Consider the following 227,560-nt stretch of genomic DNA (forward strand, 5'->3'; position numbering starts at 1 on the left):
CGACGGCCACGCCGACTCCGACACCCACGCCGACCGCACAAAGCGCAGTCAACGCCGCGACGCAGGCGCTGCTGACCGGGCTCAGCGCAGGCTCGGGCGTCGATACCGGCACGCTGGTCACGTCGCTGGTCGGAGCGCAGTTCGCCGCGCGCACCGCCGCGCTGAAATCCAAGTCGGACACGCTCACGTCGCAGATCTCGGGTGTCGCCTCGCTCAAGAGCACGATGACCGGTTTTTCCACCGCGCTCGCCAATCTGGTGAAGGGCGGCAGCCTGCAGACCCAGCCGACCAGCTCGAACGCCGCAATCCTGTCCGCCACCGCGCAGTCGGGCGCGAAGCTGTCGGGCCTGTCCGCCAGCGTCACCGTCACGCGCCTCGCCACCGGCCAGGTCGCGCGCACCAACACCCCCGTCCCCGCCACCGAGCGCGCGACCTCGCTCGGCACCGGCGCGCTGACGCTCAAGATCGGCACCGGCGATGACATCGCGATCGATATCGGCGACGGCAGCATCGATGCGATCGCAGCCGGCATCAACGCGTCGAAGAAGGGCGTCACCGCCTCCGTCGTCACCGATGCGCAGGGACGCGCGTTCCTGTCGGTCAAGGGCGCGACCGGCAGCGACAACGCGTTCACGCTGAAGGGTACGGACAGCGACGCGCTCGACATCGGCGGCACTGCGACCAACACGAGCCTGGTCTCGACCGCGCAGAATGCGCAGATCACCGTCGACGGGATCGCCGTCGAGCGCCCCGGCAACACCGTCAGCGATCTCGTCGCGGGCGTGACGCTGCAGCTCAACGCGGTGTCGACCGTCCCCGTGTCGCTGACCAGCACCGCGCCGACCGACGCACTGACCCAGGCTGTGAACGACGTCGTCACGACCTATAACGAAGTGCTCGCGACGGTCACCGCGCAGACCGATCCGATCACCGGCAACCTGCGCGCCGATCCGGCGGCAAAGTCGCTGCTGAGTTCGCTCAAGGCGCTGACGTCGAAGCCGCTGGTCGGCGGCGCGGTCGCCGGTCTCCCGCGGACGCTGTCGGAGCTGGGCGTCGCCACCAACACCGACGGCACGCTGCGCGTCGACAGCGCGCTGCTCGCCAAGCAGCTTGCCGCCTATCCCGACACGATCGAATCGATGTTCGCGCCGTCGGGCACCAACGCGCTCGGCCTGTCCGCAGCGCTGACCGCGCTGACCACCAGTGCGACCAGCACGCTGACCGGCCTGGGCGCGTCGACCGTGCGCTACACGGCGGCGCAGTCGGACGTCACCAAGCAGCAGGACAAGGTCACCGACCAGTCGGCGCAGCTCACCACGCGCCTGACCCAGCAATATGCCAGCATGAACGCGCGCGTGTCGGCGTATAAATCGACGCAGACCTTCCTTACCGGCCAGATCGCCCAGTGGAACAAAACTTCGTGACCTACGCCTCCACGCTCGCGCGCGACCCGTTCGCTACCTACCGCCAGATCGACGCGGTCGGCCGTACCGCGACCGCGGACGGCCCGGCGCTCGTCCAGCTGCTCTACAAGGAACTCGTCGCGGCCTTGCGCGCCGCCGCCTGGGCCTGCGAAAAGCGCAAGTTCGCGGTCAAGAGCGAGCGGATCACGCGCGCCACCGCGATCCTGTTCGCGCTCGAGGCCGGCCTCGATTTCGAAAAGGGCGGGCAGGTCTCCGAGACGCTAGCACGGCTGTACGGCGGCGCGCGCAAGACCGTCATCAACGCATCGCTCGGCCATGACCCCCAGCCGTTCCGCGACTCCGCCGATATGCTCGATGAGATCGCCCAGGCCTGGCGGACCGCCAGCGCCGCCTGACCGCTAGCGGCGGAACCAGTGGCGCATCGTGAAATACGCCACGACCCCCACCGCGATCAGCACGCAGGCCGCCGCGATCGCGTCGAACGCCCAGGGCTCCTCGGCATAGGGCAGCCCCTTGACGTTCATGCCGTACAGCCCGGTGAGGAACGTCAGCGGCAGGAACACCATCGCGGCGATCGAGATGATCAGCGAGCGATTGTCGATCTGCTCCGCGCGCATGTCGGTCAGCGTCTCGTGGATCAGCGCCGCGCGTTCGCGGATCGATTCGAGCTCCTCCGCCATCCGCGCGGCACGATCCGCCGCCGCCGCCAGATGCAGCCGGTCGTCCCCCGCCAGCCAGTCGCCGGGCAGCGCCGCCAGTTTCTCCAGCGCGGCGCGTTGCGGGCTGAGGAAGCGTTTGTAGCCGATCGCCGCCACGCGCACCTTGCTCACAGCACGGCGCAGTTCGAACACGCGGTTGGCGTCGAGCTGCTCCTCGCAATCGTCGAGCTCGTCGCCGAGCGTCGCCACGTCGGGATCGAGGTCGGCGGTGATCGCGGTCGCAAACGCCGCGATCAGGTCGCCCGGATCGCGGACCTCGCCGCGTTCGACCATCTTCTCAACCTCGGCGACCGCGATCAACGGTTTGCGCGTGACCGAGAAGACCCGCCCCTTCACCGCCCAGATCCGCACCGAGGCGAGCAGATCGGAGGTGTCGAGTTCCTCCTTCGATCGCCCGCGCAGATTGAGGAATGCGCCCTCGCCGACCGCCTCGCAACGCGGCCGCGTCTCGGTCGCGGTCAGCGCGTCGACGACATAGTCGAGCAGCCTGGCCTCGTCGCGCAGCCAGGACTGCGCATGCTCGGCGGTGGTCGACAGATGTACCCAGACCAGATCCGCGGTATTGCCCAGCGCGTCCTTCACGTCGATCCGCGCAGCCTTGCCGTCGGTGACGCGAAACCCGAACCCGCTCACCGCGCCATCTCGATCTCGATCGACAGCCCGGTACCGGGATCGGCGGGCATCGGCGCGCACAGCCGCGCGGCATCGGCACGCGCGCGATCGAGGATCGCCGCGGGGGCGTCGGGCCCATGATAGACCCGGTCCGCACTCGCCAGCGCACGTGCCTGCCGCAGCGTCAGGTCTTCGGGATCGTCGGACAGCAGGACCAGCGTGATCGCCACGTCGCGCGTCGCAGCGGGGGTGCCCGTCGGCGCCAGCCACGCATCGACATCGTGCGTCGGCGACAGCGGATCGAGCAACCCGCCCGCCGCCATCGCGGTCGCCAGCGCGCGGCGGCGCTCGCCCATGTCGGGCCAGCGTTTGCGCAACGCGCCGCGCGCCGCCTGCAACGCCAACGCGAGCCTGCCCAGATCGCTTGGCACCAGCGCCTCGAGCCGCTGTCGCAACGCCGCAGCCAGCCCGGCCGACACGCCGCTCGTCCCGATCGCGATCAGCACCGGCGCGCGGTCGACGATCGCGGGCAGCATGAAGTCGCACAGCGCCGAACGGTCGACCGCGTTGACCAATATCCCCCGCGCCTTCAGCCGCACGACCGCCGCCAGCGCCTCGTCCTCCTCGTCGATCGCGACGATCGCGAGCGAGGCCGTGGCATCCTCGCCGACCACATCGGCGCCCGCGCGGTCGAGCAACCGCCGCTTCGCATCCGCCGCCTCGCCTTCCCCCAGCAGGATCACCGGACGCCCCGCCAGCCGCACGAACAGCGGCAGGCTCTGTAGCGGAGGCGGCGGCGCGGTCGTCACCGCTTGAGCCATTCCGGCACGCGCTCGGCGGCCAGGATCGTCTCGGGCTGGATCCGGTCGGCAACCACCGCGAACCGGTCGCCATCGACCAGCACTTCGGGCACGAGCGCACGGCTGTTATAGGTCGACGCCATCGTCGCGCCATACGCCCCTGCGGTGCGGAACACGCCGAGATCGCCCGATTTCACGACGTCGATATCGCGCCCCATCGCGAAGGTGTCGCCGGTCTCGCACACCGGCCCGGCGATGTTGGCGGTCATCCGCTCGCCGGTCGGCGCGACCGCGACGAAGTCGTGATACGCATCGTACATCGCGACGCGCGCGAGATCGTTCATCGCCGCATCGACGATCACATACGGGTTCACGACGCCCGGCTTCACCCAGATCACCTCGGTCAGCAACACGCCCGCATTGCCCGCGATCACGCGTCCCGGCTCGAACATCAGTTCGACGTCCCACCCGGCGGTCGCACGCGCGACCATCGCCCCATACTCGGCCGGGCTCGGCAACACGTCCTGGGGCTTGTACGGGACGCCCAGGCCACCGCCCAGATCGACGCGGCTGATCCTGTGCCCGGCCGCGCGCAGTTCGGCGACCAGCTCGCCGATCCGCGCATAGGCGGCTTCCAGCGGCGCTAGGTCGGCAAGCTGGCTGCCGATGTGGATCGCGACGCCGCGCAAATCGAGGCCGTCATGCTTCGACAACCGGTCGAACATACCGACCGCCTGGTCGATCGCGACGCCGAACTTGTTCTCCTTGCGCCCGGTCGAGATCTTCGCGTGCGTTCCCGCGTCGACGTCGGGGTTCACGCGCAGCACTGCTGGCGCGCGTTCACCGCGAGCATGCGCCAGCGCGGCGAGGACTTCGCCCTCCTCCTCCAGCTCGAGATTGAACTGGCCGATCCCGGCATCGAGCGCCTGCGCCAGTTCGCGCCGCGTCTTGCCGACGCCCGAGAAGACGATGTCCGACGCGGGGATTCCCGCCGCCAGCGCGCGCTGCATCTCGCCCGCAGAGACGACGTCGGCGCCATAGCCTTCGTCGGCCAGCACGCGGAGCACCGCGACGTTGGGATTGGCCTTGATCGCATAGGCCAGGTGGACGCGGCCCGCGGGCTTCAGCGCGTCGCGAAACACCTGCGCATGGCGGCGGAAGGTGGCGGTCGAATAGACATAGACGGGGGTACCGACGGCCTCGGCGATCGCCGGCAGGGCGACGTCCTCGGCATGCATCACACCGTCACGATAGGCGAAATGGTTCATGGATCAGGTCTTCAATTGGGAGGCGGCAGGTCGAATTCGTCGCTGCGACGCTCGTCGGACTTGGTCAGCAGCTCATCGCTGCGCTGCGGGCGTTGCTGCGTGGTGGGCGTGAGCAGCTGCGCGGCGGTCGGCCGGGTCTTGGCACCATAAGGCGCGACCGGGAGAGTCTTGCCCTCCGCGGGCACCAACCCGTCCGCCGCGCCGCAGCCGGCCAGTGTCAGCGCCAACCCCGTCAGTGCGAGTAACCGTTTCATGCCGTTTCTCCCCGTGCGGCGCGGATCGCCGCGCGCACATTGTCGGGCGCAGTGCCGCCGAAGCTGGTCCGGCTGGCGACCGACGCGTCGACCGAGAGCACGCCGTACACGCGTTCGTCGATCCGTGCATCGATTGCCTTCAGGTCCTCGATCGGCAGCGCGTCGAGCGCAACCTTGCGCTCTTCTGCTAGCTTCACCGCGCGGCCCGTCACATGATGCGCCTCGCGAAACGGGAGGCCCGCCTCACGCACCAGCCAGTCGGCAAGATCGGTCGCGGTCGCAAAGCCCGACTCCGCCAACCCGCGCATCCGGTCGGTGCGGAACGTCGCGCTCTCGACCATCCCGGTCATCGCCGCGATCGACAGCGCGAGCAGGTCGTGCGCCTCGAACACCGGCGGCTTGTCGTCCTGCATGTCCTTCGAATAGGCGAGCGGCAGGCCCTTCATCGTCACCATCAGCGCGGTCATGCAGCCGAGGATACGCCCCGCATGCCCGCGCACCAGCTCGGCCGCGTCGGGGTTGCGCTTCTGCGGCATGATCGAGCTGCCGGTCGACCATTGATCGCTGAGCGCGACGAACCCGAACGGCTGCGACGCCCACAGCACGAACTCCTCGGCGAGCCGCGACAGATGCAGCGACGTCTGCGTCGCCGCGGTCAAATATTCGATCGCGAAATCGCGGTCGCTGACCCCGTCGAGCGAATTGGTCATCGGCCCGTCGAAGCCGAGCGTCGCGGCGGTCATCTCCCGGTCGATCGGAAACCCCGTTCCCGCCAGCGCCGCCGAGCCGAGCGGCGACCGGTTCATCCGCGCGCGCGCATCGGCGAACCGGCCGACGTCGCGCGACATCATCGCATGATACGCCATCAGGTGATGCCCCAGCGTCACCGGCTGCGCGGACTGGAGATGCGTGAAGCCGGGCATGACGCTCGCCGCATGCTCCTCGGCGCGGGTCAGCAGCGCCCCCTGGAACCCGGCAAGCGCGGCCAGTGCCTGGTCGATCGCATCGCGCACCCACAGCCGGAAGTCGGTCGCGACCTGATCGTTGCGCGAGCGCGCGGTGTGCAGCCGCCCCGCGACCGGGCCGATCGCGTCGGCGAGCCGCGCCTCGGTCTGCATGTGGATATCCTCGAGGACCAGATCCTCCTCGACGCCGTTCGCCGCGTAATGCGCCGCCACCGTGTCGAGCCCGGCCGAGATCGTCGCGGCATCCTCGGCCGAAACGATGCCCTGCTTGCCGAGCATCGCGACATGCGCCTTGGAGCCCGCAATATCCTGCTGCCAGAGCCGCTTGTCGAAGGGAATGGAGGCGTTTATCTCGCGCATGACCGCCGCCGGGCCCTCGGCGAACCGCCCACCCCACATCGAATTGGAACCGTCCATGGTCTTGCGTCCTGTGTTCACTTCGCGCCCAATCGTCTGTCTCGCGGGACTGGGCCTGCTGGTCGCCGGCTGCGATAGGAAATCGCCCGCGCCGGAGCAAGCAAACGTCGCCGTCGCCAATGCGGCGTCTGCCGACGAGGTCGCGCCCGGCCCTGCCCCCGACGAGGCGACCGGCCCCACGGCAAGTACCGAAAAGCTCGACCGCAGCCACAAGGGCGAGACCGGCCCGACCGGCGCCTTCACCGCGCCCGACGGCAAATCGGTGACGCTGGCCAGTTTCAAGGGGAAGCCGCTGCTGCTCAACCTGTGGGCGACCTGGTGCGCGCCGTGCGTCGCCGAGATGCCCACGCTCGACGCCGCCGCCAAGTCATTGGCCGGCAAGGTCCAGGTCATCGCGGTCAGCCAGGACCTGCAGGGCGCGGAGAAGGTGACGCCATTCTTCTCGGCAAAGGCGTTCACGACGCTCAAGCCCTATCTCGATCCCAAGCTTGGCCTCAGCCTCGCCTATCAGGCGAACCTGCCGACCACGATCCTCTACGATTCGGCGGGCAAGGAAGTCTGGCGGATGACCGGCGGGTACGAGTGGAACACCCCCGCTGCGGCCAAGCTGATCGCCGAGGCGTCGTAAACCACTGCGCCCTTGGGGATTGTGCCGACTCGCCTTGGTGACGAGCCAAAGGTTGATGGCGAGCCGGCACGTCGACTTAACGCACGAATGCGCAAAAGACGTGCAAACCGGATACAGAATGGTTCAAATGCGACGGACCGAGCCGATCGACGGGCGCAGATACGCGGCCTTTGGCGCGAGCCGGTGGCGAGCGTTGCGGTTTCGGGCTGTTGCTTGCAGAGGCAACGACGTTTTAGGGACAGGCGCGATCCGGTGTCGCGTTGGCCCGTCGTCGTTCGCATATGATGGTTTCGGCCCGATCAAGAGCCCGATGAAAGGGGGATGACATGGACGAACCCCGCATCGATCGGCTGTCGAACCGCCACCGCGACGTGCTGCGCGGCGTCGCCGCGTTGCGCAAATCCAAGCAGATCGCGGCCGATCTCGGCATCGCACCGGGAACGGTCGACGGGTATATCGCCGAAGCCGTCCGCATCCTCGGGGCGACCGACCGTGGCGAGGCCGCGTGCATGCTCGCCCAGCACGAGCTTAAGGCCTCTCCGCCTCTGGATACGCCCCCCGGACAATTCGGGGGGCAATCTCCATGGGTGGTCTCTTCGCCGCAAACCGTGACAGAGATCGCCACGCCGGTCGTCGAGCCGGAAGCGGTCCACGACACCGGCATACACACGCCGATGTCGCTCGCGGGACTGCTTCCGATCAGGCGTGCGGGGCAGCGGAACAACGACCTTCCGGTCGCGGCACGCTTGCTCTGGATCCCGGCTATCGCAGTGATCCTCGCGGTCGGCTTCGGCATGCTCGCAAGTGGTCTCAAGGTGCTCGCCGAGCTGATCGAACGGCTGGGGCACCTGTCTGGCTAATCGATCGAAGAGGCCGCACCGGCGGATAGTCTGCATGAACACCCAACTCACGCGTACCGGTACCGACATCGGCATCCTGCTCAACCGGCTCGAGGCGCAGCTGACCGAGGCATTCGCGATCTGCTCGCAGCTCGCCATGGCCTCGACGACGTTCGGCGGTAGCGCCGGGCTCACCCCTCGGATCGCCCAGCCCGTCGTCCAGGAGCTCGGCGGCGCGATGGCCGCGATCGCGCAGGCGCAGGGCCATGCGATCGCCGCGCACCGCAGCGCCGAACGAATCGGCAAGTTCGTCGGCTTCGGCGATGGCCTTCCCAAACCCGACGAGGCGTTCTTCGCGGGGGCGGATGGCAGCCACCTCTCGGTCGTCGCGCAAGCCGCCTGACCGCGAAGACGGTGGCGCAGCAGTGATCCACATCCTGATCTATTATGCGGTGGCGCTGGCGACCTGCTCGTTCGCGTTTCGCCATGGTGGCATGCCCGAGCGCGCCGTCGCAGTCGCATTCCTGCTGGCGGCGATCGGCTCGAGCATGCTGGCATTCACGGCGCGGCCGGCGTTCCGCTCGGTCGATGGGGCCCTTCTGTCGGTCGATCTGGTGCTGCTTGCCGGGCTGGTCGCGGTCGCATTGTTCGCGAACCGGTTCTGGCCGATCTGGATCAGCGCGCTGCATCTGCTGGCGATCGCGGTGCACGGGGTCAGGGCATATGATCCATCGCTGGTACCGTGGATGTACGCCGCCGCGATCAGCAAGATCGCCTATCCGATGCTCGCGCTGCTGGTCGCCGGCACCGAGCGTCACCGGCGCCGCAAATCGTCATACGGGATCGATCCGGACTGGTCGATCCCGTCGGGGCCGCACTGACCCTGACCCTGGCCCTGACCCCAACCCCGGCACCGACTTCAAGATATGAAAGACGCCCATGAGCGATCACCTTCGCCTCCGCTACGAGGCCCCGTGCGATGGCCCGACCGCGACCACATCGACGACCGCATCGGTACGGGATGCGTCGTCACCGACCGAACTCGATCGCGCGCGCGCGCTGATCCGTCAGCGCGATGCCCGCTCGGCTGCATTCGCCCCCGTCCGCCTGCTGTTCCAGGATCCGGCATGGGATATCCTGCTGGGGCTGTTCGTCGCCTATGAGAAGGGCACGCCGCTGACGATCGACGCGGTAAGCACCGCCTCTGGCCTCTCCGACGTGGCGATCCGCCGCTGGTTGCTCGCGCTGGAACATCGCGGCCTGATCACCTCCTGGCCGCACGACGCGGATCTCGCGGCTCGCTCGCTCGGCCTGACCGACGCTGCCCTGACGATGATGCTGCAGTTTCTCCAGGATATTTGAGTCGATTCGGCGCACATCCTCCGTTCATTCATTTTCAACGGCACGCGCTGTAGGGGTGACGGTGGACGCGGAGGATGTGGTTGATGCGGTTGTCGGTTTTGATGAGCGTGTACAACAACGCGCCGTTCGTCGAACGCGCGGTCGCGAGCATCCTCGACCAGACGTATCGCGATTTCGAATTCATCATCGTCAACGACGGCTCGACCGATGGCTCGACCGAAATCCTGCGCCGCCTCGCCGCGACCGACCCGCGAATCCGGCTGGTTGAACAGGAGAATCGCGGTCTCGTTGCCAGCCTCAATCGCGGTTTCGCGATGGCGCACAGCGACTGGATCGCGCGGATGGACGGCGATGACGAATCGCTGCCGCACCGGTTCGCGACGCAGCTCGAATTTCTCGACCGGCATCCGGATCACGGCGTGATCGGCACGCAGATGGTCAATGTCGACGAACAGGGCAGGACGATCCGCCTGACCAACGACTATCCGCGCGACGCCACCACGTTCCTCGCGGCGATGGAACTGCTGCCGCTGATGAGCCATCCGAGCGCGATCATCGCCAAGGCGGCGTTCGAGAAGGTCGGCGGCTATCGCAAGATCTATCGGCACTGCGAGGATTACGACCTGTGGCTGCGGCTGTCCGAGGTCACCAAATTGTGCAGCGTCGACGAAATCCTGTATCGCTATTGCGTCAATCCCCAACAGGTCACCTTCCAGCATCTGCTGCATACCGCGATCGGCGCCGCGGTCGCCTGGCAGGCGCATCTCCAGCGCAGCAGCGGCCGCCCCGACCCGACCGAGGGCCTGTCGGCGCTGCCGGATGTCGATCATCTCGACGAGCTGGACAGGATTTTCGGCATGCCGGGAATCGCGCGGAAGGTGCGCGCGCGCGTTGCGCCGAAGCTGCTCTATTCGCTGCCCGCCCTGACCTCGGGCGGCGCCCGCCTGATCGGCGACTATGTGGCGGAGGGCGGCGATCGGCGTCCCGCGACGCGTGCGGTCGCGCGGATGCTGCGCTACGGACAAATCCGCGGTGCGGGACAACTCGCGGGTAATCTCGCCCGCTCCTATTTCGCACCAAGGGGCAAATAATGGCGGTACGCAAAGCCGCCTTATGGTCGGTCAGCGGGCAATGGCTGGTGTTCGCCTTCAATTTCGCGGTGAGCGTGTATCTGGCGCGCTATCTGCTGCCGCCCTCTGCCTTCGGCACCTTCTCGGTGGGTTTCGCCGCCGCCGGCGTGATCTCCAATCTGCAGGATTTCGGACTCAACCGCTACGTCGTCCGGTCCGAGGAATTGACCGATCGAGTGCTCGACACCTGCACCACGATCACGCTGTGCGTCGGCGTCGCGATTAGCGCGACGATCGCCGGGCTGAGTCTCCCGATGGCGTGGTACTACGCCAATCCGACACTGATCCCGATCATGCTGCTGATCGCCGCCGCCTTCCTGCTGCTGCCGTTCAACACCGTGCCGATCGCGCTGTTGCAACGCGCGGTCGATTTCAGGACGCTTGCGTTCATCAACATGGCCGCCGCCGCCGCCAACGCCGCCATATCGGTGACGTTCGCGTTGTGGGGGTATGGCCCGATCGCGCTGGCGCTCGGCTTCCTCGCACAACAGGTCGCGCGCGCGACGATGGCGCAGTGGCTCGGCCCCCGGCGGGTCCGCCTGCGGTTCAGTTTCGAGGGCGCACGGCCGATCGTCTCGTTCGGCTCGGGTACCACCGTGCTCGCGGTCAGCGGCGCGATCGGCACGCGCTCACCCGATCTGATCATCGGCAACGTGCTGGGGATGCATGCGGTCGGCCTGTTCGGGCGCGCGGCGGGCATGGTCGATGGCTTGCGCACCCTGCTCGACGGTGGCCTGGCCTCGGTCTTCTTCAGCCACTTCGCGCAACTGGTGCGGGCCAAGAAGACGCTCGACCAGCCCTATCTGGATCTGGTCGGTTGCTACACGAGCGTGTTGTGGCCGGCGATGCTGCTGCTGTCGCTGCTGGCCACACCGATCGTGACACTGATCTACGGTGAGGGTTGGGGCGAGGCTGCGCAGGCGCTTCGCTGGGTCGCACTGAGCGAATTGCTGTTCTTCGCGCTGCCGCTCCACACCGAAGTGCCGCTGATATCCGGGCATCTCCGCGAGTTGTTGATCCGCAACCTGATCGACACCGCGGCGGCGCTGATTTGCCTCATCTGCCTGGTGCGGTTCGGGCTGGAGGCGGCGGCAGCGGCGCGGCTGGTCTATGCGGTGATCTGGTACATGATCTATATCGGCATGATGCGCCGGATCGTCGGCTTTGCGGGCCGCGCGCTGGCGCTGATGTACGCGAGAAGCGCGGTGGGCACGCTCGCCGCCTGCCTCCCCGTGATCCTGCTGGTGCGCGACGGCGAACTGCTCTCGCTTCGCACCGCGATGGCCTCGATCCTCGGCATCGCGCTGTGGGTGGTCGCGCTCGCCCTCACAAACCACCCGACCTGGCGGGAGATCAGCCGCGCGCTCGGCGACCTGCGGCTTTCGCTGGCGCGTCAGGCGCGGACATGACGCGTTTCGCCCACCCCGCCCGCCTTCATCAGCAAAGGACCGCCGCTTGAAGATCGCCGCCTTGATCCGCGCCTATCATCGTCCCGACCAACTCGCGCTGCTGCTCGACCGGCTTCAGGGAGAGTTGTGGATGCCGTTCGTCCATATCGACCGCAAATCGGACATCGCGCCGTTCGCCGCGCTGCGCGACAAGGCGACCTTCCTGGACGATCGCGTACAGGTGAACTGGGGCGGATTGAGTCAGGTCGAGGGCGTCCTGCGGCTCTTGCGCGCCGCGTTTCGCGATCCGACGATCACGCATTTCTATCATATGAGCGGGCAATGCTATCCGGTGAAGACCGACGCGCAGATCCGCGACCGGATCGCCGGTTTTCCCGCGGGCTCGGCCAATCTCATGGAGCTGACCGCGATGCCGGTGAGCCACAAGCCGCTCGAACGCTATACCCGCTACTGGCTGCACGACGTGCAGAACCCGATCGCCTGGCGGATCCTGCGCAAGGTGTTCCCGCGCCTGCCCGACCGATCGCTGAGCAAACTGCGCGGCATCCACCTGTATGGCGGCGGCGCGTGGTGGCTGTTCGAGCGTGAGGCCGTCGCCAAGATCCTGCGGTTTCTCGACGAAAATCCCTGGTATATGCGGTGCTTCCGCTACTCGGATTGTCCCGACGAGATGCTGCTGCATTCGCTGATGGCGCCGCTCGGTATCACGATCGGTGGCGATGCCCCGACCGCCGACATCTGGGTGCAGGGCAAGGCGCATCCCGAGACCGTCACGCCGACGATCCACCAGCAGTTCGTCGAGAGCCCGGCGCTATTCGGCCGCAAATATATCGACTTTCATCCGGCCGCGGTCCCGGCGGGATCGACCATCATTCCCAACGTCGACTGACGCGGCCGCGCAACCCCGCGCGGCGGGTCGACGCCGCCCGGTTACCCATGCCGAACGGTGACTAATGCCGAATTAAGTATCCGGGATTTTACCGGATGCCGCGACCCCCACCGCCCCCGATAGGTTCCGGTCGCAGCGCGCCGAGGCCGCGCATTCGGGAGGATTCGATGACCGGCATCTACACCAACGTCGCGGCGCTTCGCGCGCAGAATGCATCGCGTCTCGCCCAGACATCGCTCGACAAATCCATGACGCATCTCTCGACGGGCAAGCGGATCAATTCCGCCGCCGACGATGCCGCCGGACTGGCAATTTCGACGTCGATGACTGCGCAGATCAGAGGAATGAACCAGGCCGTCCGCAACGCGGTCGACGGGATCAGCCTGATCGAAACGGCCGACGCCGCGCTCGGCGAAGTTACGGATATGGCGCAGCGCATTCGCGAACTGACCGTCCAGTCGGCATCGGGCACCTACACGGTGGCGGACCGCGCCAACATGCAGACCGAGGTCACGGCGCTTGCGACGCAGATCGCGGCAACGCTGAAGGCCACGTCCTTCAACGGGCGAAGTCTGTTCAACACGCAGCCCGCCAATTCCGACCCAAGCCGCGGACCGATCAACGAGGGAACGTCGATCGCGCTGCAGATTGGTCCGGATACGCGCGATACGATTGCGGTTTCGATCCCGCCCGTCACGACGAACTATTATCGGGTCGTCAGCGATGCGCGGCTCACGCGACCGGCTGTCTACGCCGGCGAAACGACGCATCTGATCACCTTCGACGACTACACTGCGGACGCACGCGTCGGGGGGCGCGCCGTCACGCTGGACGATATCGGCTTCAGCCCCCCGCAACGACCGGGCGACAGCTGGTACAGCGACGCACTCGCCCGCTACCCCAAGTGGAAGTCGTTTACCTTCACGGACGAGATGAACGTGACCAACCCCTATCGAACCGCCAATACGCTGAGCCGGGTCGACGATTTGATCGCCTCGATCGGCACCGTCAGGGCCGGCCTTGGCGCCTCGCAAAATGCCATCCAGGCCAGCGTGAACAGCATGACGAGCGCCACCACCAACCTGACCGACGCCCGCTCTCGCATCGAGGACACGGACTTTTCGGCAGAGACGGTCACTCTGGCGAAGGCGCAGATCCTGAATCAGGCATCGACAGCGATGCTGGCGCAAGCGAACCAGAGCCAACAGGACGTGTTGAAACTGCTCAAATAGCCGGTGCCCGGTGAAAGACCGACGGCGCTGAATCGAGCCTGCAGCCGGTACGCGGCGCGACCAGCATGCCCTAGCCCGTCAATGCCGGCGGCGACGTCGCCGGACCGGGTATGATCCGGGCGACGTCTGAAGGCAGGTTGCTCCGCGCGTCACCCCGTCTGGTTTTTCGCCGCTGCCCCGTCGAGCTTGTCCTGGGTGCGGGTTTCGAAGTCGCCGGCGTCATGGCGTTCATGGAGTTGGCTGGCGGGATCGCCCATGATCCGGTTGACCATCCGCCCGCGCTGGACCGCCGGCCGCGCGCCGACCAAGTCGGTCCAGCGCAGGACGTTCGTATAGTCTTTGACCTGAAGGAAGTCGGCGGCATCATATACCTGGCCCGTCACAAGCGCGCCGTACCAAGGCCATACCGCCATGTCGGCGATCGAATAGTCGTCGCCACCGAGATACTGGCTTTCACCCAGCCGCCGATCCAGCACGTCGAGCTGGCGTTTGACCTCCATCACGAAACGATCGATCGCATATTCGATCTTCACGGGTGCATAGGCATAGAAATGCCCGAAGCCGCCACCCAGCATCGGCCCCGCCCCCATCTGCCAGAACAGCCACGACAGCACCTCGGCGCGCCTGGCGACATCGGTCGGAAGGAACGCGCCGAACTTCTCGGCGAGATAGACGAGGATCGATCCCGATTCGAACACGCGGATCGGTTCAGCGCCGCTGCGGTCGACCAGCGCCGGGATTTTCGAGTTGGGATTGGCATCGACGAAGCCGCTGCCGAACTGGTCCCCGTCCATGATCTTGATGAGCCAGGCGTCGTATTCGGCGTCGGTATGACCGGCGGCGAGCAGCTCCTCGAGCATCACGGTCACCTTCACGCCGTTGGGCGTTGCAAGCGAGTAGAGCTGGAGCGGGTGCTTGCCGACCGGCAGGTCCTTGTCGTGCGTGGCACCGGCGATCGGGCGGTTGATGCTGGCGAACCGGCCTCCGCTCTGCTTGTCCCAGGTCCAGACCTTGGGCGGCGTATATTCGGCGGTCTCGGTCATTCGGGGTCTCCGCTATCTCGTGTCTGCAGCGGCGAACTGCGCCGTTGTCGGGCCATACGCAAGCGCGGAGCCCGATGCCGGCTTACGCCGCTGGCCTCAGCCGGATACGGTCATCAATCTGTCCTCGTCGCGCGCCATCCCGGAAAGCGCGACGGACACCGGGCGCGACTGCGACGATGTTGATCGCCCCTTCGCGGTACGCAAAATGACGGCGAATTGATCGATATTGCCTTTGTTGGCGCATGCGGGGGGAACGGACAGGGTCCTGCATCGTCCGGCAGGAGGATATCTCGCGAGGCTTCATGACCGGACCTACATTGGTGTTTCTCCATGCGCTCGGCGCCAGCGCGCGCGAATGGGAGCATGTCATCGACAGTCTTCCCGAATACGCGTGCGTCGCGCTCGACCTGCCCGGATTCGGCGGCGCTGCAGGTGCCGGTCATGCCGACGTCGCCACGATGACCGATTGGCTGGCCGACGAGATCCGATCCCGCCGACTCGTCCGGTGCGTTGTTGTCGGGCACAGCATGGGCGGCAAGATCGCAACGCTGGTTGCGGCCCGCGCGGCAGCGGGGGAGACGGGTCTGTCGGGCGTTCTCGGCGTCGTTCTCGTCGCGGCATCGCCCCCCGCGCCCGAACCGATGGACGACGATCGCCGGGCGCAGATGATCGGCTGGTTCGCCGATGGCCAGATCGCACGTGACGATGCCGCCACCTTCGTCGACGCCAATACCGTCGCGCCGCTCCCCGATCCGCTGCGTGCATCGGCGATCGACGATGTCCTCCACACAAGCCGGGAGGCGTGGCTTGGATGGCTCGAGCGCGGCAGTCGCGAAGACTGGCGCGCCGCCGCCGGAAAGATCACCATTCCGGCATTGATCGTCGCTGGCGGCGAAGACGGCGATCTCGGTGAGGATGCCCAGCGGCGGCTCAACGTGCCGCATTATGTCACGTCCGAAGTGCGCGTGGTGGCCAACGCGGCGCACCTGATCCCCTACGAACGCCCCCAAGCGCTTGCCGCCCTGATCCGCGACCACGCAAGCCAAGTTGCGGGGTCGGCGCTACCGACCGCGTTTGCGCAGATCCTCGGCTCCGCTCGGGTCAGCGAGAGGACGCGCCGGGTGATGCTGGAAAGACTGCGCCCTCCCCGCGACGCTGCGCCCTGGAGTGATGCGCACCATGCCACGCTTGCTGCGCTGATCGCGCAGATCCTGCCGGATTGCGGTGCCGACCACCGCTTGGCGCAGCGTGTCGCAGCCGGCGTTGCCCAAGGGGACGGCGATGGCTGGCGGTTCGCCGACTTGCCGACCGATAACGATGCCTGGATCCGCGGCCTGGCGACATTGCGCAGGATGACGGGTGGTGTCGCCGCGCAGGACACGCACGTCAGCGCCGGCCTCCTAGAAAATGTTGCCAAGGGAGAGGCGGGTATCGCGGATGACGAGGCGTATCTTTCGCCCGAGCAGATGAAGTTATGGTTCGAGGACGTTCGCGCGGAGGTTGTCCGCGTCTGGATGTCGTTGCCGACGACGATGGCCGCAATCGGCTATGATGGATTCGCCGTGGGCGGCGATGCGAATCGCAAGCAGGGGTACACGCGCACCGCCGCCGACGATGTGGAAAGCTGGCAATCCGCACCGGAGCGCGCGGCATGATGCCCCTTCGCACTGCCGGCGCTCGCAATGCCACGACGGACATCGTCGATGCGGTCGTCATCGGCACGGGCGCCGGTGGCGCGCCGCTCACCGCGCGTCTCGCTAAGGCGGGTCTGTCGGTCGTTGCGCTTGAGGCCGGGCGTGCGTTCCACCCGGACGAGCATGTCGCCGACGAGGTCGCGGCCGACATTTACTGGATGGAGGAGCGACTGAGCGGTGGTGCGAACCCCACCGCGTTCGGCGCGAACAATTCGGGCATGGGCGTCGGCGGGTCGACGCTGCATTGGGGTGCATTCTGCCCCCGCCCCGACCCGCGCGATCTGCAGTTGAAGACGCTGACCGGCGAGGGCGCGGACTGGCCAGTCGATCATGCCGCATTGATCCGCTACATCGAGGAAGTGGAGCAGTTCACCGGGGTTTCGGGGCCGGCACGGTATCCCTGGGACCAGGACCGCCACTACGAGTATCCACCGGTGGCGCGCAATGCCGCAGCCGACGCGATGGCACGTGGCTGCGCGGCGGTCGGCATAACCGCGACCGACGCACCGGCCGCGCTGGTGTCGCGCGATCGCGATCAACCGCATTGGGGACAGCGGCAGGCCTGCGTGAATTGCGGCGCCTGTCATCAAGGCTGTCGCAACGCCGCCAAGACGAGCATGGACACCACCTACCTGCCGCTCGCCGCGGCGCATGGTGCCGAAATTCGCGCCGGGTGCCGGGTATTGTCGTTCGAGTTCGACGGCAGCGGCCGGATCAACGCCGTCGTCTATCTGCAGGATGGTGAAGAGCGTCGACAGCGCTGTTCCGCGGTCTTCCTGTGCGCAGGTGGCGTCGAAACACCGCGCCTGCTGCTCAACCTCGGCATCGCCAATTCGAGCGGTCAGGTCGGGCGCAACTTCATGGCGCATGTCGCCACCCAGGTCTGGGGCCGGTTCGATGCCGATATGCGGATGAACCGCGGCTATCCGTCGTCGCTCATCAGCGAGGATATGTTGCGGCCTCGCGATGCCGACTGCGCCGGTGGTTACCTGATCCAGAGCCTGGGGGTACTGCCGGTCACTCTCGCCACGGGTCTCGCGCGCGGCGCCGGCATGTGGGGCGAACGACTCCAGACGATCCTGCGCAACTATAATCGGCTGGCGGGGATCGGGATCAACGGCGAATGCCTTCCCCATCCGGACAATCGCCTGACGCTTGCCGACGAGGCCGACGCCTTCGGCCACCGCAAGGCGCGCATCGACTTTAGCTACCATGCCAACGAACACGCGATCGATCGCCACGCCCGTCGCACGCTGACCGACATCTGGACGGCGGCGGACGCGAAGGACATCTTCGCCGTCGATCGCTCCGCGCATACCATCGGCACCTGTCGCATGGGGCATGACGGCGGCGAGGCGGTGGTCGACGCGGACGGTCGCAGCTTCGACATTCCCAATCTGCTGATCTGCGACAATTCTATTTTCCCCAGCGCGCTGGCGGCGAACCCCGCGCTGACGATCATGGCGCTGTCGCTGCGTACCGCCGACCGGTTCCTGGAGTCCGGCGATTGAGGACGTCGCGACCAGTGCGACGGCGCAAGGCCCAGCCCCTCGTTGCGGCGACGGTCGCCTCGATGACGCCTTAGCGCGCCGGATCGACATGCGCGGGTCGTTGCCGTCGGGCCTTATGTCGAAACGAGCGGCACTTAACGGTCGTCGAATTGTTCGATCAGCAAACCAGTAGGACACGCTTCATGACGGTAAATCCCCGCAACACCCACCCGACCAGCTTTCCAGGCGAACCGCAGCAGCCAAGTCCTGGGCTCGTCGCGAACATGAAGACCAAACCCGACCATGGCGAGGACAGCTATGTCGGCAAGCGTCTGCTCGAGGGCAAGGTGGCGCTCATCACCGGCGGTGACTCGGGCATCGGCAAGGCGGTCGCAATAGCTTATGCGCGGGAGGGCGCGGACGTCGCGATCTCCTATCTCGCGGTCGAGCAGGCGGATGCCGAGGATACGCAGGCCTGGGTCGAAAAGGCGGGGCGGCGCTGCATTTTGATGCCCGGCGACATTCGCGACCGCGATCACTGCGCCGCGCTGGTGGCCCGCACGGTGGCAGACCTCGGCGGGCTCGACATCTTGGTCAACAACGCCGCGCAGCAGACCATGAACCAAGAGCTGGACAGCATCGACGACGACGAGATGCAGGCCGCGTTTGCCGCCAACGTGTTCGCGATGATCCGTCTCGCCAAGGCCGCGGCGCCGCACATGAAGCCCGGTGCCGCGATCATCAACACGACCAGCGAGCAGGCCAAGGTCGCGACCAAGAGCATGATCGTCTACGCGGCAACCAAGGGCGCGATCTCCAGCCTGACGGTCGGATTGTCCAATCTGCTGATCGCCAAGGGCATCCGCGTCAACGCCGTGGCACCCGGCCCGATCTGGACCCCGATCCAACCGATCGCCAAGTCGACGGAGGAACTAGAGAAGCTCGGCCAGGATACGCCGCTGGGTCGGGCCGGTCAGCCCGCCGAACTCGCCCCGGCCTATGTCCTCCTGGCGTCTGCCGAGGGGAGCTACATGACAGGCGCGGTGATCGCGGTGACCGGCGGGGTGCCGGTCAGCTGATCGTCGGTTCGGGCGACCGGGCGGTGGCGTCGGGCATCTCTCGTGCCACCCGCCGCCGCCGCTTGGTCCCGGAGTTTTTCAGACATTGGCGTGCCGGATCCGCCACGCGACCGCAGTCTCAGGCCGCGGCGATCCACGCATCGACCTGTTCGGCCAGCACGCCGAGCGGCAGCGCGCCATGCGCCAGCACGACCTCGTGGAAGTCGCGGATGTCGAAGCGCGCGCCCAGTGCGGCTTCCGCCTTGCGCCGGAGCGCCGCTATCCGCTGCTGCCCGACCATATAGCTCGTCGCCTGGCCGGGGTTGTTGATGTAGCGATCGACCTCCTTGACCACGTCGCGCGCCGAGAGCGGCGCGTTCTGCGTGAAATAGGCGATCGCCCGATCGCGGCTCCAGCGCTTGGCATGCATCCCCGTGTCGAGCACCAGCCGGCACGCGCGCCACACCTGAAGCGCCAGCATCCCGAGTTCCGAATAGGGATCGCGATACGCGCCCATCTCCTTGGCGAGCCGTTCCGAGTACAAGCCCCAACCCTCCGTGTACGCGCCATAATAGCCGAAGCGGCGGAACTTGGGCACGCCGGTCAGCTCCTGCGCGCGGGCGATCTGGAAGTGATGCCCCGGCGCGCCTTCGTGATGCGCGATCCCCTCGACCTGCGTCTTCTGCACTTGCGTCATGTCCGCGAGATTGACGTAGAAGATGCCCGGCCGCGAGCCATTGGGCGCGGGCTGGTCGTAAAACGCGACCGCGGCGGTTTCCTGCCGCCAGGTCTCGACCGCCCTGACCTCGAGCGGGGCCTTTGGCAGGCGACGAAAGAAGCGCGGCGCGGCGGCCATCGTCTGCGCGATCGCGGCACGCGCATCGGCGAGGTAGAGTTGGCGGCCGGCATCGGTGTTCGGATATTTGAACTTCGGATCGGATCGCAGCGCGGTGAACAGGTCCTGCAACGATCCGGCAAAGCCCGCCCGCGTCATGACCGCGGTCATTTCGGCGTGGATCGACCGCACCTGATCGAGCCCAAGCTGATGGATCTGCTCCGCCGTCATATCGGTCGTGGTGTAATAGGCCAGGCGCGCCTGATAATAGGCGTCGCCGCCCGGCAAACTCCAGGCGCCGTCATTGCCCTTGGCGAGCGGCTCGATCTCGTCGAGCGCGGCAAAGAGCAGGTCGAAGCCTTGCCGGAACGGGCCTTTCAGCGCCGCGACGACATCCCCGATCAGCGCGGTCTTGACGGCGTCTGTCACGGCCAGCTTGCCGACCTTCGCCTTGAAATCGGTGAGCAGGCTGCTGTCCGCGCCGCTATCGAACGGCGCACCGGTGATCACCTGGCGCGCATCGCCACGCGCGGGCGCGAACACCATCTTTGGCGGCACGATGCCCTTGGCCGCCTGCTTCCGCATGGTGGCGGCGACCTCCCGCATGACACGCAGCGAATCGCGCACCCGCGCCACGTACGCCTGCGCATCGGCCACCGTGGCGATGCTGTGCTGGTTGATGAGGAACACCGGAATATTACCCGCCGGGCTGCCATTCGTCGACACCGGAAAGACATAGTCGCGGAACGCGAATTGACGCCGGTCCGTGGCGACCTGTGCCTCGAACAGGCGGTAGCTCAGCCGCGCGTCGGGGCCGAGCCGATCGACCGCGAAACTGCGGTGCAGGTCGGCGAGTTGCGCATCCGCCAACGCCTGCGCGCGCCGCGCGGCAGCGTCGGTATAATCGTCGAGCCTGTCATAGTTGGTCTTCAGGCCGAGGCTGGTCTGCGTCTCGGGACTGAGCGCGACACTGGCATCGAACGCGGCGTCGAGAAAGCGCAGGAGCCGCGCATCGTCATTGGCGGGACCGGTCGCCGCGCTGGCGATCACGGGCCGGATCAGCGGCAGCGTCGTGCCCGCCATCAGCAGTCCTACAAACGCGCGCTTGGTAAGCATCACAGCATCGTCCTATCGGTTACGCCCCAGCGCTACCCGCCACCCCGCGTTCCTGCAATGATCGACACCGGAGGATTCGCCGCGGCTAGTCGCATGGTTTTGCAAGGTTTCGAGACCCCAGGCCCGGATGCCGCAAGCCAAAGTTCGGCTCGCCCCTCTCTCATCGGCCACCCAATAAGATGGATATCGCAGCGGCACGTGCCAGGCACACTGGCGCACGGCTTGGCCTATGCGATCATCGGGCCAATCTACCGTCACGCCGATATGCTCGACGGCGATACCGAGGCCGCGGGTGCAACGGACCAAGGACAGCAGGGATTTGCCAGTGCTGTCCCTCGATCGAAGGGCGCGGCCGTGAAGCCCAGATTTCCGTCCGCTACGGACTGCATCGCGGCTCTAGCTTTCCCGCCGCAGGAAAATCCACATCCCACCATCGCTGGCCGACTGGATCTTCACCGTAAGTTCGCGGTCGCGGTCGTCGAAATCGCCGATATGCGTGAACTCGGCATTGAACGTACCCGCACTGACCGCGCGTTCGGCGGCGGATCGAAAACTCTCGGTGTTCATGCAGGGGGCAATCTGGGTGAAGAAGTTCAGGCCGATCCGGGGGCGTGCACCAAAACCGGAGAGGCGCGCCTCGGCTTCGCTGAACAGAACGACCGCCCCCTTGGGATCGAGCCGGATCGCGCCAAAGGGCAGCACATCGATCTCCTTGACCTCGAGCCGCTCGACAGCCCGTGCGAGGTCCGGTTGATCGAAGCGGACGCTCATGGCCTATTGCCCCTCTGCAGGATCGGTCTCGTCAAAATTGACGACGGCGATCAAACTTGTGACTTCGGCTCCGTCTTCGGAACAGGGGAGCAAAAGCCGTTCGAAAAAGGAGGTGTCATCCGATCCGAAGTCGAAACGCGCAAAGTCATAGGTGGGCTTTCGCGATCGCACGCAGCGCCGATACGCCCCTTCCTGCGTCATCTCGCTATCGTCGCCGGTGCCATCGATCCGCCACCACGTGAAATCGGTTTCGGCCCGCCGGCTAAGTTCTGCGCCGACCTGTACCAGTTCGAAGGTCATCGGCACGTACGTCTGATCGACCACGACCTCGGCGACGAAATCCCGTTCGTCACGCGTGATCGGCACGCGGTTTAGCGCCGGCAACGTCTCGCCCGATCGCTCGCCTCGCCACTGCGTGAGCACGCGGTTGAGGACAGCGGACTTGAACCGCGCGGCCATGCTATCGAGCGACGCATCACGCGCGTCGAGGCGTTGTGACCGTTCGACCATATCCAGCACGGCCTTTGACAGTTGCTCGGGGAGAAATGGCTTGAGCAGCACGGCTTCGTGCGCGACGCCGGTGAGATTGAACTGGCCGCTAATGAACAGAATCGGCAGATTGGGCCGCACCCCGCGCGCGCTGGCGATGAATTTCACAGCGCCCGACCCGGCAACGCAATAGTCGATCACGATGAACGCGAGCGGCTCGCCGTCGTGCACCTTTGCCATGGCATCGGTCGCACTGACCGCAGGGACCACGCTGTACCCCAGGTCGACGAGCTGATCGGCGACGATGCTTCGGACCAGATCGTCGTCCTCGACCAGCAACACACGTCCGCCGCCGTGCGACCGCAACTCGACCGCGGCGGCGTCGGGCTCCTGCGTCACCGCCGATGCCGCGACGGGCAGATACAGCGACACCGTCGTGCCGCGCCCGACGACGCTTGCCAAGCGCAAGGCACCACCCGATTGCATCATCAGGCCATGGACCATGGCGAGGCCAAGGCCGGCTCCCTTGTCCGGCGCCTTGGTCGTGAAAAAGGGCTCGAGCGCACGCTGCAGCACCGGTGCAGGCATTCCGGACCCCGCGTCGACCACGTGGATCGCGACGCAGGCCATCTCGCCGAGTTCGCGCGGCTTGCGCGGGTCGCGCCCGCCAATTTCCTCAAAATCGATACGCAGCGGGCCCCCCTCCCGCATCGCATCGCGCGCGTTGACGAGCAGGTTCGCGAGCGCGGTTTCCAACTGCCCGGGGTCGATCCTCACGGCGGGCATGCGATGGGCATCGCCGATCACGATGGCGATCTGCGGCCCCGCGAGACGGCGAAGCTCCGGCGCCAGGTCGACGAACACGGGCGCAAGATCGATCGTCCGCGCGACGACATTTTGCAGCCGCGCAAAGCTCATGAGCTTTTGCATCAGATGTGCGCCGCGTTCGGCGGCCACGGCGCCGTCACCCGCCAGCTTGAGGATCTGAGGATCCTCGGCGCGCTTCTGGATCAGCGCGAAACCGCCGGTGATCACGGCCAGGACATTGTTGAAGTTATGCGCGACGCTCGACGTGAGCTGACCCAGCGCTTCGAGCTTCTGGCTTTGCAGCAGCGTCGCCTGAAGCGCCTCGCGGCGGTTCATCTCCTGGAGGAGCAGCGCGTTGGCCTGTCTCAACTCATGCGTGCGTTCGATCACCCGCTGTTCGAGCTCGGCGTAGCTGGCCGTCAGCGCATCCTGCGTTTCGCGATAGCGTGCCTCACTCCCGGCAAGCGCATCCTGCGTGCGTTCGAGATAGGCCTCGGCGGTAAAGGCGCGCCGGTTTCGATCGTCGATATCCACGCCGATCCCGATCCAATGATCCACGCGACGATCGGCGCGCACCGGAACGCACCGGATGAGAAGCCAATAATATTTCCCGTCCGCGCCCCGGAGCCGATACTCGGTTTCATAGGGCTCTCCCGTCGCGATCGCCTGACGCCACGCCAGTTCTGCAGGTTCGCGATCGTCCTGGTGAATGGCAAACAGCCACGCGCTCCCCAACAGCGACGCATCGGTCAGCCCGGTAAATTCGCGAAAACGGCTGTTGTAGAAGATCGCTTCGCCATTGGCATTCGCGCAGAAGACCAGCGACGGCATAGCGTCTGCCAGCGCGGCGAATTCTCTGTTTATCGCGAACGCCGTCACGACCTCAGGCCAGGCGTAGTCGGCCGGAACTCCGCCATCGGACCCTCCTCGATTCGAGAATTACCTTAGAAAATGCTAATAGCCGGAGTTTTTCAAGTTCAGTATTGGTTTTTTTACTTGAAAAACTGCAAACATCTGTAAAGCGAGGCTTTCGTATAGTGGCAGCATTTCCCTTCGATGGCGAAGTCGGCGCCATATTCGGTGTGTCGGTCAAAGTCGGCGTTGCACGTACCCCGGTAGAGCGACGACTCGCCCGCTTTCATCACGATCGGCAAAACCGCGTGTTGCGGTTTCGGCACCGCCGCCCGCGAGACGCTGCCCGTTCCTATCATGCCGCAAGGAAAAGGGTCGCTTTTCAACGTACAATGACGCCACGCGCATCGGGCGTCGCGGAGTAGATTCCGCCATACGCCGTCCAGCAACCGCGCCGTCTTGCGGGTCCGATCGAGTGCGGCCGAGCGAATCTCCGCAACAACCGGCCAGTAACAGAAGCATAGGAGATTGTCCGCTTGCTCCGAGACGCAAGCGGATAGCTACGCCCCAGGAGATCGCCACCGGGAAGACTCCGAATTACAGCCCGTCGCCCCGTCTTTGTAAGCGCAGCATTGCAAAGTGGATCGCTTCTTGGGTTCCATCGCGCGGATGGATACCGTACCAAGCAAGAATGCAGCGGACCGCAATAAAGACTCGGTTACGATGATGCAGATCGCCCACGACCTCAGCCTGGCGTTCGGTCGCGGTGCCGATGTGGCGCGTCCGCTGCGGCAATGGCGCGGCTTCTCGGCCAAGCACGTCGTGATCGGTGCGGAGTCCTATTCGTTCAAGCGTGTGGGCAATTCCCAGTACCTCGCCTTCCACGACATGATCGTCGAGGACAGCGAGGTTGCCATCGATGGTCTGGCGCCGGATCGCACGCGGGATTGGCGCCGTTCGGTGGCGTTCATCCCCTGGGGCCATGCGGCGCACGGCTGGGCGGCGCCTGCGCGCCGACGCAATACGTTCACGGCGCTCCATTTCCAGCCGGGGCTCGTCAGCGACGAGCTCGAGCGTCGCTACGCGGTTGCAACGCCGGCACCGCTCCTGTTCCTGAGGCCACCGCCGTTGCAGGCGGCACTTGGCCGGCTCGAATCGGTGTTGCTGACATCGCATGTCGATACGATGCTGGCGGAAACCGTGTGCCTGCTTGCGGTGCTCGAGGTCTTCGGCGTTCAGGCGGACCCGACCGGGGTCGGATTGTCGCGGCGGCATCTGAGACTGGTCGATGACTTTGTCGACGCGCGTCTCGCCGCAACGATCGGCGTGTCCGATCTGGCGCAACTCTGCGGACTGAGCCGGTTTCATTTCACCCGCGCCTTCAAGATGGCGACCGGCGCGTCGCCATACGCGCATGTGACCGCGACGCGCGTCGATCGCGCACGCGAGCTATTGGCGCAAACCGATCTCCGGATCGAGGCGATCGCAGGGCTAGTCGGCTTTCCGACGAGCGCACAGTTCAGGCGGGCGTTCCGCGCCAGGGTCGGCTGTTCGGCCTTGGAATACCGCCAATCGAGGAAGTGAGGACGCGTCGATCATGTCTGACACTATCGATCAGAGCATTCCCGATCTCACAATCTGCGATCGCGAGCCGATAACGCGGCTCGATCGGATCCAGTCTTTCGGGTTTCTGCTCGCGCTGTCGAACGACTGGGTCATCGCGCGCGCCTCGGCGAACGCCGCCGACATGCTCGGCACCGCGGCAGACCGGTTGATCGGCCAACCGCTCGACACGCTCGTCAGCGGCCAGGCGCTGCACGATATTCGCAACCGGATGTCGATCCTCCAGGCGACGTCGAGCGAGCGGCTCTACGATATCGGCCTGATCACGCCGAAGAAGCGCTTCGATCTCAGCCTGCATTTCAGCGGTGACCTGCTGATCCTCGAGGGCGAGCCCTCGCGGCCGCAGGACCGGATTGACGCCGCCTCGATGGTGCGTTCGATGATCGAGCGGCTCAGACGCACCACGACGGTCACCGACTTCCACCGCGACGCCGCGCGCCAGGTGCGCGCGATCACCGGATTCGAGCGGGTCATGATCTACCGGTTCGATGACAATGGCGATGGTGACGTCATCGCGGAATCGACGCGGTCGAACACCGAAAGCTTTCTCGGCTTGCGGTATCCGGCGTCGGACATTCCGGTCCAGGCCCGGGCGCTCTACCTTGCCAACCCGTTCCGGATCATCCCCGACGTGCAGGCGCCGACGGTTCCCGTGTTGCCGGTGCGCGGCCAGCCGGATCAGGCGCTCGACATGACGTACGCCGTCACGCGCGCGGTATCGCCGGTGCATATCGAGTATCTGACCAACATGGGGGTCGGCGCGTCGCTGTCGATATCGATCATCGTCGAAGGCCGGCTCTGGGGCCTGATCGCCTGTCACCATAGCGAAGCGCGCTGCCCCAGCTTCGTGATGCGCACCGCCGCCGAACTGTTCGGCCTCATGTATTCGATGACGCTCGAGAGCCGGCTCCGCGGCAACACCGCGGTCGACGAACGCAATGCGCGTGCGCTCAGCGACCGGATGATGATGGCGATCGCCGGCGACGAAACGCTGCTGACCAACGCGGCATGGATCCGCGATAACGTCGGCGGCATGATCCAATGCGACGGCGTGGCGGTCTTTCGGCCCGGCGCGGTGACCCTCAACGGCAGCACGCCACCAGAAGGCGACATCGCGACGATCGCCCGCTTTCTCGACACGACATCGCCGAGCCGCGTCTATGACACGAACGCCATCGCGGTGATCGATCCCGGTCTGGCGCAGTCCGCCGACCGCGCTGCGGGGATGCTGGCGATTCCCGTGTCACGGACGCCGCGCGACTACATCATGCTGTTCCGCCGCGAGCTGCTCGAGGAGGTCCGGTGGAGCGGCGACCCGACCAAGGCCGTCGTCAAGACCGAGGACGGTCTGCGATTGTCGCCGCGCAAGAGCTTTGCCGCGTTTGCCGAGATGGTGCGCGGCAAGGCGTCACCGTTCTCGGACGCGGACCGGCGCATCGGCGAGGCCGTGCGCATCGCGATCATCGAGGTGATCCTGCGCTATTCCGAAGCGGCCAGTGGCGAGCGCCGCCGATCGACCGAGCGCAGCACATTGCTGATCGCCGAACTCAACCACCGGGTCCGCAATATCCTGACCCTCGTCCGCGGGCTGATCGCGCGGACCGGCCAGAGCGCGACCAGCGTCGCCGAATACACGACGGCGCTCAACGGGCGCGTGCAGGCGCTGGCACGCGCGCACGATTATGTGACGCGCAATTCCTGGGGCCCGGCGTCGCTCGTCGCGTTGCTCGAAGACGAGGTGAATGCGCATCGCCGCAACGCCCACGACGTCCTGCTGATCGACGGCCCGCTGGTCCACCTCCAGCCGACCGCGATTGCCACGATGGCGCTGGTGATCCACGAGCTTGCGACGAACAGCGCCAAATACGGCGCGCTGTCGACCGAAGGCGTGGTGCATGTCGCGCTAGACCTGCGCGCGGATGGCGGCCTCGACATCCGCTGGCGCGAACTGGGGGGACCGCCCGTGCAAGCGCCGACGCGGCGGGGTTTCGGGTCGGTCGTGATCGAGCGGACGGTGCCCTTCGATCTCCAGGGAACCGCCGAGATCCGGTATTCCCTGTCCGGAGTCGAGGCCGACTTTTTCATCCCCGCGAAATATGTCGTCGCGAGTAGCGGAGACGCGGAAATCTGGTTCGAGCCCGCTGCGCCGGACGAGCCGCATGTCGATAGCGGATCGCCGGAAACCAGCCCGATCACCGGCACCTCGATCCTGCTGCTCGAGGACAGCATGATCATTGCGCTCGAAACCGAGGACATGCTGTACGCGCTCGGCGCGGGCAAAGTGACCACCGCATCGACGATCGCGGAGGCGCACGCCCTGGTCTCCGCCAACCACTTCGATCTGGCGGTACTCGACATCAACGTCGCCGGCCAGGTCAGCTTCGACTTCGCGCACCGTCTCAAAACAGACGGTGTGCCGTATGTCTTTGCCTCGGGCTATGGCGACCAGGTCGTGCTCGCCGGCGAGGAAGCGGGCACGATCGTCTTGCAAAAGCCGTTCGAGATCGACCATTTGCGACAAGCGTTGCTCATGTGCATCGAAACCCGGAGCGCCTGAGCCACGGTTGCGCAACCTGCCGAACGGACCGCAGCCGGCGCGCCGATATCGGCCCCGGCGCGCGCGCCAGGCGTCTGCCCCCTCGGCGCGTCCATCGGTCCGACCGACTGGCCTCAAACCGATCAAGACTTAGACTATACTGATACAGGTTATCCTGCAGCATCATAGGCGGCGATACGCGCGCTGTATTACGCTGCTGCCAACACCTGCAAGGACGTACCAAAAAGTCCGGTGAAGGCTTAATATACAACCTCGGTACACGCGACTTGGTATCGTCCGGTGCAGCGAATTCCCGACTTTATTCCCGAAAAAATAAATGCCGCAACTGGTCTGTGATTATCTAGTCAATACAGTCGATGCAATCAAATCCGATCTTGAATCAATTGATCGCCCCGGTCTGTTCGCTGATAACAACTATTGACGGACTCTATCAGTATAGAGCGCTGGAGCGAGTCCTACGCCGTAATCCGCGATAAAACGTCGCGTTTATCTGTCACGCGCGTGACAGACATAGATCAAGCTTTAGCCAGTTATGGGGTGACATTTGTTGCTGCATAGTGCATATGGAAGGGCGACGCGAACGAACCCCATGAGCGTTCGATTGCTGACGCCGCTTCTCATGGTCGCGCTGGCATCGTATTTCGTGCCGCTTGTCTCGCCCCTCATCGCGTCCAATACGCTCTCGTTGGACCTCCCGAGCACGGTAAACACGCAGCTCACGTCTCTGGCCGCCGCGGTCCTGGCCTTGCTCGTCTTTCGCCGGGTGACGTTCTACCCGGGTGCACGCGCATTCGCGTTCATCGTGCCGGCGTTTTCCACGGCATTCGGCGTTGCCGCGGTCGCGTTGCTGGTATCGCGGATCAGCTATAGCGGCTCCATGCTGCTTGCCGGCTATCTCGCATCGGTGAGCGTGACGTTCCTGCTTGGCTATTTCAACCAGCATGACGAACCCCAACGAATGTATTACGTTTTCCACGGGTCCAAGTACCGCCGTTCAGCCCCTCGCGTCGCGCAAAGCTTCCAACGCCGCCACCTTGACCGGGTCGTCACCTGCAAGAGGCTCTTCAAGATAGTCGCCATAAGATATGTTGCGCCTTACTGCCGAAGGAACGCTCTACAAGCGCTGGAAACGGTGGGGTGAGATGGGTGTTTCCTCCGCATGAAGGAGGGCCTGGCTGCCGCTGTTGCCGACCCCGAAGACCGTCATGATCGACGCGACGTATCTGAAAGCGCACCGCACGGCATCGAGCCTGCAAGTTAAATAGGGAATCTCGGGCGCCTGATCGGTCGAACCAAAGGTGTCATGAACACGACGCTCCATGCCGTGACCGACGCAACCGGCCCGCCGCTCAGCTTCTTCATGACTGCCAGACAGGTCAGCGACTATATCGGTGCGGCCGCATTGCTCGACGATCTGCCCGAGGCGCAATCGCTGCTCGGCGGCCGCGGTTACGACGACGACTGGTTCAGGGATGCCTTGCGGGCAAAGGGCATCTAGCCACGCATCCTAGGTCGGAGGTCTCGGCTCGAGCCCGTCAAATACGACAAACGCCGCTACAGGCGCCGTAGCCGTATCGAGATCATGTTCGATGAGCGAGAATGATACGCCGCTCGACAAGGACCCGCAGGATCTGGAAGGCATGCCGTCCGCGCTCGCATTCGCCGCGCACATAGTGCTCGACCTGAACGGCTGCAAACCGCCGCCTGGACTTTCTGGCAGGCCGCCGGAACCACGGGGCATTCCGGAGCCGGATCGAATTGGGGGCTGATCGAAACCGACGTGCATTTGCCCGCCACCTGCATGATCAGATTAATCTTATGCGCAATTATTGGGCGGTGGCGCAGTTCAGCCGTTACATCAAACCCGGCTACAAACTGATCGCGGTCGACGATCTCGACACGGCGGGCGCGATCTCTCCCGACGGGAAAAAGGTGTGCTCGTCCATGTCAATGATGGACTGAACCCCCGCGCGCTCGATCTCCCGCGCGGCTGGCCTGCACAGATGGCCCTCACCAACTCGAAAAATGTTGCCAACTGCATGGCAGGCACGATCGTACCGCCACGCGCGATCGTGACGGTGTTGCTCACCCGGAAGGTCGTGCGACGATCATGCAGCGCCGGACGCTGATCGCGCCCGATACGGAAAAGCGTTTTGACATCCTATCATCTGGTCGGCGTTGTGGCCGTGACCATCATGGTGACGGCTCGATTTTGCGGCGCGACCTCTTCTTCGGCGGTCATGTCGAGGATGGGCCGGCCGGTTGCAGCCCAGTGGACACGACGTACGCGTGTATCACGGCCATTGCCGCCCACGCCGTCGCCCCAGCTGTGGTAAACATAGAGCATGGTGCCGTCCGCATCGGTGGTAAACGCGCCATGTCCCGGTCCCTGCTCATAGGCACGATAATCCGTAACGCCCGGCGGCATCGGCATGCTCTTTTGAAGCGGCGCGCCATATTTGTGCCAAGCGTCGATGTCGGTGAGATCGGCATGCGCGTCGGCCCATACCCCGCCGACGACATAGGTCGGGCTGACACCCGAACTTGAATAGGCCAGCGTCACGCGTCCGTCGTGGAGAGTGGCAAAAGCGCCTTCGGCCAGATTCTCCTCGAACGAGAGATCGGGAACGATGATGGGCCTTGGTTCCGACGTCAGACGCGCGGGATGAGCGGGATCGACTTTGGCGATCCAGGTCAACGGATCTCCGAGCGTCGCCGACGTGGATAGATATCGCTGCGACCAAGTGTAATAGCCTTGTCCATCGGCCTCGAAATACGACATATCCAGACTGATATTCTTCTGGAACGCCGCCCGACCGAGCGGTGAGCCATCCTTTTTGCGAACGGCGGCGGGCTTCGACCAGTCGGCAGGATTGCTGGGATTTCCGCCTTCCCGAAGCTGCATCACATGCGCATCGACGGTGGACCAATCGCCCCGTTCGCTCGACTGGTCGTCGGCCGGATTGAAGCACGGCGCGAACAGGATGCTGAGCCGGCCGCCTATCTCGTGCAGTTCCGGTGCCCAGTAGCAGCCGGCGATCACCCGCCCTTCTGCGGTGCGGTCTTTCCTCGTGGTGCGATTGAGAAGGTCCACCTCGAGCTTTCTGCCGCCATTGGCATCGGCCAGCGCGGCGATGCTGTCAGCCGTGCGCAGGGGTAGATGAACCGATCCGACATTGTCGTTGCCGGTGTCGTCGGTGGCAACGAACAGATATTGGCTGATGCCGGCATGATCGTAGCGAAAGATGGTCGGATCCGCCCGATTATACGCGAAGATCGACGGGTAGACCGGCAGGCGTACGGTTCCCCGAACCGCATGCGTGCCACCGCGGGCCCGAGCCAGACGCCGAAGGTCGTCGGCATCCCAGTCGACCCCGCGCGTTGCGGTCGATCCATCTGAGTACGTCAGCCGGACGCGGGCGCGCGTCGCCGCAGCAATATCACCTGCGGCGATTGTTTGTGCATCGACCGTCGCGGCCGTGTTGACGACGCGCCCGAACCGATGCGTGAGCGCGTTCGCGGTTTGGCCACTGACGGGAAGACTGCTCGCAGCCTCGGCATCGGGAAGGTTCGCACGCGCGCTGTCCGCTGCATGCCCGAAGATCGTCGCGACAAAACCTGACCGTGTCGCGCCCACGTTACCGGTCGAAACTATCCGCGAAACGCGGCCACCATCGCCAGGATAGAAGGGCGTGACAATTTTCTGCGTCCGAGCCAGATCCTCGACCGTCGTCCAGCGCGCGTCGCCGGCGCGATCCCGCCACGCCACGACGTAGCGGCGGGCCGACGAGTCCCACACCGCCATGGGTTTGACGACCCCACCCGTCGTCTGCAGATCGACCAAGCCCAACTCGGTGAAATTTCCCGGTGTCACGGGATCGGCCTTGAAGACGAGGGCGGCGGACGTTTGCGAAGGATCCGCGGTGGCTGTCATCTGCACTTGCGTCCCGATGACGCCAAGGCTTCCATCGGCAAAATAGAACAGGGACGGATCGACGATACCGCGCAGTGCCACGTGATCGACGCCGGTGTGCTCGCCCCTGGCGAAGATCACGCCATAATTCTCGTTGAGCGGTATCGGCGCGGCTCCATCGCCCCCAAGCGCGAGATGCACGCTGCGCGCGATGACGGGTTGATTGGCGTCGTGCGCGCTCGTGGGCGTACGACCATAGGCGTACAGGAGTTGCATATCGCGCCCGAGTACTTGCACCGTGAAGCGCTTCACGATCGATCCGCCTGCGGGCTTCACGATGGTCCCGGTCAAGTGCATCGTTACCGGTTCTGCGCCACCGTTCGTCAGGACTCCCCCATGCAGACCCGGCCAGTCCGAGGCCCAAACGACGCGCGCGCCGGCCGGCGCCGGCAACCTGGTGTCGGATGCCACAACGGATGGAACGACCCAGGCTTCGCCCATCAGTCGAGATTCATCGCCTTCAGTTTTAGCCGATGCCGGAGAGGCCTTGGAGGGCACATCGGAAACGCCCCATCGAGCGGCAAGGGCTTCGCGCTCGCCTGTTGTAATCGCGAGTACGGAGCCGTGGCGGGGAGAGGCCGGTAGCCGAAAACTCTTTGGGTACGTCCAGCGGACATCTCCTGAAAGAGAGTTTGTCCCAAGCGGAATATAGCCGACGCCGCCGTAGTTATCGACCCACACATAATAGCGAAAACCGCCGGTATCGCCTGGATTCGCCACGAATGCGCTCGGCCCTTCGACTTCGGGCGTGCCGGCTGTCCGCCCGATACAGCGCGCGATCACGGACCATTCACCAGAGGTGCCGGCCGCTCGCAGCGATGTCGAGCGCTGGCCAAGGATGTCAGCGGATGCGCAGCCCTGTGCCTGTGTCCCTTTGACGAAGCGGAAATAGTCGTCGCCGTCCTTCAACACCGTGGCGTCGATCATTCCCTTGTTTCGGACGAGGCCGGGCACGTCGGCGGCCTTCAGCCACGGCACGGGCGTGGTGAAGCTACGAAAATCGCGGGTCGTCGACATGAGGATCTGCGGTCCGTTGTCATCGGCCTTGGTCCGGGCAGCGTCCTTGAACATAGTCGACGTCCAATACACCACGTACGCGCCGATCGTTGGATCGTAGCTCGCCTCGGGTGCCCACGTCATGCCCGCACGCGGTGTGTTTACCTTGACGTGGCGTTGCTTGCCCCAGTGCACCAGATCGGCGGATTCCCATATTTCGAGATAGCTGCTACCTCGGTCGGTGGCGCCCCCCCACCCGGTGCGCCCCGTCGAGAGATCGGTTGCCAGAAGGAAAAATCGATCTCCTTCCGCCGAGCGCATGATGAAGGGGTCGCGCAGTCCGCGCGTACCGAATGTTGATTCCAACACCGGCTTGGCGTGGTTCAGATCCTGCCACTGCAACGCGTTGTTGCCGTCAGATATGGCGAACCGCAGCTTTTCGCCATCGATCGAATCCCCTGTGAAGTAGACGAAAAGATAGGCCTCCTTCACGGCCTTGCCCGATGTACGTGCGGCTGCAACGGGCAGGTCGAGAGGCGCGGCTGCCGGCACCGCGCCATCCGCCGCGACACCGGCCTTTGGGGGAAGCGAGGCCGGTTGCCTTTCGAGCATCGGCGAGACCCTACCCCCAACATCGGAGATCGGCACCGTGCCGTCTGCAACACGGAACGGCGCATCGCCGCCCCGCCCGCTCGCGGGAACAGACTGCCCACCGGCGGGTGACGGTGCGGCTGACCGATGCAATGCCTGCGCGATCGAGGGCCCGATGCTTACGATCAAGACAAACACCGCCGCTGAGGTCAGGCCATGTCGCATATATTCTCCCTTGCAGGTCCTCCTGCCGACGAACGACTGCTTATGTCAGACTATTGCCGGTCGCCAAACTCATTCGCGTTGTGGTTGCTCCAGAAGCGGAAGCGCACACCGGCAGACAGCAGCCTCGCCTCCCAGCGAACGTCGCGAGGGTATTTCCGCGACTTCACCTTGCTATGGTCGGGCGTCCGAAGCAGGTTCGTGGCATCCATTGTCAGGGTGACATGGTTGTGCACGTTGTAGCTTGCAGGCAGGTCGAGGCGACCTACCGCATCCGAATAGACCGTGGTGAATACGCCGGGAGCACCGAGGCCATCGACGTTGGCACTCCTGTAATCATACGCCAACCGCACGCTTGCGGGACCAAGTTCGTACAGGCCGATGATGTTGAAGCTGTATTTCGAAACGCCCGGCACCGTATTGCGCCCGCCCGCGAGATTGGCGGCCGCGGGCACAATCTGCTCGCCGTCGATATAGGTGAGGTTGGCCTGCGCGCCGAGACCGCGCAACGGTCCGGGCAGGAAGTCGAAGAACGTGGTAGCGGCGCGCGCTCCAGCCTTTCGTTTCCGGGATAAGCAAGGCAAAGCAGCCGCATGGATACGATCGGTAAACCAGTCCGCGAATGGCACGGCGTCACGAGGCAGATTTTCGAGACTGAGATCGTACCGATGGGTGAACCCGCGGTACTCCGCGGTCTGGTGGCGGACTGGCCGGCTACCCTCGCAGGATCGCGTACGGAGCGCGACCTGGTCGCCTATCTGGCGTCGCATGACTCGGGCACGCCGCTGTCTACCTATGTCGGCGCCCCCGCCATTGCCGGCAAATTCTTTTACCGCGACGACATGAACGGCTTCAACTTCGACCGCGGGACGGCGCCTTTCCGTGCCGTGGCCGATATGTTGCTCGGCGATCTGACGTCGGGAACCGGTCCATCAATCTACAGTGGCGCTGCATCCGCGGTGGAACACTTCCCGACATTCGCCGCCGACAACCCGATGCCGCTGCTCCCGCCGACGACATCCCCCAGGTTGTGGATCGGCAATGCGGTGACGGTATCGACGCATTACGACACCGCGGACAACATCGCCTGCGTGGCCGCGGGCCATCGCAGCTTTACGCTGTTTCCTCCCGAACAGGTCGCGAACCTGTATGTCGGGCCTTTGGAAAACACGATTTCCGGCCAGCCCGTCAGCATGGTCGACCCGTTGGCGCCCGACCTGGACCGCTTCCCACGCTATGCCCTGGCAGTCGGAACCGCGCGATCGGCGGTGCTGGCGCCCGGCGACGCGATCTATGTGCCGACGATGTGGTGGCATCACGTCCGCTCGACCGAGCGCTTCAACCTGCTCGTCAATTACTGGTGGAGTCCACCGAACGATGCGTCCGCTTTCGAAGCGTTGATCTACGCGATGCTCGCCGTCCGCAACCGGCCGGCTGCGGAGCGCCGGAACTGGCGGGCGTTTTTCGATCATTATGTGTTCGACGCCGACGCGGCCGACGCGGAGCACCTGCCGGCCCATGCACGCGGTATCCTCGGACCCAGCAGCCCAGAGAGAACGGCGCTCATGCGCGAGTTCCTCCAGCGGGGACTGGGACGACGCGCATGACCGACCGGCGCCACGCCCGGCTGACGGTCAGCCTGTCCGGTACGAACCTCGAACGCGCGGCGGATTACAACCAGCGGGTGGTATTGCAGGCGATCCGTTTGCGGGCCGTGACGACCCGGCAGGAACTGGTCGCGGTGACCGGTCTGACGCCGCCGACGATCGCCACAATCACCCGCCGCCTGATCGCCGCGGGCCTGGTTCAGATCGTCGGACGCCTGCAACAGGGGCGCGGGCAGCCCGCCGTGCAATTGGCGATAGACCCCGATGGTGCGTTCGGCATCGGCGTCAACATCGACCGCGATCATTTGACCTTCGTCGTTCTCGATCTCGCGGGAAATGTCCGCGCACGCGTGTCGCAGGACATCGCCTATGCCCTTCCCGACCAGGTGCGGGCATTCGTCGCCGGCGCGGTAACGACCTGCTGCGACGACCCCCGCGTGATCGTCGACAGGATTGTCGGCGCAGGCATCGCGGTGCCCGAACCGTTCAGCAAAGCCGGCTTTCATGATCAGCCCGCGGGCTATTCGGTATGGAACGACCTCGACGTCGCAGGCTTGCTGGCGGACCTGATGCCTTGGCCGCTGCATGTCGACAACGATGCCGCAACTGCGGCGTTGGGCGAACTGGAGTTCGGCTCGGGCCGCAATTGCCACAATTTCTTCTACCTGCTGATCGGAGCAGGTCTTGGCGGCGGCCTGGTGATCGATGGCAGCTATTACCGTGGCGCATCCGCCAGAAGCGGGGAGGTCGGCTATATTCTGAGCCGCGTTCCCGCCTCGAGCGGAAAGTCGATCGAAAGCCGCGTGTCGCTTTCCGCTTTATACGATCGCCTGTCGGACGCCGGATGCACAAGCGGGACACTTGCCGCACTCGGCTTGGAGGACGGTCGTGCGCAGAGCGTCATCGACGCGTGGATTGCCGAAGCCGCCGAAATGCTGGTCGACCCGATGATCGCGATCAATTGCCTCATCAATCCACAGGCGGTGCTGGTCGGAGGTCGGCTGCCCGAACCGCTGATCGATGCCCTGGTCGCGGCCTTGACGAACGCGCTTGCCCACCACGCCGCCGATATGCCGTCGATCGCGCCGATCCGGCGTGCCGCGATGGCCGCCGACGCACCGGCGGTGGGCGCGGCGTTGCTGCCGTTCAGCGATCTCATGCTGCCCTCGGACGCCATTCTGATGAACGTCGGGCGCGACTGATCGCGTGTCGTGAAAATCAAAATTAATATTGATTGACGACGCCTCCCAAGTGGTTTGAAACGCGACCAATCCCGCAAGACGGGAACCGGGGAGAGAATGATGAAGACGAAGCTTTCGGTCGCCAGCGTCCTGGCGCTGCTGGGTGGCACCACGGCGATCGCGCAGACGGGGCCGGTTTCGCTCTCTCCCGTCGCGCATGCCGAGACATGGGCAAAGGTCGCGGCGAAGCCCGCGCTCGATCCCAAGCTCGAAACCAGGATCGGCGCCATCCTTGCTGCCATGTCGATCGAGGACAAGGTCGGGCAGATCATCCAGGCCGATATCGCGACCGTAAAGCCCGAAGACCTCAAGACCTACAAGCTCGGCTCGGTGCTGAACGGCGGGAATTCGGCGCCCAACAACGACGAACTGGCACCGCCGGCGGCATGGCTGAAGCTGGCCGACGCATTCTACGACGCCTCGATGGCGCGCACCGACGGTCGGCCGAAAATCCCGACGATCTGGGGGACCGATGCGGTTCACGGCAACAACAACATCGTCGGCGCCACCCTGTTTCCGCACAATATCGGGCTGGGAGCGGCCCGCGATCCCGCGCTGATGGAAAAGATCGGCCGCATCACCGCACTCGAGACGGCCGCGGCCGGGCTCGACTGGAGCTTCGCGCCGACGCTGGCGGTCGTGCAGGACGATCGGTGGGGGCGCACCTATGAAAGCTATTCCGAAGAGCCGGGCGTGGTCGCCAGCTATGCCGGCCCGGTCGTCACCGGCATCCAGGGCAAGGTGGGTTCGCCAGATTTCATGACGCCGGGCCACGTCATTGCGACCACCAAGCATTTCGTCGGCGACGGTGGCACGGGCGGACGCGATCAGGGCGATACCAAAGTCTCGGAGGTCGTGCTGCGCGACGTTCATGCGGCGGGATACCCACCCGCGATCGAAGCCGGCACCTTGACCGTGATGGCCAGCTTTTCGAGCTGGAACGGCGAGAAGATGCACGGCAACAAGACCTTGCTGACCGACGTGCTGAAGGGCCGGATGGGCTTTAACGGCTTCGTTGTCGGCGACTGGAACGCGCACGGCCAGATTGCCGGGTGCAGCAACGAAAGCTGCGCGGCGGCCGTCAACGCCGGCCTCGACATGTTCATGATGTCGGGCGACTGGAAGGCGCTGTACCGCAACACGCTGGCGCAGGCCAAGTCGGGCGAAATCGTGCCGGCGCGTCTCGACGACGCGGTTCGTCGTATCCTGCGCGTGAAGATGCTCGCCGGGAGCTTTACCGCGGGCAAGCCCTCGACGCGACGTTATGCCGGACAGTTCGGCCTGATCGGCTCGGCGGAAGGGCATGCCATCGGACGCCAGGCCGTCCAGGAATCGCTCGTGCTGCTCAAAAACAACGGGGGTGTTCTGCCGCTCAAGCCCAAGGCGAATATTCTTGTCGCCGGTAGCGCCGCCGACGATGTGGCGCAGCAGGCGGGCGGCTGGTCGATCACCTGGCAGGGCACGGACGTGCCGAAGCGCGGCTTCCCCAATGCGACGTCGATCTGGACCGGCATCGACCAGGCCGTACGCGCCGGCGGCGGTACCGCCACCTACTCGCCGACGGGCGCCTATACCGCGAAACCCGACGCCGCCATCGTCGTCTTCGGCGAGACCCCCTATGCCGAATTCATGGGCGACCGACCGACCCTGGAATATTCACCGGGCGACAAGAGCGATGTCGCGCTGCTCCGCAAACTGAAAGCGGCGGGCATCCCGGTCGTCGCCGTTTTCCTGTCGGGCCGCCCGATGTGGGTGAATGCCGAGCTTAACGCATCGGATGCCTTCGTCGCGGCGTTTCTGCCGGGGAGCGAAGGCGCGGGCGTCGCCGACGTGCTGTTCGCCGGCAAGGACGGCAAACCCGTTCATGACTTCCGGGGCAAGCTGTCCTTCTCGTGGCCCAAGCGTCCCGACCAGTATGTCCTGAATGCCCGCGATTCCAATTACGACCCGCTGTTCAAATTCGGGTACGGCCTCACCTATGCGGATCGCGCCGTGGTCGGCAAACTGGACGAAACGCGTCCCGCCGGCATGGCGGTCGACGCGGGCGGCGTCTTCTTCACGAAGGGGCGCGTCCCCGACGCGTGGAGCCTGTCGCTCGGCGAAGGCAGCAGCGGATCGACGCGCATCGTCGGCAATAGCGGCCGGAGCCCGGGTGGCGCGCTGACGATCGCCGGTATCGATCGCAATGCGCAGGAGGACGCCCGGCGTTTCAGCTGGACAGGCACGCACGAGGCGGACGTCAGGATCGAGGCCAACGCGCCGCTCGACATCGCCCGCGAGGCGAATGGAGAACTGAGCATGATCGTCCAGTTCCGAACGGATGCGAGCCCCGTGTCCGCCGTCGCGCTCTCGATGGCCGGCCCCGGCAAAACCGCTACGGTCCCGATCACCGGCATTCTACACGCGGCACCGATCGGCGAATGGAAGTCCTTGGCGATCCCGCTCAAATGCTTCGTCGCCGCCGGGATCGATCCGCACAAGGTCACCGAGCCTCTCATCATCTCAACCGCGGGGAAACTGACGCTCTCGATCTCCGACGTTCGTCTGGCGCATGCCGATGGGCCGGTCGCGGCGTGCCCGACCCGCTAGATCGGCGTTTCAGATAGCGGCGCAGTTTGCGCGGATATAGTCCGATTGCGACGGCATCTGCGCGATCGTCTGGCGGATCCCCAGCCGCATCCGCTCCACGGCCTCGACGAGCTTTGATTCGTCGAGGCCGTCGACGATCGGATCATAGCCTTCGGGCGTGATGCCCTGCCCCAGCATCACCGCGACCCAGCTCGCAAGCGAGAACAGCTCGTCGTCATAGCGGAAGAAGCGGCCTTTCGCGCGGAACAGCTCGGTCTTCCGGCGCAGACTGTCGGGCACGGTCATCGTCCGCACATGGTTCCAGAACGGGGAATCGTCCCGCGTCGTCGCGTGATAATGCAGGATGATGAAGTCGCGCACGCCGTCATATGCGCTGCTCATCAGGCGGTCATATTCGCCGGCCTCGACCTCAAGAAACCGTCGATCGGGGAACAGCGCGAGAAGCTTGGCGATCCCGGTCTGGATCAGATGGATCGAGGTCGACTCCAGCGGCTCCAGAAAGCCGCCGGACAGGCCGAGCGCGACCACGTTGCGGTTCCAGAACCGCTTGCGCCGCCCCGTGACGAACGCCAGACGGCGCGGATCGGCGATCGGCGGCCCTTCGACGGTGGAGAGCAACGTCGCCTCAGCATCCTCGTCGGAAATATGCGCGCTCGAATAGACATAGCCGTTGCCGGTGCGGTGTTGCAGCGGGATGCGCCACTGCCAGCCGGCGCTTCGCGCCGTCGAGCGCGTGAACGGCACAGGGTCGCCGATGTTCGCCGTCGGCACCGCGACAGCGCGATCGCATGGCAGCCAATGGCGCCAATCCTCATATCCGGTCTTCAACGCACCTTCGATCAACAGACCGCGAAAGCCCGAGCAATCGACGAACAACTCGCCTTCGACGCGCCGGCCGCCGTCGAGCGTCAGGCTCTCGACGAACCCATCTTCGCTACGCAATCCGACATCGACGATCCGCCCCTCGATACGCTCGACCCCGCGCGCTTCGGCATAGGCGCGCAAATATCGGGCGTAGAGCCCGGCGTCGAAATGGAACGCATACGGCAATGTGCCGAAGGGCGACCGGGGATCGGGCGATTGCCGCGCGAACCGCCCCGCCGCCGCCGCCACCGCGCACGGCGCATAATGCCAGATATCGGCGCACTGGCCCTGTTTGGCGAGCTTGAGGAAGAACTGATGGAAGCTCAGCCCTTCGATATCGTGTCCGAACTGGCCGAAGGGGTGAAAATAGCGCTCGCCGATCCGCCGCCAGTCGACGAACTCGATGCCGAGCTTGAACGTGCCCTGCGTCTTCGCAACGAAATCATCCTCGTCGATGCCCAGCATCTGGTTGAACGTCGCGATCGTCGGAATCGTCGCCTCGCCGACCCCGACGGTGCCGATCTCTTCGCTCTCGATCAGACGAATACGCGGCTGCCCCGCCCCGCCCTGCCTGCTGCCGAGGAACTTGGATAGCGCCGCCGCGGCCATCCAGCCGGCGGTGCCGCCGCCGACGATGACGACCTCGCGGATGCTGTGTTCGTTCATGCGTTCGTCCTCAAGCTCGCCAGGTAGGCGCGATGGGTCGGCGCGGCGGCGACCGCCGTCGACAACCGCGCCCGAAAATCAGCCATCGCGGCGCGCGCGCGTGTCGGGTCGACCGCCGCGGCCAACACGTCGCCGCGCTGCGGCAGGATGCCCTGCCCGAGCAGCACCGCGTGCCAGCTGTCCCGATCGAAGCTCTCGCCATCGCGGATCGGCAACCGTCCCCGTTCGCGAAACAGCGTCAGCGTCTCGGCCAGTAACGGCGGCAATGCGACGTCACGCGCGGCTTGCCAGAACGGCTCAGGTCGATCGGACGTCGCATAGTGCAGGATCAGGAAATCGCGCAGGCGATCCGCCTCCTGCCCCGTCTCGCGGTTGTAATAAGCGAGCTCGACCGCGTCGAAATCGCGATCGGGCAGCGACGCGACGAGCCGGTCGATCTGCGTGTGCAGCACGTGCAGCGGGGCGGCTTCCAGCGGCTCCACGACGCAATGCGCCTCGCCGATCGCCACGACATTGCCGATCCAGGCGCGCGATCGCCTACCGCTCTGGAACCACCGGACCTCGCCCGGTTCGTGGCGCGCCCCGCTTGCGTAAACGATCGCCGTATCGGTTCTGCCGGGCAGGCACGACGTCAGGCGCCACCCGCCATCGATCGCTTCGACCTGCTCCAGGGGTGACAGGAAAGGTTCGAAAGGCGCGGCATCCGGTGTCCCGAGCGCCTGAACGACGCTGTCGCACGGCAGCCACGGCGACCAATCCTGCCAATCGTCGCCGAACTGGCCGATGAGCCGCGCGTCGCCGTTGGTCGCGTCGATGTAGAGATCCGCCTCCAGACGCCCACCATCGTCGAGATGAAGCGCCGTCACGCGGTGGCCGTCCACCTCCGCGTGCCGCATCCCGCTGGCCGTCACCACGACGCCCAAATGTCGGGCATAAGCTTCGATGAACCGGCGATAGACGCGCGGATCGAGCTGCAGCCCGTTGGCATAGCCACCGAGCATGTCGCCGCGCGGCGGGATGAACCGTCCCGCTGCCGCCAGCGCAGCGGCCGGGGCGAAGCTGTCGAACGGCTCCATTCCCCCCAGACCTGCCCAGAGCGTGGCAAAGGGCACTCCATCGACAGGCATCCCGGCGGGGCCATAGGCGTGCGTATACTCGGCGCCGCTCCACCCCGAGAACCGGGTGCCGAGCCGGATGCCCGCGCCGGTCCGCGCCACGACGTCGCGCTCGTCCAACCCGATATCTGCATGGAACTCGCCGATCGACGGCGATGCCCCGCCGAACAGATCGACAAATCCGGGACGCAGGTCCGCGACCGGGATCACCGCGACCGAGATGCCGGGCACACGCGACTTCAGCGCGGCCGCCGCGCTCCAGCCCGCAACCCCGTCACCGACCACCGCGATCGTTCCGATCCGCCTGTCGCTCATGCCGCAGCCGCGCCCGATTGCGCAATATAGGCGGCGTGATCGGGCATGGTCATGACCGCGTCGCGCGTTTCGGTGCGCAACCGTGCCAGCGCCTGGGCGAGCGCGGCATCGGACGGCTGATCCGCACGCTGGTCATATCCCGCCGGCACCACCCCCTGCCCCAGATACACCGCGATCCAGCTCGGCTCGAGGAATACGCCCTCCCGATAGGTCATCACCCGCCCCCGCTTTCGGAACAGCGCCAGTTTCTCCGCCAGCGTATCGGGCACCGCCATCGTCCGCACATGATCCCAGAACGGCGAATCGTCACGCGTCGTCGCATGGTAATGCAGGATCAGGAAGTCGCGGATCCGGTCATATTCCAGATCGACCACCCGGTTGAACGTATCGCGGTCGACGGGTGAGATCGGCGTGGCGGGGAACAGCTCCAGCAACTGGGTGATCGCCAGCTGGATCAGATAGATGCTCGTCGATTCCAGCGGCTCCAGGAACCCGCCGGCCAGCCCAACGCCAACGACGTTTCCGACCCAGCTACGCGCCCTTCGGCCAGCCTTGAAGCGCAGCATGCGCGGGTCCGCCAGCGACGTGCTTTCGATCGACCGCAGCAAGGCGTCCTGCGCCGCGCCATCGTCGATATGCGCGGACGAATAGACATAACCGTTGCCGACCCGGTGCTGGAGCGGAATACGCCACCGCCAACCGGCGGGCATCGCGGTCGCCGTCGTATAGGGCTTCAGCGTCCCCGCGTCGGCGCAAGGGACCGCGACCGCACGGTCGCAGGGCAGCCAGTGCGACCAGTCTTCGAACGGCTCGCCCATGGCCTGTCCCAGCAGCAGCGAGCGGAACCCGGAGCAGTCGACGAACAGGTCGCCCGTCATCCGCCGGCCATCCCCGAGCACGACCGCGACGACATCGCCCGTGCTGCTTCGTTCGACATCGACCACGCGTCCCTCGGTGCGCGTCACCCCCTGCCGCTCGGCCCGCGCGCGGAGAAAGGGCGCGTAGCGCGTCGCGTCGAACTGATACGCATAGCCGAAGGTCGACAGCAGCGATCGCGGATCGTCCAGCGGCGGCGCGAACTTCGCGTGACGCGCCGCGACGACCGGCAGCGAATAGTCCGGAAGCGTGGCGATCTGGCCGGCGCGGCTGAGATAATGGTGGAATCCCACCCCGTCGACGTCATGCCCGAAGGCCCCGAACGGATGGATATAGCTGTCGCCGATCCGCGCCCAGTCGCAGAACTCGATGCCCAGCTTGAACGTCGCGCCGGTCGCCCGCATGAACTCGGCCTCGTCGATCCCGAGACGCGTGTTGAACGCGCGGATATGCGGCAGCGTCGCCTCACCGACGCCGACGATGCCGATCTCCTCGGACTCGACGAGATGCACGTCTGCAACGGTCGGTCCCGCGACGGCGGCCAAGGCCGCAGCGGTCATCCAGCCCGCCGTGCCTCCGCCGATAATGACGACCCTGATCGGAACAGGCCTGATCGGTACGGGCCTGATCGGTAAGGGCTGCGGCGGGTTGATGGCACATTCCTCTCTCTTGCCAAGGCTGCACGGTATTACCGTGTCGGGGCAGTGTGACCTGTACGCAACAGACTAACGAAAATCAAAACAGTTAAAGCCGTGGTGCGCAGGTTTGCCATTGCTGTCGCGGCGAAACGGAGGCTAGTCCGACATAATCACCCGCGTTTTGCGGGAAAGAGAGCCGGTGGACATCTGAAGCCGGCCTTGGGGAGAGTCTGAATGCACGTCAACGCCTCGCGTAGCGCATCGCTATCGTTCGTCCGCTCGCTAGGTATCGGCGCGTCCGTCATGGCGCTCACTGCCAGTGCGCAGTCCGTCGCGCAGACGGTGACCCAGCCTACCGCCCCCACGACCAACAGCCAGGACGGCGGCATCTCGCGCTCGACCGATCCGGTGGTCGCTGGCGCTGCCGCACCCGACGCGCAGACGGGGACACCTGCAACCGGGCAGGATCCCGTGGCGGCCCAGACCGACGCCGCGACCGGCGACGAGATCGTCGTTACCGGCATCCGCGCCAGCCTGGCGAACTCGCAGGGGATCAAGCGCGATGCCGACACCGTCGTCGACGCGATCACCGCCGAAGACATCGGCGCGCTGCCGGATCGCTCGGTAACGGAGGCGCTCCAGCGCGTACCCGGCGTGTCGATCAGCCGCTTTGCGGCGGGCAACGACTCCGATCACTTCTCGGTCGAGGGATCCGGGATCGTCATTCGCGGGCTCAACTACGTCCGCTCGGAATTCAACGGTCGCGACAGCTTCTCGGTCAATGGCGGCCGCGCGCTCAACTTCCAGGACGTCTCGCCCGAATTGCTCGGCTCGGTCGAAGTCTATAAGAACATGACGGCCGACCAGATCGAAGGCGGGATCGCCGGAACGGTCGTCCTCAACACGCGCAAGCCCTTCGATAGTAAGGAACCGGTCGTCTACGTGTCTGCGGACATGAATTATGGCGACTTTTCAAAGAAGGGCTCGCCCGCGATTTCCGGCCTCGCCTCGCGGAACTTCGACACGAACATCGGGCGTTTCGGTGTGCTCGTCGGTGGGTCGTATTCGCAGCTCTTCAGCCGCGCAGACGGGTTGCAGGTCACCAACTACCAGGCCCGCTTCAACGGATCGCAGGATATCAACGGCGACGGGGTAACCGAAACCGATACCCTGGCAGGGCTTGCCCCGGGCCAGGTGGCCTACGCGCCAGTGGGCGCCGGCGTCCGCACGCAGGAATTCAACCGCGAGCGCATCGGTGCGGCCGGCGCGCTGCAGTTCGAATCGAACGACAAGTCGCTGCTCGCCACGCTGCAGTTCGTCCGCAGCGACGCACGCCAGACCTGGGGCGAGCGCACGGTGGAAACCGTCTCCGACGGCATCGACCGCGCAACGGCGCCGCGGCCTGGCACAAACTACACCTTCGGCGACGACGGTCTTTTCGAGACCGGTACGATTTCGCTCGATCGCGGCTATGTGCCTGCCGGCGGTCAGCAGCGCGGCATGGTCACGCAGCTTGCCAATCGCGGCGTGAAGACGCGGGCGGTCACCAACGACTTCGGCGGTAACGTAAAGTGGCAGGCAACCGAGAAGCTCGCGTTCAACTTCGATGGCCAATATGTGAAATCGACCACGAAGCAGACGGATATGTCGGTGTATGGATCGACCTTCGCCGACGTCGCGCTCGATCTTACGGGGAACACGCCCGACATCAGCTTCCTCGCCCCTAACGGCGCGAACAGGCAGGCGTATTTCGCGGATCCGGCGAACAGCTATTACCGGGCGGCGATGGACCATTTCGAGGACAACAAGGGCAATGAATGGGCGTTCAAGGCGGACGCGACCTATGATTTCGGCGACGACAGCTTCCTAAAGAAAGCCAAGGTCGGCGCACGCTATGCCGATCGCGACCAGACGGTGCGCTACTCGCTGTATAACTGGGGCGTGCTGAGCGAAGTCTGGGATGGCTCCGGCCCCGTTACCTTCGCCGATACCAATCCGAACAGCTACGGCTTGTTCAGCTTCGACAACGTGTTCCGTGGTGACGGTCCGTCCGAACTCGGTGCGAACTACATCAATGGGAACGCAGCATCGAGCTATGATGCGGTCGCCGCACAGGTGCAGGCGGTCAACGCGATCTGGCGCAATCAGAAGGGCGCGAATTCCGGCGGATGGACGCCGGCTGGCCAGCGCGCTGGTGTGATCGCGGGCACGAGCTTCCTGCCGAGCGAGGTCTACACCAATTCCGAAGAGACCAAGGCCGCCTATGCCCGGCTCGACTTCGGCACACAGGGCAACGATCTGTTCGGCGGCCTGAAGGTCTCGGGTAACATCGGCCTGCGCTACATCCAGACCACGGACAAGGCGAACGGCTTCTTCACCTTTCCGACGCGCAACCAGATCATCGGCAGCGCCGCCAGCGTCGCGACCTTCTGCGGTCAGCCCGCACAGACGAGCCCCTTTTGCGGTCTGACCTCGGCACAGCAGCAGGATGTCCTGACGTTTTCCAACGGGACCGCGATCAACCAGACGACGCGCAACCGCTTCGATCATTTCCTGCCGAGCTTCAACCTGAAGGTTGGCGTCACGCCGAACCTGATCTCGCGCTTCGCCTATTCGAAGGCGATCTCGCGGCCAGGCTTCGAACAGTTGCAGAGCACGACCCTGATCGCACCGACCAGCGGCCTTTCAGTGTTCCAGCTCGAAGGCGGCAGCCGCAACTCGAACCCCTTCCTGAAACCCGTCGAGGCGAACCAGTTCGATCTCACCGCGGAATGGTATTTCGCGAAAGTCGGGTCGTTGACCGTGGCGGCGTTCTATAAGGATCTGTCGAACGTCATCGTTGCCAACGTCGCGCAAACCCGCTCGATCACGAACAACGGCATCACGCAGAACGTGCTGTTCGTGGCGCCGCAGAACGCGGACAGCCACAGCAACATCAAGGGCTTCGAAGTCGCCTACCAGCAGACCTATGATTTCCTGCCGGGGCTGCTGTCGGGCTTCGGCGTGCAGGCCAACTATACCTTCGTCGATCCGTCCAACATCCCGCAGGGCCGTGGTGCGCAGGCCACCTCGCCGACCACCACGATCGACGTATCGCGCCTGCCGCTCGAAGGGCTCTCGCGCCACACGATCAACGGCGCGCTGTTCTACGAGAAGGGCCCGTTGTCGCTGCGCGCCGCCTATAATTGGCGCTCGCGGTACCTGCTGACGATCCGCGACGAGATCGCCCCGTTCCTGCCGATCTATTCCAGCGCGTTCGGGCAGCTCGACGGGACGATCCTGTACTCGGTCAACGACAACTTCAAGATCGGCTTCCAGGGGGTCAACCTCCTCGACAGCACGACGAAGACGGAGTCGGTCATCAACGCTGCGGGCCTGCGCGCGCCGCGCAGTTACTTCAAGAATGATCGTCGATTCTCGCTGACCACGCGGATGAAGTTCTGATCCGGGCGCAGGCCTAATATTGCCGCCACGTCTGCAGCTCCCTGTCATCGCCTACGCAGCGGGGAGCTGCACTGTGCGGATCGTTATCGAAAGGAACACATCCGTGCTCTTCAAATACGTGTTGGGTACGGCTGTAGCCCTCGCCACGCCTTCGCTCGCTTATTCGCACGATGGCGTCGGTAAAGCGTTGGTGCAGACGTCCGACCGTACGACGATGCCGACCGGCCCGGCGTGGCGCACCGCATCGCGGCTGCACCGCGGCGTGAACATCGTCGGCTACGACCCGTTGTGGAACGATCCGCAAAAGGCACGGTTCAAGCCGCGCCACTTCCGGATCATCAAACAGGGCGGGTTCGATTTCGTCCGGGTCGTGCTCCAGTCGTTCAGACACATGGACGCCGCAAACCGGCTCGATCCGAAGTGGCTCGCGACGCTCGATGGCATCGTCAAGAACGCCACCGCCGCCGGCCTCAGCGTCATTCTCGACGAACACGATTTCAACCTGTGCTCGGAAGCGCCAGACGCGTGCGAACCCAGGCTGATCGCGTTCTGGAAGCAGATCGGCGCACGGTATCGTGACGCGCCCGACAGCGTATTATTCGAATTACTGAACGAGCCGCACGCGCCATTGGATGGTCCCCGGTGGAACCTGATGCTGCGCAGGCTCATTCCCGTCGTCCGGGCGAGCAATCCAGGCCGGACGCTGGTGATAGGGCCTACCCGCTGGAACAATCTGGACGAACTGCCTGCGCTCGAACTGCCCAAATCCGACCGGAACATCCTCGTCACCTTCCACTCGTACGAACCGTTCCAATTCACCCACCAGGGCGCGCCTTGGGCGCCGGAAGCGGCCGGACTAAAAAACGTCCCCTTCACGCCCGCCGACGAGGCACGGATCAAGGCCGACTACGACAAGGTCGGTGCATGGTCACGCGCGAACGATCGTCCCGTCCTGATGGGCGAGTTCGGCGCTTACGACAAAAGCGGCACGCCGATCGAGGCCCGCGCGCGTTACACCGCGACCGTCCGCCGCGAAGCCGAGGCGCATGGCTTCCCCTGGGCCTATTGGCAGTTCGACAGCGACTTCATCCTGTACGACATCGACAAGGATCGTTGGGTAGAGCCGATCCGCAAGGCGCTTGTCCCGACGCGACGGTAGGGTATCCGACCGGACCGAAGTGATGCCGACGGCGCAAGATCGCCCCGGTGTTCGAAGAACGAGCGCGCATGACGTACGACGCGACGCATGGCTCTGGCGGGCATGGGTAGTGGCATGGCCGGAACGACGCTGCCCGTCTTTGCACGGCTGCCCGACGATAGCGTTTTTCTGCTCAGCTACTTCACCGACAAGGACGGAGGCCGCGACGGGCTGAAGAATGGCTCCGTTGATCGAAGGCCTTTCGATCAGGTTGAAGTCGGAGCTGTAGGGCCGGAGGAACACAATCCCGGCCCCCGCAGCCTCGATCAATACGAGCGCGCTGTCGCTTGTGGTTGGATAATCTATCCGTGATCACCCCATCGGCGCAGCGGAGATTGGGCCCGAGCACCTGACCGACATAGGCCGCGAACCCGTTCCCGTTGATCGGCAGGTCTAGCACCATCCGCGCGATATCGCCCACCAATTCCCCCTGTGACGCGCTTCGCAACATCGGGCGATATCGAGACGTAATGTTTTGGTAGAGTTTAGAAGGACCAATGGCTGAGAGGACCCAAAATCAAGCGTCCCCGCCCCCTTCCCAGCTTCATAACTTCGGCCGCGCGTTCATCTCCGCGTTACGACCGCTTTCAACGCCTGCCCCTGCGAACTCGAATGCCGCGACCGGGCGATAGTTAGGAAGCCGGCTGTCCAAGTCCGAGTTTTGTGCGCGATGAGCGGCGGACGGCTTTTGCGGGAGGCTCAGGCACGGGATGAGCGGCGACGCTACGTCGAACCGGAGATGCCAATCCGGATTCCTCATTCCACAGAACCAGGATTGTAGCGATCGGTGCGGCAGTGAGGATCAGCAGGAAAAGGCCCATCAGCCATTCGTTGGTCTCTAGCGGGTGCGAGAAGCTACCGCTGGGCTGCATTGACGGGTTAGGTCGCATCGGGCGCCTGCCGGCTTTCCTGGGGTGAAACGGGCGGTCCGCGGTCGCTCCGTGGGCAGACGGTCTGATCTGCGTGAGATCATAGGCGGCGCGTGCGTCCTTCTTTCCCAAAACGGCATACGCCTCGTTGATCTCTTTCGCACGCGCAGAAACATCCACACCATGATTGGCATCGGGGTGATATTGACGGAGCAGCGCTTTCCACGCGGTGTGGATAGTGTCGCGACTTGCCGTCGAGGACACCCCTAGAACAGAATAATAGTCGGGTGAGAGAGCCATCTAGCCGTTACTTGCGGCGAAAACGCGAAAAAGGAAAGTCCGCCTGCCGCGTGATATTAGCCGGGCCTTCCTCGGTGATCCAAAGGGCGGCTTTAGGCGCCAACAGTCAGATGACTACCATTCCCATCCGCAACTTCGTGCTTTCGACGACACCACGCCGCCTCCTCGGCGCTGACCCAAAAGTCGACATTCGCGCGCCCTTCCCCGCTTACTGACTACTGACCCCCGCGCTCACTGAGCTTGGCGAATGATCGTCCGTCATGGATGTCGTGAATGGGGAAGGAATCCCGGCCGTCAGCTTTCGAGTTTTGATCGTCGTAAGCGGACGTTCGTTCAGGCACCGGCGCGGCGCTTTGTAGTCCGCTAACGTTTTGGAAAGTGAAGAGGCAGCTTGCGCGATGCCTATGGCAGCGGCCCGCTGCTGGAGGCTATATTTCAACGCGAACCGCCACAGACTCTGAACGCCGCGGTGCTCGCGCATATCCGGGCGCGTCACGCCGTGGACGCCGCCAATGCGGAGAATCTGATTGCCGCGCGAGAGCCGTCCCCCAACGAACAGTACCGGCTTCCGCCGGAAACACTCGGGTATATGCTGCGCGGCGTTTTCGACGGCTGGCGCCGGGCTATGGACTTCACCGAACTCGCGATCCTTACGCTGGGCGACCGGCGGCTTACCCCGCAAGCGCGGGAACTGCTGATCGCCAGCCTCGAGCGCAACGTCCCGGCCTGACCTAGGCGGCTACCGCCCGCGTCTCGAGAGCGCCTGGATCGGCGATCGTGATCGCACGGCCGCCGGGAAGCCGGATGATGCCAGCACTTTTCAAATTCGTCATCTGGCGGCTAACGGTTTCGATGGTCAGGCCGAGGATGTCGGCGATCTGGCCGCGCGATAGCGGCAGATCAAACGTGACCGGCCCGCCCGCGGTGCCCCTGCACCCGGTCAATGCGGCGCGCGATGCCATGTCCATCAGGAAGCCCGCGACCTTTTCAGCCGCCGACGTCCGGGCGAGCGTCAGCATCCGCGCGCGCGCCACGTTGAGCGCGGCGAGCGTCCGCTGAAGCAGCAGGCGCTCCATCCGTACATGATCGGTGAGGACGCGCTCGAAAGCGGCGCGTGGAAATATACACAGTTCCGAATCGGTGAGCGCGGTAATGGTGAAGTCAGCACGGCCCGCATAGGGCTGCCCGACGAGATCGGCCGCGTAGAGCAGGCCAACGATCTGTTCTCGGCCGTCCTGCGTCGACGCGACCAGCTTGAGCACGCCGGACAGCAGGTTGGCACAGATGATGCTATCGTCACCCGCCCAAATTACGGTCTCGCCGCGCTTAACACTGTGTTTGCGGCCGATCGTATTCAGCGCGGCCAGCTCGTTATTCGTCAGGCTGCTGCACAACGCTTCGTCGCGAACCGCACAGTCTGCGCAAATGGTCGTGCTGAGCATCCCGCTATCATAGCGGTCTGATCTAAAGAAACATGCATCAATTCGGCGGTGTAACAAGGAGCCCTGTATAGGCGATCTTTGCGGGCCCTCCTTGTCACGGGGTGGCAAGGCCTTCGACATCGTCCTCGATCGGCAGATGAAACTCGTGCCAGATGCCGTTGAGAACGCCGAAGCCGACCGCGAGACCTAGGCCCAGGGCCCAGCTGAAATACCACATGCTAACTCTCCGAATGGATCAGGATTCAGTAGAAATCGGGGTTGGTCGCGACCTCCTGCGTGGTCACCCGGCCGAACATCACCTTGTACGCCCAGGCGGTGTAGGCGAGGATCAGCGGCAGGAAGATCGCGGTGACGAACAGCATGATGCCCAGCGTCTTGGGCGTCGATGACGCGTTCCACACCGTCAGGCTGGAGTGCATGTCGATGCTCGACGGCAGGATATACGGGAACATCGACAGTCCAACGGTGGCGATGATCCCGATCGCCGAGGCGGACGACCCCGCGAACGCCGCCGCTTCCCACCGGCGATGGATCCCGACCAGCGCCAGCAGCGCGCCGCCGAAGCCGAGCACCGGCGCGACGAGCATCCAGGGGTAGGTCGCATAATTGGCGAGCCATGCCCCGGCCGCGATCTCGCTGGTGGTGCGCAAGGGGTTGGACGGGCCGAACGGATCGACCTCGCCGACGATGCGGAAGCCGATATCGGTGAAGGCGACGAACGCCCAGCCCGCGGCGAACAGCAGCACCGACAGGATGCCGGCGACCGTGCCGAACCGCTTGGCGCGGGCATGGACTACGCCGTGCTCGATCTTGATCGCCAGCCACGCGCTGCCGTGCAGCACCAGCATTGCGACCGAGAGCAGCCCGCATAGCAGCGTGAACGGGGTGAACAGCCCGAGGAAGCTGCCGTCGAAGAACGCGCGCAGGTCGCTGTCCAGCCGGAACGGCGCCCCCGACAACACGTTGCCCACCGCCACGCCGAACACGAGCGCCGGCACGAACCCGCCGACGAACAGGGCCCAATCCCAGCGCGAACTCCATGCCGCGTCGGGGCGTTTGGAGCGGTATTTGAACCCCACCGGCCGCAGGATCAGCGCCGCGAGCACGAGGAACATCGCCAGGTAGAAGCCCGAGAAGCTGACCGCGTAGACGAACGGCCAGGCCGCGAAGATCGCGCCGCCGCCGAGGATGAACCACACCTGGTTGCCCTCCCAGGTGGGACCAACCGAGTTGATGACCATCCGCCGTTCGGCGTCGGTGCGGGCGACGAAGGGCAGCAGCGCCGCGACCCCCAGATCATAGCCGTCGGTCAGCGCGAAGGCGATGAGCAGCACACCCATCAATCCCCACCACAGGATCCGCAGCATTTCATAATCGAACATCGTCTTGACTCCTGTCAGGCGGCGACGGGGATGGCAGGGATGTCGCCGGGTGCGGGCTGCGGGTCCTCGTCATGCTCGAACGGCCCCTTGCGGATCGTCTCGAGGATCAGCCGGACCTCGATCACCGCCAGCGTGCCGTACAGCGCGGTGAAGCCGATGATCGTCGTCCACAATGCGCCCCGCGTGAGCGAGGAGGCCGCGAGGAAGGTCGGCAGCACGCCCTCGATCGCCCAGGGCTGACGACCGATCTCGGCCAGCATCCAGCCGAGCTCGATCGCGATCCACGGCAGCGGGATCGCGATCACCGCCAGCTTCAGGAACCAGCGCGTCTGCATGTGCAGCCGGAGCGAGGTCAGCACGAACGTCGCGCCGAACAGCGCGATCATCGCAAAGCCGATCGCGGCCATGATCCGGAAGCTCCAGAACATCAGCGGCACGTTGGGCACCACGTCCCAGGCGGTGGTGGCGATCAGCTGCGGGCTGGCCATCCGCGGATCGGCGACATGCGCCTTGAGCAGCAGCGCATAGCCCAGATCGCGCTTGTGCGCCTCGAACCGGGCGCGCTGGACGAGGTTGGCCGGATCGGTCTTCAGCCGCTCGACCGCATCATAGGCGACGACGCCCGAGGTGATGCGCTCCTGCGCCTTCAGCACCAGTTCGGACATGCCGGTGACGGTGCCGTCGAGGCTGCGCGTGGCGATCAGGCCGAGCACCCAGGGGATCTGCATCTCGTAGCGCGTCTCGCGCGCGGCGACGTCGGGGATGCCGAACAGCGTCAGGCCGGCGGGCGCGGGCGCGGTGTGCCAGGCGGCCTCGATCGCGGCGAGCTTCATCTTCTGGTTGTCGGTCAGCACATAGCCGCTCTCGTCGCCGAGGATCACGACCGACAGCGACGCGGCAAGACCGAACGCCGCGGCGACCGTCATCGATCGGCGTGCGACCGCGGTGTACCTGCCCTTCAGCAGCCAGAAGGCCGAGATGCCGAGCACCACCACCGACGCGCAGACATAGCCCGCGCTGACGGTGTGGACGAACTTGGCCTGCGCGATCGGGTTGAACAGCACCGCGCCGAAGTCGGTCACTTCCATCCGCATCGTCTCGGGATTGAACGCAGCGCCGGTCGGGTTCTGCATCCAGCCATTGGCGACCAGGATCCACAGCGCCGACAAATTGGTGCCGAGCGCGACCATGAACGTGACGATCAGATGGCCGAGCTTCGACAGGCGGTTCCAGCCGAAGAACATGATGCCGACGAACGTCGCCTCGAGAAAGAACGCCATGAGCCCCTCGATCGCGAGCGGCGCGCCGAAGATGTCACCGACATAATGCGAGAAGTAGGACCAGTTGGTGCCGAACTGGAATTCCATCGTCAGCCCGGTGGCGACGCCGAGTACGAAGTTGATCGCGAAGATCCGACCCCAGAACCGCGTGATCACGCGCCATATCGGCCGGTTCGTCATGACATAGACCGATTCCATGATGACCAGCATCATCGACAGCCCCAGCGTCAGCGGCACGAACAGGAAGTGATAGAGTGCGGTCAGCGCGAATTGCAGTCGCGACAGATCGATGACCCCGAGGTCCATGGACAGTCTCCCACCGGTCGATGCGCCGGTTCTGCGTGTTCGATAGGAGGCGCGTGCGGACCGAACATTGATCGCGGTCAAAGACGGCGAGAACGTCGGCAGGCGACAGCGACGGCCATGAACGCAGCATCACCGGACAGGCGCACGCATTGGCTCAAGACGGCGACCCGTGACGGGGGCCGGGTACAGGTCTCGACCGGGCTGCTGCTGCTCGACAGCGTGGTCGCGATCGGTTTTGCGGGCGGGCTTGCCGGCGCCATCGTCGCGGTTCCGGCCGGCATCGCCGCCATACTGCCCTGGGCGATACTCGCCGCACTCGCCGGTGCCGCGCGCGGCCTTTTCGCGATGCTGTCGGCGCGCAGCGGCGCGGCGGGCGCCGAACAGGCGAAGGTCCGCGTGCGGGCCCGCGTGGTCGCCGGCGCGCTGCACCGCGATCCCGCCACCGCGATCACGACCGGCGCCTTCATGACCGCGGTCGTCGACGAGGTCGAAACGCTGGAGGGCTATATCGCGCGCTTCCTGCCCGCGCGAAAGGCGGGCGCGGTCGCCCCGTTGCTCATCCTCGCCGCAACCGCGATCGCCAGCCCGATCGCCGCGTGCATCCTGATCGCGACCCTGGTGCCGTTCGTCTTTGCGATGATCCTGGCGGGCGGCGCCGCCGCCGACCAGTCGCGCCGGCAGTTCGTCGCGCTCGCGCGGCTCACCAGCCACTTCGCCGACCGCGTCCGCGCGCTGCCGATCATCCTGGCGTTCCGCGCCGAAGAGCGCGAGACGCAGGCGATCGGACGCGCCGCGGAGGATCTTGCCGCGCGGACGATGCGCGTGCTGCGCGTCGCGTTCCTGTCGTCCGGCTCGCTCGAATTCTTCGCGGCGCTCTCGGTCGCACTGGTCGCGGTCTATTGCGGGTTCAACCTGCTCCGCCTCCTGCCCTTCCCCGTCCCCGAACAGCTCGATATCGGCCGCGCCTTCTTCGTGCTCGCGCTGGCCCCCGAATTCTACGCGCCGATGCGGCGGCTCGCGGCGGCCTATCACGACAAGCAGGCGGCCGAGACCGCGGCCGAGCGGCTCTCCGCGCTCCCGCCCGCCCTGCCCGCGGCGGCTCTCCCGACACCGCGTACCCTGCCCTCGATCGCCTTCGACCGCGTCACGATCCGCTATCCGGGTGAGGATCGCGCCGCGGTATCGCACCTGTCGTTCGCGGTGCCCGCCGGCCGCGTCGTCGCGCTGCTGGGCCCGTCGGGCAGCGGCAAGTCGAGCCTGCTTCATCTGCTGCTCGGGCTCGCCCCGCTGAGCGGCGGCACCGTGCGGCTGGACGACGAACCGCTGGCGGAGGGCGGATCGCTCGCATCGCTGGCCGCCTGGGCGGGGCAGCATCCGCTGATCGTGGCGGGGACGATCCGCGACAATCTGCGGCTCGCGCAGCGCCACGCCACCGCGCCCGAGATCGACGTCGTCGTCGCGCGCGCCGGTCTGTCGGCGATGCTGGGCGCGCGCGCGGGCGGGCTCGGCTCGCTCCTCGACGCGCGTGGCGGCGGGCTGTCGGGAGGCGAGCGGCGGCGGATCGCGCTGGCCCGCGCGCTGCTGAAGCCCGCGCCGATCCTGCTGCTCGACGAGCCGACCGCGCATCTCGACGCGGTCGCCGAAACCGCACTGATCGCGACGATCAAGACCGCGTGCCGCGGGCGGACCACGCTGATCGCGACGCATAGCGACCGCCTCGCCGCCATCGCCGACCACATCGTCCGTTTGGGAGATCCCGCGTGACCACGCCGCTCGAAATCCTGATCGCCGGCGAACGCCGCGGCCAGCGCCGCCTGCTCCGCCGCGCCGCATTCTATGCCGCGCTCGTCGCCGCCGCCTCGGTCATCCTGCTCGGCCTGTCGGGCTGGTTCATCACCGCCGCGGCGATCGCCGGGCTGGCGGGGCCGGTCGCGATCCTCGCATTCAACTACATGCTGCCGAGCGCGAGCATCCGCCTGCTCGCGATCGTGCGCACCGGCGCACGCTATGGCGAACGGCTGGCGAGCCACGAGGCCGCGTTCGGCGCGCTCGCGCGGATCCGGCCCGCGGTGTTCCGCGCGCTGGCGGCGCAGCCGCCCGCCCGCGCGCTGGCGTTTACCACCGGCGACGCGACCGCGCGGATGGTCGGCGACGTCGATGCGATCGAGACGCGGTTCGTGCGACTGTCGGCACCCTGGGGCGTCGCCGCCGCGTCCGGCGCGGGGCTGTGCCTCGTCTGGCTCGGCGGGATCGCCGCGGTCGCGGTCACCGCGGCGTGCATGATCGCGCTGCTGCTCGTCGGCCACCATCTGTCCGCCCGGCTCGTCGCCCCCGGCCGCGCGGTGCAGCAGGCGTCGGCGGCGCTGCGCGAAACCTTTGCGAGCCTTGCGGACGCTGCGCCCGAACTTCGCTGCTACGGCCTCGAGACATGGGCGGCGGACCAGATCGACGCGCAGAGCCGGACGCTCGCGGCGGCGCAGCGCGCGCACGCGAACGCCGCCGGCTGGTTCGAGCTGCTCCACGCCGCCGCGGTCGGGGTCGCCGCCGCGGGCGCGGTGACGCTCGCGGCGGGATCGGGCGCACCGCGGGCCGCGCTCGCGGCGCTGGCGGCGGCGATGACGATCGATGCCGCCGGGCCGCTGCTGCGCGCGATGATCGACCGCGGTCGCCTCACGGAAGCGCAAATACGGCTCGGCGCAGTCTTCGCGGCACCCGATCAATGCCGCCCCGCCGCTGCCCTGAGCGACCCCGCCCCGGCGATCCGCTTCGCACTGCCGGCCCGCGACTGCATAGCGCCCGCCGGCACGCGGCTGGCGCTGGTCGGCGCGTCGGGGATCGGCAAGACCACGCTGGTCGAGCAGCTGATCGGGCTGCGGCCGATCGCCCCGCAGACGCTGTGGCTCGGCGGCGTCGACGTCGCGACGATCGCGCCCGCGACGCGCCGCACGGCCTTCGCCTGGGCGCCGCAGGATGCGATGCTGCTGTCGGGCAGCATCCGCGACAATCTGCTGCTGGCGAACCCGCAGGCGGACGACGCGACCCTGTGGCGCGCCCTGCACGATGCGGTCCTCGACGATCGCATCCGCGCGCTCGATGCCGGGCTGGACAGCTGGATCGGCGAGAATGGCGCGCGGCTGTCGGGCGGCGAGCGCCGCCGGCTGGCGGTGGCCCGCGCCTATTGCGCGGCTGCGCCCTGGCTGTTGCTCGACGAGCCGAGCGAAGGGCTGGACGCAGCGACAGAAGCCTTGCTCGCCGAGCGGTTGGTGAATCGGGTCGACGCGACGGGCCAAGGCGTGATCGTCGTCAGCCATCGCCCGGTGCTGACGAAGATCTGTACGCAGCGGCTGGACCTCGGCGTGACCCTGGCCGCACTGCGCAACGCAGCCTGATCGGCGTTAAGCCCCCGCCCATACTGCCAGCCGCGCCGCGTCGAGGTTCGCGACCGTCCGGCCCCCCGGGCAGCGCGATGATCCGCGCGCCGCACAATGCCGTCATCTGTCGACTGACCTTCTCGATCGTCAGGCCGCGCACCGCGCCGATCTCGGACCGGCTGACCGGCAGCTCGAACCGCGGGCCCGCGCCGCCGGTGCGCCGCGCCATGTCGATCAGGAACGTCGCGATCCTCGCGCTGGCATCCTTGCGCCCCAGCATCAGTATCCAGCGTCGCGCCTCGTCCAGCGTAGCGAGCGCGCGACGCAAAAGCAGTCGTTCGGCCGCAGGATGGGCGTCGAGCGCGTGGCGAAGCGCGGGTGCCGGGGCTCAAGGCACTGACGCTGACCGCCGGGTTCGATGCGTTGATCGACCGCACCAAGCAGGATCTGGTGCAGACCGGCCGCACATGGGTTCCGCAAACCGATTTTCGCAGCCTCGCGCCGTTCGGCCAGGCCAATCTCAAACTGTTCGATGGTGTCGTCAGGGTCGCAGGCGGGGTCCGGTACGAGAACGTGCAGCTTGATATCCCCGACTATACGACGCTCGCGAGCGCAAGCTCGCGGGCCGTTATTGGTGGGAAGCCTTCCTTCGACCGCGCACTGTGGAACGGCGGTGTCGTGCTGGAGCCGGTCAAGTGGATCCGCGCCTATGGCAGCTATGCCGAGGGCTACACGATTGCCGATATCGGTCGTGTCCTGCGCGGTATCAGTCAGCCGAATATCCGGATCACCGACTTTCTTGATCTGACCCCGGTAATCTCGAACAACCGCGAGATCGGCGTCGAAGTGAAACAAGGGCCACTGGACGCCAGCGTGACCTATTATTGGTCGTCGAGCGATCTGGGTCAGGTGCTCGTCCGCAGCAGCGACGGGTTCTTCAACGTTGCACGCCAGCCGATCGACATCGAGGGTCTGGAATTGAACCTCGCTGTTCGCACACCGCTGCACGGTCTCAAGGTCGGTACCGGTTTCAGTCATCTGGGCGGGCGCACCGACACCAACGCCGATGGCATTCTCGATGCCGATCTGGACGGCGCCAACATCTCGCCCGATCGCCTCAATCTCAACCTGGATTACAGCCACGGCCCTTTCAGTGCGCGTGTACAGGGGCGCTACTACCTGTCCCGTCGCTTCGAGGGACAGCCGATCGCCAACGACTTCGTCGGTTATCGGCTGTTCGACGCGTATGTCGCCTACGAGCTATCGGTAGGCCGCGTAATGCTGAGCGTTCAGAATGTCGGCAATACCGATTACGTTACCTACTACAGCGATACGCAGGGTCCGACCGACAATGCGCGCTTTTACACGGGGCGGGGCCGCAATTTCACGTTGAGCTGGCAGGCCGGCTTCTGATGCGCATCCTGTCCCTGCTGCATCGCTGGATCGGCGCGATCGGCGGTCTGCTGCTGGCGGTACTGGGGCTCACGGGTACGCTGCTCGTCTGGCGCAACCAGCTGACCTTCGTGGCGCACGCTGGCGATCCAGTCCGGGCCGATCCGGGATCGCTGGCCTTGGCGGTCGGCGCCGTGACGGACGCGCCGTCCCAGATCGACCGCATCACGTTCGCAGGCGACGGTCTGGGCGTTCATCAGGCCATCTTCGCAGACGGCAGCGGTGCCTATATCAGCCAGGCCGGCGTGACGGTCGACCGCTGGTCCTCGTCATGGCAGCGACCGGAATTGTGGGTGTTCGACCTGCATCATCGCCTTCTGGTCGGCGAGACAATTACCGGTGTCGCCGGGCTTACGGGCCTGTTTTTCCTCATTACGGGGGTGATCCTGTGGTGGCGGATGCGCAGCCGCTTTCGGCTGCGGTTATGGCCCGCGACGATGAAGCCCGGCGCAATCGTCCATCACCACCGGGACATGGGCGTCGTGACGGCGCCGTTGCTGCTCGTGTCGCTGGTGACGGGCATTCTTATGATTTTTCCCGCGTTGGGTGGGCCCTTGCTTGCCGAAACACGCCCGGTCGCACCCAAAGTTCACAGTTTCCGAGACACGCCATCCGCGCATGACCTGAAGCCGCTTTTCAAGGCTGCTGCCGCGATGTTTCCCGGTGCCGAATTTCGCCGCCTGCAAATGCCGCGCAAGACCGGCGCTCCCATCATCCTGCGCCTCCGCCAATCTTTCGAATGGACCCCGAACGGACGGACGTTCGTGTACGCCGATCCGGTTAAGCTGACGATCGTGGCCTATGACGATCCGGCGGCCCGGGGAAAGGCGGCATCGATCCGCGAGAAACTCTATCCCGTGCACGCTGCCAAGACGGGCGGCATTGCATGGAAGGTCGCCATGACCGTGTCGGGCATCGTACTGACGCTGCTTGGCAGCCTCGCGGTGTACGGCTTCTGGCGGACGAAGTGGAACATGGGCCAGCGCAGGCGGAGAAAGCGAAAGGTCGCTTGAACCATGACGTCCTTAGAATGTTTTAGGCTCGAATGACCGGCTGGTTACGGAGCTAGAGACCCACAAGTGGACATTCCGTAGTCCTCTTGGGCTTCCCAACTTCAGACGCTGACGTGACCCCCGCCTTTCATCCAGCTGGAACCAGAGACCGACCGTTGTTGTCGCGCAGGAGCGCTGACGTGACCCCCGTTTTTTCCTCCAGTTGGAGCTAGAGTCCGACCCCGGAATGGGACGGACAGATGAAGCGAAAGCAGTTTTCGGAAGAGCAGATCATTGGCATCCTGAAGGAAGCCGAGGCAGGTGCGGTGGTGACGGATCTGTGTCGTCGGCACGGGATGTCTAGCGCCAGCTATTACGCCTGGAAGGCCAAGTTCGGCGGTCTGGAGGTGTCCGATGCTAAGCGGTTGCGGGCGCTCGAGGAGGAGAACGCGCGGCTCAAGCGACTGCTGGCGGAGACGATGCTCGACAACGCAGGTCTGAAGGACCTGCTCTCAAAAAAATGGCGACGCCTGCCGCGAAGCGGGAAGCAGTCGCGCATCTCCAGACGGCGCTGGGGATGAGCGAGCGGCGGGCGTGTGCTGTCGTCGCGGCGTATCGCAAGAGCATGCGGTATCGCTCGAGACGGGCGGATGATGGCGACCTTCGGTCGCGTCTGCGTGAGCTGGCGCAGCAGCGCCGACGGTTCGGCTATCGGCGGTTGCACATCCTGCTTCGGCGGGAGGGCATCACGATCAACCGCAAGAAGACCCAGCGGCTTTACCGCGAGGAAGGTCTGACAGTCCGTCGGCGGAAGGGACGAAAGCGCACCGTCGGCGCGCGGGCACCTGCGCCGGTCCTGGCGCTACCCAACCAGCGCTGGAGCCTGGACTTCGTTCATGATCAGATGGCCACGGGGCGGCGGTTCCATATCCTCAACATCGTCGACGACGTGACACGCGAGTGTTTGCGGGCTGTGCTCGACACGTCGATATCAGGCAAGCGGGTGGTGCGCGAGCTGGGTGACCTGATCGCCGAGCGTGGCTCGCCCAAGATGATCGTCAGCGACAATGACACCAAGCTGACCTCAAACGCGGTGCTGGCGTGGTCGGGCGATGCCGGCGTCGAGTGGCACTATATCGCACCGGGCAAACCGACGCAGAACGGGTTCGTCGAGAGCTTCAACGGCCGCATGCGCGACGAGCTACTCAATGAGACGCTGTTCTTCACGGTCCGCCAGGCGCGCACGATCCTCGCCCGCTGGGTCGAGCACTACAACACCGAGCAGCCGCACTCCTCACTCGGCTACGCCACACCGGCCGCCTTTGCCGCCGAACTCGAAAAGCAACGGGCGGGTTCAAACCCGCCCGTTGCTTCACCCGCGCTCCTGCGCGACAACAACGGTCAATCTCTGGTTCCAGCTGGATGAAAGGCGGGGGTCACGTCAAGATTGACGGGCGCTGGCCATGGCGGAACGGACAATCCAATGAAAGGGCTCAACGAGGGACGGATCAGCAAAAGTAACATGGACCGCCGCCCCTCAGTCAGGAAAACCGGTTTCTCGACGTCCAGCCGCTCCACCTGCATTCCCTTTCCTGACGCTTGTTCATCGGGCTAGGCAGGATCGTTATCAAGCGTAGCGACTCCCATCATCGGATGCATTACGAAGGTCCAGCCGTCGCCGCCGACAATCATCAGGCGTAACGATTGCCGATCTGCGGTGCCAAGCAGTGACGCCGCTCCTGACGAAGCAGGCAATGTGACTGTCCTGCCATCCTGAAGAATGCCGGTTGCCCAGCCGCGCCGTCCGCTGCGGATCTCGCTGGCCATGCGTTCCAACGCCGTCTCGAGCGCAGTGCGCGCACGTTTTCCTGTAACCCATGCATAACCGCCTGCCCCCAATTCTTGGATAGTTTCTAAGGGTTGGCTCGGGTCTGGAGACCGCTGTTTGACAATCCGCCGGGATTTTTCCTTTGGGGTATCAAGAGGACGCACACCCTCCATACTCATCATGCGCGCAAACTCATCCATCGCTTCTTCCTCAGTGATAGCGCTCCGAGCGCATGGGTTTGGCCACTGGTTCCTGCCTGTTGAGGGATCGCTTAGGCAAGGCGTTGCTGGCCGCTGGGCAGCCATACCCCACCAAGTGGATCGGCGTTGAATTCCTACCGCCGTCGTGTATCCGTATCGCACCACAAAAAGGGTTGATCATGAAGAAATTTTTTGCTGTCGCCGTCGTTACCGGTCTGCTCTCGCTCGCAGCTTGCAACACCAGCCCGCGCGAGCAGGCGGCCGATAAGATCGAGTCGAACACTGAAGCCGTCGCCGATAACCTCGAAGACGCCGCCGACGCCACGGGCAACGAAGCAGCTGAAGCGAGCCTGGAGAACAAGGCCGACGCAGTGCGCGCGACAGGCCAGAATCAGGCTGAAGACATGCGGACCAACGACCCGGATACCAATCTTTCGAATGGCATCTAACAGACTGAGCGCTTAGAACTGCAGGCAGGTTGCTCCCAAGCGGTTTGCCAAATTAGGGCATTCGAGGCGACTCGGATGCCCTTCTTACGTCTCGGAGTAAGCGCCAGGGCCGTTGGCAGCTGTAGCCATCCGACTCACCATGCACGATCCAAACGGTACGACTTGAGACATGCTCCCACGCTTTCGGAGAGCTCGTGAATATGATTGGCCCGCTGCATGGAAGACGATAGCTGGCATTCGGGGGCCCTTCCCCGCTTCCGAAACCTACGCATCCATTCATTATCCAGATGAGCTCGGCAGCATCTTGATGTGGGCCACATCATTGCATGGTTTCTGCTAGCGCGAAGCCATCATAAAGGTAAGGTGCAATGTCCTTAATCGGAGAAGATGGTTGGTTTTGAAGCATATGCCGCTTGTTGCCCTCCTCGGCGTCGTCGCGATCGGGAGTGCGGTTGCTCGCCAGACTGCGCAGCCGACAGCGGCAGTGCCAACGGATAGCACCGCGGCGACCAGCTACGGCGCCTGGGGCTTTGACATGACAGGGATGGATCGTAGCGTGAAGCCGGGTGATGACTGGTTCCGCTTCGTCAATGGTGCGTGGGCGGACCGAACGAAGATCCCGCCGGATCGATCATCCTACGGTGCCTTCGCGGTTTTGCGCGACATTTCTGAGCAGAGGCTGCGTAGCCTCATCGGCCGCTATAGCGCTTCCGACACCGCGCATCCCGACCGGATGAAGGCAGCAATCCTTTACGCAGGGTTCATGGACACCGCCACTGCAGAGAAGCTCGACGCCGCACCGCTGACCCAGCGACTGGCGCCGCTGAGGGCTGCTACGTCGAAGGACGACATCGCACGGTTCATGGGGCGCTCGCTCGGCGGTTTTGGCGCCAGCTTCTTCGCGCCCGGCGTCAACGACGATGCCAAGCAGCCAGACGTGTACGCCCTCTATTTGCGGCAGTCCGGCTTGGGCCTCGGCGATCGCGACCTCTATATCGACGGCAAGTTCGCTCCACAGGTTGCGCGGTATCGCCAATATGTGACGCAGATGCTGACTCTTGCGGGATGGCCCGACGCCGAGGCCGCGGCGGGGAACGTCGTGGCAATGGAGACCAGGCTCGCGCAGGCGCACTGGACGCGCGCGCAGAGCCGCGACCGCGACAAGACCTACAACCCGACGACGCCCGCGCAGTTGGCGAGCCAGGCACCCGGTTTCCCCTGGGCGACCTTCTTCGAGGCTGCCGGCGTCGACGCCGCCAACCGCGCGATCGTGGCGCAGAACACCGCCTTCCCCAGCATCGCCAAGGTGTTCGCCGAGAGTGACCTCGATACGCTGAAGGCGTGGGAGGCGTTCCGCATCACCGACGACATCGCACCACTCCTTTCGAAGCGCTTCGTCGACGCGCAATTCGAGTTTCGCTCGAAATTCCTGAACGGCCAGCCGCAGCAGCGCGAGCGCTGGAAGCGCGCGGTGGCGTTCGCCGAGAATGGCGTCGGTGAGGGAATCGGGCGGGACTATGTCGCGCTCTACTTCCCGCCTGCGTCCAAGGCGAAGATGGACCAGCTCGTCCGCAATTTGCGCGTGGCGTTGGCTGGGCGAATCCGCAATCTAAGATGGATGGGCGCTGCCACGAAGGAGCAGGCGCTCGACAAGCTCCGGGGCTTTAACGTCAAGATCGGCTACCCAGACAACTGGCGGAACTATGCCGGCCTCGAAATCAAACCGGGCGACCTTGTCGGCAACGCAGAGGCCGCGCAACGCTTCGAATGGGATTACCGGCGGGCACGGATCGGCATTCCGGTCGACAAGGCTGAATGGGGAATGACGCCACAGACGGTCAACGCCTATTATAACTCGGTCAAGAACGAGATCGTCTTCCCGGCCGCAATCCTGCAGCCGCCCTTCTTCGACCCAAGGGCGGACGACGCCGTGAATTATGGCGGCATCGGCGGCGTGATCGGCCATGAGATCAGCCACGGCTTCGACGACCAGGGCCGAAAGTCGGACGGCCGTGGCGTTCTGCGCGACTGGTGGACGGCGGAGGACGCGACCAAGTTCGAGGCACAGGCGGCAAGGCTAGGCGAACAGTACGAGGCGTACAGCTTCGACGGGCTGCCCGGCATTCACATCAATGGCCGCGCTTCGATGGGCGAGAACATAGGCGATCTTGGCGGGGTGCTGATCTCGCTCGACGCGTATCACACCTCGCTAGGCGGCAAGGCTGCCCCCGTGCTTGGCGGCTTCACCGGCGATCAGCGCTTTTTCCTGGGTTGGGGACAGGTTTGGCGGACGCTGTTCCGGGACGAGGCGCTCCGACAGCAGCTGGTCAGCGACCCGCACTCGCCGGGTCAGATCCGTGCGGTGAACCCGCTACGCAACGTGGATGCTTGGTACGCCGCGTGGAAGATTGACCCTGGCCAGAAGCAGTATCTCGCACCGGCCGACCGCGTACGGATCTGGTAACAGTGCCATCCGCCCGATAACTACGGCGCGGCGGCAAACGGGTAGCTCAGGATTTGAAGTAACTTGCTCCACCTATTCGTCTGCCAGCGATACTCATCCGCGCGAAGACTCAGTTGTGGACGTGCACGGCGAGAATTTCACTTCCCAACTTTGGCCCTTCGTTCATGGGGACGTGGGCCCATGCCGCACGCATTCCCCACGGCCGGGCGGCACGCCAGATTTCTCGAAAAAGATGGTGAACCGATAAAATCGGCTTCGGAGATCTCCAGCTAGCGGCGTCTGACATATCCTCTGTGCTGGATATATGGAAAACGATTCGGCTATTGCTGCACTTACCGCTCTCGCACGGGGCACTTGCCCCGACGTTTTCCGCCTACTGGTTCGCCACGAACCAGATGGGTTGGCCGCCGGCGAAATCGCACGCCAACTTAAGGTGCCGCAAAATACTATGTCCGCGCATCTTGGCATCCTCTCTCGTGCTGGCATCGTCCGTTCCGAACGGCGTAGCCGCTCGATCGTCTACCGCGCCGATCTGGACGGGCTGCGCACACTAACCCTGTTCCTCATCAAGGACTGCTATGCCGGCTTACCCGAACTGTGCGCGCCGCTTCTGGCCGAACTCACCCCATGCCGCTGAAAGGATGCCTCGTGGCCGTCGATATCGTGATCTATCACAACCCCGAGTGCGGCACGTCGCGCAACACGCTGGCGATGATCCGCAATGCCGGCATCGAGCCGCACGTTGTTGAATATCTGAGTTGAATATCTGAAGACGCCGCCTTCACGCGCGCTGCTTGTCGAGCTTATCAGTCGCGCTGGAATCACGCCCCGCGATCTGCTGCGCGAGAAGGGGACACCCCATGCGGAGCTCGGTCTTGGTGACGCGGCGCTATCAGACGACGCGCTGGTGGACGCCATGTTAGCGCATCCGGTTCTCATCAATCGGCCGCTGCCGTTGTGGACATCAACGTAGCGGCCGACCGTGAGCAGTGGTGGCCAGGTGCGCCGACGATCGACCTGAACCCGCAGGGCAGGACGCAGAACAAGAAGTATCGCGCTTTGGTGCCGGTTCTCCCAACGCTCGATCGCTGGCTGCGCGCCGAATACGCGACGTTCATGGACCTCAAGCCGGAAGACCGCGCCGGCCGCGGCTGGCTGGTCAACTACCACGGCCGTCCCGTCCAAGACGTCGACCGGGCATGGGACGCGATGCTTACGAAGCTCGGACTGCCGACCGTCCTCGATGCACTGGAAGTAGACCGTCTGCATCTCGGCAGGCCGAAGTTCGGGCAAGATTTCCGCGATAAGATGGTGCGTCTGAGACAGGGGTTCAGCGCCATCGCGCATCGACTCGGGTGCGTGTTCCATGAGAACAAATGTGGAACATGATGGCGGCTGAGTCAACGCCACACGCTGTCGTCCAGCGGGAATGACTCAGCGGACATGACTGAAACAGGTTTACAGCAGCAGTTTGCAAGCATTCATGACGTCGCTCGCGTACGCGGAGACGCGAATGGTCTGTTCGTTGATCGGCTGGATCTCACGACCGCGGGCTTTAGCTTCGTCGTAGGCGCGGGCGGTCACCAGCGATCGGCAAGCCACCAGCAGCGCGCTTGCCTCTGGGACGAACTGATAGCGGGAGTAACGGACCTCGACGCTAAAACCTTCGGCGGTGTTCTTGACGGTGAAGTGGGCATTCTTGTCGGCGACCTCGGTAAGAGGATGGGACACGTCAGCTGGATGGGTGCAGGCGGCAAGCGCCAACGCCGTTACGGCAATGAAATACTTCATGGTGTGCTCCTGTAAGAGGCCCTGTGTCGGGCATGGTGAGACACCAGCCACCGGTGAGATTACCGACGGTTGGTGCCAAAGCTAGAGAAAATGAGACTCATAGTCCGTGGTCCGATCGGCCGCAGATCGGCTCAGGCTGGGGTATGGACGTCCGGCATCGACTGGCTGCGAATATGAAAAGGCTGCGCAAGGAGCGTGGCTGGTCGCAGGAGACACTGGCCGATGAAGCAGGCCTCGATCGGACCTATGTCAGTGGCATAGAACGGGTTGTACGGAACCCTACAGTCTCAGTGCTAGAGCGGATCGGCATCGCGCTAGATTGCCGATTGGGAGATCTGCTCGATTAGCTTGCCAAATTACAGCCTGTTAAGGCTGCCATCAAAAGGACAGCCATATGCCGACAGATATGTTCAATAAGCCTGCCGATGAACGTGAAATGACCACGGAGGAATTAGAGATTGCGCAGTGGCGTATCGACGTCACCGACGCAGGCCTTAAAAAGATTGACGAGATCTATGGGGATTATTGGTCTGATCAAACAGACAAAAAGCGCTTCGGTAAGATTTTCAAAAAGGCCGTTACTACCGGACGACTCAAACGGGTGGAGCTGCACGTGGAAAATGGTCGAGAAGTTCTCGCTAGTGATCGACAGCTTCAGTACGTAGTCGGATAATTTAATTTTTGGCGCGAACGTGCGCCATCATCGGAAGCTGAAAGGTTTGTCACAGGAGCGGTTGGCGCTCGATGCGGGTATGGAACTCAGCTACGTGAGCGACCTCGAACGCGGCACTAGGAACCCGTCTGTGCGAGCACTGGGACGGCTCGCGGACGCGCTGGGGATCGAGCCGAAGCTGCTGTTGGAAACGCCCGTAGGTGGACCTTCCATATAAGATACCCCGTTTTGCGCGAGTTCGACCGCCCGCTGTTGGCCAACCGACCAGGGGACGTTGAGGCAACGCGCGTGCCGACCGACTTTAGACCAGAGCGAACAGCGTAGCGATCGACCACAGTTTGCATAGCCGGTTGGCCCGCCCTTCAGACGCCGCTACGCAGACACAATGTCATTACTGTCACAAGCTGAACTAAAATCCGCACTCTGGGAGGCTGCCAACATATTGCGGGGCTCTGCGGTCGATCGCACAGATTGGAAGGGGTACATGCTGCCCCTCCTGTTCTTCAAGCGCATCTCGGACGTATGGGATGAAGAAACTGAAGATGCTCGGCAAACCTTTGGTGACGCTGATCCATCGATATTCCCGGAAATTCACCGGTTCGCGATGCCTGAAGGATGTCATTGGAACGATATCCGCGAGACCTCCACCAATCTAGGCACCGCGCTGCAAGCGGCTATGCGGGAGATCGAGCGCGCCAATCCCGACACGCTTTTCCGCGTCTTCGGTTCGGCCGACTGGGGCAACAAGGAGAAGTTCTCCGACGAGCTGATGAAGGACCTGATCGAGGGTTTTTCTGGCATCAATCTCGGCAACACCGCTGTAAGCACCGACGTCCTGGGCGACGCCTACGAATTTCTTGTCGGCAAGTTCGCTGACGTCACTCGGCGCAACAAGGCTGGCGAGTTCTATACGCCGCGAGATGTGGTCAGGATGATGGTCGAGATCCTAGATCCGCAGGAAGGCGAAAGCATCTACGATCCCGCCTGCGGCACCGGGGGTATGCTGCTAGGAGCGATCGAGCATGTCGTGCGCCAGGGTGGCGACCCGAGGACCTTCTACGGCAAGATCTACGGTCAGGAGAAAAACCTTACCACAGCTGCCATCGCCCGCATGAACCTTGTTCTGCACGGAATTGAGGATTTCCAGGTCGCCCGCGAAGATACCCTACGGGAACCGGCTTTTTCCGATCCAAGCACCTCAGGCTTAGCGACGTTCGACTGCGTCATTGCGAACCCGCCATTCTCGCTCAAGGAATGGGGGCGCGAACTGTGGGAGTCCGATCCTTGGGGCCGTGCCGAGTTTGGACTGCCGCCTGAGAGTTATGGCGATTACGCATTTGTCCAGCACATGATCGCGTCGATGGCTTTCACCGGCAACAGCCGCATGGCCGTGGTGCTTCCGCAAGGCGCGCTGTTCCGCAAATCGGCGGAAGGCTCGATCCGGCAGAAGCTGCTGGAAATGGACATGATCGAAGCCGTCATCGGCCTCGCGCCAAACCTGTTCTACGGCACCCAATTGGCCGGTTGCGTGGTAATCCTGCGTCGCAAGAAACCGGCGGAACGCAAGAACAAAGTCCTGATCGTCGACGCCTCGACGCTGTTCCGAAAGGGGCAGGCGCAAAATTTCCTTGACGCCGAACACAGCGCGCAAATTGTTGGTTGGTATCGGAGGTTCGAGGACGTGGACGACCGCGGGAAGGTTGCCACTCTAGACGAGATCAAGAAGGAAGGCTGGACGCTCAACATCTCGCGCTATGTCCTGCCGCCTATTGGTCAGGATATCCCACCGCTGCCGTCAGCAATCGAGGCATTCAAAACGGCGCTTGCCGATGCCCGCGCGGCCGAGGATCATCTTCGTATAGTAATGACCGAAGGGGGCTGGCTGCAATGAGCAACATAAGTCAGCGCGAGCTGGAAAGCTATCTCTGGGGCGCGGCAACCCTTTTGCGGGGCCTCATCGATGCCAGCGACTACAAGCAATACATCTTCCCCCTGATGTTCTTCAAACGCCTGTCCGACGTGTGGGACGAGGATTACCAGCAGGCTTTCGAGGAGACCGGCGACAAGGGCTATGCCACCGACACCGCCAACGATCGCTTTGTGATCCCCGATGGCGCGCACTGGCAGGCCGTGCGCTCTGCTCCACGTGATGTTGGCCGGGCCCTGCTGTCAGCGTTCCTCGCCATCGAGGCGGCCAATCCCGAACGGTTGCAAGGCGTGTTCGGCAGCGCCAACTGGACCGACAAGGCGCAGATGCCCGACAGCACGCTTAAGAACCTGATCGAGCACTTTTCTAAGCACGAGCTGACTCTGGCGGCGGTGCCTGAGGATGAGCTTGGCAATGGCTACGAATATCTGATCAAGAAATTTGCCGACGACAGCGGCCACACTGCACAGGAGTTCTACACCAACCGCACGCTGGTTCACCTGATGGCGCAGATGCTGCAGCCCCAGCCGGGTGAAAGCGTTTACGATCCAACCTGCGGCACAGGTGGCATGCTGATTTCCTGTCTTGCCGAGGTGAAGCGCAGGGGGGGCGATGCGCGGACGATCAGCCTGTTCGGGCAGGAACTGATCACCATCACCGCCGCCATCGCTCGCATGAATCTGGTCATTCATGGCGTGGACGATTTCCACGTTGCCAGCGGCAACACCCTTGCAGCGCCGGCCTTCGTCATGGGCGACAAGCCGCACACGTTCGACGTGGTGCTGGCCAATCCACCTTACTCAATCAAGAAGTGGAACCGTGACGCTTGGGAACAGGATGCTTGGGGGCGGAACTTCCTCGGCACACCCCCGCAAGGCCGAGCGGACTATGCCTTCTTCCAGCATATTCTGTCTTCGATGGACCCGAAGTCCGGCCGGTGTGCGATCCTGTTCCCGCATGGCGTGCTTTTCCGCAACGAAGAAGCCGAGATGCGGCGCAAGCTGACTGCCTCCGATAAAATCGAGTGCGTGCTCGGGCTTGGGCCCGGCCTGTTCTATAACTCGCCCATGGAAGCCTGCGTGGTCATCTGCCGGTCGAGCAAGCCGGCGGATCGCAAAGGGCGCATCCTGTTTATCGATGCAGTGAATGAGATTGTTCGTGAACGCGCGCAAAGTTTCCTTCGGGCTGACAATCAGGATCGGATCCTCTCGGCTTATCGAAACTTTGCCAATGAAGACGGGTTTGCTGCCGTCGTCAATGTTTCGGAAGTGCAGGCCGCTAACTGCAACCTCTCGATCCATCACTACGTGAAGCGGCCCAAGGTTGTTCGCGACAGCGAGGGTTTGTCCTTGACTGCTATGTGGAGCGCCTTTGACGAAGACGGACGCGAATTCTGGTCCGGCATGGACGCGCTTGTGGATATGCTGGATGGCCTTGCGGCTGCGGAGGCCTCCGATGCTTGATCGTGTAACTTCCAAAGCAAGCTGGAATCAGGTGGCGTTTGGAGATGTAGTGCGCAAGGTCAACGACAAGGTTGATCCGTGGGACTCTGGACTGGAGCGCTATATTGCCGGGGAGCACATGGACACGGACGACTTGCGCATCCGCCGCTGGGGCTTGATCGGGGACGACTACCTCGGCCCTGCCTTCCACATGCGGTTCCGACCGGGGCATGTGCTTTATGGTTCCCGCCGGACCTATCTGCGCAAGGTGGCATTGGCGGATTTTGAGGGGATCACGGCGAACACGACCTTCGTGTTGGAAACGAAAGACCCTGCTCGTCTAATGCCCGAACTGCTGCCTTTCCTCATGCAAACGGAGACGTTCCACAGCTATTCGATCAAGCATTCGAAGGGTTCGGTGAACCCCTACATCAATTTCTCGGACCTCGAAGCATTTGAGTTCCCGTTGCCGCCGATACAGGAACAGGCGCGGCTGGTGGAAGCACTTGCAGCATACAGGGCAACTGAGGAGATTCTCGATATTGCAGCGCTAAGACTTTCCGCCACACGAGAATCCTACGTGAGTCGTATTCTTGAGCAGTATGGGGATGGCAAAGAAACTGCGACAGTCGAGAGCTTGCTGGTGGATGGCCCAAACAACGGTCGCTCACCCGCGCCAAGCGATAGTGACAAGGGCTTCAAAACCGTGAGCATTAGCGCCGTTCGCGCAGGGATATTTGATCCTGAAGGCTGCATAAAATTCGTACACATGACAGCGATAGAGGCTAAACAATTTACGGTGAAGTCGGGAGATATCTTTGCCGTTCGCGGAAATGGTAACCGCGATATATGCGGGCGTGTGGGGATCAGTCGTCAAACTTATCCTGATTTGGTCTACCCGGACTTGCTTATACGAATGCGGTTCAATCCCGAGAAGATTCTTGCTAATTTCGTTGTGGCTCAATGGAACCATGCAACCGTTCACGGCCGCCTTATTTCACGCGCAAAGTCCTCAAACGGCATCTGGAAGGTGAATGGGCAAGATATTCGAGCACATACGCTTGTCGTTCCCCCGCTCGAAGTTCAGCGTGAAGCGGTAAAGTTTCTTCATACACTCGATACCCAAGCGCGTTCGATTAAAGATCGTTTTAAGAATTTACGCTTAATGAAATCTGAATTATTTAAGGCGCTTGCCGGGGAAGCAAAGTGACGTTCACTGAAGCCAATACTGTCGAAGCGTATCTGCGTCACATTTCCGCGGGTGCGTCGTCGCTGTGTTCAGCATCATTCACCATCGGACTCACCCGCCGGCGTAGTCAGCGTACCGAAGCGCCATGTGAGCGCTATGCAATCAACTCGCCATTCGCTTTGCCTCGCGCGGAGCATCTTTGGTGACGAACCGTCCATCGATCCCGGCGGGGACGCGAAGAGAACTGATGATTGACTGCGGGCATCGCTGCTGTGCGTGCGGTGAGACTGTCTCGCTCGAAAAAGCCCACATCATTCCGTGGTCGGCCACCAAAGACCATTCCTTCGCAAATCTGCTCGTTCTTTGCAGTCTTTGCCACAAGCTGTCGCATGATCAGAATTGGGATGCGAAGACTCTTGAAGGATACAAGAAGAATCCGTGGGTGGCTCGCTACAGAGGCGTCCCAACTGATTCCGGCCCGAAACAGCTCGTAACTTTGAAGCTCGACACAACGAGGGAAGGATACGAAGAGGACAAAGTCCGCATCCTTGTGGCGATCGCCGCCGTTATCGATGCCTCGCCAAAGGACATACTCACGGTGTCTGTGAAGCAAGGTAGCATTCTTCTGACCCTCGCGGTTCCCGTTGATGGAGCTGGCCGACTGCTGCATTCAGTCGAAACTCAGGCAAGATTGCAGGAACTGCTGGGGACTATCAGGGTGTCTAAAATCGAGCCGGGGGCAGAAAGCGCAACATACCATGATGAGCGCGCCCGCAGCTTTGCCAGATTCAATGAGGGCAACACCGTCGAAGCGCACCTTTGTGACATTCTGGTTGGTCGATCGTCTTTCCGTCCTAAGGATTTATCGGCTGGCTTGGCGCGGTCGGGAGGTAAAGTAGCGGGCCTCGGCTGGCATTATGTCTCTCCTGTCGACCTTCCTAGACAGCCGCGAGAGGTACTGGTCGAGACCTATCTTCGGAATGCCCTCATTCGTCTGAATCCAGAGATTGCCGAAAACCCCAGCCGGGTTGACGATGTGCTTTACCGCCTTCGCGCCATTGTTATGGGCGCGCGTTCGGATGGGTTGGTAAAGGCCAACGAGGAATTTGCCGCGTGGCTGCTCGGCGAACGCTCAATGCCCCTCGGGAAGGACGGCAAACACATCACTGTGCGGCTAGTCGATTTCGAGAACATCGAGCATAACAGCTTTGTTGTCACGCAGCAGTTCACCATCCGCGCCGGCAAGACCGAAAAGCGCGCAGATTTGGTGCTGCTGGTCAATGGCTTGCCGCTGGTCCTGATCGAGGCGAAGACGCCGGTCCGGTCAAGCCAGAGCTGGCTCGATGCCGCCTTGCAGGTGCACGACGACTACGAGAACAACGTGCCGGAGCTGTTCGTGCCCAACGTCTTTTCGGTCGCTACTGAGGGTAAGGAATTCCGCTACGGCTCGATCCGCATGCCTGTCGACATGTGGGGGCCTTGGCGCGATGGCGACGGACCGCAGACGCTGACCGAGGTCGAAAAGGCCGCCACTTCGATGCTGCGTCCTGCCATGGTGCTGGACATGCTTGAAAGCTTCACGGCTTTCGCCACCCAGAAGGGCAAGCACCGGATCAAGATCATCGCCCGCTATCAGCAGGTGGAAGGCGTTAACAAGATCGTCGAGCGGGTCATTGCTGGCCAACCGCGCAAGGGACTGATTTGGCACTTCCAGGGTTCCGGTAAATCACTGTTGATGCTGTTTGCCGCGCGCAAGCTGCGCCTACATCCGGCGTTGAAGAACCCGACCGTGCTTATCGTGGTAGATCGCGTCGACCTAAACAGCCAGATCGCGGGCACTTTTTACGCGGCCGACATGCCCAACATGGTGCGCCCCGAAACGCGCAAAGACCTGCAATCGCTGCTGGTCAATGACGCCAGAAAAGTGGCGATCACGAATATTCACCTGTTTGGAGAAGCAGAGGGCGTTCTCAACGATCGAAACAACATCGTCGTGCTGGTGGACGAAGCGCACCGCACGCAGGAAGGCGACCTTGGCCGCAAGATGCGCGATGCCCTGCCGAATGCCTTCCTGTTCGGCCTTACCGGCACCCCAATCAACCGCGCGGACAAGAATACCTTTTACGCCTTCGGAGCCGAGCAGGATGAAGGCGGCTATATGAGCCGCTACGGGCTCAACGACTCTATCCGGGATGGCGCCACCAAGGAACTACATTTCGAGCCTCGGCTGGTTGATCTGCATATCGACCAGAAGGCTATCGAGGATGCCTATGCCGAGTTGACCTCTGACCTCACCGACGAGGATCGCGACCGGCTAGGCAAGGCAGCCGCCAAGATGGCAATTCTGGTGAAGTCTCCCGAACGCATCCGAGTCATCTGTGCCGATATCGCTAAGCATTTCCAGGAGAAGGTTGCCCCTAACGGTTTCGGCGCTCAGGTCGTCACGTTCGATCGGGAAAGCTGCCTGCTCTACAAGAACGAACTCGACAAGCATCTGCCGCCGCAAACCTCCGATATCATTATCTCCGTGAACAGCGGCGAGGCCGAGTACGCTCCCTACAAGCGCGACCGCGATGCCGAGGGGAAGCTCCTTGATCGGTTCCGCGATCCGAAGGACCCGCTCAAGATTATCATCGTTACGGCCAAACTGCTGACCGGTTTCGATGCGCCGATTCTCCAGACGATGTATCTGGACAAGCCGCTTCGTGATCACACGCTCTTGCAGGCTATCTGCCGCACCAACCGCCCTTACGGCGAGCAGAAGACGCATGGCCTGATTGTCGATTATCTGGGCATCTTCGACGATGTGGCGCAGGCGCTCAAGTTCGACGAAAAAGGCGTTCAGAAGGCCGTCTCGAACATCGCAGAGTTGGTGAATGCGCTGCCGACAGCGATGCAGAACTGCCTCGCTTATTTTGCCAGCGTCGATCGCGCGCTGACAGGCTACGAAGGTCTAATCGCTGCGCAGGAATGTATTCCCAACGACGATATGCGCGATGCCTTCGCTGCTGAATTTAGTGTGCTTGCCCGTATTTGGGAGGCCCTTTCGCCTGATCCGATACTGACGCCGTTGGAAAGCGATTTCCGCTGGCTGGCTCAGGTTTATGAGTCTCTCAAACCCTCTACCGGAACCGGCAGGTTGCTTTGGCACCGGCTAGGCGCAAAGACCATCGAGCTAATCCACAATAACGTCCACGTCGATGCCGTTCGCGACGATCTGGATACGCTAGTTCTGGATGCCGACCTCCTCGAAACCGTGCTCGGCAATCCCGATCCTGGGAAGAAGGCCAAGGAAATCTCCATCAAGCTGGCGGGGCGCCTGCGGAAGCACGCCGGCAACCCCAAGTTCAAAGCTCTGGGCGAGCGTCTGGAGGACCTAAAGAACCGCCACCAGCAAGGGCTTCTGCTATCGATCGACTTCCTGAAGGAACTCCTCGCGCTGGCCAGGGACGTGGTCAAAGCCGAACGCGAGACGCCTGTCGAAGAGGACATTGATCGAGGCAAGGCTGCCCTAACTGCGCTTTTTGAGGAGGCGAAGAACAGCGAAACACCAGTTATGGTCAACCGGGTGGTCGATGACATCGACGAGATTGTTCGAGCCGTGCGCTTTGACGGATGGCAGTCTACGCATGCTGGCGAACGTGAAGTCAAGAAGGCGCTGCGGCAGACCCTGTTTCGGTACAAGTTGCATCAGGACGCAGAGCTTTTCGAGAACGCTTACACCTACATCCGCGAGTATTATTGAGGAAGCGCTCCGCGACGGTCCTGCTTAGGGCACCCGTCTCCCTACCCAAAGCGTGCCAAGCAGGACTTAAACGGCTGCCCAGCCGATCGACCTTTCAGCCTCAGCCTCAGCCGCCGACGTTCCCTGTGAAGTGCCATAAAGAAGGTGGTGCCGAGTAGGAACGGGGTTCCGGGGGGGGGGCATCGTTCGGAGAGGGCCTAACCGGTCCGGGCTTGTTGTAGATGTGGACCCGACTGTCCCGGGCTGTCCAAAAGCCATCCGCGCGCCCGGCGTTGACCTGATAGCGGGCGGTCCCGTCCGCGTTGAGGTCGACATCCACCTTCAAGCCTGCTTCCCCAAAGTGGTACTTGCCCACCAGAAGCTGCCGATCGGGTACAGGCACGGTTGGGACGATGCGGGGGCCACAGCCACCAGTCCAGCCAACGCAGAGGCACAGATCAAGCGAAGCTTAGCCACGACTTCCTACCCCAAGCGTCCCACGTAGGACCCAAACAAATAGCCGAGCTAGACCGCCTCCCGTAGGAAACATACTGCTGACCAACGTTATGTAACTTAAAGAAGGGTGGTGCCGCTTACAGGACTCGAACCTGTGACCCCCGCATTACGAATGCGATGCTCTACCAGCTGAGCTAAAGCGGCCCGACGTTGGATGTCTCCGGTCGAGGTGGCGGCGCTTAACAGGGGATCTGGGGGCTGACAAGCGGTTTGCACGTTTACGCGGCGTTTACCACGGGCGGTGCACAAGCGGGGCGGTGACTTGGGGACGCTGGCATGGATACGGTACATGGGCTCGACAGCGAGAAGAACGATGGTCCGGATGGCATCGTGGCGCTTGCGGGGAACGGCGGCGACCGGGACGGTAGCGCGGACCCCGACGCCCATAGCCGTACCGGCGAATCGACCGATGCCGGGGTGAACGACGTGATGTTCGATCTCGGCGGCGACGAGCGGCGGATGCATGTGCGCGCCTATACGCACTGGGTGTCGCTGCTGGACGGACGGCCGTACCCGTCGATCGCCAACCTCGAGCCCGAAACCATCACCGATTTCGGCCCACACAGCGTGCTGCTCGATTTCAGCCACGGGATGGGCGATCCGCGAATCGCATATCTCGGTCGTGCGCTGCGCGAGGAATGCGGGCTGGAGGGGCCGATCGCGACGATCGCCGACGTACCCAGCCGGTCGCTGCTGTCCCGTCTTACCGATCATTACCTGCAGATCATCGCGAATCGCGCGCCAATCGGCTTCGAGGCGGAGTTCGTCAGCAGCCGAGGCCGGACGACGTTGTACCGCGGGATCCTGATGCCGTTCTCGTCCATCGGCGACACGATCGATTTCATCTACGGCGTCATCAACTGGAAGGAACTGGCGGACGACACCCTGCAGGCGACGCTGGCGGCCGAACTCGACGCCGCCGCGCGCGCGACGCCGCCGTTGCCGGCCAAGGTCGCACAGGTCTGGGCCGATGGTCCGAGTGGCGGTTTCGCAAGCGAGCCGATCACGCCGGTCGTGCCCGAACTGGTGTTGGACGATCCGATGCCGGCGGACGATGTCCTTGCGGGGGCGCTTGGCGAGCAACTGGCGATGGCGCGCGAAACTGCCGCGCAGGCCCGCGCTGCCGAAGCGCGCAGCCGCGCCGCACTGCACCGGGCGCTTGGTCGCGCGCATGATCTCGCTGTGTCGGCGGCGCGCGACGGCGACGACTACGCCGCATTGCTGTCGGCTGCGTGCCTGCCGGGTCATGGAACGGCGCTGACGCAGATCGTCGCGCTTGTGTTCGGACCCGACTTCGACGTGGAGCGACGGACCGCGTTTGCGCACGTGTTGGCACACGCGCAGCGTCATCAGGTGCCGATCGGCGGAATGACAAGCTTTATCAGCGGATTCGGCGGCGATCTCGCTGCAATCGCTGCTGCCGAAGTCGCTGCGACTTAGGTGCAGCGCAGCATATTCCTTCGCACCTGCCACAAGCCTTGAGATAGCCGGACGGCGGGCGCATAGGCCCTGACCTATGGCGAACCAATCGTTGAAGACGCTCACCGACACCCTTGCGGGCCGGTTGACCGAACGGGCCCTTCCGGGCGAATTGAAGGACTTCGGTGCGAGCGAGGTCGCGCAGGCCGCGGCGTTCGTGGCCGCGACTGCCGCGCACCGCGATGACGGTGCGCCGGCGATCGCGATCGAGCCGATCAGCGCGGACGATACGCGGCGGCGGATGCGGCTCGCGATCGTCAACGATGACATGCCGTTCCTGGTCGATTCGATCGCGGCGGCGATCGGTGCGCAGGACATCGCGGTCGATCGAATCATCCACCCGGTCGTCCGGACGACGCGGACCCCCGATGGCACGCTGCAGGCGATCGACGCGGATGGCCAGGGCGCGGGCCGCCCCGAATCGATGATCTATCTGGAGATGGAGCGCGCCGACGCGCGCGACCGTCGCGGGCTGATCGAAGACCTTACCGCGGTGCTGGCCGACGTCCGTGCGGCGGTAACCGACTGGCGCGCGATGCAAGCCGCGCTCGACGACGATATCGCCAAGCTGCCCGAGGGCGAAGGTGCGGCGCTGTTGCAGTGGTTCCTGAGCGGGCACCTCACGTTGCTCGGCCACCAGATCTGGCATCGTGACGGGAGCGGTCACGCCGCGCTCGGCATCGCGCGCAACGACCACCGCGTGCCGATCCTGGCGGAAGCATCGCGCGCACTCGCGATCAAATGGTTCGAGGCGGGCAACGATGCGCCATTGCTGCTCAAGTCCAACCTGATCTCGACCGTCCACCGCGCCGTGCCGCTCGATCTGGTGCTGGTTCCGGTGATGGAAGGCGCGACCGTCGCCGGGCTGTCGATCTATAGCGGATTGTGGACCAGCGCCGCGCTGGCGGCGATGCCACGCGACGTGCCGGTGCTGCGCGCGCGGCTGGCGGCGCTGAAGAACAAGTTCGGGTTCGATCCGCGCGGGCACGCCGGCAAGGCGCTGACGCATGCGTTCACCGCGCTCCCGCATGACCTCGTGATCGCGTTCGCCCCCGATGCGCTCGAGGATCTGGCGCTGACCGCGATGAGCCTCGCGGATAGGCCGCGGCCCGCGCTCGTGCTCGTCGAATCGGCGCTCGGCCGGCACCTGTTCGGGTTCGTCTGGCTGCCGCGTGACGACGTCACGACCAGCCGCCGGGTCGCGATCGGCGACATGCTGGCCGAGGCGGCGAATGCGAGCATCCTGAACTGGTCGATCGCGCTCGAGGACGGCGAGGTCGCGATGATTCGCTACACGCTCGATCTGCGCGGCGAAGGCCGGATGCCCGACGTCGCGCCGCTTGCGCTGCGGTTGCAGCGGATGGTGCGCGGCTGGGTGTCGGACGTCGAGGCCGCCTTGGTCGAGACGTTGCCGCCAGCGCGCGCCGCGCGCCTCGCGCTCAAATGGGCCGCCGCGTTCCCCCAGAATTACCGCAACCTCAGCACCCCCGCCGAGGCTGCCGAGGATATCCAGCGGATCGCTGCCCTGACCGATCCCGCCGCGCGCGGTGTGCGGCTGGTCCCCAGCGACGTCGGTGCCGATCCGCAGCTCAAGATCTACAAGCTGGGCGGCGCACTGCCGCTGTCGGACGCCGTGCCGGTGCTGGAAAACTTCGGCTTCCGCGTGATCGGTGAACTCCCGACGCGGCTGCGCGACGACAGCGTGCCGTTCGTGCATGACTTCGTGCTGGAGGCCAATGACGCAGCGCAGCAGAGCGATGCCGGCATTCTGGAGGGCGCGATCGCGGCGGTGCTGGAAGGCGCGGCGGAGAATGATGCGTTCAACCGGCTGATCGTCGAACTCGGCATGCGTCCCGAAGCCATCGTGCTGTTCCGCGCGTGGTTCCGGTATCTGCGTCAGGCCGGGCTCCCTTACGGGCTGACCACCGTCGTCGATGCGTTGCGGCGTGCACCGAAGGTCGCGGCGGCGCTGATCGCGCGCTTCACCGCGGTTCATCATCCGGAGCATCCAGGCAACGCGATCGAGGCGGACCAAGCGATCGAAGCCGGCCTCGACGCGGTGACTGCGATCGACGACGACCGTATCCTGCGCGCCTATCGCAACCTGATCGCGGCGACGCTGCGCACCAACGCGTTCACGCCTGCCGCGTCGGAGGCGCTCGCGTTCAAGCTCGACAGCCATCTGATTCCCGGCCTTCCCGCGCCCGTGCCGTGGCGCGAAGTGTGGGTCTATTCGCCACGCGTCGAGGGCATCCACCTACGCGCCGGCCCGGTCGCGCGCGGCGGCCTGCGCTGGTCTGATCGTCGCGACGATTTCCGCACCGAGATCCTCGGGCTGATGAAGGCGCAGCGCGTCAAGAACGCGGTGATCGTGCCGACCGGCGCGAAGGGCGGCTTCTATCCGAAACAGCTCCCTGCCCCGTCGAACCGCGACGCATGGCTCGCCGAGGGGACCGAGAGCTACCGGATCTTCATCCGCACCTTGCTGTCGATCACCGACAACATCGTCGAGGGCAAGATCGTCCATCCGGACGGCGTGACGATCCTCGACGGCGAGGATCCGTATTTCGTCGTCGCGGCGGACAAGGGTACCGCGACGTTCAGCGACGTGGCCAACGCGCTCGCGCTCGAACGCGGATACTGGCTCGGCGACGCGTTCGCGAGCGGCGGCTCGGTCGGCTACGACCACAAGGCGATGGGCATCACCGCCAAGGGCGCATGGCTCAGCGTCCAGCGGCACTTCGCCGAACGCGGCCTCGACGTGCAGAGCGAGAGCATCACCGTCGTCGGCTGCGGCGACATGTCGGGCGACGTGTTCGGCAACGGCATGCTGCTGTCGAAGACGCTGAAGGTCATCGCGGCGTTCGATCACCGCCACATCTTCCTCGATCCCGATCCCGATCCGGCGGCGAGCTGGACCGAGCGCAACCGGATGTTCGCGCTGCCGCGGTCGAGCTGGGCGGATTACGATGCGACGCTGATCTCGAAGGGCGGCGGCGTGTTCGCGCGCACCGACAAGATCGTGAAACTGTCGCCGGAGGTGCAGGCTGCGCTCGGCGTGACGGTGAGCGAGATGGAGCCGGGTGCGCTCATTTCGGCGATTCTCAAGGCGCCCGCCGACCTGCTCTGGTTCGGCGGTATCGGCACCTATGTGAAGGCCGCCTCCGAGGCGAACGTCGCGGTCGGCGATCCGGCGAATGACCGGTTGCGCGTCAATGCCGAGGATCTGCGCGTGATCGCGATCGGCGAAGGCGCGAATCTGGGTGTCACGCAGGCCGCACGCATCGCGTTTTCGGCGCGCGGCGGGCGGATCAACACCGACTTCATCGACAATTCGGCGGGCGTCGACTGCTCGGATAACGAGGTCAACATCAAGATCGCGCTCAACCGCGAGATGATCGAGGGCCGGCTCGAGTACGAGGATCGCAACACGCTGCTCGCCAGCATGACCGATGACGTCGCGCACCTCGTGCTGGAGGACAACCGCCTGCAGACGCTGGCGCTGTCGATCGCCGAGGCGGATGGCGCGGTGGCGATGCCGAGCTATGTCCGCGTGATCGAGATCTTCGAGAGCGCCGGCCGGCTCGACCGTGCGGTCGAGGGCCTCGCGTCGAACGACATCCTGCTGCGTCGCGGCCAGGATGGGTTGGGGCTCATGCGCCCTGAACTGGCCGTGCTGCTGGCGACCGCCAAGCTCGGGTTGCAGGACGCGATCGAGCATGGCGACATCGCCAAGGACGACGCGTTGAAGCCCGACCTTCACGCCGCCTTCCCCGCGGCGATGCGCGAGCGGTTCGAAACGGCGATCGACGAGCACCGGCTGCGGCCCGAGATCGTCGCGACCAAGCTCGCCAACCGGATCGTCAACCGACTGGGCATCCTCTACCCGTTCGAACTGGCGGAAGAGGAAGGCGCGGCGATGGGCGATATCGCGGCGATGTTCGTCGTCGCCGAGCGCCTGTTCGACCTGCCGGCACTGTGGGCGGAGATCGAGACGGCCGTCATGCCCGAGGCGGCGCGGATCGCGCTGTTCGACGAGGTGGCGGTCGCGACTCGTTCGCAGATCGCCGATCTGTTGCGCGTGTCGGCACCGGGGACGGCACCGGGCGACGTACTCGCGCGACTGGCGAAGGGCATCACGCAACTCGACAGCCAGACTGCGGCGTTGCTGCTCGAGGAGGCGAGTGCGCAGAGCAGCCGTATCGCGGGCCAGCTCGAAGCGGTCGGTGCACCAAGCGATCTGGTGCGCAAGGTGGTGCGGTTGTTCGAGATGGACGGCGCGGTCGGGCTGGCCGATCTCGGCGAGCGGATGACGCTCGACGAGGCGGTCCTCACACGTGCGTTCACGCATCTCGGGCAGGCGCTCGGGCTGGACTGGGCGCAGGCGAACGCGGCGCGGATCAGCCCGACCGATCCGTGGGAGCGCCTGCTGATTGCCGGCCTTGCGCGCGATTTCCAGCAGCTGCGGCTGGAGTTCCTCGCGCGTCGCGGGGCGCAGGATCCGCAGGGTGCTGTCGAGGCCTGGCTGACCGCGAACGCAACGCGCGTGGCGCAGTTCAAGGCGGTGATCGACCGCGCGCGGCATGCCGCGGTCCCGAATGCGGCGATGCTGGCGCAGATCGCCGGGCAGGCCCGGGTTCTGCTAGGCCGGTAGTTCTTGCCCTCTCCCTTCAGGGGAGAGGGAGGGGCCCGCACGCGCTCGCGTGTGGGAGGGTGAGGGGCATGAGGCTCGGGACGCGAACCCCACAGCCCCTCACCCTCCCGTCGCCTACGGCTCCGCCTTCCCTCTCCTCAAGGGGAAGAGGGACAAGCATTACGCCCGCGCCGCCTTCTTGGCCGCGAGCTCCGCCTTCCAGCCGCGCGCGCGCCACCACATGATCACCCCGGTCACCGCGAGCACCGCGGGCAGGATCCCGCCGAGGAAGATGATCGCCTGCCACAGCGCGCCCATGTCGGTGCCGTCGTGGATCCGTCGCATCCACCGCGCCACGCCTGTCTGCGGCCGTGCGGGCGCGGCCGTCGCGCCGCCGGTGTCGTCGGCGATCTTCACCCCGACCGGCGTGCTGCCGCGCGCGAACGTCACCGTCCAGTCGGCGCTGAGATCGGTCGGCCACGTGACGCTGCGCAACGGCGCGCCGCCGGCGAGTGACCGCGCCTTGCCGATCGCCACGGCGAGCGGCTGCGCCGGTTTCGCGAGCGGCTTCGCGCGCATCATCGCGCCGCGATCGGGACCCCCGCGCGGCCGCGACGCCTCGCCGGTGATCTTGCCGAAGAATTGCGGGAACGAGATCCACGCACCGGTCAGCGACAGCACGAACAACGGCAGCGCGATCCAGAAGCCGAACAGGTGATGCAGGTTCGTATCGGCGTTGCGATGCCGCCGGTAGCGCAGCCCGCGCGTCCATTTGCCGATCGTCGGCCACCACAGCCACAGCCCGGTAAAGCACGACACCATCATCGCCACGCCGATCCAGCCGACGATCGACCTGCCGACGCCGGGCAGTTGCAGGCTGCCGTGCAGGACGTGAAGGAACCGAACCAGCCCCCCGTTCGACGCCGACACCTCCAGCACGCGCGCGGTCGGCGGATCGAGATACACCATCGTCCGTTGCGGCGGGCCCGGCCGCTTAGGCGCGATCCCCGCAGCCGCAGCGGCCACGACGACCGGCCCGCCATCCTCGGGCATCGTCAGCTGCGCGATCCGCTCGCCGTGCGTCAGCCGGGCCGCCGCCGCCGCGACATAGGCGTCCGGGTCGCGCACCGTCGTTCCCGACACCGCATAACGGCTTGGATCGACGATCCGGTCGAGCGCATCGTGCCACACCAAAGCCGCGCCGCTGAGCGACAGCGGAATGATCAGGACAGCCAGGATCAGCCCGATCCACTTATGGACCTGAAACCACGCGCGTCGCATCGCCAGCTTATTCATCGCATATTCCCCCGTTCGTGCAGCGTGGCATGGCGGGCCTACGCAAGTCCATCCATCGCCTTTCCGTGCGTGCTCAGACATCCGCCCAGCGACGCAGCAGATTATGGTACACCCCCGTCAGCCGGACCGTCGCCGGATCGCCCTGCCCCTGCGCGGCCGCGATCGCCTGCACGCCCTGGTCGAGGTCGAACAGGATCCGTCGCGCACCGTCGTCGCGGACCATCGACTGCAGCCAGAAGAACGACGCCACCCGCACCCCGCGCGTCACCGGCGCGACGCGGTGCAGGCTGGAGGCGGGATAGAGCACCATGTGCCCCGCGGGCAGCTTGACCGATTGCGGCCCGAACTGATCCTCGATCACCAGCTCGCCGCCGTCATAGCCGTCGGGATCGGCGAGGAAGAGCGTCGCCGACAGGTCGCTGCGAATCCGGAAGTCGGAACCGCGCCTGATCCGGACCGCAGTGTCGACATGCAGCCCGAAATCCTGCCCGCCGGCATAGCGGTTGAACAGCGGTGGGAAGACTTTCAGCGGCAGCGCGGCGGCGACGAACAGCGCCGACTGGCCGAGCGCATCGAGGATCAGGCCGCCCGCCTCGCGCGCGGCGGCCGACTCCTCGGGCAATTGCTCGTTGCGCTTGGCCAGCGCGCTTTGGGAGCCGGACGTCGCGTTGCCATCGATCCAGTCGGCCGCGTCGATCAGCGCACGGATCCGCGTAACGCCAGCGGGATCGAGCACGTCGGGGATCGCGATCAGCACTGGCCACCCTCCCGCAGCGCCGCGACGCCACGCGTGCGGAAGGCCGGGATCGCGCTGGACGCGAGCCACGCCTCCGCCTTGGCGAGAAACGCCGCATTTCCGCGCTGCCCAGCCTGTTGCAGCCACCCCAATGCCATCTCGATCTCCCCCACCGCCCCGAGCAACCGCGCGTGATTGAAACACCCTCGGAAATCGCCGCCCTCGGCCGCCCGGGCGTAACAGTCGGCCGCGCGGTCAAGATCGCGATCGCACGCCCACCCGTCTTCGGCAAAGCTGCCGACGAAGTTGAGCGCCTTCGCACTCGCGAGCCCCGCATCCATCGCCGCCACGCGTTTCAGCCACGCCAGCGCGGCCGGCTTGTCCTCGGCCACGCCGTCACCCAGCGCGAGCAAGGTCGCATAATTGTACATCGCCCAGTCGAGCCCGCGCTCGGCCGCGATACGGTAGCATTCGGCGGCGCGCGCCTTGTCGACGCGCGTACCCCAGCCGAGATCGTAGCAGCGCCCGACCATGTTGAGCGCCATCACGTGATGCTGCGCCGCGGCCTTGGTGAACCAACCGAGCGCCGCGACGGGATCGGCGGCGACGCCGGTGCCGTCGAGCAGCATCTGCCCATAGACCGCCTGCGCCTCCGCGACGCCCGCGTCCGCAGCCTCGCGCACGAACGCCGCGCGCTCGTCCGGACTGCCGGAAAGGCGCGCGGCGATGGCGTCGGGCGTCAACGTATCGATCGCCGTCACGGCCACCCCTTTTTAGAAACGCAGGTTCACGGTGCCGAACACCGTACGGCCGGCCGCTATCGACGCATAATGGCTGGTGAAGGTCTGCGAGAAATAGGTCTTGTTCGTCAGATTCTGCGCGTTGACGCTGAGGTCGATAGTGTCGGTCAGCTTGTAACTCGCGCGCGCATCGAAGCGCCAGTAATCGGGGATGCTGCGCGTCAGCACCTTGGTTGCCGGATTGACCGAGACGACGCCGGCATCGTTCTGCGTTGCGGTGCGGTTGTCGGCATAGCCACCGATCTGCTCGTCCATGTACAACGCGGTGCCACCGATCTGGAGCCGCTTGGTCACGTCGATATTGGTCGTCGCTGTAAAGCTGTTCTTGGCGGTCTGCGGTACCTGCTTGCCGGTGTTGACCGAGACCACACCAATCGTTCGTGCAGGCTGGATGCCGGGACGCGCCGCGGCGGTCAGCGTCGTGAAACCGCCGTCGATGATCTTGGGGTCGAGATGCGTGAACCCGCCGAACACGGTCCAGCCGGGCAGGATCGTCCCGCTGACGTTGAACTCTACACCGCGGATCCGCGTCTCGCCGATGAACGATGCGGTGTTGGTGTCGTCGAGCACGCGCGCGTTGGAAATCTCGGTCTGGAACACCGCGGCGCCGAGCTGGAGCTGCTCGCCGAACAGGCTGGCCTTGGCACCCACCTCGTACGACTTGGTTTTTTGCGGCTTCAGCAAGTTGAGCACCGCCGCGGAGATCGCATTGTCCTCGCGGCCCTCGCCGAGCAGGCTGTTGGGGGGTGTGGCGGCGGTCGCGTAGCTTGCGTACAGGCTGGTTTCCGACGTCGGCTTGAAGACGAGGCCGGCCTGCCAGTTGAACAGATTGTCGACCCGCTTGATTCGCGTTTGCTGGGCACCTGGCAAGGTAACTGTCGACTGGAAGCGATCGTAGCGCGCACCAAGGTTCAGGATCAGCGCGGGCATCAACGTGATCGAATCGAACGCGTAGACCGCCTTGGTATTTGCGTCGTTCTGCGTCTCGGTCGAGGGCGCACCCTTCACGATGGGCGTCTGGGTGGTCGACGTATCGCTCGTGTAGTTGACCCACGGCGCATACGGATTTGGATCGAACAGGCTGACGCAGTAGGACCGCGCGATCGTGACCGTGTCGCAGCGCGGGCTGATCGTCGATCCGTTCGCCGACACGAACGTCCCGCGCCGCGTCTTCTCCCAGGAGATTTCGGTGCCGAGCGAGAAGCTGTGCTCGATACCGCCGGTGTTGAACTTCCCGTACAGGTCGGTCTGGTCGACGATGCTCTCGCTATAGCCATAGCGCGTGTTGCCGCGCGTCCAGACATAGCCGCCGCCCGTCACCTTCGTACCGCCCGTGATAGGATTGACGCCACCGGTTGCCGTCGCGGTGGTGCCATAGACATTGCCCTGGCTGTCATCGGGCAACGTGAAGATGAAGCTTTGCGAGCTGTGCGTGTAGCGTGCGGTGTTACGCAGCGTGATGCCGCCGAAATCATGCTCGACGCGGAGCGTCGCCTGATTGGTGGTCGCATCGCGGAAGTCGCGCGCCGCCAGCCCGTAGAAGGTCTTGCGCGAGACATAGCCGGTCTGGTCGCTGGCGGTCGTCACGGTGCCGAGCGCGGGCTGGGTCGTGACGTTGCCGGTGCCGGGATGATTGGCGATCGTGTAGAGATAGGGGATGCCGCTGTCGGGCAGTTCCTCGCTCTCCATATGATAGAAGCTCGCGGTCAGCCGGGTCGGCGTGCCGAGCCCGACCGCGAACGACGGCGCGATGCCCCAGCGTTTCTGCCAGATCGCATCACGTCCTGCGACGTCCTGATCATGCCACATCCCCTCGATGCGGAAGGCGGCGGTGTCGGAGACCTTGAGGTTCACGTCACCCGTGACGCGCTTATAGTCCGCCTCGCCGTAGCTGGCGCCGAGCGATCCGAAGGTGTCGAGCTGCGGCAGGCGCGACAGGATGTTGATCGTGCCCCCCGCCGAGCCGCGACCGCCGAGCGTCGAATCCGAGCCGCGAACGATCTGGACCGAATCAACCGCGAATACTTCGCGCGTCTGCGACGCTAGATCGCGGACGCCGTCGACATAGATGCTGCCCTGGCTGTCGAACCCACGGATGAAGGGACGGTCGCCGATCGGATTGCCACCCTCCGCCGCGCCGAAGGTGATGCCGGGCACGGTGCGCAGCGCGTCGGCGAGGCTGTTCGAGCCGGTCTGCTCGATCACTTCCTTGGGCAGGACGATCACCGACCGCGGCGTGTTGACCAGCGGCGCGACCTGCTTGGGGCCTTCGTCGTGAATGCGCTGGCCGTTGACGAGGATTTCCTCGCGCTGCTGCGCATCCGTCACTGGTGCCGCCGCCTTGTCGGCATCCGCCGCATAGGCCGGCGCGGTCGCGAAGGCACCGACGCACGACAGAGCAAGGAACGCGGGCACGGAGGACGAACGCGGCAACGATGCGCGCGGCGACGGTAGCGACATGGACAAACCCCTTTGTTCTTGAGGGGCTCGCTATTGAGAGTCGTTCGCACTGTCAACGCTAATGCGAGTAGTTCTCAACGCAAATTAACGAAGAGCCATGTTCTCAACGCGCTAGCAAGATTGGGCGGATCGTCTGCGACAATGCGGATGGCGTCGATCTCGGCGACGAGCGCCGACAGCGGCAGCGCGAGACGCGTTGCCGCTACCTCGAGCGCCTGCCAGAAGACGGGTTCGAGACTGATCGAGGTCTGGTGGCCAGCGATGGTGATCGAGCGTTTGACGGGGCCGTGGAAGCCGCCGGCTGGCGCCTCGATCACGCGGCGATCACTCGGTGTCGAACAGCGACGCGAGCTGTTCGATGATCGTCCCGCCAAGCTGCTCGACATCCATGATCGTCACGGCGCGCGCATAATAGCGGGTGACGTCGTGGCCGATGCCGATCGCGACGAGCTCGACCGGCGACTTGCTCTCGATCCAGCCGATCACCTGGCGCAGATGGCGTTCGAGGTACGAGCCCGAGTTCACGCTAAGCGTCGAATCATCGACCGGCGCGCCGTCGCTGATCACCATCAGGATGCGACGCTCCTCGGGCCGCGCGACCAGCCGCGCATGCGCCCACATCAGCGCCTCGCCGTCGATATTTTCCTTCAGCAACCCCTCGCGCATCATCAGCCCGAGCGAGTTGCGCGCGCGCCGCCACGGTTCGTCGGCGCGCTTGTAGACGATGTGACGAATGTCGTTGAGCCGCCCCGGCTGCGGCGGACGCCCGGCGGCGAGCCACGTCTCGCGGCTCTGTCCGCCCTTCCAGGCGCGCGTCGTGAAGCCGAGGATCTCGGTCTTCACACCGCAGCGCTCGAGCGTGCGCGCGAGGATGTCCGCGCTGATCGCCGCGATCGAGATCGGTCGTCCGCGCATCGATCCCGAATTGTCGATCAGCAGGGTCACGACGGTATCGCGGAAATCGGTCTCGCGCTCGGCCTTGTAGCTCAGCGACAGCGTCGGGTTGACGATCACGCGCGCCAGCCGCGCGGCGTCGAGAATGCCCTCCTCCTGGTCGAAATCCCACGACCGCGACTGCTGCGCCATCAGGCGGCGCTGCAGGCGGTTGGCAAGCTTCGACACGGTCGATTGCAGATGCACGAGCTGCTGGTCGAGATAGCCGCGCAGCCGCGCCAGTTCGTCCGCGTCGCACAGCTCGGTCGCGGCGATCACCTCGTCGAACTGCGTCGTCCACGGCTTGTAGTCGAACGCGCCGCCCATGTCCGCGAAGGGGCGGTTCGGGCGGACCGGCTGCATCCCCTCCTCGCCATCGTCGCCTGGCTCGCCGTCGATGTCGTCCATCGACTCGTCGCTCTGCTCCTGGCCGTCGCTTTCCTCGTTCTGCTGCTCGGCCTGTTCGCCGCGCGCCTCGACTTCGCCCTGGCCGTCCTCGCCCTGGTCGTCGCCTTCGTCGCCCTCGTCCTGCTGCTGCTCGTCGGTGCCCTCGTCCTCGGAGCCGCCCTCGTCGCTCTCCTCGGGGACCTGATCGCCTTCGACGAGTTCCAGCTCCTGCAGCATCTTCCGCGCGAGACCCTGGAATGCTTTCTGGTCGTCGAGCGCGTAGGCCAGCGCGTCGAGATCGGTCTTGCTCTCGATCCACTCACGCACCAGCGCGAGCCCGGGCGCGGCGATCGCGGGCGAATCCTGCCCGGTCAGCTTCTCGCGCACCATCAGGCCAAGCGCGGTCGACAGCGGCACTTCGTCACGATTGCGCGCACGCGTGATCGGATCGGCGCGGAGCCGAACGTCGAGCGCACGATCCAGATTGTCCGCGATCCCCGCATAGCCGCGCGACCCGAGCGCCTCGATCCGCGCGGTCTCGACCGAATCGAAAACCGCGCGGGCGACTGCTTCGACCGGTGCGGCGCGGTTGTGCAGCGCGATGTCGTGCAGCTTCAGCCGCAGCGCGAAGCCATCGGCGAACCCACGCGCCTCCGCCACCTGCTCGGCCGGCAAGGCGCGGGCGGGCATCGGCACCTTGATATGCTTGCCGCTCTGCGTCGGCGCGTCCGCGGTGAAGGCGAGCTCGACCTCGGGCTCCTCCGCGATTGCGCGTGCCGTCCCGGCCAGAACCGCCTTAAAGCGATCGAGAGGCGTTTCGTTCGCCAAAAGCTTACGCCTTGCCCACCACGCTCTCGGGGAGATCCTTGCCGAACACGCGCTGGTAATATTCCGCCACCAGCGGCCGCTCGGCCTCGTCGCACTTGTTGAGGAAGCTCAACCGAAATGCGAAGCCGACATCGCCGAAGATCAGCGCGTTCTGTGCCCAGGTGATCACGGTGCGCGGGCTCATCACGGTCGAGATGTCACCGTTGACGAAGCCCTTGCGCGTCATGTCGGCGACGCGGACCATGTTCTCAACGACCTTCTTGCCGTCGGGCTTGTCATATTCGCCCGACTTGGCGAGTACGATCTGCGCCTCGACCTTGGCGGGCAGGTAGTTGAGCGTGACGACGATGTTCCAGCGATCCATCTGGCCCTGGTTGATCTGCTGCGTGCCGTGATACAGCCCGCTGGTGTCGCCGAGGCCGACCGTGTTGGCGGTCGCGAACAGGCGGAACCACGGGTTCGGGCGGATCACGCGGTTCTGGTCCAGCAACGTCAGCTTGCCCTCGGTCTCCAGCACGCGCTGGATCACGAACATCACGTCCGGGCGCCCTGCGTCATATTCGTCGAACACGAGCGCAGTCGGGGTCTGAAGCGCCCAGGGCAGCAGGCCTTCGCGGAACTCGGTGATCTGCTGGCCGTCCTTGAGCACGATCGCGTCGCGACCGATCAGGTCGATTCGGCTGATATGCGCGTCGAGGTTGATGCGGATGCACGGCCATTTGAGGCGCGCCGCAACCTGCTCGATATGCGTCGACTTGCCGGTGCCGTGATAGCCCTGGACCATCACGCGACGGTTATGCGCAAAACCTGCCAGGACGGCGAGCGTGGTGTCCGCATCGAAGACATACGCCGGATCGAGATCGGGGACGCGCTCGTCGGCTTCCGAGAAGGCGGGCACTTCCATGTCGGAATCGATGCCGAACATCTCGCGCACCTTCACCATGCGGTCGGGGGCGTCGAGGATCGTGGTCTCGCGGCTGTCGGGCTGGGTATTCGGGATATCGGTCATGTTGGCCTCGTGTTCCCGGTAGCTCTAGGCCAAGCGCGGGCTGTTACTCAACCGCCGCTGTACGATTGGTCGGGCGATTGACCGGATGAGTTAGACGAACCGCCGGGATAGCAGCGGGTTCCGGATCGGGCGGCGTGAAATCTCGATCAGAGTAAGCATGCATCATACCGCACGGCCGTCATCCGAGCGAACGCCGGAATCCCACAACCGTCATCCCAGCGAACGCTGGGATCCAGAGCCCCACTCGATTCCATGCTTGGCTCTGGATCCTGGGTCGAGCCCAGGATGACGGAGTGGTTACGCGAACGCGGCCGCGCCCTTCAGATGCTGGTACGCGGCGATCACCTTCTGCAACTCCGATTCATGCGCACGGTCGCCGCCGTTGCGATCGGGGTGATAGCGGCGCACGAGTTCGCTGTAGCGTTTGCGCAGCGTGGTCCGGTCGGTGTCCGTCCCCAGCCCGAGCACGCGCAACGACCGTCGTTCGCCATCGGATAACACGCGACCGTCCTTGCGCGCTGCCGCCATCCGTTCCCCGAAGCGCGCACCGATCGCGTCGATCGGGTCGGCGAAGTCCGCCCATTTGGGCGGCGTGTCGCCGCCGCCATGCGCGAACGCACGCGTCTCGCGCTCCCAGCCCGCCATCGGCCGCTGGGCATGATGGATCTCGTCCGCGGTCATCCCGTCGAAGAAATTATAGCCGGCGTTGAACGCGCGGACATGCTCGAGGCAGAACCAGCGGAACTGCGGCGGCCCGCTGTCACTCGGCCCTTCCAAAGGCGGCGCGCGAAATTCGCCCGGTCCTTCGCAATCGCGCCACATGCAGACGCGCCCGGTCCCTTCCACGCGGCCGTGAAAGCGCGGGCTGGGGCGTTCCTTGCGATTGTTCTCACCGTCTTCGCTCACTGGCTCCCCGCGCTTTCCGAAACGGGCTATATAGGTTCGATGACAGACCTCGCCACCGGCTCCGTACAGGACCAGATCACCGCGCGCCTCACCACCGCGCTCGCGCCCACGCAGTTTACCGTCGTCAACGAGAGCGGACTCCATGCCGGCCACATGGGCGACGACGGCACCGGCGAGACGCATTTCCGCGTCGAGGTGGAAACACCGGCATTCGAAGGCCTTAACCGCGTCGCGCGCCAGCGGCTCGTAAACCAGGCGCTCGCCGACCTGTTGAGCACGAAGATCCACGCGCTCGCCATCAAGGCCCGCGCGCCCGGGGAGCTCTGATGGCGTACAAGCTCTGGTACTGGCCCTCGCTCCAGGGACGCGGCGAGTTCGTCCGCCTCGCGCTCGAAGGGGCAGAGATCGCGTATGAGGATTGCGCGCGCGGCGTAGGCGAAGAGGGTTTGCTCGCCGATCTGAACGACCGCACCGGACGGACGCCGTTCGCGCCGCCCTATCTCGAACTCGACGGGCTGGTCATCGCGCAAGTCGCCAACATCCTGCTGTATCTCGGCGAGCGCCACGGCCTTGCGCCATCGACCATGGCCGACCGGCTCTGGCTCAACCAGCTGCAGCTGACGATCGCCGATCTCGTCGCAGAGGTCCATAATGTCCACCATCCGGTCGCGATGATGGACTATTACGACGACCAGAAGCCCGAGGCCGCGCGCGCAGCCAAGCAGTTCCGCGACGAGCGCCTCCCGAAATTCCTCGGCCATTTCGAGGATGCGGCGCAGGCCAATCCGGGCGAGTGGTTGATCGACCACCGCTGGAGCTATGCCGACACCTCGCTGTTCCAGATCGTCGAGGGGCTGCGCTACATGTTCCCGCAGCGGATGGAGACGCTCGAACCGGACTATCCCAATCTCCTCCGCATCCGCGACCGGGTCGCCGACCTGCCCGGCATCAAGGCGTATTTGCAAAGCGACCGCCGGATCGCGTTCAACACCGACGGCATCTTCCGCCATTATCCCGAACTGGATGCGGCATGAGCATGCCCGAATCCTCCCCCGCCAGGGGGAGGTGGATCGCGCAGCGAGACGGAGGGGGCGGGAAGCGATGACTGTCGTTCCGTGTCCTCCCCCTCCGTCAGGCTTTGCCTGCCACCTCCCCCTGACGGGGGAGGATTCATGAGCGGGCGCACACCGCGCCCTGCCGCGCGGATCCTGCTGGTCGACGGTGAAGACCGCGTGCTGATGTTTCGCTTCACCCCCGACGATCGCCCGCCGCTCTGGTGCACGCCCGGCGGCGCGGTCGATCCGGGCGAGAGCTATGCCGCCGCCGCGCGCCGCGAGCTCTGGGAGGACGTCGGCCTCGACATCGACTGCGGCCCCGAGGTCGCGCAACGGACGATCGACTTCCTGACCTTCGACGGCGTCGAGGTCACCGCGGACGAACGCTATTTCCGGGTCGACGTCGACACGTGCGACGTGAAGGCGGGCAATCTCACCGAACAGGAGAAGCAATTGCTCGTCGGTCACCGGTGGTTTTCCCGAAACGACATCGTCGCGCATGACGAAACCATCTATCCAGCAGACCTGGTCGACCTTCTCGACGCCTCGGAACCTGCCAAGGGATAGCGCACATGCTCGATGATTTCGTTCTCCAGACCATCCTGCCGTCGACGCACGATCTGGGCGGGTTCAAGGTTCACCGCACGCTGCCCAACAAGGAACGGACGATGGTCGGCCCGTTCCTGTTCTTCGACCAGATGGGCCCCGCGCATCTCGAGGTCGGGTCGGGCATCGACGTGCGGCCGCATCCGCACATCAACCTGTCGACCGTCACCTATCTGTTCGACGGCGCGATCGACCACCGCGATTCGCTCGGCACGCAGGCGCGGATCGAGCCCGGCGCGGTCAATCTGATGACCGCGGGCCACGGCATCGTCCATTCCGAACGCTCGCCTGGCGACGAGCGCGCCGGGGGGCCGACGCTGTCGGGGATCCAGACCTGGCTGGCGATGCCCGAGTCGGTCGAGGAGATCGATCCCGCGTTCGAGCACGTCACCAAGGCGCAATTGCCGGTGATCGATGCGCATGGCGCGCGCTCGCGGATCATCATGGGGAGTCTGTGGGGCCAGACCGCACCGACCACGACCTATTCGGGCACGATCTACGCGGACATCGCGCTCGATCCCGGCGCGAGCGTGCCGATCGATGCGGCGGCGGAGGAACGCGCGATCTATCTCGCGATGGGCGAGGCGACGCTGGAGGGCGTGCCGCTCGAACCACAGGTGCTCTACGTGCTGCGTCCCGGCATCGCGGCGACGCTCCGCTCGGCGACCGGGGGGCGTGCGATGCTGTGCGGCGGCGACGCGTTCACGAGCCCGCGCCACGTCTGGTGGAACTTCGTCAGCTCCAGCCGCGACCGGATCGAACAGGCGAAACGCGACTGGAATGCGGGCAATTTCCCGAAGGTGCCCGGCGACGAGAAGGAATGGATCGAGATCCCCGCGGTCCCGAAGACCGTCAGCTACCCCTGAGAAATCCTCCCCGCCAGGGGGAGATCGCGCAGCGAGACGGAGGGGGAGGACACGGAACGTTTCCCTTTCCTCCCCCTCCGTCAGGCTGACGCCTGCCACCTCCCCCTGGCGGGGGAGGATCGAAAATGCATCTGGCGCTTGTCCCGACCCCCGCGGTACCGCACACTCCCCAAAATTGGCGCAGACCAGATCGGCCCCCGAACCAGAAGGGGCCGACGAGCGGGAGAGAAAGACATGACCGAGCTGCAGAGCCTCCGACTATCCACCGGCGTGGACCTCGACGTCGCGATCAGCGGCGATCCCGCGCATCCACCCGTCATCCTGCTCCACGGCTTTCCCGAATCGCACCGCACCTGGCGTAACATCGCCCCAGACCTCGCGCGCGACCATTATGTCATCGCCCCCGACCAGCGCGGCTATGCCCGCTCGTCTAAGCCCGAGGGCGTCGCCAGCTACACCCCCGACAAGATCGTCGCCGACCTGCTCGCGCTCGCCGATCACCTGAAGATCGACCGCTTCACGCTGGTCGGTCACGACTGGGGCGGCGCGGTTGCCTGGATGGCCGCGCTCCAGCATCCCGACCGGATCGAACGGCTGGTGATCGTCAACGCGCCCCACCCGCTCGTCTTCCAGCGGACGATCTTCGACGATCCCGAACAGCGCAAGGCGAGCCAGTATATCCGCCGCTTCCGCGACACCAGTATCGACCAGGGGCTGACCGGCGCGGGGCTCGAGAAATTCCTCGGCTCGACCTTCGCACATCATGTGACGCAGGCGATCGCGGGCAAGGACAAGGCCGCCTATCTCGACGAATGGTCGCAGCCGGGCGCGATGACCGCGATGCTCAACTGGTACCGCGCCAGCGCGATCGTCGTGCCCGCAATGGACGAGACGCCGCCGCGCCCCGCCTTCCTGGATGCGCCCTTCCCGCCGATGCGGATGCCGGTGCTGGTGATCTGGGGCATGCGCGACACCGCGCTGCTGCCGAGCCAGCTCGACCTTGCCGACTATGTGCCCGAACTGACGATCGAAAAGGTCGATGCCGGGCATTTCGTACCCTGGGAAAAGCCCGAGGCGGTGATCGCCGCGATGCGCCGCTGGGGGATCTGAAAGACGCCAGCGCCCCTGCCGCTACCTGGCTGCTTCCTGACCACCGCATTCTGAAAGCATTCAGCGGCGAGGGAGCAAAACCTCTGTCATGCCGTTTGATACGGCGTTGAAGACAGGAGAGCAGTCATGCGTAAGATGATCCTCGCGGCCGTTGCCGCCGCCACTTTGGTTCCCACGTTCGCCACCGCGCAGAGCTATGGCGAAGTCCGCCGCGACCAGCGCGAAGTCCGCCAGAGCCAGCGCGAACTCCAGCAGGCCCGCCGTTATGGCGACCGCGGCGACATCCGCGAAGCCCGTCGCGAGCTGCGCGAAGACCGTCAGGAGCGCCGCGAGGACTGGCGTGACTATCGCCGCACGCACGGCAACGTCTATCGCCGCCCCGCTTATGTCGGCCCGCGCGGCTATCGCTATCGTCCGGTAAGCGTCGGCTACCGCTTCGCGCCAAATTACTATGGCCGTCAGTACTGGATCAACGATTATCAGACCTATCGCCTGTCGCGTCCGGCCTATGGCTATCAGCGCTGGGTCCGCTACGGCCGCGACGTCGTCCTGGTCGACACGCGCAACGGTCGCGTCGCGCAGGTCAACAACGGCTTCTTCTACTAAGCCGATTGATGCCGGCCGGGAGAAATCCCGGCCGTCTCAATCCTTGTCGTACGCGCCGCGCCGCATGACGTAATCGCGAGTCTCATAGGGGGCGGAGAGCCCTTCGACCCAGGCACCGTGCGCATGCGTCAGCGCCACCAGTTCCATCGCTCGTTCGCCCGGCCAACCGCGTACGCGCACCTCGTGCCGGTGCAGATCGCGGTTGGGCTCCATCATCACCCAGCCGAGCGGTCGCTCGGCCGTCGCACGTGCCCCCGCCGCCTCCATCGCGATCCGAATCCGCTCGCGCGACGCCGCGGGCAGATACTGCCACACCACCGAATGCATCAGCACGCGCGTGACGCCCTTGCGATGCGGCTCGGCCAACCGCGCCTCGACCCAGTCCGCCGCATCGCCTTGCACCAGATCGACGCCCTCCTCGCGCACCATCGCGATCGCCGCCGCGAGCCGCGCCTGCCGCTCGACCGCATCAACCCAGACATACGCCTCGAGCCGCGCCGCCGCGACAGGATCCGCGACATCCACCGGCTGAATGTCGACGCCGCGAGTCGACTCGATCGCGACCGGCGCGGTTTGCGGCGGCGCACCCCGCCATTCGGGGCGGATCGTGACCGGCGATGCCGATGGCCCGACCGCCACGCCGCCAAGATCGAACCGATAGCGGTCGATCAGAAGGTTGAGCCCCGCGCTCGATCCGATCTCGAGCAGCTCGAACCGCGGCCCGTATCGCTCGGCCAGATGCAAGATGCCGGTCATCATGCCCGCCGACCGCGCCGCCTCGTTGGTCTGCGGCGGCCCGTCGAGCCACGGCAGCAAGACCGCATCCTGCGCAACGAGCGTTGCCTTCACCGTGGCCGCAACGCGCGTTGGGTCGGTCTGCGCGCCGGAAAACACCGCCGAAAGCGCCGGGTCCACGCCCGCCCGGTGCAGCGCGTGCAAGCCGCCGACCAGCCGCAACGCCAGCGCATCGGCGACCGGCTCGCCCGCCCAGTCGAGCGCCCGCCGCCCCGTCGCGCTGTCGCGATCGAGCGCGTGCGCCAGCGCCGTGCAGACCCGCGCCGTCACCGGCGCGTCCATCGCGGTGCAATAGCCCGCCTGGATGTCGAAGCATGCGCGGTTTGCCGGTTCATTTGCCATGTGCAGGTTGTTGCACCCGCCAAGCGCCACCCGTAAAGCCCGGCGCGTGCCTGACTCCCAGATCATTATCGCCGTCCCCAAGGGACGCATCCTCGCCGAGGCGCTGCCGCTGCTCGCGCGTGCCGGCATCCATCCCGAAGCGTCGTTCTCGGACGAGAACAGCCGCGCGCTCCGGTTCGCGACCAATGATCCGGACATCTCGCTGATCCGGGTACGCGCGTTCGACGTGGCGACCTTTGTCGCGCACGGCGCGGCGCAGCTTGGCATCGTCGGTTCGGACGTGATCGCGGAGTTCGGTTACTCGGAACTCTATGCGCCGGTCGACCTCGGCATCGGCCATTGCCGGCTGTCGGTCGCGGAACCCGCCGCGATGGCGGCGAAGGACGATCCGCGCGGCTGGAGCCATGTCCGCGTCGCGACAAAATACCCGCACGTGACCGCGGCGCATTTCGCGGGCCGCGGCGTGCAGGCGGAATCCGTGAAGCTCAACGGCGCGATGGAGCTGGCCCCGACGCTCGGCCTCGCGCCGCGCATCGTCGACCTCGTCTCGTCAGGCCGCACGCTGCTCGAAAACGGGCTCGTCGAGGTCGAGACGATCATGGAGGTCACCAGCCGCCTGGTAGTCAACCGCGCCGCGATGAAGACGCGCGCACGGGTCGTGCCCTTGGTCGAGGCGTTCCGTCGCGCGGTCGAGTCGCAGGAGCAGGCCGCATGATCCGCCTTTCTACCACCGACGTGGACTTCGCGGCGCGCTTCACCGCGCTCGTCGAGGACCGCCGCGAATCCGACGCCGGCGTCACGCAGGACGTCGCCGCGATCATCGCCGCCGTCCGTCGCGATGGCGAGACCGCGATCTGCGACCTCACGCAAAAGCACGATCGCCACGACCTCGAGAGCACCGGCTGGCAGATCGCCGCCGCCGACTGCAAGGCCGCGTTCGACGCGCTCGATCCCGATCTGCGCACCGCGCTCGAACTCGCCGCGACTCGCATCCGCGCGTATCATGAGAAACAGCGGCCGCTCGACAGCGACTCGGTCGACTCGGCGGGCGTCCGGCTCGGCGCGCGCTGGTTGCCGGTCGACGCCGCCGGGATCTACGTCCCCGGTGGCCGCGCCGCCTATCCCTCCTCGCTGCTGATGAACGCGATCCCCGCCAAGGTCGCCGGCGTCGGCCGTCTCGCGATGGTCACGCCGACCCCGGACGGCCAGATCAACCCGCTCGTCCTCGCCGCCGCGCATCTCGCCGGCGTCGACGAGGTCTGGCGTGTCGGCGGCGCACAGGCGGTCGCCGCGCTCGCCTATGGCGCAGGCCGGATCGCGCCCGTCGACGTGATCACCGGCCCCGGCAACGCCTGGGTCGCCGAAGCCAAGCGCCAGGTCTACGGCGTCGTCGGCATCGACATGGTCGCGGGCCCGTCGGAGATCGTCGTCGTTGCGGACGCGCTCAACGACCCCGAATGGACCGCCGCCGACCTGCTCAGCCAGGCCGAGCATGACGTGACGACGCAGTCGATCCTGTTCACCGACGATGCCGCCTTCGCCGACAAGGTCGCGGACGCGGTCGACCGCCAGTTGCGCGACCTCGCCACCGAGGCGGTCGCGCGCGTCGCGTGGGACACCAACGGCGCGATCGTCGTCGTCGAGACGCTGGCGGACGCGATCCCGCTGGTCGACCGGCTCGCCGCCGAGCATCTCCAGCTCGCCATCCCCGATCCGCAGGGTTTCTTCGACCGCATCCGCCATGCCGGCTCGGTGTTCCTCGGCCGCTACACGCCCGAGGCGATCGGCGATTACGTGGCGGGCCCGAACCACGTCCTGCCGACCGGCCGCCGTGCGCGATTCGCCAGCGGGTTGTCGGTGCTCGACTTCATGAAGCGCACCAGCTTCCTGGCGCTCGACGAAGCCGCGTTGCGTGAACTCGGCCCCGCGACCGTCGCGCTCGCCAATGCGGAGGGTTTGCCCGCGCATGCCAAATCAGTGGCGCTGCGGCTCCGCCTCAACCACTGATTTTGTTCGCGCGGAGGCGCGGAGGTGTCGACCTCGCCGCGCAGTGGCCCTTCGATCACCGGCCGATGAGGAGATCGGAGCGGCTGCGCCGCACGCAACACCTCCGCGTCTCCGCGCCTCCGCGCCTCCGCGCGAACCAATCTTCTTCGCCTAGACACAGGCGAAACGCTAAGGGCTGACACGCAAGCCCCCCGCGCGTACAGGCAACCGCTTATGTCCAGAACCGCCCCCCGCACAAAGGCGCGCGCCGCCGCGCGTCTCGCCGCCGTCCAGGCGACCTACCAGCATGAGATGGAGGGCACCGCGATGCCCGTCCTGCTCAACGAATTCCACCAGCACCGGCTCGGCGCGACGATCGAAGACGTCGAATATGCCGAGGCCGACGTCGATTTCTTCGACGACCTGGTAACCGGCGCCAACGCGCGCGCGGGCGAGATCGACGGGCTGATCGAAGGCAAGCTCGCCAAGGGCTGGACGCTCGCGCGGCTCGACAAGCCGATGAAGGCGATCATCCGCGTCGGCACCTTCGAACTGCTCGCGCGCAAGGACGTGCCCGTCGCCGCGGTCATCAGCGAATATGTCGACGTCGCGCATGCCTTCTACGACAAGCGCGAGTCGGGCTTCGTGAACGGGTTGCTCGACGGAATCGCGAAAGAGGTTCGGGGCTGAACGCTCGTCATCCTGCGCTCGACCCAGGATCCAGAGTAACGGCGCGCACCGTTCGTAGCTCTGGATCCTGACTTTCGTCAGGACGACGGCAGTGCTTGGGGAGCAGCAATGACCGAAGCCGAGTTCATCGCCGCGCTCCGCCGCCTCCCGCTCCACCCGGCGGCGCGTAGTCTCAACGACGACACCGCGCTGCTCGATGCAGGCCCGCTCGTCATCACCACCGACACGCTCGTCGAAGGCGTGCATTTCCTGCCCAGCGACCCGCCGCAGGACGTCGCGTGGAAGCTGGTCGCGACCAACCTTTCCGACCTCGCCGCTAAGGGGGCGATCGCCGAAGGGATCCTCCTCAACTACCCCTTGGGCGACGACGCGTGGGACCCCGCCTTTGTCGACGGGCTCGCCGACATCCTCGCGGCGTTCGACACGCGGATCATCGGTGGCGATACCGTCACGCTGCCGCCGGGCGCGCCGCGCATCCTGACCGTCACCGCGTTCGGCAGCGACGCCGCCGCGCCGGCGCGGGGCGGTGCGCGCGCCGGCGATGCGCTCTACGTCACCGGCACGATCGGCGACGCCGGCGCAGGGCTCGCCATCGCGCTCGGCGAGGACGGCCCGGCCGAGCTGCTGGCTGCGTACCGGCGCCCGCAGCCGCGCCTCGCCGACGGGCGCCTGCTCGCGCCGCAGGTCCATGCGATGATGGACGTGTCCGACGGCCTGCTGATCGACGCCGCGCGGATGGCGCGCGCGAGCGGGCTCGCGGTGGCGATCGACCTCGCCTGCATACCGTTGTCGCCTGCCTATCGTGCCTTTTCGGGCGACCGGATCGCGGCGGCGACCGCAGGCGACGATTATCAGCTCCTCTTCGCCGCGCCCGAAGAGTTCGTCACGGATGCGACGCGGATCGGCGCGTTCTCGTCCGGCGCGGGCCTTACCCTCCACGACTCGGGCACGCCCGTCCCGCTCCCGGCAAGTCTAGGCTATGAGCACGCCCCGCGGGGATAACTTGCGCAATACCCCTGCACTGATAGGCTCCGGACATCGGGACTCGGCAAAGCCGAGACCGGAGGAGGAACTGGAAAAGGGATAGCGCCGTATGACGACCGTCTATTTGGCCATGATCTGCGGCGTCATTGCCGTCCTATATGGGTTCGTCACGAGTCGACAGGTGCTCGCCGCCTCTCCCGGCAACGCCAAGATGCAGGACATCGCCGCCGCCATCCAGGAAGGCGCGAAGGCCTATCTCGGGCGGCAATATACCACGATCGCGATCGTCGGCGTCATCGTCGCGGCGATCCTTCTCCTCACGCTCGGCATGATCTCGACGATCGGCTTCGTCATCGGCGCGGTGCTGTCGGGCGTCGCGGGCTATGTCGGCATGAATATCTCGGTCCGCGCCAACGTCCGCACAGCCGAGGCCGCGCGCACGTCGCTGCAGGCCGGGCTGACGATGGCGTTCCGGTCCGGCGCGGTCACCGGCATGCTTGTGGCGGGCTTGGGGCTGCTCGCGATCAGTGCGTTCTTCTGGTATCTCACCGGTCCCGCGGGTCACGCGCCCAACGACCGGATCATCGTCGAGGCGCTGACCGCGCTCGCGTTCGGCGCATCGCTGATCTCGATCTTCGCGCGTCTGGGCGGCGGCATCTTCACCAAGGCGGCAGACGTCGGCGCGGATCTGGTCGGCAAGGTCGAGGCGGGCATCCCCGAGGACGACCCCCGCAACCCCGCGGTCATCGCCGATAACGTCGGCGACAATGTCGGCGACTGCGCAGGCATGGCTGCCGATCTGTTTGAAACCTATGTCGTCACGCTTGGCGTCACGATGATCTCTATCGCATTGCTGATCCAGGCGAGCGGTGCCGAGCTGATGCGGCTGATGACGCTCCCGCTGCTCGTCGGCGGGGTGTGCATCGTCACCTCGATCATCGGCACCTACATGGTCCGGCTCGGCGGCGGCAGCATCATGGGGGCGCTCTACAAGGGCTTCTTCACCTCGACGTTCCTGTCGATCCCGGCGATCTATCTCGCCACGCAGTACGTGCTCGGCGATCTCCACCGCGTGATCGGCGGCGCCGGCTTCCTTGATCCCGCCACCGACGACCTGACGACTCAGGCCGCGCCATCGCTGACGCAGAGCTTCACCGGCATGGACCTGTTCTGGTCGATGATGATCGGGCTGGTCGTCACCGGGCTGATCGTGTGGATCACCGAATATTACACCGGCACCAACCACCGCCCGGTCCGGTCGATCGCCAAGGCGTCGGAGACCGGCCACGGCACCAACGTCATCCAGGGGCTTGCAATCAGCCTCGAATCGACCGCGCTGCCGACGCTCGTCATCGTCGTCGCGGTGATCGTCGCCTATCAGCTCGCCGGGATCATCGGCATCGCCTTTGCCGCCACCGCGATGCTTGCGCAGGCGGGGATGGTCGTCGCGCTCGACGCCTATGGTCCCGTCACCGACAATGCGGGCGGCATCGCCGAGATGGCGGGCCTGCCCGACGACGTCCGCCAGCGGACCGACGCGCTCGACGCGGTCGGCAACACCACGAAGGCGGTGACCAAGGGCTATGCGATCGGCTCGGCGGGGCTCGCCGCGCTCGTGCTGTTCGGCGCCTACACCACCGATCTCGCGACCTATTTCCCCGACGTCACGGTCGATTTCAGCTTGAGCAATCCGTACGTCATCGTCGGGCTGCTGCTCGGCGCGTTGCTCCCCTATCTGTTCGGGGCGTTCGGGATGACCGCGGTCGGTCGTGCCGCCGGCGCGGTCGTCGAGGAGGTCCGCGAGCAGTTCCGCACCAATCCCGGCATCATGCTCGGCACCAGTCGCCCCGATTACGCGCGGACGGTGGACCTCGTGACGAAGGCGGCGATCCGCGAGATGATCGTGCCCTCGCTGCTGCCGGTGCTGTCGCCGCTCGCGGTGTATTTCATCATCACCGCGGTCGCGGGGCAGGCCGCCGGCTTCGCGTCGCTCGGCGCGATGCTGCTCGGCGTGATCGTCTCCGGTCTGTTCGTCGCGATCTCGATGACCAGCGGCGGCGGGGCCTGGGACAATGCCAAGAAATATATCGAGGACGGTAACCATGGTGGCAAGGGCTCGGAAGCGCACAAGGCCGCGGTGACGGGCGACACCGTCGGCGATCCCTACAAGGACACCGCCGGCCCTGCGGTGAACCCGATGATCAAGATCACCAACATCGTCGCGCTGCTCTTGCTCGCGGCGCTGGCCGGCGGCGGTATCGGCTGATCGAGCCTGATCGCCGAGCGGCGGGGTACGCCGCCTGCTCGGCGATCATCATCGCAAGCGCGCCGCCGCCCCGCTCGAACCCTCGAAGGACATGGGCGGTGCCCCTCGCCGGAAGACTCCACAACGGAGCAAATCCGCCGACTACGGATGCATCTCGCTTGGACGAACGGCAATGTGTCCCCGCATCCTCGGGTCATGCGAAACCGGCCCGAAAACCATCTCTTCTACGGCGACAACCTTGCCGTCCTTCGCAAGGAGGTCGCCGACGAGAGCGTCGACCTGATCTATCTCGACCCGCCGTTCAATTCGAACGCCAATTACGGGATCCTGTTCAAGGAGCCCGATGGACGCGCGTCGAACGCGCAGATCGAGGCGTTCGAGGATACCTGGCACTGGAACGAGACCGCGGAAGACGCCTTCGACCAGGTCGCGCGGAGCGGCAACACCAAGGCGTTCGACCTGCTCAACGCGATGCGCGGGTTTCTCGGCGACAACGACATGATGGCGTATCTGGCGATGATGGCGGTCCGCCTGCTCGAACTGCACCGCGTGTTGAAGCCGACCGGCAGCCTGTATCTCCACTGCGATCCGACCGCGAGCCATTACCTGAAACTCCTGCTCGACGCGATCTTCGGCAAGCGGCATTTCCAGAACGAGATCATCTGGAGCTATCGCCGCTGGCCGTCGGTGTCGCACCGGTTCCAGCGGATGCACGATTGCCTGCTGTTCTACACCAAGCGCGAAACCGGCAACCTGTTCAACACGCTCACCGTGCCGCCCTCGCCAAGTTCGCAAAAGCGCTGGAAGGGCGCGCTGCAGAAGGTGACGTTCACCGCGGACGGCGCGCGCAATCCGACGCAGGAATCGGGCCTGTCACCGGGCGTCGCGATGAACGACGTCTGGGACATTCCGATCATCGCGCCGGTCTCGAAGGAGCGGCTGGGCTATCCGACGCAAAAACCGGTGGCGCTGCTCGAGCGGATAATCGCCGCGTCGTCAAACGCGGGGGACGTGGTGCTCGACCCGTTCTGCGGCTGCGGCACCGCGGTGCACGCCGCGGAAAAGCTCAAGCGGCAATGGATCGGGATCGACGTCACGCATCTCGCCATCTCGCTGATCGAAAAGCGGATGAAGGACGCGTTCCCCGCGGTCACGTTCACCGTCGAGGGGACGCCGAAGGACCTCGCCTCGGCGTATGATCTCGCCTTGCGCGACAAATACCAGTTCCAGTGGTGGGCGGTGTCGATGGTCGACGCGCTCCCGTTCGGCGGCCGGAAAAAGGGCGCGGACGGCGGGATCGACGGGCTGATCTATTTCAACGACCACGATAGCGCGTCGGGCAAGATGGTCACGCACCGCGCGATCGTCTCGGTGAAGGGCGGGCTCAACCCCGACACCGCGATGGTCGAGACGCTCGCCGCGACGATCGCGCGCGAAAAGGCACCGATCGGCATCCTCATCATGAACGCCAAGCCGACGCGCGAGATGGAACGCCGCGCGGCCGCCGTCGGAATCTACCGTGCCGGTGTCGACGAGGCGTTTCCCAAACTCCAGATCCTGACGCTCGCCGACCTGTTCCAGGGCAAGCGGCCGCGCATCCCCAATGTCGACCGCGCCGCCTTCCGCCGCGCCGCACGTGAGGCGACCGTGCACCAGCCGAGCCTGTTGTGACCGCTGCGCCGCCACCGCTCTGGCAATGACAGGACTCCCTTGTTTCTCTCCCACGGAACGCCGATATCCGAATCACACAAGCGGGCATGGGCATGACGCCTGTGACCGCGCTTCGGCCCTGCTTTCCTTTTTCGCGAACCTGCGGTAAGGGCGCTCGTCCCGAAATTCCCCCAATTCAGAGATTATATTTGGCCAAGGAAGAACTGCTCGAGATGCGCGGCCGCGTGGTGGAACTCCTCCCCAACGCGATGTTCCGGGTTCAGCTCGAAAACGACCACGAGATTCTCGGTCACACCGCCGGCAAGATGCGCAAGAACCGCATCCGCGTGCTGGTCGGCGACGAGGTGCTGTGCGAACTCACCCCGTACGACCTGACCAAGGGTCGCATCACCTACCGCTTCAAATAAGCCCGTGGGCGCCTCGGCGCCCGCCGCTTGCTGTTACGAGGCATTAATGGTGGTCCCAGCACTCGTCTTGGCCTCTTCCTCGCCCCGCCGCCGCGACCTGCTCGCGCGGCTCGGCGTCGTACCGTCGCGCGTGGCCTCGCCCGATATCGACGAGAACCCGCGCAAGGCCGAACCCCCGCGCGCCTATGCGCTGCGTCTCGCGGTCGAGAAGGCCGCCGCGGTCGCACGGGCGGAGGGCGAGATCGTCCTTGCTGGCGACACGACGATCGCGCTTGGCAGCCGCATCCTGCCGCCTGCCGATACGCTCGACATTCAGCGCGACCTGCTCGGCAAGCTATCGGGGCGGCGCCACCATTGCCTGTCCGCGGTCTGCGTGATCGACGCGACCGGCAAGGTCCGTACGCGCATCGCCGACACGATCGTCGCGTTCAAGCCGCTCTCGGCCGCCGAGATCGACGACTATCTCGCGTGCGGCGAAGGCCTCGGCAAGGCCGGCGGCTATGCGATCCAGGGCCGCGCGGAGGCGTTCGTGCGCTTCCTCTCGGGTAGCCATTCGGGTGTGATCGGCTTGCCGTTGTTCGAAACGCGCGCGCTGCTGAAGACCGCGGGCGTCGCGCTTGCCTGATACGGGGCCTGCATGGCTCTACGAAGCCGGCATCGGCGAAGCGCGGGCCGCGCTGGTGCAGGACGACCGGATCATCGAGGCCGCGATCGAGCTCGATGACGGCAACGCGCTGAAGGTCGGCCTCGTCGCCCGCGCCCGGCTCATTGAGCTGCTGCCGGGCCGCCGCGGCCGCGTCACGCTCGACGCCGGCGACGCGCTGATCAACCACCTTCCGGCAGGCATCACGCAGGGCGCCGGCCTGACCGTCGAGATCGTCCGCGACGCGCTGCCCGAAGCGGGCCGTGCGAAGCTCGCCAAGGCCGTCCCGAGCGACCTGCCCCCCTGCCCCGCGCCGACGCTCTATGAGCGCCTGGTGGCGACCGGGCTGCCCATCCACAGCCCCCGCGCGCACGAACCCGACGCGCTTGAGGCGGCGGGCTGGTCCGAACTGCTCGACGAAGCGGTAAGCGGCGAGATCGTCTTCCCCCTCGGCGCGCTGCGCCTCTCGCCGACGCCGGCGATGACGTTGTTCGACGTCGACGGCGCACCACCGCTGGATACACTCGCGATCGCCGCCGCGCATGCCGTGGCGCGGGCGATTCGTCGCCACGGCATCGGCGGCTCGATCGGGATCGACTTCCCGACGCTTGCCGGCAAAGCGCAGCGCACCGCCGTTGCCGTGGCAATCGACGAATCCTTGCCGCAGCCGTTCGAACGGACCGCGATGAACGGCTTCGGCTTCCTTCAGATCGTCCGCCCGCGCCCGCGCGCGTCGATCCCCGAAATCCTGCGCGCCGATCCGGTCGGTGCAGCGGCCCGCGCGACGCTGCGGACGCTCGAACGCACGCCGCCGACCGCGTCGCGCCGCCACACTTTGCCTGCCACGGTCCATGCACGCCTGCTGGCGCGTCCTGCGTGGCTGGCGGACCTCACGCGGCGCACCGGCGTCGTCCACGACCTGGAGAGCGCCCGATGACCGCGACTGCCTCGACCGTCACATGTCCGATCTGCGACCAGCCTGCGGTGCCTGAGTACAAGCCGTTCTGCTCGAGCCGCCACCGCGACCGCGACCTGTTGCAGTGGCTTGGCGAAGGCTATCGCATCCCTGGGCGCGCAATCTCGCAAACGGGGCTGGACAGCGCCGAAGACCCCGACTAAACGCGCCCTTCCGATCGCAAGGTCGGACGCTTCTCCGGTCCCAGACCGGACGTGCCCGGATAGCTCAGTTGGTAGAGCATGCGACTGAAAATCGCAGTGTCGGCGGTTCGACCCCGTCTCCGGGCACCATTTTTTCCCACTCCCGTTCGTGCTGAGTAGAGACCGGGTAGCTGTGTCAGCAGCATATCGAGCGCGCGTATCGAAGCATGGGTTCCGCGCGCCAACCTGCCCTCCGATACGCCGTCTCGATACGCCGCCTACGGCAACTGCTCGACGGCTACTCAGGACGAACGGCAGGGCGCTCGGACGCCCACGCGGTCGGTTTAGCGAACGATCCGCGTGACATGGCCCATCTTCCGGCCGGGTCGGGCGGCGCCCTTGCCGTACAGGTGCAGATGGGCGCCGGGTTCGGCGAGGAGCTCGGCCCAGCGATCGGCGTCGTCACCGATCAGGTTTTCCATCGTCGCGTCACGCCCGGTCAGCGTCGTCGCGCCGAGCGGCAGGCCGCAGATCGCGCGGATGTGGTTTTCGAACTGCGAGCATTCGGCGCCTTCGATCGTCCAATGCCCCGAATTGTGCACGCGCGGCGCCATCTCGTTGAACACCGGGCCGTCGGCGCCGACGAAGAACTCGCATGCCAACACGCCGACATAGTCGAGTTCGGCGGCGATCCGCTCGGCCAGCGCAGCGGCTTCCCCGGCCTGCGCCAGCACCGCGGCGGGTGCGGGAACGGTCGAGTGGCGCAGGATCGCGTCGCGGTGGACGTTCAGCGGCGAATCGTAGCGCTGGATGCCGCCATCGAGGCCGCGCGCGATCAGGATCGAGAATTCATGGTCGAACGGCACGAACGCCTCGAGCACCGCAGGGCCGCCGATCGCGTCCCACGCCGCCTGCGCCGCGGCGGGCGTGTCGATCTTGACCTGCCCCTTGCCGTCATAACCGAAGCGCGCGGTCTTGAGGATCGCGGGGGTCCCGATCGCCTCCAGGCCCGCCTGCAGGCTTTCGAGGCTGTCGACCGCGGCCCAGGGGGCCGGACGGCCGCCGACGCTCTCCACGAAGCGTTTTTCGCCGATCCGTTCCTGCGCTACGCGGAGCGCGCGGGGGCTCGGGTGGACGGGAACGCGGTCGGCGAGCCATTCGACCGGGTCGACGTCGATATTCTCGAACTCGTAGGTCACGACGTCGCACGCGTCGGCGAAGTCGGCCAGCACGATGCGGTTGTGATAATCGGCGCGCGTCATCGTCGAGGCGGACTGCGCGGCGACGCTCTCCTGGTCGGGCGCGAGGATGTGCGTGTGATAGCCGAGCTGCGCCGCGGCGGTGGCGAGCATGCGGCCGAGCTGGCCTCCACCGAGGATGCCGATGGTCGATCCGGGGGGCAGCGGCGTCATGTCAGCGTCTTTCGGGATATCGGCTTTAAGGCGGCGTCAGGCGGGGTCGGTGGCGACGGCGTCGGTCTGCGCGGCGCGCCAGGCCTTGAGGCGGGTAGCAAGCGCCTCGTCCGCGGTCGCCAGGATCGCGGCGGCGAGCAGCGCTGCGTTGATCGCGCCGGGTTTGCCGATTGCGAGCGTGCCGACCGGGATGCCGCCGGGCATCTGGACGATCGAGAGCAGGCTATCCATGCCCTTGAGCGCCTTCGATTCGACGGGCACGCCGAGCACGGGCAGATGCGTCATCGACGCCGCCATCCCGGGAAGGTGCGCCGCGCCACCCGCGCCGGCGATCACGACCTTCAGGCCACGGTCGGCGGCGGTCGTCGCATAGTCGTACAGGCGTTGCGGGGTGCGATGCGCGGAGACGACCCTGGTCTCGTGCGCGACGCCGAGCGCGTCGAGCGTCTCGGCGGCGTGGCGCATCGTCTCCCAATCGGAGGTGCTGCCCATGATGATGCCGACTAGAGCCACTTCCGCCCCCCGATTCAGGAAGCGCCGTGCCTAGCGACGAGCGCGGACAAGGGCAATGTCTTGGTGGACGCCGTGGGAGTGGACGACCGACATCGGGCTTTCGCGTCGCACGAACTGCACTTCCCCGGCGAAGGCCGGGGCCCAAGTGGGCAACATTGCTAACGAAGGACGGTGCTCCGGTATCGCCACCTTCCCAATTGGGCCCCGGCCTTCGCCGGGGTGGTATCGCTCACCAGAAGCTGCTTACCTCTCGCTCAGATAATAGCGGTCCGTCGCGGTCAGGTCTGCGTCGAGTTCGTAGACGATCGGCTGGCCGGTCGGGATCTCGAGGCTGGTGATCTCGTCGTCGGGGATGTTCGAGAGATGCTTCACCAGCGCGCGGAGCGAATTGCCGTGCGCGGAAATGAGGACGCGCTGGCCATCCTTGAGCGCCGGCGCGATCCGCGCATCCCAATAGGGGAGGACGCGCGCGATCGTGTCCTTGAGGCTCTCGGTCTTGGGAATCGCGATGCCGTCATAGCGACGGTCCTTCGACAGGTCGAAGGCGCTGCCATCGTCAAGCACGGGCGGCGGCACGTCGAAGCTGCGGCGCCAGATATGGACCTGCGCGTCGCCGTGCTTGGCCGCGGTCTCGGCCTTGTCGAGCCCCGTCAGCCCGCCATAATGCCGCTCGTTCAAACGCCAGTCCTTCTCGACCGGCAGCCAGAGCCGGCCCATCGCCTCGAGCGCGATGTTGAGCGTCTTTATCGCGCGCGTCTGGAGGCTGACGAAGGTCTGGTCGAAGTCGAGACCCTTGGCGGCCATCAGCTCGCCCGCGGCCTTAGCCTCCGCCTCGCCCTTGGCGGTCATGTCGACGTCCCACCAGCCGGTGAAGCGGTTCTCGAGGTTCCAGGTGGACTGGCCGTGGCGGATCAGGACGAGAGTGGGCATCGGGGCTCCTGCGACGTGGGAGGATGAAACGATAGTGCGGCGGTTGCCCCCTATCCGTCATCCTGACGAAAGTCAGGATCCAGAGCCAAGAGGGCCAGCGATCGGTTACCCCGGCTCCTGACTTTCGTCAGGATGACGGGCACGCGAACGTCAAATCTCGTCGATCATATCGGCGAGCGTCTCGAGCATCGCGTGCGCCAGCCGTTTCGACCGCTCGGGCGACCAGCCATATTCAGCATCGGCGTTGGCGTCGTGATCCTTGAACGGCATTTCCAGCGTCATCGACACCGCGCCGAAGCGCTCGGCGACCTGGTTGGTCGACATCGACAGGTTCGCCGTGCCCGGTGCGGACTTGGGATAGCCCTTCTCGGTCTGGAAGTCGGGCGTGTGCGCCGCGAGCCGCCGGCCATAGTCGTAGAATTTCTCGCCGTGCGCATCGGTCCAGGACGGAATGCCTTCGAACCCTGCGATGAAGTTCGCCGGGATCGCCTCGTCGCCATGGATGTCCATCGCGACGTCGACCCCGGTCAGGTCCATCGCGTTGCGCACGCACAAGACTTCGGGGCTCTTCTCGAGGCTGGGCGTGTGCCATTCGCGGTTGAGGTTCACGCCGACCGCATTGGTGCGCAGATGACCGCGCCGCGTGCCGTCGGGGTTCATATTGGGGACGATGTTGAACGTCGCCTTCGCCAGCAAATCGGCCGTCACCGGATCGGCCGGATCGGTCAGCCGCTCGAGCGCGCCTTCCATCCACCATTCGGTCATCGATTCGCCGGGATGCTGGCGGCCATAGATCCAGACCTGCTTGGGCCCCGACCCGATCGTGAAGCAGTCGATCGCCTGCCCGTCGAGCGACTGGCCGAGCTCGCGGTGCGCGACGCCCGGCAGCAACGCGGTACGCGCCACCAGCGCCTCGTGCATCTCCATCGTGTACGGCGCGAAATAGGCGAACCAGGCGAGATCGGTCTCCGCGGTGAAGTCGAACTCCAGCACGCCATCCGCATAGCGCGTCTCGATCATCCGCCACGCCCGGCGATCGGTGCTGGCGCGCGTCTTGTAGCCCGGCCAGCCGAACGGATAGGCCGACTTGCCCGCGTTCAGGATGCGGTAGGTCAGCGACCGCCCGGCCGCCCCCGCCACACGGAAATAGAACCACTGGAAAAAGTCGGACTGAAAGTCCGTGACGATCTCGAGGTCGATTCGATCTCCGTCGATGGCGACAACGCGAATGTTGCCGCCATCGAAAGCGGCGTTGATGGTCGGGTTCATGGCGTTTGCGTTCATTTCACCTGAATAGTGCGACCGGACTCGCCGGGGAACCCCATGAACAGCGCGCGCGCGAGCTTGTCGGCCTGGATATCGGTCCGTGCGTCGTCCTTGCGCGCATCGGCGAACGACTGGGCGCGCCCCTCCCAGACCGGCGACTGGTCCGCGCTGCGCTTGATCGTCACCGACAGCTCGGACACGAGGATCGCGGTGCTCCCGCCGCCACCGATCGGGAAGCCGACGCCGCCGCCTAGCCCCACGCCGCCGCCGCCACGACCGCCGCTGAACCCGCCGCCGCCCAGGCCGATGCTGATCGGCGACCGCTTGGGCGGCCCTGCCTGAGTCGTGCGCGTGAAGCCGACGGTCGCGACCAGCAACGGCTTCGCGCCCGCCATCGGCACGCTATAACCGGCCTTGAGCAGTTCGCCCTGCACGGCGGCGGCATAGGTCTTGAACTCGAGGCTGGCGGGGCCGCCACCGGTGAGCGGCTGCACCGCGATCGTACCGCGGTCGATTGGTTCGCCCAGATGATAGCGCAGCACCTCGGTCGGCGGCAGCGACGGGCCGGTCGCGCACGCGGTGAGGGATGCGCCTGCCAGCGCCAGAACCAGGATCGAACGAACCGCCATCGGGACTTCCTTAGAATGTTGCGCTATAGTAACGCTCCGACCAGCCGAGTGGGTTCCCGGATGGTATGAGCGTGTCCGTTGCTTGACTTGGACACCCCCCGCCATTAGGCGATCCCGTCTTTCCGCACACCTAGATTTGAAAAGAAGCGAATCGATCATGAAGATCCGCAATTCCCTGAAGTCGCTCAAGGATCGTCACCGCGATAACCGCGTGATCCGTCGTCGTGGCCGTACCTACGTCATCAACAAGACCAACCGTCGCTTCAAGGCACGCCAGGGCTAACGCCCGACTTGCCGAAGAAGGGGAAGACCGCCGTCATTTTCGACGTCGGTCGTGTCCTGTACGACTGGGATCCGCGGGTCCTGTACGAGCGCCTGATCGGTGACGGTCGGGCGCTCGACGCGTTCCTGCGCGACGTCGTGACGATCGACTGGCACTTCCAGCACGACGCTGGCCGCGACTTCGCCGACACCTCGGCGGAGCTGGCCGCGTTGTATCCGCAGCATGCCGCGTTGATCGCCGCCTGGGGGCCGCGATTCAACGAGAGCATCGGCGCAGGTATCGCTGGCATGCACGAGATCGTCGCCGAGCTGGACGAAGCCGGCGTCCCGCTGTTCGCGATCACGAACTTCAGCCACGAGTTCTGGCCACCCTTCCGCGCGCGCGAAGCAAGGCTGTTCGACCGGTTCCGCGATATCGTCGTGTCGGGCGAGGAGAAGATGGTGAAGCCCGACGCGGCGATCTATCGACTCGCGCTGGCGCGATTCGGGCTGGCGGCGGAGGACGCGGTGTTCGTTGACGACAATGCGGCGAACGTGGCGGCGGCGCAGGCGTTGGGGATCGAATCGGTGCTGTTCACCGACGCTGCGCAGTTTCGCGCGCGATTGGTCGAGCTGGAGCTCCCGATCGCGGCCTGACCTACCACCGCCTGCGGCAAAGTTTGTTTCCCCGCGAAGGCGGGGACCCAAGTCTCGGTTCCCGCCTTCGCGGGAAAACACGGGGTTACCGCCCTCGCCTATCCGCAATCACTGGTCGAGCGAGACCGACTGGCGCAAATTGGCGATCGCGGTTTCCTGATCCGGGACCGGCGGCTCCGGCACCATTCCGCCCTCGAAATCGTCCGTGACCGTCACGGTCGTCCCCAGCGTCGTCACCCCGAACAGCTGCTTGGCAAACCCTAGGGGCACGCGGATGCAGCCGTGCGAGGCGGGAAAGCCCGGATTGCGGCCCGCGTGGATCGCGATCCCGTCCCACGTCAGCCGCTGCATGAACGGCATCGACGCATCGTCGTACAGGCTCGATTTGTGGACCGCGTTCTTTTGCAGGATCGGGTAGGTGCCGAGCGGGGTGTCCTTGCCGTCCTTGCCGCTGGAGATCGTCGTCGCGGCGATCATCGTCGACCCGCGATAGACGAACGCGCGCTGTTCCAGCAGGCTGATAACGATACTGACCGGTTCGCTCGACCCCGTGTCCTTCCAGACGAACTGATTCGGCGACAGCTCGGTCGCGGCCTGCTCGATCGGCATCGCGGCGATAGCGGCGGCGGATGCACCCAGCGCAGGACCGGCAACCGAGCCCAGCACGATCGCTAACCCCAATGCCTTTAACGACCGCGTCATCCCGCTCATCTTACCATCCGTTTCCGAGTCTCGATCCGCCAGTCAACGCCCGGCTGCGGTTAATGTGCCGACGCGATGAGTCGACGAACCGACCCCAAGCCGGGGTAGTTCGAAGGAACGGACCCACAACCAGTGGAAATGGTTGCAGAATATTCACCGAAAATCGGTTATAGCCATGCCTACGGGAACTGGGGCAATTTCGGGAAAATCGATGCACGACGAGCAAGGTCTTGTGCGCGAACGACGCGCGCTTCTGAAGAACGGTTTGGTTTTGGCGGGGGCACTGGCGGTACCGGGGGCGGTATCCGCAACACCACATATTGCACGGGCGTTGACCGCACGTGATCTGAAACCAATGACGCAGCCGCCGCTGCCGCGCACCACGGTTGCGGTGACGTCGCCGCGTGTCGTCCGGCCTGATCTGCTGCGCCAGGCGATGGCATCGCTCAGCCGCCACGGCAGCCGCATCCCGAACCGCGACCGGATCGCGATCGCCGATTTCGCGGCACCGTCGGGCAAGCCGCGTTTCCACTTCATCGATCTCGCCAGCGGGCGCAGCACGTCGCTGCTGGTCGCGCACGGCAGCGGCTCGGACCCGGCGCATACCGGCTATCTCGAGCGCTTCTCGAACCGCTTCGGCTCGAACGCCTCGTCCGAGGGCGCATTCGTCACCGATGATTATTATGTCGGCAAGCATGGCCGTTCGCAGCGGCTGATCGGGCTCGATCCGACCAATGACAACGCGCTCGACCGGGCGATCGTCGTCCACTCGGCCTGGTACGCGAACAAGGACATGATCGAGAGCCACGGCATGCTTGGTCGCAGCCAGGGTTGCTTCGCGGTCGGTGAGCGCGATCTGGATCAGGTGTTCGCGCGGCTCGGTGCCGGGCGGATGATCTACGCGGCGAAGGTCTGAGGCCCGAGGGTTGCGGCGCTCATGGGTGGCGCAACCCTCGATCCGGCCATGACCTGATCGACGATTTTCAGACCCACTTCGTTCTGCCACAGCCACAGGCCGTTCGCCTGCCCGGTGAAGCTGCACTCGCCACCAAGCGGCCCCGACGGTACGAACCCCGCAGCGAGACCGATGCCGTAAAGCCCCGCGATCGGCATGCCGTCGGCGTCGACGATCCGGCACTGGTCGTCGACCATTGGCCGACCAGACTGTGCCGCGAGCGGGATCGGGCTGCCGTCGCGGTCCGCGACCGGGAGTGCGATCGGTCGATAGCCGAGTGCCGCAATCACCAGATCCGCGTCTTCGATGACCGCGCGCGCCGCGATATCGTCATCGCCCGTGATCTGGTGCAGCGTGACGCGCGGGTCGGGCACCCGACCATCGACCGCGAGCATCCGTAACACCAGATCGCGCGCCTCCAGCCGGAAGCCGGCGAGGCGATAGACGAATCCCGACCGCGAACAGATGTCGTCCGCGTCGAATTCCGTAAAACCCTCGGCGTGCGCTGCCGCAACCGAAGGATAGAAAGGGCGCAGCGGCCGACGGTGCAGCACGGTGATCGCCCCCGCCCCGAACGGCAGAGCGGGCTGGTTCTTGAGCAACAGCGCGACGGTCGTCATCGCGCTGGTCGATCCGCCGATGACCGCGATTCGCGGGGCACGTATCCCGGCCAGCAGATCGGCGACCTTCTCGGTACCGCCAACCAACAGGACATCTTCGGACTGAAGCAACCGTCCGCTGGCAAGATCGACCAGCCTCGTGCCGGCGACATGCTCAGCGGCGAGCCGGTCGAGCGGCTGGTGACCGCCGGTTGCGACGACGACGTTGCGAGTAAGCTGATCGAAGACATGACCATCGGACAAGCGGCGAAGCTGCACGCTCCACACGCCGTCGCCGACGCGTTTCGCGCCGAGTGCCTCGTGACCGGTCAATACCGTGCCGCCATTGTCGCGCACGATATCGGCGAGGCGGTCACCGATCGCGCGCAGCAGCAATCCGACCTCGGTCAACGGCACGCCCAGCGCGCCCTCATGCGCCGCGACCGCACGCGCGGCAGGATGATCGAGCAGACGGGCGAGTTCGGGATGCACGTTGTCGCGCACCGCGGTCAGAAAGGTCTGTGCGGTCGAATCGGAGGTGATCGCATAGCGCCCGAGCCGCCCGCCACCGATCGCGCCGCTGCGCTCGACCACCATCAGCCCCGAGGCCGCGAGCTTGGGCAGCAGGCCGCGCTTGGTCGCCGAGGTCAGCATCGCCGTCCCCGCCGGGCCCCCGCCGATGACCATCACCGACAGCACGGCGCCGGTCGAGCCGCGCGCGGACGCACGGCGATCCAGCGGCTGGGCAATCGCGGCGCATGCACGCGCCAGCGTTTCCGCGGCACGCCGCGCATCGGCGATGCTCATCGCATCGGTGATCGGCAGCGACAGCATGCGCCCGGCGATCTTGTCCGCAACCGGGGTGCGCTCGATCATCGCGGTCGCCTGGAACCAGGGTTGTTCGCCCAGATGCGGACTGAAATACCGGCCACAGCCGACCCCTTGCGCCTCGATGCTCTCGACGATCTCGTCACGGTGATGCGCCAGGCGCTCGGGCAGCAGCACCGGCATGAACTGCATCGCCCGACGCTGCCCCGACACCGACTGAAACTGAAAATCGGGTAGCGTTTCGCGGTACGCCGCCTCCAGCGCGGCGCGGTGCGTCGCGATCGCCTCGATCTCGGCCAACTTGGCCCGCGCCAGGATCGCCAGGATCTCGGGCAGCTTCGCATTGATCCCCGGCAGCGTGGCGCTACGCCCGGCCTCGAACCCGAAATTGCCCATCGAGCGAAGCGTCGCGATCAGCGCCGGGTCGCCGCTGTGGATCAACCCGCCCTCACCGACCGCGAACGTCTTGGTGGCGTGCATCGAGTGCACGACCGCAAACGGCGCGCGCGCGCCAAATCCTTCGCCGGCGTCGTCGAGCGTCCCGAGCGAGGACGCCGCGTCGACCACGACACCGACGCCATAGCGCTTCTGGAAATCGACATAGCGATCGAGGTCGATGGCGTTGCCGAACGTCGCATAGGGCACGATCACGCCGATCCGCTCGCCATACTGATCGAGCAACCGCTCCTCGGCTTGCGCACACGCCGCCCAGTCGTCGGGATCGATATCGCAGACCAGCGGCGTCAGCCCGGCCCACGCCGCCGCCTGCGCGGTCGCAGCGAAGGTGAGCGCCGGCATCAGCGCAAGCGTGCCTTGCTTCGGATTGAGTCCACCCGTCCGCATCCCCGAAGCGTGGCGGATCGCCAGCATCAGTCCGAGCGTCGCATTGCCGACGGCAAGGCTCGCACCGTGGCCGCCAAACAGCTGTTCGGTCACGCCCGCCTCGAACGCACGCACCTCGGGGCCATTGTTGCTGAACACCCCCGATTCCTCGACGCGGCGCAACGCATCGAGATGCTCGCTCAGCCGTGGTGGGTTCGGCGCGATCAGGGGAAGGCGTTTCATCGGCGTTCCGGTTCGTTGTGAGCCCATTCTATGACCCATGGCGTACTAAGAACCAGTTACGCGACCAAAGGCCAACCTATATCAACCCGTACTTTCCTTACATCGTCCGATGGCGCGACCGGAAAAGATGTCGATCCGGTCGCGCATAATCGATCAGCGCACCAACGGCAGGTTGATATAGCTCTCGTCAGGTCCGGCGATCGTCACTTTCTGCGTTGCCTTCACGTAATCCTTGGGCTGCGCAAAAAAGATGTTCGGGACGAAGGTCTGGGGATTGCGATCGTAGAGGGGGAACCAGCTCGACTGCACCTGCACCATGATCCTGTGCCCCGGCAGGAACACATGATTGGTCGTCGGCAGCGCGAACTTGTATTTCAGCGGCACGTTCGCGGCGATTGGCTTGGCGACCGCCAGATCTTCGCGGTAGCGCCCGCGGAAGATATCCATCGCGACCGACAGCTGATAGCCCGCCATCGCCTTGTCACCCGGATTGACGTCCGGATACACGTCGATCAGCTTGACGACCCAGTCGCTGTCGGTGCCGCTGGTCGACGCGGTCAGGTTTACCTCCGGCACCCCCGCGATCGTCGTCGGCGCGGTCAGCGCATCGGTCGTGAAGGTCAGCACGTCGGGGCGGCCCGAGACCGCGCGCTGATCGTCGACCAGCCACTGTTTCCACGTCGATCCGCTCGCATAGGTCGGCAGCGTCGGGCGCACGCGGTAGCTGACCGGCGCCGCCGGATCGGAGATATAGTCCGCGGTGGTCGCCGCGCCGCCCGCCGCCTGGAAGCCTAGCGCGCCGCCGGGCTTGAGGTAGAGCGGCGTGCCCGCGGTGGGTTCGCTCGGCCAGCGCTGGAGCTTCTGCCACTCGTTGCGGCCCGACTGGAACATCGTGACGGGTGCGACGTCCATCGCGGGCTGGTCGCTCTTCAGATAATGCGCGAGGAACGGCGCGAGCACGTGCCAGCGCCACCATTTGGCGGTGTCGGCATCCCATTTGATCGCGCCCAGCGCGCTGCCGTCGCGCACCTCCTGCCCGTGATACCAGGGCCCCATCGACAGATAGACCATGTCGTTGGCGGTGTCCTTGGTCTCCAGCGCACGGTAGACCGCGGGCGCGCCGTAAATATCCTCCTGATCCCACAGCCCGCCGACGATCAGCGTCGGCACCTTGAGCGGCTGGCCCGCGAGCACGGTGTCCATCGCCTGGCTCGACCAGAACGAGTCGTACGCCGGATGCTGCGTGATCTTGCGCCAGAAGCCGAGCTGCTCGAGCCCCTGCGCCTTGCCGATCGCCCCCGCCGAGCCGCCCTTCAGGAAATAGTCGTAATCGTCCGCGGTGTCGGTGATCCACGGCGTGCCCGCGTCCTTGGTCGCTTCCTGGCCGAGGATGTAGGGCATCATGGCTTCGCGGAACGCGCCGTTGTGGAACCAGTCGTCGCCGCGCCAGCCATCGACCATCGGGTTCATCGGCACCGAGACCTTGAGTGCGGGGTGCGGATTGATCAGCGCCATCAGCGGCAGGAAGCCGTCATAGCTGATCCCGCTGATCCCCACGCGGCCGTTCGATTCGGGGACGTGCTTCACCAGCCAGTCGATCGTGTCGTAGGTGTCGGTCGAATCGTCGGTCCTGGTCGGGTTCTGCGCGGTCCCGGCGCGCGCGGGATTCATCATGTAGATGCCCTGCGATCCGTGCATCCCGCGGACGTCCTGGATGACACGGATATAGCCGGCCGCCGCGATCACGTCGCCCGCGCCGTCGCCATGCTCGAGGATGCCCGCATAGGTACCGCTGTCGACCTTGGTCTGGCCGTCGGCGTCGTAGGGCGTGCGCGTCATCAGGATGCCCGCATCCTTCGCGCCCTTGGGGACGATGATCACCGTGTGCAGCTTCACGCCGTCGCGCATCGGGATTTCGACGACCGTGCGGACATAGTCGTAGCCGGTGTCGCGGGGCGCCATCTTGGCGGGGCGTTCGTCGTAAGTCTGCGCGGTGGCAGCACCGGGAACGGCGGTCGTCGCCAGGAGCGCAGCGGTGGCGCAGGCACCGAGCAGACGGGTCATCGATAGCATGTCTTCTTCCTTCCCTCCCGGATTGAAAAAGCAAAGGCCCGCCTTTCCGTATCGGAAAGACGAGCCCTTCTCACGTCATTCTACGGCAGATGCGCGTGACCGTCAGGCGGTCCGCGTGCCGGTCAGCGGGAAGCTGCCGAACGCGCCGGCCGCGACGCTGCCCTTGAGCATGTCGTCCTCGACGGTCGCCTTGCAGTCGAGCGTCATCGGCATCGGCACGGTCATGCTCTGCTTCCAGGTGATCGTGTCGCCCTCGACCTCGCCGGTGACGTCCATGCCGCCCATCGCACCCGATACCGCACCGGTGAAGGTGCTGCCGGCGCTGTTCACGGTCAGCGTCATCTTCTGGTCGCCCAGCGGCGACTTGACCACGCAATCCCAGCTGCCATCGACGTTCGCCATTGTATTTCTCTCCTGAGTCACAGCTCTGATCACTGGGCGCCGGCAACCGACGCCGCGGGGATGACCTCGACCGGCAGGCCGATGCTGTCAAGCTGCGGCCGCACCGTCTTCGCATCGCCGACCACGACCCAGATCGTCTTCTTGGGATCGAGGGCCTGCTGGATCGCGGTGTTGAGCTGCGGCAGGGCAAGCCCCTGGTAACGCTGCGTGATCGTCGCGTAATAATCGTCGGGCCGCTTGAGCAGGTCGTTCTGTTGCATCGCACCCAGCACTGCGTCGGACGTCTCGAAATTCCCCGATAGCGAGCGGATCGCGCCGTTGATGGCGCGGTCGAACTCGACCTGGGTCATCGGCTCGTTGCCGAGGAACGCCCCGATGTCGCTGCGCAGCGCGGCGATCGACGGACCGGTCTGGTCCGCCTGCACCGGTGCCGACAGGATGTACGGCGCGGCAAATTCGGACTGCTGGAAACGACCCGATACGCCGTACGACCAGTGCTTGCTCTCGCGCAGGTCCATGTTGACGCGGCCGAGGAAGCTGCCGCCGAGCGCATCGTTCGCGGTCACGATCGGCAGCAGGTCCTGCGTGCCCTTCAGTCCGGTCGGCACGCCCGCGATGATCACCGACTGCGGGCTGTCGGGCCGGTCGATCAGCACGATCTTGGGCGCGGACGGCGTGACGCTGGTCGGGAAGACCTTGGTGCCCGCCATGCCGGTCGGACGCCACGTCCCGAACCGCGCGTCGAGCGCCGCCTTGACCTCGGCGAGCGGACGATCGCTGACGACGAAGATCTTCGCCTTGTCCGGCCGCAGCCACGCCTGCTGGAACGCGACCAGATCCGCGCGCGTCAGCGCCGCGACCGCCTTCGGGTCGCCGCTGCCCTGCGCCTTGGCATAGGGCGAGGTCGGCCCGAGCAGCTTGGGCAGGACGCGCGTCGCCAGCCCCTGCGGGCTCGTCAGTTCCTGCGCGATCTGCGCGAGTTGCTGGTTCTTGACGCGTGCGACCTCGGCATCGGCGAAGGCCGGGTTCTGCGCGATGTCGGCGAACAGGTCGACCGCGGGCGCCAGGTTCGCGCTCGGCACCTGCAACGACAGGAACGTCCGGTCGTTCGACGCACCCGAGCCGATCTCGGCGCCCAGGCGCTCCTTGGCTTCGGCGAGCGCGACCGAATCGCGCGTCGGCGTGCCTTCGTCCATCATCGACAACGTAAGCTTCTGCGTGCCGAGCTTACCCGGCACGTCCGCCGCGACGCCGGCATCGAAGCTGAGCACCGCCTGAGTCACGGGCACCGCATCGCGTTGCGCGTATACCACCTCGATGCCGTTGGTCAGACGCGTGCGCTCGACCGGCGGGAAGCTCAGACCCGCAACCTGGCCGACGCTCGGCAGCGGTCCGCGCGTGCCCTTGAACGGCACGTCGGGTGCAGGCGCCACGGCGACCTTCGGCGGGACGGCGGCGTTGGCATAGGCATCGCGCGCGCCCGGCACGACGGTCAGCGAATAGGCGGGACGCGACAGCCACTTCACCGCCGCGGCACGCACGCTGGCGGGCGTTTCGGCCGCCAGTTGCAGAAGCTGTTTCTTGTAGAAGCCCGGATCGTTCGAATATAGCGCGCCCTCGGCGAGCGTCACGGCCTTGCCGCCGAACCCCCCGACCGATTCCAGCCCTTCCATCTTCCGCGCAGCCGTCGTCGTGGCAACGCGGCTAACCTCGTCGGCGGTCGGACCGTTCTTGAGGAAGTCCGCGAGAATCTCGTCGATCCGCTTGTTCACCAGCGCGGGGTCGACGCCCTGCCGGACGATCGCCTGGATCTCGAACATGCCGAGCTGGCTGAAGCTGCTGTCGTTCGCCGAGATCCGCGTGACCAGCTTCTCCTTCTTGACCAGCGCGGTATCGAACCGGCTGCTGGCCAGCCCGCCGAGAACGCCTGCCGCAACCTCCAGCGCGGTGCCGTCCTTGTCGTTCAGGCCCGGCACCACCCAGTTGCGGCTGATCATCACCGCGGCGACCCGGTCCTTGATCGTCTCGCTCACCGGCGCGGGCAAGGTCGGGATCGGTGCCGGCGGGACGATGCTCTCGGCGCCCCTCGCAATGCCGCCAAAATACTTCTCGGCGAGGCGTTTGCCGGTCGCCACATCGACGTCACCCGCGAGCACCAGCACCGCGTTGTTCGGGCCGTAATGATCCTTGAACCAGTCCTTCACCGTCTGCAGCGACGCGGCATCGAGATCCGCCATCGACCCGATCGTGGTGTGACCATAGGGATGCGTCGCGGGGAACAGGCCCTCGGTGATCTTGTATTCGGTCAGGCCATAGGGCTGGTTGTCGCCCTGGCGCTTTTCGTTCTGGACGACGCCGCGCTGCTCGTCGAGCACGCCCTGCGTGATCGCGCCGGTCAGATAGCCCATGCGGTCGGATTCGAGGAACAGCGCGCGGTCGAGCGCGGCGGTCGGCACCGTCTCGAAATAATTGGTGCGATCATAATAGGTCGTGCCGTTGAAGTCGGTCGCGCCGACCTGTTTGAGCGGTTCGAAAAAGTCCCCCGGCGCATTCTCCGAGCCGTTGAACATCAGATGCTCGAACAGATGCGCGAACCCGGTCTTGCCCTTGGGCTCGAACTTGGAGCCGACATTATACCAGACCGATACCGCCACGACGGGCGCCTTGCGATCGGTGTGGATGACGACGCGGAGGCCGTTCTTCAGCGTGAATTGCTGGTAGGGGATATCGACCGACTTGACCAGATCGGCGACCGGCGCGGGCTTGGCCATGGGTGGGGATTGCTGCGCCTGTGCGGCGGGAACCAGGAAGGCCGCAAGCGATACGCCGGCCAGTACGGAAAATTTCGACATCATGTGCAACATCACCCCGGTTTGTCTGCGACCGGCAGCATACGCACGTCGCCCCGCACGGCAACCAGGATCGCGAAATCAGTCGGTCACGGGGCAATCTGCCGGCGTATTTTCCGCATCGCCCGGGGATGGGCTGGACCGCCAGATAGACGATGCTCAAGAACTGGGCGGCGTTGGACGCGTCGACGTCCTGCATGCCGGCTCCAAACGCCACGACCGTGTGTCGCCCGTCGACGAACGCCCATGACCAGAGCACGGAACTTTGCGTCGCGCGCCGGAGGCGAACCTGCGCGCTGGTCAGCAGCAGGCGCGTCCCGGCAGGCAAAGCGCGACGCGTGAGGTGCCGTTCGCGCCCGGCGGCGAATAAGGCCCGCTGCCACGACCAGACGACCGCGCCGTGATATGCCACGCGCGTGAGGCCTCCTTGTGTTGCGCATCGGCCCGGGCAGCGTTGGCGACCCGCAGGCCTATCAGTCATCAACCCCGCCGGACACGGCCGCATCGCCGCGCCGACATAGGTGTCGGGATCGGCGGTGTCGGAATCGGAATTTGGCTTGTGCGCCGCGCTCTATCCAAAACGCTGCGTTCGGCGTGCCGCACCAACGCCTGATCGCGATCCGGTGTCAGGACGACGTCGCTTAAGTCGACTTTAGCTTATTATACGGCAGAGGGACTTTCTGGGTGCATTGTGCGGCGGTACCGGCCGGCAGGTCTCCTTCCAAAGGTTCAGGGCAGCACGTGTTTCTACAGGACGATCAGGAGTTCGGAACGGCCGGCGGCGCGATCGCGCGTGCGCGAACGACGCGGGTCTTCCCGTCGATCGCCGACCCGCGACGTGAGCCTAATCTCGGGCGCGTCGGGGTCGGCCGGATCGACTGGGTGCCCGATCTTGGCGCGCGGATCGGCAGCCTCGACTGGTGGCGGGGCCTCGCGACCTGTGCCGCGCTGTGCGCGGTGACCTGGGCGCTGTCGCCCGGCATCAAGCCCTTGGTCGGCGCGGTCCCCGCGCCGCTCGCCGGGGCGGAATGGGAGGAGGCGCGCGCGCAAGGCATCACCGCGATCGCACACGGCGCGACGACCGGACGACGGATGGCCGCCAACGACCTCGTCGCGCCGCTCGCCGAAGCGCCAGAGCGACCGACGATCGACCTGTCCGCGACGCTCGGCGACGGCGACCGGCTCGACCGTGTGCTGATCCGGTCGGGCGTCGGTCGCGGCGATGCCGAGGCGGCCGCCGCGCTGGTCGCGCAGGCCGTCCCGCTCGATGCTATCGGCGCGGGGACGCGGATCGCGCTGACGCTGGGTCGACGTCCCGACCGCACCGTGGCGCGGCCGCTCGAAGCGCTCGATTTCCGCGCACGGTTCGATCTCGGCCTGGCGCTGAAGCGGACCGCCACCGGGCTGGCGCTGCAGCGCAACCCGATCGCGGTCGATACGACCCCGCTGCGGATCCAGGGACTGGTCGGGTCGAGCCTGTACCGGTCGATGCGCGCCGCGGGCGTGCCGGCCAAGGCGGTCGAATCCTATATCAAAGCGATCGCGTCGCGCCTGTCGATCGGGCGCGACATCGGCGCCGCCGACAGCTTCGACCTGATCGTCGAGCGCCAGCGTGCGGCCACCGGCGAGACGCGCATCGGCGACCTGCTGTTCGCCGGGATCGACCAGGGGCGGCGCAAGGTCCAACTCGTCCGCTTCGGTCCCGATGGCGCCGGGAGCGGCGCGGCGGAGGACGATCGCGACGCCACCGATACGGCACGGGCGGGGTGGTTCGACGCCAATGGGCAAACCGAACGGCGTGCGGTGTCCGGCATGCCCGTCTCGGGCCGCATCACCTCGAGTTTCGGATTGCGGATGCATCCGCTGCTCGGCTTCACGCGGATGCACAAGGGCCTCGATATCGGTGCCCCCTATGGCGCGCCGATCCACGCGATGACCAACGGCATCGTCGCGTTCGCCGGGCGGACCGGTGGCTACGGCAATTTCGTCAAGCTGATCCATGGCGGCGGGATGGCGAGCGGCTATGGTCATATGAGCCGGATCGCGGTCGCGTCGGGCACGCGTGTCCGCCAGGGGCAGGTGATCGGCTATGTCGGCTCGACCGGGATGTCGACCGGCCCGCATCTCCACTGGGAAGTGTGGAAGAACGGCGCGGCGATCAATCCGCGCAGCGTGTCGTTCGCCAGCGTCGCGCAACTGTCCGGCGCGAGCCTGCGCGCGTTCCGCGCAAAGGTGGCGACGCTGCTGGCGGTGCGGACGGGCGGCTGAGGCGATCTATCGCTTTCCCGCCGCCACGCGGGATGCGGACCCGCTTACGCCTTGCCCGCCAACTTCGCCTTCAAATCCGCGAACGCGTTGGCGGGGCGGAACTCGTCCTCGCTGATCACGCCCGCCGCAGCGAGTGCCGCCGCCGCATTGGGTCCGCGCGGGAACGGATCGATCGCCAGCGCCAGCGTATCCGCCGCCGCCTCGCCCAGATCGATCGCGCCGCCTTCGATCGCCACCGTGTCGAGCGCGTCGTCGGACAGCTCGACCTCGTCGCCCTCCGCCACCAGCTGTTCGACGAACAGCAACGCGACGGGTTCGTCGATATGCGTATCGAGCGGCTCGTCGGTGACCGAGCACGCCTGCACCGCCGCCCCCGTCACGCGCCCCTTCACGACGATCCCGCCTTCGGTGCGCTTGATCCCCAGCCGCGCTTCGAGTCGCGTTATCGAGAGCAGCGCGAAGCGCGTCGCCAACGCCGCGCGCTCATCCGCGGTGGCGACGATCTCGACGATCCGCTCGCGCTCGCCGATCGTGTCGAGGCGTTCGGGGCGGCTGAATTCGGTCTTCACGGTAGCTCTCCTGCACGCAATTCCGTCACCGGCATGGTCGCCAGCGCCGCGTGAAACGCCATCACCGACTGGCGGACATGCGCGAGCGCGGCATCGTCCGGCGTGACGCCGCGGTACAGGTTGCGGACCAGCGCCGGGCCGATATCCCCCGCCGCCAAACCGTCGCGATACGCGCCGAGCCGACCGCCGAGCATGCTCATCATCTTGCCGATATGCTTGCCGACGATGATGTCGCCGATTCCGATCTCGCGCAATTGCCCGTCCATGTCGTCGACGAAGCGCTCCGCGAGCCGCGCCGCGGGATCGCCGCCGGCCGGATCCGCCTCGAGCCGCAGCATCACGATGGCGAGCAAGGTGGCGATCATGTCGAACCGGCCATCGACCGTGTCGGGCACCGCCCCGTCCAGATACCAATGTTCCGCGCGCGCCCGGCGCACGACCGCGGTGTATAACGGCAACGCTTCGTCCGGCTTCTCGCCGAGCAGTCTTCCCAACCAGCTCAATCGCCCGTCCTTAAGATCGTAACCGCGCTTCGGCTTGTTTGCCCGCGCAACCTCGCATATCGAGGCGATCGGCGGCCGATGCAAATGCGTTCGCCGGTGTTCCGCGTTACCCAGTCTCGGCAGAGTATGCCCCGGGAGAGTCTATGAGCGTCGTTTCCACCCGTATCGTCCAGATCGCGGCCCTCGGCCTCGTCGCGTCGGCGAGCGCGGGCTGCACCCAGCTTCGCTCGCATCAGGGCTATGTCGTCGACACCGACCTCGTCAACTCGGTCCAGCCTGGCGTCGACAATCGCCAGTCGGTGCTCCAGACGCTCGGCAAGCCGACGCTCGCGGGACAGTTTGATCAGGGCGACTGGTATTATTTGGCGCGCGACAGCCGCAACCTGGCGTTCCGCAATCCGCGCCCGAACGCACAGATCACGGTGCAGATCAGCTTCGACCAGAAGGGCACCGTGACCGCGATCCGTCGCGGCGGGCTCGATCAGGTCGCGTCGGTCAAGCCGTACGGCAAGACGACGCCGACGCTGGGGCGCGAGCGTGGGTTCTTCCAGGATCTGTTCGGCAACATCGGTACCGTCGGCGCGGCGGGTGGCGGCAGCGGCGGTGGCAGCAACACCGGCGGCGGCGGCCGCGATCGCCCGTAACCGGGATCGGTACGCGTCACGGATAAGCGGTCGCGCGGCCGTTTGAAGACCAACGCGGCCGCGGTGACCGTCGTCGCAAACATCCGTTTCGGATCTGACTGAATCCGAAACGGATTCATGCCCGTGTACCCTTCCAATCGGGGGTGGGCATGGTCGAGTCGTTATGGATTGTCGACGGTGTCGCACGGGAAACCTTGCTGTTTGCGGGCGTCGGACTGTTTCTCGGCGGCCTCGACGATCTGCTGGTCGACCTCATCTTCATCGCGCACCGGATCCGGCGGGGTCGTCAGCCGCCGCTAAGCCTGGCGACGTTGCCGCCGCCCCGTCGCTCCGGCCCGATCGCGGTATTCGTCGCGGCGTGGGACGAGGTCGCGGTGATCGGTGCGATGCTATCGGCCGCGCTCGATCGCTACGACCATGACGATTACCGGATCTATGTCGGCCTGTATCCCAATGATCGCGGCACGATCGACGCGGCGGCGCGCGTGGCCGAACGCGATCCGCGGGTCCGCCTCGTCATCGGGGCGCGCAACGGGCCGACCACCAAGGCCGACTGCCTCAACACGCTGTGGCACGCGCTGTGCCGTGACGATGCGCGTGACGGTCGGGCCAGCAAGGCGATCGTGCTGCACGACGCCGAGGATGTGGTGCATGCCCACGAGCTGCGCGTCTTCGACAGCCTAATCGACCGGTATGAGGTGGTGCAACTGCCCGTCCTGCCGCTGGTCAATAGCGGCGCTAGACTGGTCTCCGGGCATTACGCCGACGAATTCGCCGAGTCGCACGCCAAGCAGATCATCGTCAGGACCGCGCTCGGCGCCGCGATGCCGCTTGCCGGGACCGGTTGCGCGATCGACCCGGCGATGCTGGCGAAGATCGCGCAGGATCGCGGCGGCGATCCGTTCGATTCGACCAGCCTGACCGAGGACTATGAACTCGGCCTTCGCCTAGCCGAAATCGGCGCGCGCGGTATCTTTGCGCGGGTCGCGGTCGACGGTGCCGGCACGGTCGTCACGGTCCGTGCGTATTTTCCCGGAACGATGGCCGAATCGATCCGCCAGAAGACCCGCTGGATGACGGGTATCGCGCTGGCCGGCTGGGATCGGACCGGCTGGGCGCGCCCCTATGCCCTGGCCGACCACTGGATGCGGATGCGCGACCGCCGCGCACCGCTCGGGGTCTTGATCCTTGCGGTCGCCTATCTCGCCATACCGGTCTGGGGCGTATCGCTGATGCTCCACGGGGTGTGGGGCGACGCCATGCCCTACACCGACCGCGCCAATCCGCTGGCGACGGGGCTGTTGATCGCCAACACCGCGTTGCTGGTCTGGCGGCTGGCGATCCGGATGCTCTTCACGGGGCGAAGCTATGGCCTGCACGAGGCGGTCTGGGCATTGCCACGCTTCTTCGTCGGCAATCTCGTGTCGCTGGTCGCCGCCCCGCGCGCGGTGCTGCGCTATATCGGCATGCTGCGTGGTGCCACGCCGGTATGGGACAAGACCCGTCATGAATTTCCCGACCTGCTGGCGGTCCCCGCACCGCCGGGCCCTACGGTCTTCGCAGCAGGGAATCCGCATGATCCGGACGTCGTCACCGCTCGCGCAGGATGACGGGCGGGCGCCCCCTCCGTTTTCTTGCGCTGGCGCTTGGGGGATGGGTAGTGATCCGGATCGCAGTGCTGCTACCCGAAATCCGGGCGGTGCCTGCCGCAGACGTCATTCCGCGGTTGATCGCGGCTCTCGTCCCCGATGTCGCTGCCACCGGTCTTGCGCAACGTCACGCCGCTCCATCCTCCGGGCATGCTCGCACCAGCCCGCGGCTGGTGATCCCGTCGCCGCACCCGCAGCCGCAGCCGCAGCCGCCCCGTCGCCTAGAACGGCCGCCCGAGGCCAGCGTCATGATTCTAGCTGCGCGTGTCGCACCGGATCGCCGGATCGATCTGATCCCATCGCCCCGCGCACCACCAGCCCCGCTGCGGGGAACGAGCCGGCTGACCGGCAGTGCGTGGCTGCTCGTCCGCGGCGGCCCGGCGGGCACCGTATCGGGTGGCCAGCTTGGCGCGTCGCAGGGCGGCATGCGGTTCACCTACGCACTGGGCCGACACCGCCGCGTCGCGCTTGCCGCGCGTATCGCCGCCCCGCTCAAGGGGCGTGGCCGCGAGGTCGCGCTCGGCGTCGAATGGCAACCCCTGAAGCTGCCAATCCGCGTGGTCGCCGAACAGCGCCTTGTCCTCGACGGCGGTCGCGGCGGGCCGACGGTCGGCGTGATCGCCGGCTATGGCCCGGCCGACATCGCGCCGGGCATCCGGATCGAGGCATATGGTCAGGGCGGCGTGATCGCGCGCGCGGGCGTCGAGGGATTCGTCGACGCATCGGCCCGCGTCACGCATCGCATCGGCAAGATCGGTGACGCGCGTATCGATATCGGGATCGGGGCTTGGGGCAGTGCGCAGCGTGCGGCGGCGCGGTTCGATATCGGACCATCGGTCGTCGCGACGCTGCCGATCGCGCGCACATCGCTTCGCCTGACGCTCGACTGGCGCGAGCGGCTCGCGGGCGACGCGCGTCCGGGGTCGGGACCGGCGCTATCGATCGGCAGCGACTTCTGAGCCTTCATCCGATCGGTGCCGAGTCGAGCCTAGCCCCGCGCGCGCAATCCGGTGTAACGCTGCCCGCGTGGATCTGTATCTCCCCGTCGCCAACCTGTCGGTCAATGCGCTCGTCATCATTTTGCTCGGCGGCGGCGTCGGGCTGTTGTCGGGGATGTTCGGGGTCGGCGGCGGCTTCCTGACGACGCCGCTGCTGATCGTCTACGGCATCCCGCCGACCGTCGCCGCGGCCTCGTCGGCGAGCCAGGTGACCGGCGCCAGCGTCTCGGGCGTGTTCGCGCATTTCCGGCGCAAGGGGGTCGATACCAAGATGGGCGGGGTGCTCGTCGCGGGCGGCATCCTCGGCTCGTTCTTCGGCGCCTGGCTGTTCCGTCTGCTCCAGCAGAGCGGCCAGATCGATACGGTGATCGCGATCGTCTATGTCGTCATGCTTGGCTCGATCGGCGGCATGATGGCCAAGGAATCAATCGGCACGATCGGTCGCGCGCGCACCGGGCGACCGCCCAAGGCGCGCAAGCGCCGCCATCACCCGCTCGTCGCCGCGCTCCCGCTGCGGACGCGCTTCTACGCGTCGGGGCTCTATATCTCGCCGCTCGCGCCGTTGCTGCTCGGCTTCTTCACCGGCATCCTGACGATCCTGCTCGGCATCGGCGGCGGCTTCATCCTCGTCCCCGCGATGATCTACCTGCTCGGCATGGCGACCTCGGTGGTGGTCGGCACGTCCTTGTTCCAGACGCTGTTCGTGACCGCGGTCGCAACGATGGTCCACGCGACGACGACCAAGGCGGTCGACATCGTTCTTGCCGGTCTGCTTCTGCTCGGCTCGGTGGTCGGCGCGCAGATCGGTGCGCGCTTCGCGACCAAGTTCCGTCCCGAATATCTTCGCCTTGCGCTGGCGGTGATGGTGCTGCTGGTCGGCGCACGCATCCTGCTCGGGCTGGTCTGGCGGCCCGAGGAAATCTTCTCGGTCGCGTTGTCGTGAAGGTCGGGATCGTGAGCGCCCGGACCGTGAAGGCCTCGATCGTCCTGCTGGCCCCGTTGCTGATGGCGCAGGCCAAGCCCGTGCTCGTCCCCGACGTGTCGCAGCGCAATATCGAGATCGCCTACAGCTTTACCGGTGCCGAACTGCTCCTGTTCGGCGCGATCCTCTATCCCGGCGGTCGCCTGCCTACCGACGAGCAACCCACCGACATCGTCGTCGTCGTGAAAGGTCCCACCCAATCGATCCTGATGCGCGAAAAGGAAAAGGTTGCCGGGATCTGGGTCAACGCCGCGCGGCTGCGGTACCGGTCCGCTCCCAGCTTCTACGCGATCGCCTCATCGAAGCCGATCGACCGCCTCGTCGATGACCGAACGCGGGCGATCTACGAACTCGGGCTCGACAGCCTGCAATTGTCGCCCGCGTCGAGCGCGCCCGCCGACACGCAGGACCGCTTCCAAAAGGGTCTTGTCGACCTCAAGCGTCGCGCCGGATTATATTACGAGGCGCCGCGTGCGGTGGAGATCACCGATGACGTCCTCTACCGGGCGCGGGTCTCGATCCCGGCGCGCGTGCCGGTCGGACGCTTCACCGCAGAGACCTTCCTCATCCGCGATGGCCGCGTACTGGCGGCGGCGGTACGCGACATCGACATCCGCAAATCCGGCTTCGAACGCTTCGTCGCTCGTGCCGCCGACCGGTCATCGGTCGTCTATGGGCTGGTCGCCGTCGCGCTGTCGGTATTTCTTGGCTGGGCGGCCGGCTGGATCGCGCGCCGCGTCTAGTCCTTGCGCCAGACAAAGCGTTAACGCCGCAGTCACCGGATATTTACGCCTTTGCTGCCAGACGGTTGGTAATGACTGGGACCGTAGTGACTGGGGATAGTGCCAGAATGAGCGATATGCCGGGACCAGACTCGTTCCTGCGCGCGACACCGCTGACGGGCGGTGCGCCCGCATACCGTGCGCCGCTCGCACCGATCGGCGTGGTGTTTGCGATCGCCGGCTCGAGCAGCCGCGTGCTGATCGACCGCGCGTCGATCGGCGCGCTGTGCGACGATCCCGATCCGGTCGTCGGCGCGGCGGGTCAGGTCGGCAGCCAGGTCAAGATGCGCGTCGGCGGATCATGGCTGGTCGCCAATATCCGTTCGCTGAAGCTCGAGGACAATGCCGGCACCTGCATCGCCGCCGAGATCGACTTTCTCGGCGAAGGCGATGAGGAACGACTGACCGGCAAGCTCCACCGGTTCCGCCGCGGCGTGACGCGCTATCCGATGCCGGGGTGCGAAGTGTTCGCGATCACCACCCCGGATCTGCAACAAATCTATGCCGCCGAGGACCGCGCGAACATCACCATAGGCACGGTCTATCCCACGGAGGACATCCGCGCCGCGCTCTACGTCGATGCGATGCTCGGCAAGCATTTCGCGCTCGTCGGGTCGACCGGCACCGGCAAGTCGACCAGCGCCGCGCTGATCCTCCACCGGATCTGCGACCTTGCACCGCAGGGTCATATCGTGATGATCGACCCGCACGGCGAATATGCCGCGGCGTTCAAGTCCAATGGTGCGCTATACGACGTCTCGAACCTGCAGATGCCGTACTGGCTGATGAATTTCGAGGAACATTGCGAGGTGTTCCTCACCACCAGCGGCGCCGCACGCCAGTTCGACTCGGATATCCTCGCCAAATGCCTGCTCGCCGCCAAGGCCAAGAGTCGCCTCGGCCAGGAAATTCCGAAGCTCACCGTCGACGCGCCGATCCCGTACCTGCTCAGCGACCTGACGACGATCATCAGTGCAGAGATGGGCAAGATGGATCGCGCCGGCGACATTGCGCCCTATCTCCGCCTGAAAACCAAGATCGACGAGATCAAGGCCGATCCGCGCTATGGCTTCATGTTCTCGGGCATGCTCGTCGCGGACACGATGGCGAATTTCCTCGCGCGCATCTTCCGCCTGCCCGGCGACGGCAAGCCGATCTCGATCATCGACGTCTCGGGCGTACCGTCGGAGATCACCTCGGTGGTGGTCGCCGTGCTTGCCCGGATGACGTTCGATTTCGCGATCTGGTCGCGCAACGAGCCGCAACGGCCGATCCTGCTCGTTTGCGAAGAGGCGCATCGCTACATCCCCGCGGGTCGGGAAACGACCAGCTCGGTCGGCCGAATCCTTGGGCGGATTGCCAAGGAAGGGCGCAAATACGGCGTGTCGCTGGGCCTGATCACGCAGCGTCCGTCGGATTTGGCGGAAGGGGTGCTGTCGCAGTGCGGCACGATCATCGCGATGCGTCTCAACAACGACCGCGATCAGGCGTTCGTCCGCGCGGCGATGCCCGAAGGCGCCCGCGGTTTCCTTGATTCGATCCCGGCACTGCGCAATCGTGAATGCATCATCTGCGGCGAAGGCGTGACGATCCCGATCCGCGTGAGCTTCGACGGTCTCGACGAATCGAAGCGCCCGGCCTCGGGCGATCCGATGTTCTCGGCACTGTGGCGCGACGTCGGCCATGAAGACCAGATCATCGCCCGGACGATTCAACGCTGGCGTGCGCAGGGCAAATAGACCGGCCGCCAGCGTGGCGCCGCGTCAGTCGGCGTCGGGACCGAGCGTCGGATCGAGATCGCGCGGGCGGATGAAGCGCGTCAGGCGCGCGCTGCCAGACGCAATGTCTTCCCAGCTACCGGCCTCGAACTGAAGCTCGGCAATGCTGGCGGTCGGGTATTTGTCCTCGACCGCATCGCGTAACGGATCCGCCGCGTCGGCAACCAGTAGCAGGACGAGGTCTTCGAGCCCCGGATTATGCCCGACCAGCAGCGCGCGCTCGGCGTCGGCCGGAAAGCCGTGCACCACGTCGAGCAACGTCGCCGCCGACGCAAGATACACGCGGCGGTCCAGGACCGGTGCGATCGTCCGGCCATAGCCCGATTCGATCTGCGCCAGCGTCTCCGACACGCGCACCGCGGGCGACGCGATCGCGTGGTCGAACGTCAGTCCCAGCGTCCGCATGTGGCGGCCGACCATCGCCGCGGCGCGCTTGCCCTTGGCGTTGAGCGGGCGATCGAAATCGCGCGCGACCGGATCGTCCCAGCCGGATTTGGCGTGGCGCAACAGCGTCAGCGTCTTCATGGCAATCCTCAAGCCGGTTCGCGGCTTTCATGCCCTACGCTAGCGCGCGAGGAAAGCCGGCTTGCGACTCGGGCTACCGCTTCTTCGAGCGTCACGCGCGCGATCGGCACGCCCGGCGGGAACGCGGCGAGCAGGCGCGAGGGCATCGCCGCCGACAGCATCACGAACACGCCCGAATCGTCGGCGCGGCGGATCAGCCGGCCGAACGCCTGCGCCAGCCGCGCGCGGACGAGCCGGTCGTCATAGGCCGAGCCGCCGCCCGCAAGCCGCCGCGCGGCGTGGAGCACCGACGGTTTCGCCCAGGGCACGCCCTCCATCACCACGAGCCGCAGCGATTCGCCGGGGACGTCGACGCCGTCGCGCAGCGCATCGGTGCCGAGCAGCGAGGCGCCCGGATCGTCGCGGAAGATGTCGACCAGCGTGCCGGTATCGATCGGATCGACGTGTTGCGCGTGGAGCGGCAGGCCTTCGCGCGCGAGGCGATCGGCGATGCGGCCGTGCACGCCGCGCAGCCGCCGGATCGCAGTGAAGAGCCCCAGCGTCCCGCCGCGGCTGGCGACGATCAGCTGCGCATAGGCGTTGGCGAGCGCGCCTATGTCGCCGCGCTTCACGTCGGTGACGATCAGGACTTCGGCCTGGCGGGTATAGTCGAACGGGCTCTTCGCCTCGAACCGCGCGGCGGGGCGCAGCAGATGCGGCGCGCCGCTGCGGGCTTCGGCCACTTCCCAGTCGCCGCCGCCGGTGAGCGTCGCCGAGGTGACGAGCGCGCCGTGTGCGGGCTTCAGCACGATCTCGGCGAACGGTCGCGTCGGGTCGAGCCAGTGGCGGTGGAGGCCGATGTCGAACTCGCGGCCCTCGATCCGGTCGACCGCGAGCCAGTCGACGAAATCCCCGTCGACGGGGCCGCCGACGCGCGCGAGCAGCGACAGCCACGCCGCGACCGTCTCCGCGCGCCACCCGATCGAGGCGATCGCGCCCTCGACGCGCGCGCGGGCGGGGCCGTCCATCCAGTCGGGAGCCTCGGCGAGCACCGCCTCGAGACGGCGGCCGAGCGTCACGAGCGGACGGACCAGCGCGTCGAGCGCGGCGGCGGCGGGCGCCGCGGCCTCGATCAGAGTCGCGTCGGGTTCGGCGAGTTCGGTTTCCAACCCATAGCCCGCGTCGCCCGGCTGCTCGGCGCGCGCGTAGGTGAGCCCGCGGACGGCGGCGAGCAGCGTCTCGATCGGACCGAACGGCGCGCCTTCGCCAAGCCGTTGCAGCCAGCCGTCGCTCGCCAGCGCCCCCGCCGCGGTCACCGCGTCGCTGATCGCGCGCGCGCCCTGTTCGTCATAGCTCGCGAGGTCGGACAGCCGTGCGGCAAGGCCGCGGCGCCGGCCACGCCCGCCCGATTCGGGGCCGAGGATCCAGCGGCGCAGTTCGATCGTCTCGGCACCGGTCAGCGCGGTCGCGAACATCGAATCGGCGGCGTCGAAGATGTGGTGGCCCTCGTCGAACACATAGCGTGTCGGCCGGGTCGCGAGTTCGCGGCCGCGCGCCGCGTTGACCATCACCAGCGCGTGGTTGGCGATGACGATGTCCGCGTCCGACGAGGCGCGCGCGGCGCGCTCGATGAAGCATTTCCGGTAATGCGGGCAGCCGGCATAGACGCATTCGCCGCGCCGGTCGGTCAGCGCGGTCGATCCGTTGCGGCGGAACAAAGTCGGCAGCCAGCCGGGCAGGTCGCCGCCGACCATGTCGCCGTCGGCGCTATACGCCGCCCAGCGCGCGACGAGATGCGCGAGAATCGCCGCGCGGCCCGCGAACCCGCCCTGCAGCGCGTCCTCGAGATTGAGCAGGCACAGGTAATTCTCGCGGCCCTTGCGCGTGACGACCTTGGCCTTGCGGATCGCGGCGTCGGGATAGAGCCGCGCGGTTTCCTGTCCCAACTGGCGCTGCAGCGTCTTGGTATAGGTCGAGATCCACACCGCGCCGCCCGCCTTCTCCGCCCAGAGCGACGCGGGCGCGATATAGCCGAGCGTCTTGCCGATCCCGGTCCCCGCTTCGGCGAGGACGAGGTTGGGCGTGTCGCGCATCGCGCGCGGCGCGAAGGCGGCAGTCGCGGCGCCGGCATAGGCGCGCTGGCCGGGGCGTTCCTCCGCGCCGTGCCCGGTGAGGTCGACGAGGCGCGCTTCGGCATCGCCGGGCTCGATCGTGACGGTGCGCGGGGCGGGGCGCGGCGCATGCTCCTCCCATTCGGGCAGCACCGAGAACAGCCAGCGTTCGTTGACGGACGGCTTCTTCAGCCGCTCGGCGACGACCGGCGCCCAGGGCCAGCGCAGGCGGAACAGCGATTGTGCCGAGGTCCACGCGCCTTCGCGCTCGGGCCAGTCGCCATCGGTCAGCGCCAGCATCGCCTCGGCCGCACGCAGCAGGAACGACGCGACTTCGGCATCCTCGCTCGGCACGTCCAGCCCGGTGACCCGCGCGATGCCCTTTGGCGTCGGCACCGCGAACTGCCCAGGCCGCAGGAACGCGTAAAGTTCGAGCAAATCGAGCCCCGACAGGTCGGGATAGCCGAGCCGCTGCCCGATCAACGGCGCGTTGAGCATGATGACCGGCGTGTCGGCGGCGACCCGGATCGCCTCGCCCCGCCCGATCGGCCGCGCGCCCTCCGCATTCGCGATCCAGATGCCGGCGTGGCTGGCGTGGAGGGCGGGATAGGGAAGCACCGCGCAACCTTGTGCCAAGAGGAACGAAAGGGCAACCTTTTGTGGGGCTGTCGTGCTGCAAACAGGACTTAGCGATCCTCCCCCGCCAGGGGGAGGTGGCAGGCGTAGCCTGACGGAGGGGGCGGTAGGCGATCACCTGCGTTCCGTGTCCTCCCCCTCCGACGCCTGCGGCGCCACCTCCCCCTGGCGGGGGAGGATCTTTTTTGGGGGCGGCCGTTGCGCAACCGGTACGGTGCACATGCGTTGCGCATCGATCGATACCAACAGCTTATCTTCACAGGACGATCATCATGCGGAAGTTTCTCATGGCGCTGAGCGCGCTCTCGCTTGCCATTCCGGCTGCCGCCGTGATCCCCACGGACAAGGCCGAAGCGCGCTCGAAGCGCGAATATCGCGGGCATGACCGCCGCTACCGGGCGAAGCGCTGCCGCCATTCGAGCGGCACGACGGGTCTGGTCGCGGGCGGCGTCGGTGGCGCGGTGCTCGGCAATGCGGTCGGCGGCGGGTTGCTCGGCACGCTGGCGGGTGGTGCAGCGGGTGCGCTGGGCGGCCGCGCGGTCGATCGGACGATCACCGCGAAGGACCGCTGTCGCTGATTGACGTATGCGGCGGTGGGGGTGACGGACACGAACGCACGCGCTAGTCGCGATGCATCATGATCGACGACATCCGCACCGCCGCCCTCGAGTCCAAAGCTTGGCCGTATGAGGAGGCGCGCAAACTTCTCAAGCGGTATCCAAACGGCAAATCGGGCGCGCCGGTGCTGTTCGAGACGGGCTATGGACCGTCGGGGCTGCCGCATATCGGCACGTTCAACGAGGTGTTGCGCACGACGATGGTGCGCAACGCCTTTCACGCGTTGAGCGACACGCCGACCCGGCTGATCGCGTTCTCGGACGACATGGACGGGCTGCGTAAGGTGCCCGACAACGTCCCCAACGGCGACATGCTGCGCGAGCATCTCGGCAAGCCGCTGACGCAGATCCCCGATCCGTTCAGCACGCATTCGAGCTTCGCCGCGCATAACAACGCGATTTTGCGCGAATTTCTCGACCGCTACGGCTTCGACTATGAATTCGCGTCGTCGACCGACTATTACACCAGCGGCCGTTTCGACGAGGCGCTGAAGGGCGTGCTGCGGCATTTCCAGGGCATCCAGGACGTGATGCTGCCGACGCTGCGCGCCGAGCGCCGCGCGACCTATTCGCCGGTGCTGCCGATCTCGCCAACCAGCGGCATCGTGCTGCAGGTGCCGATCGAGGTGATCGATGCCGAGGCCGGGCTGATCGCGTTCGACGATGAGGGCCAGCGGATCGAGCAGTCGGTGCTCGGAGGCAAGGCCAAGCTCCAGTGGAAGGTCGACTGGGCGATGCGCTGGGTCGCGCTCGGCGTCGATTACGAGATGGCGGGCAAGGACCTGATCGATTCGGTGACGCAGTCGTCGAAGATCGCGCGCGTGCTCGGCGGTCGCCCGCCCGAGGGCTTCAACTACGAGATGTTCCTCGACGAGAATGGCGAGAAGATCTCGAAGTCCAAGGGCAATGGCCTCAGCCTCGACCAGTGGCTGACCTATGGCCCGCAGGAGAGCCTCGCCTTCTACGCGTATCGCGAGCCGAAAAAGGCCAAGTCGCTGCACATGGGCGTGATCCCGCGCGCGGTGGACGAATATTGGCAGTTCCGCGGCAATTATGGGTCCCAAGACCTGAAGCAGAAGCTCGGCAATCCGGTCCACCACATCCATGACGGCAAGCTCCCCGAGGGCGAGCTGCCGGTGACGTTCGGGCTGCTGCTCAACCTCGTCGGCGTGATGGGCGATGCGAGCAAGGCGCAGGTCTGGGGGTATCTCGCGAACTACGTCCCCGATGCGTCGGCGAAGAGCTATCCCGAGCTCGACAAGCTGATCGATCACGCGCTGGCCTATGGCCGCGATTTCGTCGCGCCGACACTCAAGCGCCGCGCGCCCGTGGCGCACGAGGTCGCGGCACTCGAGCGGCTCGACGCCGAACTCGCCGCGCTGCCGGCCGAGGCGAGTGCCGAGGATATCCAGAACATCGTCTACGAGATCGGCAAGACCGGCGGGTTCGAAAACCTGCGCGACTGGTTCAAGGCGCTGTACGAGACGCTGCTCGGCTCCGAGCAGGGGCCGCGGATGGGCAGCTTCATCGCGCTGTACGGCGTGGCGAACTCGCGGAAACTGATCGCGGAGGCCTTGGCGCGGTAAGGGCGTACCTCGCACAAGATATCCACCCCGGCGGAGGCCGGGGCCCAGTTGGGGGACCTGCATAACGGCGTGCAGCGTGTCGTTACTGCCACCTTTCCAACTGGGCCCCGGCCTCCGCCGGGGTGGTAGTTCTATGAGGCATCTCGCATCCGGCCTCGACAACCCGACCCGAAAAGTGGCCATGTTTCATCGACCGATCGGCCGTCACAGCCTGTTCTTCGCGATCCGCCCGCCACTACCGCTCGCGCGCCAGATCACCGAGGCGGCGTCGTGGTTCGAGACCGGGGGGCAGAAGCGGCGCCCCGACCATCTGCACGTCGTGATCGATATCCTCGACGACCATGACCGCGTGTCGACCGCGCTCGAGCGCGATCTGAAGGCGATCGGCGATGCGGTCGAGGCCGCGCCGTTCGCGCTCCAGTTCGATATCGCGGTCGGGACAGAGCGATCCGTCGCGCTGTGTTCGCGCCGCCCGAACGCCTCGCTCAACGCACTGCGGCAGCGGATCGCGGTGGCGCGCGAGGCGGCGGGGCTGTCGGCGCGCGCAGGCCATCGGTTCAGTCCGCGGATGACGCTCGGCTACCGCGACGGCGCGCCGTTCACGCACGACATTGCGCCGATCGGCTGGACCGCGGACGCGTTCGTGCTCGTCCACAGCCGGGTCGGCCAGATGCGGCACGACGTGATCGGTCGCTGGCTCCTGAACGGCGTGGACGATCGGCAGCTGGCGCTGTTCTAGGCCGTCGAATTGGTGGAACGCGCGGGACCCGGTAGGACCCACAGCGCGATCGGTTGGTTCTTCCCTCGTGACCGCGCACCAAGGAGCAAACATGCGGCTGTTCTTCGACGACGCCCAGCGGACCCATGCGCCAGCGCGTGAACTGCACAACGGCGCGTTCACCGCCTATGCGGAGACGCCCGCGCGCGTCGATGCGATCCTGCGCGCGATCGGCCCGGTCGAGGCGCCGGAGGATCGCGGCGAGGCACCCATCCTGGCGGTGCATACGCCCGCTTATGCCGCGTTCCTGAAGGAAGCCGCGCGGCTGTGGCGCGACGCAGGGCGCGAGGGCGATGCGATCCCCTATGCGTTCCCGGTTCGCGGCCGCCGTCCGCTCGATCTCACGCGGATCGACGCGCTGATCGGCGCACACAGCTTCGATGCCACCACGCCGATCACCCCCGAGGCCTGGGCCGCCTCGTACGGCAGCGCGCAGTCCGCGCTCGCCGCGACGCACGCGGTGCTCGACGGCGAGCGCGCCGCGTTCGCGCTGTGCCGCCCGCCCGGCCATCATGCGGGTGCCGATTATTGCGGCGGATACTGCCATCTCAACACCGCAGCGATCGCCGCGCAGGCTGCGCGCGACGCCGGGGTCGCGCGCGTCGCGATCCTCGACATCGATTATCATCACGGCAACGGCACGCAGGACATCTTCGCGCGCAGGGGCGACGTGTTCTACGCCTCGGTCCACGCCGATCCGACGACCGACTATCCCTTCTACTGGGGCCATGCCGACGAGACCGGCGAGGGCGAAGGGCTCGGCACGACGCTCAACCTGCCCTTGCCGCACGGCACGCGGATCGAGGCCTTTCGCGCCGCGCAGAGCACCGCGCTCGACGCGTTCGCCGCCTTCGATCCGGGCCTGCTGGTCGTCAGCTTCGGCGCGGATACGTGGGAGGGCGACCCGATCTCGCATTTCGCGCTGACGACGCCCGACTATGCCGTGCTCGCCGCCGATATCGCGGCCCGTGGCTGGCCGAGCGTCATCGTCATGGAGGGCGGCTATGCGGTCGACGCGCTGGGGCACAACGTCGCGAGTTTCCTGAGTGGCTTCTGAGACGCCGATTGCGCTGGGTACTCCCGCGTACCGCCGGCTGACGCTGGCGATGCTGTTCGCAGGCTTTTCGACCTTCTCGCTGCTCTATTCGGTGCAGCCGTTGCTGCCGCTGTTCGCCGCGCAATATGGCCTGACCGCGGAGGCCGCCTCGCTGGCGGTCTCGCTCGCGACCGGGCCGTTGGCGATCGGGATCCTGTTCGCGGGGTTCGTGTCGGACCGCGTCGGCCGGCGGCCGCTGATGATCGCGGCGATGTTCGCGGCGGGCGCGCTGACCGTGGCGGCGGCGGTCGTGCCGGGGTGGAGCGGGTTGCTCGTGCTGCGTTTCCTGACCGGCGTCGCGCTGGCGGGCGTGCCCGCGGTGGCAATGGCCTATGTCGCGGAGGAGGTCGATGCGGGCGCGGTCGGCGCGGCGATGGGACTGTACATCGCCGGCAGTGCGCTTGGCGGGATGGCCGGGCGGCTGGTCGTCAGCGTCGTCGCCGATCTCGAAGGCTGGCGCTGGGCGCTCGCGGCGGTGGGGATCGCCGGGCTCGCGATGGCGGAGGCGTTCCGGCGGCTCGCGCCGCCCTCGCGCAATTTCACGCCGAGCGTGGGGCGGCCGGGGGCGTTGCTGCGCAGCGCCGCATCGCTGTTTACCGACCGCGCGATGCCGTTGCTGTATCTCGAGGCGTTCCTGCTGATGGGCGTGTTCGTGACGATCTACAATTATGCCGGCTTCCGGTTGATGCGCGCGCCGTACGGCCTCAGCCAGGCGGCGGTCGGGGCGGTATTCCTGCTCTATGTGCTGGGATCGGTCAGCTCGGCGAAGTTCGGCACGCTCGCCGGGCGGCGCGGGCGGCGGACGATCTTCTGGATCCCGGTGGTGCTGCTGATCATTGGCGTCGCGCTGACCGCGATGACTCCGCTGGCGCCGGTGATCGCGGGGATCGCGGTGGTGACGATCGGCTTTTTCGGTGCGCATTCGATCGCCAGCGCGTGGGTCGGCCGCCGCGCGCAAGGTGCGCGCGGGCAGGCGGCCGCGTTCTACCTGTTCTTCTACTACATGGGGTCGAGCGTGCTGGGGTCGGCCGGCGGCTTCGCATGGACGCATGCCGGCTGGCCGGGGGTGACCGCGTTCTGCCTGGTGCTCGGCGTGGCGGCGCTGGTGATCGGGCTGGTGCTGCGCACGGTGCCGCCGCTGGTGGTGGAACCGGCGGTGCCGCAGCGGATGCCGGATCCCTGACGCCCTCCCACCGTCATCCCAGCGAACGCTGGGATATCCCCGTTTGGCACGCGTCACCTGATACGGAAGGATACCCCAGCTTTTCGCTGGGGCGACGGGGTTTGGCTGTCACGGTTGCAGCGTACGTGACGGCCGGCCAAGACCCTATCGCGATGCCACGTCGATCGCATCGACGGGCGGAAGCCCCGCCATCGCCTTCGCAACGCCTTCCACCGCCTCCATCACGCGCAGGACGTTGCCCCCCGACAGCTTCGCCAGATCGCCATCGCTCCACCCGCGCCGCGCGAGTTCGGCGAACAGCAGCGGATAGCCGTCGACGCCCTTCAGCCCGATCGGCCCGGTCCCCTGGATGCCATCGAAGTCGCCCCCGATCCCGACATGGTCGTGGCCGGCGAGTCGCGCGATATGCTCGACATGATCAGCGACCGTAGCGACGGTGACCTGCGGTTCGGGATGCGCGGCGTCCCACGCGACGAGCGGCGCGGGCGATTTGGCGCCGTACACCCCCGCCGGCACGCCGATGCTCTTGGCATAGGCGGTCCGCGCGCCGTCCCAGCCCCGCCACGCACTCGACAGGAACGATGGGTAGAAGTTCACCATCACCACGCCCCCGTTCGCCCCGATCGCGCGGAGCAGATCGTCGGGGATGTTGCGCGGCGCGTCGGCGATCGCGCGCGCGCTGGAGTGCGAGGCGATCACCGGCGCCCGGGTCGCGGCGAGCGCAGCGACCATCGTCGCGTCCGACACGTGGCTGACGTCGACGATCATCCCGATCCGGTTCATCTCAGGGATCACCTGCCGCCCGAAATCGCTGAGCCCGTTGGCGCGCGGTGCGTCGGTCGCGCTGTCCGCCCAGTTCAGGCTCTTGCCATGCGTCAGCGTCATATAGGCGACGCCGAGCGCGCGGTATTGGCGTAACACGGAAAGCCGCCCGTCGATCTGGTGCCCGCCCTCGACCCCGATCAGCGAGGCGATCCGCCCAGCCTTCTCGATCCGGCGGATGTCGGCGGCGGTGGTCGCCAGTTCGAACGTCGCCGGGTTCGCCGCGACGAAGCGGCGGACGATATCGATCTCCTCCAGCGTCATCTCGACCGCGCGCGGCGCGTCGGCGGGGATGTAGACCGACCAGAACTGGCCGCCGACATGGCCCTTACGCAGACGCGAGATGTCGGTCTGGAGCGGATTGGGCAGCTGCGTGGTGTCGGCCGCCAGATTCACCGCCTCGACCTTCGCGTCGTGCAGCTCCCGAATCTCCCAGGCTAGGTCGTTATGCCCGTCGATGACCGGGCTCCGCTCCAGCACGCGCTCAACTCGGCGGGATAGGACCGCGTCGGGCCCCGCCTGCGCAGCCATCAGCAGGAAAGCGGCGATCATGTCTTTGTCCCCCGTAACGTCCGCTCCATCCTGAACTCAGTGTTCGCGCGCGACAAGCCGGGTAAGGCGCACGCAGCACGCAGGCGGAGGGGCGCACTTGAACACGGGAACCGCCGAACCGGCACGCGGCGCGGAGAGCCGGCTTTCCACCGCGATCGCGATCGCGCGGCTGATCGGGATCATGGGAATCGTCTATGTCCACGCCTGGACCGGGCGCAGCGCGGAGGAGCTGGCGACGGTCGCGTTCAGCGGACAGGCAATCTTGCGCACCGTGCTGGGCGAGATGTTCGGGCGCAACGCCGTGCCGCTGCTCGGCATGATCTCGGGCTGGCTGGTCGTCTCGACCGCGATGCGCCGGCCTTATGGCGCGTTCCTGCGTGGCAAGGCGCGGACGATCCTGCTGCCGATGTTGCTGTGGAACGCGATCGCGATCCTGCTGGTCGGTGCCGCAGCGACGGTCGGAAACCTGAAGGCGCCGACGCCGTCGAGCATCGGCTGGACGCTCAACGAGCTCGTGCCGCTGGTCCATGCCAACGACATCAACGTGCAGATGCCGTTCCTGCGCGATCTGTTCGTCGCGATGATGATCGCGCCGGTTCTGGTGCGTGCGTCGAGTCCATGGCTGGCGGTGGTTGCGATCGCGGCCGCTGTGTGGAGCGTGTCCGGGGTGCACGTGCCGCTGCTGTTGCGGCCGCAGATCCTGCTGTTCTTTACCGCGGGGATCGCCGCGCGGCGCTTCGGCGTGGCTGAGGCGGTGGCGCGGTGGCCGGTCGCGCTGTGCGCGTTGCCGTTCGTCGTGCTGATCGCGCCGCGGCTCTGGACGGCGTTGCTGGGAAACGTCTTCTTCGACGCGCATCCACACGCGATGGCGGCGTTCGACATTGTGTTCCGGCTGGCGTCCGCAGTGCTGTTCTGGCGTGTGGCATGGGCGTTGGCGGGGAGCCGCGTCGCAGACGGCTTGCGGGGCATCGAGCGTTACGGATTTCTCGCCTTTTGCGATCATCTCGTGCTGTTGTGGCTGTTCGGGCCGGTGATCGGGCTGATGACCGGCGCGCTCGGCGCGGGGCTGTATCCGGCGTATCTGCTGGTCCAGCCGGTGCTGGTGCTTGCCGTTACGATCGGTCTGGGACGCGCGTTGATGACGGTTTTACCGACCGCTGCGCGGATCCTGAGCGGGGGACGGCTCGGGCGATAGAGGGTTCGATCTGTCGCCGCGCGAGGGCGGTCCGCGCTGGTTGACCCATGACTGGTTGCGGACGACGGTCGACCGGACCGGCCGCCCCGCCGCGTCGCGCCAGGGGCGATAGCGAAAGCGCAGCTCGATCAGGCGGCAGGTGGTCGCATCGAGTACCGCATTGCCGCTCGATCGCATGATCCCGCAGTGCGTGACGCTGCCGTCGGTCTCGACGCTGTAGCGCACGCCGACCGTCCCGCCCGCGCCGATTACGGCCTCGGCAGCGCGAAAATCCTTTGTCTTGAAGCGGCCGTTGAGCAGCTTTGGCGGGGTCTCGGCGCCGCCGTCGCCATCTCCGGAGCCGCCGCTGCCCTTGCCGTCGCCCTCGCCACCCGCGCCGGTTCCGGAGCCTGGGATCGGCGCGGCCCCGGTGGTGGCCTCGCTGCCGGGGCCGGGCTTCAGCGTGACGATGACCGGCGGCTGTGAAACGGGGGGCGGCACGATCGGCTCGGGCACGACGATGTCGGTCGCTTTGGCGCGCAGCTTGGCGGGCGCCGCGGCGCCTTCGGGACGATGGCGTTTCGCCGGACGGGGGATGATCGTTTCAGGCGGCGGCGGGGGCGATGCGGGGCCAATTGCGAACGTCTTCAGCGCATCGGGGATGGCGACGGGCATGCGCACGCCGAGACCGAGGATCAGCGCGTAGCCAATGACGCCACACAGGATCGCGGCACCGCCCGCGGATATCAGGCGATCGCGCGGGCTCGGGTGGACGCCGTACATCCCGGCTAATTGGGGAGGGGCGCGGCGGGCGGCAACGGGGTGGGGGCAGCGTTGGCTACGAAGAGGGTGGCTCTTCACCCCACCCACAGGCGCCGAGTAAACTCCGACTGAGCCGCCTAGTTTTTCGAGGGGGCCGTCAATCTCAAGCCCCCCCCCCCGGCGGAGGCCGGGGCCCAATTGGTGAGGCTTTGGTGATGACGCGCCACGCGCATCAATGCCGTTTCCCACTTGGACCCCGGCCTGCGCCGGGGGGAGGGTGTAGGGAGGTGCTGGTTTGCTAAATTGCCGGATGGTTCGCATCTGCGACCCCTCGCGCTTACTCCATACGAGAACGGGCGGTGCGACCTAAGTCACACCGCCCGTTCTTGGCGCGCGCCGCGGGAGTAAATCCCGCGTCGTCGGTCGGCGCTATCGCGCCGCCGGCCGGCTTGTCGCGTGCGAACCTGCGCTTCGCTGGTTCGCAGCGGCGTGCTGCTGCGCTGCACGCCTCGCTTGGGCTTACAGTTTCTCCGTCAGCTCCGGCACGATCTTGAACAGATCGCCGACCAGGCCGATGTCCGCGACCTGGAAGATCGGCGCGTCCTCGTCCTTGTTGATCGCGATGATGACCTTCGAGTCCTTCATGCCCGCGAGATGCTGGATCGCACCCGAGATGCCGACCGCGAAATACACTTCCGGTGCGACGATCTTGCCGGTCTGGCCGACCTGATAGTCGTTCGGGGCATAGCCCGCGTCGACCGCGGCGCGCGAGGCACCGACGCCGGCACCGAGCTTGTCCGCGAGCGGATCGATCGTCGCGTGGAACTGCTCGCTCGACGCCAGCGCACGGCCACCCGAAACGATGATCTTCGCGCTGGTCAGCTCGGGACGCTCGTTCTTGGCGATCTCGGCGCTGGCGAAGGTCGACAGCCCCTTGTCGCCGGTCGACGCGACCGCCTCGATCTCGCCCGAACCACCCTCGGTCGCCGCCTTGGCGAAGGCCGTGCCGCGGACGGTTATGACCTTCTTCGCATCCGACGACTGTACGGTTGCGATCGCGTTGCCGGCGTAGATCGGACGCGTGAACGTGTCCGCGCTCTCGACCGACAGGATGTCGCTGATCTGCATGACGTCGAGCAAGGCGGCGACGCGCGGCGCGATGTTCTTGCCGTGCGTGGTCGACGGCGCGACGAACGCATCGTGCGTGGCCATCAGCTCGACGATCAGCGGCGCGACGTTCTCGGCGAGCGCATGCGCGAACGCGGCGTCGTCGGCGACGTGCACCTTGCCGACGCCGGCGATCTTGGCGGCCTCGGCGGCGACGCCGTCGACGCCCTGGCCTGCGACCAGCAGATGGACTTCACCGAGCTGGCTAGCCGCAGTCACGGCAGAAAGCGAGGCATCCTTGACGGCCTGACCGTCATGTTCGACCCAGACGAGCGTCTTCACTTGGCGACTCCCATTTCCTTGAGCTTGCCGACCAGCGCGTCGACATCGGCGACCTTGATCCCGGCCGAGCGCTTGGCAGGCTCGACCACCTTCAGCGTGGTCAGGCGCGGCGTCACGTCGACACCGAAATCGGCGGGCGTCTTCTGCGCCATCGGCTTCGACTTGGCCTTCATGATGTTCGGCAGCGACGCATAGCGCGGCTCGTTGAGGCGAAGATCGGTGGTGATGATCGCGGGGAGCTTCAGCGTATCCGTCTCCGCGCCGCCATCGACTTCACGCGTCACATGGACCGAGCCGTCGGCGATCTCGACCTTCGACGCGAACGTGCCCTGGCCCCAGTTCAGGATCCCGGCGAGCATCTGCCCGGTCTGGTTGTTGTCATCGTCGATCGCCTGCTTGCCGAGGATGACCATGTCGGGCTTTTCCTCCTCGACGATCTTGGCGAGGATCTTGGCGACGCCGAGCGGCTCGACCTTGGTCTCGCTCACGACGAGGATCGCACGGTCGGCGCCCATCGCGAGCGCGGTGCGGAGCGTTTCCTGCGACTTCTGCTCACCGATCGAGACGACGACGATCTCGGTCACGCCTTTGTCCTTGAGGCGAATCGCCTCCTCGACCGCGATCTCGTCGAACGGGTTCATGCTCATCTTGACGTTCGCCAGATCGACGCCCGTCCCGTCCGCTTTCACTCTGGGCTTCACATTGTAGTCAAGCACGCGCTTGACCGGCACCAGCACCTTCATCGGGGTTCCTTCCAAGGTGAATAAGTTCGTTTCGTCCGCCTGTTACCCAGGGGGCGTTGGGCGGACAGATGGCGATTTCGAGGGCTTTTCGCAAGTCCGGTATGGAAACATCGCTGTGCCGTAGCGTCACGACGGTGTGCCCGGCAGACCGGTCGTGGATTCGCCGAATCCTCCCCCGCCAGGGGGAGGTGGCTGGCACTTGCCAGACGGAGGGGGAGGTAAGCAAAACCTTTGCTCCGCGTCCGCCCCCTCCGTCACCCTCGGTGCCACCTCCCCCTGGCGGGGGAGGATCGTGAAGCTGGCGATCGAGACCAACGAAAAGGGCCCGGACGTTTCCGTCCGAGCCCCGTTTTTCGCAAGATCAGTATGCAGTGGGCGACGGTTACGCCGCGACCTTCTGCACTTCCGCGACGATCTTCTTGGCGGCGTCACCAAGGTCGTTCGCCGGGACGATCGCGAGACCCGAATTGGCCAGGATTTCCTTGCCCTTCTCGACGTTCGTACCCTCGAGACGGACGACCAGCGGGACCGAGAGGTTCACTTCCTTCGCCGCCGCGACGATGCCGTCGGCGATGATGTCGCACTTCATGATGCCGCCGAAGATGTTGACCAGGATGCCCTTCACGTTGGGATCCGCAAGGATGATCTTGAACGCGGCCGTCACCTTCTCCTTGTTGGCGCCGCCGCCGACGTCGAGGAAGTTGGCCGGGAACATGCCGTTCAGCTTGATGATGTCCATCGTCGCCATCGCGAGGCCGGCGCCGTTGACCATGCAACCGATGTCGCCGTCGAGCTTGATATAGGCGAGGTCGTACTTCGATGCTTCGAGCTCGGCGGGATCTTCCTCGGTCTCGTCACGAAGCTGGAGCAGGTCCTTGTGGCGGAACAGCGCGTTGCCGTCGAACGCGACCTTCGCGTCGAGCACCATCAGCTTGCCGTCGTTGGTGACCGCGAGCGGGTTGATCTCGATCTGCTCGGCATCGGTGCCGATGAACGCGTCATACAGCTTCGATGCGGTGTTCGCGGCCTGCTTGGCGAGATCGCCGGTCAGCTCGAGCGCTGCAGCAACAGCGCGGCCGTGATGCGGCATGAAACCGGTCGCCTGGTCGATGTCGATCGACTGGATCTTCTCGGGCGTGTCGTGCGCGACCGCTTCGATGTCCATGCCGCCTTCGGTCGAGGCCACCATCATCACCCGGCCGGTGGTGCGGTTGAGCGTCAGCGCGAGGTAGAATTCCTTGTCGATGTCGACGCCGTCGGTGACGTACAGGCGGTTGACCTGCTTGCCCGCGTCACCCGTCTGGATCGTGACGAGCGTGTTGCCGAGCATGTCGGTCGCGGCTGCGCGAACCTCGTCCTCGGTCTTGGCGAGGCGGACGCCGCCCTTGGCATCGGGGCCGAGCTCGACGAACTTGCCCTTGCCGCGGCCGCCGGCGTGGATCTGCGCCTTGACGACGTAGAGCGGTCCGGGGAGCTTCTTCGAGGCCTCGACGGCCTCCTCGACGGTCAGCGCCGCGAAACCGGCGGGGACGGGGACGCCGAACTTGGCCAGCAGTTCCTTGGCCTGATATTCATGGATGTTCATCGGGAAGGCTCCACGCAATTTTTAGGAAACTCGGGAATTGGGTCGGCGTAAAGCACAGGGCGGGGCGCAAATCCACCCTTAAGGCATTTGCACTTGCGTCGCGGTCGCAATAAACTTGAATTGCATCGGTTTTTGGGGCCTTCTCCCTGGTATGACGAGAAGGATTCGCCTTTTGCCGTGCGGCCTGCCGATCCCTATCAAAGGAGAATGGCGATTTCACTTGGCATCTTCCTGTTTGTCGCTTCCGTGGTCGGCATGGCGGTATTGGCGTATGCCGCGCAAAGCCGGATCATGCATGGCTTCGGCTGGCGCCTGCACGAGAGCCATCACCGCGCGCAGCCGGGCAACGGGGAATTGAACGATCTGTACGCCGCGATCTTCGCAGTGCCGTCGTTCGTGCTGGTGCTGGGTGGGATGCACCTCGACTGGTGGCCGGGCTTCGCCTGGATCGGCACAGGAGTCGCCACCTACGGCATGATCTATTTCGGGTTTCACGACGTCGAGCCCGAGGACGGCCATGTCAGCTTCGGCTTTCTTGTCGCCCCCAAACCGGAAGACCTGAGAGCCAAACTCACGCGGCGATCCCGCATGGGTATGCGCGCGCCGGTCCTGGCGCGCGCAGCCACTCCTCAAGCCAGCGAATCGTAGGGCGTTTGGAGATTAGTAACCACTTAGGGAGCAATGTTCCGGACATGACACAGCCCGTCCCCATCCCTCCCGCCGAACCGAAGGGCGAGGAACTTCGCCAGGCGCTACGCAAGGCCGTGAAGATGCGTGCGCATCTGCGCGATCGGGGCCAGACGCGATTCGAGATCGAGGTGACCGACCTCTCGCTCTCGGGCTTTCGCGCAGAGACGAGCTTTACATTGTGGCCGGGAACGGTGGTGTGGCTCACGCTGCCCGGATTGGCGGCGCTCGAGGCGGTCGTCGCGTGGCGCGACAAGTTCAAATACGGCTGTGCGTTCGCAAAACCGCTGCATCCCGCAGTATTCGACCACATCGTGGCCCTGTCGCAGCGGTAGGCCCCGCGTACGTTCTCCCGCATCGGCGGGAGCCCATAACAGGTCCCCGCCGTCGCGGCAGAATCACGGTCTCAGTCGAACAGGCTCGAAACGCTCGTCTCGTCCGCGATCCGCTTGATCGCCTCGCCGAGCAACGGCGCGATCTGCAGATGGCGGATCTTGCCGTGTGCGCCCTTGATGACCTCGTGATTGCCGATCGAATCGGTGATCACCAATTCGCGCAGCTCGGATCCCTCGACGCGCGCCACCGCACCGCCCGACAGGACGCCGTGCGTGACATAGGCGACGACGTCCTCCGCGCCGGCTTCCTTCAGCGCCGCCGCCGCGTTGCACAGCGTGCCCGCCGAATCGACGATGTCGTCGATCAGAATGCAGAAGCGCCCCTCGACCTCGCCGATGATGTTCATCACCTCCGACTCGCCCGCGCGCTCGCGGCGCTTGTCGACGATCGCGAGCGGCGCGTTGTCGAGTCGCTTGGCCAGCACGCGCGCGCGGACGACGCCGCCGACGTCGGGCGACACGACCATCAGATTCTTGCCCTTGAACCGGGCGAGGATGTCCGCCGACATCACCGGCGCCGCATAGAGATTGTCCGTCGGGATATCGAAGAAGCCCTGGATCTGGCCGGCATGCAGATCGACCGACAGCACGCGGTTCGCGCCCGCCACGGTGATCAGGTTGGCGACCAGCTTGGCCGAGATCGGCGTGCGCGGGCCCGGCTTCCGATCCTGCCGCGCATAGCCCATATACGGGATCACCGCGGTGATGCGCCGCGCCGACGCACGCTTGAGCGCGTCGATCATGATCAGCAATTCCATGAGGTTGTCGTTGGCCGGATAGCCGGTCGACTGGATCACGAACACGTCCTCGCCGCGGACGTTCTCGTTGATCTCGACGAAGACCTCCTCGTCCGCGAAGCGCCGCACGCTGACGTCGGTCAGCGGAATCTCAAGATAGGCGGAGATTTCCTGCGCCAGCGGCAGGTTCGAATTGCCGGTCATCAGTTTCATGAAAATCTTCCCCGCTCGATCACGCGAACCCCTTAGGCGCACGAATCGCCCGGTGAAAGGCCCGGTGAAAGCGTTGCAGGCAAGGGTTTGCCCGTCGCCGCACTGCTATTAGAGCAACCACATGACCGTGATCACCCGTTTCGCCCCCTCGCCCACCGGCCGGCTCCATGTCGGCAACATCCGCACCGCGCTCCACAACTGGATGTTCGCGCGCGCGAATGGCGGAAAATTCGTGCTGCGGATCGACGATACCGACCCCGAGCGCAGCGAGGAGCGCTTCGTCGAGGCGATCCGCACCGATCTCGCCTGGCTCGGGATGACGCCCGACGCGGAGGAGCGGCAGTCGGCGCGGTTCGCGCTGTACGAGGCGCGGTTCGCGACACTGGTCGCGAGCGGGCATGTCTATCCCGCGTACGAGACGACGCAGGAACTCGATCTGAAGCGCAAGATCCAGGCCGGGCGCGGGTTGCCGCCGATCTACGACCGCGCGGCGCTCGCGCTCGACGACGCGGCACGGGCCAGGCTGGAGGCGGACGGCGTGCGGCCGCATTGGCGGTTCAAGCTCGATCACGACTCGGCGATCGCCTGGGACGACCTGATCCGCGGCCCGGCGCATTTCGAGGCGAAGACGATGAGCGATCCGGTGATCCGCCGTGCCGACGGATCGTGGCTGTACATGCTGCCATCGGCGATCGACGATGCCGAGATGGGCGTAACGCATGTGGTGCGCGGCGAGGACCATGTGTCGAACACCGCGCTCCAGTTGCAGATGTTCGCCGCACTCGGCGTCGCGCCGCCGCGGTTTGCGCATGAGGCGTTGCTGACGGGGGCGGAGGGCAAGCTGTCCAAGCGACTCGGCTCGCTCGGCGTCGATCATTTCCGCGCGGTCGGGATCGAACCGCAAGCGGTGCGTGCGCTGCTCGCGCGGATCGGCACCAGCGATCCGGTCGAGCCGATCGCCGATGCCGCGCCGCTGATCGCGGGGTTCGACTTTGCCCGGTTCGGCCGCGCACCGGCCCGCTTCGACGAGGCCGAGCTCGCGCAACTGAACGCGCGGATTCTCCACGCGCTGCCGTATGACGACGTGGTCGCGCGGTTGCCGGCGGGCATGGGCGCGGCCGCTTGGGACGCCGTGCGGCCCAATCTGGTGACGCTGGCGGACGCCGCGGACTGGTGGGGCGTGATCGAAGGGCCCATCGCGATCGAGAGCGATACGGACGTCGCATATCTCGACAGCGCCGTGGCGGCGGCTGCGGCGATCGACTGGTCGAGCGATCCCTGGCACGCGCTGACCGCGCGGCTGAAGGACGAGACGGGGCGCAAGGGCAAGGCGCTGTTCCTGCCGCTGCGACGCGCGCTGACCGGGCGCGATCATGGGCCGGACATGGCGGCGTTGCTGCCGCTGATCGGGCGCGAGCGGGCGCTGGAGCGACTGGCGGCGCGGTAATCAAATGGTCGCGGCGGTCGAGGGCCACGTTGCCCTCCCGCCATGCGGGGCTGGCCTAGCCGGCTCCGCGCTCCTATCTTGGCGTGCATGGGCTTTTTCAGTCGTTTCACGCCGATCGTCGCCTATCGCGACCTGCGGCTCTTCCTCAGCCAACGCCGCCCGTACGAGCTGGTGTTTCTCGTCGCGGCGCTCGGTGTCACCAGCTTCCTGATCTACGCGTTCATGAAGGACTCGTACGTCGAGCAGGAATACCGCCCGAAGATCATCTATGTCGAACAATGGCCCGCGGATCGCACCGATGCGCAGATCGTCGCGCAGCAGAAGATCGACGCACCGATCAAGGCCAAGGCGCTCGCCGAGCAAAAGGCGCGCGAGGACGCGCAGCGCGCCTCGTTCAAGCGGCTGGACGACAAGCTGAAGGCGATGGGGATCTGACTCACGCTTCGGATGCTCGGTGGATGGGCGCCGCGCTGGCGCTGGCCGAGCGGTCTCGCGGGCGGACCGCACCCAATCCCAATGTCGGGTGCGTGATCGTCGCCGACGGTCGGATCGTGGGGGGCGGCTGGACGCAGCCGGGCGGGCGACCGCACGCCGAAGCGATGGCGCTGGCCGAGGCGGGCGCGAGGGCGCGCGGCGCTACGGCGTACGTCACGCTCGAGCCCTGCGCGCACCAGTCGCAACGCGGCCCCGCTTGCAGCGACCTGCTGATCGAGTCGGGCGTGGCACGCATCGTCGCAGCGCTCGAAGACCCCGACGTACGAACCGCCGGCCAGGGCTTTGCCCGTCTCGAGGCGGCCGACATCACCGTCGCGCGCGGCATCCGCCCGAACGAGGCGCGTCGTTCGATGGCCGGGTTCCTGACGCGCCAGGCGCTCGGCCGCCCCCATGTTACATTGAAGCTCGCGACCTCGCTCGACGGCTGTCTCGCGATGGCGGATGGATCGAGCCGCTGGATCACCGGTCCGCAGGCCCGCGCGCATGCGCATCTCGAGCGCAGCCGGCATGAAGCGATTCTCGTCGGCCGCGGGACATACGAGGCGGACGCGCCACGACTCGACGTGCGATTGCCGGGTTTGGAAGACCGCGCGCCGAACCGCATACTTTTATCCGCCACCCTATTTCGTCATTCCAGCGAAAGCTGGAATATCCCCGTTGGAGAAAGCGACCGAACCCCACCGGGAGACCCCAGCCTTCGCTGGGGTGACGAAATTGGGAATTGGACCGTCATCGCCGAGCCGCACGCCATCGCCACCCTGCCCAACGTCGACCACATCCTCGTGGAAGGTGGCGCGGCCGTAGCGTCGGCGTTCCTCGCGGCCGATCTGGTCGACCGGCTCCTGCTCTACCGCGCGCCGATCCTGATCGGCGGCGGCCGCCCCGCACTCCGCGATATCGGCCTCACCGACCTGGCCGAAGCGCACCAACGCTGGACACCAGTCGATGCGCGGCAACTTGGCAGCGACCGGCTCGAGGTCTACGAGCGCGAACGAAACGAGGGATAATGTTTACCGGAATCGTCACCGACATCGGCACCGTCACCACCGTGGAATCGCCCGGCGAAACGCGCGTGGTCGTCTCGACCGCCTATGATACCGCCACCGTCGATCTCGGCGCGTCGATCGCGTGCTCGGGCGTCTGCCTCACCGTCGTCGACAAGGGACCAAACTGGTTCGCGGTCGACGTCTCGGGCGAGACGATCAGCCGCACCGCCACGGATCAGTGGACGCAGGGGCGCAAGTTCAACCTGGAACGCGCGATGAAGCTCGGCGACGAGCTCGGCGGGCATATCGTCACAGGGCATGTCGACGGTCTCGGCACCGTCGTCGCGGTGACCGAGGACGGCGGCTCGCACCGCGTCACGATCCGCGCCGGCGCCGACATTGCGCCGTTCATCGCCCCCAAGGGCTCGGTGACGGTCGACGGCGTCTCGCTCACCGTCAACACCGTTCGCGACGTCGATGGAGAGGTCGAATTCGGCCTCAACATCATCCCGCATACCTGGGCGGTCACGACGCTCGGAACGATCCACGTGGAACAGTCGGTCAACATCGAGATCGACGTCCTCGCCCGCTACCTCCAACGAATGGAGCATTACCGTGCCTCTGCCCGCTGACCGTACCGCCGAACTGTCGCGCCTCAAGCACGGCTATCTGTCGTCGCCGGAAGAAATCATCGACGAGGCGCGCAACGGCCGGATGTTCATCCTGGTCGATGACGAGGACCGCGAGAACGAGGGCGATCTGGTCATCCCCGCGCAAATGGCGACGCCCGAGAAGATCAATTTCATGGCCAAGTTCGGCCGCGGCCTGATCTGCCTCGCGCTGACCAGGGACCGCACCGAGGAACTCGGGCTCGAGCTGATGAGCCGCAACAACGGCACCCGCCACGAAACCGCGTTCACCGTGTCGATCGAGGCGCTCGAAGGCGTCACCACGGGTATCTCGGCGGCGGATCGCGCGCGCACCATCGCGGTGGCGGTCGATGCGACCAAGGGCAAGCCGGACATCGTCACCCCAGGCCACGTGTTCCCGCTGGTCGCGCGCGACGGCGGCGTGCTGATCCGCGCGGGACATACCGAGGCGGCGGTCGACGTCGCGCGGCTCGCCGGGCTCAACCCCTCAGGCGTGATCTGCGAGATCATGAACGAGGACGGCACGATGGCGCGGATGGACGACCTCGTCACCTTCGCGCAGTTCCACAACGTCAAGATCGGCACGATCCGCGACCTGATCGCGTATCGCCGCCGCTACGACCATCTCGTCGAGAAGCGCGCCGAGGCCAGCTTCACCTCCGAATGGGGTGGCGACTGGACCGCGCTGACGTTCTGGAACAAGGCAACGGGCACCGAGCAGGTCGCGCTGGTCAAGGGCAGGATCGACCCCGCCACGCCGACGCTCGTCCGCATGCATGCGCTGTCGCCGTTCGCCGACATCTTCGGTGAATCGGGCGATCGCGGCCGTATCCTCGCGCGCTCGATGCAGATGATCGCGGACGAGGGCGCCGGCGTGATCGTAGTCATCAACCGCCCGCGCAGCAACACCTTCACCTCGGCGGTCATGAAAAAGGCCGGTGCGGAGATCACACCGGATATGGAGGAGCTGCGCGATTACGGCGTCGGCGCGATGATCCTTACCGAACTCGGCGTGCACGACATGGTGCTGATCACGAACACGCATCACACGCTGGTCGGACTCGACGGCTATGGCCTGTCGATCGTCGGCGAACGGCGGATCGCGTCCCTGGATACCGAAGAGAGTTCAAACTGATGGCCCATCTCCTCATCGTCGAAGCGCGGTTCTACGATCACCTCAACGACCTGCTGGTCGAGGGTGCGAAGGCGGCGATCGAAGCCGCGGGCCACACGCACGAGACGATCACCGTGCCCGGCGCGCTCGAAGTTCCCGGCGCGATCGCGCTGGCGGCCGAGAGCGAAACGTTCGACGCCTATGTCGCGCTCGGCGTCGTGATCCGCGGCGAGACCTATCATTTCGAGATCGTCGCGGGCGAGAGCGCACGCGGGATCATGCAGCTGACGATGGACGGCCTGGCGATCGGCAACGGCATCCTGACCACCGAAAACGAGGCGCAGGCGCTCACGCGGGCAAAGCCGACCGAAGGCGACAAGGGCGGCGGCGCGGCGAACGCGGCGCTGGCGATGCTGGCGCTCAAGGACCGCTTCCTCGCATGAGGTACGCGCGTGGGTGAAGTAATCAATCTGCGGCGCGCGCGAAAACAGCGGGCCCGGGCGGAGGCTTCCGCACGCGCGGACCAGAACCGGCAGCTGTTTGGCCGAACGGCGGCGGAAAAGACGACGGACGCAGCCGAGCACGCCCGGATCGAGGCGACGCTCGACGGCGCGCGACTCGAAACTCGCGAACCCGACAACCCCGTTCAATAACCTCACGCTGACGCCTCCCCCGGTGTTTATGCGGCGGGCCCCGTCCCTCCCCATCGGTGGCGAGGGACGGCCAAGCCGGTGACGCAAGGTATCGCGCCCGCTGTCCTTCGCAAAAACCCGAAATCCTCCCCCGCCAGGGGGAGGATTACAGGCGCGCGAGGATCGGGGCGTGGAACACGCGCGACGCTCGAAGCCGAATCCCCCGCCGCCGCCTCATCGCGCGCGCCGCAGGAACGTCCCGCCCGACGAACTGTTGTGCCTGCGTAACAAGGGGGCTCTCATGATCTCGGATGCAAATGCGACGTGGCTCGCCAAACTCGGCTTTGCCGCACGCGGCGTGGTCTACATCCTCGTCGGATGGTTCGCGGTCGACGCAGCATGGCACGGTGGCGAGGTCGCCGACAATCAGGGCGCGATCGGATCGATGGCGGACGGGCCGTTCGGGCCGGTCCTGCTCGCGATCATCGCGGCCGGATTGCTCGGCTATGCGGTGTGGCGACTGACCGAAGCTGCGGCGAACCCCGAACAGATTGGCCGCGACATCAAGGGCAGCCTCAAGCGGATCGGCCATGTCGTCAGCGGAATCGCGCATCTGATCCTCGCCTGGACCGCCGCCAAGCTCGCGCTGAAGACCGGATCGCGCGACGCGGCAGTCTCGCCCGGCGACGAGAGCGCGCGCGACTGGACCGCGTTGCTGCTCGACCAGCCCGCCGGACGGCTTCTGGTCGGTGCGGTCGCGATCGGCGTGCTGGTCGCGGCGTTCCAGCAGGCCAAAAAGGCGTGGGCCGGCGATTTCATCCACGACCTGCGCGGCGACGCGCCTGCCCCCGGCTATGTCTGCACGATGGGCCGGATCGGCTACGGCGCGCGTGCGATCGTGTTCCTGATCGTCGCCGGGTTGTTCGGCCTTGCCGCATGGAGCGCGCATGCCAGCGACGCAGGCGGCGTGGCCGATGCGCTGGAGAAGCTCCAATCGCAGCCGGGCGGCAAATGGCTGCTCGCTCTGACCGGGCTCGGCCTGGCGTTGTTCGGCGCCTATTCGCTCGTCGAGGCGCGCTTTCGCAGACTCCATGTGGACCTGCCCGGGACCGATTGAGACGAGCCGATAGCGGATTGTTAAGGCGCGGATGCTAAGGGGCTGCATGTACACGATCGGCTTCGACGTCCCGAACAAGACCCTGACGATCGTTACCGAAGGATTCTGGTCGGTCGCGACGACCGCGGTGTTCTCGGCAGAGTTGCTCGCGCGCGGCACCGCGGCGCGCCTGTATCACGGACGGTTCGTCGTGCTCGCCGATCTGCGCAAGGCGGCGATCCAGCCGTTGAAGGTGGTCGACGCGCTCGAGGCGATGATGCCCAAGGCGTTGAAGGTGACGTCCGCGCCGATCGCGGCGGTCGTCGCCTCGCATCTGGCCAAGCTTCAGACCGAACGCTATCTGAAGGCGGCGAACTGCCGGACGTTCCTCGATATCGACGCAGCGCGCGCCTGGCTGGCAAGCGACCACCACCCCGTCTGACGAAGTTTTAGTCCTGCGGGGCCATGTCCCGCAACGCCGCTTCGACCTCTTCGACCGTGATGCCGAACGCGCCGGCCAGCCCCGACACCGACGCACCTCGATCGGCAAGCGTGCGGATTCGCGCGGTGTCGACAAGCGTCTTGTAGCTGCGCGTGTCGCGCTCCGTCTTCGTCTCCGCACCGCTGCGGGCGAGCGCGCCGGAGCGGCGCCGCTTGGAGATCTTCAGTGCCTCGACGTCGTTCGTCGGCGGTGCATCGAGCCGCGCCTGGATACGCTGTCCTTCCTCGATCCGCCGCGTCTCCCGCGCGCGCTCGCGCTCCTGCGACTGGAGGTCACGCTGGGCTGCGCGGGATTCGGATCGCTGTTCGGAGGCGGCAAGCCGCTCCTTCGCGCGCTGCTCGCGGTCCTTCGCGCGCTCCTCGGCGCGGCGCGCGGCGCGGTCGGCGGTACCGGGCATCAGCGGCCCCGTCCCCCTGCCCCCGCTCGGCCAACCGTCGGTCATGCGTCATCCTGTCGTCACCGGTGCGCCCTCAGCGGCGCGGAAGCGCGCTGCTAGGCGATGGCGTCGCCGGTGACTAGGGGCCGCCCTTTACGGCCCCCCACCGGGAAGTGTGCCGAAGGTGACGGAGGGGGAGGACACCAAACCAGGATGCGCGCGTGCTTCCCCGTCCGTCAGGCTGGCGCCTGCAACCTCCCCCTTGCGGGGGAGGATCGGGCGTGAGCCGGGTTACGCGTTTGCTGTCTCGAGCGCCGGATAGTCGATATAGCCCTCGGGACCCTGGCTGTACCACGTCTTCGCATCGTCCTTGGCAAGCGGCGCACCGGTTCGCAACCGCTCGGGCAGATCCGGATTGGCGATGAACGTGCGACCAAAGGTGATCGCATCGGCATTACCCGAATCGAGCTCGGCCTGCGCCTCCTCAACGGTCGTGTAATCCGAGTTCACGACAAGCACGCCCTTGAACACCTTGCGGATCGCCGGGCTGAGCTTCGGCACGTCGGTCTTGCCGAACGTGCCATCGGGGCCGGGCTCGCGCAGTTCGAGGAACGCGATCCCCAGATCGGACAGCGCCTTGGCGGCGGCGGTGAACAGCGGCTCCGGGTTGCTGTCGTCGACACCCTGCGAATCGCCGTTCGGCGACAGGCGCACGCTGGTGCGATCGGCACCCGCGACCGAAATGACGCGCTCGGCGACTTCGCGAAGCAGACGAATACGGTTCTCGATCGAGCCACCATATTCATCGGTCCGCAGGTTGGCGTTGTCGCGCAGGAACTGGTCGATCAGATAGCCATTGGCCGCATGGATCTGCACGCCGTCGAAGCCGGCCGCCAGCGCGTTCTTCGTCGCCAGCTCGTAATCGTTCAGCAGACGCGGAATCTCGTTCAGCTCAAGCGGACGCGCGACTTCGAAATCCTGCTTGCCCTCGAACGTGTGCGCCTGGCCTTCGGTCGCGGTCGCCGACGACGACACAGGCTGCGTGCCGATCACCGACGAATGGACCTGACGCCCCATGTGCCACAGCTGCGCGATGATGCGGCCACCCGCGGCGTGGACCGAGTCGGTGACGGGCTTCCAGGCGGCGACCTGCGCATCGGTCCACAGACCCGGCGCGAACGGCCAGCCGAGACCCTCGCGGCTGATGCCGGTGGCTTCCGAGATGATCAGCCCGGCGCTCGCCCGCTGCGTGTAATACTCGACCATGATGTCGGTCGGGACGGCGTCGCGGTCGGCACGGCCGCGCGTGAGCGGCGCCATGAGGATGCGGTTGGGCGCCTCGACGGCGCCGATCGTGAGGGGATCGAAAAGGCTTGGCATGGAGACTCCTTAATGCCTGACGGGCGGAAGATAGGAGGCTACACGGCCGCATGCATCGCCCCGACCTGCAAAGATTATCTAGTCTGCCCGATACGGCACGTGCGGTGTTGCCGCCTGCCCCGCGGCCTGCCCCGAGGCCCGCTTCGCCGCCTGCGCCGGGACTGATCGCGTTCGCCGCGCTGGTCGTCGCCAACGTCGCGCTGGCGTTCGGGCCGTGGTTCGTCCGCGCGACGGAAGTCGGGCCGGTTGCCGCGGGGTTCTGGCGGCTGACGCTGGCGGTGCCGTTCCTGGCCGTGCTCGCGGTCCAGCAGGGTGCGCGCCCGATCCGGCTCGGGTGGACGCTGTGGGCAGGGCTGCTCGCGGGCGGCGTGTGCTTCGCGGCCGATCTCGGCACGTGGCATCTCGGGATCCTGCGCACGACGCTGGCCAACGCGACGCTGTTCGGCAACGTCGCGACGCTGATCTTCCCGATCTACGGCTTCCTCATCGCGCGCAGCTGGCCGACGCGGATGCAAGGATTCGCGCTGGCGCTGGCGGCGGCGGGGGGCGCGTTGCTGCTCGGGCAGTCGTATCAGCTCGATGCGAAGAACCTTGCGGGCGATCTGTTCTGCCTACTCGCGGGGCTGCTCTACACGGTCTATTTCATCCTGATGGCGCGCGCCCGCGCGACGCTCGCGCCGGTCTCGGCGCTGACGTTGTCGACGCTGGCGGGCATCGCACCGCTGCTCCTGTTCGCACTGGCGATGGGCGAGCGCGTGCTGCCGGCGCATTGGGGCCCGCTGATCGGGCTCGCGCTGTGCAGCCAGGTGATCGGGCAAGGCCTGATGATCTATGCGCTTGGCCGATTTACGCCGTTGGTGATCGGGATCGCATTGCTGATCCAGCCGGTGGTGGCGGGACTGGTCGGGTGGCTGGTGTACGGCGAATGGCTCGGTACGGCGGATCTGGCCGGCGTCGTGATGGTCGCGGTCGCGCTGGTACTCGTGCGCCAGGGCCCGCCGCGCGAAGCATTCCCTCTTGAAGACGCGCTTGATACGCCTGATCTGGAACGGCAGGAGACGGTATGACCCAGGATCTTACGCTCGACGAAATCCGCGCCCTGCTCGCGCCCGGCATCGCCGCCAACGCGGCGTTCGACGGTTGGAGCGACGCCGCGCGCGACATGGCCGCGCAAGGCGCGGGGATCGACACAGATGTCGCCGCGCTCGCGTTCAAGGACGGGCCGGTCGACATGATCGACGCGTGGTTCGCGCATATCGACGGCGTGATGCTCGTCGCGGTGCCACCCGAGCGCCTCGCGACGATGAAGATTCGCGACAAGATCACCGCGCTGGTCGAGGCGCGGCTCGATGCGACCTCGGCGGACCGCGAATCGCTGCGGCGCGCGCTGGCGATCCTCGCGCTCCCGCAGAACCTGGCGAAGGCGACGCGGCTCGGGTGGCGGACAGTCGACACGATCTGGCGCGCGGCTGGCGACGTCGCGACCGACTATAATTACTACACCAAGCGGACGATCCTGCTCGGCGTGTACGCATCGACGATCACGATCTTCCTCGACGACGAGAGCGAAGGCCTCGCCGAAACACGCGCCTTTCTCGGGCGCCGCATCGCCGGGATCATGCAGTTCGAAAAGGCCAAGGCCGGTTTCCTCAAGCGGACCGAGCATGGGTTCAGCCTGTCGCGATTCGTCGGTCGTCTGCGCTATCCGACGGCTTGAGCGCGGTACCCGACCCCGTCATCCTGGGCTCGACCGAGGACCGAGCGCCACGAAGGGTGCGTTAAGTGGCTCTGGGTCCTGACGTTCGTCAGGATGACGGGACGGCGAGGCGATAGTAACCAGCGGCGGTTAGGGCTTCCCTTCCCCGAGCGTTACTGATAATCAGTCGCATCATGGACACGCGCCCCGATCGATCCGTCAGCCTCGAAACCCTGCCGCGCAAGCAGCATGCGATTGTCGCCGCCATCGAATGGGCGCGACTCGCAGGGCCCGAGGCGCGCCGCCTGCGCGAACTCGGCTTCGACGAGGGTGTCGATGTCGAAGTGCTGCACCGCGCGACGCTGGGCCAGGGCCCGATCGCCTGCCGGATCGGCCGCATGACCGTCGCGCTGCGCCGTGCCGTCGCGGGCGCGATCCAGGTCTCTCCCATGCCTGCCGCGGCCGAATAACACTTTAGAATGAACGCAGCACCGCTGGTCGCGCTGGTCGGCAATCCCAATGCCGGCAAGAGCGCGCTGTTCAATGCGCTGACGGGCGCGCGGCAGAAGGTCGGCAATTATCCGGGCGTCACGGTCGAACGCAAGGTCGGGCGGCTGATGCTCGACGACGGGCGACCGGTCGAACTGGTCGACCTGCCCGGCGCGTACAGCCTCGAGCCCTCCTCCCCCGACGAGCGAGTCACGCGCGACGTCGTCACGGGGACGCAGGATGGCGAGCGCCTGCCCGACGCGCTGGTCGTCGTCGTCGACGCCGCCAATCTCGACAATCACCTGCGCTTCACGCTCCAGCTGATCGCGCTCGGCCTGCCCGTCGTGGTCGCGCTCAACATGGTCGATCTCGCCGAGCGCGACGGCCTAAAGCTCGATCCCAAGGTGCTCGAACGCGAACTTGGCGTGCGCGTGATCCCGACCGTCGCGGTGCGCAAACGGGGCCTCGACGAACTCAAGGCCGCGCTCTCCGGCATCGTCATCAACGGCCCGATGCGGCTGCGCAAGTCCGACGGCCCCATATCTTTAGAGGGCGTGCAGGACGACATCGTCACGCTCCAGCGCCGCGCGCGCCAGATCGCCACGTCCGCGACCGTATCCGAGACGACCGTCCGCCGCTGGACGCACATGCTCGACGCGGTCGCGCTGCACCCCGTCGCCGGGCCGATCCTGCTGCTGGCGATCATGTTCCTGATGTTCCAGGCGGTGTTCAGCTGGGCCCAGCCGTTCATGGACGCGATCGACGCAGGGTTCACGGCGTTACAGGCGTTCCTGACGTCTGAACTCGCCCCGTCGCTGCTGCGCTCGCTGCTGGTCGACGGCGTGATCGCGGGCGTCGGCGCGGTGATCGTGTTCCTGCCGCAGATCCTGATCCTGTTCCTCTTCATCCTCGTGCTCGAGGCGAGCGGCTACATGGTCCGCGCGGCGTTCCTGATGGACCGCGTGATGGCCAGCGTCGGGCTGTCGGGGCGTGCGTTCATCCCGCTGCTGTCGAGCTTCGCGTGCGCGATTCCCGGGATCATGGCGACTCGGACGATCGACGACGAGAAGGACCGGCTGACGACGATCCTGATCGCGCCGCTGATGACGTGCTCCGCGCGTCTGCCCGTGTACACGCTGATCATCGGCGCGTTCATTCCCAATACCCAGGTGCTGCCCTTCGTCGGTCTGCAGGGGCTGGTGATGCTCGGGCTCTACGTGATGGGGATCGTCGGCGCGTTCGTCGCCGCGCTGGTGCTGCGCCGCACGGTCACCAAGGGCGTGTCGTCGGGCTTCATGATGGAGATGCCCAAATATCAGTGGCCGCAGTGGCGCGACGTCGGCATCGGCCTGTGGAGCCGCGCGCAGATCTTCCTGAAGCGCGCGGGCGGGATCATCCTGACCTCGACGATCATCCTGTGGGTGCTGCTGAGCTTCCCCAAGCCGCCCGAACAGCCCGCGGGCGCCCCGAAGATCTCCGCGGTCGATTATTCGATCGCCGGCCGGATCGCCAACGGCATCGCCCCCGTGTTCGCCCCGATCGGCTTCAACCGCGACATCGTGCTGGCGCTGATCCCGGCGATGGCCGCGCGCGAAGTCGCGGTCGCCGCGATCGGCACCGTCTATGCGATCGACGATCCCGACAGCAACCAGGGCGGCAAGGCGATGATCGAGAACCTGCGCGGCCGCTGGAGCCTGCCCACCGCGCTCGCCTTCCTGATGTGGTTCGTGTTCGCACCGCAGTGCATTTCGACGATCGCCGTCACGCGTCGCGAGACAAACGGATGGAAATGGCCGGCGTTCATGGTTGGCTATTTGTTCGCCGCCGCCTACATCATGGCTGGCATTACATACTGGCTGGCGGTGTTCGCCGGCCTCTGAGGGGCATCATGGCAGGCAGCGTCAACAAGGTCATCATCGTCGGCAATCTGGGTCGCGACCCGGAGAGCAAGGCGTTCCAGAACGGCGGCAAGGTCGTCAACCTGCGCATCGCGACGTCCGAGTCCTGGAAGGACAAGATGTCGGGCGAGCGCAAGGAAAAGACCGAATGGCATTCGGTCGCGATCTTCAACGAGGGTCTCGCCAACGTCGCGGAAAAGTATCTGCGCAAGGGCTCGAAGGTCTATATCGAAGGCGCGCTCCAGACCCGCAAATGGCAGGACGCGCAGGGCCAGGACAAATACTCGACCGAGATCGTCCTGCAGGGCTTCAACAGCGTGCTGACGATGCTCGACGGCCCGAATGGCGGCCAGGGCGGCGGCGCAGGTGGTAGCCGCGGCGGCGGCGACGACTGGGCCGGCGGTGGCGGCGGCAACGACTTCGGCGGCGGTTCGTCGGGCGGCGGCGGTTACGGCGGCGGCGGTGGCCGTGGCGGCAGCGCACCCTCGGGTGGCGGTAGCGGTGGCGGGGCACGCGGCGGCAGCTTCGGCCAGACCGGCGGCTTCTCGGACGATCTCGACGACGACGTGCCGTTCTAAGATCCGTGACGACGCCGTATTCCGTTCCGACGACCGCTATGTTCGACGAGGCCGAGCGCTCCCGCGTGATCTCGGCCTACGACGTCGCCGGTGCGCGTGCAAAAGGCCAGCTGGACGACATCGTGTCGTTCGCGGCCGAATTGTGCAGCGCACCGGTTGCGTTGCTGAGTCTGGTCGAGGAGGAGTATCAGCGGTTCCTCTCGCGCAGCGGCACCGATCTTGAACAGACGCCGCGCAGCATGTCGTTTTGTGCGCACGCGATGCACCATCATGACGTGATGGAGGTGCCCGACGCGCGCACCGATCCGCGCTTTACCGACAATGCGCTGGTGACCGGCGAACCCTATGTCCGATTCTATGCGGGTGCGCCGCTCGTCTCGAGCGAAGGCGTTCCGCTCGGGGCGCTATGCGTGCTCGCACCCGACGCCCGCGAGGGGCTGACACGGTTCCAGCGCGACGGGCTTACGCTGCTCGCCAAGGCGGCGATGGGACGGCTCGACGATCGCCGCACCGCGCGCGAACAGGCCGTTGCCGAGGCCGCGGCGCGGCGTACGCTGGAAGCGAGCGACCTGAAGTTCCGCACGCTTGCCGACACCATGCCGCAGATGGTGTGGTCGACGCTGCCCGACGGCTTCCACGACTATTTCAATGCCCGCTGGTACGAGTTTACCGGGACGCCCGTGGGTACGACCGATGGCGAGGGGTGGAACGACATGTTCCACCCCGAGGATCAGGACCGCGCCTGGGCCGTCTGGCGACAATCGCTCGACACGGGCGAACCCTACAACATCGAATACCGGCTGCGACATTTCGACGGGACCTATCGCTGGGTGCTGGGCCGCGCATTGCCGGTGCGGGACGAGCGCGGCGCGATCCAGCGCTGGTTCGGGACGTGCACCGACATCCACGAACAGAAGCTCGCCTATGAAGAGCGCGAGGTCATCAGCCAAGAGCTGAGCCACCGCATCAAGAACATCTTCGCGGTGATCGCCGGGCTGATCGCGTTCGCCGCGCGTGGCAAACCCGAATTCGCCGCGATCGCGACCGACCTGCGCCACCGCATCACAGCCCTTGGCCGAGCGCACGACTTCGTCCGGCCGCACAGCGCGAACTCGCGTCCCGCCGCCGCGCAGAACAGCCTGCACGGTCTGCTTCAGGAGTTGTTCGAGCCCTATCAGCGTGTCGATGGCCGCCGCGTGACGGTATCGGGCGACGATGTGACGATCGACGACCGCTCGGCTACGCCGCTCGCTCTGCTGTTCCACGAGCTGGCGACCAACGCGACCAAATATGGCGGGCTTTCGACCGAGCTCGGCACTGTGCGGATCACTGTCGCGGCGGGGGACGGGACGGTGCGTTTGACATGGCGTGAGCAAGGCGGACCGGTGGTCGGCATGCCGACGACACCCGCAGGCTTCGGTACGCAGTTGATCGAGATGAGCGCCGTACGCCAATTGGGCGGCACGATCGAGCGCCAGTGGATCGGCGAAGGCCTGAACGTGATCCTCGACATTCCGAAAGCCGCGTTCAGTCGCTAGCCTTCTTTATGCCCCGCGGCGGCGTGTCAGACGATGCGAATGACGTCGTCGTGTTTGATCGGCCCGTCGTCGCAGGCCAACGCCGCCGCTGCCAGAATCGCTGCGTCGCTGAACGGCTTGCGGATATAGCCCAGGCAGTTGGCATCACCAATCTGCGCCGGGTTTGCCGTGACGAACACGACCTTGACCCCAAAGTCGTCCGCCATGCGCTTGGCGATTTCGGGACCGGTCGGCCCGTCCCGCAAGTTGATATCGACAAAGGCGAAGCTGCATCCCGGGGCGAATGCGATGGCACTCTCGCGGTCCGCCGCGATCCCCGCGACGTCGTACCCGGCGTCAACGAGAATCCTCTCCAGGTCGAGCGCGACGAAAATCTCGTCTTCGACAATGAGGGCGGTCTTGGTCATCGGCGGAGTAACCAGTCGCAGACCGAAGGGTTCCGCCGGAACCTTGATTTAGATTAGCCGCTCTAGGATATCGAAGAATATCGTGAAGATGGTTACCGCCGCAGCAGGAAGACGGCGTGCTCGGCCAGGAGGTTGGCGGTGCCCGCCCCCGTGCGTTTCTCGCCCGACAGGAACCATGCATCCTCGACGATGATCCCGCGCGTTTTTACGAAGCTGCGGAAATCGTCGATCGTGACGTGGTGAATGTTGGGCGTGTCGTACCAGCGTTCGGGCAGTTGCCGCGTCACGGGCATCCGGCCGCCCCACAGCAGCGACAGCCGCACGCGCCACTGCGCGAAATTGGGGAAGCTGACGAACGCGCGTCGTCCGATCCGCAGCAGGTGATCGAGCACCAGATCGGGCGCGCGCGCGGTCTGCAGCGTCTGGCTGAGGATCGCGTAGTCGAAGCTGGCATCGGGATAGCCGGCGAGGTCGATGTCCGCATCGCCCTGGATCACCGACAGCCCGCGCGCAACCGCGGAGGCCACGTTGCGCGCGTCGAGCTCCAGCCCGCGCGCGTCGACGCCGCGGGTATCGCGCAGCGCCGCCATCAGCGCGCCGTCGCCACAGCCGATATCGAGCACGCGGCTGCCTTGCGCGACGTTCTCGGCGATGACGGCGAGGTCGGTGCGTAAGGTTTCAGGGGGCGTCATGGTGCGGTCCGTAACTGATCGGCAAGCCCGGGGGCGAGGCGCTCCATATAGCGATCGGCGCGGACCAGCGGGTGGAAGCCGAGCCCCGCATAGACGCCGTGCGCTTCCGCGGTGACGAGCCCGATCCGCCGCAGCCCGGCAAACGAGGGATGATCGAGGAACCAGCCGACCATCCGCCGCCCCAGCCCCTGCCCGCGCACCGATTCCTCGACCCAGACGTCCGCCAGCCACGCAAACGTCGCATGATCGGTGATCATCCGCGCGAACCCGACCTGCGCGTCGTTGCGATATGCGCCGAGACAGTGCGATCCGGTGATCGCGCGCTCGACGAGCGCGCGCTCGATCCCCGGCGACCAGTAGCTGCTCGCCAGCCACCTGTGGATGCGGTCGATCTGCAACCGGCTTACGTCGTCCGAAAGGATGATCGTCATCGCCCCGCCCTCAAAAATCCGTCGACGACCCGGTTGAGATCGGGTGCCTCGAGCAGGAATGCGTCGTGGCCGTACGGGCTCGACAGCTCGACGAAGCTGACCGGCGCGCCGGCCGCGTTCAGGGCCTGGACGATCGCGCGCGACTCCGCCGTCGGATACAGCCAGTCGGTATCGAAGCTGACGAGGCAGAACCGCGACCGGGTCGCGCGGAAGGCGTTGGCGAGCAGCCCGCCATGTTCCTCGGCCAGATCGAAATAATCCATCGCGCGCGTGATGTAGAGGTACGAGTTCGCGTCGAACCGGTCGGTGAAGGCGAGCCCCTGGTGGCGCAGATAGCTCTCGACCTGGAAATCGGCGTCGAACCCGAACGATTTCGCGTCGCGCGCCTGGAGGCGGCGGCCGAATTTCTCGGTCAGGCCGGCTTCGGACAGATAGGTGATGTGCGCCGCCATCCGCGCGACCGCGAGCCCCGCGGTGGGCGCCGAATCATCGTGATAGTCACCCCCGCGCCAGTTCGGATCGGCCATCACCGCCTGGCGCCCGACCTCGTGGAACGCGATGTTCTGCGCGGTGTGGCGCGCGGTCGAGGCGATCACGACGCACGCCTTGACGCGCTCGGGGAAGGTCGCGGGCCAGCTCAACGCCTGCATGCCCCCCATCGACCCGCCGACGACCGCGTGGAGCACGCCGATGCCGAGATGATCGAGCAGCATCGCCTGCGCGCGGACCATGTCGCGGATCGTGATGACCGGAAACGCCATCGCCCAGGGCCGCCCGGTCGCCGGGTTGATCGTCGCGGGGCCCGACGAGCCCATGCAACTGCCGAGCACGTTAGCGCAGACGACGAAATGGCGCGCGGGGTCGATCGGCTTGCCCTCGCCGACCATCCGCGTCCACCAGCCGGGCTTGCCGGTGCGCGGGTGGTTGGAGGCGACGTGCTGGTCGCCGGTCAGCGCGTGGCAGATCAGGATCGCGTTCGAGGCGTCGGCGTTCAGTGTGCCATAGGTCTCGTACGCGATATCGACCGGCGACAGCAGCACGCCGCCATCGAGCCTGAGCGGCCCCGGCAGCGTGACGCGGCGCGCGAGGCCGAAGCGGCGGTCGGTCACGGGGTCGATGGTCGCAAGATCGAGCATGCCGCGCGCTACCATAAGCGGCCGCCGTCATACCAGCGCGCCGTCCACCTCCTAATCCTCCCCCGCCAGGGGGAGGTGGCGCCGAAGGCGACGGAGGGGGAGGACCCGCAACGACGGTTTCCCTTGCCTCCCCCTCCGTCTGGCAAGCGCCAGCCACCCCGCCTTGCGGGGGAGGATCGCCCCCCCCCCCCGTCATCCGGACGAAAGTCAGGATGACGGGAGAGAAGAAGGGAAGCTCGACCCCGACCTTTCGCCACCGGCACACACAAGCATTTGCCACCGCGGCACCGCGCCCGCTATGCCCCGCGGCCATGACAAACATCATGCCCGCACCCGCGCCAAAGCCCTGGATTCTGGGGATCGCGCCGTACACGCCCGGTCGCTCGACGACCGACGATGGCCGCACGGTGATCAAGCTGTCGTCGAACGAGAATCCGCTCGGCACCAGCCCCGCCGCGAAGGCCGCGTTCGATGCCGCCGACCGGACGCTCGAACGCTATCCCGATGCGGGCGCGGTCGAATTGCGCGAGGCGTTGGCGGCGCACTACGATCTCGATCCGGCGCGCGTCATCTACGGCACCGGATCGGACGAGATCCTGCATCTGGTCGCGGGCGCCTATGCCGGCCCCGGCGACGAGATCATCCATGTCCGCTTTGGTTTCGCGGTCTACGAGATCGCCACGCGCCGCGTCGGGGCCGAACCCGTCATCGTCGACGACCGCGACTATGCGACCGACGTCGATGCGATCCTCGCCGCGGTCACCGAGCGTACGCGCGTCGTGTTCGTCGCCAACCCCAACAACCCGACCGGCACCTTCACGCCGCGCGCGGAAATCGCGCGGCTGCATGCGGGCCTGCCGAAGTCGGTGCTGCTCGTGATCGACCAGGCGTATGCCGAATATCTGTCGCCCGATGAGGACGATGCGGGTCTCGCGCTGGCGATGACCGAGGCGAACGTGCTCGTCACGCGGACCTTCTCGAAGATCCACGGGCTCGCCGCCGAGCGGATCGGCTGGGGCTATGCCTGTGCGCCGATCATCGACGCGATGCACCGCATCCGCGCGCCGTTCAACGTGACCACCGCCGGCCAGGCCGCCGCGGTCGCAGCGCTCGCCGACACCGGCTTCGTCGACGCGACGCGTGCGCACAACGACACGTGGCGCGGCTGGTTCGTCGAGCAGATTGGCCAGATGGGCAATGCGGGGCTGCGCTGCGTGCCGTCCAAGGCGAACTTCGTGCTGGTGCTGTTCGAGGGCACGCTGACCGCCGACGCCGCCTATCACGGGCTGATGGAGGCGGGGTACATCGTCCGCTGGCTGCCCGGCCAGGGGCTGCCCAACGCGCTGCGCATCACGATCGGCACCGAAGCGGAGACGCGCGGCGTCACCGCGGCGCTGCGCGATCTGGTCGAGCGGGCCTGATGCTGCCGTTCGCGCGCGTCACGATCATCGGGCTCGGGCTGATCGGCTCGTCGGTGGCGCGCGCGGTGCAGGCGACGATGCCGACGGTCCGCGTCACCGGCTACGACGCCGATGCGCGCGTGCGTGAAACGGCGGATCGGCTGCGGTTCTGCGACGACGTCGCGGACTCGGCGGGTGCCGCGGTGATCGACGCCGACCTCGTGATCCTGTGCGTGCCCGTCGGCATCATGGGCGACGTCGCGCGCGAGTTCGTAGCCGAGCTTCCCGCGGATGCGATCGTCAGCGACGTCGGCAGCTGCAAGGCCGAGATCGTCCGCGCGCTGACCGACGCGCTGCCGGGCGCTACCGTGATCCCGGCGCATCCGGTCGCCGGCACCGAGCGCTCTGGCCCCGAAGCGGGCTTCGCGACGCTGTTCCGCAACCGCTGGTGCATCGTCACGCCGCCCGACGGCGCCGACCCGGTCGCGGTCGAGCGCGTCGCCGAATTCTGGCGGCGGCTTGGCGCGCAGGTCGAGACGATGGCGCCCGAGCATCACGACCGCGTCCTCGCGGTGACCAGCCATCTGCCGCATCTGATCGCCTACACGATCGTCGGCACCGCGGGCGATCTCGAGGAAGTGACTCAGTCCGAGGTCATCAAATATTCCGCGGGCGGCTTTCGCGACTTCACGCGGATCGCCGCGTCGGACCCGACGATGTGGCGCGACATCTTCCTCAACAACCGCGAGGCGGTGCTGGAGATGCTCCAGCGCTTCTCGGAGGATCTGAGCCAGCTCCAGCGTGCGATCCGCTGGGGCGACGGCGATGCGCTGTTCGACCTGTTCACGCGCACGCGGGCCATCCGCCGGAGCATCGTCGAACAAGGCCAGGACGACGACGTCCAAGATTTCGGTCGTACACACGACTAAATGAATAACCACCCCGGCGGAGGCCGGGGCCCAATTGGGAAGGCCAACGTGACGACGCGCGACGCATATTAGCGACGTCCCCCACTTGGGCCCCGCCCTTCGCTGGGGGAGGATGTCAATCCAGCGCGTTCATCGCCGCATGGACGCGCTCCTCGACCTCCTCGCGCGGCAGACCCGGCGGCACCACCTCGCCGAAGCGGAAGGTGATCACCCCCGGCCGCTTCAGGCCCTTTTTCGGCCATACCAGCCCGCTGTCGCACGCGATCGGCACCGTCGGCATCTTCAGCGCGCGGTACAGCCCCGCAAAGCCGGGCTTGAGCGGCGGACGCTCCCCCGGCGATACCCGCGTGCCCTCGGGGAAGATCAGGATCGAGCGGCCGGTGGCCTTGGCCGCGGTCGCCTCGCGCATCATGCTGCGCATCGCCGTCGCCGATGCCTCGCGGTCGACGACGATCGCCCCGTATTTGCGCGCCGCCCACCCCCAGGCCGGAATATCGGCGAGTTCGCGCTTGAGCACGATCGCCGGGCCGTCGAGCATCCGCTGCAGCTCGAGCGTCTCGAACATCGCCTGATGCTTGCACGCATAGAACGCCGGCTCGGTCGGCCGGGTCCCCTCGATCCGGACATGCACGCCGAGGATCACGCGCGCGCACCAGCGGTGAAACCGCGTCCAGATCGTCGAATGCACGATCACCGCGCGCGACCCGAACAGCGCCGAGATCGGCACGCTCACCACGATCGGCACCGATCCCGAATAGAAAACGAGCATGAACGCCCAGTTGCGCAGCCAAATCATCCGCCAAATCCAATCCACAACGCGATCCGGCGAAGGATCAACTTGTTATATTCGTTGACCAAAGTCCCCAGCCGCGGCGTCCCCGGTACGCCATCCCCCAGGATGATCACCTTGTCGCCAAGCGCCGCGGCGAGCTCCATCCGGGCACGCGCGAGGTGCCAGTCCGACGTCACCAGCCGCACCGAGCGATAATTGTGCACGCGCACCCACCGCGCGGTCTCCTCCGCGTTCGAGCGCGTATCGACCGCGTCGGCGCCCAGATCGATACAGCATGCGAACAAGGCGGGCGAGGTCCGATACTCGAGCGCGAGATCGATCGGGCGCACCCCCGGCGCGACGCCCGTCACGAGCATCCGCCTGGCCTGGTGATCGCGGAGCAACGCGATCCCGCGGTCGATCCGCCCTGCCCCACCGGTCGGCACGACGATCGCATCCGAGGTGAAGCCGTTCAGCGGCTCGGGCAGCAGCAGCATGAACACCGCAAAACCGAACGCCCAGGCAAGCCCCATGATGCCGAACAGCCGGACGATCACAGGATATGCCTCAGCGCGCGAACGATCGTCACGCGCGCCGCCAGCGTGGCGAGGACGACGAACGCGACGGGCAGGAGCGCGAGCAGCACCCAGTCGACCCCGTCGAGCGTCACCCCGCCGAGCAGGTCGGAGCCGAGCCCGTGCAAGCGGGTGCCGATGAAGGCGACCACCAGCAACGCGGCGAGCCCGCCGCCGACGCCGCCGATCGTCGCATCGAGCGCGATGCGTCGCTGGAACAGCCGCGCGACCTGGAGATCGGTCGAGCCGAGCATGTGCATCACCGCGATCGTCGCGTGATGCGTCTGGAGCCCCGCACGCGCGGCGAGCACGACGACCGCGGCGGTCGCGCTGGCCATCAGCAGGACCAGCCCAAGCGCCAGCAGGGTCAGCGTGCGCATCACGTCGTTGACCGGCGACATCCAGCTTTCATGGCGATCGACGCGGAGAGCGGGGCTGAGGCGGCGGAGCGTGGCGGCGACGCGCGCGGCCGCCGCCACGCCGTGATCGGCGAGGTCGACATCGATCATCGCGGGCACGGGCAATTGCGGATCGGCACCATCCGCGCCGAGCCAGGGTTGCAGCAACCGGGTCAGGTCGGCGCGATCGACCGGTGTCGCGGTCGCGACCCCCGGCATCGCGCGCAACGCCGCCAGCGCGCGCGCCGCCACCGCATCACGCTGCGCCGGGTCGCCATCGACGATCTGCACCGTCAACCGCCCCGCCAATTGGCGGTCGAGCAGCCGCGCCGCCCCCGCAGTCGCCAGCCCCAGCGCGGCGGCGAGCATCGTCAGGAACAGCATGATCGCCATCACCCACGTCATCGCGCGCAGCCCGCCCGCCTCGTCGAGCACGCGGCGTTCGGCCGAAGACCGGGCTTTGGTCGCGCGACTCATGAATCGGGCCGCGTCGGCGGATAGCGGAGCGACCCCGTCGGATCGAGCAGCCGTCCGCGATCGAGCCGCATCATCTGCGCACCCGGGATTCGCCCGAGCAGGTGAAAATCGTGCGTCGCGACCACGACGGTCGTGCCCAGCTTGTTGAGCGATTCGAACAGATGCAGCAGCCGCTCGGCCATATCGGGATCGACATTGCCGGTCGGCTCGTCCGCGACCAGGATCTCGGGCCGCGCGATGACCGCGCGCGCGATCGCCACACGCTGTTGCTCGCCACCCGACAGCGTCGCCGGGCGCGCGGTGGCGCGATCACCAAGCCCGACCCATGTGAGCATCTCGCGCACCGGTTGCTGGATATCGGCCTCGGGCATGCCGGCGACCCGCAACGGCAGCGCGATGTTATCCCAGGTCGACAGATGCGGGACGAGCCGGAAATCCTGGAACACCACGCCGATCCGCCGCCGAAATCCCGGCAGGCGATCACGCGACAACACCACCGCATCCTCGCCGAACAGCCGGATCACCCCGCGCGTCGGGCGCTGCGCGAGATACAGCAGCTTGAGCAGCGAGGTCTTGCCCGCGCCGCTCGCGCCGGTGAGAAAATAGAACGCACCGCTGCGCAGCGTGAAGCTGATGTCCGACAGCGTCTCGGGCCCGGCGTCGGGCCCCGAGTCCGACTCGGTTCCGTAGCGGAGCCCGACATTTTCGAATTGGACGATATTCGCCATGACGTGGTTGCGCCCGCTCTCGCCCGCTTGATGCCCGTATCCGCGCTTTCGCATGAAAGCGCGCGCCGCTTCAAGCTTGCCACATATGCGGACAGCGTGCTTATTCGGGACGAGAACGGTCGCGCTCCGGCGGCCGCTGGTGAAGCGTGTCCATGATCCTTCAATGTCCCGAGTGCAGCACCCGCTATCTGGTGCCCGACAGCGCGATCGGGACCGACGGACGCACCGTCCGCTGCGCCAACTGCAAGCATAGCTGGTTCCAGGCACCCGCGCCGGTGGTCGAGGATGCGCTCGACCTGCCCGAGCCGACCCCGCAAGCGCCGATGCCCGCGCCGCTTGCGCCGTTGCCCCGCGCGCGCCTGGCCGACGCAGCCGAACGATTCGCCCCACCGCCCACCGTGCCGCCCGCCGCGCCAATCGCTGCGGCTCCGGTTGCAGCGCCGGCGCGAGCACCGGCCGATGCCGAGCCCGCGTTCGTCGCGCCGACCTTCGCCACGATCGCCGAACAGCCGTCGTTCCGTCCGCGCCGCAACACGACGCGCCGCTGGACGATCGTCGCGGTGATCGCCGGGCTGCTGATGCTGCTTGCGGCCGGCGCGATCGTCTATCTCGGCGCGCCCGGAGTTGCCGCCAAGCTGGGCATCGGCGTCGCGACCGACGAGAGCCCGCTGCGGTTGCGCGACAATCCGATCGAACGGCGCGAACTGGATAACGGCTCGGAGCTGTTCGCGGTCAGTGGGCAGGTCACCAACCCATCGGATCAGCGCCAGCGCGTACCCGACATCCGCGCCGAACTCCGCGATGCGCAGGGGCGGCTCGTCTATAGCTGGACGATCACGCCGCAGCAGCGGACGCTGGCGCCGGGCGGCGCGATCGATTTCAACTCGGCAACGCTGAACGTGCCCGCCAACTCCAAGCGGCTCGAACTGAGCTTTGCAGGCGACGCGACGCGCTAAGCTGCGCCGATCGACGACTTTATCGCAAAGGCCGTTGCGTCGCGTTCAAACCCTTGCTAGTGGCGCTCGCCTACCAGCTACCGGGTCCGCCCGGTGATGTTTCATGGGCGGCCATGGCGGAACTGGTAGACGCGCAACGTTGAGGTCGTTGTGGGCGAAAGCCCGTGGAAGTTCGAGTCTTCTTGGCCGCACCATTTTTCCCGATAGAGTAAACACCCCCCTTGAGGGTCCCCCCATTCGTCGGCGACTCTTGCCTCGGTTATGCGTTGGCGCCGGCGTGGAGGAAATTGCATGAGTTCGATCGACGACACGATCATCGACACGCCCGATGGCCCGATGACGTTTGCGCAATGGAAGAAGAAGAACCCGGTCCAGCTGCCCTCGCGCCGGACCAAGGGGAAGAAGCTGCCCAACAAGGTGAAGCTCACCACCGACGAAACATAGGCCGGCCAAGAGCATCCTCCCCCGCCAGGGGGAGGGTCTAGTGCCGCCCCGCCCCGGTCCCAGCCCCCTGCTTCGCCCGGATCATCCGCGCCTGAAACTTTACCCGCTGCCAGAACGTCGCATCGTCGAGCCGCCATTGGCGGATCGCCTGCGTCGCCAGCGACTCGATCAGCGCCTCGCTCGCCGTCGCATCCTGTTTGGCGAATTCGCGCGCGAGGTCCTCGACGCACGGACCGTGATCGCTGAAGTCGCGCGGCGGCGTCATGGGTGCGGCCTGGCTCGGCATCGGCATGTCTCTGTCTCCCTGTGTGTCATCGCCGACCGCCGAACAGCGCGCGCGTCGCGCCACCGATCATGGTCTGGTCGAACTTCAGCCGCATCGTCACGTACGGCCCCTGCCGCGTGTAGCGGTCGTCATCGAAGTCGCGGTCGCGGTAGCCCGACACGTTGTAGCCCGCGCTGATCCACGTGTTGGCCGCGGGCGATACGCCGACCGAGGGACCGCCGCTCCACGACCAGGCGCCGCGCGACCAGGCATGCTGCACCGATCCGCTCACGCCGATGTCGAACCGCGTGCCGACATCTTGGCGCAGTTCGAACCCGGTGACGTCGATATACCCGTCATATTTGTCGTCGGCGAACCGCCCCGCGACGTATTTCGCGCCGTAATACACCGTCGCCTCGGTGCCGTGGCCGAGCCCTTCGGGGCCAGTGCGATAGTTCACCGCGAGGTTGTTGATGATCCGCGACGTCACCTGATCGCCACCGCCATAGGCGGGTACGCCGAGCGCGTTGGAGTCGGTGAACCCCGCATCTGCGCTCTCATGCCGCAGCTCGAGCCGTTCGAGTAGCGACCAGCGGCTGTCGAGCGGCCGGAAGGCGAGCGCCAGATCGGCGGTGGCATAGGTCGCGACCGCGCCGGTCGTGTCGGTGATCGTGTACGCCTTGATGCTCGACGCGAGCGTCTTGCCCTGTCCCAAGGTGCGCAGGAAGTTGGTGGTGATCCCCCAGCGATCGCCGCTGTCGGCGTTGCGGTATTCGAGCCGCCCGTTCACCGACCAGCGCGCCTGGCGGTAGGTCGCCCCCAGCGTCACCGCGGCGTAGTCGCCGTTGGTCTGGTCCTGCCCGACATAGCCGCCCGAGGTGACCGGCTGGAACGCGTTGACCACCGCACCGTCGGGGATCTGGCCCTTCAGCGTGTTGCTCGCGTCGAGCGTCCCGTCGACGGTCCAGTTCTTGCCGAGCGGCACCGACTGGCTGAGGCCGTATTGCGCATAGGTCCGCGCGCCGTTTTCCCCGATCGCCTGCTGGTTGAGCGTGCTCATCAGCTTGGCGCCGGTCCAGGGCGCGACGTCGACGCCGAACTGCTTGGTATGCGCGACATAGCCGTCGCCATTGGCGATCTCATAGCCACCGATCAGGCGGATGCCGGGCTTGATCCGGTAGGCGAGCTGGATCTGGTGGCGGATCGGGAAGTCGACGCTGTCGCTGGCGCCACCCGGTGCGAACTGCGTCTGGCCGGACAGCGTCACCTTGTCGCCGAACAGCAACTGCGTTCCGCCGAGCGTCAGCAGGCGGCTATCGCGATCCCTGCCATCCATGCCGCGATCGGATGCGTACTGCCCACCGACGAAGATCGTGCCCGTGTCGCGGCGATATTCGACGCGAACGTCGGCAGCGGTGCGCGTACCGGCACTGTCGAGCTGTTGCTGGTGCCATACCACTCCGGTCAGGCTGATCCGGTCGGTCAGCCGCAGCCGGCCGTCGAGACCGAATTTGCGCGTCCCCGCCTCGACCAGATTCTGCTGGCCGACACCGAAGGCGGTATCCTGCTGCCGGGCATAAGCGAGCAGGTCGAGCTTCGTCCCGTGGTGATCGACCTCGGCGAGATAGGCGAGACCTTCGCCGAGCCCCGCCCGGCCGCCCTTGGCGATCTCGCCGCGCAATTCGGTGGTGGCGGTCACGCGCGCCTTGATATCCGCGCCGAGCACGGTGGCCTTGCCGACGGTCTCGTCGCGAATGACCGCGGCGCCGACCTCGACGCGTCCGTTCGCCAGCTTGGTCGCGACGCGCGCGGCGGCGGCGAGCTTGGCCGACCGGCCGCCCTCGACCTCATAGTCCGCGACGATGAACACCGGATTGAGGCTGCTGTCGCGGCTCAGGATCGGCTGGCGAAAGCGCACCGTGCCCATCGCCGTGTCGATGTCGTAATCGATGTGGCGCGTCAGCTGCGTGCTCGCAAGGATCAGCTCCGAACGGAACCGGTCGCGCGTCTCGAGCCGCAGCTTGTCGCTGTTCGGCACGATGTTGCGCCCCGCCAGACGGTATGGACCGCTCAGGCCGTTGCCCTGGATCTCGTCACGCGAATACAGCGTGTCGGTATGCGCCGCGAAGCCGGTCGCGCGAACCCGCTTGCCCTCATAGGCGGTCTTGATACCGTTGAGCGTGCGGTTGTAGCGGGTGAGCTGCGTGTCGGTGAAGCCGGTCTCGAAATCGCCGAACAGCGCGTAAAATTCGCGACGCTCGAGCCGCAGATACAGCTTCCGCCGGGTCGCCGCATCATAGCCCTGGCGCGAACCATCGCCGTACACGGTGTAATAGCGATCGGGATCGATCGTGCCGAGCAGCCCGCGCGCAGGATCGTATTTGCGGTCGCTGTCATACGCGATCGTCGCCAGCCACGACCCCTTGACGCGCCCCTTGGCGTAGAAGGCGAGCTGGCCATCGGTGATCACGCTGCCGCGCTGCGCGCGTGGCAGGCCCGACTGGCGCTTGCTTAGCATGTCGTAGCCGACCGAGCCCGCGCCGAAACCGACCACGACCCACTGCTTGGCGGCGGCGGCGAGCCAGGCGCGCACCTCGTTGCGGTGGATGACCTTGTCCTCGGTCAGCGCGACGACGACGTGGACCGCGCCGGCCTGCGTGGTCGGCTGGAGCGTGAGGAAGGCGAGCCCGTCGTCGCCGACCACCAGCGCGGTGGTGGCGGAGCGTTCGCGCCCGGCGAGGTGGCGACCCTGTTCGAGCTCGGCCTCGACCGCGGCGGTATAAGGCTGGTCGACGGTGAACGGCACCAGCGTACCCGCGCGGACCGGGCGCCCGGTCTTGTCGGTCACGCGGACCGCGATCAGCGGGCGGGTCAGCCCGTCGGCGACGAGCCGGCTGCTGGCGGCGTCGAACACCGCGCGGACGCCGGCGCCGGAATAATGGATCGTCCGGTCGAGGATCTTCACGACGCTCCCGTCGGCGGCGAGGACGCGCGCCTGGAGCCTGTTGTCACCGTCGACCAGCGGGATGCCGGTCCAGCGCGAGACTGCGATCTTCGTACCATCGCGCGCGTCGGTGCCGTCGAACGCGAGCGGTTCGACCTGCTTGCCGTTGATCGTCAGCGCGACGCGCTGGCCTGGCCCGTGCTTGACGACCGCCCGGACGATCGGCGCGCGCGGGTTGTGGTCGGCGAGGGGGAACAGCCAGTCGACCCCTTCTGTCTGCGCGCCCGCCAGCCAATCGCGGCTACCGGCAGCGGTCGCGTCGTCGAGGATCGCGACGGGCAGGCCGGCGTCGGCGGCGGCGGTCTTGCCGGTCGGCTTGAGCTGGAAATCGACGCGTTTGAGCAGGCCTCCATCCCCCTCGACAAAGCGCGAGATCGGGCTGTTCGCCTGGCGCGTATCGATGTCGCAGGCGACCGGCGCATGCGTCGCAGGGATGCTGGAGGTGTCGATCTGGACAACGTGCCGTCCGGCTCGGACCCCCTCGAAATGGTACAGCCCGTCGCGATCGGTAACGACGAAGGTGCCGTCTTCCATCAACAGCCGGATTCCAGCCACGCCCTTGCGCTTGTCGACCGGATCGCCACAATTGCCCTCGGTCACCCGGCCGATGATCGTCATCGCATCGGTGAACAGCAGCGGACGCAGCCGCACGGAGGCGGCAGCTTCGTTGCTGGTGATGGTGCCCTGCCCGGCGACCCGCGCGCGATTGAGTGCCTCACCGGTGGGTGCGCCCGGGGCGATGCTGACGACGTATTTCAGCTCGGTCGAGGCGCCCGCGGCAAGCACGGGGATGACGAAATCGAGATTGCGGCCATCGGACGACACGGTCGGCTCGTCCCCGCCCCGCGCGGAATTGCGTTCGTAGCGCAGGCCGCGCGGCAGCGTGTCGGCGACGTGCAGCCCGCGGGCAGGGACCGAGTCCCGGTTGGTGATGCGGAGCAGATACTGGACGAAATCACCCGGCGATGCCTCGCGCACCGAGGCGACTTTCGTGAGCAACAGCGTGCCCGCGCCGGGGCTGTCGAGCGGGATGTCGGCGGAGAAAGGCTCGGGCGTGGACAACGTCAGCGCGCCGCCGAAACTCGTATCGTTGAGGATGAAGCCGCGCCCCTGCCGGTCCTTCAGCGCGGCCAGCGTGGCGCGATCGACGGTGGACGGCGCGGTATAGGTTCCGGGCGGCGCGACCTTCAGGCGATACCGTCCCGGCGCGGTCAGCGGGAAGCGATATCGCCCAGCCTCGCCCGGATACACACGGCCGCTCGCGTCGGTCACGCTCTCGCCGGTGACGACCGTCGAAGGATAGCGGCTGACGCCGTCGTCGCCGAACACCGTGGCGGGCTGGCCAGTCTCGTCGACCAGCGACACGGTCGTGCCGTCGACCAGCGCGCCGGTCCGCGAATCGAACGTGTAGCCGGCCGGATCGATCAGCAGCGACGCCATCGAGGCGAGGCTGTAGCCGTCCTCGGCGAACCCCAGCTTGATCGTCGCGCCGCGCAGGTTGCGGATGTCGCACGCGGCGAGTTCGGGGTGCTTGCCGGTTGCGCTGGCGGGGATGCCACCGGCGAAGATGCCGCTGTCGACCGCGGTTTCGGTCAGTGTCAGCGTCGTGTGAAGGGTGCCGACATCGACGGCGATGGCCGACGTCTCGCGCACCGCCGGATCATGATTGCCGGCCTGGTTGTCGAGCACCAGGATCATGTCGGCATAGATGTCGATCGCCGCGACCCAAGGCGATGCGGCATAGGTCGCGGCATCGATCGGCGCAGGCGTGAACAGGAAGCTGGGGGTGGTCTGGCATGTGGCGCCGGTCATCGCGTAATTGGGCGGCGGCAGACGAAAGGTGAGCGTCGTCGGACGCTTCGCCCGGTTTACGTCGAGCACGACCGTGTTGGACGGGATCGCCCGTACCCCCGACGCGCTGCCCGCGTCGTCGAACGACAGCGTCGCAGTATTCTGGACCCGCGTCTGGGCGGCCGCCGGCGCAATGCCGATGACGAGCCCGAGCATCAGCGTCAGGAGCAAGGCGCACAGGCGCAAGAGGCGGCGGAATCTGGGCATCAGGGGTCCGCTCCCGGCACGCGTCGCTCACGCGTGCCGGGATTGGCCTTTCCTTTCGGGTGTGAGGGTGGGTCTAGTTGATCGTCACGCGGAAGCTGGCGGCGACCGACGTGCTGCCGAGCAGCGTCGGGATCGTCGCCGTCACCTTCTTCGTCGAGGGATCGTACGAGCCGGTGAAGTTCGTGCCGAGGATCGCGGTCCCATTGTCGTTGGCGATGAAGCCGGCCACCGTGCAAATCGGTGCGATGCCGGGCACGCCGATGACGATCGAGCCCGCCTGATACGTCGTATTCGCCGGGATGATGTCGGTCAGGTTGACGTTGTTCGCTGGCGTCAGCGCCGTCGCATTGGTGACGATCAGGCAATATTGCACGACCGCACCGGGGATCGCCTTGGGCGTGACGAGCCCCGAAACCGGATCCGAGATCACGATTTGCGACTTGTTCACGCTGAGCGCGACGTTGCGCGTGGTGATCTCATAGCCGAGCGACGCCCGGCCCTGACCATTATTGGCGAAGTCGAGACCGAGGCCATCGGAGTCGTTGTCGGCGAACACGATATCGACGACGTTGTCGTCGTTCAGCGCGACGCTGGCGGCCAGCGGTGCGCCCTGCGCCGCACCATCGCCCCCGGCGGCGACCTGCGTGATGAGGGTGATGCCGGCGAGCGACGCGGCCTGATCGTTCGGGATGTCCGCGACGATGAACACGACGGCCGACTGATCGGCGGGCAGTTCGTTGATGTACGTCGCGGTATCGGCGCCTGCGTCATAGGTGCCGTTGCCGTTCGAATCGACATAGATCTTGACGTTGGTCACTTCGAAATTGTCACCGGCAAACAGGTTCTGGATCGGCAACTGGCTGGCCGACAACAGGAAGTCCTGCGTACCGTTGGTGTTGTTGGTCACCTTGAACGTCGTCACCGCCGCGGTCTGGCCGATCGCGACCTGCGTGTTGGCGGGCTGGTTGGTGGTGACGGTCAGGTTGACCTTGCGGTCGACCACGAAGCTGGTCGTGTTCGACGTGGCCGACTGCTGGACGCCGTTGACCGAATAGCTGGCCTGCGCGGTGTTGGTGACGGCCGTGCCCGCCGCTGTGCCGGCTGGCCCTGGCGCCTGCGCGCTCGCCGTATTGGTCGCGATACCAAGCGACACGACCGCGGCCGTACCGGCCATCAGCGTGCGGATTACCCCTTTTGCGTACATTTCGAATTATTCCTTCTCTGTGGATTGCGAGGACTGAGTCGACGAAGGCGCCCTCATTTCAGGACGGCCTGGAACGCGAACTGACCTTGCGAACCGGCCGCCAACGGGCTTGCGAGGCGCCACCGGACGCTGGTGACATCGTTGGGGTTCGCCGCGCGCGTGCTGCCGTCGAGGCTGCGGACGCGCAGGGTGGCGAGCGAACCGAAAGTCTTGCCGTCGACCGACACGTCGGGCGCGGGCGAACCGGGGCTGGCAGACCGATAGGCGATCTGGCGCGGCAGCGGGTTGTCGAGCACCACGTTGCTGAGGGGCTGCGGACCCGTGTTGCGATAGGCGAGGACGAAGATGACCTTGTCGCCCGGCGTCACCTTCGATGGCTTGACCAGCGCGATCCGCGTGGTGCCATCGGCGGCGGCACTACGGCTCTCGACGAGGATGCTGCTGGTGACCTGCAACGGGCCTGCCGCAGCGGCGACCAGCGCTGCGGGGGTGGCGGCGGCAGTGGCCGCCAGGACGGCGGCAATCATCGGACGCGTGATCATGGCTATGCTCCTCATTGGATCTTGGTCTTGAACTGGACGGTGTGGACGGCGGCGGCGGCGACCTGGCCGAGCGCGACGGCGATAGCGGGCCCCTGGGCGCTGCTCCCCTGCACGCCGGTCGCGTCGAAGCGGCCCGCGTCACCGTCCTGCGCGTCGCTCAGCGGCGCGCCATCGAGCGTCAGGCTCCCCGCCACGAAGACGGTGCCCGCAGGAATCGGATCGACGATCCGCGCGCCGGTCACGGCGTCGGCAAAGCGCGCCTCGAGCGTGTAGGTGATCACCGAATCGCGGACCGCGGACTGCGATCCGTCGGCGGCGCGCACCGACTGTGTCTTGAACAGCGTCGGGCCGGCACTTGCAGTCGTCAGCGGCACGACGACGCTGGCCGCCGCGCCGGTCGGTCCGACCACCGCATCGCCGCCATCGTCGCCACGTCCTGCATACCCGCTGCCCGGTGCTCCCGAGCCCGTCGTCGACCGTGCCGTGATCGTGAGCGTCGCCGCCGCGCCACCGGCTGGCGCAGGATCGCCGGACGTCACGAGCACCGCGAACAGCTTGATCGACTGTCCCGGCGTGAGGACGGGCGTCAGCGCGTTGACCGGCGTCAAATCCTTGGTCGGATCATAGAGCCCGTCGCCATCGGCATCGACGACCAGGGCCTTCAGCGTGACTGCACCCGGAATCACGCTGGCCGCGATCGCGAAGGATTCTGCGCCGTTGTTGCGGTTGGTCAGCGTCAGCGGAACGATCGTGGGCCGCGGCATCACCACGATCGCGCCCTGCCCGTCCCGCACGAGCGCGACGTCGAGGCGTTCGGCAACGATCAGCGTCACCGTGTTCGATGCGATCGCCTGCGTCTCGCCGACCGCATCATAGCGGAGCGCGGCCGTATTGACGATCGGCGTCCCGGCAGGCGTTTCCGCCACGGCCGGCTCCGACAGCAGCATCGCGACCGCGGCAACCAGGCCACACGCAACTCCGCCGTGGCATGTCAGCCGACTTGCACTGCAATTCAAGGAAATGCCCCGACCCAATTCGACCCCCGTCCTTCGACGACGACCAGATCGGGCACTTCAGCTTAATCAAATACTACAAAGTCGTATCGGCCTGTTATTCCGTGAAATATTCGTTCTTCCCTACAAGATCGGTTATGAAGATCATCTTGGCCTTTATTGAATAGAACCGACATTTATCGCAAAATGGTTGTATGCATCGATAACCTATGCGTGTCCGCCCCTCATCGCGTGAAGGGTTGCAGAGCCTTTCCGGTTCACCCTGATCAGCGGCGCAATAGTCCACGCAAATAGGCGCGCATCGCCTGGTCACCCGCATGGCTGAGCGAAATCTCGACGCGTCGGCGATCGGCCGGATCGATCACCCGATCGATCAGCTTGAGCTTGTGGAGATGTTCGATCCACCGCTGCGAGGTCGTGACGGGGGCGTCGGACATGCTCACCAAGGCCTTGATGTTCATCGGCTGGCGATCGTCGCGCGAGACGAACAGCGCGAGCAGCATGTCCCAGGCGGGCTCGTGGAACAGTTCGGCAGGCAGGAATTGTCGCCGCATCCGCCGGTCCGAAAGCACCGCTTCGGCACGGGCAATAAGCGCCGCTTCGCTCGGTTCATCGCCGGTCGGCTCGGGATCGGCAGCATGGGCCACGCGACCGTTGAACTCCTCAGCAACCGCCGACAATTTGGCGGTGAGATCCTTGATCAAATCGACGACCGACTCGTTCTTCACTAAAGGCTCCCCTTTTGCCCATTTTCAACGCAGCATTCGCTCCGCCGATCCCTCGATCCCTCGATCCCTATGGTCCTCTCCAGCACCGCGAGGCCGTTCATGTCGGACATGATCGAGATCCCTCGGCCCGTGAAACACCTGGATACGTTGGCAAAATGGTGCGCTGGATTTGCGCCGCTTGTCGACAGCTTGCGTGCGATTTAGCCAATGTATCCTGATATTTTTCCAAAATGGCGCGATTCACACCGCATTTGGCACCGATTACACGTCGATCCCGCTGGTATTCTGGGCCCTATATTAACCATTATGATTTCAATTGTCTTGATATGAGGCAATGCTGACGCTGTTTGCCGACCAATACTATGGTATACTTTCCTGTCGGCGCCGTATTGCAGCGCGGAACACGCCACTGGTGGGGTGGCGTCAGGATGCAAAGGATCAAACGATGATCGCGACCCGGGTATATGCGTTATTGCAGGAAGCCTGTTCGGCGCTCGAGACGTCGGAGGATCATGCGATCGCCGCCTATGTCGGCTTCGCCATGGCCCTCGTCGAAGAAAAATACGGCGTGGGACAGGATCATCTCGACACCGCCGTTTGCGACTGACGGCCCCGCGCGCGCGATCGCCGGCCCGGCCATTGCCGCGGCGATGACCGAGCGCCGTGACGTAGTGCGGAATTTTATGGCGGGGCGACCTGCGGATTGTTGGTATCGGCGCCGTCTATATTCATTCACCGTGCGTTGAGTGGTCGATTCGCGTGCCATCCGGCGCGAATGAAAGGACGTCGTGCCCGCTTCCCTGCCTGCCGCTTTGCCGGCGTATCTCCCAGTGCATATCCCAGTGCATATCAATGCCGTCGGTACTGCCGTTCCCGATCATGACATCCATGCCGCGTTTATCGCCTGGGCGCGCAACCGTATTGATGCGCGATCAACCAAGGTGTTCGATCGGATGGCCTCGCGATCGGGCATCGGCCATCGCTGGTCGGTTCTGCCGCCGACCGCCGATGGTGGCTCGCCGATCGACGATGCCGGGTTCTACGCGACCGAGCCGCATCCCGGTACCGCAGCGCGGATGACGTTATATGCCGAACATGCGCCCGATCTTGCGATCCGCGCGATCGAGGCATTGCGCACAAAGATCGCCATCGACGGCATCACCCACTTGGTCGTCGCGAGTTGCACCGGGTTCGTCGCGCCGGGGATCGACCAGATCATCGCGCGGCGGCTCGGGCTCGCGTCCAGCGTCGAGCGACTGCTTGTCGGCTTCATGGGGTGCTATGCGGCGGTGGTCGCCTTGCGCAGCGCGCGCCACATCGTCCGGTCCGAGCCGCATGCGCGCGTTCTGGTCGTCACCGTCGAGCTCTCGACGCTGCATCTCCAGCCGGCAACCGAGATCGAGCCGCTGTTGGCGATGCTCCAGTTCGGCGATGGTGCCGCCGCCGCGCTGGTCACCGCGGCGCCGACCGGCTTTGTCCTCGGCACGCCATTCGCAGCGGCACTGCCCGAGACCGAGACGCTGATCCGCTGGGACGTCACCGACGCGGGGTTCGCGATGCACCTGTCGGGCGAGGTGCCCGGACGGATCGCGACGGCATTGGCGGATACCGCGTTTCGCACGATCGTCAGCGATGGCCAGCCGCCCGCATCGATCGACGGCTGGGCGGTGCATGCCGGCGGGCGATCGATCCTCGACGCGGTCGAACATGCAATGCAGTTGAAACCCGATGCGCTCGATCAATCGCGCGCCGTGCTGGCGGAGAACGGCAACATGTCGTCGGCGACGCTGATGTTCGTGTTCGAACGATTGCTCGCCGGGCCGCCCGTCGCACATGGCGTCGCGCTTGCGTTCGGTCCCGGACTGGCAGCGGAGGGCTTCGGGTTCCGGAGCGCGCCATGACGCTCGCCCAGCGCAGCCAGGCCGAAGAACTGATGGACGCGGACGATCTGGACGCCGCGACCTATGCCGATGTCGTCGGCGACCTCGCCACCGTCAACACCGTGACGATGGCGCGCCGCCCGACGCTCGACTTCATGGCGCGGGCGATGGCGGGACGAAGCAGCATTCGCCTGCTCGACGTCGGCTTTGGTGACGGCGACATGCTTCGCCGCATCGCGCGCTGGGCCGCGGTGCGCGGTATCGCGGCGGAGTTGGTCGGCGTCGATCTCAACCCGCGCAGCGAACAGGCGGCGCGCGCGCATGGCGGCGATATCCGCTATGTCACCGGCGACTATGCCGACCTTGCCGACGAACCCTGGGACGTCATCGTCAGCAGTCTCGTCGCGCATCACATGACCCACGATCAGCTCGTCGCGTTCCTGCGGTTCATGGAGACGCATGCGCGCGCCGGGTGGTTCGTCAATGATCTCCACCGCCACGGGTTCGCGCATTGGGGCTTCCCGATTCTCGCCACCCTCGCACGCTGGCATCCGATCGTGCGCCATGACGGCACGGTGTCGATCGCGCGGAGCTATCGCCCGGACGAATGGCCGCCGTTGCTCGCAGAGGCCGGCATCACCCAGGCGAAGGTCCGCCGCATCTTTCCGTTTCGGCTATGCGTCGAACGCCTGCGCTGATCGTCGGTGGCGGGCTCGCCGGCGCTGCGACCGCCATCGGACTGGCCCGTGCAGGCCTGCCGCACCTGCTTGTCGAGCGATCGCGCGAGACGGGCGACGCGATCTGCGGCGGGTTTCTGAGCTGGCGAACGCTGGAGACGCTCGCCGCGCTCGGGATCGATCCGGATGGGCTGAACCCGCAGCGCGTTACGCGCGCCCGGATCTTCGCAGGCAATCGCTGCGCGGAAGCCGATCTGCCCCACCCCGCGGTCTCGGTTACGCGCCACCGGCTCGATACCGTCATGCTGGCCGAAGCCGCGCGACTGGGCACCGCCATCGAACGCGGCGTCACCGTACGCGAGATTGACGGGACGACGGTTCGCCTCGCCGACGGCACGACGATGGCCACCGACACGCTGTTCCTGGCGAGCGGTAAGCACGACGTTCGCGGCGCGGCACGCCCCGAGGAGGCGCGCGGCGCCGACCCGACCCTGGGGATCCGGGTACGGATCGTCCCCTCGCCCACGCTGGCCCGATCGCTCGCGAGCTGCATCGAGCTGCATCTGTTCGACCGCGGCTATGCCGGTCTGGCGCTGCAGGAGGACGGCACGGCGAATCTGTGCATGGCGGTCCACCGCTCGCGGCTTCAGGCCGCCGGCTCCCCCGCGCAACTGCTCGAAGCGCTCGGCCGCGAAACGCCCATGCTCGGCGAATGGGTCGCGCTGATCGACCCGAAAGCCTCGATCGATGCGATCGCCAACGTGCCCTATGGCTGGCGCCAGCGCACCGGCGTCGACGCGGTGTTCCGGCTCGGCGACCAGGCGGGCGTGATCCCCTCGCTCGCCGGCGAAGGCATGGGTATTGCGCTCGCCAGCGGAGTCGCGGCCGCCACCGCCTACACACGAGGCGGCCCCGACGCTGCATCCGCATGGCAAGTGGCGTTCGCCCGCCGCCTGGCCCGCCCGATCGGTATTGCCGGCATCGTCCGTCACATCGCCGAAAGCGAGCGCGCCGCGTGGCTGCTCCCCGTCATGCGACCGACCTTGATCCAGATCATCGCCAACGCAACCAGACTGGGGCTATCTTGAAATCCGTCCCGCCAGCACGAGATGCATGTTCATGGATCAACTCAATCTTTCCGAGGCCGAATGGCGCAAGCGGCTCACCCCGGAACAATATCATGTGCTGCGTGAGGCCGGTACGGAACGTGCCTTTGCCGGCGTTCTGACCGACAACAAGGCCGATGGCATCTATCGGTGTGCAGCCTGCAGCAACGCGTTGTTCGACAGCGCGGACAAATATGATTCCGGGTCGGGCTGGCCGAGTTTTACCCAGCCGATCGGCCCTGACGCCGTCACGGATCATGCCGATCGCAGTCACGGCATGACTCGCATCGAGACGCGATGCGCGCGCTGCTACAGCCATATGGGGCATGTCTTCCCGGACGGCCCGCCGCCGACCGGGCAGCGTTATTGCATGAACTCGCTGTCTCTCGAGTTCCGGCCGCGCAAAGCAAACGCCGCGGCTTGATGCCGCTTGTAGGGCGGAGGCATCGCGCGTAATTCTGCGGTCACATGGCTCGTACGCGTTCTGCTTCCCCGTCCGGTCGGCCCCCGTCTACCCCAGCGTCTCGCTGGCGGCGGCGGCTCGTCGTCTTCCTGCAGCTGTGTATCGGGATTGGCGTGCTCGCGCTCGGCGCGCTGGCGATCGCGGTCTATATCGCGATGTCGCAACTGCCGAGTTTCGACAGCCTGAAATCGTCGCCCAACGGCCAGATGATCCGCGTCCATGCCGCCGACGGCACGGTGATCGTGTCGATGGGGCCGAGCTTCGGCGAATGGCTGCCCTATTCGCAGATTCCGCAGGTGATGCGCGACGCGACCGTCTCGGTCGAGGATCGCCGCTTCCGCTCGCATATCGGGATCGATCCGGTCGGCGTTGCCCGGTCGGTGAAGGTGCGGTACGACCGCGGCCACTGGACGCAGGGCGGCTCGACCATCACGCAACAGCTCGCGCGGACGGTGTTTCTCAACAACCAGAAGAAATTCGGCCGCAAATTCCGTGAAGGCATTCTGGCGTTCGCGCTCGAATGGAAGTTTTCGAAGGATCAGATCCTCGAACTCTACCTCAACAAGGTCTATTATGGCGGCGGCGCGTACGGGATCGACGCCGCCTCGCGCAAATTCTTCGGCCACGGCGCGGATCATCTGAGCCTGGCCGAGGCGGCGGTGATCGCCGGCCTGGTGAAGGCACCGTCGAACTATTCGCCAACCGCCGACGCCGAAGCCGCGGTCGGTCGCGCGGGCGTAGTGCTCGAGACGATGCGCGAGACCGGCGCGATCACCGCCGAGCAGGCCGCCGATGCCGATGTCAGCGGGCTGAAGCTCGCGCCCGAACCCAAGCAGAACAGCGTCCGCTACTTCACCGACTGGGCGCTGCCGCAGCTCGATACGCTGATCGACGAGACGACCGAGCCGCTCGAAGTCTGGACGACGCTCGACCTCAACATGCAGCGCCAGGCCGACGAGGCGATCCGCGCCAATGCGCCGCCGGGCGCGCAGGGCGCGCTGGTCGCGCTCGACCGCGGCGGCGAAGTGCGCGCGATGGTCGGCGGCAAGGATTACGTCTCGTCGATCTACAATCGCGCGACGCAGGCGGTCCGGCAGCCGGGCTCTTCGTTCAAGCTGTTCGTGTATCTCGCGGCGCTGGAGGCGGGCCACAAGCCCGAGGATTCGATCGTCGACGAACCCGTCACGATCCAGGGCTGGAGCCCGCGCAACGATTCGCGGCGCAATTCCGGCGCGGTCAGCCTGCGCACCGCGTTCGCCTATTCGCTCAACACCGTGGCGGCCAAGCTCGGCCAAGAGGTCGGCTTCAACACGGTCGCGGACATGGCGCGGCGGTTCGGCATCACCACGCCGGTCAACGTGCACCCGTCGATGGTGCTGGGCACCTCCGAGGTCCGCGTGATCGACATGACGCGCGCGTTCGCCTCGGTCGCCAACAAGGGCGTCGCGGTCACGCCGTACGGGATCACGCGCGTCACCGCGAACGGCCAGACGATCTATACGCACGAGGTCGATCGCAGCCATCTGCTGGTCGCGCCCTATGTCGCTGCCGAGATGACCGACCTGTTGCAGACCGCGGTCAACACCGGCACCGGCCGCGCCGCGCAGATCGGCCGCCCCGTCGCAGGCAAGACGGGCACGACGAGCGCGTCGAAGGACGGCTGGTTCCTGGGCTTCTCGAGCGGGATCACGACGGGCGTCTGGATGGGGCGCGACGATGCCAAGCCGATCGCCGGCCTTCACGGCGGCACCGCGCCCGCCAAGGCCTGGGCGGCGTTCATGAAGCCCGCGACCGCCAACCGTCCGATCGAACAGTTCGATACACAGGTGACGTTGCCCGAATGGCAGCTCGAACCCGACGAGCAGAGCTATTTTGGCCAGCCCGACAATGGCCAGATGGCGGTCGACGCGGACGGCAATCCGATCGAGCAGGGGCAGCCCCCCGTGCCGACCGATGCGCAGACCGGCGACACGATCCCGCGGCCCGACGCGGATCAGCCGCCCGAGACGCCGGCAGCCCCGCCCCAGCAGTTGAATCAGGACTGGATCGACCGGGTCACCGGGCGCGAACGACGCGATCCGTCACCCGCCGGGCGTCAGCCGCTCCAACGCGACGTCCCGCGCGATCAGGTCCAGACTCAGCGCTTCCAGAGCGACCGGAGTCAGGACGACCTTCCGAACCAGTGAAGCCCCGCGCCGTGCGTGCGTAGCCAGACGCGCGCCGGGGTCGGATCCTCGCCGTAGAGCTGCTCGACTAGCGCGTGGAAGACCGGCGCGTGGTTCATGTGGACACGGTGCGCGACCTCGTGCGCGACGGTGGCGCGGCGCACCCAGCCCGGCGCTAGGATCAGCCGCCAGCTATAGCGGATGACACCGCTCGACGCGCAGCTGCCCCAGCGGCCCTTGGCATCGCCGACCGCGACATACGCGACGCTGACCTTCGCCTTGGCGGCGTATTCGGCGGTTTCGGTCTCCAGCACGGCGAGCGCGGTGCGTTTGAGCCACGCCTCGACACGGCGCGCGATCGTTTCGGGGGGGCCCGACAGCGACAGGACCGCCCCGTCGCGAACGACGGTACGGGGGCGTCCGGGGGTCCATGCGATCGTCAGCGGCTCGTCCGCGACCGTCACGACCGCGCCGGGCACGAACGGGCGAGGGGAGGGGAGCAGCGCACGTTGCTCGGCGATCCAGTCCGCCTTCTCCTCCGCCCAGGCCAGCGCCTGCTTGAGCGCGGCGCGCTTGGGCAGGACGAGTCGTGCCCGGCCGCTCGCGGGATCGATCGACAGACGCGCGCGGCGGGCGCGTGGATGACGGACGATCTCGAGGCCTTCGATCATCGGGGGATCATCGCGTGATCATCAGACGCGCACCGGCTTACAGTTCGCGCTCGATCACGTGATATTCGAGCTCGCCCGCCTCGTCCTCGCTGATCGTCCAGCCGCGGACCGACTGCTTGGCGCGGTGGACCGCCTCGCGGTCGCCGCACACGAGATAATGCCATTCGGGCAATTGCTCGCCCGCCGCGCGCAACCGGTACGCGCAGGTCGAGGGCAGCCAGTCGATCCCGCGGACGTTACCCGTCGTCAGCCGTACGCATTCGGGGACATAGGCGTGGCGGTGGCGGTAATCGGAGCATTGCCCGCTGCGCCGGTCGAGCAGACGGCACGACACGTTGGTCGGCACAAGCTCGCCGGTATCCTCGTCCTCGAGCTTGTGGATGCAGCATTTGCCGCAGCCGTCGCACAAGGCCTCCCACTGGCCGCGATCGAGCTGGTCGATCGGCGTATCTTCCCAGAAGCGCGCGCTCATCGGGCCCAGCGCTTGATTTCCGTCACCACCGCGTCGGGCCCTTGTTCCTGTGGCAGCAAAGCAAGGGGCTTGCCGTCCGGGCTCATCAGATAGGCCTGGCGCGAGTGGTTTACGAGGTATCCGCCACCCGGCGACGGGTCGCCCTTGCTCGAATACACCGCGTATTCGGTCTTGATCGCCGCGATCTGCGCGTCGGTGCCGGTCAGCCCGACCATCCGTGGGTGGAACGCCGCAACGAACTGCTTGAGCACGGCGGGCGTGTCGCGCGCCGGATCTACCGTCACGAAGACGGGCACGATCTTGGCGGCAAGCGCGGGGTCACTCGTTTCGAGCTGTTTCACCGCGGCGCCGATCGCCTGGACATCCGTCGGACACACATCGGGACAGAAGGTGTAGCCGAAATACATGATCCGGTATTTGCCGGCAAAACTGCGCTCGGTGACGGTCTGCCCGTTCTGGTCGGTCAGCGTGAAGGCGCCGCCGATCCGGGCACCTTCGAGCGGCGGTTTGGCGGGGGGCGAAGACGCGGTGCACGCGGACAGCGCAAGCGCGGACAACAGGAGGAAACGCATGGTCATGATGCCGCCAGCCTTGATCTGTTCGCTAGTGCGGCGCAAGCGTTGCCCCATATCCAGGACGAACCAAGGAAGTGTCTCGATGCGTATTCGCCTGATCCTCGCCGCCACCCTCCTGACGCCGGCGCTGGCGTGCGTCGCGGCGCCCGCGTTCGCGCAGGGTCAGTCGGAGGGGTACAAGTTCCTCTCCGCGGTGCGCGATGCCAAGAACAACGACGTGCTCGAGATGCTCGGCCGGCCCGGCAGCAACATCATCAACACGCGCGACGTGACGAGCGGGGAGGGGGCGCTGCACATCGTCATCAAGCGCAGCGACGAGGTGTATCTGCGCTTCCTGCTGCAGAAGGGTGCGGATGCGAATTTGCGCGACGGGAAGGGCAACACGCCGCTGCTGCTCGCGGTGACGCTCGGACAGACCGGAATGATCCCGATCCTGACCGCGGCAGGGGCGAACCCGAACCTCGGCAATTCGGCGGGCGAGACCCCGCTGATCCGAGCGGTGCAGCGTCGCGATGTGGCCATGATCCGGACGTTGCTGACCGAAGGGGCCGATCCCGACCAGGCGGATATCATCGCGGGCATGTCGGCACGCGACTATGCCAAGCAGGACGGCCGCAACCCCGTGGTGACGAAGATCCTCGCCGACGCCCCAAAGAAGGTGAAGAAGGCGGTCTCGGGCCCTAAATTCTGATTCTTCATCCTCCCCCGCAAGGGGGAGGTGGCTGGCGCTTGCCAGACGGAGGGGGAGGCAAGCGATACATCTGCTCCGTGTCCTCCCCCTCCGTCACTTTCGGTGCCACCTCCCCCTGGCGGGGGAGGAGTCGCGTCAGAACGCCAGCCCGTCCGCATCCGGGTCCATCTGCGCGATCAACCGCCGCGCCGCGCGCCGCGCAAACGCCAGCGTGCCGCGCTTGCGGACATGCGCGGGCAAAGGGGTGGTATGCGCCTCGCGCACGATCGCAGCGTCGTAGCGGTCCGCGACGATGATCCCGGTGCGCTCGGGCAGGAACGCAGCCCCGTGCAACGGCCCGACGTCGAACCCCGCGGGTACCGCCCAGAAATAGCGATCGCAATGCGCGAGATAATCGGGCCACTTCCCGTCGCCGAGCAGATCAGCGCGCGACACCTTGATCTCGACGATGACGATCTGCCCGCGCGCATCCACCGCCATCAGGTCGGCGCGGCGGCCACCATCGAGGGGCACTTCGGTCATCGCGGCCAGATCGTGACGCAGCAGCATCCGGATCACGCCGCGCGCGACGTCGGCGGCGCACATTATGGCATCGGGGGGCGATCCCGGTTTGTCGATGCAGGAGTCCGGCGGCATGTCGAGCATGGCCCGGAAATAGAACAATCCGCGAACGAGGCAAGCTCATTCACGGATTGTGGTATCACTGGCGGCGACTAATCGCCCGAGAGTGCGACGCGCTCAGCGATAGAAGACGTGGTTGCCGATCGAGGCGACCTTGATCGCGCGAACCGAAGGACGGCGATCGGCGGTGTTGAAGTAGAGCGCCTTCTGGGCGGGGCTGTTCCACGCATCGGCGAGCGCGACCTTGGCGACTGCGATCGCGGTGCGATAGGCGGTGCCGGCGTTGATCGTGGGGATCTGGCCACCGCGGACGAAGCTGAACTGGCCACGCTGCTTGACGACGGCGCAGACGTCGGTGGGGAAACGACCCGACTTGGCGCGGTTGATGATGACTTCGGCGACGGCGAGCTGGCCGGTCAGCGGCTCGCCCTTGGATTCGAAATAGATCGCGCCGGCAAGGCACTGGAGCGCATCGTCGGCGGCGGCGCTGTCCTGCGCGGCGACGGCCTGGGCGAGCGTGTCGAATTCTTCGGCTTCGGCCGTGGCAGCGTTCTCGGCGACAGGCTCGACGGTGGCAACGGGCGTTGCGACTGGAGCGATCTGCGGAACATTCTGCGGGGAGAGGGCGTTTAGATTGGCAAGAGCAGTAAGGTTGGTCGTCGAGCGATCGATACCGGTTGCCTTGCCGGGAGCGCTGTTGCCGAGCAGACCGGCGAGAGAGAAGGTCATGACCGCGATCGTCGCAGCCCGCTGAAGAATCGTCATTCAAACTTATTCAGATGCGGTTGAACCACGGAAGCAATCGTACAAGCCGATCGTCCGAGCATCCACCCGACTGCGTAACTGATCCGGATCGCACCCGTCCCAGCACAACGCCAATCAATGTTGCAATTCCCCTCTATTGGGGGGGCTTTCGAGTCAATCGTTCAGGATCGTTTCAGCGGCGAACCGTTCCGCCGCTGCGATATCCACCTCGATGACCCACAAATCCGGGTCGCGCGCACGCCGGCGCCGCCAATAGCCATCAAGGTCGTCGGGCGGAGTCGAGTCGATCAATGCGGTGCGTCCATCGGGTCCGATTCCGCGCTCCAGCAGCCGGGGAAGGGCGGCTTTGTCGACTGCGATGACGAGGATCGCGCCCCCCTGAGCATCGCCTTTCGCCATCACCGCGCCGAATCCGCCGGCGTCGTTGACGCGGCGGAGGAGCGCGCTGACGAGCACGCCGCTGGGTAGCCGACCGCTCATGCCGGCGCACGATATCCGGGCAGGCCCGCGAGCGCGATCCGCGAGCGCATGAACGTGCCGGTCCCGCGCGCCGCCTCTTCGCCGTCCGCATCGATCAGCCGCGCATCGGCGACGAACACGCGCCGCTTGCCGCTGATCCAGCGTCCTTCGGCGATCACCGGCCCGACCTTCAGCGGACGCGTGAGCAGCAGGTTGAACGCGGTCGTCAGCAGGAAACGATCGGTGACGAGGCTGTTCGACGCGTAGAACGCCGCATCGTCGAGCATCTTGAAATAGCTCGTCCCGTGCGCGGCGCCGCCCGCATGATAATGCCGCTCGTCGATCGTGAAATGGATCCGCGCGACGCCCACCTCGGGGATTTCGAGCGAGGACTCGAAGAACCGATTGATCGGCGCCTGCGCGTAGAGCGACTCGAGCGACCGGAAATGCGCGTCTGCGCCGGCCGACTCAGGCGGCATCGCGCACTTCGTCGGCAGTGAACAGCGCGTACAGCGCATCGGGCGATCCGGCGCCGCGCAGTTTTTCGAGGAATGCCTTGTCACGCAGCCGCCGGGAAACGCGCGCGAGCGCCTTCAGGTGCACCGCGCCCGCATCGGTCGGCGACAGCAGCATGAAGACGAGGTCGACCGGCAGATCGTCGACCGCCTGAAAATCGACGGGTTGCGCCAACCGGACAAAGACACCGGTGACCTGCTCCAGCCCGTCGAGCTTGGCGTGGGGGATCGCAACGCCGCCACCAAACCCGGTCGAGCCGAGCTTTTCCCGCGCACTCAGTCGTTCGGCGACCGTCTTCGGATCGGCAGCGATCATGTCCGACGCGACCGCGGCGAGATGCTGGAACACCGCCTTCTTATTGGTGGCGATCACGCCCCTCTGCACCGCGTCGGGACGCAGCATGTCGCTGAAATCGGTCATGGTCTTCATGTGTCTCAAGCGCCCCCGCGCGTGCCCGCCTTAGCGGGTTGCGCGGGGGCGTAAAGGTACGGCCGCAAGACCTGCGCCTTTATGGACCCTTCTTTACTGCGGAGGGGAGGCCACCGCGCGCTGTGGCTCGACCCAGCCGATCGTGCCGTCGCCGCGGCGATAGACCATGTTGTGCGCGCCGGTGCCCGCATTCATGAACAGCAACGCGGCCGTATTGCGCAGATCAAGCATCATCACCGCATCGGAAACGCTCGCCTCGGGGATATCGACCCGCGTCTCGGCAATGATCAGCGGTGCGTCCGCGACATCGTCCTCCTCGATGCTCTCCTGGAACAGCGTGTAGCCGGCATTGTCGTAGCCGTTGCTCTCGGCCATCGCGACCGCTTCGCCCGCGTGGCGATCCTTCAGCCGGCGCATATAGCGGCGGAGCTGCGTCTCGATCTTGGCCGCGGCGCCATCGAATGCGGCGCGGGCGTCATAGGCTTCGGAATGCCCCTTGAGCACCAGGCCCTTCATCACGTGCGCGACGATATCGCATTTGAAACCCGCATCGTGCGGTCCCTTGCCGAACGTCACTTCCGCCGAGATGGCGCGCGCGAAATACTTGTCGGCGATACCCTGGAGTCGGTCTTCCACATGGCTGTTCAGCGCTTCGCCAGTGTCAACCTGATGACCAGAAATCCGGATATCCATTGTCGTCTCCTTAACCGCGTTACAGTCTTCGGGCGGTCCTGTTGGCTCCACCCTGCCGGCGTCATCCGGACGCCACGGCCCCCCAAATCGGATCCTTGATCCCCTTCATAAACGCCGCATGCGCCGCAAGGTCTCCCTCGCTCACCGCGAAAACACGCGGCGGGCGAACGACCCGAGGCGCCTGTGCGACGACCGGAGTCGAGGCGGTGATGGTCGTGTCGCCGAGCAGCCCTAGGCCGATCTGGCGGCCGCCCATCAGCTCGACATAGACCTGCGCGAGCAGCTGCGCGTCGAGCAGCGCACCGTGCAGCACGCGGTGGCTGCGATCGATTCCGAAGCGCGAGCACAGCGCGTCGAGCGAATGCTTGGCGCCGGGATGACGGCTGCGTGCGATCTGCAGCGTGTCGACCATCCGCTTCATGTGGATGATCTGGCGACCGCATTTGGTCAGCTCGCCGTTGAGGAACGAGAAATCGAAGCCGGCATTGTGCGCGACCATCGGCGCGTCGCCGACGAATTCGAGAAGATCCTCGACCGCATCGGCAAACCGGGGCTTGTCCGACAGGAATTGCTGGCTGAGCCCGTGGACGTTGAACGCCTCGACCGGCATGTCGCGCTCGGGATGGTAATACGCGTGGAAGGTACGACCGGTCTCGACCCGGTTGACCATCTCGACGCAGCCGATCTCGACCATGCGGTCGCCGCCTGAAAAACTGAGGCCGGTGGTTTCGGTATCGAAGACGATCTCACGCATCATGATGGTATCGGCTCAGATTCCCAAGGACGCAAGCACCGCACGGACCTGCGCGCGGGTTTCGTCGAAGCTGGTGTCGGTATGGATGACATGATGCGCGCGCGCGCGCTTCTCCGCGTCGGGGGTCTGGCGCGCGAGAATCGCGGCGAATTTCTCCGCGGTCATGCCGGGCCGCGCGAGAACGCGCGCGCGCTGGACGTCGGGCGCGGCGGACACGACGACGATCACGTCGACTCGCCGGTCGCCACCGGTTTCGAAGAGGAGAGGGACGTCGAACACGACTCGCGTGCCGGCATGCTTCGCCAGGAACGCGGCGCGCTCTTCGCCGACCGCCGGGTGGACGATCGCTTCGAGCCGCGTGATCGCGGCATCGTCGCCGAACACCGCGGCGCCGAGCTTGGCGCGGTCGACCGCGCCGTCTGCGGTCGAGCCGGGGAAGGCCGCTTCGATCGCAGGGACCAACCGGCCACCGACACCCTGCAACCGGTGTACGGTCGCATCGGCGTCGAACACCGCCACGCCTTCGTCCGCGAACATCGTCGCGACCGCCGATTTGCCCATGCCGATCGAGCCGGTCAGCCCGATGATCATTTGACCAGCAACGCCCGGAGGTTCTCGTCACGATCGCGCGGTGGTTCCACGTGGAACAATATCTCAAACGCAACCGCTGCCTGGCCGATCAGCATCTCCAGCCCGTCGACCGTTTCGAGATCGCGCGCACGTGCCGCCTTGAGCAGCGCGGTTTCGAGTGGCGCATAGACGATGTCGTAGACCAGCGAATCCGGGTCGAGCGCGCCGAGATCGATATCGAGCGGCGGTTGACCCATCATGCCGAGCACGCTGGCGTTGACGAGCAACCGCGAGGGCGGGGCGGCAGGACCGATCGGCAACGCCTGGCCCTTGAGCCCGAACGCCGACAGCAACGCCGCCCCCTTCAGCGGATTGCGGTTGAGGATCGTGACGGGGCCGACGCCCATCCGCGACAACGCGAACAGGATCGCGCGCGCCGCGCCGCCCGCGCCGATTACCGTTACCGGCTGGCCGGCGATGTCGAGATCGTCGATCGGCGCCCAAAATCCTGCCGCATCGGTGTTGGTGCCGATGCAGTCGCCCGCCTGGTTGCGGAACACGGTGTTGATCGCGCCGATCGACCCGCGGACGTCGCCGGGGTCGGAGACATGGTCGAGCGCGGCGAGCTTGTGCGGCATCGTGATGTTGCACCCGCGCCAAGCGGGATCAGCCTTGTGCGCGGCGAAATAGGCAGGGAGATCGTCGGGTGTAACGAGCTTGTGGCGATAGTCGGCGTCGATCCCGAGCGCCTCGAGCCAGAAGCCGTGGATCAGCGGCGATTTCGACTGCGCGATCGGATCGCCGATCACTTCGGCATAAGGTCGGGTCATGCAAGGCTCCGTGTGTCCCCGCGACGGCGGGGATCCAGTCTGGAAGCCGGTTTAATCTACCGCGTCGGAATTGCCATGCACCGGCCTACGATCCTCCCCCGCCAGGGGGAGGTAACGCCGAAGGCGACGGAGGGGGAGGGCACGGAACAGCGTTTCGCCTACCGCCCCCTCCGTCAGGCTGACGCCTGCCACCTCCCCCTTGCGGGGGAGGATCGGAAATTTCGTGCTACGCCGGCAACTCGCCGCGCACGCGCAGGAAATCGAGGACGTTGAGCAGCGGCATCCCCAGCACCGTGAACTGGCTGCCTTCGATCTTGGCGAACAGCTGCGCACCCGGCCCCTCGATCCGATAACAGCCGACGCAGCCGGAGATCGCCGGCCATTCCGCATCCAGATACGTCTCGATGAACGCCTCGGACAGCGGCCGGACGTGCATCTTCGCGCGCTCGACATGCCGCCAGATCGCGGTGCCGTTCTCCGCGATGACTGCCGCACTCCAGAGATCGTGGCGCTTGCCCGCCATCAGCCGGAGATGCGCCGCTGCATCCGCCCGGTCGATCGGCTTGTCGAGGATCGTGCCGTCCTCCAGCGCGACCAGCGAGTCGCTGCCCAGCACGAGATGGCCCGGCATCCGCGCCGACACCTTCAACGCTTTCAGCTCGGCCAGCGCGTCCGCGAGATCGCGCGGCGACAGGTCGCGGAGCGCCGCCTTCGCCGCATCCTCGTCGACGCCGGCGAACGTCGCGTCGAACGGCACGCCGGCCGCGGTCAGCATCGCGTGGCGCGAGGCGCTTTGCGAGGCGAGGATCAGGCTCACGCCTCGGCCTTTGCGAGGTCGTCGCTTCGCCGCTGGTTGCACAGCGCGATGATCGCCGCCGCGGTTTCCTCGATCGACCGGCGCGTGACGTCGATCACCGGCCAGCCATTGTCCGCGAACATCCGCCGCGCAAAGGCTAGCTCTCGCATCACCGCCTCCTCCTCGACATAGGAGGTATCGGGCGCCTGGTGGAGCGACAGCAATCGGTTGCGCCGCACCTGGATCAGCCGGTCGGCACTCGTCGTCAGCCCGACGATCAGCGGCCGGCGGAGCGCATAGAGAATCTTCGGCGGCGGGCTCTCGACCACGATCGGGATGTTCGCGGTCTTGTACCCACGGTTGGCGAGATAGATCGAGGTCGGCGTCTTCGACGAACGTGACACGCCCGCCAGCACGATATCGGCCTCTTCCCATTCCTCCCAGGCGATCCCGTCGTCATGCGCGATCGTCCACTGGATCGCATCGACACGCGCGAAATAGGCTGCGTCGAGGACGTGCTGGCGGCCCGGTCGCGCCTTGGCCTGCTGCCCCAGCAACCCCGAAAGCGCGTCGTTGACCGGGTCGAGCGGGGCCACCGCGGGTAGCCCCAGGGCCAGACACCGCTGCTCCAGGATCCGCCGCGTCGCGGGGTTCACCAGCGTGAACACGACCAGCCCCGGGTTCTGCGCAATCTCCTGGAGGATCCGCTCGAGATGCGCCTCGGTCCGCACCATCGGCCAGAAATGGCGGACCGTTTCGACATCATCATATTGCGCCAACGCCGCCTTCGCGATGTTCTCCAGCGTCTCACCGGTCGAATCCGACAACAAATGGAGGTGGAGCCGCATCATCGGCATTTTATCCCCAGCTGAAGGGGCGTTGCGCGTGAATCTGTGGATAACATGGGGAGAACGGCTAGCGTAACTCGTCCGCCTCGCCAAGCGACGGTGGCACCGTGGATAACAGCGATTCTATCCACACGGTCGCACACAGCGGCGCATTTCATCCACAGGCTGTGGGTAACGGGGAGCCTTGAATCGAATCAGCGCGTTTGAGGCGGTGCTCTAGGGTCAAGCTGTTGGCAATTCCGGGATCACCGCATAAGTCCCGGGTTCAACCGCCCAACCACTGCAACAACCTATTTCTTGAATCTTCTTATAGTAGAAGAAGGGTGCTCCGCTGACCGATCCGACCTCCAATTCGCCAACCTTCAAGCCACTCCTGGCGACTCTTCGCGGGGCGCGTCAGGCCGTGCCGCCGCTGTGGCTTATGCGGCAGGCGGGCCGCTACCTCCCCGAATATCGCGCGTTGCGTGCCGAGAAGGGGGGATTCCTCGCGCTGGCGACCGATCCCGACGCCGCGGCCGAGGTGACGCTCCAGCCGATCCGCCGGTTCGGGTTCGATGGCTCGATCCTGTTCTCGGACATCTTGATGATCCCCTGGGCGCTTGGCCAGGATCTGAGCTTCGGCGTGGGCGAGGGGCCGCGGCTCGAACCCGCGCTAGTCGATCATGCGCTCGATCGATTGCAGCCGGTCATGGGGCGGCTGGAGCCGGTCTACGGCACCGTCGCCAAGGTCGCCGGGGCATTGCCGCCCGAAACGACGTTCCTGGGCTTTGCAGGCTCTCCCTGGACGGTCGCGACCTATATGGTGGCGGGCAAGGGCAGCAAGGATCAGTCCGAAACGCGGCGCTTTGCCTATCGCGATCCTGAGGCGTTCGGCGCGATCATCGATGCGATCGCCGACAATACGGTCGAATATCTCGCGCGGCAGATCGAAGCGGGCGTCGATGCGGTCCAACTGTTCGACAGCTGGTCGGGAAGCCTCAGCCCTGCGCAGTTCGAACGCTGGGTGATAGCCCCGACCGCGTCGATCGTCGCGCGCCTCCATGCGCGCTGCCCCGGCGTTCCGGTGATCGGCTTTCCGAAGGGGGCAGGGGGCAAGCTCCCCGCCTATGCGCGCGAAACGGGCGTCGATGCGATCGGGCTCGACGAGACGGTCGATCCGGTCTGGGCGCATGCCTCGCTGCCGGCGGACATGCCCGTGCAGGGCAATCTCGATCCGCTCGCGTTGATCGCGGGCGGTGCGGACCTCGATATGGCGATCGACCGTATCTTCGCGGCGTTCGTCGAGCGGCCGCACGTCTTTAATCTGGGCCATGGTATCCTGCCCGACACGGCCGTGGAGCATGTCGAGCAACTCATCGCCCGCGTCAGGAGCACGACATGAGCGGTTTTCTCGGAGCGGCCTATGATTGGGTTAAGGCCGCGCACCTGATCTTCGTGATCTTCTGGATGGCCGGGCTGTTCATGCTGCCGCGCTATCTCGTTTATCACCAGGAGGCGGTGACCGCCGGCAATGTGGCCGAGGCGGCGAACTGGGTCGAGCGCGAGGGCAAGATCCGCCACATCATTCTGACGCCGGCGATGATCGTCGTCTGGGTGCTGGGGATCGCGCTGGCGCTGAACCTTGGGCTGGCGGATGGCGCGCAGGGGCTGGGGTGGCTGCACCTCAAGCTGCTGCTCGTGTTCCTGCTGACAGGCTATCATGGTTGGACGGTCGGGTATGCGAAGAAGCTCGCGGCAGGGAAGCCCACGCTGACGGGCAAGCAGCTGCGGATGCTCAACGAAATCCCCGCGCTCGCGGTGACGCTGATCGTCGTGCTGGTAATCGTAAAGCCGTTCTGACCTTCTCAATCCTCCCCCGGCAGGGGGAGGTGGCTGGCACTTGCCAGACGGAGGGGGCGGCAAGGGTAACCTCTGCTTCGTGTCCTCTCCCCGTCACCTGCGGTGACACCTCCCCCTGGCGGGGGAGGATTACTGCCCTCCCGTCTCCGCTTGACTAACGGCCCCCTCAATTCTACCTCGATCCCCAGCACGGCCTCCTGGCGTCCTGCCCGGTCGTGTGGTCCTGCCTGTTCGGCTCGCCCAGTTCCGCTTTCCAGCGCACGCGCAGACCGAACCTGTTCCCGTTGATCGCTATCCGGAAATCCCCATGCATCTCAAAGACCTGAAGAAAAAGAAGCCTGCCGAGCTGGTGAGCATGGCGGAGGAGCTCGGAGTCGAAAGCGCCTCGACGCTGCGCAAGCAGGACCTGCTGTTCGCGATCCTGAAGGTGCAGGCGGACAATGGCGACCAGATCATGGGGCTCGGCACGATCGAAGTGCTGCCCGACGGGTTCGGCTTCCTGCGCTCGCCCGAGAGCAACTATCTCGCTGGGCCGGACGACATCTACATCTCGCCGAACCAGGTGCGGAAGTTCGGCCTGCGCACCGGTGACACGGTTGAGGGCGAGATCCGCGGGCCGAAGGATGGCGAGCGCTATTTCTCGCTGGTGAAGCTGACCGCGGTCAATTTCGACGACCCCGACGTCGTGCGCCACCGCGTCAATTTCGACAATCTCACGCCGCTCTACCCCGAGAGCAAGCTGACGCTCGATCCCGCCGACCCGACCGTCAAGGACAAGTCGGCGCGCGTCATCGATATCGTTTCGCCGCAAGGCAAGGGCCAGCGCACGCTGATCGTCGCGCCGCCGCGCGTCGGCAAGACGGTCATGTTGCAGAACATGGCCAAGGCGATCACCGACAATCACCCCGAGGTGTTCCTGATCGTCCTTCTGATCGACGAGCGCCCCGAGGAAGTCACCGACATGCAGCGCAGCGTGAAGGGCGAGGTCGTCAGCTCGACGTTCGACGAACCCGCGCAGCGCCACGTGCAGGTCGCCGAGATGGTGATCGAAAAGGCCAAGCGCCTGGTCGAGCACAAGAAGGACGTGGTGATCCTGCTCGACTCGATCACGCGTCTGGGTCGTGCCTACAACACTGTCGTGCCGTCGTCGGGCAAGGTCCTGACCGGCGGTGTCGATGCGAACGCGCTGCAGCGTCCGAAGCGCTTCTTCGGTGCCGCGCGCAACATCGAGGAGGGCGGTTCGCTCTCGATCATCGCCACCGCGCTGATCGACACGGGCAGCCGCATGGACGAGGTGATCTTCGAGGAGTTCAAGGGCACCGGCAACTCGGAAATCGTGCTCGACCGCAAGGTCGCGGACAAGCGCATCTTCCCGGCGCTCGACGTCGGCAAGTCCGGCACGCGCAAGGAAGAGCTGCTGGTCGACAAGGCCAAGCTCTCCAAGATGTGGGTCCTGCGTCGCATCCTGATGCAGATGGGCACGATCGACGCGATGGAGTTCCTGCTCGACAAGATGAAGGATTCGAAGACCAACGAGAATTTCTTCGATTCCATGAATCAGTGATCGATGCGAGTCCCGCTGCACGCTGCAGCGGGACTCGCATCGATCCGGCCGGCGGGGCATAGCCCCGACCGACGACATGGGCTTTGCCCATGTCCGCCAAACGGACCGACCCAAAAAAGCGGCACGCGAGAGCAATGGCTTTCGCGTGCCGCTTTGCTATTAACCCCTTCGAAATCCGCCACCCCCGCGCACCGGCGGTGGCCCGTCACCGGGAGCTGACATCTTGAGTATCATCGCCATGCTGGCCACCGCCGCATCGGGAGTCGCCGGACCCGGCTCGCCGCTGGAGATCTGGCAGCACATCGTCGCCGACTTCTCCAACCTCGGCGATCCGAAAGCGCTGGCCGCGTTCGGATCGGTCCTGATGATCGACCTCGTCCTCGCGGGCGACAATGCGATCGTCGTCGGCGCGCTCGCCGCGGGGCTTCCCGCCGACCAGCGCAAGAAGGTCATCCTGATCGGCATCGGCGCCGCGCTCGTCCTGCGCATATTCTTCGCGCTGATTGTGACCTGGCTGATGGGTATCGTCGGGCTGATCTTCGCGGGCGGCCTGCTGCTGCTGTGGGTCAGCTGGAAGTTCTGGCGCGAAATCCGCGAGGGCGCGCAGAACGCCGGCTCGGAGGAAATCCAGGGCGACGAGCACTCCGGGATCAAGTCGTCGAAGGGCTTTGCCAGCGCCGCCTGGGCGGTCGCGGTCGCCGACGTGTCGATGAGCCTCGACAACGTCCTCGCGGTTGCGGGCGCGGCGCGCGAGCATCCGGGCATCCTCGTCATCGGCCTGTTGCTGTCGGTCGCGATGATGGGTCTGGCGGCGAACTACATCGCGCGCGTCATCAACAAGTATCGCTGGATCGCCTATATCGGCCTCGCGGTGATCCTCGTCGTCGCGGTGAAGATGATCTACGAAGGCTGGGTCGGCACTGGCGAAACGCTCGGGATCATCTCGCTGCTCGGCTGATCGCGCCGTTCTCGAAATAGCAAAAAGGCCTCGCCGGGATCGTCCGGCGAGGCCTTTTTCATGTCCGTCGCTGGCTCGTCATGCCGGGCGTTTCCCGCCCCGACACAGACCCTATCGTCATCCCCGCGCAGGCGGGGATCCATATTCCCAAAGGGCGGCGATTTTTAAGCGACGCCAGCCAGTATGGATTCCCGCCTTCGCGGGAATGACGATGGTTGAGGGGAGGGCGTGCGCCCTTAGCCCAGATGCTCCGCGAAGAACGTGGCCGTCCGCTCGTCCGCCAGCTTCGCCGACGCGTCCGACCGGCGCTCGCCGAACTCTGTCGCGAAGCCGTGATCCTCGCCCGCGTAATCGTAGATCGTGACTTTGGGGTGATCGTCGAGCCCGGCATGCATCGCCGCCTGCGCATCCTTGTCGACGAAGTGATCCTCCTCGGGAACGTGGAGCAGCACCGGATGCGCGATCGCATGCTTCTCACCGAGCAGCCCGTCGATCCCGACGCCATAATAGCCGACGCTCGCATCGACGTCGGTGCGCGCCGCGGTCATGAACGCGAGGCGTCCGCCGAGGCAGTAGCCGACCACGCCGACCTTGGTTCCGTCACCCAGTTCGGCACGCGCCGCGCGGATGCTCGCCTCGATATCGGCGATGCCCTTGTCCTGGTCGAACTGGCCCATCAGTTCGAGTGCCCGGTCGAACTCGGGCTTGATGTCGGGATCGAGCTCGATGCCGGGCTCGAGCCGCCAGAACAAGTCGGGCGCGATCGCCAGATAGCCGGCTTCGGCGAGCGTATCGCACTTGCGGCGGATCCCGGCGTTCACGCCGAAGATCTCCTGGATCACGACGATCGCGGCCTTGGGCGTGCCGGCCGGGGTCGCGCGATACGCGGTGAAGTCGCCATCGCCGGCGAGCGTCGAGATCGTGGTGGTGTTCGTCATAGCAATCCTCCTTGCGGCCGTTCGTGGTCGAGCAGCCTGGATTTCGTGATGGGGCCGTTGCCCGCGGAATACGCACCAAGCCTGCCCCCGGCTCCCAGAATTCGGTGGCAGGGGACGACGATCGGAAACGGATTGCGCGCGCACGCCTGCCCGATCGCGCGCGGGCTCGACCGGATCGCCTTGGCGAGCGCGCCGTAGCTCGCGGTCTGGCCGTAGCCGATGTCGACGATTCCCTGGCGGAGGACCGCGCCGCGGTCGGTAGGCGAGGGGGCGAGCGGCAGGTCGAACGCCGTCAGCCGCTTCGCGAAATACGCCTCGATCTGTCGCAATGCCTCGCGGATTGCAGGCGCATCGCTCGGGACGGCCTCGCCACTCGCAAGTATCGCAATCGAGTCGATTAGGTCCGCGGTACCGGTCACGCGGACCAGCCCGATTGGCGTTGCGATCGAGGCGGCATCGCGCGCATACATGGCCTTGCTATGCAGCGCCCCGATCGGCCGCTCAAGCGTCATCGGGGGTGCCGCACATGAAGATGAATATCGAGATCGAATGTACCCCGGAAGAGGCGCGCCGCGCGGTCGGCCTACCCGATCTGACGCCGATCCATGATCGCTATGTCGCGATGATGATGGACGCGATTCCCGACGGCCAGATGAAGCCCGAGATGCTCGAATCGATGATGCGCGGGTGGCAGCCGATGGGCGAGGCGGGGATGGCGATGTGGAAACGCCTGTTCGACACCGCGACGAAAAGCAGCTGAGTTTCCCGTGAAAACGATCTTCGCGGTATCGAGCGGGCGCCCGCCAGCGGCGATCGCCGTCGTCCGGGTGAGCGGGCCGCACGCGTTCGCAGCAGCGCTGGCGCTGGCAGGGCCGCTGCCCGCGCCGCGTCATGCGAGCCTGCGGGGCTTGCGCGATGCGGACGGCGCGTTGCTCGACCGCGCGCTGGTCATCGTCTTCCCCGGCCCCAACACCGCGACCGGCGAGGATCTCGTCGAGCTCCACTGCCACGGCGGTCGCGCGGTGATCGCCGCGGTCGAGCAGGCCTTGTCCGCGGTTGCCGGGCTTCGTCCCGCCGAGCCTGGTGAGTTCACCCGCCGCGCGCTGACCAACGGTCGCATCGACCTCACCGAAGCCGAGGGCCTCGCTGACCTGCTCGAAGCCGAAACCGAGGGGCAGCGCGTCGCGGCAATGACCGCGGCGGAAGGGCGGGTAAGCCAAGCGGTGCGCGGCTGGATGGACTCGGTCGCGATGCTGTCCGCGCGGATTGAGGCGATACTCGACTTTGCCGACGAGGACGACGTCGCCAGCGACGGCGCGGCGTTCGACGCGATCGTCGCCGGGGTGGATGCGCTTGCCGACGAGATCGAAGCGGTGGTCGCCGCACCGCCGGTCGAGCGGCTCAAGGACGGCCTGCGTGTCGTGATCGGCGGCCCGCCCAACAGCGGCAAGTCGACATTGCTCAATCTGCTCGGCGAGCGCGATGCGGCGATCGTCTCGCCGATCTCGGGGACGACGCGCGACCGGATCGAACTGCCCGTGACGCGCGACGGCGTCGCCTATGTGCTGACCGATACCGCGGGGCTGATCGACACGCAGGATCCGATCGAGGCGATCGGCGTGACGCGTGCCGAGGATGCGCTGGCCGCTGCGGACATTGTCCTCTGGCTGGCCGACACGCCACCGCCGCGCGCCGACGCGATCTGGATCCACGCGCGCGCCGACCTGCCGGGGCGGGGCGAGATCCCGGCGGGCCGCGCGCTCGCCATCGCGCAGACCGATCGCGGGTCGCTCGATCGGCTATGGGCGGCCTTGCATACGCGCGCGGCGGCGATGCTCCCGCGCAGCGACGCGATCGCGCTCAAGGCGAAACAGCGGCGGCAATGCGGTCTCGCCGTCGACGCGCTGCGCTACCCCGGCTTGGATGCGCTCATCGTCGCCGAGCACCTCCGCGAGGCCCGCGCGATCCTCGCTGGCGTTCTCGGCCTCGACGCGACGGGGGAGATGCTCGACGCGCTGTTCGGGCGTTTCTGCATCGGTAAGTGATGTTCCACGTGGAACATCTTTGACGCGCTCCCTGCGCCGTTCTAGGGCGGTGGCATGTTCGATGTAGTGGTGGTTGGCGGTGGCCATGCCGGAACCGAAGCCGCAGCCGCGGCGGCGCGCAGGGGCGCGCGCACCGCGCTCGTGTCATTCGACGCGCGGCATATTGGCGCCATGTCCTGCAATCCTGCGATCGGCGGCCTCGGCAAAGGGCATATGGTTCGCGAAGTCGACGCGTTCGACGGATTGATCGGACGCGCCGCAGACGCCGCCGCGATCCACTACCGCATGCTCAATCGCAGCAAGGGATCGGCCGTCCAGGGGCCGCGCATCCAGGCCGATCGCCGGCTATATTCGCAGGCGATCCAGACGATGCTGGCGGCGACCGCGGGGCTGTCGATCGTCGAAGGCGAGGCGACCGCGCTCCATTTCGAGGGCGACCGCATGGCGGGTGTCGTGCTGGCGGACGGTGCCATCGTAAAGGCGCGCGCGGTCGTGCTGGCGACGGGCACGTTCCTAGGCGGCCGCATCTTCCGCGGCGACGATCGCGAAGAGGGCGGTCGCATCGGCGAGCGCGCGGCCAAGCCGCTGGCCGATCAGCTGCGGGCTCGCGACCTGCCGATGGCGCGGCTGAAGACGGGGACACCGCCCCGGCTCGACGGTCGCACGATCGACTGGGGCGCGCTTGCCGAGCAGCCCTCCGACCTCGATCCCTGGACGATGTCGCCGATGACCCGCGCGCGTCCGCTCCCGCAGATCGCCTGTGCCATCACGCGCACGACCGACCGAACCCACGCGATCATCCGCGAGGCGTTCCACCGCTCGCCGCTGTTCACCGGTGCGATCGAGGCAGCGGGCCCGCGCTATTGCCCCTCGATCGAGGACAAGGTCCACCGCTTCGGCGACCGCGACGGGCACCAGGTCTTCCTCGAACCCGAGGGGCTCGACGACGCGACGGTCTATCCGAACGGGCTGTCGACGTCGCTCCCGGTCGAGGTCCAGGCTGCGATGCTGGCGAGCATCCCCGGTCTCGAACGCGTGCAGATGACAATGCCGGGCTATGCGGTCGAGTATGACCATATCGATCCGCGCGCGCTCGACACCCGGCTGGCGCTCGGTGCGATCGACGGCGTGTTCTGCGCAGGCCAGATCAACGGCACGACGGGGTATGAGGAAGCGGCAGGCCAGGGGCTCGTCGCCGGGCTCAACGCCGCGGCCTATGCGTGCGACTTGGCGCCGGTGATCCTCGATCGCGCGTCGAGTTATCTGGGCGTCATGATCGACGACCTCACGTTGCAGGGCGTGACCGAGCCCTATCGGATGCTCACCGCGCGCGCCGAGTTCCGCCTGTCGCTGCGGGCAGACAATGCCGAGACGCGGCTTGGGGCGATCGCAGAAGCGGCAGGGTGCCTTGGAGCCGAGCGTCTCACGCACCAGCACGCGCTGGCCGGGCATCGCGCCCGCTTCCGATCCTCGCTCGACTGCGAACGCACCGCGACCCATGTCGCCGACCAGGGGGCGGGGATCGGCCGTGACGGCGCGCGGCGGACGGCGTTCGACTGGCTCCGGTTCGACGGCGTGACGCTCGCGCACGTCGCGCCGGATGCCGCCACTGCCATTCCGACCGCGGTCGTTGACGAAGTCTTAGAGGACGCCCGCTACGCGCCGTATATCGAACGGCAGGCGCAGGAGGTCGCGCGGCTGCGCGCCGACGAGGCGATCCGCCTCCCCGAGGATCTGGCCTATGACCGCATACCCGGCCTGTCGAACGAGATGATCGATCGCCTGAGCGCCGCCCGCCCGACCTCGCTGGCCGCCGCAGCCCGCGTCCGCGGCATCACGCCCGCCGCGCTGTCAGCGGTCTTATTGCATACGAAACGAGTGCCAGCATGACCGAAGACGCAAAGACTTGGGTCACCGACCGGTTCGGCCCCGAGGCGACCGAGCGACTGGCGGCGTTCGTCGACATGGTCGTCGCGGAGGCGCCGCACCAGAATCTGATCGCGCCGTCGACGATCCCGACGATCTGGGATCGCCACGTCGTCGACTCGCTCCAGCTCGTCGCGCTCGCGGGCGCCGACACGGGTGCAAAACGCTGGCTCGATATCGGCACCGGCGGGGGCTTTCCCGGCATGGTCGTCGCGCTCGTACGCGAAGGCCCGGTCGATCTCGTCGAGCCGCGCCGTCGCCGGGCCGACTTCCTCCAGCTCTGCATCGCCCGTCTCGGGCTCGGCGGGCAGGTCCGCGTCCACGCGTCGAAGGTCGAGAATGCGACCGCCGACGCCGCGATCATTTCGGCGCGCGCGGTTGCGTCGCTGCAAAACCTTTTGCGTGGCGCCGCGCACTGCGCCACAAAGGAGACGCGGTGGCTGCTTCCTCGGGGGCGTCTCGATGAGGAAGAGCTGGCCGCGCTCAAACAGCATTGGCGGTTTATGTTCCACGTGGAACAAAGCGTCACGAACCCGGAGTCGTCTATCGTGGTTCTGGATACGGTGAGCGCGCGATGATCACCATCGCGGTCGCCAATCAAAAGGGTGGAGTCGGCAAGACCACCAGCGCCATCAATCTCGCGACCGCGTTGGCGGCGACGGGCATGCGCGTGCTGCTGGTCGATCTCGATCCGCAGGGCAACGCATCGACCGGACTCGGCATCGGTCACTCCCAGCGCGAACGCTCGAGCTACGACGTCCTCGTCGGCGAGACCTCGATCGAAGAGGCGGTGGTGCATACCCGCGTACCGCGGCTCGATATCGTCCCGGCAACGGTCGACCTGTCGGGAGCCGAGATCGAGCTGGTCGATTTCGATGCGCGCACGCACCGGCTCGATCGCGCGGTGAAGGCGGCGCAGGGGCCATGGGACATCGCGCTGATCGATTGCCCGCCGTCGCTCGGCTTGCTGACGATCAACGCGATGGTCGCGGCGGATTCGTTGCTTGTGCCGTTGCAGTGCGAGTTCTTCGCGCTCGAGGGGTTGTCGCAGTTGTTGAGCACGGTCGAGAGGATCCGCCAGCGGTTCAATCCGGGCCTGTCGATCCTGGGCGTTGCGCTGACGATGTTCGATCGGCGCAACCGGCTGACCGACCAGGTCTCGGCCGACGTCCGTGCTGTCTTGGGGAAAGTGGTGTTCGAAACGGTGATCCCGCGTAACGTGCGGCTGTCGGAGGCGCCAAGTCACGGGCTGCCCGCGCTGATCTACGATCACCGCTGCTCGGGTTCGCAGGCGTATATCGCCCTTGCGCGTGAGCTGATCGGTCGATTGCCCGCTACCGCGCAGGCCGCGGCATGAGCGAGAACAAGCGCGGCCGCCCGGGGCTGGGCAGGGGCCTCAACGCGCTGCTCGGCGAGATGGCACGCGAGGCACCGGTGTCGGCCGATGGGGCGTCAGCGCTGCAATCGTCGGGCGTCCGGATGCTCCCGGTCAGTTCGCTGTCGCCGCATCCCGACCAGCCACGTCGGCATTTCGACGAGGCGATGCTCGACGAACTTGCGGCGTCGATCGCGTCGCGCGGGCTGATCCAGCCGATCGTCGTCCGGCCCCACGGGCATGATTTCCAGATCGTCGCGGGCGAGCGGCGCTGGCGTGCGGCGCAGCGCGCGCGGCTGCACGAGGTGCCGGTGGTCGTCCGCGACTTCGACGACGCCGAGACGCTCGAAATCGCGCTGATCGAGAACATTCAGCGCGAGGATCTCAACGCGATCGAAGAGGCGCAGGCCTATCAGCGGCTGGCCGGCGAATATGGCCACACGCAGGAGGTGCTCGCCAAGATCGTCCACAAGTCGCGCAGCCATGTCGCGAACCTGCTGCGCCTGCTCGAACTGCCCGCGCAGGTCCAGTCGCAGGTGGTCGATGGATCGCTGTCGATGGGCCATGCGCGCGCGTTGCTCGGATCGCCCGACGTCGAGACGCTCGCGGATCAGGTGGTCGCGCGCGGGCTGTCGGTGCGCGAGACGGAGAAGCTGGCGCGCGACGCAAAGCCTGGCCGAAACCGCAGCGGCAAGCCGGCCGAGGCGCGGATCCCCGATGCGGACATCGCGGCGCTGGAGCGGCAACTGGCGGACCTTCTGGGGTTGCAGGTGCGCGTCGCGCATACCGAGACCGGCGGCACGCTGACGCTCAGTTACTCGACGCTCGATCAACTCGACATGGTGTGTCAGCGGCTGACGGGCGGGGCGATCTGATCTCGACCCCGCTCCGTTCGTGCTGCGCGAAGTCGAAGCGCCTGCGCTCGGGACCATCCTTCGACTTCGCTCAGGACGAACGGGGGACGGGCGCTAGTTACGCCGGGCGATCGCCTGCGATAGCGCGACGACCGCCGCCTCGGCGACCACCCCACCGGCATTGCCCGGCGCCATGATCGCACGCTCGGCCGTCCGGACCCTCTGGATCGCGGTCGCGAGCATGACGGGCGTCCAGCGGCGTAGCGAGCGCGCGGTGCTCGCCTCTTCCTTGAAGAACACGCGGTGCCGCTTCATCACCGCATCGACCGACTCCCCGCGGTCGATCTCGCCGCGCATGTCGGCGAGCGCGATCAGGCGGCGGACGAGCTGGCGGAGCCACGGGATCGGCGACGTCCCCGCCTCTTCGAGCACGGCCAGTTCGGCGCCGAGATCGTCGACGCGTCCCTCGATCACCGCATCGATTGCGCGGCTCATCTCCGCATCGCCGAGGTCGGCGCCGACCGCGTCAAGCGCGTGATGATCGAGGTCCACCGGCCGATCGGGGGCGGCGTCGAGGTAAAGCGCAAGCTTCTCGATCTCGCGAGAAATGACGGCGCGATCGCCGCCGGTCGTGTCGACCAGCCGTCGCGCGACGCCGGGGGCAGGGCGCAGCCCGTTCTCGCCCGCGATCGTCGTCGCCAGCCGCTCGGCATCCTGCGCGGTCGGCGCGTAGCAGGCGAACGCCATCGCGCGCGGCGAGTCGATCGCGAGCTTGACGATCTTCGCGGTCGACTTGACCGTCGGCGCGATCGCCACGACCGGGTTGCCGACACGCTCTGCGGCCAGCAGGTTGGTGAACGCCTCAAGGCTTTCCTCGCCCGCCGATGCGACGCGGACGAACCGCGCTCCCGCGAACAGCGACAGCGAGGCGGCCTCGTCGGTCAGCCGGCCGGGATCACTCTTGAGTGTCGCGCCGTCGAGATCGACGCGCTCGGCATCCGCCCCCATCGCCTTGGCGAGCACGCGTGCGAGGTCGCTCGCGCCGGCCTCGTCGGGGCCGTGCAGCAGGTACAGGCGAACCTCCGACCCCGGTTTGGCCAGCGCACCGCGAATCTGGCCCGCGGACGCCTTCACTTCGCCGGCGCGGTGCCCTGCGCCGCGCCGACGGCAGGCGTATTGCGCGCGTACAGCGCGATGCGCGCGACGATCTGGTCGGCGACGATCTGCGACAGGCGTTCGAGCGCGGTGTTCTCCGCCGCGATCGTCGCATATTCGGAGCGGACGACGTCGATGCCGGCATCCGAGCCCGCGGTGGCGTCGAGCAGAACCGAGCCGTCGCCGATCCGTACCAGCTGATAGCGCGCGCGCAGTGTCCGGCGTTCGCGCGAGACGCTGTCGTCGGTCCGCACGCCGAGCCCGCTAATCTGGTCGTCGAGGCGGATATCGATCCGGTACAGCGCCGGCGCGCCGTTCGAGGGCAGGCGATCTCTGAGAGCCGTCGCCATCAGCCAGCCGTTCTTGCCCGCGATCGGCGCGATCTCGACCTGGCCGAGCGCGCCCGCGACCGGACCGCTGCTGCCCCCCGCATAGAGCGGATGCAGCCCGCAGCCGGACAAGAGCGGTGCCAGCGCCAGCGCGCCGAGGATCGCCAGCCGCTTCATGCGACGATGTTCACGAGACGGTCGGGCACGACGATCACTTTCCGGGGCGCTTTGCCCTCGAGCAGGCGGACGATCTTCTCCGAGGCGAGCGCGGCCGCCTCGACCTCGTCCTTGGGCGCGCCCTTGGGGAACACCAGCGTATCGCGCAGCTTGCCGTTGACCTGCACCGCGATCGTGACCTCGTCGTCGACCAGCATCGCCGGATCGACGATCGGCCAGGCGGCGTCGGCGATCAGGCCGTCATTGCCCGCGGTCGCCCAGGCTTCCTCGGCGACGTGCGGGACCATCGGACTGACGAGCAGCAGCAAGGTCCGCACGGCCTGTTCGCGATCCGCGGAGGGTGCTGCCTTCTCGATCGCGCTGCACAGCGAATAGAGCCGCGCGACGGCCTTGTTGAACTGCAAGGCATTGATATCGCTCTCGATACCGACCGTGGTGCGATGGCACAGCTTGCGCAACGCCATGTCGTCTGGCCGAGTATAAGCCATCCCATCGTCAGCGGATAACGGAGGACTATCGACCTCTACGACGCGCCAGAGACGCTGGACGAACCGCCACGCACCTTCGATGCCGGACTCGCTCCAGGGGAGATCGCGCTCGGGGGGCGAGTCGGAGAGCACGAACCAGCGCACCGCGTCGGCGCCGTATTGGTCGACGATCGGCTCGGGATCGACGGTGTTCTTCTTCGACTTCGACATCTTCTGTACGCGACCAACGTCTATTTCGGTGCCGTCCAGCAATGTTGCGCCCGTCGGCGTTCGGATAATCTCAGCCGGAGAATAATACCAAGTGTGCGGTATTGGCTGACCCTCGTCATCAAGGGCGCCAGCCATCGAAAAGTGCGTACGCGAATACGTCTCGTGCGTGACCATGCCTTGCGTGAACAGCCCGGCAAACGGCTCGGCGATGTCGAGCATGCCGATATGCTTCAGCGCGCGCGTCCAGAAGCGGGCGTACAGCAAGTGCAGGATCGCATGCTCGACGCCGCCGATATACTGGTTGACCGGCAGCCACTTCTCCGCACCCGTCCGGTCGAACGGCTTGGCGTCCGGCTGGCTGGCGAAGCGGATGAAATACCACGACGAATCAACGAACGTGTCGAGCGTATCGGTCTCGCGCCGCGCGTCACCGCCGCAGGACGGGCAGGGGACGTTCTTCCACGTAGGATGGCGATCGAGCGGGTTGCCGGGAATGTCGAAGCTGACGTCCTCAGGCAGGACGATCGGCAGCTGGTCCTTGGGCACCGGCACCGCGCCGCATGCGTCGCAGTGGATGATCGGGATCGGCGTGCCCCAATACCGCTGGCGGCTGACGCCCCAGTCGCGCAGGCGGAACACGGTCGTACCCTTGCCCCAGCCTTCGCCCTCCGCACGCTCGATCACGACGCGCTTGGCGTCCTCGATATCCATCCCGTCGAGGAAGTGCGAGTTCACCAGAGCGCCCGCACCCGTCCAGGCGGTGTCGCCAACGAACACTGGCGCCCCGTCATCGCCTTCGGAGACGACGCGCTTGACCGGCAGGTCGTATTTGCGCGCAAAATCGAGATCGCGCTGGTCATGCGCGGGCACGCCGAACACCGCGCCCGTGCCGTATTCCATCAGCACGAAGTTCGCGATGTAGACGGGCAGCTCCCAGCTCGTGTCGAGCGGATGCGTCGCGCGGATCCCGGTGTCGAAGCCCAGCTTCTCCTGCGTGTCGAGCTCCGCCGCGGTGGTCCCGCCACGCTTGCACAGCTCGATGAACGCGGCCGCATCCGGGTTCGTCGCGGCGATCGCGCGCGCTATCGGATGATCCGCGGCGACCGCGACGAAGCTCGACCCGAACATCGTGTCGGGGCGCGTCGTGAACACCTCGACCGAGTCGATCCCCGTCGCATTGCCCGCCAGCGCGAACTTGAACTGCAACCCCTGGCTGCGGCCGATCCAGTTCTCCTGCATCAGCTTGACCTTGTCGGGCCAGTGCTCGAGCGCGCCGAGCCCGTCGACCAGGTCGTCGGCGAAGTCTGTGATCTTCAGGAACCACTGCGACAGCTTGCGCCGCTCGACCAGCGCGCCCGAGCGCCAGCCGCGCCCGTCGATCACCTGCTCGTTGGCGAGCACGGTCATGTCGACCGGATCCCAGTTGACCGCCGATTCCTTGCGGTAGACCAGCCCCGCGGCGAACAGGTCGAGGAACAGCGCCTGCTCGTGCCCGTAATAGTCAGGCTCGCACGTCGCCAGTTCGCGCGTCCAGTCGAGCGCGAAGCCCAGGCGCTTGAGCTGCGCCTTCATCGTCGCGATGTTCGCGCGCGTCCAGCTGCCCGGGTGCACGCCCTTTTCCATCGCCGCATTCTCGGCGGGCATGCCGAACGCGTCCCAGCCCATCGGATGGAGCACTTCCATGCCCTTCATCCGACGGAACCGCGCGAGCACGTCGCCCATCGTGTAGTTCCGGACATGCCCCATGTGGATGCGCCCCGACGGATAGGGGAACATCTCGAGCACGTACGAACGCGGCTTGGTCGAAGAATCGTCAGCGGCGAACGTCTTGCGCTCGTCCCAGACCTTCTGCCACGCCGCGTCCGCCTTCAACGCATTGAAACGCGACGCCATGAGTGTGTCCTCAGCCCGCGATCGAGGCGCGACGCAGGTCGCGGGCCTTGGTCAGGATGATATCCTCGAGCTTCTGCGTCGTCGCGGCCTGGACCGGCGCCGACACCCACTGGCCGCGCAGGTTCACTTCACGCAACGCAGCCACGCGCAGCGCATCGGCGCGCAGATCCTGATCGAGGATCGACACCGTCACCTTCATCCGCTCGGTCGGGGTCTGCGGGTTGATGTACCAGTCGGTCACGATCACGCCGCCATTGGAATCGGTCTGGAGCAGCGGCATGAAGCCGAGCGTATCGAGGCTCGCGCGCCACAGATAGCTGTTGACGCCGATCGTCGTGATCTTCGACGCGGCAAGATCCGCCTTCGGACGCGCGGAACTGCCGCCGCATGCGACGAGGGGCAGGGCAAACAGCACGACTGCGATACGCGAGCGGCGGAACATGGGCATCATCCTGGCAAGAAAATCAGCCCTTGCTCTACAGGCGTGCCCGCGCGCCCGCAAGCAGACGCCCGCATCCGCCGACGAGCGCCCGAGCGGGTACCGCTTGGGCAGCGGAACACCCTGCGATCGGCAGCGCTAACGCGGCGATCTGTGTGCTGATTGCAACACTGTCGGACAATTCGGTGACGAAGGGGGAGAATGCGCAGGCCTGCGCCCTTTGCTATGGATCAATTCATGTTAGGTGCTGTTTAACAGGATCCGATTACGGGATTCGAAGGACAGATTCGTTGTGATGACGCGTGGGGGAATAGTCGGGGTGATTGCCGGGGCGCTTGTCGCCACCGCCGCGATCGTCGCGCCCGCGTTCGGCGCCAGCGAACAGCCCGCGCGGATCGCCAAGCGTAGTGTTGCCGCCGTGCGCGGTATCGGCTCGTTCACCCCCGCCGCCGCCGACCCCCGCCTTGCCGCGATGTTCGCGCGCGGTGGCTTCGACGCCGGCAGCTTCCGCTTCACGCCTGCCGAAACGCGGCAGGACAACCGCGCGGTGACCGTCGCGGTCCGTGCGCAGACCAACCGCGGCATCGCCAATACGGCCAGCCTCGCCTCGACGACGCCGACCGTCGGCATCGCGCCGATCGCCTACAGCCTCGGCATGTCGGTCGGCTGGAAGCGGTTCGCGATCTCGGGTGACGTGAACAAGCTCGATCTCGGCGGCCTGCCAGGCAGCCGTCAGGCGGCCGATCTGGCGATCAGCTACAGCGCCAAGCGGTTCAGTGGCACCGTCAAGGCTGCGGCCGATCGTCCGCTGGCGAACACGCCGCACCTGATCGAGGAAATGCCGAGCTACTCGGTCGATCTCGGCGGCTCCTATTCGCTGACGCGCAACTTGGCCGTGACCGCCGGCGTCCGCTATCGCTCGGACCGCGAGCGCTTCGTGAAGGTCGACGACGATCGCCGCGACAGCCAGGCCGTGTATCTGGGCACCGCCTTCCGCTTCTAAACGCCGTGACGATGGCTTGCCGAGAGTATGCCGGCCACAGAACGATCCCGCGTCACTTCACCCTAACTCCTCACTCCAGCAAAGCTGGGGTATCCCTCGTGGCTCGCGACACCCGCCAAACGCCAAGATCCCAGCGTGCGCTGGGATGACGGGGGAGGGGGCTCGCCGCTAGCAGCCGACGACCTCGCCCGACCCTAGCGGATCCACGCGTCGATCGCGGCCCAGCCGTTGAACCCGAACCGTCGGATCCGCCGCCACCGCGCCGCGTCCATCCCGCCGAGCGCAATGACCATCATGCCAAGCCCGCGCGCGATCCGCATCGTCCGCGCCGGACCCAACCCGGCCGCGCCGTCATGCGATCGCGTGGCGTAGACGGGCGACACGAACAGCGCATTGGCACCCGCGCGCAGGCCTGCCAGGGCTTCGGTCCGGCAATGCGCCGGCCACGTCCTGATCCCGCATGTGCGTGCACGACCATGAGCGCCGTCGGCGCGTATCGCAGAGATCCCGGCCACCACCAGCACCAGCCGCCGCGCGTGCGCCAGCCGCCGAACACGCCGCAGCAGCACGCGTCGCGCCGCCGCCGGGGTTGCGTAATGCCGAAACACCACCCCCGATCCGGGCGGCAATCGCCGGAGCGCGGGCCACAAGGCGTCGCCCATCCGCTCGTCGGTCATCAACCAGCGTTCGGGGATGGGCTTTCGAACCGACACGTCGCTGCCTATAGCGCGGGCCATGACATCTGACGACACCACGCCGCTCGAGTCCATCCGCACGCGGATCGCCAAGGCCGCCGACATCGCCGATCGCCGCGTGACCGACGTCACGCTGATCGCGGTTTCCAAGACGCACTCCGCCGACGCGATCGCGCCGCTGCTCGAACAGGGCCAGCGTGTGTTCGGCGAAAACCGCGTTCAGGAGGCGGCGGAGAAATGGCCCGCCCTGCGCGCGGCCTATCCCGACGTCGAACTCCATTTGATCGGCCAGCTCCAGTCGAACAAGGCCGCCGAGGCTGTCGCGCTGTTCGACTGCATCCACGCGGTCGATCGCCCCTCGCTGGTCGAGGCGCTGGGCAAGGCGATGGCCGCGGGCGATCGCCGTCCCGACTGTTTCCTCCAGGTCAATATCGGCGACGAACCGCAAAAGGGCGGTTGCGCGATCGCCGAGCTGCCCGCGCTGCTCGAAAAGGCGCGCGCCGCCGGGCTGCCGATCGCCGGCCTCATGTGCCTGCCGCCCGCCGATATCGAGCCGGCACCCTATTTCGCGCTCCTCGCCAAGCTCGCACGCGACCACGGGCTGACCGGGCTCAGCATGGGGATGTCCGACGATTTCGAGACCGCGGTGACGATCGGCGCGACGCATGTCCGCATCGGCAGCGCGCTGTTCGGTGCTCGGGGCGTCGCGGCATGAAATTCGACGCGCTGCTGTTCGACTTCGACGGCGTCCTGATCGACAGCGAAGCGGTCGGCAACCGCCACATTGCGGAGTGGCTCACTGCCGCCGGGCATCCGACCACCGCCGAGGAGTCGATGGCGAACTTCATGGGGCTCGCCGGGCCGCAGTTCATCGACGCGATCGAGCGCTGGATCGACCGGCCGCTGCCCGACGAGTTCTACGCCGCACGGCAGGCCGAGGACGCGCGTGTCATGGCCGCGGGCGTCGACGCGATCGAGGGGGCGGTGGCGTTCGTCCGGTCGCTCCCCGCCGACCTGCCCAAGGCGATCGTCTCGTCGAGCCCGGTCAGCTGGATCGCGCGGCATCTCGAGCATATCGGCCTGCGCGACGCGTTCGGCGATCATCTCTACAGCGGCCGCGAACATGTGACGAACGGCAAGCCCGCGCCCGACCTGTACCTGTTCGGCGCGCGCCAGCTCGGCGTCGACATCGCACGGACCGCGATCCTCGAGGATTCGCCCGTCGGCGCGACCGGCGCGGTGGCGTCTGGCGGCTATGTCATCGGCCTGTCCGCCGGCTCTCATTGCAACGTAGACCATGGCGCACGACTGAAGGCGATCGGCGTCGACGCGCTGGCCGACAGCTTCGACGACGTCGCGCGACTGCTGGGATAAGCTCGCCCCGGTTCTTGACGTCGGGGACAAGCCAGCCAGTGATAGCTACCCCCCCGGCGAAGGCCGGGGTCCAGTCGGGGAACGGCAAAAACGGCGGACGGACCTTCGTTACATCGGCCTTCCCAACTGGACCCCGGCCTTCGCCGGGGAGGTGCTGGCTTGAGGACGACGCAAACGCAACGCGTCCGCGGTGGCGGTTAGCCCCGCTTGCGCCGCCAGATCGCCCCGATCCCCGCGACCAGGTCATACGGAATCGCCGCCGCCTCTCGAGTCCGCATCTTCAGCTGATACCGACGGCTCCCCCCATGCGGCACATGGATCGCGCTCGCGGGCATCCCCAGCATCGTGAACAGCATGCGGATCCGCGGCTGGTGATAGCCGTCGGTACAGATCATGCACTGCGCATAGTCGCCCGCACGCGCGAACGCGGTCGCGGCGACCACGCTCTGCAACGTATCGACGCTCGCCTCGTCGAGATGGATCCGCGACCGGTCGACCGTCTCGGCCAGCATGTCCGCCATCACCGACGCCTCGGACGGCCCGTGCGTCCCCTTGGCGCCCGAGCAGAACAGGTCCGCATCGACATAGCGCGCCGCCGCCGCCGCCGCGAATGCGATCCGCCGCGCGAGCGTCGGGCTCGGGCTGCCGTCGGGACGGACCGCCGCGCCGAACACGACGATCAGGCGTCTGGAAGGAGAAATGTCGGTCAGAACTGGTGCCCCGTGCGATCGCGTTTCGTCGCGAGATACTGCGCGTTATGCGGATTGGATGGCAGGAAATGCGGCACGCGCTCGATCACCGTCACACCCGCCGCCGCCAGCCCGGCGACCTTGGCCGGGTTGTTCGTCAGCAACCGCACGTCGCGCTGCCCGAGCAAAGTCAGCATCCGCGCCGCCACGCCGAAATCGCGCGCATCGACCGCAAAGCCCAGCCGCGTGTTCGCATCGACCGTATCATAGCCCTGGTCCTGCAACGCATAGGCGCGCAGCTTGTTGACCAGCCCGATCCCGCGCCCTTCCTGCCGCAGGTAGAGCAGGATGCCCCAACCACTGTCGCGAATCGCGTGAATCGCGGCGTGCAGCTGCGGCCCGCAATCGCATTTCAGGCTGCCGAGCACGTCGCCCGTCAGGCACTCGCTATGCAGCCGGACCAGCGGCGGCTCGCCATTGGGTTGGCCGATCAGCAACGCGATATGCTCGTCGCCGCTTTCGGGGCTGCGGAATGCGACGATCTCCGCATCCTCCGCGCCCTCGACCGGCAGCCGCGCGCGCGTCGCGAGCGTCAGGCGGGCCGCGTCCTCATGCGCGTCGATGTCGGCGCGCGCGATCGCGACCTCGGGCTCGCCGGTGCCGAGGAAGAAGGCTGGCAGCAGCCCGGCGATCCGCGCGAGCCGCAGCGCTGCCGCGGCCGCCTCGGAATTGGCCACCGGGATCGTCCGGAACGGCCCCTTCATCGGCGTCGCCAGGTCGAACTGCGGATCGGCCAGCGCCGTCGCCGCGGCAAAGTCGATCCACGGCGCGCGATCGACCAGCACGGGCTCGGTCGGATCCGCCGCGGCGAGCTGGTTCGCCAGCTTCAACGTCGCAGCACGCCCCGACGAGATCAGCACGCCACCCGTCGCGTCCGGATCGAACGCCGCCAGCCGCGTCGGATCCGCCGTCTCGACCGCGAGCAGGACCAGGCCGTCGATCGCGATCGGCCACCCGCGCCGCAACGCGTCCACCGCGCGGGCCGCAGCACGCGGATCGCTCAAAACGCGAACTCGGTCAGGATCGGGATGTGGTCGGACGGCTTGAGCCAGCTGCGGCACCGCTCATACACATGGTGCTCCACCGCCGCCTCCGCGGCCGTACCGGTCGCCCACATGTGATCGAGCCGCCGCCCGCGATCCGACGCTTCCCAGTCCTTTGCGCGGTAGCTCCACCAGGTGTAGAGCCGCGCGGGCGCCGGATGAAAGCGGCGACCAAGATCGACCCAGTCGCCCGCCGCCTGCAACCGGGCGAGCGCTTCGACCTCGATCGGCGTATGGCTGACGACGTCGAGCAACTGCTTGTGGCTCCAGACGTCCGATTCGAGCGGCGCAATGTTGAAATCGCCGACCAGGATCGATGGCCCCGCGAGCGTCTCCGACCAGGTCGTCATCCGCTCGAGGAAATCGAGCTTCTGGCCGAATTTGGGGTTCGCCTCGCGGTCGGGCACGTCGCCGCCGGCGGGAATGTAGACATTCTCGAGCCGGACGCCGTTGGGAAGCCGGACGCCGACATGGCGCGCCTCGCTGTTCCCCTGCCAGTCGAACCGGTCGTCCTCGACGATCGGCACGCGGCTGAGAATCGCGACGCCGTGGTGCATCCGCTGGCCGTGCAGGACGATGTGCTCATAGCCCAGCGCGCGGAACGCCTCGAACGGGAAGTCGCCGTCGATGACCTTGGTTTCCTGCAGGCACAGGATGTCGGGTTGCTCGTCGCGCAGAAACTGTTCGACGATGGCGATCCGGAACCGGACCGAGTTGATGTTCCAGGAGGCGATTTTCACAGCCGCGATGTAGCGTCGGGTGAGGGACGGGACAAGCAAGCGTCGAACCAAGAAGGCGCCATCGGCAAAGCCGCTGTCGTCGACCGGGCCCTAGAGAAGCAGGGGCCCGTCGGCCGTGTTCGGGCGAGTCGCGCAAAATGCTTTTGCGCGCCGCCCTTCACATGAAATGACCCCCGCTCCGGGGGCATGGAGCGAGGGCCGACTCAGCGTTCGTCACGCAGGCAGACTGTGGAGAAACCATCCGGGCAACAGGGGGAAAAATCCCGAATGCCCCACATCCGCGGCCCACTCTCTAGGGACCGAAACCTGTCGCTGGCATGAATGACGCGAAAGTTATGTTACTTTCTTCCACCCGTGCGGCGCGGATCGTTCCACCGGAAGGTGTTGTCGCTGACCGCGTCGCCGAACTTCTGGTTGGTCAGGCGGATCGTCGTCCGGTTGTTCTGGCTGTCGAGCGCGACCCAGCCCTGTAGCATCAGCCCACCCGGCGCGCCCGCGTTGCGCACGAACACCAAGGTGATCCGGCCATATTCGGGATGCTTGGGATCGTTCGCCTCGACCGACACGATCCGCTGGTCATAGCCGGGCACGAGCTTGGCATAGCGCGTGATGTCGCGCGTCGGGTCGAGCAGCACGCCCAGCGGCGAGTTCTTGATCGGCCAGCGCTGTACCTGCTTGACCGAATAATCGATGAAGGTCAGCGCGCCGCCCTCCGCGACGATCAGGATCGGCACGCCCTTCTCATATTGGAAGCGCAGCTTGCCGGGCTTCTTCAGCGTCAGCACGCCGGTCAGCACCTTGCCGTTGCGATCCGCCTGCGAAAAATTCGCGGTCATCGTCTCGACCGATTGGAGATGCTTCTGGACGGCGGCGAGATCGCCGGTCGCCTGGGCGGCGATCGGCGTCGGCATGGCGGCGACCGAGAGGGCGGCGATCGTCGCGATCACCGCGGGGCGGGTATTGAACATCGAAATCTCCTTGAAGCGCGGACAATTGCCGCCCCGCGCTTGAACCGCCACTGAATTCGGTACTTCGTCAGGATGACGGGGAGGGCGCGAAGACCGCCCCCTACAGCGTGATCGCCCCCTTCAACCCGAGCACGCCGACATCGCGGGCGTCACGGACGCCGCCCGGATTATGGATGACCTGCACGTTCGGCCGCAATTCCAGCCACCGGGTCGGGTGCACGCTGTAATAGATCTCCGACGCATATTCGGCATCCTGCACCGCCGGCCGGGTCGGGTCGAGTGCCTCCCCTTTAGCGACGCGCCCGTTCACATTGGTCCGCGCGACGCCGAATCCGAGGATATCGCCCGGTCGCCACGGCACCAGCCCCTTGTAGAACAGCCCCGCCGCGATCTGGTTATCGGTGGTCGAGGTCGCGCGATCGGCCTGGGTCGCGTTGAGGAACACGCTGAGCCCGGTGACCGACTTGCCGTCCTTCGACGTGCCCGTGATCTGCTGCTGGACGTTGAAATATACGCCGTAGCGCGCGCTGCGCCGCAGCGGGTTCAGCCCGGTGATCGCGATCGGCTGGCGGTTCACGTCGTAATACACGTCGTCTCCGTTCGACGTGTTGACCCAGCCGCCGACCTTGTACGCGCCGACCCGGCCGTCATCGTCGCCGCGCCGCCATTCGGCCTCGATCGGGATCAGCGCGCCGGTCGCGCCGTGGAACCGGCCGATCACGAAGTCCTTTTCCAGGTTGCGCGGGTTCACCTCATACGCGGCGGTCTTCAGCGTGACATGGTCGTTGACGTCGTAGCGCAGCCGCGCGCCCCATTGCCCGACGGGCCAGTTCTGCCAGTAATCGCCGACCAGATTGCCCGGCTGCGCCCCGCAGAAACTGAGATTCTGGAAATAGCAGGAGAACACCGCGAAATCCTCGCCGGGATTGGTGCGGCCGATCTTGAGCTCGAGTTTCTCGCCCAGCGTCTGCTCGTACCAGAACTGCGTCAGGCGCAGCGTCTGGCCGCGGCCATAGACCTCCTGCACCTGTTGCAGCACGCCGAGATTGGCATCGGCACCCAGATCGCGACCGCGGCGATAGGTGAGCGTCGCCTGGAACGCGCCGCCCTTCAATCCGACGACCTTGTCGAGATCGAGCAACATGCCGACGTCAAACTGCCCGGTCTCGCGCAGCAATTTCCTGTCGCCGCCCGAAAAATTATAGCCGCTTTCCGAGGCGTAGCGTGCGCTCAGCCCGATACCGCGATCCGCCAGCTTCTTGCGGATATCGAACCAGTCGGCGAACAGCCCAGGCGGCGGCGTGCGCCGCGTATCGGCGGTCAATGCGGAGGGCGAGAGATCGCTGTCGCGGCGAACGCCCGCGCGGGGGCGATGCTGCGTATCGGTGGCGGTGCTGCCGGGGGTCTGTTTCGCGATGTCCTGCGCCGAAGCCTCCGCCGATAGCGCGAGCGCCAACGCCGCCACCCACAACCGCCGAAACCCCATCAATCCCACCTGTTCTCAGTCACTTGTAGAAGCCCCGTAGACCGCGCTTCGCGCGTCCGAAACCCTTGTCGAAATTGGCCTGACGCAACGAGCGGTGACCTCCTCGTTCTCCCGCGAACGCGGGAGCCCAGGGTTCCAGACGATAGCGTCAGTGGCTCCTGGCCCCCCGCGTTCGCGGGGGAACAATGCTGGTGTCTCAAGGGACTGAACGAGCGAGGCCAACCCTAGATCGCGTGGCCCTCGGTATCGCGCAGCACTTCGCGCCGTCCGACATGATCGGGCCGCCCGACGATGCCGTCCTTCTCCATCCGCTCGATCAACCGCGCGGCCGAGTTATAGCCGATCCGCAACTGTCGCTGCAGCCACGAGGTCGATGCCTTCTGCGATTCGCACACCAGCTGGATCGCCTGGCGATATTGCTGGTCCTCCGCCGAATCCTCACCCGTAGGCGATCCCTCCAGCGCGAAGCTCTCCTCGGGCTCCTCGGTCACCGACGAGATGTAATCGGGCAGCCCCTGCGAGCGCCAGTGATCCGCCACCAGGCGCACTTCGTCATCGGTGACGAATGGCCCGTGAACGCGGACGATGCCCTTGCCGCCGGGCATGTATAGCATGTCGCCCTTGCCGAGCAGCTGCTCCGCCCCCTGTTCGCCGAGAATGGTGCGCGAATCGATCTTCGACGTGACGTGGAAGCTGATCCGCGTCGGCAGATTGGCCTTGATGACGCCGGTGATGACGTCGACCGACGGCCGCTGCGTCGCCATGATCAGGTGGATGCCTGCCGCGCGTGCCTTCTGCGCGAGCCGCTGGATGAGGAATTCGACTTCCTTGCCCGCGGTCATCATCAGATCGGCGAGCTCGTCGACGATCACCACGATCTGCGGCAGCACGTCATATTCGAGCTTCTCCTCCTCGTACATCGGCGCGCCGGTGTCAGGGTGATAGCCGGTCTGCACCTTCCGCCCGAGCGGCTGCCCCTTGGCCTTCGCGCCACGCACCTTGTCGTTGAACCCGGCGAGGCTGCGCACGCCCACCGAGGACATCTGGCGATAGCGATCCTCCATCGTCTCGACCGCCCATTTCAGCGCGCGGACGGCCTTGGCGGGATCGGTCACGACCGGAGACAACAGATGCGGGATGTCGTCGTACATGCTCAGTTCGAGCATCTTCGGATCGATCATGATCATCCGGCACTGGTTCGGCGTCAGCTTGTACAGCAGCGACAGGATCATGCTGTTCAGGCCGACCGACTTACCCGAGCCCGTCGTGCCCGCGACCAGCAGATGCGGCATCGGCGCGAGATCGGCGATCACCGAATCGCCCGCGATGTTCTTGCCGAGAATGATCGGCAGCTGCGCCGACTGGTCCTCGAACGTCTGGCTACCGACGAGCTCGTGCAGGGACACCGCCTCGCGCCGCGCATTGGGCAGCTCGATCCCGATCACGTTGCGCCCCGGGATCACCGCGACGCGCGCGGAAATCGCGGACATGTTGCGTGCGATATCGTCGGCCAGCGCGATCACGCGGCTCGCCTTGATGCCGGGCGCGGGCTCCAGCTCGTACATCGTCACGACCGGGCCCGGCCGCACCTCGATGATCGATCCCTTCACGTGGAAATCGTCGAGCACGTTCTCCAGCAGCCTTGCGTTGCGCTCGAGACCCGCCTTGTCGACGACATTGCCCTGGCTCGGCGGCGACGGAGTCAGCAGGTCGAGGCTGGGCAGCGTGAAATTGTCGCGCAGGTCGAGCGACGACTGGCGCTCTTTGGGCTTGGCCTGGCTCGGCGCAGTCTGGCGATCGGCGATGACCGGGGCAGGGCGCGGATCGGGCTCGGCGAGCGCGCGCGGCTCGACCGGCTTGCGCGTCAGGGTCAGCGGCTCGTCGTCGTCCTCGTCGATCTCCGCAAAGCCATCATAGCCGAGCGCCTCGGTGCGATTGCGGCGGGGAAAGCGCCATTTGCGCTCGCCGAGATCGATCTCGATGCTCTTGCCCCAGACGATCGCACCCGCGATCGCCGCGACCAGCCCGATCGCGCGCGCGGACCAGAGCTCGGCGACCGGCTCGCCGACAAAGCTGAGCGCCCAGTGGACCGCACTCGCGACCGAAAGCCCGATCACGCCGCCCCATCCGGCGGGCAGCGCGAGCACCGACGAGCCCGAGACGAACGCCAGCGCGCTCGCCATCAGCGCGACGCCGATCGCCGCGCCGCGCAGCATCCGCACCCAGTGGCCCAGCGGCAGGTCGCGCCATAGCCGCAGCCCGAGGATCGGCCCGATCGGCAGCAGCAGCGCCACCGCGGGGCCGAACAGGGTGAGCGCGATATCGGCGAACCACGCGCCCGGCGGCCCGACCAGATTGGCCGGCGACCCGCCCGACGCGGTGTTGAGCGCAGGGTCGCTCGGGTGATAGCTCGCCAGCGCCAGCGCCATCAGCAGCGTGCCGACGAACAACGCGATCGCCGCGATCAGCGCACCGCTGCGGACGGCACCCGCTTTCACCGTCTCACGCCACAAGGCTGGCTGCGCGCGGCTGGCCATGACCCGTATTCTCCAGAATCACTATAATAGGGTTAGTGCATCGCGCTGGGCTGGTCGGACGTCAAGCCGACCCCGTCGGCAATGCGCGGTCACGAGCGGACAACACGGGTTAAACCGCGCCCGGATCGGCGTTGGCAGCGACCGGCTGGCGGGATAGAGCGGCGTCATGGACACAGATGTAATCATCCTCGGTGGCGGGCTGGTCGGCGCGACGCTCGCCGTGGCGCTCGACGTGCACGGCATCTCGACGATCGTGATCGATCCTGCCGACCCCGCGGTGACGCTGGCGCCCGGCTTCGACGGCCGCGCGTCTGCGGTGGCGAGCGCGAGCCACCGCATGCTCGACGCGATCGGCGTCGGCGCGACGCTGGCGGGGCAGGGCTGTGCGATCCGCCAGATCCGCGTCAGCGACGGGCTCGAACCCGGCGCGCTCGATTTCGTCCCCGCCGCCGACGATGGCGCGCTCGGCACGATGTACGAGAACAAGCTGATCCGTCGCACGCTGTTCGATGCCGCCACCGCAGCCGCCAATGTCGACCTGCGCATGACGACGCGCGCGACGTCGGTCGACCGCGCCGACTCGGGCGTGACCGTCACGCTCGACTCGGGCGCCGTGATCCGCGCCCCGCTGCTGATCGCCGCGGAGGGCCGCAACTCGCCGACTCGCGAGGCCGCGGGGATCACCATCGCGCGCTGGTCGTACGATCACACCGCGATCATCGCCGCATTCCACCACGAACGCCCGCACGACGACGTCGCCTACGAGATCTTCTATGCGAGCGGCCCGTTCGCGCTGCTCCCGCTTCCCGATGACGCCGACGGTCACCGCTCCGCGATCGTCTGGACGGTCGACGCGAAGAACGCCCCCGGCATGTTGAAGCTCGGCGACCGCGCATTCCTCGCCGAAGCCGAGAAGTCGATGGGCGGATTCCTCGGGGCGCTGTCGATGGCGACGCCGCGCTCGTCCTACCCGCTCGGCTTCCACCACGCCGCGCGGATCACCGATACGCGGCTCGCGCTGGTCGGCGACGCAGGCCACGGCATCCACCCGATTGCGGGGCAGGGCCTCAACCTCGGTTTCCGCGACGTCGCGACGCTCACCGAAGTGCTGGTCGAGGGCAAGCGCCTCGGCCTCGATCTCGGCGATGCGGCGTTGCTCGCGCGCTACCAGCGTTGGCGTGGGCTCGACACGTTCATGACCGCGGCGGCGACCGACACGCTCACCCGCCTGTTCGGCCTGCCGGGCAAGACCGCCAGCGCGGTCCGGCGTTTCGGGATCAGCGCGGTCAACGCGATCCCGCCGCTGAAAGATCGCTTCATGGCCGAGGCGCGGGGCGAAAGCGGCGACCTGCCCAAGCTGCTGCAGGGCATGACGATCTGAGGCGGGCGATCTGCCCATCATGAGACCGTGACAGCAGGATCAGCGCCAGCGCGGCGCCGAACAGGCACATCAGCATGTCCCATTGCGTATCCCAGGGGTCGCCCTGCGTCCCCAGGAACGCGTCGGCGCCTTGGCCGAGCGCGACCGCGGCCCCGAACTCGATCAGTTCGTACAGCGCGCTGACCGACAGGCAGTAAGCGAGCACGGTGATCGCCAGCACGCGGCCCGCAGCGATCACGCCGGTCAACACCAGCACTTCACGCAGGACGATCGCGGGCACGAATCCCTGCATCAGATGCCCGAACCGATCATAGGGATTGCGCGCGAGATGCAGCCAGTCCTGCACCGCAAACCCGATCGGCACGCGCGCATAGGTATAGGTGCCGCCCAGCATCAACACGAGACCGTGCACCGTAATCAGCAGCAGCGCGAGATCGGTGAAGACGAAGCGCCGGCGCAGACTGACCAGCATCGGGAACGCGATCAGCACGGGGGCGATCTCCATCCACCACGTCGCTCGGTCGAACGGCGCCCAACCCGATGAGACGAGGCCGATTCCCCAGACCGCGCCGAGAATCGACAACCGACGATCGGCCGAAGGCATCAGGCGGGGACGTCGGTCCGTC

At 66.3% G+C, this 227,560-nt stretch carries 213 protein-coding genes, 3 tRNA genes and 3 pseudogenes (2 of these 219 cut by a window edge); 121 read left to right on the forward strand and 98 right to left on the reverse strand.

From position 1 onward, the window contains the following. Positions 1–1,424: the 3' portion of a flagellar filament capping protein FliD gene (gene fliD, locus ASF00_RS04135; RefSeq protein WP_055874454.1), read on the forward strand. 22 nt of this gene lie to the left of the window's left edge; 1,424 of the gene's 1,446 nt are visible here — the last part of the coding sequence; the start codon falls outside the window, past its left edge; its stop codon occupies positions 1,422–1,424. Further along, complete coding sequence (locus ASF00_RS04140; protein ID WP_055874457.1) at positions 1,421–1,819, forward strand: flagellar export chaperone FliS; 399 nt, start codon at positions 1,421–1,423, stop codon at positions 1,817–1,819. Before fliD ends, ASF00_RS04140 begins: the two co-directional genes overlap by 4 nt. 3 nt (positions 1,820–1,822) lie before the next feature. On the opposite strand, the gene ASF00_RS04145 is transcribed toward ASF00_RS04140, so the two are convergent. From ASF00_RS04145 to argH, 5 genes are read right to left on the reverse strand one after another with little or no spacing between them, the layout of a single operon-like run. After that, complete coding sequence (locus ASF00_RS04145) at positions 1,823–2,776, reverse strand: CorA family divalent cation transporter (RefSeq protein WP_055874460.1); 954 nt, start codon at positions 2,774–2,776, stop codon at positions 1,823–1,825. Then, a complete protein-coding gene (locus ASF00_RS04150) occupies positions 2,773–3,576 on the reverse strand; it encodes a precorrin-2 dehydrogenase/sirohydrochlorin ferrochelatase family protein (protein WP_055874463.1) in 804 nt (267 codons plus the stop codon). Before ASF00_RS04150 ends, ASF00_RS04145 begins: the two co-directional genes overlap by 4 nt. Continuing rightward, complete coding sequence (gene lysA / locus ASF00_RS04155) at positions 3,561–4,823, reverse strand: diaminopimelate decarboxylase (protein ID WP_055874465.1); 1,263 nt, start codon at positions 4,821–4,823, stop codon at positions 3,561–3,563. Before lysA ends, ASF00_RS04150 begins: the two co-directional genes overlap by 16 nt. An 11-nt stretch (positions 4,824–4,834) precedes the next feature. After that, positions 4,835–5,077: a hypothetical protein gene (locus ASF00_RS04160; protein WP_055874469.1), complete on the reverse strand. Its 243-nt coding sequence runs from the start codon at positions 5,075–5,077 to the stop codon at positions 4,835–4,837. Continuing rightward, positions 5,074–6,441 (reverse strand): argininosuccinate lyase, encoded by a 1,368-nt coding sequence (gene argH, locus ASF00_RS04165; RefSeq protein WP_200910234.1) that lies wholly within the window; start codon positions 6,439–6,441, stop codon positions 5,074–5,076. The genes ASF00_RS04160 and argH overlap by 4 nt, the downstream gene beginning before the upstream one ends. A 16-nt stretch (positions 6,442–6,457) precedes the next feature. On the opposite strand from argH, the gene ASF00_RS04170 reads away from it, so the two are divergent. The 9 genes from ASF00_RS04170 to ASF00_RS04210 all read left to right on the forward strand — a co-directional run bounded on the left by ASF00_RS04170 (position 6,458) and on the right by ASF00_RS04210 (position 13,948). Continuing rightward, positions 6,458–7,087, forward strand: a complete 630-nt coding sequence (locus tag ASF00_RS04170) for a TlpA family protein disulfide reductase (RefSeq protein ID WP_055874475.1) — start codon at positions 6,458–6,460, stop codon at positions 7,085–7,087. 326 nt (positions 7,088–7,413) lie between these two features. Next, positions 7,414–7,947, forward strand: a complete 534-nt coding sequence (locus ASF00_RS04175; protein WP_055874479.1) for a helix-turn-helix domain-containing protein — start codon at positions 7,414–7,416, stop codon at positions 7,945–7,947. Positions 7,948–7,981: 34 nt separating this feature from the next. Continuing rightward, entirely contained in the window at positions 7,982–8,329 is a 348-nt protein-coding gene (locus ASF00_RS04180) for a hypothetical protein (RefSeq protein WP_055874482.1), read from the forward strand. Continuing rightward, positions 8,292–8,807 (forward strand): hypothetical protein, encoded by a 516-nt coding sequence (locus ASF00_RS04185; protein ID WP_055874485.1) that lies wholly within the window; start codon positions 8,292–8,294, stop codon positions 8,805–8,807. Before ASF00_RS04180 ends, ASF00_RS04185 begins: the two co-directional genes overlap by 38 nt. 58 nt (positions 8,808–8,865) lie before the next feature. After that, positions 8,866–9,288, forward strand: coding sequence for a hypothetical protein (locus ASF00_RS04190; RefSeq protein ID WP_055874496.1), 423 nt, complete (start codon positions 8,866–8,868; stop codon positions 9,286–9,288). Positions 9,289–9,371: 83 nt separating this feature from the next. Continuing rightward, positions 9,372–10,379, forward strand: coding sequence for a glycosyltransferase family 2 protein (locus tag ASF00_RS04195; RefSeq protein WP_055874499.1), 1,008 nt, complete (start codon positions 9,372–9,374; stop codon positions 10,377–10,379). Beyond that, complete coding sequence (locus tag ASF00_RS04200; protein ID WP_055874502.1) at positions 10,379–11,827, forward strand: oligosaccharide flippase family protein; 1,449 nt, start codon at positions 10,379–10,381, stop codon at positions 11,825–11,827. The genes ASF00_RS04195 and ASF00_RS04200 overlap by 1 nt, the downstream gene beginning before the upstream one ends. A 46-nt stretch (positions 11,828–11,873) precedes the next feature. Then, positions 11,874–12,716, forward strand: a complete 843-nt coding sequence (locus ASF00_RS04205) for a beta-1,6-N-acetylglucosaminyltransferase (RefSeq protein WP_055874505.1) — start codon at positions 11,874–11,876, stop codon at positions 12,714–12,716. 167 nt (positions 12,717–12,883) lie between these two features. Continuing rightward, positions 12,884–13,948, forward strand: coding sequence for a flagellin N-terminal helical domain-containing protein (locus tag ASF00_RS04210; RefSeq protein ID WP_055874508.1), 1,065 nt, complete (start codon positions 12,884–12,886; stop codon positions 13,946–13,948). Positions 13,949–14,097: 149 nt separating this feature from the next. Here the strand turns inward: ASF00_RS04210 and yghU are convergent, their stop codons facing one another. Continuing rightward, positions 14,098–14,991, reverse strand: a complete 894-nt coding sequence (gene yghU, locus ASF00_RS04215) for a glutathione-dependent disulfide-bond oxidoreductase (RefSeq protein ID WP_055874511.1) — start codon at positions 14,989–14,991, stop codon at positions 14,098–14,100. 302 nt (positions 14,992–15,293) lie between these two features. On the opposite strand from yghU, the gene ASF00_RS04225 reads away from it, so the two are divergent. The 3 genes from ASF00_RS04225 to ASF00_RS04235 all read left to right on the forward strand — a co-directional run bounded on the left by ASF00_RS04225 (position 15,294) and on the right by ASF00_RS04235 (position 19,254). After that, positions 15,294–16,646 (forward strand): alpha/beta fold hydrolase, encoded by a 1,353-nt coding sequence (locus tag ASF00_RS04225; protein WP_055874515.1) that lies wholly within the window; start codon positions 15,294–15,296, stop codon positions 16,644–16,646. Continuing rightward, on the forward strand, positions 16,643–18,196 hold the full coding sequence (locus tag ASF00_RS04230) for a GMC family oxidoreductase (RefSeq protein ID WP_235525603.1): 1,554 nt from the start codon (positions 16,643–16,645) through the stop codon (positions 18,194–18,196). Before ASF00_RS04225 ends, ASF00_RS04230 begins: the two co-directional genes overlap by 4 nt. A 182-nt stretch (positions 18,197–18,378) precedes the next feature. After that, on the forward strand, positions 18,379–19,254 hold the full coding sequence (locus ASF00_RS04235) for an SDR family oxidoreductase (RefSeq protein WP_055874519.1): 876 nt from the start codon (positions 18,379–18,381) through the stop codon (positions 19,252–19,254). Positions 19,255–19,372: 118 nt separating this feature from the next. Here the strand turns inward: ASF00_RS04235 and ASF00_RS04240 are convergent, their stop codons facing one another. The 3 genes from ASF00_RS04240 to ASF00_RS04250 all read right to left on the reverse strand — a co-directional run bounded on the left by ASF00_RS04240 (position 19,373) and on the right by ASF00_RS04250 (position 24,130). Next, positions 19,373–21,184 carry a DUF885 domain-containing protein gene (locus ASF00_RS04240; RefSeq protein ID WP_055874522.1) on the reverse strand — a complete coding sequence of 604 codons (1,812 nt, stop codon included), beginning with the start codon at positions 21,182–21,184 and terminating at the stop codon, positions 19,373–19,375. Between the two features lie 396 nt (positions 21,185–21,580). Continuing rightward, on the reverse strand, positions 21,581–21,955 hold the full coding sequence (locus ASF00_RS04245) for a hypothetical protein (RefSeq protein WP_055874525.1): 375 nt from the start codon (positions 21,953–21,955) through the stop codon (positions 21,581–21,583). Between the two features lie 3 nt (positions 21,956–21,958). Further along, positions 21,959–24,130 (reverse strand): PAS domain-containing hybrid sensor histidine kinase/response regulator, encoded by a 2,172-nt coding sequence (locus tag ASF00_RS04250; protein ID WP_268795084.1) that lies wholly within the window; start codon positions 24,128–24,130, stop codon positions 21,959–21,961. Positions 24,131–24,826: 696 nt separating this feature from the next. On the opposite strand from ASF00_RS04250, the gene ASF00_RS04260 reads away from it, so the two are divergent. The 6 genes and pseudogenes from ASF00_RS04260 to ASF00_RS18690 all read left to right on the forward strand — a co-directional run bounded on the left by ASF00_RS04260 (position 24,827) and on the right by ASF00_RS18690 (position 30,245). Continuing rightward, positions 24,827–25,687 (forward strand): helix-turn-helix domain-containing protein, encoded by an 861-nt coding sequence (locus ASF00_RS04260; protein ID WP_162233552.1) that lies wholly within the window; start codon positions 24,827–24,829, stop codon positions 25,685–25,687. A gap of 13 nt (positions 25,688–25,700) precedes the next feature. After that, positions 25,701–28,283 (forward strand): HWE histidine kinase domain-containing protein, encoded by a 2,583-nt coding sequence (locus ASF00_RS04265; RefSeq protein ID WP_055874539.1) that lies wholly within the window; start codon positions 25,701–25,703, stop codon positions 28,281–28,283. Between the two features lie 589 nt (positions 28,284–28,872). Beyond that, complete coding sequence (locus tag ASF00_RS04270; RefSeq protein ID WP_055874542.1) at positions 28,873–29,424, forward strand: hypothetical protein; 552 nt, start codon at positions 28,873–28,875, stop codon at positions 29,422–29,424. Beyond that, positions 29,393–29,871 (forward strand): annotated as a pseudogene (locus ASF00_RS17830) (IS5 family transposase); the annotation flags it as partial. The gene ASF00_RS04270 and the pseudogene ASF00_RS17830, both read left to right, overlap by 32 nt. A 1-nt stretch (position 29,872) precedes the next feature. Beyond that, on the forward strand, positions 29,873–30,052 hold the full coding sequence (locus ASF00_RS18230; protein ID WP_156348153.1) for a hypothetical protein: 180 nt from the start codon (positions 29,873–29,875) through the stop codon (positions 30,050–30,052). A 49-nt stretch (positions 30,053–30,101) separates the two neighbouring features. Further along, positions 30,102–30,245, forward strand: a complete 144-nt coding sequence (locus ASF00_RS18690; protein ID WP_162233553.1) for a hypothetical protein — start codon at positions 30,102–30,104, stop codon at positions 30,243–30,245. A 202-nt stretch (positions 30,246–30,447) separates the two neighbouring features. Here ASF00_RS18690 and ASF00_RS04280 read toward each other — a convergent pair whose 3' ends face one another. Together ASF00_RS04280 and ASF00_RS04285 are read right to left on the reverse strand one after the other, a co-directional pair. After that, a complete protein-coding gene (locus ASF00_RS04280; RefSeq protein ID WP_082463205.1) occupies positions 30,448–34,068 on the reverse strand; it encodes a family 43 glycosylhydrolase in 3,621 nt (1,206 codons plus the stop codon). A 50-nt stretch (positions 34,069–34,118) separates the two neighbouring features. Further along, positions 34,119–34,694 carry a TonB-dependent receptor gene (locus ASF00_RS04285; protein ID WP_156348154.1) on the reverse strand — a complete coding sequence of 192 codons (576 nt, stop codon included), beginning with the start codon at positions 34,692–34,694 and terminating at the stop codon, positions 34,119–34,121. Here ASF00_RS04285 and ASF00_RS04290 point away from each other — a divergent pair. The 3 genes from ASF00_RS04290 (at position 34,659) to ASF00_RS04300 (ending at position 39,502) form a co-directional block, all read left to right on the forward strand. After that, a complete protein-coding gene (locus tag ASF00_RS04290) occupies positions 34,659–35,672 on the forward strand; it encodes a cupin-like domain-containing protein (protein WP_082463206.1) in 1,014 nt (337 codons plus the stop codon). The two genes, ASF00_RS04285 and ASF00_RS04290, sit on opposite strands and share 36 nt — an antisense overlap. Then, entirely contained in the window at positions 35,669–36,874 is a 1,206-nt protein-coding gene (locus ASF00_RS04295; RefSeq protein ID WP_055874550.1) for an ROK family transcriptional regulator, read from the forward strand. Before ASF00_RS04290 ends, ASF00_RS04295 begins: the two co-directional genes overlap by 4 nt. 99 nt (positions 36,875–36,973) lie before the next feature. Then, positions 36,974–39,502, forward strand: coding sequence for a glycoside hydrolase family 3 protein (locus ASF00_RS04300; protein WP_055875412.1), 2,529 nt, complete (start codon positions 36,974–36,976; stop codon positions 39,500–39,502). A 9-nt stretch (positions 39,503–39,511) separates the two neighbouring features. On the opposite strand, the gene ASF00_RS04305 is transcribed toward ASF00_RS04300, so the two are convergent. From ASF00_RS04305 to ASF00_RS04315, 3 genes are read right to left on the reverse strand one after another with little or no spacing between them, the layout of a single operon-like run. Then, a complete protein-coding gene (locus tag ASF00_RS04305) occupies positions 39,512–41,032 on the reverse strand; it encodes a tryptophan halogenase family protein (RefSeq protein ID WP_055874552.1) in 1,521 nt (506 codons plus the stop codon). Next, complete coding sequence (locus ASF00_RS04310) at positions 41,029–42,462, reverse strand: tryptophan 7-halogenase (protein ID WP_055874554.1); 1,434 nt, start codon at positions 42,460–42,462, stop codon at positions 41,029–41,031. Before ASF00_RS04310 ends, ASF00_RS04305 begins: the two co-directional genes overlap by 4 nt. After that, positions 42,459–43,952, reverse strand: coding sequence for a tryptophan halogenase family protein (locus tag ASF00_RS04315; RefSeq protein WP_443024381.1), 1,494 nt, complete (start codon positions 43,950–43,952; stop codon positions 42,459–42,461). Before ASF00_RS04315 ends, ASF00_RS04310 begins: the two co-directional genes overlap by 4 nt. 258 nt (positions 43,953–44,210) lie before the next feature. Between ASF00_RS04315 and ASF00_RS04320 the strand changes: the two genes are divergently transcribed. Both ASF00_RS04320 and ASF00_RS04325 read left to right on the forward strand, forming a co-directional pair. Continuing rightward, the gene (locus ASF00_RS04320) at positions 44,211–47,420 is read left to right on the forward strand and encodes a TonB-dependent receptor (RefSeq protein WP_055874559.1); all 3,210 of its coding nucleotides are present in this window, start codon (positions 44,211–44,213) and stop codon (positions 47,418–47,420) included. A gap of 103 nt (positions 47,421–47,523) precedes the next feature. After that, positions 47,524–48,579 (forward strand): glycoside hydrolase family 5 protein, encoded by a 1,056-nt coding sequence (locus tag ASF00_RS04325; RefSeq protein ID WP_235525604.1) that lies wholly within the window; start codon positions 47,524–47,526, stop codon positions 48,577–48,579. A gap of 237 nt (positions 48,580–48,816) precedes the next feature. Here ASF00_RS04325 and ASF00_RS19275 read toward each other — a convergent pair. Together ASF00_RS19275 and ASF00_RS19280 are read right to left on the reverse strand one after the other, a co-directional pair. Next, a pseudogene (locus ASF00_RS19275) lies at positions 48,817–49,030 on the reverse strand (transposase); the annotation flags it as partial. 220 nt (positions 49,031–49,250) lie between these two features. Further along, a complete protein-coding gene (locus tag ASF00_RS19280; RefSeq protein ID WP_082463207.1) occupies positions 49,251–49,787 on the reverse strand; it encodes a DnaJ domain-containing protein in 537 nt (178 codons plus the stop codon). A gap of 391 nt (positions 49,788–50,178) precedes the next feature. Here ASF00_RS19280 and ASF00_RS04335 point away from each other — a divergent pair, with 391 nt between their 5' ends. Beyond that, a complete protein-coding gene (locus ASF00_RS04335) occupies positions 50,179–50,517 on the forward strand; it encodes a hypothetical protein (protein ID WP_055874564.1) in 339 nt (112 codons plus the stop codon). Position 50,518: 1 nt separating this feature from the next. Here the strand turns inward: ASF00_RS04335 and ASF00_RS04340 are convergent, their stop codons facing one another. The 4 genes from ASF00_RS04340 to ASF00_RS04350 are packed head-to-tail and all read right to left on the reverse strand — an operon-like array spanning position 50,519 to position 54,197. Then, positions 50,519–51,349, reverse strand: a complete 831-nt coding sequence (locus tag ASF00_RS04340) for a Crp/Fnr family transcriptional regulator (RefSeq protein WP_235525605.1) — start codon at positions 51,347–51,349, stop codon at positions 50,519–50,521. After that, positions 51,324–51,446 carry a cytochrome bd-I oxidase subunit CydX gene (cydX, locus tag ASF00_RS17840; RefSeq protein ID WP_082463208.1) on the reverse strand — a complete coding sequence of 41 codons (123 nt, stop codon included), beginning with the start codon at positions 51,444–51,446 and terminating at the stop codon, positions 51,324–51,326. Before cydX ends, ASF00_RS04340 begins: the two co-directional genes overlap by 26 nt. 25 nt (positions 51,447–51,471) lie before the next feature. Then, complete coding sequence (gene cydB, locus ASF00_RS04345) at positions 51,472–52,611, reverse strand: cytochrome d ubiquinol oxidase subunit II (RefSeq protein WP_055874570.1); 1,140 nt, start codon at positions 52,609–52,611, stop codon at positions 51,472–51,474. A gap of 14 nt (positions 52,612–52,625) precedes the next feature. Beyond that, positions 52,626–54,197, reverse strand: coding sequence for a cytochrome ubiquinol oxidase subunit I (locus ASF00_RS04350; protein WP_055874574.1), 1,572 nt, complete (start codon positions 54,195–54,197; stop codon positions 52,626–52,628). Positions 54,198–54,314: 117 nt separating this feature from the next. Here ASF00_RS04350 and cydD point away from each other — a divergent pair, with 117 nt between their 5' ends. Both cydD and ASF00_RS04360 read left to right on the forward strand, forming a co-directional pair. After that, positions 54,315–55,961, forward strand: coding sequence for a thiol reductant ABC exporter subunit CydD (cydD, locus tag ASF00_RS04355; RefSeq protein ID WP_055874576.1), 1,647 nt, complete (start codon positions 54,315–54,317; stop codon positions 55,959–55,961). Then, entirely contained in the window at positions 55,958–57,586 is a 1,629-nt protein-coding gene (locus ASF00_RS04360; RefSeq protein WP_200910468.1) for an amino acid ABC transporter ATP-binding/permease protein, read from the forward strand. Before cydD ends, ASF00_RS04360 begins: the two co-directional genes overlap by 4 nt. On the opposite strand, the gene ASF00_RS17845 is transcribed toward ASF00_RS04360, so the two are convergent. Continuing rightward, positions 57,501–57,848: a helix-turn-helix domain-containing protein gene (locus tag ASF00_RS17845; RefSeq protein WP_156348183.1), complete on the reverse strand. Its 348-nt coding sequence runs from the start codon at positions 57,846–57,848 to the stop codon at positions 57,501–57,503. The two genes, ASF00_RS04360 and ASF00_RS17845, sit on opposite strands and share 86 nt — an antisense overlap. Positions 57,849–57,946: 98 nt before the next feature. Here ASF00_RS17845 and ASF00_RS04365 point away from each other — a divergent pair, with 98 nt between their 5' ends. The 3 genes from ASF00_RS04365 to ASF00_RS04380 all read left to right on the forward strand — a co-directional run bounded on the left by ASF00_RS04365 (position 57,947) and on the right by ASF00_RS04380 (position 61,438). Next, complete coding sequence (locus ASF00_RS04365; RefSeq protein ID WP_055874579.1) at positions 57,947–58,981, forward strand: TonB-dependent receptor domain-containing protein; 1,035 nt, start codon at positions 57,947–57,949, stop codon at positions 58,979–58,981. Continuing rightward, the gene (locus ASF00_RS04370; protein WP_055874581.1) at positions 58,981–60,033 is read left to right on the forward strand and encodes a PepSY-associated TM helix domain-containing protein; all 1,053 of its coding nucleotides are present in this window, start codon (positions 58,981–58,983) and stop codon (positions 60,031–60,033) included. Before ASF00_RS04365 ends, ASF00_RS04370 begins: the two co-directional genes overlap by 1 nt. A 239-nt stretch (positions 60,034–60,272) precedes the next feature. Beyond that, a protein-coding gene (locus tag ASF00_RS04380) for an IS3 family transposase (protein WP_156348155.1) occupies positions 60,273–61,438 on the forward strand; the annotation gives its coding sequence in 2 pieces (ribosomal slippage) (positions 60,273–60,525 and positions 60,525–61,438; 1,167 coding nt in all). Positions 61,439–61,623: 185 nt separating this feature from the next. Here ASF00_RS04380 and ASF00_RS18235 read toward each other — a convergent pair. Next, a complete protein-coding gene (locus ASF00_RS18235) occupies positions 61,624–62,040 on the reverse strand; it encodes a hypothetical protein (RefSeq protein ID WP_156348156.1) in 417 nt (138 codons plus the stop codon). A 179-nt stretch (positions 62,041–62,219) separates the two neighbouring features. On the opposite strand from ASF00_RS18235, the gene ASF00_RS04385 reads away from it, so the two are divergent. The 5 genes and pseudogenes from ASF00_RS04385 to ASF00_RS18920 all read left to right on the forward strand — a co-directional run bounded on the left by ASF00_RS04385 (position 62,220) and on the right by ASF00_RS18920 (position 66,342). Further along, entirely contained in the window at positions 62,220–62,489 is a 270-nt protein-coding gene (locus ASF00_RS04385; protein WP_055875422.1) for a hypothetical protein, read from the forward strand. A 556-nt stretch (positions 62,490–63,045) separates the two neighbouring features. Then, positions 63,046–64,953 (forward strand): M13 family metallopeptidase, encoded by a 1,908-nt coding sequence (locus tag ASF00_RS04390; RefSeq protein ID WP_235525606.1) that lies wholly within the window; start codon positions 63,046–63,048, stop codon positions 64,951–64,953. Positions 64,954–65,257: 304 nt separating this feature from the next. After that, on the forward strand, positions 65,258–65,590 hold the full coding sequence (locus ASF00_RS04395) for an ArsR/SmtB family transcription factor (protein WP_055874592.1): 333 nt from the start codon (positions 65,258–65,260) through the stop codon (positions 65,588–65,590). An 11-nt stretch (positions 65,591–65,601) separates the two neighbouring features. Continuing rightward, positions 65,602–65,905: pseudogene (arsC, locus tag ASF00_RS04400) on the forward strand (arsenate reductase (glutaredoxin)); the annotation flags it as partial. Positions 65,906–65,910: 5 nt separating this feature from the next. Beyond that, a complete protein-coding gene (locus ASF00_RS18920; protein WP_055874595.1) occupies positions 65,911–66,342 on the forward strand; it encodes a hypothetical protein in 432 nt (143 codons plus the stop codon). A gap of 69 nt (positions 66,343–66,411) precedes the next feature. Here ASF00_RS18920 and ASF00_RS04410 read toward each other — a convergent pair whose 3' ends face one another. Continuing rightward, positions 66,412–66,744: a hypothetical protein gene (locus ASF00_RS04410; RefSeq protein WP_055874598.1), complete on the reverse strand. Its 333-nt coding sequence runs from the start codon at positions 66,742–66,744 to the stop codon at positions 66,412–66,414. Between the two features lie 143 nt (positions 66,745–66,887). On the opposite strand from ASF00_RS04410, the gene ASF00_RS17855 reads away from it, so the two are divergent. The 7 genes from ASF00_RS17855 (at position 66,888) to ASF00_RS04440 (ending at position 75,720) form a co-directional block, all read left to right on the forward strand. Continuing rightward, the gene (locus tag ASF00_RS17855; RefSeq protein WP_082463210.1) at positions 66,888–67,091 is read left to right on the forward strand and encodes a helix-turn-helix domain-containing protein; all 204 of its coding nucleotides are present in this window, start codon (positions 66,888–66,890) and stop codon (positions 67,089–67,091) included. Positions 67,092–67,138: 47 nt separating this feature from the next. After that, positions 67,139–67,417 (forward strand): hypothetical protein, encoded by a 279-nt coding sequence (locus tag ASF00_RS04415; protein ID WP_055874601.1) that lies wholly within the window; start codon positions 67,139–67,141, stop codon positions 67,415–67,417. A 19-nt stretch (positions 67,418–67,436) separates the two neighbouring features. Continuing rightward, on the forward strand, positions 67,437–67,634 hold the full coding sequence (locus tag ASF00_RS04420; RefSeq protein WP_235525608.1) for a helix-turn-helix domain-containing protein: 198 nt from the start codon (positions 67,437–67,439) through the stop codon (positions 67,632–67,634). Between the two features lie 168 nt (positions 67,635–67,802). Then, a complete protein-coding gene (locus ASF00_RS04425) occupies positions 67,803–69,308 on the forward strand; it encodes a type I restriction-modification system subunit M (protein ID WP_055874607.1) in 1,506 nt (501 codons plus the stop codon). After that, the gene (locus ASF00_RS04430; RefSeq protein ID WP_055874610.1) at positions 69,305–70,807 is read left to right on the forward strand and encodes a type I restriction-modification system subunit M; all 1,503 of its coding nucleotides are present in this window, start codon (positions 69,305–69,307) and stop codon (positions 70,805–70,807) included. The genes ASF00_RS04425 and ASF00_RS04430 overlap by 4 nt, the downstream gene beginning before the upstream one ends. Further along, positions 70,800–71,996, forward strand: a complete 1,197-nt coding sequence (locus ASF00_RS04435) for a restriction endonuclease subunit S (RefSeq protein ID WP_162233555.1) — start codon at positions 70,800–70,802, stop codon at positions 71,994–71,996. Before ASF00_RS04430 ends, ASF00_RS04435 begins: the two co-directional genes overlap by 8 nt. Before the next feature lie 181 nt (positions 71,997–72,177). Then, entirely contained in the window at positions 72,178–75,720 is a 3,543-nt protein-coding gene (locus tag ASF00_RS04440; protein ID WP_156348157.1) for an HsdR family type I site-specific deoxyribonuclease, read from the forward strand. Between the two features lie 563 nt (positions 75,721–76,283). On the opposite strand, the gene ASF00_RS04445 is transcribed toward ASF00_RS04440, so the two are convergent. Then, a tRNA-Thr gene (locus ASF00_RS04445) sits at positions 76,284–76,359 on the reverse strand. A gap of 132 nt (positions 76,360–76,491) precedes the next feature. Between ASF00_RS04445 and ASF00_RS04450 the strand changes: the two genes are divergently transcribed. Then, entirely contained in the window at positions 76,492–77,655 is a 1,164-nt protein-coding gene (locus ASF00_RS04450) for a PAS domain-containing protein (RefSeq protein WP_055874616.1), read from the forward strand. A gap of 76 nt (positions 77,656–77,731) precedes the next feature. Further along, positions 77,732–82,348 carry an NAD-glutamate dehydrogenase gene (locus ASF00_RS04455; protein WP_055874619.1) on the forward strand — a complete coding sequence of 1,539 codons (4,617 nt, stop codon included), beginning with the start codon at positions 77,732–77,734 and terminating at the stop codon, positions 82,346–82,348. A 159-nt stretch (positions 82,349–82,507) separates the two neighbouring features. Here the strand turns inward: ASF00_RS04455 and ASF00_RS04460 are convergent, their stop codons facing one another. From ASF00_RS04460 to ASF00_RS04495, 8 genes are all read right to left on the reverse strand, one after another. Next, the gene (locus tag ASF00_RS04460) at positions 82,508–83,623 is read right to left on the reverse strand and encodes a PepSY-associated TM helix domain-containing protein (RefSeq protein ID WP_055874621.1); all 1,116 of its coding nucleotides are present in this window, start codon (positions 83,621–83,623) and stop codon (positions 82,508–82,510) included. 73 nt (positions 83,624–83,696) lie between these two features. After that, positions 83,697–84,380 carry a Fe2+-dependent dioxygenase gene (locus ASF00_RS04465; RefSeq protein ID WP_055874623.1) on the reverse strand — a complete coding sequence of 228 codons (684 nt, stop codon included), beginning with the start codon at positions 84,378–84,380 and terminating at the stop codon, positions 83,697–83,699. After that, the gene (locus ASF00_RS04470; RefSeq protein WP_156348158.1) at positions 84,374–85,120 is read right to left on the reverse strand and encodes a tetratricopeptide repeat protein; all 747 of its coding nucleotides are present in this window, start codon (positions 85,118–85,120) and stop codon (positions 84,374–84,376) included. The genes ASF00_RS04465 and ASF00_RS04470 overlap by 7 nt, the downstream gene beginning before the upstream one ends. A gap of 12 nt (positions 85,121–85,132) precedes the next feature. Beyond that, entirely contained in the window at positions 85,133–87,619 is a 2,487-nt protein-coding gene (locus ASF00_RS04475; RefSeq protein ID WP_055874625.1) for a TonB-dependent receptor, read from the reverse strand. Between the two features lie 74 nt (positions 87,620–87,693). Then, positions 87,694–87,936, reverse strand: coding sequence for a ribbon-helix-helix domain-containing protein (locus ASF00_RS04480; protein WP_055874628.1), 243 nt, complete (start codon positions 87,934–87,936; stop codon positions 87,694–87,696). Between the two features lie 7 nt (positions 87,937–87,943). Then, positions 87,944–89,767 carry a cobaltochelatase subunit CobT gene (gene cobT, locus ASF00_RS04485; RefSeq protein WP_055874630.1) on the reverse strand — a complete coding sequence of 608 codons (1,824 nt, stop codon included), beginning with the start codon at positions 89,765–89,767 and terminating at the stop codon, positions 87,944–87,946. Positions 89,768–89,771: 4 nt separating this feature from the next. After that, positions 89,772–90,776 (reverse strand): cobaltochelatase subunit CobS, encoded by a 1,005-nt coding sequence (gene cobS, locus ASF00_RS04490; protein ID WP_055874633.1) that lies wholly within the window; start codon positions 90,774–90,776, stop codon positions 89,772–89,774. A 297-nt stretch (positions 90,777–91,073) separates the two neighbouring features. Further along, the gene (locus tag ASF00_RS04495) at positions 91,074–91,598 is read right to left on the reverse strand and encodes a J domain-containing protein (RefSeq protein ID WP_082463234.1); all 525 of its coding nucleotides are present in this window, start codon (positions 91,596–91,598) and stop codon (positions 91,074–91,076) included. A 123-nt stretch (positions 91,599–91,721) separates the two neighbouring features. On the opposite strand from ASF00_RS04495, the gene ASF00_RS04500 reads away from it, so the two are divergent. From ASF00_RS04500 to ASF00_RS04525, 6 genes are all read left to right on the forward strand, one after another. Continuing rightward, a complete protein-coding gene (locus ASF00_RS04500; protein ID WP_055874639.1) occupies positions 91,722–92,009 on the forward strand; it encodes a BolA family protein in 288 nt (95 codons plus the stop codon). Next, complete coding sequence (locus ASF00_RS04505) at positions 92,009–92,716, forward strand: glutathione S-transferase (RefSeq protein ID WP_055874642.1); 708 nt, start codon at positions 92,009–92,011, stop codon at positions 92,714–92,716. The genes ASF00_RS04500 and ASF00_RS04505 overlap by 1 nt, the downstream gene beginning before the upstream one ends. Before the next feature lie 138 nt (positions 92,717–92,854). After that, positions 92,855–93,304, forward strand: coding sequence for an NUDIX hydrolase (locus ASF00_RS04510; protein WP_055874645.1), 450 nt, complete (start codon positions 92,855–92,857; stop codon positions 93,302–93,304). A gap of 5 nt (positions 93,305–93,309) precedes the next feature. Beyond that, positions 93,310–94,209 (forward strand): pirin family protein, encoded by a 900-nt coding sequence (locus ASF00_RS04515; protein WP_055874648.1) that lies wholly within the window; start codon positions 93,310–93,312, stop codon positions 94,207–94,209. Positions 94,210–94,443: 234 nt separating this feature from the next. After that, on the forward strand, positions 94,444–95,319 hold the full coding sequence (locus ASF00_RS04520; protein WP_055874650.1) for an alpha/beta fold hydrolase: 876 nt from the start codon (positions 94,444–94,446) through the stop codon (positions 95,317–95,319). A gap of 126 nt (positions 95,320–95,445) precedes the next feature. Then, complete coding sequence (locus ASF00_RS04525; RefSeq protein ID WP_055874652.1) at positions 95,446–95,925, forward strand: RcnB family protein; 480 nt, start codon at positions 95,446–95,448, stop codon at positions 95,923–95,925. A gap of 36 nt (positions 95,926–95,961) precedes the next feature. Here ASF00_RS04525 and ASF00_RS04530 read toward each other — a convergent pair whose 3' ends face one another. Beyond that, complete coding sequence (locus ASF00_RS04530; RefSeq protein WP_055875430.1) at positions 95,962–97,062, reverse strand: DUF2332 domain-containing protein; 1,101 nt, start codon at positions 97,060–97,062, stop codon at positions 95,962–95,964. Between the two features lie 46 nt (positions 97,063–97,108). On the opposite strand from ASF00_RS04530, the gene hisG reads away from it, so the two are divergent. From hisG to ASF00_RS04585, 11 genes are all read left to right on the forward strand, one after another. After that, a complete protein-coding gene (hisG, locus tag ASF00_RS04535) occupies positions 97,109–97,777 on the forward strand; it encodes an ATP phosphoribosyltransferase (protein ID WP_200910469.1) in 669 nt (222 codons plus the stop codon). Further along, a complete protein-coding gene (gene hisD, locus ASF00_RS04540; protein ID WP_055874655.1) occupies positions 97,774–99,069 on the forward strand; it encodes a histidinol dehydrogenase in 1,296 nt (431 codons plus the stop codon). Before hisG ends, hisD begins: the two co-directional genes overlap by 4 nt. A gap of 213 nt (positions 99,070–99,282) precedes the next feature. Continuing rightward, positions 99,283–99,738 (forward strand): transcription antitermination factor NusB, encoded by a 456-nt coding sequence (nusB, locus tag ASF00_RS04545; RefSeq protein ID WP_055874659.1) that lies wholly within the window; start codon positions 99,283–99,285, stop codon positions 99,736–99,738. A 108-nt stretch (positions 99,739–99,846) separates the two neighbouring features. Beyond that, complete coding sequence (gene thiL / locus ASF00_RS04550; protein WP_055874662.1) at positions 99,847–100,740, forward strand: thiamine-phosphate kinase; 894 nt, start codon at positions 99,847–99,849, stop codon at positions 100,738–100,740. A gap of 91 nt (positions 100,741–100,831) precedes the next feature. After that, positions 100,832–102,988, forward strand: coding sequence for a sodium-translocating pyrophosphatase (locus tag ASF00_RS04555; protein WP_055874665.1), 2,157 nt, complete (start codon positions 100,832–100,834; stop codon positions 102,986–102,988). 195 nt (positions 102,989–103,183) lie between these two features. Next, complete coding sequence (locus tag ASF00_RS04560; protein ID WP_055874668.1) at positions 103,184–104,659, forward strand: DNA-methyltransferase; 1,476 nt, start codon at positions 103,184–103,186, stop codon at positions 104,657–104,659. 188 nt (positions 104,660–104,847) lie between these two features. After that, complete coding sequence (infA, locus tag ASF00_RS04565; protein WP_031441079.1) at positions 104,848–105,066, forward strand: translation initiation factor IF-1; 219 nt, start codon at positions 104,848–104,850, stop codon at positions 105,064–105,066. A gap of 46 nt (positions 105,067–105,112) precedes the next feature. After that, positions 105,113–105,691, forward strand: coding sequence for a Maf family protein (locus tag ASF00_RS04570; RefSeq protein ID WP_055874671.1), 579 nt, complete (start codon positions 105,113–105,115; stop codon positions 105,689–105,691). Further along, a complete protein-coding gene (locus ASF00_RS04575) occupies positions 105,684–106,646 on the forward strand; it encodes a ribonuclease (RefSeq protein WP_055874674.1) in 963 nt (320 codons plus the stop codon). The genes ASF00_RS04570 and ASF00_RS04575 overlap by 8 nt, the downstream gene beginning before the upstream one ends. Further along, on the forward strand, positions 106,643–106,828 hold the full coding sequence (locus ASF00_RS04580) for a DNA gyrase inhibitor YacG (RefSeq protein ID WP_055874677.1): 186 nt from the start codon (positions 106,643–106,645) through the stop codon (positions 106,826–106,828). Before ASF00_RS04575 ends, ASF00_RS04580 begins: the two co-directional genes overlap by 4 nt. A 53-nt stretch (positions 106,829–106,881) precedes the next feature. After that, positions 106,882–106,957 (forward strand) — tRNA-Phe (locus tag ASF00_RS04585). Positions 106,958–107,151: 194 nt separating this feature from the next. Here the strand turns inward: ASF00_RS04585 and ASF00_RS04590 are convergent. The 5 genes from ASF00_RS04590 to ASF00_RS04610 all read right to left on the reverse strand — a co-directional run bounded on the left by ASF00_RS04590 (position 107,152) and on the right by ASF00_RS04610 (position 111,557). Next, the gene (locus ASF00_RS04590; RefSeq protein ID WP_055874679.1) at positions 107,152–108,219 is read right to left on the reverse strand and encodes a 5-(carboxyamino)imidazole ribonucleotide synthase; all 1,068 of its coding nucleotides are present in this window, start codon (positions 108,217–108,219) and stop codon (positions 107,152–107,154) included. Between the two features lie 36 nt (positions 108,220–108,255). Next, a complete protein-coding gene (purE, locus tag ASF00_RS04595; protein WP_055874682.1) occupies positions 108,256–108,711 on the reverse strand; it encodes a 5-(carboxyamino)imidazole ribonucleotide mutase in 456 nt (151 codons plus the stop codon). Between the two features lie 264 nt (positions 108,712–108,975). Then, the gene (gpmA, locus tag ASF00_RS04600) at positions 108,976–109,662 is read right to left on the reverse strand and encodes a 2,3-diphosphoglycerate-dependent phosphoglycerate mutase (protein WP_055874684.1); all 687 of its coding nucleotides are present in this window, start codon (positions 109,660–109,662) and stop codon (positions 108,976–108,978) included. Between the two features lie 150 nt (positions 109,663–109,812). Next, positions 109,813–110,931 carry a M14 family metallopeptidase gene (locus tag ASF00_RS04605; RefSeq protein ID WP_082463235.1) on the reverse strand — a complete coding sequence of 373 codons (1,119 nt, stop codon included), beginning with the start codon at positions 110,929–110,931 and terminating at the stop codon, positions 109,813–109,815. A gap of 11 nt (positions 110,932–110,942) precedes the next feature. Then, a complete protein-coding gene (locus ASF00_RS04610; protein WP_055874690.1) occupies positions 110,943–111,557 on the reverse strand; it encodes a DUF4136 domain-containing protein in 615 nt (204 codons plus the stop codon). A 157-nt stretch (positions 111,558–111,714) separates the two neighbouring features. On the opposite strand from ASF00_RS04610, the gene ykgO reads away from it, so the two are divergent. Together ykgO and ASF00_RS04620 are read left to right on the forward strand one after the other, a co-directional pair. Then, complete coding sequence (gene ykgO, locus ASF00_RS04615; protein WP_003046794.1) at positions 111,715–111,840, forward strand: type B 50S ribosomal protein L36; 126 nt, start codon at positions 111,715–111,717, stop codon at positions 111,838–111,840. Between the two features lie 8 nt (positions 111,841–111,848). Then, positions 111,849–112,475, forward strand: a complete 627-nt coding sequence (locus tag ASF00_RS04620) for an HAD-IA family hydrolase (RefSeq protein ID WP_055874694.1) — start codon at positions 111,849–111,851, stop codon at positions 112,473–112,475. A 108-nt stretch (positions 112,476–112,583) separates the two neighbouring features. Here the strand turns inward: ASF00_RS04620 and ASF00_RS04625 are convergent, their stop codons facing one another. Then, positions 112,584–113,186, reverse strand: a complete 603-nt coding sequence (locus ASF00_RS04625; RefSeq protein ID WP_235525609.1) for a L,D-transpeptidase family protein — start codon at positions 113,184–113,186, stop codon at positions 112,584–112,586. Positions 113,187–113,388: 202 nt separating this feature from the next. On the opposite strand from ASF00_RS04625, the gene ASF00_RS04630 reads away from it, so the two are divergent. After that, positions 113,389–114,093 (forward strand): murein L,D-transpeptidase catalytic domain family protein, encoded by a 705-nt coding sequence (locus ASF00_RS04630; protein WP_055874697.1) that lies wholly within the window; start codon positions 113,389–113,391, stop codon positions 114,091–114,093. Here ASF00_RS04630 and ASF00_RS04635 read toward each other — a convergent pair. The 4 genes from ASF00_RS04635 to ASF00_RS04650 all read right to left on the reverse strand — a co-directional run bounded on the left by ASF00_RS04635 (position 114,075) and on the right by ASF00_RS04650 (position 121,951). After that, complete coding sequence (locus tag ASF00_RS04635; protein ID WP_055874701.1) at positions 114,075–116,624, reverse strand: DegT/DnrJ/EryC1/StrS family aminotransferase; 2,550 nt, start codon at positions 116,622–116,624, stop codon at positions 114,075–114,077. The genes ASF00_RS04630 and ASF00_RS04635 overlap by 19 nt on opposite strands. Before the next feature lie 153 nt (positions 116,625–116,777). Continuing rightward, positions 116,778–118,697 (reverse strand): CocE/NonD family hydrolase, encoded by a 1,920-nt coding sequence (locus ASF00_RS04640; RefSeq protein WP_235525610.1) that lies wholly within the window; start codon positions 118,695–118,697, stop codon positions 116,778–116,780. A 102-nt stretch (positions 118,698–118,799) separates the two neighbouring features. Continuing rightward, complete coding sequence (locus ASF00_RS04645; protein WP_055874704.1) at positions 118,800–119,099, reverse strand: hypothetical protein; 300 nt, start codon at positions 119,097–119,099, stop codon at positions 118,800–118,802. 29 nt (positions 119,100–119,128) lie between these two features. Beyond that, entirely contained in the window at positions 119,129–121,951 is a 2,823-nt protein-coding gene (locus ASF00_RS04650) for a M16 family metallopeptidase (RefSeq protein ID WP_200910470.1), read from the reverse strand. 738 nt (positions 121,952–122,689) lie between these two features. Between ASF00_RS04650 and ASF00_RS04655 the strand changes: the two genes are divergently transcribed. Continuing rightward, the gene (locus tag ASF00_RS04655) at positions 122,690–124,216 is read left to right on the forward strand and encodes a M23 family metallopeptidase (protein WP_055874707.1); all 1,527 of its coding nucleotides are present in this window, start codon (positions 122,690–122,692) and stop codon (positions 124,214–124,216) included. 44 nt (positions 124,217–124,260) lie between these two features. On the opposite strand, the gene ASF00_RS04660 is transcribed toward ASF00_RS04655, so the two are convergent. Both ASF00_RS04660 and ASF00_RS04665 read right to left on the reverse strand, forming a co-directional pair. Beyond that, positions 124,261–124,785, reverse strand: coding sequence for a YceD family protein (locus ASF00_RS04660; protein WP_055874710.1), 525 nt, complete (start codon positions 124,783–124,785; stop codon positions 124,261–124,263). Continuing rightward, positions 124,782–125,288, reverse strand: a complete 507-nt coding sequence (locus ASF00_RS04665) for a ubiquinol-cytochrome C chaperone family protein (RefSeq protein WP_235525611.1) — start codon at positions 125,286–125,288, stop codon at positions 124,782–124,784. Before ASF00_RS04665 ends, ASF00_RS04660 begins: the two co-directional genes overlap by 4 nt. 143 nt (positions 125,289–125,431) lie before the next feature. Here ASF00_RS04665 and ASF00_RS04670 point away from each other — a divergent pair, with 143 nt between their 5' ends. From ASF00_RS04670 to ASF00_RS04695, 6 genes are all read left to right on the forward strand, one after another. Then, positions 125,432–125,932, forward strand: a complete 501-nt coding sequence (locus ASF00_RS04670) for an outer membrane protein assembly factor BamE (RefSeq protein ID WP_055874713.1) — start codon at positions 125,432–125,434, stop codon at positions 125,930–125,932. 149 nt (positions 125,933–126,081) lie between these two features. Next, entirely contained in the window at positions 126,082–127,542 is a 1,461-nt protein-coding gene (locus ASF00_RS04675; RefSeq protein WP_082463213.1) for a glycosyl transferase family protein, read from the forward strand. Between the two features lie 50 nt (positions 127,543–127,592). Continuing rightward, positions 127,593–128,540: a hypothetical protein gene (locus tag ASF00_RS04680; protein ID WP_055874717.1), complete on the forward strand. Its 948-nt coding sequence runs from the start codon at positions 127,593–127,595 to the stop codon at positions 128,538–128,540. Positions 128,541–128,607: 67 nt separating this feature from the next. Continuing rightward, positions 128,608–129,522: a sulfite exporter TauE/SafE family protein gene (locus ASF00_RS04685; protein WP_055874720.1), complete on the forward strand. Its 915-nt coding sequence runs from the start codon at positions 128,608–128,610 to the stop codon at positions 129,520–129,522. A 62-nt stretch (positions 129,523–129,584) separates the two neighbouring features. Beyond that, positions 129,585–130,304: a TIGR02186 family protein gene (locus ASF00_RS04690; protein ID WP_055875449.1), complete on the forward strand. Its 720-nt coding sequence runs from the start codon at positions 129,585–129,587 to the stop codon at positions 130,302–130,304. Between the two features lie 107 nt (positions 130,305–130,411). After that, positions 130,412–132,082, forward strand: coding sequence for an ATP-binding protein (locus ASF00_RS04695; protein WP_055874723.1), 1,671 nt, complete (start codon positions 130,412–130,414; stop codon positions 132,080–132,082). 24 nt (positions 132,083–132,106) lie between these two features. Here the strand turns inward: ASF00_RS04695 and ASF00_RS04700 are convergent, their stop codons facing one another. Both ASF00_RS04700 and ASF00_RS04705 read right to left on the reverse strand, forming a co-directional pair. Continuing rightward, positions 132,107–132,646, reverse strand: a complete 540-nt coding sequence (locus ASF00_RS04700; RefSeq protein WP_055874726.1) for a SixA phosphatase family protein — start codon at positions 132,644–132,646, stop codon at positions 132,107–132,109. Between the two features lie 8 nt (positions 132,647–132,654). Beyond that, positions 132,655–135,354 carry an ATP-dependent DNA helicase gene (locus tag ASF00_RS04705; protein WP_055874729.1) on the reverse strand — a complete coding sequence of 900 codons (2,700 nt, stop codon included), beginning with the start codon at positions 135,352–135,354 and terminating at the stop codon, positions 132,655–132,657. A gap of 290 nt (positions 135,355–135,644) precedes the next feature. Here ASF00_RS04705 and ASF00_RS04710 point away from each other — a divergent pair, with 290 nt between their 5' ends. The 5 genes from ASF00_RS04710 (at position 135,645) to ASF00_RS04730 (ending at position 140,632) form a co-directional block, all read left to right on the forward strand. Beyond that, positions 135,645–135,950, forward strand: coding sequence for a hypothetical protein (locus ASF00_RS04710; protein WP_055874731.1), 306 nt, complete (start codon positions 135,645–135,647; stop codon positions 135,948–135,950). Between the two features lie 59 nt (positions 135,951–136,009). Further along, positions 136,010–137,575, forward strand: coding sequence for a lysine--tRNA ligase (locus tag ASF00_RS04715; protein ID WP_055874734.1), 1,566 nt, complete (start codon positions 136,010–136,012; stop codon positions 137,573–137,575). 181 nt (positions 137,576–137,756) lie between these two features. Next, positions 137,757–138,314, forward strand: a complete 558-nt coding sequence (locus tag ASF00_RS04720; RefSeq protein ID WP_055874736.1) for a 2'-5' RNA ligase family protein — start codon at positions 137,757–137,759, stop codon at positions 138,312–138,314. Between the two features lie 91 nt (positions 138,315–138,405). Next, positions 138,406–139,410 carry a histone deacetylase family protein gene (locus tag ASF00_RS04725; RefSeq protein WP_055874739.1) on the forward strand — a complete coding sequence of 335 codons (1,005 nt, stop codon included), beginning with the start codon at positions 138,406–138,408 and terminating at the stop codon, positions 139,408–139,410. Beyond that, a complete protein-coding gene (locus ASF00_RS04730; RefSeq protein WP_055874742.1) occupies positions 139,400–140,632 on the forward strand; it encodes an MFS transporter in 1,233 nt (410 codons plus the stop codon). The genes ASF00_RS04725 and ASF00_RS04730 overlap by 11 nt, the downstream gene beginning before the upstream one ends. 144 nt (positions 140,633–140,776) lie before the next feature. Here ASF00_RS04730 and ASF00_RS04735 read toward each other — a convergent pair whose 3' ends face one another. Continuing rightward, a complete protein-coding gene (locus ASF00_RS04735) occupies positions 140,777–142,006 on the reverse strand; it encodes a dipeptidase (protein ID WP_055874745.1) in 1,230 nt (409 codons plus the stop codon). 97 nt (positions 142,007–142,103) lie between these two features. On the opposite strand from ASF00_RS04735, the gene ASF00_RS04740 reads away from it, so the two are divergent. Then, complete coding sequence (locus ASF00_RS04740) at positions 142,104–143,201, forward strand: acyltransferase family protein (protein ID WP_055874748.1); 1,098 nt, start codon at positions 142,104–142,106, stop codon at positions 143,199–143,201. Here ASF00_RS04740 and ASF00_RS19135 read toward each other — a convergent pair. The 4 genes from ASF00_RS19135 to sucC form a co-directional block, all read right to left on the reverse strand. After that, positions 143,154–143,963 carry an energy transducer TonB gene (locus tag ASF00_RS19135; protein WP_055874751.1) on the reverse strand — a complete coding sequence of 270 codons (810 nt, stop codon included), beginning with the start codon at positions 143,961–143,963 and terminating at the stop codon, positions 143,154–143,156. The two genes, ASF00_RS04740 and ASF00_RS19135, sit on opposite strands and share 48 nt — an antisense overlap. Positions 143,964–144,461: 498 nt before the next feature. Then, positions 144,462–145,391: an electron transfer flavoprotein subunit alpha/FixB family protein gene (locus tag ASF00_RS04750; protein WP_055874754.1), complete on the reverse strand. Its 930-nt coding sequence runs from the start codon at positions 145,389–145,391 to the stop codon at positions 144,462–144,464. Next, positions 145,388–146,134: an electron transfer flavoprotein subunit beta/FixA family protein gene (locus tag ASF00_RS04755; protein ID WP_055874757.1), complete on the reverse strand. Its 747-nt coding sequence runs from the start codon at positions 146,132–146,134 to the stop codon at positions 145,388–145,390. The genes ASF00_RS04750 and ASF00_RS04755 overlap by 4 nt, the downstream gene beginning before the upstream one ends. A 382-nt stretch (positions 146,135–146,516) precedes the next feature. Then, positions 146,517–147,719: an ADP-forming succinate--CoA ligase subunit beta gene (gene sucC, locus ASF00_RS04760; protein ID WP_055874762.1), complete on the reverse strand. Its 1,203-nt coding sequence runs from the start codon at positions 147,717–147,719 to the stop codon at positions 146,517–146,519. 207 nt (positions 147,720–147,926) lie between these two features. Here sucC and ASF00_RS04765 point away from each other — a divergent pair, with 207 nt between their 5' ends. After that, the gene (locus ASF00_RS04765; protein ID WP_055874765.1) at positions 147,927–148,367 is read left to right on the forward strand and encodes a hypothetical protein; all 441 of its coding nucleotides are present in this window, start codon (positions 147,927–147,929) and stop codon (positions 148,365–148,367) included. 44 nt (positions 148,368–148,411) lie between these two features. Continuing rightward, entirely contained in the window at positions 148,412–148,741 is a 330-nt protein-coding gene (locus tag ASF00_RS04770) for a PilZ domain-containing protein (RefSeq protein ID WP_055874768.1), read from the forward strand. Between the two features lie 71 nt (positions 148,742–148,812). On the opposite strand, the gene ASF00_RS04775 is transcribed toward ASF00_RS04770, so the two are convergent. Continuing rightward, complete coding sequence (locus tag ASF00_RS04775; protein ID WP_055874773.1) at positions 148,813–149,751, reverse strand: ribose-phosphate pyrophosphokinase; 939 nt, start codon at positions 149,749–149,751, stop codon at positions 148,813–148,815. A 121-nt stretch (positions 149,752–149,872) separates the two neighbouring features. Here ASF00_RS04775 and gltX point away from each other — a divergent pair, with 121 nt between their 5' ends. The 9 genes from gltX (at position 149,873) to ASF00_RS04820 (ending at position 156,613) form a co-directional block, all read left to right on the forward strand. Further along, positions 149,873–151,198, forward strand: coding sequence for a glutamate--tRNA ligase (gene gltX, locus ASF00_RS04780; protein ID WP_055874776.1), 1,326 nt, complete (start codon positions 149,873–149,875; stop codon positions 151,196–151,198). 87 nt (positions 151,199–151,285) lie between these two features. Continuing rightward, the gene (locus ASF00_RS04785) at positions 151,286–151,633 is read left to right on the forward strand and encodes a hypothetical protein (protein WP_055874779.1); all 348 of its coding nucleotides are present in this window, start codon (positions 151,286–151,288) and stop codon (positions 151,631–151,633) included. A 23-nt stretch (positions 151,634–151,656) separates the two neighbouring features. Continuing rightward, the gene (gene ribD, locus ASF00_RS04790) at positions 151,657–152,700 is read left to right on the forward strand and encodes a bifunctional diaminohydroxyphosphoribosylaminopyrimidine deaminase/5-amino-6-(5-phosphoribosylamino)uracil reductase RibD (protein WP_055874782.1); all 1,044 of its coding nucleotides are present in this window, start codon (positions 151,657–151,659) and stop codon (positions 152,698–152,700) included. Continuing rightward, complete coding sequence (locus tag ASF00_RS04795; protein WP_055874785.1) at positions 152,700–153,311, forward strand: riboflavin synthase; 612 nt, start codon at positions 152,700–152,702, stop codon at positions 153,309–153,311. Before ribD ends, ASF00_RS04795 begins: the two co-directional genes overlap by 1 nt. Then, the gene (ribB, locus tag ASF00_RS04800) at positions 153,295–154,464 is read left to right on the forward strand and encodes a 3,4-dihydroxy-2-butanone-4-phosphate synthase (protein WP_443024378.1); all 1,170 of its coding nucleotides are present in this window, start codon (positions 153,295–153,297) and stop codon (positions 154,462–154,464) included. Before ASF00_RS04795 ends, ribB begins: the two co-directional genes overlap by 17 nt. Continuing rightward, positions 154,464–154,886 carry a 6,7-dimethyl-8-ribityllumazine synthase gene (gene ribH, locus ASF00_RS04805; RefSeq protein ID WP_055874788.1) on the forward strand — a complete coding sequence of 141 codons (423 nt, stop codon included), beginning with the start codon at positions 154,464–154,466 and terminating at the stop codon, positions 154,884–154,886. Before ribB ends, ribH begins: the two co-directional genes overlap by 1 nt. 9 nt (positions 154,887–154,895) lie before the next feature. Continuing rightward, positions 154,896–155,096 carry a DUF4169 family protein gene (locus tag ASF00_RS04810; RefSeq protein WP_055874790.1) on the forward strand — a complete coding sequence of 67 codons (201 nt, stop codon included), beginning with the start codon at positions 154,896–154,898 and terminating at the stop codon, positions 155,094–155,096. 280 nt (positions 155,097–155,376) lie between these two features. After that, positions 155,377–156,192, forward strand: a complete 816-nt coding sequence (locus ASF00_RS04815; RefSeq protein ID WP_055874794.1) for a DUF1206 domain-containing protein — start codon at positions 155,377–155,379, stop codon at positions 156,190–156,192. A gap of 46 nt (positions 156,193–156,238) precedes the next feature. Then, positions 156,239–156,613, forward strand: a complete 375-nt coding sequence (locus tag ASF00_RS04820) for a hypothetical protein (RefSeq protein WP_055874796.1) — start codon at positions 156,239–156,241, stop codon at positions 156,611–156,613. 7 nt (positions 156,614–156,620) lie between these two features. On the opposite strand, the gene ASF00_RS04825 is transcribed toward ASF00_RS04820, so the two are convergent. Together ASF00_RS04825 and ASF00_RS04830 are read right to left on the reverse strand one after the other, a co-directional pair. Beyond that, entirely contained in the window at positions 156,621–157,115 is a 495-nt protein-coding gene (locus tag ASF00_RS04825) for a hypothetical protein (RefSeq protein WP_055874800.1), read from the reverse strand. Between the two features lie 225 nt (positions 157,116–157,340). Further along, positions 157,341–158,429 (reverse strand): alkene reductase, encoded by a 1,089-nt coding sequence (locus tag ASF00_RS04830; RefSeq protein WP_055874803.1) that lies wholly within the window; start codon positions 158,427–158,429, stop codon positions 157,341–157,343. A gap of 50 nt (positions 158,430–158,479) precedes the next feature. Between ASF00_RS04830 and ASF00_RS04835 the strand changes: the two genes are divergently transcribed. From ASF00_RS04835 to ASF00_RS04860, 6 genes are all read left to right on the forward strand, one after another. After that, on the forward strand, positions 158,480–159,496 hold the full coding sequence (locus ASF00_RS04835; protein ID WP_082463215.1) for a DMT family transporter: 1,017 nt from the start codon (positions 158,480–158,482) through the stop codon (positions 159,494–159,496). Next, positions 159,493–160,146 (forward strand): COQ9 family protein, encoded by a 654-nt coding sequence (locus ASF00_RS04840; RefSeq protein ID WP_055874805.1) that lies wholly within the window; start codon positions 159,493–159,495, stop codon positions 160,144–160,146. Before ASF00_RS04835 ends, ASF00_RS04840 begins: the two co-directional genes overlap by 4 nt. Before the next feature lie 173 nt (positions 160,147–160,319). Beyond that, positions 160,320–160,595 carry a FeoA family protein gene (locus ASF00_RS04845; protein WP_055874807.1) on the forward strand — a complete coding sequence of 92 codons (276 nt, stop codon included), beginning with the start codon at positions 160,320–160,322 and terminating at the stop codon, positions 160,593–160,595. A 9-nt stretch (positions 160,596–160,604) separates the two neighbouring features. After that, positions 160,605–162,494, forward strand: a complete 1,890-nt coding sequence (gene feoB / locus ASF00_RS04850; RefSeq protein WP_055874811.1) for a ferrous iron transporter B — start codon at positions 160,605–160,607, stop codon at positions 162,492–162,494. 8 nt (positions 162,495–162,502) lie between these two features. Next, the gene (ssb, locus tag ASF00_RS04855) at positions 162,503–163,090 is read left to right on the forward strand and encodes a single-stranded DNA-binding protein (protein ID WP_055874814.1); all 588 of its coding nucleotides are present in this window, start codon (positions 162,503–162,505) and stop codon (positions 163,088–163,090) included. A gap of 38 nt (positions 163,091–163,128) precedes the next feature. Continuing rightward, positions 163,129–164,628 carry a sensor histidine kinase gene (locus tag ASF00_RS04860; RefSeq protein WP_055874817.1) on the forward strand — a complete coding sequence of 500 codons (1,500 nt, stop codon included), beginning with the start codon at positions 163,129–163,131 and terminating at the stop codon, positions 164,626–164,628. A gap of 26 nt (positions 164,629–164,654) precedes the next feature. Here the strand turns inward: ASF00_RS04860 and ASF00_RS04865 are convergent, their stop codons facing one another. The 4 genes from ASF00_RS04865 to metX form a co-directional block, all read right to left on the reverse strand. Next, on the reverse strand, positions 164,655–165,035 hold the full coding sequence (locus tag ASF00_RS04865; RefSeq protein WP_055874820.1) for a response regulator: 381 nt from the start codon (positions 165,033–165,035) through the stop codon (positions 164,655–164,657). Between the two features lie 92 nt (positions 165,036–165,127). After that, the gene (metW, locus tag ASF00_RS04870; RefSeq protein WP_055874822.1) at positions 165,128–165,727 is read right to left on the reverse strand and encodes a methionine biosynthesis protein MetW; all 600 of its coding nucleotides are present in this window, start codon (positions 165,725–165,727) and stop codon (positions 165,128–165,130) included. Then, on the reverse strand, positions 165,724–166,158 hold the full coding sequence (locus ASF00_RS04875) for a GNAT family N-acetyltransferase (protein WP_055874826.1): 435 nt from the start codon (positions 166,156–166,158) through the stop codon (positions 165,724–165,726). The genes metW and ASF00_RS04875 overlap by 4 nt, the downstream gene beginning before the upstream one ends. Continuing rightward, positions 166,155–167,309 carry a homoserine O-acetyltransferase MetX gene (metX, locus tag ASF00_RS04880; protein WP_235525613.1) on the reverse strand — a complete coding sequence of 385 codons (1,155 nt, stop codon included), beginning with the start codon at positions 167,307–167,309 and terminating at the stop codon, positions 166,155–166,157. Before metX ends, ASF00_RS04875 begins: the two co-directional genes overlap by 4 nt. Before the next feature lie 308 nt (positions 167,310–167,617). Between metX and hisC the strand changes: the two genes are divergently transcribed. Continuing rightward, positions 167,618–168,715: a histidinol-phosphate transaminase gene (gene hisC, locus ASF00_RS04885; RefSeq protein WP_055875457.1), complete on the forward strand. Its 1,098-nt coding sequence runs from the start codon at positions 167,618–167,620 to the stop codon at positions 168,713–168,715. Next, positions 168,715–169,623 carry a prephenate/arogenate dehydrogenase family protein gene (locus ASF00_RS04890; RefSeq protein ID WP_055874830.1) on the forward strand — a complete coding sequence of 303 codons (909 nt, stop codon included), beginning with the start codon at positions 168,715–168,717 and terminating at the stop codon, positions 169,621–169,623. The genes hisC and ASF00_RS04890 overlap by 1 nt, the downstream gene beginning before the upstream one ends. Before the next feature lie 115 nt (positions 169,624–169,738). Here the strand turns inward: ASF00_RS04890 and ASF00_RS04895 are convergent, their stop codons facing one another. The 4 genes from ASF00_RS04895 to ftsE are packed head-to-tail and all read right to left on the reverse strand — an operon-like array spanning position 169,739 to position 172,573. Next, a complete protein-coding gene (locus ASF00_RS04895) occupies positions 169,739–170,419 on the reverse strand; it encodes a lysophospholipid acyltransferase family protein (RefSeq protein WP_055874833.1) in 681 nt (226 codons plus the stop codon). Next, complete coding sequence (locus tag ASF00_RS04900) at positions 170,416–170,952, reverse strand: YdcF family protein (protein WP_055874835.1); 537 nt, start codon at positions 170,950–170,952, stop codon at positions 170,416–170,418. Before ASF00_RS04900 ends, ASF00_RS04895 begins: the two co-directional genes overlap by 4 nt. Continuing rightward, complete coding sequence (locus ASF00_RS04905) at positions 170,949–171,845, reverse strand: cell division protein FtsX (RefSeq protein WP_055874838.1); 897 nt, start codon at positions 171,843–171,845, stop codon at positions 170,949–170,951. Before ASF00_RS04905 ends, ASF00_RS04900 begins: the two co-directional genes overlap by 4 nt. After that, a complete protein-coding gene (ftsE, locus tag ASF00_RS04910; RefSeq protein WP_055874841.1) occupies positions 171,842–172,573 on the reverse strand; it encodes a cell division ATP-binding protein FtsE in 732 nt (243 codons plus the stop codon). Before ftsE ends, ASF00_RS04905 begins: the two co-directional genes overlap by 4 nt. A gap of 152 nt (positions 172,574–172,725) precedes the next feature. Here ftsE and ASF00_RS04915 point away from each other — a divergent pair, with 152 nt between their 5' ends. The 3 genes from ASF00_RS04915 to ASF00_RS18775 all read left to right on the forward strand — a co-directional run bounded on the left by ASF00_RS04915 (position 172,726) and on the right by ASF00_RS18775 (position 173,973). Beyond that, the gene (locus ASF00_RS04915) at positions 172,726–173,529 is read left to right on the forward strand and encodes an MJ0042-type zinc finger domain-containing protein (protein ID WP_055874843.1); all 804 of its coding nucleotides are present in this window, start codon (positions 172,726–172,728) and stop codon (positions 173,527–173,529) included. Positions 173,530–173,636: 107 nt separating this feature from the next. After that, positions 173,637–173,723 (forward strand) — tRNA-Leu (locus ASF00_RS04920). 97 nt (positions 173,724–173,820) lie between these two features. Continuing rightward, positions 173,821–173,973 (forward strand): hypothetical protein, encoded by a 153-nt coding sequence (locus tag ASF00_RS18775; protein WP_200910187.1) that lies wholly within the window; start codon positions 173,821–173,823, stop codon positions 173,971–173,973. A gap of 37 nt (positions 173,974–174,010) precedes the next feature. Here ASF00_RS18775 and ASF00_RS04925 read toward each other — a convergent pair whose 3' ends face one another. The 6 genes from ASF00_RS04925 to ASF00_RS04950 all read right to left on the reverse strand — a co-directional run bounded on the left by ASF00_RS04925 (position 174,011) and on the right by ASF00_RS04950 (position 182,787). Next, positions 174,011–174,265, reverse strand: a complete 255-nt coding sequence (locus ASF00_RS04925; RefSeq protein ID WP_055874846.1) for a hypothetical protein — start codon at positions 174,263–174,265, stop codon at positions 174,011–174,013. Positions 174,266–174,284: 19 nt separating this feature from the next. Continuing rightward, on the reverse strand, positions 174,285–179,300 hold the full coding sequence (locus tag ASF00_RS04930; RefSeq protein ID WP_082463216.1) for a DUF11 domain-containing protein: 5,016 nt from the start codon (positions 179,298–179,300) through the stop codon (positions 174,285–174,287). A 73-nt stretch (positions 179,301–179,373) separates the two neighbouring features. Beyond that, entirely contained in the window at positions 179,374–180,504 is a 1,131-nt protein-coding gene (locus ASF00_RS04935) for a DUF11 domain-containing protein (protein ID WP_055874849.1), read from the reverse strand. A 53-nt stretch (positions 180,505–180,557) separates the two neighbouring features. Further along, on the reverse strand, positions 180,558–181,046 hold the full coding sequence (locus tag ASF00_RS04940; RefSeq protein WP_055874852.1) for a DUF11 domain-containing protein: 489 nt from the start codon (positions 181,044–181,046) through the stop codon (positions 180,558–180,560). An 11-nt stretch (positions 181,047–181,057) separates the two neighbouring features. Then, positions 181,058–181,972, reverse strand: a complete 915-nt coding sequence (locus tag ASF00_RS04945) for a hypothetical protein (protein ID WP_162233556.1) — start codon at positions 181,970–181,972, stop codon at positions 181,058–181,060. Positions 181,973–182,325: 353 nt separating this feature from the next. Next, on the reverse strand, positions 182,326–182,787 hold the full coding sequence (locus tag ASF00_RS04950; protein WP_055874858.1) for a hypothetical protein: 462 nt from the start codon (positions 182,785–182,787) through the stop codon (positions 182,326–182,328). A gap of 334 nt (positions 182,788–183,121) precedes the next feature. On the opposite strand from ASF00_RS04950, the gene ASF00_RS18930 reads away from it, so the two are divergent. The 6 genes from ASF00_RS18930 (at position 183,122) to ASF00_RS04980 (ending at position 189,099) form a co-directional block, all read left to right on the forward strand. Next, positions 183,122–183,394 (forward strand): hypothetical protein, encoded by a 273-nt coding sequence (locus ASF00_RS18930; RefSeq protein WP_055874861.1) that lies wholly within the window; start codon positions 183,122–183,124, stop codon positions 183,392–183,394. 223 nt (positions 183,395–183,617) lie between these two features. Continuing rightward, positions 183,618–184,688, forward strand: a complete 1,071-nt coding sequence (locus ASF00_RS04960) for a type III polyketide synthase (protein ID WP_055874864.1) — start codon at positions 183,618–183,620, stop codon at positions 184,686–184,688. After that, positions 184,685–185,365: a methyltransferase domain-containing protein gene (locus ASF00_RS04965; protein ID WP_055874868.1), complete on the forward strand. Its 681-nt coding sequence runs from the start codon at positions 184,685–184,687 to the stop codon at positions 185,363–185,365. The genes ASF00_RS04960 and ASF00_RS04965 overlap by 4 nt, the downstream gene beginning before the upstream one ends. Next, positions 185,344–186,432, forward strand: a complete 1,089-nt coding sequence (locus ASF00_RS04970) for an NAD(P)/FAD-dependent oxidoreductase (protein WP_055874871.1) — start codon at positions 185,344–185,346, stop codon at positions 186,430–186,432. Before ASF00_RS04965 ends, ASF00_RS04970 begins: the two co-directional genes overlap by 22 nt. 31 nt (positions 186,433–186,463) lie before the next feature. Continuing rightward, on the forward strand, positions 186,464–186,874 hold the full coding sequence (gene msrB, locus ASF00_RS04975) for a peptide-methionine (R)-S-oxide reductase MsrB (RefSeq protein WP_055875463.1): 411 nt from the start codon (positions 186,464–186,466) through the stop codon (positions 186,872–186,874). Between the two features lie 44 nt (positions 186,875–186,918). Then, a complete protein-coding gene (locus tag ASF00_RS04980) occupies positions 186,919–189,099 on the forward strand; it encodes a transglycosylase domain-containing protein (RefSeq protein WP_055874874.1) in 2,181 nt (726 codons plus the stop codon). On the opposite strand, the gene ASF00_RS04985 is transcribed toward ASF00_RS04980, so the two are convergent. Genes ASF00_RS04985 through ASF00_RS04995 form a run of 3 tightly spaced genes read right to left on the reverse strand, consistent with a single transcriptional unit; the run spans position 189,075 to position 190,799 of the window. Further along, positions 189,075–189,749 (reverse strand): M48 family metallopeptidase, encoded by a 675-nt coding sequence (locus tag ASF00_RS04985; RefSeq protein ID WP_055874877.1) that lies wholly within the window; start codon positions 189,747–189,749, stop codon positions 189,075–189,077. The genes ASF00_RS04980 and ASF00_RS04985 overlap by 25 nt on opposite strands. Before the next feature lie 37 nt (positions 189,750–189,786). Then, positions 189,787–190,221 (reverse strand): YcgN family cysteine cluster protein, encoded by a 435-nt coding sequence (locus ASF00_RS04990; protein WP_055874881.1) that lies wholly within the window; start codon positions 190,219–190,221, stop codon positions 189,787–189,789. Next, on the reverse strand, positions 190,218–190,799 hold the full coding sequence (locus ASF00_RS04995) for an SCO family protein (RefSeq protein WP_055875466.1): 582 nt from the start codon (positions 190,797–190,799) through the stop codon (positions 190,218–190,220). The genes ASF00_RS04990 and ASF00_RS04995 overlap by 4 nt, the downstream gene beginning before the upstream one ends. 79 nt (positions 190,800–190,878) lie before the next feature. Here ASF00_RS04995 and ASF00_RS05000 point away from each other — a divergent pair, with 79 nt between their 5' ends. Beyond that, positions 190,879–191,487 (forward strand): ankyrin repeat domain-containing protein, encoded by a 609-nt coding sequence (locus ASF00_RS05000; RefSeq protein WP_055874884.1) that lies wholly within the window; start codon positions 190,879–190,881, stop codon positions 191,485–191,487. A 135-nt stretch (positions 191,488–191,622) separates the two neighbouring features. Here the strand turns inward: ASF00_RS05000 and ASF00_RS05005 are convergent, their stop codons facing one another. The 11 genes from ASF00_RS05005 to ASF00_RS05055 all read right to left on the reverse strand — a co-directional run bounded on the left by ASF00_RS05005 (position 191,623) and on the right by ASF00_RS05055 (position 198,771). Continuing rightward, the gene (locus ASF00_RS05005; RefSeq protein WP_055875469.1) at positions 191,623–192,132 is read right to left on the reverse strand and encodes an MmcB family DNA repair protein; all 510 of its coding nucleotides are present in this window, start codon (positions 192,130–192,132) and stop codon (positions 191,623–191,625) included. Between the two features lie 93 nt (positions 192,133–192,225). Next, on the reverse strand, positions 192,226–192,873 hold the full coding sequence (locus ASF00_RS05010; protein WP_055874887.1) for a cell wall hydrolase: 648 nt from the start codon (positions 192,871–192,873) through the stop codon (positions 192,226–192,228). A 153-nt stretch (positions 192,874–193,026) separates the two neighbouring features. Then, on the reverse strand, positions 193,027–193,353 hold the full coding sequence (locus ASF00_RS05015) for a DUF1491 family protein (RefSeq protein WP_055874890.1): 327 nt from the start codon (positions 193,351–193,353) through the stop codon (positions 193,027–193,029). Then, a complete protein-coding gene (locus tag ASF00_RS05020) occupies positions 193,350–193,811 on the reverse strand; it encodes a PaaI family thioesterase (protein ID WP_055874893.1) in 462 nt (153 codons plus the stop codon). Before ASF00_RS05020 ends, ASF00_RS05015 begins: the two co-directional genes overlap by 4 nt. Next, positions 193,801–194,268, reverse strand: a complete 468-nt coding sequence (locus ASF00_RS05025) for a PTS sugar transporter subunit IIA (RefSeq protein WP_055875472.1) — start codon at positions 194,266–194,268, stop codon at positions 193,801–193,803. Before ASF00_RS05025 ends, ASF00_RS05020 begins: the two co-directional genes overlap by 11 nt. Positions 194,269–194,370: 102 nt before the next feature. Continuing rightward, entirely contained in the window at positions 194,371–194,970 is a 600-nt protein-coding gene (gene hpf, locus ASF00_RS05030) for a ribosome hibernation-promoting factor, HPF/YfiA family (RefSeq protein ID WP_055874897.1), read from the reverse strand. Positions 194,971–195,031: 61 nt separating this feature from the next. Then, complete coding sequence (gene dnaQ, locus ASF00_RS05035; RefSeq protein ID WP_055875475.1) at positions 195,032–195,724, reverse strand: DNA polymerase III subunit epsilon; 693 nt, start codon at positions 195,722–195,724, stop codon at positions 195,032–195,034. A gap of 15 nt (positions 195,725–195,739) precedes the next feature. Beyond that, positions 195,740–196,315 (reverse strand): dephospho-CoA kinase, encoded by a 576-nt coding sequence (gene coaE / locus ASF00_RS05040; protein WP_055874902.1) that lies wholly within the window; start codon positions 196,313–196,315, stop codon positions 195,740–195,742. Then, entirely contained in the window at positions 196,312–197,124 is an 813-nt protein-coding gene (locus tag ASF00_RS05045) for a shikimate dehydrogenase family protein (protein WP_055874906.1), read from the reverse strand. Before ASF00_RS05045 ends, coaE begins: the two co-directional genes overlap by 4 nt. A 226-nt stretch (positions 197,125–197,350) precedes the next feature. Then, the gene (locus ASF00_RS05050; protein WP_082463217.1) at positions 197,351–197,941 is read right to left on the reverse strand and encodes a Maf family protein; all 591 of its coding nucleotides are present in this window, start codon (positions 197,939–197,941) and stop codon (positions 197,351–197,353) included. Then, positions 197,938–198,771, reverse strand: a complete 834-nt coding sequence (locus ASF00_RS05055) for a pyruvate, water dikinase regulatory protein (protein ID WP_055875481.1) — start codon at positions 198,769–198,771, stop codon at positions 197,938–197,940. The genes ASF00_RS05050 and ASF00_RS05055 overlap by 4 nt, the downstream gene beginning before the upstream one ends. A 328-nt stretch (positions 198,772–199,099) precedes the next feature. Here ASF00_RS05055 and hemE point away from each other — a divergent pair, with 328 nt between their 5' ends. The 4 genes from hemE (at position 199,100) to ASF00_RS05075 (ending at position 203,129) form a co-directional block, all read left to right on the forward strand. Next, a complete protein-coding gene (gene hemE / locus ASF00_RS05060; RefSeq protein ID WP_055874908.1) occupies positions 199,100–200,149 on the forward strand; it encodes a uroporphyrinogen decarboxylase in 1,050 nt (349 codons plus the stop codon). Next, positions 200,146–200,607 (forward strand): CopD family protein, encoded by a 462-nt coding sequence (locus ASF00_RS05065; RefSeq protein ID WP_055874912.1) that lies wholly within the window; start codon positions 200,146–200,148, stop codon positions 200,605–200,607. Before hemE ends, ASF00_RS05065 begins: the two co-directional genes overlap by 4 nt. A gap of 307 nt (positions 200,608–200,914) precedes the next feature. Then, positions 200,915–202,171 (forward strand): transcription termination factor Rho, encoded by a 1,257-nt coding sequence (gene rho, locus ASF00_RS05070; RefSeq protein ID WP_055874916.1) that lies wholly within the window; start codon positions 200,915–200,917, stop codon positions 202,169–202,171. A gap of 238 nt (positions 202,172–202,409) precedes the next feature. Next, positions 202,410–203,129, forward strand: coding sequence for a TerC family protein (locus tag ASF00_RS05075; protein WP_200910230.1), 720 nt, complete (start codon positions 202,410–202,412; stop codon positions 203,127–203,129). A gap of 236 nt (positions 203,130–203,365) precedes the next feature. Here the strand turns inward: ASF00_RS05075 and ASF00_RS05080 are convergent, their stop codons facing one another. Both ASF00_RS05080 and ASF00_RS05085 read right to left on the reverse strand, forming a co-directional pair. Then, positions 203,366–204,067 carry a dienelactone hydrolase family protein gene (locus ASF00_RS05080; protein ID WP_055874918.1) on the reverse strand — a complete coding sequence of 234 codons (702 nt, stop codon included), beginning with the start codon at positions 204,065–204,067 and terminating at the stop codon, positions 203,366–203,368. Continuing rightward, positions 204,064–204,537, reverse strand: a complete 474-nt coding sequence (locus ASF00_RS05085) for a methylated-DNA--[protein]-cysteine S-methyltransferase (protein ID WP_055875487.1) — start codon at positions 204,535–204,537, stop codon at positions 204,064–204,066. The genes ASF00_RS05080 and ASF00_RS05085 overlap by 4 nt, the downstream gene beginning before the upstream one ends. A gap of 56 nt (positions 204,538–204,593) precedes the next feature. On the opposite strand from ASF00_RS05085, the gene ASF00_RS05090 reads away from it, so the two are divergent. From ASF00_RS05090 to ASF00_RS05115, 6 genes are read left to right on the forward strand one after another with little or no spacing between them, the layout of a single operon-like run. After that, complete coding sequence (locus tag ASF00_RS05090; protein ID WP_055874921.1) at positions 204,594–204,827, forward strand: DUF6489 family protein; 234 nt, start codon at positions 204,594–204,596, stop codon at positions 204,825–204,827. A 7-nt stretch (positions 204,828–204,834) separates the two neighbouring features. Next, entirely contained in the window at positions 204,835–206,112 is a 1,278-nt protein-coding gene (mnmE, locus tag ASF00_RS05095; protein WP_055874924.1) for a tRNA uridine-5-carboxymethylaminomethyl(34) synthesis GTPase MnmE, read from the forward strand. 54 nt (positions 206,113–206,166) lie between these two features. After that, the gene (gene mnmG / locus ASF00_RS05100; RefSeq protein WP_055874927.1) at positions 206,167–208,002 is read left to right on the forward strand and encodes a tRNA uridine-5-carboxymethylaminomethyl(34) synthesis enzyme MnmG; all 1,836 of its coding nucleotides are present in this window, start codon (positions 206,167–206,169) and stop codon (positions 208,000–208,002) included. Next, positions 207,999–208,616: a 16S rRNA (guanine(527)-N(7))-methyltransferase RsmG gene (rsmG, locus tag ASF00_RS05105; protein WP_055874929.1), complete on the forward strand. Its 618-nt coding sequence runs from the start codon at positions 207,999–208,001 to the stop codon at positions 208,614–208,616. The genes mnmG and rsmG overlap by 4 nt, the downstream gene beginning before the upstream one ends. Continuing rightward, entirely contained in the window at positions 208,613–209,395 is a 783-nt protein-coding gene (locus ASF00_RS05110; RefSeq protein ID WP_055874932.1) for a ParA family protein, read from the forward strand. Before rsmG ends, ASF00_RS05110 begins: the two co-directional genes overlap by 4 nt. After that, complete coding sequence (locus ASF00_RS05115; protein WP_055874935.1) at positions 209,392–210,288, forward strand: ParB/RepB/Spo0J family partition protein; 897 nt, start codon at positions 209,392–209,394, stop codon at positions 210,286–210,288. Before ASF00_RS05110 ends, ASF00_RS05115 begins: the two co-directional genes overlap by 4 nt. Before the next feature lie 93 nt (positions 210,289–210,381). Here the strand turns inward: ASF00_RS05115 and holA are convergent, their stop codons facing one another. The 4 genes from holA to ASF00_RS05135 are packed head-to-tail and all read right to left on the reverse strand — an operon-like array spanning position 210,382 to position 214,961. After that, complete coding sequence (gene holA / locus ASF00_RS05120) at positions 210,382–211,401, reverse strand: DNA polymerase III subunit delta (RefSeq protein WP_055874938.1); 1,020 nt, start codon at positions 211,399–211,401, stop codon at positions 210,382–210,384. Beyond that, entirely contained in the window at positions 211,398–211,928 is a 531-nt protein-coding gene (lptE, locus tag ASF00_RS05125) for an LPS assembly lipoprotein LptE (protein ID WP_055874944.1), read from the reverse strand. The genes holA and lptE overlap by 4 nt, the downstream gene beginning before the upstream one ends. Beyond that, the gene (leuS, locus tag ASF00_RS05130) at positions 211,925–214,519 is read right to left on the reverse strand and encodes a leucine--tRNA ligase (RefSeq protein WP_055874946.1); all 2,595 of its coding nucleotides are present in this window, start codon (positions 214,517–214,519) and stop codon (positions 211,925–211,927) included. Before leuS ends, lptE begins: the two co-directional genes overlap by 4 nt. A gap of 10 nt (positions 214,520–214,529) precedes the next feature. Continuing rightward, a complete protein-coding gene (locus ASF00_RS05135) occupies positions 214,530–214,961 on the reverse strand; it encodes a DUF3576 domain-containing protein (RefSeq protein ID WP_055875492.1) in 432 nt (143 codons plus the stop codon). Between the two features lie 292 nt (positions 214,962–215,253). On the opposite strand from ASF00_RS05135, the gene ASF00_RS05140 reads away from it, so the two are divergent. Further along, a complete protein-coding gene (locus tag ASF00_RS05140; RefSeq protein WP_200910472.1) occupies positions 215,254–215,961 on the forward strand; it encodes a hypothetical protein in 708 nt (235 codons plus the stop codon). A 194-nt stretch (positions 215,962–216,155) separates the two neighbouring features. Here ASF00_RS05140 and ASF00_RS05145 read toward each other — a convergent pair whose 3' ends face one another. After that, positions 216,156–216,674: a thiamine phosphate synthase gene (locus ASF00_RS05145; protein ID WP_327196347.1), complete on the reverse strand. Its 519-nt coding sequence runs from the start codon at positions 216,672–216,674 to the stop codon at positions 216,156–216,158. Between the two features lie 22 nt (positions 216,675–216,696). Here ASF00_RS05145 and ASF00_RS05150 point away from each other — a divergent pair, with 22 nt between their 5' ends. Both ASF00_RS05150 and ASF00_RS05155 read left to right on the forward strand, forming a co-directional pair. Beyond that, positions 216,697–217,371 (forward strand): YggS family pyridoxal phosphate-dependent enzyme, encoded by a 675-nt coding sequence (locus ASF00_RS05150; protein ID WP_055874952.1) that lies wholly within the window; start codon positions 216,697–216,699, stop codon positions 217,369–217,371. Beyond that, positions 217,368–218,030: an HAD family hydrolase gene (locus ASF00_RS05155; protein WP_055874955.1), complete on the forward strand. Its 663-nt coding sequence runs from the start codon at positions 217,368–217,370 to the stop codon at positions 218,028–218,030. The genes ASF00_RS05150 and ASF00_RS05155 overlap by 4 nt, the downstream gene beginning before the upstream one ends. Before the next feature lie 197 nt (positions 218,031–218,227). Here the strand turns inward: ASF00_RS05155 and ASF00_RS05160 are convergent, their stop codons facing one another. From ASF00_RS05160 to ASF00_RS05185, 6 genes are all read right to left on the reverse strand, one after another. Beyond that, positions 218,228–218,704, reverse strand: a complete 477-nt coding sequence (locus ASF00_RS05160; protein WP_055874958.1) for a YdcF family protein — start codon at positions 218,702–218,704, stop codon at positions 218,228–218,230. Between the two features lie 32 nt (positions 218,705–218,736). Then, a complete protein-coding gene (ribA, locus tag ASF00_RS05165) occupies positions 218,737–219,783 on the reverse strand; it encodes a GTP cyclohydrolase II (RefSeq protein ID WP_055874961.1) in 1,047 nt (348 codons plus the stop codon). Further along, complete coding sequence (locus ASF00_RS05170) at positions 219,780–220,562, reverse strand: exodeoxyribonuclease III (protein ID WP_055874964.1); 783 nt, start codon at positions 220,560–220,562, stop codon at positions 219,780–219,782. Before ASF00_RS05170 ends, ribA begins: the two co-directional genes overlap by 4 nt. 338 nt (positions 220,563–220,900) lie before the next feature. Beyond that, positions 220,901–221,530, reverse strand: a complete 630-nt coding sequence (locus ASF00_RS05175) for a LolA family protein (RefSeq protein ID WP_055874966.1) — start codon at positions 221,528–221,530, stop codon at positions 220,901–220,903. Between the two features lie 100 nt (positions 221,531–221,630). Beyond that, a complete protein-coding gene (locus ASF00_RS05180) occupies positions 221,631–223,016 on the reverse strand; it encodes a carbohydrate porin (protein WP_055874969.1) in 1,386 nt (461 codons plus the stop codon). Between the two features lie 224 nt (positions 223,017–223,240). Continuing rightward, positions 223,241–225,553 carry a DNA translocase FtsK gene (locus ASF00_RS05185; RefSeq protein WP_055874972.1) on the reverse strand — a complete coding sequence of 771 codons (2,313 nt, stop codon included), beginning with the start codon at positions 225,551–225,553 and terminating at the stop codon, positions 223,241–223,243. A 166-nt stretch (positions 225,554–225,719) separates the two neighbouring features. On the opposite strand from ASF00_RS05185, the gene ASF00_RS05190 reads away from it, so the two are divergent. After that, positions 225,720–226,934, forward strand: coding sequence for a UbiH/UbiF/VisC/COQ6 family ubiquinone biosynthesis hydroxylase (locus tag ASF00_RS05190; RefSeq protein ID WP_055874975.1), 1,215 nt, complete (start codon positions 225,720–225,722; stop codon positions 226,932–226,934). Here the strand turns inward: ASF00_RS05190 and ASF00_RS05195 are convergent. Together ASF00_RS05195 and ASF00_RS05200 are read right to left on the reverse strand one after the other, a co-directional pair. Next, a complete protein-coding gene (locus ASF00_RS05195; protein ID WP_055874978.1) occupies positions 226,870–227,538 on the reverse strand; it encodes a DUF2238 domain-containing protein in 669 nt (222 codons plus the stop codon). The genes ASF00_RS05190 and ASF00_RS05195 overlap by 65 nt on opposite strands. After that, positions 227,538–227,560 carry the final stretch of a Trm112 family protein gene (locus ASF00_RS05200; protein ID WP_055874981.1) on the reverse strand. It continues 160 nt past the right edge of the window, so 23 of the gene's 183 nt are visible here — the last part of the coding sequence; its start codon lies beyond the right edge, outside the window; the stop codon is at positions 227,538–227,540. The genes ASF00_RS05195 and ASF00_RS05200 overlap by 1 nt, the downstream gene beginning before the upstream one ends.

The organism is Sphingomonas sp. Leaf34, assembly GCF_001421805.1.
In the GTDB taxonomy this organism is placed as follows: domain Bacteria; phylum Pseudomonadota; class Alphaproteobacteria; order Sphingomonadales; family Sphingomonadaceae; genus Sphingomonas.

Excerpts from the sequence above, each read along its gene's own strand:
- ASF00_RS04150 (WP_055874463.1), bottom strand. The coding sequence starts at position 3,576 with ATGGCTCAAGCGGTGACGACCGCGCCGCCGCCTCCGCTACAGAGCCTG.
- lysA (WP_055874465.1), bottom strand. The coding sequence starts at position 4,823 with ATGAACCATTTCGCCTATCGTGACGGTGTGATGCATGCCGAGGACGTC.
- ASF00_RS04160 (WP_055874469.1), bottom strand. The coding sequence starts at position 5,077 with ATGAAACGGTTACTCGCACTGACGGGGTTGGCGCTGACACTGGCCGGC.
- argH (WP_200910234.1), bottom strand. The coding sequence starts at position 6,441 with ATGTGGGGTGGGCGGTTCGCCGAGGGCCCGGCGGCGGTCATGCGCGAG.
- ASF00_RS04170 (WP_055874475.1), top strand. The coding sequence starts at position 6,458 with ATGGTCTTGCGTCCTGTGTTCACTTCGCGCCCAATCGTCTGTCTCGCG.
- ASF00_RS04175 (WP_055874479.1), top strand. The coding sequence starts at position 7,414 with ATGGACGAACCCCGCATCGATCGGCTGTCGAACCGCCACCGCGACGTG.
- ASF00_RS04180 (WP_055874482.1), top strand. The coding sequence starts at position 7,982 with ATGAACACCCAACTCACGCGTACCGGTACCGACATCGGCATCCTGCTC.
- ASF00_RS04185 (WP_055874485.1), top strand. The coding sequence starts at position 8,292 with ATGGCAGCCACCTCTCGGTCGTCGCGCAAGCCGCCTGACCGCGAAGAC.
- ASF00_RS04190 (WP_055874496.1), top strand. The coding sequence starts at position 8,866 with ATGAGCGATCACCTTCGCCTCCGCTACGAGGCCCCGTGCGATGGCCCG.
- ASF00_RS04195 (WP_055874499.1), top strand. The coding sequence starts at position 9,372 with ATGCGGTTGTCGGTTTTGATGAGCGTGTACAACAACGCGCCGTTCGTC.
- ASF00_RS04200 (WP_055874502.1), top strand. The coding sequence starts at position 10,379 with ATGGCGGTACGCAAAGCCGCCTTATGGTCGGTCAGCGGGCAATGGCTG.
- ASF00_RS04210 (WP_055874508.1), top strand. The coding sequence starts at position 12,884 with ATGACCGGCATCTACACCAACGTCGCGGCGCTTCGCGCGCAGAATGCA.
- yghU (WP_055874511.1), bottom strand. The coding sequence starts at position 14,991 with ATGACCGAGACCGCCGAATATACGCCGCCCAAGGTCTGGACCTGGGAC.
- ASF00_RS04225 (WP_055874515.1), top strand. The coding sequence starts at position 15,294 with ATGACCGGACCTACATTGGTGTTTCTCCATGCGCTCGGCGCCAGCGCG.
- ASF00_RS04230 (WP_235525603.1), top strand. The coding sequence starts at position 16,643 with ATGATGCCCCTTCGCACTGCCGGCGCTCGCAATGCCACGACGGACATC.
- ASF00_RS04235 (WP_055874519.1), top strand. The coding sequence starts at position 18,379 with ATGACGGTAAATCCCCGCAACACCCACCCGACCAGCTTTCCAGGCGAA.
- ASF00_RS04240 (WP_055874522.1), bottom strand. The coding sequence starts at position 21,184 with ATGCTTACCAAGCGCGCGTTTGTAGGACTGCTGATGGCGGGCACGACG.
- ASF00_RS04245 (WP_055874525.1), bottom strand. The coding sequence starts at position 21,955 with ATGAGCGTCCGCTTCGATCAACCGGACCTCGCACGGGCTGTCGAGCGG.
- ASF00_RS04260 (WP_162233552.1), top strand. The coding sequence starts at position 24,827 with ATGATGCAGATCGCCCACGACCTCAGCCTGGCGTTCGGTCGCGGTGCC.
- ASF00_RS04265 (WP_055874539.1), top strand. The coding sequence starts at position 25,701 with ATGTCTGACACTATCGATCAGAGCATTCCCGATCTCACAATCTGCGAT.
- ASF00_RS04270 (WP_055874542.1), top strand. The coding sequence starts at position 28,873 with ATGAGCGTTCGATTGCTGACGCCGCTTCTCATGGTCGCGCTGGCATCG.
- ASF00_RS18230 (WP_156348153.1), top strand. The coding sequence starts at position 29,873 with ATGAGCGAGAATGATACGCCGCTCGACAAGGACCCGCAGGATCTGGAA.
- ASF00_RS18690 (WP_162233553.1), top strand. The coding sequence starts at position 30,102 with ATGCGCAATTATTGGGCGGTGGCGCAGTTCAGCCGTTACATCAAACCC.
- ASF00_RS04280 (WP_082463205.1), bottom strand. The coding sequence starts at position 34,068 with ATGCGACATGGCCTGACCTCAGCGGCGGTGTTTGTCTTGATCGTAAGC.
- ASF00_RS04290 (WP_082463206.1), top strand. The coding sequence starts at position 34,659 with ATGGATACGATCGGTAAACCAGTCCGCGAATGGCACGGCGTCACGAGG.
- ASF00_RS04295 (WP_055874550.1), top strand. The coding sequence starts at position 35,669 with ATGACCGACCGGCGCCACGCCCGGCTGACGGTCAGCCTGTCCGGTACG.
- ASF00_RS04300 (WP_055875412.1), top strand. The coding sequence starts at position 36,974 with ATGAAGACGAAGCTTTCGGTCGCCAGCGTCCTGGCGCTGCTGGGTGGC.
- ASF00_RS04305 (WP_055874552.1), bottom strand. The coding sequence starts at position 41,032 with ATGAACGAACACAGCATCCGCGAGGTCGTCATCGTCGGCGGCGGCACC.
- ASF00_RS04310 (WP_055874554.1), bottom strand. The coding sequence starts at position 42,462 with ATGAGCGACAGGCGGATCGGAACGATCGCGGTGGTCGGTGACGGGGTT.
- ASF00_RS04320 (WP_055874559.1), top strand. The coding sequence starts at position 44,211 with ATGCACGTCAACGCCTCGCGTAGCGCATCGCTATCGTTCGTCCGCTCG.
- ASF00_RS19280 (WP_082463207.1), bottom strand. The coding sequence starts at position 49,787 with ATGGCTCTCTCACCCGACTATTATTCTGTTCTAGGGGTGTCCTCGACG.
- ASF00_RS04340 (WP_235525605.1), bottom strand. The coding sequence starts at position 51,349 with ATGTCGAAGGCCTTGCCACCCCGTGACAAGGAGGGCCCGCAAAGATCG.
- cydX (WP_082463208.1), bottom strand. The coding sequence starts at position 51,446 with ATGTGGTATTTCAGCTGGGCCCTGGGCCTAGGTCTCGCGGTCGGCTTC.
- cydB (WP_055874570.1), bottom strand. The coding sequence starts at position 52,611 with ATGTTCGATTATGAAATGCTGCGGATCCTGTGGTGGGGATTGATGGGT.
- ASF00_RS04350 (WP_055874574.1), bottom strand. The coding sequence starts at position 54,197 with ATGGACCTCGGGGTCATCGATCTGTCGCGACTGCAATTCGCGCTGACC.
- cydD (WP_055874576.1), top strand. The coding sequence starts at position 54,315 with ATGAACGCAGCATCACCGGACAGGCGCACGCATTGGCTCAAGACGGCG.
- ASF00_RS17845 (WP_156348183.1), bottom strand. The coding sequence starts at position 57,848 with ATGCTGGGGCGCAAGGATGCCAGCGCGAGGATCGCGACGTTCCTGATC.
- ASF00_RS04370 (WP_055874581.1), top strand. The coding sequence starts at position 58,981 with ATGCGCATCCTGTCCCTGCTGCATCGCTGGATCGGCGCGATCGGCGGT.
- ASF00_RS18235 (WP_156348156.1), bottom strand. The coding sequence starts at position 62,040 with ATGGATGAGTTTGCGCGCATGATGAGTATGGAGGGTGTGCGTCCTCTT.
- ASF00_RS04385 (WP_055875422.1), top strand. The coding sequence starts at position 62,220 with ATGAAGAAATTTTTTGCTGTCGCCGTCGTTACCGGTCTGCTCTCGCTC.
- ASF00_RS04395 (WP_055874592.1), top strand. The coding sequence starts at position 65,258 with ATGGAAAACGATTCGGCTATTGCTGCACTTACCGCTCTCGCACGGGGC.
- ASF00_RS04410 (WP_055874598.1), bottom strand. The coding sequence starts at position 66,744 with ATGAAGTATTTCATTGCCGTAACGGCGTTGGCGCTTGCCGCCTGCACC.
- ASF00_RS17855 (WP_082463210.1), top strand. The coding sequence starts at position 66,888 with ATGGACGTCCGGCATCGACTGGCTGCGAATATGAAAAGGCTGCGCAAG.
- ASF00_RS04415 (WP_055874601.1), top strand. The coding sequence starts at position 67,139 with ATGCCGACAGATATGTTCAATAAGCCTGCCGATGAACGTGAAATGACC.
- ASF00_RS04425 (WP_055874607.1), top strand. The coding sequence starts at position 67,803 with ATGTCATTACTGTCACAAGCTGAACTAAAATCCGCACTCTGGGAGGCT.
- ASF00_RS04430 (WP_055874610.1), top strand. The coding sequence starts at position 69,305 with ATGAGCAACATAAGTCAGCGCGAGCTGGAAAGCTATCTCTGGGGCGCG.
- ASF00_RS04435 (WP_162233555.1), top strand. The coding sequence starts at position 70,800 with ATGCTTGATCGTGTAACTTCCAAAGCAAGCTGGAATCAGGTGGCGTTT.
- ASF00_RS04450 (WP_055874616.1), top strand. The coding sequence starts at position 76,492 with ATGGATACGGTACATGGGCTCGACAGCGAGAAGAACGATGGTCCGGAT.
- ASF00_RS04455 (WP_055874619.1), top strand. The coding sequence starts at position 77,732 with ATGGCGAACCAATCGTTGAAGACGCTCACCGACACCCTTGCGGGCCGG.
- ASF00_RS04460 (WP_055874621.1), bottom strand. The coding sequence starts at position 83,623 with ATGAATAAGCTGGCGATGCGACGCGCGTGGTTTCAGGTCCATAAGTGG.
- ASF00_RS04475 (WP_055874625.1), bottom strand. The coding sequence starts at position 87,619 with ATGTCGCTACCGTCGCCGCGCGCATCGTTGCCGCGTTCGTCCTCCGTG.
- cobS (WP_055874633.1), bottom strand. The coding sequence starts at position 90,776 with ATGACCGATATCCCGAATACCCAGCCCGACAGCCGCGAGACCACGATC.
- ASF00_RS04495 (WP_082463234.1), bottom strand. The coding sequence starts at position 91,598 with ATGTGGCGCGATTGCGAAGGACCGGGCGAATTTCGCGCGCCGCCTTTG.
- ASF00_RS04500 (WP_055874639.1), top strand. The coding sequence starts at position 91,722 with ATGACAGACCTCGCCACCGGCTCCGTACAGGACCAGATCACCGCGCGC.
- ASF00_RS04505 (WP_055874642.1), top strand. The coding sequence starts at position 92,009 with ATGGCGTACAAGCTCTGGTACTGGCCCTCGCTCCAGGGACGCGGCGAG.
- ASF00_RS04510 (WP_055874645.1), top strand. The coding sequence starts at position 92,855 with ATGAGCGGGCGCACACCGCGCCCTGCCGCGCGGATCCTGCTGGTCGAC.
- ASF00_RS04515 (WP_055874648.1), top strand. The coding sequence starts at position 93,310 with ATGCTCGATGATTTCGTTCTCCAGACCATCCTGCCGTCGACGCACGAT.
- ASF00_RS04520 (WP_055874650.1), top strand. The coding sequence starts at position 94,444 with ATGACCGAGCTGCAGAGCCTCCGACTATCCACCGGCGTGGACCTCGAC.
- ASF00_RS04525 (WP_055874652.1), top strand. The coding sequence starts at position 95,446 with ATGCGTAAGATGATCCTCGCGGCCGTTGCCGCCGCCACTTTGGTTCCC.
- ASF00_RS04530 (WP_055875430.1), bottom strand. The coding sequence starts at position 97,062 with ATGGCAAATGAACCGGCAAACCGCGCATGCTTCGACATCCAGGCGGGC.
- hisD (WP_055874655.1), top strand. The coding sequence starts at position 97,774 with ATGATCCGCCTTTCTACCACCGACGTGGACTTCGCGGCGCGCTTCACC.
- nusB (WP_055874659.1), top strand. The coding sequence starts at position 99,283 with ATGTCCAGAACCGCCCCCCGCACAAAGGCGCGCGCCGCCGCGCGTCTC.
- thiL (WP_055874662.1), top strand. The coding sequence starts at position 99,847 with ATGACCGAAGCCGAGTTCATCGCCGCGCTCCGCCGCCTCCCGCTCCAC.
- ASF00_RS04555 (WP_055874665.1), top strand. The coding sequence starts at position 100,832 with ATGACGACCGTCTATTTGGCCATGATCTGCGGCGTCATTGCCGTCCTA.
- ASF00_RS04560 (WP_055874668.1), top strand. The coding sequence starts at position 103,184 with ATGCGAAACCGGCCCGAAAACCATCTCTTCTACGGCGACAACCTTGCC.
- ASF00_RS04570 (WP_055874671.1), top strand. The coding sequence starts at position 105,113 with ATGGTGGTCCCAGCACTCGTCTTGGCCTCTTCCTCGCCCCGCCGCCGC.
- ASF00_RS04580 (WP_055874677.1), top strand. The coding sequence starts at position 106,643 with ATGACCGCGACTGCCTCGACCGTCACATGTCCGATCTGCGACCAGCCT.
- ASF00_RS04590 (WP_055874679.1), bottom strand. The coding sequence starts at position 108,219 with ATGACGCCGCTGCCCCCCGGATCGACCATCGGCATCCTCGGTGGAGGC.
- purE (WP_055874682.1), bottom strand. The coding sequence starts at position 108,711 with ATGGGCAGCACCTCCGATTGGGAGACGATGCGCCACGCCGCCGAGACG.
- gpmA (WP_055874684.1), bottom strand. The coding sequence starts at position 109,662 with ATGCCCACTCTCGTCCTGATCCGCCACGGCCAGTCCACCTGGAACCTC.
- ASF00_RS04605 (WP_082463235.1), bottom strand. The coding sequence starts at position 110,931 with ATGAACCCGACCATCAACGCCGCTTTCGATGGCGGCAACATTCGCGTT.
- ASF00_RS04610 (WP_055874690.1), bottom strand. The coding sequence starts at position 111,557 with ATGGCGGTTCGTTCGATCCTGGTTCTGGCGCTGGCAGGCGCATCCCTC.
- ykgO (WP_003046794.1), top strand. The coding sequence starts at position 111,715 with ATGAAGATCCGCAATTCCCTGAAGTCGCTCAAGGATCGTCACCGCGAT.
- ASF00_RS04625 (WP_235525609.1), bottom strand. The coding sequence starts at position 113,186 with ATGAGCGGGATGACGCGGTCGTTAAAGGCATTGGGGTTAGCGATCGTG.
- ASF00_RS04630 (WP_055874697.1), top strand. The coding sequence starts at position 113,389 with ATGCACGACGAGCAAGGTCTTGTGCGCGAACGACGCGCGCTTCTGAAG.
- ASF00_RS04635 (WP_055874701.1), bottom strand. The coding sequence starts at position 116,624 with ATGAAACGCCTTCCCCTGATCGCGCCGAACCCACCACGGCTGAGCGAG.
- ASF00_RS04640 (WP_235525610.1), bottom strand. The coding sequence starts at position 118,697 with ATGCTATCGATGACCCGTCTGCTCGGTGCCTGCGCCACCGCTGCGCTC.
- ASF00_RS04645 (WP_055874704.1), bottom strand. The coding sequence starts at position 119,099 with ATGGCGAACGTCGATGGCAGCTGGGATTGCGTGGTCAAGTCGCCGCTG.
- ASF00_RS04650 (WP_200910470.1), bottom strand. The coding sequence starts at position 121,951 with ATGTCGAAATTTTCCGTACTGGCCGGCGTATCGCTTGCGGCCTTCCTG.
- ASF00_RS04670 (WP_055874713.1), top strand. The coding sequence starts at position 125,432 with ATGAGCGTCGTTTCCACCCGTATCGTCCAGATCGCGGCCCTCGGCCTC.
- ASF00_RS04675 (WP_082463213.1), top strand. The coding sequence starts at position 126,082 with ATGGTCGAGTCGTTATGGATTGTCGACGGTGTCGCACGGGAAACCTTG.
- ASF00_RS04690 (WP_055875449.1), top strand. The coding sequence starts at position 129,585 with ATGGCGCAGGCCAAGCCCGTGCTCGTCCCCGACGTGTCGCAGCGCAAT.
- ASF00_RS04695 (WP_055874723.1), top strand. The coding sequence starts at position 130,412 with ATGAGCGATATGCCGGGACCAGACTCGTTCCTGCGCGCGACACCGCTG.
- ASF00_RS04700 (WP_055874726.1), bottom strand. The coding sequence starts at position 132,646 with ATGAAGACGCTGACGCTGTTGCGCCACGCCAAATCCGGCTGGGACGAT.
- ASF00_RS04710 (WP_055874731.1), top strand. The coding sequence starts at position 135,645 with ATGCGGAAGTTTCTCATGGCGCTGAGCGCGCTCTCGCTTGCCATTCCG.
- ASF00_RS04715 (WP_055874734.1), top strand. The coding sequence starts at position 136,010 with ATGATCGACGACATCCGCACCGCCGCCCTCGAGTCCAAAGCTTGGCCG.
- ASF00_RS04720 (WP_055874736.1), top strand. The coding sequence starts at position 137,757 with ATGTTTCATCGACCGATCGGCCGTCACAGCCTGTTCTTCGCGATCCGC.
- ASF00_RS04725 (WP_055874739.1), top strand. The coding sequence starts at position 138,406 with ATGCGGCTGTTCTTCGACGACGCCCAGCGGACCCATGCGCCAGCGCGT.
- ASF00_RS04735 (WP_055874745.1), bottom strand. The coding sequence starts at position 142,006 with ATGATCGCCGCTTTCCTGCTGATGGCTGCGCAGGCGGGGCCCGACGCG.
- ASF00_RS19135 (WP_055874751.1), bottom strand. The coding sequence starts at position 143,963 with ATGTACGGCGTCCACCCGAGCCCGCGCGATCGCCTGATATCCGCGGGC.
- ASF00_RS04755 (WP_055874757.1), bottom strand. The coding sequence starts at position 146,134 with ATGAAGGTGCTGGTGCCGGTCAAGCGCGTGCTTGACTACAATGTGAAG.
- sucC (WP_055874762.1), bottom strand. The coding sequence starts at position 147,719 with ATGAACATCCATGAATATCAGGCCAAGGAACTGCTGGCCAAGTTCGGC.
- ASF00_RS04765 (WP_055874765.1), top strand. The coding sequence starts at position 147,927 with ATGGCGATTTCACTTGGCATCTTCCTGTTTGTCGCTTCCGTGGTCGGC.
- ASF00_RS04770 (WP_055874768.1), top strand. The coding sequence starts at position 148,412 with ATGACACAGCCCGTCCCCATCCCTCCCGCCGAACCGAAGGGCGAGGAA.
- ASF00_RS04775 (WP_055874773.1), bottom strand. The coding sequence starts at position 149,751 with ATGAAACTGATGACCGGCAATTCGAACCTGCCGCTGGCGCAGGAAATC.
- gltX (WP_055874776.1), top strand. The coding sequence starts at position 149,873 with ATGACCGTGATCACCCGTTTCGCCCCCTCGCCCACCGGCCGGCTCCAT.
- ASF00_RS04785 (WP_055874779.1), top strand. The coding sequence starts at position 151,286 with ATGGGCTTTTTCAGTCGTTTCACGCCGATCGTCGCCTATCGCGACCTG.
- ribD (WP_055874782.1), top strand. The coding sequence starts at position 151,657 with ATGGGCGCCGCGCTGGCGCTGGCCGAGCGGTCTCGCGGGCGGACCGCA.
- ASF00_RS04795 (WP_055874785.1), top strand. The coding sequence starts at position 152,700 with ATGTTTACCGGAATCGTCACCGACATCGGCACCGTCACCACCGTGGAA.
- ribH (WP_055874788.1), top strand. The coding sequence starts at position 154,464 with ATGGCCCATCTCCTCATCGTCGAAGCGCGGTTCTACGATCACCTCAAC.
- ASF00_RS04815 (WP_055874794.1), top strand. The coding sequence starts at position 155,377 with ATGATCTCGGATGCAAATGCGACGTGGCTCGCCAAACTCGGCTTTGCC.
- ASF00_RS04820 (WP_055874796.1), top strand. The coding sequence starts at position 156,239 with ATGTACACGATCGGCTTCGACGTCCCGAACAAGACCCTGACGATCGTT.
- ASF00_RS04825 (WP_055874800.1), bottom strand. The coding sequence starts at position 157,115 with ATGACCGACGGTTGGCCGAGCGGGGGCAGGGGGACGGGGCCGCTGATG.
- ASF00_RS04830 (WP_055874803.1), bottom strand. The coding sequence starts at position 158,429 with ATGCCAAGCCTTTTCGATCCCCTCACGATCGGCGCCGTCGAGGCGCCC.
- ASF00_RS04835 (WP_082463215.1), top strand. The coding sequence starts at position 158,480 with ATGCATCGCCCCGACCTGCAAAGATTATCTAGTCTGCCCGATACGGCA.
- ASF00_RS04840 (WP_055874805.1), top strand. The coding sequence starts at position 159,493 with ATGACCCAGGATCTTACGCTCGACGAAATCCGCGCCCTGCTCGCGCCC.
- ASF00_RS04845 (WP_055874807.1), top strand. The coding sequence starts at position 160,320 with ATGGACACGCGCCCCGATCGATCCGTCAGCCTCGAAACCCTGCCGCGC.
- feoB (WP_055874811.1), top strand. The coding sequence starts at position 160,605 with ATGAACGCAGCACCGCTGGTCGCGCTGGTCGGCAATCCCAATGCCGGC.
- ssb (WP_055874814.1), top strand. The coding sequence starts at position 162,503 with ATGGCAGGCAGCGTCAACAAGGTCATCATCGTCGGCAATCTGGGTCGC.
- ASF00_RS04860 (WP_055874817.1), top strand. The coding sequence starts at position 163,129 with ATGTTCGACGAGGCCGAGCGCTCCCGCGTGATCTCGGCCTACGACGTC.
- ASF00_RS04865 (WP_055874820.1), bottom strand. The coding sequence starts at position 165,035 with ATGACCAAGACCGCCCTCATTGTCGAAGACGAGATTTTCGTCGCGCTC.
- metW (WP_055874822.1), bottom strand. The coding sequence starts at position 165,727 with ATGACGCCCCCTGAAACCTTACGCACCGACCTCGCCGTCATCGCCGAG.
- ASF00_RS04875 (WP_055874826.1), bottom strand. The coding sequence starts at position 166,158 with ATGACGATCATCCTTTCGGACGACGTAAGCCGGTTGCAGATCGACCGC.
- metX (WP_235525613.1), bottom strand. The coding sequence starts at position 167,309 with ATGGTAGCGCGCGGCATGCTCGATCTTGCGACCATCGACCCCGTGACC.
- hisC (WP_055875457.1), top strand. The coding sequence starts at position 167,618 with ATGCCCGCACCCGCGCCAAAGCCCTGGATTCTGGGGATCGCGCCGTAC.
- ASF00_RS04890 (WP_055874830.1), top strand. The coding sequence starts at position 168,715 with ATGCTGCCGTTCGCGCGCGTCACGATCATCGGGCTCGGGCTGATCGGC.
- ASF00_RS04895 (WP_055874833.1), bottom strand. The coding sequence starts at position 170,419 with ATGATTTGGCTGCGCAACTGGGCGTTCATGCTCGTTTTCTATTCGGGA.
- ASF00_RS04905 (WP_055874838.1), bottom strand. The coding sequence starts at position 171,845 with ATGAGTCGCGCGACCAAAGCCCGGTCTTCGGCCGAACGCCGCGTGCTC.
- ftsE (WP_055874841.1), bottom strand. The coding sequence starts at position 172,573 with ATGGCGAATATCGTCCAATTCGAAAATGTCGGGCTCCGCTACGGAACC.
- ASF00_RS04915 (WP_055874843.1), top strand. The coding sequence starts at position 172,726 with ATGATCCTTCAATGTCCCGAGTGCAGCACCCGCTATCTGGTGCCCGAC.
- ASF00_RS18775 (WP_200910187.1), top strand. The coding sequence starts at position 173,821 with ATGAGTTCGATCGACGACACGATCATCGACACGCCCGATGGCCCGATG.
- ASF00_RS04925 (WP_055874846.1), bottom strand. The coding sequence starts at position 174,265 with ATGCCGATGCCGAGCCAGGCCGCACCCATGACGCCGCCGCGCGACTTC.
- ASF00_RS04930 (WP_082463216.1), bottom strand. The coding sequence starts at position 179,300 with ATGCCCAGATTCCGCCGCCTCTTGCGCCTGTGCGCCTTGCTCCTGACG.
- ASF00_RS04935 (WP_055874849.1), bottom strand. The coding sequence starts at position 180,504 with ATGTACGCAAAAGGGGTAATCCGCACGCTGATGGCCGGTACGGCCGCG.
- ASF00_RS04940 (WP_055874852.1), bottom strand. The coding sequence starts at position 181,046 with ATGATCACGCGTCCGATGATTGCCGCCGTCCTGGCGGCCACTGCCGCC.
- ASF00_RS18930 (WP_055874861.1), top strand. The coding sequence starts at position 183,122 with ATGCTGACGCTGTTTGCCGACCAATACTATGGTATACTTTCCTGTCGG.
- ASF00_RS04965 (WP_055874868.1), top strand. The coding sequence starts at position 184,685 with ATGACGCTCGCCCAGCGCAGCCAGGCCGAAGAACTGATGGACGCGGAC.
- ASF00_RS04970 (WP_055874871.1), top strand. The coding sequence starts at position 185,344 with ATGCGTCGAACGCCTGCGCTGATCGTCGGTGGCGGGCTCGCCGGCGCT.
- msrB (WP_055875463.1), top strand. The coding sequence starts at position 186,464 with ATGGATCAACTCAATCTTTCCGAGGCCGAATGGCGCAAGCGGCTCACC.
- ASF00_RS04980 (WP_055874874.1), top strand. The coding sequence starts at position 186,919 with ATGGCTCGTACGCGTTCTGCTTCCCCGTCCGGTCGGCCCCCGTCTACC.
- ASF00_RS04985 (WP_055874877.1), bottom strand. The coding sequence starts at position 189,749 with ATGATCGAAGGCCTCGAGATCGTCCGTCATCCACGCGCCCGCCGCGCG.
- ASF00_RS04990 (WP_055874881.1), bottom strand. The coding sequence starts at position 190,221 with ATGAGCGCGCGCTTCTGGGAAGATACGCCGATCGACCAGCTCGATCGC.
- ASF00_RS04995 (WP_055875466.1), bottom strand. The coding sequence starts at position 190,799 with ATGACCATGCGTTTCCTCCTGTTGTCCGCGCTTGCGCTGTCCGCGTGC.
- ASF00_RS05000 (WP_055874884.1), top strand. The coding sequence starts at position 190,879 with ATGCGTATTCGCCTGATCCTCGCCGCCACCCTCCTGACGCCGGCGCTG.
- ASF00_RS05005 (WP_055875469.1), bottom strand. The coding sequence starts at position 192,132 with ATGCTCGACATGCCGCCGGACTCCTGCATCGACAAACCGGGATCGCCC.
- ASF00_RS05010 (WP_055874887.1), bottom strand. The coding sequence starts at position 192,873 with ATGACGATTCTTCAGCGGGCTGCGACGATCGCGGTCATGACCTTCTCT.
- ASF00_RS05015 (WP_055874890.1), bottom strand. The coding sequence starts at position 193,353 with ATGAGCGGTCGGCTACCCAGCGGCGTGCTCGTCAGCGCGCTCCTCCGC.
- ASF00_RS05020 (WP_055874893.1), bottom strand. The coding sequence starts at position 193,811 with ATGCCGCCTGAGTCGGCCGGCGCAGACGCGCATTTCCGGTCGCTCGAG.
- ASF00_RS05025 (WP_055875472.1), bottom strand. The coding sequence starts at position 194,268 with ATGACCGATTTCAGCGACATGCTGCGTCCCGACGCGGTGCAGAGGGGC.
- hpf (WP_055874897.1), bottom strand. The coding sequence starts at position 194,970 with ATGGATATCCGGATTTCTGGTCATCAGGTTGACACTGGCGAAGCGCTG.
- dnaQ (WP_055875475.1), bottom strand. The coding sequence starts at position 195,724 with ATGCGTGAGATCGTCTTCGATACCGAAACCACCGGCCTCAGTTTTTCA.
- coaE (WP_055874902.1), bottom strand. The coding sequence starts at position 196,315 with ATGATCATCGGGCTGACCGGCTCGATCGGCATGGGCAAATCGGCGGTC.
- ASF00_RS05045 (WP_055874906.1), bottom strand. The coding sequence starts at position 197,124 with ATGACCCGACCTTATGCCGAAGTGATCGGCGATCCGATCGCGCAGTCG.
- ASF00_RS05055 (WP_055875481.1), bottom strand. The coding sequence starts at position 198,771 with ATGATGCGGCTCCACCTCCATTTGTTGTCGGATTCGACCGGTGAGACG.
- ASF00_RS05065 (WP_055874912.1), top strand. The coding sequence starts at position 200,146 with ATGAGCGGTTTTCTCGGAGCGGCCTATGATTGGGTTAAGGCCGCGCAC.
- rho (WP_055874916.1), top strand. The coding sequence starts at position 200,915 with ATGCATCTCAAAGACCTGAAGAAAAAGAAGCCTGCCGAGCTGGTGAGC.
- ASF00_RS05075 (WP_200910230.1), top strand. The coding sequence starts at position 202,410 with ATGCTGGCCACCGCCGCATCGGGAGTCGCCGGACCCGGCTCGCCGCTG.
- ASF00_RS05080 (WP_055874918.1), bottom strand. The coding sequence starts at position 204,067 with ATGACGAACACCACCACGATCTCGACGCTCGCCGGCGATGGCGACTTC.
- ASF00_RS05085 (WP_055875487.1), bottom strand. The coding sequence starts at position 204,537 with ATGTATGCGCGCGATGCCGCCTCGATCGCAACGCCAATCGGGCTGGTC.
- ASF00_RS05090 (WP_055874921.1), top strand. The coding sequence starts at position 204,594 with ATGAAGATGAATATCGAGATCGAATGTACCCCGGAAGAGGCGCGCCGC.
- mnmG (WP_055874927.1), top strand. The coding sequence starts at position 206,167 with ATGTTCGATGTAGTGGTGGTTGGCGGTGGCCATGCCGGAACCGAAGCC.
- rsmG (WP_055874929.1), top strand. The coding sequence starts at position 207,999 with ATGACCGAAGACGCAAAGACTTGGGTCACCGACCGGTTCGGCCCCGAG.
- ASF00_RS05110 (WP_055874932.1), top strand. The coding sequence starts at position 208,613 with ATGATCACCATCGCGGTCGCCAATCAAAAGGGTGGAGTCGGCAAGACC.
- ASF00_RS05115 (WP_055874935.1), top strand. The coding sequence starts at position 209,392 with ATGAGCGAGAACAAGCGCGGCCGCCCGGGGCTGGGCAGGGGCCTCAAC.
- lptE (WP_055874944.1), bottom strand. The coding sequence starts at position 211,928 with ATGAAGCGGCTGGCGATCCTCGGCGCGCTGGCGCTGGCACCGCTCTTG.
- leuS (WP_055874946.1), bottom strand. The coding sequence starts at position 214,519 with ATGGCGTCGCGTTTCAATGCGTTGAAGGCGGACGCGGCGTGGCAGAAG.
- ASF00_RS05135 (WP_055875492.1), bottom strand. The coding sequence starts at position 214,961 with ATGTTCCGCCGCTCGCGTATCGCAGTCGTGCTGTTTGCCCTGCCCCTC.
- ASF00_RS05140 (WP_200910472.1), top strand. The coding sequence starts at position 215,254 with ATGACGCGTGGGGGAATAGTCGGGGTGATTGCCGGGGCGCTTGTCGCC.
- ASF00_RS05150 (WP_055874952.1), top strand. The coding sequence starts at position 216,697 with ATGACATCTGACGACACCACGCCGCTCGAGTCCATCCGCACGCGGATC.
- ASF00_RS05155 (WP_055874955.1), top strand. The coding sequence starts at position 217,368 with ATGAAATTCGACGCGCTGCTGTTCGACTTCGACGGCGTCCTGATCGAC.
- ASF00_RS05175 (WP_055874966.1), bottom strand. The coding sequence starts at position 221,530 with ATGTTCAATACCCGCCCCGCGGTGATCGCGACGATCGCCGCCCTCTCG.
- ASF00_RS05180 (WP_055874969.1), bottom strand. The coding sequence starts at position 223,016 with ATGGGGTTTCGGCGGTTGTGGGTGGCGGCGTTGGCGCTCGCGCTATCG.
- ASF00_RS05185 (WP_055874972.1), bottom strand. The coding sequence starts at position 225,553 with ATGGCCAGCCGCGCGCAGCCAGCCTTGTGGCGTGAGACGGTGAAAGCG.
- ASF00_RS05190 (WP_055874975.1), top strand. The coding sequence starts at position 225,720 with ATGGACACAGATGTAATCATCCTCGGTGGCGGGCTGGTCGGCGCGACG.
- ASF00_RS05195 (WP_055874978.1), bottom strand. The coding sequence starts at position 227,538 with ATGCCTTCGGCCGATCGTCGGTTGTCGATTCTCGGCGCGGTCTGGGGA.